Source organism: Sorangium sp. So ce1335 (assembly GCF_051521615.1).
Lineage (GTDB): Bacteria > Myxococcota_A > Polyangia > Polyangiales > Polyangiaceae > Sorangium.
In genome coordinates this window covers 8,443,060-8,673,745 of the sequence record NZ_CP150363.1, presented here as the reverse complement: position 1 = coordinate 8,673,745, position 230,686 = coordinate 8,443,060, and the positions used below count along the sequence as shown (strand labels likewise).

The window sequence follows — 230,686 nt, the reverse complement described above, 5'->3', positions numbered from 1 at the left end:
GCGGCCCGCGCTGCGCCCGCCGGGGCGCAGCGCAGGGCCAACGCCGGGTCGGCCGCTGCCGCGGCGCCGGACGAGCGGGGCGCTCGACAAGAAGTTTCCCTTCCTGTTCGTCAGGCCACTGACAGTCTCCCCTTCTCCGTTTGCCGGGGCGCCCATGTGGCGCGGCGGCGGCCGCCCGTCAGAAGCGGCCCTGGATAGCGAGCCCGCCCCCGGTGGTCCCGACTGCGGGCACCACGACGACCCGCGCCGCCGCGGGCTCCGCGTCGTCGAGCGACGTGACGAACAGCGCGACGCCGGCCGCGAGCCCGATACCGCCGACGACGAAGCCGACGTTCGCGAGCGCCGCGGCGCTCCTGGCGTCGTCCACGAGCGCCACGCCCTTGTCGTCGCAGAGCGTCGCGGTCCTGCAGTGCTCGTCCTGGGCCCGGTTCCACCGGGCGCTCGCGATCAGCCCGAAGATCGAGCCCGTCACGACGCCGGCAACGCCGACGCCGCCCGCCACGAAGGAGAGCGCGCGGCGGGTGCCCGCGCCGTCGTCTCCGTCGTCGTCCGCGGCGGGCCGGAGCGGCGCGGCGGTCGGCGGGGCGGCCGGCGCGGCGGTCGGCGGCGCGGCCGACGCCGCTGCCGCGGGGTCGTCCTCGAGCGGCGGGATCTCGACGGTGACGACCTTGCCGGGGCCGGCGGTCTGCGCCTCCACCGAGAACGGCCGCTTGCCGGGCGCGGTCGCCTCGACGCGGTGCTTGCCCGGATCGACCGGGAGCGGCGCGCCCCACGCGCCCGCGTCGAGGACCGCGCCGTTGCGCCGCACGACGAGCCCGTCGGCCGGCGCGCTCACCGTCACGACGAGGCGCTCGAGCCGCTTCTCCAGATCGGCCGCGCGGCGGGTCGCCTTGGCCTCGCGCTCGGCCTGGCCGGCCCGGCTCGCCATGTCCGCGGCCTCGCGGAACGCCGCCCAGGCGCTCGCGGTGCGGCCGAGCCGATCGAGGCAGTCCGCCAGGTTCCACTGGGTGCCGTACCCCGGATCGAGCCGCTGGCTCGCCGCGAACTTGGGGCACGCCTCGGCGAGCTTGCCCTGGGCCACGAGCGCGCGCCCCTCGCGGAAGAGCGCCTCGGCCGCTGCCGCCTGGTCCGCCGAGGGCTCCGCGCGGGCGACGCCGGCGGCGAGCGACAGGAGCGCGGCGACACACCACGCAAGGCGGCTATTTCCTCGATGTCTCGTCATCGTCGTACCTCGGGGGCCTGGGGGGCGCCGGCGGCCTGGCGGACGGCCTTGGCGCCGGCGGTCGCGCGGCGCTCCTCGCCGACGCCGACGCAGCGGCAGGCGCGGTGGACGGCGCCGGCGCTGTCGCACCGGCCGTGGGCGAGGTCGCGCTTGCCGGGGGCGGGGTCGCGCTGCCCGCGGGCGGGGTCGCGCTGCCCGCGGGCGGGGTCGCGCTGCCCGCGGGCGGCGCCGCGAGGGCCGTCGGGGCCACAGCGGGCGCCTTCGTGTCGGCGCGCGGCGGCTCGGCTTCGGTGCGCGCGGGCGGCGCCGGGTCGGCCGAGGGCACGGCCGGCGGCGGCTCGCCGCGGACCGCGATGTAGACGCCGGCGCCGGTCGCCACCGCGGCGGCCAGCACGCCGCCCGCGAGCACGGCGACGTGCGGGCGCGCCGCCGGGCGATCGGGGCGGTTCGACAGCCTCACGCTCGTGGCGGGCGCCGTGCCCGACAGCGCGGCGTGCGGCCCCGCCGGCGCAGGGGACCCCGCCGGCGCGTGCGGCCCCGCCGGCGCGGGGGACCCGACCGGCGCATACGCCCCGACCGGCGCATACGCCCCGGCCGGCGCATACGCCCCGCTCGGCGTGCGCCCCGCGGCATCGAACGGCGCGCTCGGCCGCGACGGCCCCGGGGTGACGCCGGGCGGCGCGAGCGACCCCATCGACCCCACCGACGCGCGCGACGCGCGCGCCTCGGCGGCGAGCGGCACGAGCATCGCCTCGACGATCGCCTCGCCGTTCGGCAAGAGCGCGCGCAGCGCGGCCGCCAGCTCCGCCGCGCTCGCGGTGCGGCCGGCGGGATCGATGACCAGCGTCCGGTGCACCACGTGGGCGACCTCCGGCGGCACCCACGGCGCGATCTCCTGGATCCAGCGCACCGGCGTCGTGCAGATGGCCAGGACGAGCTCCCCGAGGCCGGTCAGGTGCTCGTTCGGCCGGTGCCCCGAGAGGGCGTGGTACAGGGTGATCCCGAGCGACCAGACGTCCGAGCGCGCGTCGACGGCGCTGCTGCCGCGCGCCTGCTCGGGCGACATGTAGAGGGGCGAGCCGAGGAGCACGCCGCTCTTGGTCACCCCGCCGTTGCCGAGGCCCTGGTCGGACATCTTGGCGATGCCGAAGTCGAGCAGCTTGATCACGCGCTGGCCGCCGTGCTTCCGCGCCAGGAACAGGTTCGCCGGCTTGATGTCGCGGTGGACGACGCCGGCCTCGTGCGCGCGCTCGAGGCCGAGGCACGCCTGCAGCCCGACGCGGAGCGCGAGGTCGACAGGCAGCGCGCCGAGCCGGCCGATGAGGGCCTGCACGTCCTCGCCCTCGAGGAACTCCATCGCGATGTACGGCGCGCCGGTCTCGCGATCTCGCCCGGTGTCGAACACCTGCGCGATGTGCTCCGACTCGACCGCGCCGACAGCGCGCGCCTCGCGCTGGAAGCGGCGGAGGACGTCGTCGTCCGCCGCCTGCCCCAGGATGACCTTCACCGCGACGCGGCGGCCCGTGCCCGTGTGCCGCGCCTCGTAGACCGCGCCCATGCCGCCCTGGCCGAGCAGCCGGAGGATCGCGTAGCGGTCGTCGAGGGTCCGGCCGATCATGGCGTCAGGCCCGGACCCGCGCGGAGGCCGCCTCGCCCGCCGGCGCGCGCCGCATGCCAGAGAGGCCCGGAGCCGCGCGGCGGCCCGGCAGCGGGGCGGCGCCGACGACGGAGGCGTCGGCCGTGCGCGGGGCGGCGGCGTGGGGGCGAACCCTCTTCACGGCCGCAGGCTAGAGCACCTCCGCCCCGGCGTCACCCCTCGCCGCACACACCGCACCAGGGCAGCCGAACCAGCGTGTGGTGCGATGTCTCGAGGGTCGAGAGGTCCTGGAATAGCACCCGGCCGGCGAGCCTCGATGGCGTGTACGCCGAGAGCACCTTGAGGGCCTCCATCGCCGCGAGGTGGCCGAGCGCCTGCGCCATCGCGCCCGCGCGCGGCGGCGACGCGCGCCCGACGGCCGGCGCGCGCGCCGCGAGCGGCGGGTTGAGCGCCTCGGCCGCCGCGCACGCCCGGCACGCCGTCTTCCCCGGGACCACGAGCGGGCCGAGGACCGCGGTCGTCCCCGCGAGGTGCGCGAACAGCGAGGCGACCTGTGCGCGGTGCCCGAACCGCGCGACGCGCGCGAGCAGCTCCGCGTCGTCGCCGCGCGCCGTCGCGACGACGAGGTGAGGCCGCCCCTCCGGCGAGAGGAGGTCCCCCGCGTCGAGCGCCGCGGCGGGGCTCTCGTCCACCCGGCACCGCGGCGCGCGCTCGCGGATCAGCGCCGCCACGGCGCCCCGGCGGGGCGCGCCGAGCGCCGCCGGGCCGCGCGCCCTGAGCACCGCGGCGTCGCCCGGGCCGACCGCGCCGCCGTCGATCAGGCGGAGCGCGGAGATCCCCGCCTCGGCGAGCGCGAGGGCCGCCGCGGCGCCCCAGGGATCGAGGCCCACGACGAGCACGCGCGCGCTCGCCAGCCGCTCTGCCGCCTGCTCCGGGGCGGTCGACCACCCGCGGAGGAACTCGAGCTGCCCGCGGAGGCGCTCGCGATCCGGCGGCTCCGCCGCGTCGGGCGCCGGCTCGACGAGCCCGCGCGCCTCGAGCAGATCGAGCAGCGCCGTCACGCTCTCCCGCGAGTAGTCGGCGAGCGCCTCGACGATCGCCTCCCGGTCGCGCGACCCGTCGAGCAGCGGCGCCATCCGATCGAGGAACGCGCCCACGTCGGCGCCGGTGAGCTGGAAGGCGCCGAGATCGGATCGCAGGATGACCCCCGCGTCCGTGGGCGTGATGCTGGCCGAGCGGCTGAGTCGAATTCTGGGCATGGTGCTCTCCGATGCTCCCCGTTCAGCCGCGCTGGGCCCCTGCCAGGCCCTCGGCCGGCCCGGGCTGACCGATGCAGACGACGTACATGGCGTCCTCCTCGGCCGGGAGCGCGAGGAAGGCCTTGAGCTCGTCGTCATAGAAGCCGCCGATCGCCACCGGGCCGAGGCCCATGGCCGTCGCGACGAGGTAGAGGTTCTGGCCGAGGTGCCCCGCGTCGAGCCAGAGGAAGCGATAGCCGCGCTGGCCGTACTTCCACAGGGTGCGGAACGCGACCGCCGTGATGATGACAACGACGTTCGTGTTCAGGATCATGCCTTGATCCAGCGTCAGATCCTTGAGCGCGGCGTGCGCGAGGCCCTCCCGGCGCAGCTCGAGCTCGTGCGCGCGCGCGTCGTAATGATAGAGGCCGTCCGGGAGGTCCTCGACGGCCTGCGTCGCCACGTAGATCTCGAGCGGATAGCGCCCGCCGGCCGAGGGGGTCGGGCGATCGCAGCACCAGTCCCCGTCGATCTTCCGCGTCCCGCGGACGCCGTAGCTCGCGTGGAGGAGCCGCCCGAGCGCCTCCAGGGGCATCGGCCGGAGGGCGAAGTCGCGGATCGACCGCCGCCGCTCCAGCACCGCGCCGAGCGGCGCGTCGATCGCGAAGTCGCTCCCTGGCAGCGGCGTGCGCGCCGACCCGGGGTACGTGCGGAAGCGGAGCGGCTGGAGATCGCCGTCGAACGGCGGCTCGATCGGGCGCGCCCTCACGTGGGAGGACTGGAGGTGGTAGAGCCGCGCGACGTCCGCCTCTTTGCTCCTTGCCATGGTGTCCTCGCTCAGGCCATCGGGTGAGGGTCGGGGTTGATCCCGCGGGAAGCCAGCGAGCGCAGGCGCGGATTGCCGAGCCGCGCGAGCTCGTGGCCGAAATGGATCTGCTGGAAGTCGGGCCCGAGGGCCCGGGCGACGCGGAAGGGGGTCGCGACGAGATCGGGCGAGGTCACGTCCACGATCGCGATGCGCAGCCCCGCGGCTTGCACGCGCCGGGCGAGCTCGGACAGCGAGGTGTGCTCGGGCTCCTCGAGCTCGGCGGCGGTCACCGTGCCGCCCTGGCGGAGGAAGGCGAAGGCCGCGGCCCGGTCCGGGGGGACGTAGTAGAGCGCATGATCCTCCAGCGTGCGCACGTCCTCCGGCCGCTCGGGGATGGCGAGCGCCACGTCCTTCATCAGGCGGGAGACGTAACGGACGGTCTGCCCCTGCTCCAGGACGGCTTTCCTGAGCGCGGTGAGGGGGCTCAGGTGGGCGGAGATCGAGACCATCGCGCCGGGCCAGCGCTTGCCGTCCCCGTATCCCACGCACATGACCACGGGGACCGCGATGCCCGCGTCGAGCAGATACAGCTCGATCCGGGCGCCGTGCTCCTCGAGCTGCCGCGCGACCTCGTGCACCTCGGCGTCGACGGCGTCGTCGGGCAAGATCCGCTGCCCTGGCCGGCGAGCGAGCCACGAGATCATGAAGGCGTCGCGCTCGATGAGCTCGAGCGCGGCCCCCAGCGACGCCGCCTCCAGCGTCGGCCCGGCGGCGAGCCCGTTCGAGGTCACCTGGCAGAAATGGGCGCCGGGCCCGGCGCAGTAATCGAAGTAGGTCGGGAGCGCCGGCACGTACACGGGCTCACGGGTGTCGAGCCACCACCCGAGGACCCATTCGATCGGCGTGGCCGGGTCGAGCCGCGCGAAGGGGAACCCGGGGCGGGCGTACTGCGCCTCGTCGTAAGGACAGAGCCGCTCCGGAGCGATGAAGTCGCCCTTCATCTCGGCGACCGGGCAGCGGAGCAGCTCCTCCTTGTTGAAGAGCCCGGCGGAGTAGCGCTCGACCGCCTCGCCCGTCGCCCTGATCAGCGCGTCGATGGCGGTGGTGCCCTTTCCGGTGCCGACCTGGGGCTCATCCGAGGCGTGCGCGTGCGTCGAAACGTCGGCTGTGTTGCTGAGGATGGCGGTGGCGATGAGCGGCGTCTCCGGGGCGAGCGCCGGGCTCATCGCGCCCAGCCTGAGGTGCTGGACGATCCCCGCCCGCGCATCGACGACGCCGGCCAGGAGCCGGCGGAGCTCCGCCGGATCGCGCGCGTCGCGCAGGCGCGCGCGCGGGCCCCTCGGGGCCCGCCCCGCGCGCAGGGCGTCGGCGGCGCCGCCGCAGACCGGGCACCAGGGCATCTGCAGGACGGCGTGGAGCGAGGCCTCGAGGTCGACGAGGTTCTGGACGACGAAATGGCCGGCGAGCCGCGACGCGGCGCGGTTCACGAGCAGATCGATGGCCGCGAGCGCGACGGCGTGGCCCAGGAAAGCCGGCGTCGGCGCGAGGTAGGTGCGCGCGCGGCGCCCCGGGCGCCCGGCGAGGAGCGACGCCTGGAGCGCGAGATCGACCTCTCGCGTATCGCTGGTCGCGAGCCTCCGGAGGCGACAGCAGTTCCAGCACGCGGTCTCGCCCGGCACGACGGCCGGACCGATGACCGCCTCGAGCCCCTCGAGGTGCGCGCTGAGCGAGAGGATATTCGCCGCGTGAGCGAGGCGGGCGACGCCCTGAAGGACGAGGAGATCATCGCCCGGGACGCACGCGAGGATGAGATCCCAGCCGGTGTCCTCCTGGACGAGCAGGCCCTCTGCGGACGCGCGCAGCGCCCCGGGCGTGATCGCGCTGCCAGGCGCGATCCGCGACAGCGCGAGCGCGAGCGCGCGCGCGCGGTCCTCCCCGAGATCCGCCTCGGCGAACGGGCCGAGATCGTCCGCCGTGACCTCCCTGTCGTCGAGGACGTGGAGCGCGCCGACGCCCGCGGACGCGAGCTCGGTGGCCGCGACGGCGCCCCACGGCTCGAGCCCGACCACGAGGACACGCGAACGCTCGAGGCTCTCGTGCGCTTCCGGCGCAGGCGGGGCGGTCCCCTCAGGCGATGAAGCGGCGGTTGAAGAGCTGGGCAGTTGAATGGCCACGCGAGATCTCCAGGAAAGGGCAGCGCGGCGGCGCTCGACTGGCCCGCGCTGCGCCTTCAGCGAAGAGGTTCAATCCCGGCGCTCGAGGAGCGGCGCCCCAACAAGCCAGGAGAGGAAAACCGCAGGCGGACGGCGCGCGGGCTCGCTCGAGGAGGGTGAGCCCACGAAGACGGGAAGATGCCTTTCTTGAACCATCGAGCCCCTCGTCTCGCTCCGGCGCGCCGTCGAGCGGCGTCGCTGGCCTCGGGGGAGCTAGCGGCGACAGCCGCGACAGCCGCCGCAGCCGCCGCAGTGGCGACAGCCGCCGCAGCCGCCGCAGTGGCGACAGCCGCCGCAGCCGCCGCAGCCGCCGCAGCCGCCGCAGTGGTAGCTGGTCGGAATCGCCGTCTCCATCGCTTCCAGCCTGCTCGACAGTTCGTCGATGGCGTTGCGGATCTCCTTCACCAATACATCCAGATCCTTCGGTGCGACATTTCCGTTGTTTGAGTCACTCATCGCAGAGCCTCCCACGAGTAGATGAGGTGCGCAAAGGGTGTTCGTCAATCCGATGGCTCGTCGCCCATCGACGGACGTCGCTTGGATTCCCTGTCATCCAGGCCGCTTCATCCCGCGGGCGGCGCGAGCGGCTCGACCGCTCCACAGGGGTGCTCGCGAGCTCGCGTGTCTCTCGCATCCCATGAATGGCGGCTCTCCTGGCTGGCCCTGATCGCCGTCACGTCGACTGCGAAGGAGGCCGAGGCAACGTCGCGCGCGCTCTCCTGTACTCGCGCCTTGTGCGCGATCCGGCGCGCCGCTGTTGCTTCCTGGATAGGCTCGTTTGCCAAGCTCGTCTGTGTCCTGGGGCGGTCATCCGCTCAGGCCGGCGCGCCGCGGGGGCGTGTCGAGGACGGACGGCCTCGGTCGCGTGGTCCCGCGCTGACCGAACAACCCTGGAGTACGCGGCACGTGTGCGCGCGCGCATCCAGCGGGCGATGGCCGCGGCCTCATTGAATTGCCTCTTGGCCCCTTCTTCCGGTACCGGGCCCGCCTCTCTTGGGCGCGCGCGCCCCTCAGCAAAGGATTGTCATGTACCGTACTTCGCTCGGACTGGCGATAGGTGGCCTCTCTTCGTTTATCTTTGCTTCGTCAACATGGCTCGCAGGCTGCGGCGCCGACGAGCGCTCGTCGCCTCACGCCCTCATCGAGGTGGGGTGTGCGGGCTGCGTCGTACTCGAGGGAGGTACGGTGTTCGACGGCGCGCGCGCGGCCAGGGCGACGGTGGTGATCGAGGGCGACCGCGTGAAGCAGGTCGTCTTCGACGAGCGCGGCGTCGAGGTCGCGGGCGGCGAGGTCGTCGACGTCACCGGAAAGACGGTGCTCCCCGGGCTGATCGACCTCCACGTGCACTCGCTCAGCGTCGCCGGGCCATATGCGTATCACGACGGCGACCTCCACCTGGAGGACCACACGAAGGCGATGCTCCGGTCGGGCGTCACCTCGTACCTCGACCTCGGCTCGTCCCAGCACGTCATCTTCGAGCAGCGCGCGCGCGCCCGCGCCGGCGAGGTCCTCGCGCCGCAGGTCTTCGCCGCCGGGCCGCTGCTCACGGCGACGGGCGGCCACCCCTGCGCTCTCGGCAGCCCGCCCGGCGACTTCTGCCGCTTCATCGACTCTCCCGCCGACGTCGACGAGGCCTTCGACGCGCTGCTCCCGGACGCCCCCGACGTCATCAAGATCGTCCTCGAGTCGGGGGGATCGCAGCCGCTCCCGCGCCTCTCCTCCGATTCCGTCGCGGCCATCGCGCACGCCGCCGGGGCCGCGGGCGTCGGCGTCATCGCCCACGCGACCGAGGCCGCCGACATCGAGGTCGCGCTCGACGGCGGCGTGACGCGCTTCGCGCACATCCCCGATCAGGACCTCATCTCGCCCGAGCTCGCGCGCCGGATGGCCGCCGCGGGGGCGGTCGTGATCCCGACCCTCGCCGTGATGGACGGGCTCTACCGCGCGGCCCACGGCGCGCTCGCCGAGCTCGACGATCCTGCCCTCGGCGACGACGTGCCCGCCGACGTGATCGCCGCCCTGCGCGACCCGTCGCTGCTCGCGGACATGAGGACAGCCCGCTACAAGCAGCTCGTGACGGAATGGCGCGCGCACGCGGCGGCCAACCTCCTCACCTGCTACCGCGCCGGGGTCACCATCGCCGCCGGCTCCGACGCCGGCAACCCCGCCGTCTTCCACGGGCTCGCCCTTCGTCGCGAGATCGCGCTCCTCGTCGAGGCCGGGATGACGCCGGCCGACGCGCTCGCCGCCGCGACGCGCACGGCCGCGGACGTGCTCGGGCGGCCCGATCTCGGGCGCATCGAGGAAGGGGCCATCGCGGACGTGCTCGTCGTCGACGGCGATCCGCTCGCCGACGTCGGGGCGCTCGAGCGGGTCGCGCGCGTCTACAGAGCGGGCGTCCTCCTCGATCGCGACGCGCTCGCGCTGCCCCGCGGGACGAGCCTCGCGACGCAGCCGCGGACCGGCGCCGGCCCCGGCGCGACGTGCCTCGCCGCGCCCGAGTGCGGCGACGCGCTGTCGTGCAGCCCGGATCAGCGCTGCGCCGCGATATGCGACGGCCCCTCGGCCTGCGCGCCGGGCAGCGCGTGCCTCCTCGACGGCGGCTCGCCCACGGGCGGCTCCTGCGCGGAGGGCGACGGCTGCGACCTCTTCGCGCAGGACTGCGCGAACGGCGCCGCGTGCGTGTTCCTTGGCAACGGCGCGACGTCGTGCTGGTACGCGGGCGCGGGCTCGGGCGGGCAGCCGTGCGACGGCCTCTACGCCTGCGCGCCCGGCAGCGTGTGCGACGAGGCGTCGATCACGTGCAAGGACCTCTGCGATCCGCGCGGCGAGCGCGCCGCGGCGTGCCCGGGCGGCGGCAAGTGCGTCGACCGCTCGGCGATCGCGGGGCTCCCCGTGGGCGTCTGCGAGTAGGCCGATCCGGGCGCGGCGCGGGGCCTCGTCGCCGCGCCGCGCGACGCGCGGCGGCGGGTCGCCCGTCGGCCCGCCGCGCGCCGCGTCGCGCCGCGCTCAGCGCGACGCGAGCAGCCAGGCGATCACGCTCCCCAGCGTGAAGAACAGGATGCCCGCGCCGGCGAGCACGGCGCGCGACGTCCGCCGCTCGAGGAAGCTGGCGGCGGCCTTGAGGCTGGCCGGCGCGGAGATGCTGAGCCGGTCCGGCGCGCTCATCCTCTGGAGCGCGGCGTCCAGCGCCACGACCACGGCGCGCGCGTGGGGGAAGCGGTCGTCCGGGTCCTTCGCGAGCAGGCGCATCACCACCGCCTCGAGCGCGGGCGGCACGACGACACCAGGGGAGCGCTCGGCGATCGGCGGCGGCGGGGTCGCCCGGTGCTGCGCGAACAGCGCCGGGGGATCGACGGCCGTGAAGGGGTGCTTGCCCGCGAGCATCTCGTACAGGATCACGCCGAGCGCGTAGAGGTCGGCGCGCCGGTCGACCGAGCGCATGCCGAGCGCCGCCTCGGGCGCCATGTACGCCACCGTGCCGAGCAGCACCCCGGCGTTCGTCAGCGACCGGCGCGAGCCGTCGTCGGTGGTGAACGCGAACTGCTCGACCGGCACCTTCGCGAGGCCGAAATCGATGAGCTGGACGCGCTCCTCCGGCCCGTCGAGCACCATCACGTTGAGCGGCTTCACGTCCCTGTGCACGATGCCCATGTCGTGCGCCGCGTTCAGGCCGGTCGCGAGCTGCCGCGCGATGTTCGTGGCGCGGAGCGGCGGGACCGGCCCCTGGTCGATGAGCTTGCGCAGCGTGACGCCGCGGATGAACTCCATCACCATGAACCACGCGCCGTCGTCGAGCTGGTTGATCTCGTAGACCGCCGCGACGTTGGGGTGGAAGATGTGACGGCCGGCGATCGCCTCGCGCTCGAAGCGCTCGATGAGCTCCGGCAGCTCCTCGGCGTCCGGGTGGAGCACCTTGACGGCCACGTCCTCGCCGGTCGCGAGCTTCGTCGCGCGGAAGACGGCGGCGATGCCGCCCATCGCCACGAGCTCCTCGATGCGGTAGCGGTGGACGAGCGTGCGTCCGATGAGCGCCATCGCCCGCTCGTGCGCCGCGTCGCTCGCCTTGCCCCCGGCGATGAACACGGACCCGCTCATGCGGCTGCGCCTCCGGGCCGAGTCGCCCGCGCGCCGCGCCGGCGCACGGCGCGCAGGACAGCGCCGTGCCCGCGAGGCGCCTCGCGGCGGCACGGCGATTCCACCCTGGCTGACATCGTGCGCTCAGACACCCGGCGCCCGAGGGTAGCGCCCCTCCGGGTCCAGCGCCATCGTCCCGGTCGGGCCTCGGGACGGACGCGAGCTCGTGCGCGCCGCTGCGAGCGAGCGCCCGCGAGCGCCGAGGCTGGAGCTCTCGGGCCCCGCGTGCGCCACGTCGCCAAGGGGCCTGTGGCGGCAGAGCTCGCGGCACCGTGGCGGCACAGTGAACGAGAGGCGCTGTCCGTCGAGGTGCAGAGTCGCGCTCCCGGGCGAGATACGGAGTCGCGCCGTCGCCCCGATCCGGCCGCGCGCCGCCCGCCCGCCCGCTGCCCTGGACCACCTCTCGGCAGATCCCGCGATGTCATCGCGATCCGGCGCCGGCGGACGGCGCTCGCGGCGCGCGCGGTGCGTCCACCGATCTGCCACGAACACCCCACATCCGCGCCTGTCGTGCGCGGACGAACGCGGCCCACGCGACACGTCAAGTTCCCAGATGCGTTTTCTCGACGGGCTCGTGTACCCTGTATGGGTGGAGGTTTCCATGCAGAGCACAATGCGTCGCACCGTTCTCCTCGCGGTCTTTTCCGGGCTGGCCGTGGCAGCTTGCTCCTCGCCGGACGCGTCGAGCCTCTTTGTCAGCGGCGGGACGGGGCCGGGGAGCACGGCGTCGTCGGGGGGAGGCGAGGGCGGCGCGCCGGGCGAGGGCGGTGGCGGGGGCGCACCGGGTGAGGGCGGCGGCGGCGCAGGCGCAGGCGGCATGGGCGGCGCCGGCGGCGAGGGGCCTGTCATCGTGGATCCTCCGGTGTGCGGCGAGACCTATGTCGACTGCGACGCGGACGCCGAGAATGGCTGCGAGGTCAACGTGATGGGCGACGCCCTCCACTGCGGCACCTGCCCCGTCGCGTGCCGGGGCACGTGTCAGGAGGGGACCTGCGTCCCCACCCGGGTCCTCGCCACCGGGCAGCAAGACCCGCTGTACATCGCGGTTGCGGGCGGCGACGTGTTCTGGACCAACGGGGACGAGGGCGCCGTCATGCAGTGGTCGCACGAGAGCGACGAGGTGAGCGTCATCGCGTCCGATCAGGTCGACCCGGCGGGCATCAAGGCCGACGCGACGCACGTCTTCTGGGTCAGCCAGGGGCGGCGCGACCCGTACACCGGCGCGGTGATGCGGTGGCGGCGCGGGAGCGACGAGGCGCCGGTCGCCCTTGCCGCAGCGCAGAGCGCGCCCTTCGGCGTCGCGCTCGACGACGAGTTCGTCTACTGGACGAACCGCGAGGGCGGCGGCGCCGTGGTCCGCGCGCGGAAGGACTCGGACGGCAACGGCCCGTTCGTCAACATCTGGCGCGGCGCGGGGTCGCCCCACGGCGTCGCCGTCGACGACACCCATGTTTACTGGACCGTCCTCCCCCTGAACGGCGACACGGGCAGCGTCATGGCCGCACCCAAGGACTCCACGGGCGACGCGCGGCCCACCAAGATCGCGGACATGCAGGGCAACGTGCGCGAGATCGCGCTCGACGCGAACCACGTCTACTGGACGACCGGCAGCACGGGCAACGTGATGCGCGCGCCCAAGGTCGGCGGGCAGGGGGAGGTCACCGCGCTCCTGACCGAGCTGCCGAACCCGCGGGGCATCGCCGCCGACAGGACCGGCGTTTATGTGACCGACCCCGAGTCGGTGAACATCATCAAGATATGGCCGAACGGCGTCGTCGGGGCGTTCGCCGCGCGGGAGGCGTCGCCTTATGGAATCGCGCTCGACGCGGAGCGCGTCTACTGGACGAACGGGCTCGGCTCGAACGGCACCATCGAGAGCGCTCTGAAATAGCGATCCCGCCCAATGCGGCCCAGGGCCGGGGCGTGCTACAAGCTCGCCCCGTGCTGCTCGAGACGTTTCCCGTCGGTCCGCTGGGGTGCAACTGCTCGATCCTCGTCGATCCTGCCAGCAAGGGCGCGGTGGTCATCGATCCCGGCGGCGACTTCGACGCGATCCGCGCCCGCCTCGAGCGGGCCGGGGCGAAGGTCGCGGCCATCGTGCACACGCACACCCATATCGATCACGTCGGCGCCACGGCGCCGCTCCAGCGCTGGTCGGGCGCGGCCGCGCGCATTCACGAGGCCGATCGCTTCCTTTACGACATGCTCCCGGAGCAGGCGGCGTTCCTCGGCATCGCGACGCCGGAGCGGTGCGAGATCGACGGCGACCTGAACGACGGCGCGGTGGTGAAGGCGGGCGGGCTCGATCTTCACGTGCTCCACACGCCGGGGCACACGCCCGGCAGCGTGTCGTTCCTTGTCGCGTCGCCGGCGGGCGCGGTGGCGTTCACCGGGGATACCCTCTTCCGGCGCAGCATCGGCAGGACGGACCTGTGGGGCGGCGACGCGCGGGCGATCGTCTCGTCCATCCGGGGCAAGCTGCTCACGCTCGACCCGTCGACGCGGGTCGTGACCGGACACGGCCCTTCCACGACGATCGGCGAGGAGCGCGACAGAAATCCTTATGTGAGGGCGTGACGCCCCGCCCGCGCTCGCGCGGTTGAGCCGCCGGCGAGGCGAGCTCGTGCGTTGCAGACGGGCGCAGTCGTCCCCACGGCGCGCAGGTGGCGCGCGCATGGAACGAACCGTTGCGCTGGCGCGTGCCCGGCTGGAGCAGCCCGCACGCCGGCGCGGTCTTTCCGCGAGAAAGTGCTTGCATCCTGCCAGGATTCTTCTGAAAAATGCCGTACGGCGAGAGCAGCGTCGGCGTCCCTGAGCCGGTCGACCGCTGTCCGTCGCGGAAGTCGAGCACGATGAGCACCGAAAGCGCGCCGGTCACGAAGGTCGATCTGGAGATCCTCCCCACGCAGCATCCTCTCGGCGACGCGGAGCGCGCGCAGCGCATGCAGAGCCCCGGCTTCGGGCGCGTGTTCACCGAGCACATGGTCGCGATCCCGTACTCGGCGGACAGGGGCGGCTGGCTCAGGGGCCAGCTCAGGCCGTACGCGCCGATCACGCTGGATCCGGCGGCCATGGTGCTGCACTACGGTCAGGCGATCTTCGAGGGGTTCAAGGCCTACCGCCAGCCGGACGGGCGCATCAAGACGTTCCGGCCGGAGGCGAACGCGCATCGCTTCAACAGCTCTGCTCGGCGGCTGGCGATGCCGGAGATGCCGGTCGAGCTGTTCGTGGGCTCCGTCGACGCCCTGATCCGTCAGGATCGCGCGTGGGTGCCCGCGGCGGTGGGCGAGAGCCTGTATGTTCGTCCGCTGATGTTCGCGACCGAGACGGCGCTCGGGGTGCGTTCCTCGCGCGAGTACGATTTCGTGGTCATCGCGTCTCCTGCCGGCGCGTATTTCCCCCAGGGCGTGAAGCCCGTGACGGTCTGGATCTCCGAGGATTTCGTCAGGGCGGCGCCGGGCGGCACGGGCGCGGCGAAGTTCGCCGGCAACTACGCGGCGAGCCTGCTCGCGCAGATGAACGCGGCGGCCGAGGGGTGCGCGCAGGTGGTCTGGCTCGACGCGGTCCAGCGCCGGTATGTCGAGGAGATGGGCGGAATGAACATCTTCTTCGTCTACCAGGAGGGTGGCCGCACCGTGCTCGTGACGCCCGAGCTGACAGGCACGCTTCTTCCTGGCATCACCCGCGACAGCATCATCCAGCTCGCCCGTGATTTCGGTCATGGCGCCGAGGAGCGCAAGGTCACCTTCGACGAGTGGCGCGCTGCCGTGCAGGACGGCCGCATGACCGAGGCGTTCGCGTGCGGCACGGCCGCGGTGATCACGCCCATCGGCGCCGTGAAGTCCCGCGAGGGCACCTTCGCCATTCACAACAACGAGACGGGCCCCGTGGCGGCGCGCCTCCGCGAGGCCCTGCTCAACATCCAGCACGGCCTCGCCCCCGACACGCACGGCTGGATGCACGACGTCACCTGACGAGCCCCTGTCCACCTCGCGGACCGCAGGCCCCCTCCGCGGGGGCCGGGCCTCACGGAAGATCGGAAGGGCCTACTCGGCCGTCTGTGCCTTCTTGGACTTCGCCGACATCCCGTACTCGTGCAGCCGGTACTGGATGGTTCGAATGCTGATGTCCAAGAGCTCCGCCGCGCGCGTCGTCGACCCGTTCGTCGCCTCGAGCGTCGACAGGATGGCGTACCGCTCGATCTCCGCCATGGTCGCCCCCGGTACCCTCAGCGCCCCCTTGGCGACCGGCGCCGCGTCGATCGGCAGGTGCTCCGCGTCGATCCGCGTGTCGTCGCAGAGCACGACGGCCCGCTCGATCGCGTTCTCGAGCTCGCGCACGTTCCCCGGCCACCGGTGCGCCACGAGCTTCGCCCGCGCCTGATCGGTGAACCCCTCGATCTTGCGATGGTTCTCGGCGGCGAACCGCCGCAGGAAATGGTTCGCCAGCAGCAGCACGTCCGTGTCCCGCACGCGCAGCGGCGGCATGTCGATGTGGACGACGTTGAGCCGGTAGTAGAGGTCCTCCCGGAACCGCCCCTCCTGCACCGCCGTCACGAGATCGCGGTTCGTCGCCGCGATGAGCCGCACGTCGACCGACACGGTCTCGTTCCCGCCCACGCGCTCGAACGTCCTCTCCTGGAGCACCCGGAGCAGCTTCACCTGCGTCGCGGGCGCGATCTCGCCGACCTCGTCGAGGAACAGCGTCCCCCCGTGCGCCTGCTCGAACCGCCCGATACGCCGCCTGTCCGCGCCGGTGAACGCCCCGCGCTCGTGCCCGAACAGCTCGCTCTCCAGGAGCGACTCCGCGAGCGCCGCGCAGTGCAGCGTCACGAACGGCGCCTTCGCGCGCGGCCCCTTCGCGTGGATCGCGCGCGCGAGCTCGCCCTTGCCGGTGCCGCTCTCGCCGGTGATGAGCACCGTCGCCCGCGCGCCCGCCACCTGCCGGGCCATCCGGTAGACCTTCTGCATCGCCGGGCTCGCCCCGATGAGCCCCTCCACGCCCTCGCCCTCGCGCTCCCGGAGCTGCCGGCGCAGGTTCTCCGCCTCGACCCGGAGCGCGCTCCGCTCCAGCGCCCGCTCGATCGAGAGGAGGAGCGCGTCGAAGTCGACGGGCTTCGTCAGGTAATCCTCGGCCCCCGCCCGCATCGCCTGCACCGCCGAGGCCACGTCCCCGAACGCCGTCACGACGATCACCGGCAGCGCCGGATCCTGCTCGCGGAGCTTCCCGAGCAGCGCCATCCCGTCCATCTTCGGCATCTTCAGGTCGGTGACGACGACGTCCGGCGGCCGCTCGGCCGCGAGCTCGAGCGCCTCGGCGCCGTCGCCGGCCGCGTCGACGGCATAGCCCTCCTGTCGCAAGAGCTTCTCCAGCCCCGAGCGCGCGCTCGCCTCGTCGTCCACGACGAGCACCCTGGAGCTCTGTCTCTTCTCGGCGTTCATGTCGTCCCTTCCGAAGACCGCCGGAGGATACCGCGCCTGTGGGGCGTCGCGACCCTCCTCCGACCGCAGCGCGTCAGGGCGACAGGCAAGCACCGCCCCGAGGGCGACGCAAGACCCGCGCCCGGGGCGCGCGCCGCGCGCGTGGTTCGCGCGTGGGCTTGCGCGGCTTGCGCCTGACTCGCGTGCCTCGCGCGGTCCCAGGGACGACGGCGCGCCGTCAGCGGCTGTCTGTGTTGTCGACGTTCTGGTGGATGCCGGCGCCCAGGTCGGCCAGCTCCTCGGCGAGCAGGACGGTGAGATCGTCCGCTGTGACGATGCCGGTCACCTTGCCGTCGTAACGAACGATCGGCAGCCGCCGGACGCCGCGCTCGCGCATCAGGCGGAGCGCCGTCTCGATGCTGTCGGTCTGCTGGAGCGTCGTCGGGTCGTAGGTCACGATGTCGGACACCAGCGTCCTTTCGGCCTCGCGCGCGTCGGCCATCACCCGCACCACGAGATCGCGATCGGTGAGGATGCCAATGGCGCGCGCGCCCTGCGTGACGACCACGCACCCGACGCGGAAGTCGCGCATCCTGCGCGCGACGGCGGAGGCGGTCTCGGTGAGCTCGGCGCTCACGGCGCCATGTTCAAAGCGGCTGAGGGACATGCCCTGAACTCTGCACGACCCGCGCCAGCCGGGCGGCCTGGCTCCTCCGCGCATGGCCCGGCGCGCGCGGCGCCCTCGCCGGCCTCGCGGGCCGGCGTTCGACGCGAAAATCACGGAAGGGAGCGGGGAATGGCCAGAGCCGGAGGGGACCGGAGAGGCGCACGCCGCAGCGGTTGCACGCCGGCGCAATCGGTTCGCCGGGACCGGCGCGCCGGCCGCCGGCTCAGCAGCGGGGAGGGGAGGACAGAGCAGGCTGCGCGCGCGCCGCGCCCGAGAGCGCCGCCGCCACGGTGGAGCGGAGCTCGGCGCTCAGGGCGGTGTAGTCGACCGGCTTCGTGTGGACCACCGCCGCGGGCTCGAAGCCCCGCCCGAGCCGCGCCACGAGCTCGGGATAGCCGGTGAGCAGGAACAGCGGGAGACCGGGCCTGAGCGACCTCGCGAGGCGCGCGACGGCGATGCCGTCGGCGTGGGGCATCCGGAAGTCCGTCACGAGGATGTCGGGGACCGGCGCCCGGGCGAGCCGCGCGAGCGCGAGCGCGCCGTCCGTGGCCAGCTCCACCCGGAACCCGTCGTCCTCGAGAAGGCGCGCGAGGAGGCGGGCGGTGCGGGCATCATCGTCCACGAGGAGGATCAGCGGCTGTTGGTTGCTGAGCGGTTCCACGCCGGGCGATCCTCCAATTTACGTGCCAGCGCGAAGGATCTCGTGTGGGCGCGGGAGCTCAGGCGGAGAGGCGGATCGGCAGCGTCACGCGGAACAGCGTCTTCCCCGGACGGCTCTGGAACTCGATGGTCCCCTCGTGATCGGTGATGATGCGGTGCGCGATCGCGAGCCCCAGCCCGGTGCCGTTCGGCTTCGTCGAGTAGAACGGGTCGAAGATCGGCGCCTCCGGGTTCGCGATGCCGGGGCCGTCGTCCTCCACCTCGATGACGGCCTGGCGCGGCTGGCGCCGGGCGCGGAGCACGACCGTGCCGCCCTCGACCGGCGCCACCGCCTCGATCGCGTTGCGGAGGAGGTTCAACAGGACCTGCTCGATCTTGGCGGGATCGAGGTCGAGCACGATGTCGGTCGACGGCAGGTCGACCTTCACCTCGCCCTGCGCGCCGGCGCCGTCGGACGCGAGGGCGAGGCGGACGACCCGCTCGCACAGCGAGGCGACCGAGGTCGGCTTCACGACGAGCGGCTTCGGCCGGGCGAAGTCCAGGAACTCGCTCACCAGCACGGACAGCCGGCGGATCTCGTCGCGGACGACCTTGATCGCCTCCGCCGTGTCCGGGTCCCTCATGCCCGCGCGCGCGAGCCCCCGCTCGAGGAAGGTCACGTGGAGCTGCGCGCCGTTGAGCGGATTGCGGATCTCGTGCGCGAGGCCGGCCGCGAGCGTCCCCACCGCGGCGAGCTTCTCGCTCTGGCGCACGCGCGCGGCGAGCGCGTTCTCGTCGGTCGTGTCCTGCCCGATCGCGAACAGGACCACCTCGTCGTCCGCCGCGGAGGGCGCGTAGGCGAGCTGCCACCGCACGTCGCGGATCTTGCCGGCGCGCGTGCGCAGGCTGCTCTCCAGCAGATCGGGGTCGGCGCGGCGGCCCGCGGCCACCTCCTTCACGAGCGCGCCGTGATCCGCGTGGAGCTCCTCGGGCAGGAGCGTCTCGACGAACGGCATCCCGAGGATCTCCTCGCGCCCGAGCCCCGTGATCCGCTCGGCCTCCCGGTTGAACAGCCGCACGACCGCCTGCGCGTCGAGGCCCACGACGAGGACGCGCGCGAGCTCGACGGCGTTCTTGTACCGGTGCTCCGTGCGCGCGAGCGTGCGGCCGACCTCCTCCCGGTCCAGCCGCTCGGCGCGCTGCGCGCGCGCGAGGAAGTCGTCCCGGTACGTCTCCAGCATGATGGCGAGCTCGAGATCGATCACCTTGCTCGTCGCCGCCCGGATCGGGACCGCCTGCGCGCCGAGCTCGCTCGCGGCGATCTCGTCGAAGGCGATCCGGATGAGCGTCATCGCCGTGAACATGTAGTGCTGGGGCAGCCCGGCCCGGACGTGCAACCGCCCGATCTTCGCGGTCTCCTCGAAATACGCGTCGTCGTAGGGCCCGGTGAAGATGCGCGTCATCCAGCGGACGAGCGAGCCCTTGAGCCGCTCCACCTGCTCTTCCCCGGTGACGATCTCGTGGGCGCCCTCGTGCTCGCGGATGCGGTCGTAGAACTCGCCCGCGATGCGGGGGAAATGGGGCTCCGCGTGCGGGCGGAACGCGGCGAGCTGGCCCGCGTCGTCCTCGCTGAAGCGAACGTATCGCTTGATCTCGTCGAAGAGCGTCTCCTCCGCGGGCACGGCGCCGAGCCTACCACGAGCACACGTCCGCGGCGGCGGACCAGGACCTCGCGCGCTCGAGGATCGCCGCGAGCGCCGCGTCGTCCTCGCCGCCGCGCGCGACGAGCTCCGGCGAGCGCGGCGGCTCGTAGTCGAGGCCCGCGCCGGGGAGCGCGTCGATCGCGCCGGCGCCCGCCGAACGGTAGAGCCCCTTCGGATCGCGCTCCCGGCAGACCTCGGGAGAGACCTCCAGGTACACCTCGAGGAGCCGCGGCGCGAGCGCGCGGGCGCGCTCCCGGTAGGCGCGCCGGTGCGCCGTCGCCGCCACGATCGCGACGAGCCCCTTTCGCGCCATGAGCGCCGCGAGGCGCGCGAGGGTCTCGTAGAAATCGTCGCGCCCGCGCGGGTCGTAGCCCGGCCGCGGCACGATCGCCTCGCGCACCTCGTCGCCGTCGAGCAGGCAGCTCGCGCGGCCCTCGTCGAGGAGCACGCCGTGCACCCGCGCCGCGAGCGTCGACTTGCCCGACGCGGGGAGCCCCGTGATCCAGACGACCCCGCCGCTCACGCGAACACCCGCTCGGCGTCGTCCGGATCGAAGCGCTCGGCGTCGAGGGCGCGCTCCGCGAAGGCGAGCAGGGCGTCCCGCGCGCGCGGCGTCACCGCGGGGTACCAGCGGGGGTTGGCGAGCACGAGCGCCCGCCACGCGAGGAACGGCGCCGCCGCGTCGAGCACGCCCGCGGCGTCGCTCTCGTCGAGGTAGACCCGCCAGAGCCGCCGCCACAGCGCGCGGAAGGCGCCCTCCCACGCGCCGGGCGCGTCCAGCGCGAAGAAGACGTAGTTGATCGCCAGGCACGTGACGTCGTCCGCCGGATCGCCCTGCGAGCCGCGGCTCGTGTCGAGCAGCGTGAGCTGCGAGCGCTCGTTGAACACGATGTTGAACGGGTGGAAGTCGCCGTGCGTGCGCGCGAGCCGGTGGTCGCGGCCGCGGAGCTTCCACCGCCACGCGACGCAGCGCCGCTCGATGGCCTCCAGCCGCGCCGGCGGCGCGCCGGGCACGTCGTCCGGATAGCCGTCGATGATCCCGAAGATGCCCTCTCCGTGGCCGACGAGATCGCGCACCGCGCGGCGGTAGCTGCCCGGCTGCGCGCCGGGCGCCGCGTGGAGCGCGACGAGGTACCTGGCGAGCGCCTCGCAGCGCGCGAGATCCCGCGGCGTCGCGCGGCCCTCCGCCGCGATCCGGCGCAGATCCTCGGCGTAGACCTGCCCCTCCGCGTACGTGGTGAGCAGGTAGAACTCGCCCGCGTCGACGAGCGACAGGAACCGGCGGTCGCTGGTCAGCGTGCCGACGTCCACGATCTGGACGTGCGCCGGGATCGACCCGAACGTGTCGAACGCGAGCAGCATCTCCGCCGCGCGATCCGACCGCCTCTCGTGTCCGAACGTGTCCGCCGTCGAGGTGTGCAGGACCAGCCGCTGCGTCGCGCCGTCGCGCCGCGCCACCGTGATACGCCGCGGCACGCCGTACCCGGCGGCCTTCTCGGTGAGATCGTCGCGCGCGCTGTCCGGCCCCAGGGTGGTGACGTCCACCACGCGCGCGTCGGGCAACACGGCCTCGACGAGCTGGCGGACCGAGCCGAACGGGTCCGGCTCGGGCGACACGGGAGAGACGGACGAGACGGGTTGAGCGCTCTGGGGCTCCTCGGGGGGAGCGCGGTGACGTTCTGACGTGGCCATCGATCCGCGTGAATGGCAAGAAGCACGCCGCGCGCTGACGAGCCTGGTGTTGCAGGGCGGGCCGCGCCGGAGTCCGGCCTCGACGGCGCTGGCGTACGACGCGCGCGCGCGGGCGCGCCGCAGGACCTGCGTCCCCGCGCGATACGTGCGCCGCGCGAGGCAGGCTCAGCGCCTCGGGAGCTGACGGATGAGATGAGATGCGGAGACGCGCGCCAATCAGACGCTAGCAGACGCTAGCAGACGCTAGCAGACGCTAGAGCAACAAACGGGTTGAACCCGCCTGAAACGAGCAGAGCTTCGAACCGCCAGGACGCCAAGGACGCCAACACATTGTCTTCTTCTTGGCGTCCTTGGCGTCTTGGCGGTTCATTTCTCGCTAGCTCAACGGGATCGTTGTCCTGGCAGACGTCAGCGATGCGCCATCGGGCGGCGATCCAGGCGGGGGAGCGCCGCCCGGCGGGGCCCTACTTGGCCGCCGGCCACTGGTCCTTCGGGACGTCCTTGTAGACGTCCTCGACCTTGTGGAACCCGTCGGCGATCACCGTGGAGGCGAGGTTGCTCTTGTCCACGGCGATCGGCGCGATGAGCACGCTCGGGACGTCCTTCTTCCCGTTGTTGACCGTCTGCGTCTTCTCGCCGAGGTCCTCCTTCTTCGCCATCTTGATGGCGAGCTCGGCGGCCTTCTCGGCGAGCAGCTTGAGCGGCTTGTAGACCGTCATGGTCTGCGTGCCGGCCGCGATCCGCTGGCAGGCGGCGAGCTCGGCGTCCTGCCCCGAGACGACGACCTTGCCGGCGAGCTTCTGCTCGCCGAGCGCCTGGACGGCCGCGCCCGCGAGCCCGTCGTTCGAGGCCACGACCGCGGTGACGTTGTTGTTGTTCTTCGTGAGGGCGTTCTCCGTGATCTTGAGCCCCTCGACCGGCTGCCAGTCCTTGGCCCACTGGTCCGCCACGATCTTGATGTCGCCCTTGTCGATGAGCGGCTTCAGGATGTTCATCTGCCCTTCGCGGAAGAGCTTCGCGTTGTTGTCGGTCGGGGATCCGCCGATGAGCACGAAGTTCCCCTTCGGGTGCGTCTTGACGAGGCTCTCGGCCTGGAGCTCGCCCACGCGGACGTTGTCGAAGGACACGTAGAGGTCGAGGTCCGAGTCGAGGATCAGCCGGTCGTAGGCCATGACCGGCACGCCCTGCTTGTGCGCCGACTCGACGATGGTGGCCGTCGTCTTGGCGTTGTGGGGCACGACGACGAGGACGTCGACGCCCTGCGTGAGCAGGTTCTCGGCCTGCGAGTTCTGGAGGGCGTCGTCGCTGTTCGCGGACTGCACGAGCACCTGGGCCCCCAGCGACTCGGCCTTCGCCTTGAAGAGGTCGCGGTCGCGCTGCCACCGCTCCTCCTTGAGGGTATCCATCGAGAAGCCGATCGTGATCTTCTTCTTGTCAGTACCCTTGGTGTCCGCGCCCTTCGCGGCTTTTTCCTCTGTCTTGCCCGCGCCCACCTCGTTGCCCGGCTCCGGCTTCGAGCAGCCGGCCGAGAACGCGAGCGAGAGCAGCGCCATGAGAAAGGCAGAACGACGAATCAAGGTGACCTCCGCGTCAGATGAAGGGATGTGGGGGCTGTGATGGAGCCGCCGTGGTTATTGGATTGTGTTGATCTGGTCGGCGTAGCTCATGATGACGTTCAGCGTCTCGGTGTCGTCGTCGTACACCGAGTACCACCCCTGGAGCTCGTGGGGCGGATCGCCGATGTAGTCCTCCCCGAGGTGCCAGTAGTCGTTTCCGTCGTCCGTGGGCCTGCCGATCCCGGCCCAGGCCCAGAAGTTGACGCCCGCGAGCTCCTCGTTCTCGACGACGGCATCGAAGATGGTGGCGTAGTACTCGTTCCGCTTCGTGACGGGCGACTCGACCGCCTCGGACTTGTCGTCCCGCGCGAGCCCGAACTCCTCGACGACGATCGGCTTGTTCAGCGCCCGCGCGTGCTCGAGCTGGAGCTCGATGTACTCGTTCGTCTTGGTGAGCGCCGCGCTCAGCGAGTTCGGGGCGTCGTCCTCGATCGTCGGCGACGGGTCGTACCAGCTCCAGTTCTCGGGCCAGATGTGGAAGGTGAGGTAATCGACGCCGGGCACGTCGTGGAAATCCCTGAAATCGCTGTTGGCGTAGTCCTGCCAGTTGTACGACAGGTCGCCCTCCGAGCCGATGGAGACGAGGTGGTTCGGGTCGATGTCCTTGATGAACTTCGCGTTCCGCTCGACCCAGAGCTTGAAGACCCCGCCCCAGCCCCGGAACGAGCGCGGCTCGTTCCCGAGCTGCCACGCCATGATCCCCGGGTGGTCCTTGAGCTTCTCGATGATGACCTTCGCGCGGCTGAAGTAGAACTCCTGGGCCTTCTTGTTGCAAAAGAAGAGGCTCGAGAGGTGCTGCTGGTCGTCCCAGGGCCTCGTGTCCTGATCGAGGATGCCCGCGTGCGGGATCGCCCACGCGTCGATGGCCACGGCCTGGCAGTCCTCGCCGGTGCCCGGCTGGAACCGGATCGAGTTGGCGAACGGCACCTCGTGGTTTTCCGCGAGCAGCGCCTCGCCCGTCTCGGGGTGGGTCAGGCCGACCTGGTAGTCGCGGAAGTCCTCTCCGCAGGTGGTCTCGGGCTGCTCGTGCGCCCACTTCATGTACTGGGGCATACCGCCGGACCAGTGCCAGAAGTCGTTCAGGGTCATCACGGCCTTCATCCCGCGGCCGTGGATCTCGTCGAGCACGTTCTTCAGGTGGGCCGCGTAGATCTCCAGCGTCCTGTCCGCGCAGGGCGCGTCGTTCGACGCGGGATAGATCCGCTGCGGGCCGAACTCCTCGTCGTTCTGCTGCGACGCCGGGATGTCGCCCTCGGCGAGCGCCATGATCCGGAGGTTCAGCACGCCGTGCGCCTGGAGGATGTCCAGCTCGGTGCGCAGGCGCTCGAGGCTCACGAAGGGAGCCGACCAGAAGTTCGTGCCCATGTACTTGTACGGTTTGCCGTCGAGCGTGAGCTTACTCCCGTCGACGCGGACGTAGCACTTTTCGGCATTCTCGGCGCAGTCGATCGCCTCGCCCCCGCCGGTTCCGTCCCCGCCGCCACCGCCCGCATCGCCGCCGCCGGCGTCGCCGCCGGCCCCGCCGCCGCCGGCGTCGTTGCCGCCGGTGTTGCCGCCGCCGGTCCCGGACGTCGCGGGGTCGGCCGGATCTTCCGACGAGCACGCGGCGAGGGTGAGCAGACCCAGAGCGAGCAAGAAGGTTCTGTTCATGGTCGGTTCGTTCCTTACCTGGTTCGAGTGTCGTTCCTCAAGTACGGCTGAGCGCTGTGGGCTCGAATCTTCCGGCCGGCTCGCGGCCGAGCGCCGCCTGTGCCACCGGCGGTGTCCGCGAGCTCCCCCGAGTTTCGCGCGATCACAAATCTCCGCTCGGGGTGCCGCTACCGCCGTGGCGGCTCGTGCCAGACCACTTAATCGGTTCAGCGTCAACAGAGAATGGGAGTGCCCTGTGCGGCGGCTCCCTTGCGCCTGCGCCGCGCCCCGCGTGCGGCGTGATCCGGCTTTCCTTGGCTCGCCGGACGGCCTCCGGGCGAGGGCGTGTCTGGCCCGGGCGGGGCGCTGCGGGCCCGGGCGTGTCGGACCGGGGGTGGGGCGTCCAGGGCGCGGCGCGGGGGCTCGGCGCGTGGCGCTCGAGGCCGGCCGGCGGGGCCTGTCTCGATGTCTTTTCCGGCGCGCCGGCGGCGTCCGGGTTACGATGAGCGGGCGTGGGCCGGTGCGCAGCGCGGCGGCTCCGCGGAGGGCGTGGGGCATGTCGCAGAGCCTGATCCTGCTTGCAGTACCGGCCTTCTTCGCGCTCATCGGCGTCGAGCTCTGGCTGTGTCGCCGCCGAGGGCGCCGCGACTACCGCTTCTCCGACGCGCTCGCCAACCTGTCGTGCGGGGTCGGGCAGCAGGTCCTCGTCTCGGTCGTGAGCGGCGGCGTGCTCGTGTACCTGTTCCTCTTCGAGCGCGCCGCGCTGGTCCGGCTGTCGCCTGGCGCGGTGTCCACCTGGCTCGCCTGCTTCGTGGCGGTCGACTTCTGCTATTACTGGGCGCACCGCGCGAGTCACCGGGTGAATTTCTTGTGGGCGGCGCACGCTGTCCACCACCAGAGCGAGGACTACAACCTCTCCGTTGCGCTGCGTCAGAGCTGGATCCAGCGGGCGTTCTTCTGGCCTTTCTTCTGGCCGCTCGCCCTGCTCGGCTTCCCGCCGGCGGTGCTCGTCACGACCTACACGCTGAACATCCTGTATCAATTCTGGATTCACACGCAGCTCGTCGGCCGCCTCGGTCCGCTGGAGTGGGTGCTGAACACGCCGTCTCACCACCGGGTGCACCACGGCGTCGACGCGCCGTATCTCGACAGGAACCACGGCGGCGTGCTCATCGTCTGGGATCGGCTGTTCGGCACGTTCTGCGCGGAGGCGTCGCCCCCGCGCTACGGCGTCGTCCAGCCGCTCGCGAGCTTCAGCGCGCTGCGCGCGAACCTCGATCCGTGGCGCAAGCTCGCGCGCATGGCGGCGGCGGAGCCGCGCCTCCGGGACAAGCTGCTCGTCTCTCTGAGGCCGCCGGAATGGCGCTCCGGGGCGACGCCGCCCGAGGAGGGCCCGCTGCGCACCGACCCCGGCTATGTCCTTCACGACGTCGCGCGCCCCTGGCCGGTCCGCGCGCTCGCCGGGGCGCTCTTCCTCGGGGCGCTGCTCGGCGCCATCGCGTTCCTCCGCGCGGCGCCGGGCCTCGGCGCGGGCCCGCTGTGGGCCGGGGCGGCGGTGCTCCTCGCGGCGCTCACCGCCATCGGCGCGCTGCTCGACGGGCGGCTCCTGCCCGCGCCGGCGCGCGGCGAGGCGGCCGCCGCGGGCTCGCCGAAGGGGCTGCCGATCTCGCCAGCGTAGGCGCCAGGCGCGCGGGAAGGGGGCCTCTCGGCCCGGGGTCGGCGGGTGCTATGATGGGCCCGATGGACACCCTGCGGTTCGACGGGAGCGAGCGCGACCTCGAGGAGTTCGCGGCCGGCGTGCTCCGGAGCGCCGCGCCCATCGAGGCCCCCACGCCGTTCGAGCGCCGGGTGCGCTGGGACGTGCGGGGGAACAGGGGCTTCATCAGCGCCCTCACCCTGCGCTCCGGCATCTCCCTCGCCGCGGTCCGGTGCCGGTGGGAGCAGGCGTCGGCGATGGTCGTCGACCACGCGCCGATGGTGCTCGAGTTCGTCCTGTCGCGGGGGCCCGTCATGCGGGTGAGGCGCAGCGATGGAGGCGGGCATCTCCTCGGGGGCGGGACGTTCCACGTCGGCCAGGTGAAGCGGCCGATGAAGCTCGTCTGTGAATGGGACGAGTCGGCCCTCGGTCAGGATCAGGAGAACATCTGCCTGACCATCGACGGCCGGCGGCTCTGCGAGCTCCTCGGCGCGAAGGTCCTTCCTGCGCCCATCGCGGGGATCGTGGCCCACACCGGGGGGTACCCGCGCGCGGCGCACGCCATGTCGCCGCCCCTGTACCGGCTGCTCGACGAGATCCTCGGCTGCGACGCCAGGGGGGTCTCACGGCAGCTGTACCTCGAGGCCAAGGGGCTCGAGCTGATGGCGGCCATGGTCGATCTGCTGGAGGAGAGCGATCGCGCGGCGTCGCCGCTCCTCTCGCAGCACGACATCGCGTGTCTCGAGCGGGCGCGGCGCATCCTGCTGGCGCGCATGGTCGACCCGCCGACGCTCCCGGAGCTCGCGCGGCACGCGGGGCTGAACGAGGTGAAGCTCAAGGAGGGCTTCCGCGCGCTCTTCGGCGCGCCCGTCTTCGCGTACCTCCGGAGTCACCGGCTGGACGAGGCCCATCGCCTGTTGCGCCAGCGCGCGTGCAACGTGACCGAGGTGGCGCAGCGGGTCGGGTACGAGAATCCGAGCAAGTTCGCGGCCGCGTTCCGCAAGCGGTTCGGCGTGAGCCCGTCGACGGTGGGCTGAGCGGTCCCGGGACGCGACGCACGCCCGCCCCGGCGCCCGCATCCGGGGGCGGCGCCGGGCGGTGGGGGCCGTGCGAGGCACCGCCGGGATCCGGCGCGGGTCATGGCGCTTCCCGCGCGGAGCGGAAAGGCTCCCGCGCGGAGCGGCGGCGCACGGCGTCCGGGATCACCATCGCAGCGGGCGGCGAGGAGCCTCGCCCGGGAGAGTGCGATGAAGGCGATTGTTCAGTACGAATACGGTTCTGCCGACAAACTGCGCCTCGAGGAGATCCCCACGCCGGTGCCCGGGGACGACGGCGTGCTCGTGCGGATCGAGGCGGCGTCGGTGAACGCGGCCGACTGGCACATGATGCGGGCGGCCCCGTTCTTCCTCCGGTTCGCCGGCTTCGGCCTCTTCGCGCCGAGGTATCGGGTGCCGGGCGCGGACATCGCCGGTCGGGTGGAGGCGGTGGGGAAGAACGTGACCCGGTTCCGGGTGGGGGACGAGGTGTTCGGGGACCTGTCCGCTCACGGGTGGGGCGGCTTCGCGGAATACGCCTGCACCTCGGAGGCGGCGCTGGCCCCGAAGCCGTCGAACGTGAGCTTCGAGGAGGCGGCGGCCGTCCCCATGGCGGCGGTGACGGCGCTCCAGGCGCTCCGCGACTGCGCGCGGGTCCGGGCCGGGCAGCGGGTGCTCGTCAACGGCGCCTCCGGCGGCGTGGGGACGTTTGCCGTTCAGATCGCGAAGGCGCTCGGCGCGGAGGTGACCGGGGTGTGCAGCACCGGAAACGTCGAGCTGGTGCGATCGCTCGGCGCCGATCACGTCGTCGACTACACGCGCGTGGACGTCACCCGGAGCGGGCGCGAACACGACGTGATCCTCGACGCGGCGGCGTACCGAGCCATCTCGGATTACCGCCGCGTGCTGCGCGACGGCGGCACGTACATGTTCATCGGAGGGACCACGGGGGCATTTCTTCGGGTCGCGCTCCTGGGGCCGTGGTCCGGGTCGAGAGCGATGAAGTTCCACGCGGCGCGGCCGGATGCCGCGGATCTCGCCGCCCTGACGGCGCTGATCGAGGGGGGGAGCGTCAGGCCCGTGATCGATCGGCGTTATCCCCTGAGCGGGGTACCGGACGCGGTCCGTTACGTGGAGACCCTGCGTGCGCGCGGGAAGGTGGTGATCACGCGCTCCGCCGCCATCGCCCCGCCGTCCTGATCGCCAGGGCCACATGGCGACGTTTCTGGCTATAGTCGGCGCGTGACGACGCGCCGCAAGCAGAGCAAGTCGCCGCCCGTGCCCTTGCCCGGGCCGGGCCCAACCGGTGTTTACCGGCTGGTCCTCGAGAACGTGCGCTGTTTCGCGCGCGGCGAGGTGCCGCTCGGGGCGCAGGTCACGGTCGTCATCGGGCAGAACGGTTCCGGCAAGACGAGCATCATCGAGGCGCTCGCCTCGCTCGCGCCGGGCGAAGGCGAGGGGCTCGACCGCTTCCCGCTGCGCCGTGGAGCGTCCGGCGGATCGATCGCGCTCCACGGGACCGGCGCCGAGCCGCTCGCGCGCTGGGCTGATGGCGAAGGGCGCGCCGAGCGCTCGCGCCTCCCGCGCGGGCAGCACGTCTTTGCGTATGGCCAGTACCGCGCCCTGCGTCCGCCCGCGAGGCCGCGCCAGGCGACCGGCCCGACGCTCCTCGGTCCGGAGTGGGAGCAGGCGCTGGCCCGGCCGCTCCCGTCGCACCTCGAGGATGCGCTGCGCCGCCCGGCCACGCGCACGCTTGTCGACTTCGACGAGTACCTCTTCCGGGATCTCTCGGCCTACGTCGCGCTCCTGGAGGACCGGGGCGAGTACGACCCCGCCGCGCGGGCGGTCTGGGAGCGGCTCCGCGCGTGGCTGGTGGGGCTCGACAAGCGAATCGAGGGCGTGGAGATCGTCGAGCAGGAAGGGCGCCGCGTGGCGGCGTTCCGTCGCTCGGGCGTGACGCTCTCGATCACGGAGCTCTCCGACGGATACCGCGCGATGCTCTCCGTCGTGCTGGATCTCGCGATCCGCTACGCGCAGCTCTTCTCCGCCCTCGACGATCCGCTCGCGGGCGAGGCCATGGTCGCCATCGACGAGGTCGACCTGAACCTGCACCCTCGCTGGCAGCGGCGGATCATCGATCAGCTCACAGGCCTGTTTCCGGGTACGCGATTCGTGCTGACCACGCACTCGCCCGCGGTGGTGCAGGCGGCCATCGACGACAGGGAGCGCGAGATCCGGATTGTCGTGCTGGACGAGAAGCCCGGCGAGGGCACGACGGCGCGGCCCTTGACGAAGGGGGATCTGGAGCGGCTCGACGGCGCGGAGGTCGACTCGGTGATGGTCGACGACGCCGTTTTCGACGTGCCATCGCGCCTCTCGCCGACGTACGAGGCGCTGGAGGTGAAGGCCGCCGAGCTCCGGCGGAAGGTCGAGGGCGGCACGGCGACGGCGCGCGACCGGCAGGTCTTGCTGGAGACGCTGGACCAGCTTCAAGGCGTGCTCGCGCGGGAGGAGGAGCGGGAGGGCAAGGGGCCGCTCCTGTCCGAGATCGCGCGGACGCAGATCGCGTTGCTCCGGCGGCTCGACGCACAGCTTTCCGCGAAGGGAGGGGGACGGCGTGATCCGGCTCCGGCGAAGAGGCGTAAAGCCGCCCGCTGACTGGCGAGCGACGGTCGACGCGGCGTTCCCGGACGCGGAAGCGTTCTGGAAGAAGGCGAGGGCCTTCGAGAAGCTCGCCGAGCAAGGGGCGAAGCGGAAGAAGGGGTTCGCCAGCTACGCGCCGGAGGTGCTGCCGTCCGGCGAGAAGGGAAAGCCGGAGTTTCCGCCGGTCTGGCGCACCGATGCGCGGGTCCGGCAGGCGATCGCCGGGATGTCGCACGGCTTTTGCGCCTACTGCCAGTCTCCGGTGAGCTCGAGTCACCCCGGGACGAGCGGGGAGGACAGGCCGCCGGGGCAGGTCGAGCACTTCCGGCCCAAGGCGCGCTTCCCCGCGCAGGCTTACGAGTGGAAGAACTACTTCCTGGCGTGCATGGCGTGCAACGGCGCCAAGCACGACAGGTGGCCGGTCGGGGGGTATGTCCGGCCCGACGAGGGCGACCCGGGCAGCCGCTTCGTGTTCGCCGAGGACGGCGGGATCGCGCCCGGTGAAGGCGATGAGCAGGCGAGGTGTACGATCGAGGACTTCGGCCTGACGCGTCACTGGCTCACGCAGCACCGGGGGACGGCGATCCAGTGCCATCTCGACTTCGTGAGGAGGTTGATGGGGTGTCCTGGGATCCTGCTTCAGGACATGCTGATCAAGCGGCCCGTGGCGTTCTCCGAGGCGATCAACCAGAACGTGCGGCGCGTCTGGAAGGACGGGCGCCGGGAGCGGAAGAAGCCCTCGCGTGGGCGGCCTCGGCGCGCGCGATGAGCGCCTTGAGTTTGTCCCGTTCATGGGGATTCGACTCGCTGGCCATGAAGCTCCGCAGGACCTGAATGGCGCTCGGATCGGCCGAGGGCATGGCGTCGAGGAAGGCGGAGAACGCTGCCTCCGAGAACCTGACCAACATCACCACGAAGAGGGCGGCGCACTCGGCGAGGGTGTAGGTCTTCTCTGTCATCGTGTAAAGGATTGCGAACGGACGACGGGTCTGGCTTGGATCCTTGAGCAGTTTGATGATCGCCCTTGTCGCTGGCTCATAGCGTATATAGGTGAGCGCCATGACGATCGAAGCTTTCCCTTCCGTGCTCGCCTTGTCGAGCAGGCGAAGGAGCACCGGTCCAGCCACCTCGCCGAGATGGAAGAGTCTCAAGAACTCCGTCGGGCTCGCCGGCGGAACCAGCCGTGCCACGCGCTTCTCGATCTCCTTCCGCAGCGGTTGTTTCACCTCGATGGCGGTATCGGCACATTGCGCGGCGAGCATCGTCCCTTCAGCCACGTCATCGCCGTCCTTGTCGAGGAGCCCGCGAATGATCCGGGCCGCATGCGCCCCTGGAAACCCGGCTGCAAGGACGATGACCTCATGCCACCACCTGTCTTTGTAGTTGCGCAGAAGCTCGCCGTAAGCGTGCGCGTTCACGAGCTCCATCGCGGCGAGGTACTCCTGGAACGTCAGGTGCGAGAAGGCGAACGACCCCGGCGCCCGCTCCACGAGCACGCCGTTACGGTCGCGGATCTCGGCGACGATCGCGGCCGCTTCCTCTTCCGGACGGCCGAGATCCGGCAGGTGCGCCGCGAGCCGCCGGACGACCTCGTCCACGGGCAACTCCGCCATGCGCGCCCTGTGCATGGAGAGCGCGAGCCGGGCGAGCAGGGCGCGCTTCGCGTGCGCGTCGAGCTTGCCAATGGCGGCGCCCTCCGCGAACTTGGCGCGATCCCACTCGTAGAGCAGGACGTTGGTGATCGCCTCGTAGAGGGCGACCCGCCGCTCCGGGATCCGCTGCCCGAGGAAGCGGTGGACGACGCAGATGACGGAGCAGAGGAGGGGAGTCTCCGCGAGCTTCTCGATCGCCCGGCTCGCCCGCACCCGTTCTTTCAGATCGTCCGCGGCGGCGCGCGCGTCGATCTCGGCCTGTTCACGAGACTTGTTGAGGCTCAGTTCGGCAGCCAGACACCATCGGTCGATGAAGGCGGTGACCTCGTCGCGCGTCATCGGCAAGAGGCGTGCGCGCGCAAAGCCCCTGGGTGCGGTCTCACCCCTGCCGGGGGCGGCGACCGGTCTCGTCGTGACGACCACCGAGCTCCCGGGATGTGCGTCGAGCGTCGCCGCGAGCGTTGGCAGCACCTTCCCTGTCACCTCGGTCCGTGCCTCGTCGAGGCCATCGACGAGGAGCAGCGCTCGACCGCGTCGAAGCGCCGCTTCCACGAACCAGGGCTCCGCGCCGGCCGCGCGAGCGATCCCCTCCGGGCTCGCTGCGGCTTCATGGAGGGCTCGCACCGGTAAGAGAAAGGGAATGGATTCAGGCTCGCCCCCTGGATTCGAGGTGGCCAGCTCACCTCGGGCGGCTCGCGTGGCCAGGTACGCGAGGAGCGTCGATTTGCCGCTGCCCGGCTCGCCGACGATCAGGAGCCGCGGGTGGTCCACCAGCGCCTCCGTCGCGAGCACCCGCGGCCGCTCCAGCACGCGCAGCATGGAACTGGCCGCCTCGGCCTCTACTGTGCTCGCTTCATCCTTCTGTCTCTTGCCAGTCGTTTTCCTGGGCTTCGCCGAGCGCACCGCCTCGGACGGCTCCTCGACGTGCAGCGGCACATAGGCGATATCGAGATCTTGCCGGACGCGCGCGCTGAGCTGGAGCCCGCGGATCTCGATCTGCCCGTACCTCGCCTCGACCTCCCGTCGGTAGGCCCGCTCCGCGGCCGCGAAGCGCGCCTCCTCGTCACCCCGGGCCGCTGCGTCGAGCACCGCGCGTTCTTCTGCGCACCGGATCTCGAACGCATCCGCCTCCGGAAACGCATCCTCGAAGCCCTTTTGCGCCCACCGCTCCGCGAGCGAGCGCAGCTCGCCGCGCAGCCCTTCCGGGACCGGATAAGGCCCGCGCGCCGCGAGCGCGTCGAGCAGCCGCCGCTTCGCCCGCTCGCGCCGGTTCTTGCGAACCACCTCGGGCAGGCCGTCGCTCGCCTGAGCATTGCCCGGCACCTCGGCGAGGATCCTGTCGAGCACCGCCTCCGGCGACTCCACTGCCGCAGCGTTCACCTTGACCTGGCGCTTCGCCCCGACGGAGGCCTTCGCTCGCCCCGCCCCCGTCTTCGCCTGTCGCACGGCCGCCGTCACGAGCCGGCATCCTAGAGATCGCCTTTCCCACCGTCCAGCCGGCGCGCACCGGCCGTCCCGCTTGCCGCTCGCCCGCAGCTCCGTGCGCACGGTTCACCCTCGCCGCGGCTCCCGCTCCGCTCGCTCCTCACCCGTGGCATGCTTGCCCCACCGGGCCGCGCCATGCACTTCGTCACCCGTACCCCGTCTCCCCCTCTCGCCCGCTTCGTCGGCCAGCTCTGGTACTGCGCCGCCCCCGAGCTCCCCGATCTTCTCGAGCGCGTCCTCCCCACCGGCTCCATGAGCCTCCTCATCAACCTCGCCGAGGACGAGCTGCGCCGGTACGACGTCGCCACGGGCCCCTCCGCCCCCTCTCCGGTCGCCGGCGCCCTCGCCCCCGCCGCCTCGCCCGCGCGCTGCCACCGCGTCTCCGGCATCGCCATCTGCGGCGCCCACGCCGAGCACTTCGCGATCGACGCGGCCGAGCAGCGGGCGATCGTCGGCGCCGAGTTCACCCCGGGCGGCGCGTTCCCGTTCTTCGGCCCGGACGCCGAGGCGCTCGGCGGCACCCACGTCTCGCTGGACGCGCTCTGGGGCCGCGAGGCCGCCCTCGTCCGCGAGCGCGTCCTCGAGGCGAGGACCCCCGAGGCCAGCCTCCGCGCCCTGGAGACCGCCCTCGGCGAGCGGCTCCTCCGCCGCCCGGCGCGCCCGCTCGCGCGCGACCCGGCGGTCGACTTCGCGCTCGCGGCCTTCGCCGACCCGTCCCGCGCGTGCACCGTCTCCGACGTCGTCGGCCAGCTCGGGATGAGCTCGAGGCGGTTCATCCGCAGCTTCACCGAGCAGGTCGGCCTCACCCCGAAGCGCTACTGCCGCGTGCGGCGCTTCCAGCAGGCCCTCGCGGCGATCGAGCGCGGCGAGCGCGTCTCGTGGGCCGGCGTGGCGGCCGCGTGCGGCTACTACGATCAGGCGCACTTCATCCACGACTTCCGCGCGTTCGCGGGCCTGACCCCGACCGAGTACGCCGCGAGGCGCCGCGAGCGGAACCACGTCCCGCTCGGCGGCTGAGCCGGCCGGCACGTTTTTACAATACCCGCTCCGCCCGGGTGGACATGCTCCGCCCATGACCAAGCGACTGCACCCCATCGCCCCGCCCCCGTACCACACCATCGTGGCGCGCCTCGTCGTCGCCGGCGCGTCGGAGGCCATCGCGTTCTACAAGAAGGCGTTCGGCGCGACCGAGAAGCTCCGCCTCGCCGATCCGAAGCGCGGCGGCGCCATCGTCGCCGCCGAGCTCGTGATCGGCGACTCCCTCTTCACCGTCGCGGACGAGGCTCCCCGGTGGAACGCGCGCGGCCCGAAGGCGCTCGGCGGCACGCCCATCGCCCTCACGCTCAACGTCGAGGATCCCGACGCCGTCGCCGCCCGCGCCGTCGAGGCCGGCGCCAGGATCATCTATCCGATCGACGATCAGCTCTACGGCCGTCGCGAGGGGAGGATCGAAGACCCGTTCGGCCATCACTGGGTCCTCTCCGCCGTCATCGAGGACGTCTCCGTCGAGGAGATGCAGGTGCGCATGGCCAGGTGGTGAGGAGAGCAGGGCCCGCGCAAGACCTGAGCCGAGCGCCGGGGACATGGACACGTTCCAGCTCCGCTGAGGCCGATCCCGCCGAGGCCGATCTCGCTGAGTCCGATCTCGCTGAGGCCGCACGTCAGCCCCGCTGAGGCCGATCCCGCCAAGGGCGCACGTCAACCCCGCTGAGCCCGCGCGCCAATTTCGCTGAGGCCGCACGTCAACCCCGCTGAGGCCGCACGTCAACCCCGCTGAGGCCGCAGGGCACGCCGGTTGCGTACCGCCGCGTCATGCTGAGTTTCGATGCGCTGCTGGGGCAAGGCCACGACGAGGAGCCCCTCGCCCACTATGTCAAGCTGATGGGCACCTACCTGTTCCTGTCGGCTGGCACCTTCGCGCTCCTTGAACGTGCCGGGCGTCCGCTCCCGTCGCGTATTCCCCTGCGCGACGCCGCGCTCCTCGGGCTCGCAACGAACCGCCTGAGCCGGCTGATCACGCGCGACAAGGTGACCCGCGCGGTGCGCGCGCCGTTCACCGACGTGGAGCAGGACCCGGCGGGACAGACGCACGAGGAGCCGCGCGGCGAAGGCATGACGCGCGCCATCGGAGAGCTCCTCACGTGTCCTCGGTGCGCCGCGATGTGGGCGTCGCTGGGGCTGACCATCGGTTACCTCGTGTCGCCGCGCGTCACGCGCGGAGCCTCGTTCCTGCTCGGCAGCGCGGCGATCTCGGACTTCATCAACACGTGCTACGCGCGCGTCACGAGCGCAGGAGGAAAGTAGCGCTCAGGCGATTTGCGACAGATGTGGCCAGGTGCCCCATCGCGGCGCTCGGCCCTCGCGAACAGGCGGGGCGTTTCCCCCCGTGGAGCGCCTCTTGCACACACACCGGAGACTGGAGGTCAAGGTGGCACTTGATTTGTTGAACGAGCGGGGCACACCGCTGGACAAGCAGCAGTTCGACTGGCGCGAGATCGTCAGCATCCCGTCCAGCAAGCTGAACGATGACGCGTTCACCCGCGTCCGGATCATCTTGATGAACGGCATCGAGTCGGAGGCGGTGCGCTTCTCGCACGCCTGTGCTCGCATGAACGGCCCGCTCCAGCGGGAGCTGGCCCTCATCCGCCGCGTCGAGCAGCACCAGCAGACGATGGTGAACTGGCTCCTTCCGGGCGATCTGTCCGTGCTCGAGACCACCATCGGCTTCGAGCAGGTGGCGATCGAGGTCACCGCGTCGGTCGCCATGCGCGAGCCCGACGAGTACATGGCGCAGATCTACCGGTTCGGGATGCTCGAGGACTTCGATCATCTCTACCGCTACTCGGCGCTGATGGATCGGGTGCACGGCAAGGACTCGAACAACATCCTGCAGTGCTACACGGACGTGTGCCCCGGCAGGCCCACGAGCGTGGAGCACCGCCACCCCGACGACGACCTGCGGGCCCCTTACGATCGCAGGACGGCGGCGCCGCTCACGAAGCTCCACGCGCTCACGATCATGGCGGCCGAGCACCAGACGCACGACTACTACATGAACGTCGGGCCGACCTTCGCCGACCCCATGGCGCGGCAGCTCTACGCGGAGATCGCCTCCATCGAGGAGCAGCACGTCACGCAGTACGAGTCGATCATCGACCCGAACGAGACCTGGCTCGAGAAGTGGCTCCTGCACGAGGCCGCCGAGGTCTACAACTACCATAGCTGTGCTCAATCCGAGTCGAACCCCCGGATCAAGGCCATCTGGGAGCGGTTCGTCGATTACGAGCTCGGCCAGCTCCAGCACGTGCGCCGCCTCTTCGAGAAGATCGAGGGGCGCGACGCCGCGGAGATCCTGCCGGCGGAGCTCCCGGATCCCATCGAGTTCCGGAGCCACCGCGAGTTCGTCCGCCGCGTGCTGCAGGGCGAGGTGCACCTGCGCGCGGTCGGCAAGAGCATCGTGGATCCGCGGCAGGTGCCCGAGTCGCCGCAGACGCTCGCCTACCGCGATCGGCTGAACATGGCCGGCTCGCCGTCGGAGACGGTGGCGGCGGGCTACGTGTACGTCCCCGGGACGGAGCTCGCGGTCCAGGCGGCGCAGGGCAGGCAGGCGAACGGTGCGAACGGTAATGGCGCGAAGGTTTACAAGATGAGGTCAGCATGAAGACCGAGACGACCGCGGGGATGAACCGCACCGGAATGGACATGTCGCCGATGGACTCGAAGGAGCTCGTCGTTGGCGCCAGGCTCATGCCGCCGAGCAGCGCGGGCGACGATTCGGCGATCGCGAACGTCATTGCCCATTACGCGCGGCGGGAGGAGCGGGTCGGCACGATGCCTCCTCCTGGCACGCTGAAGGGCGCCGTGAAGACGGCCCTCCAGGCGCTCAAGGGCGAGGCGCCGCTGGTCCTCCTCGACAAGCTGGGCGAGCGCCTCGCCTTCGAGCGGGCGGGCAGCCGGCTATGGAAGGGCGTCCTCGCGAAGTTCGACGCGCTCGGACCGTTCGAGGGCGGCCCGACGCGCGAGGAGATCGAGCTGATCTACAAGGAGGAGTCGGAGCACTTCCTCCTGATCGCCTCGGTGATCCGGGCGCTCGGCGCCGATCCAACGGCCGAGACGCCGCTCGCCGACGTGCACGGGGTCGCCTCGTGCGGCCTGATCAAGGTCGTCACCGATCCGAGGACGAACCTCGCCGACGCGCTGGAGGCGATGCTCGTCGCCGAGCTCACGGACAACGACGCATGGGACGTGCTCATCGAGATGTCCCAGGGCCTCAACGACCAGGAAATCCTGAACCAGTTCATCGCGGCGCGCGCCGCCGAGGCGCGCCACCTCACCATGGTGCGGAGCTGGATCAAGGCGTCGGTGCTCGCCCGGGCGAAGGGCGATCACGCGAACATCGTGTCGAGCTGATCCGGAGGCTCGTCGCGCAGGCCTGAAGGCCTGCGCGGCGTTTCAGCCTGCCCGCTGCTCGAGGACCTCCTCGAGGAAGCTCCGCATCGCGGCCCACGATCGCCTGGCGGCCGCGGCGTCGTACAGGATGCCCGCTTGCGGGAGGTTCGCGCCCGGGTAGGTGAAGGCGTGCATCGCGTGGCCGTAGGCGTGGAGCTGCCAGTCGGCCCTGGCCTCGGTGAGCTCGCGCGCGAGGGCGAGCACGTCGGCGGGGGGCGCCATGGGGTCTTCCCAGCCGTGGAGCACGAGCACCTTGGCCGTGATGGGCGCCTGCGGTCCCAGGTTCGGCGGGTGGAGCACGCCGTGGAAGCTCACGACGCCCCGGAGGCCCTGCGGGGCGCTGCGCGCCAGGTCGAGGGCGCACAGCCCGCCGAAGCAGTATCCGATGGCCGCGATGCGATCCGGATCGGCGAGCGGGTGCCGTCGGGCCGCGGCGAGGCCCGCCAGGAGGCGCCTGCGGAGCAGGCCGCGGTCCTCCATGAAGGGCGCCATGAGCCGGGAGTTGTCCTCCATCTCGGCGCCGCGGACGCCCTTGCCGTACACGTCGAGCGCGAAGCCGACGTAGCCGAGGCCGGCCAGCTCCGCGGCCTTCTCGTGCATGGCCTCGTTCTGCCCTGCCCACGCGTGGGCGATGAGCACGCAGGGCCGCTTCGCGGCGCTGGAGGCGTCGTGCGCGACGTACGCCTCGCAGATCGTCTCGCCCTCGGTGTAGTCGAGGCGTTCGGTATGGATAGGAGGGGGTGGTTGGAGCGGCATGCGGTGTCCCTTTCGGTTCGGTCGAGACAGCGTTCTATCCCGCCCGCATCCGGCGCCGCCACGTCATGAGCTTGGGGGTCTTCGCTCGGCCGGATCTCAGGCCGGCGCGCCCAGCGATCCGCCGCCCACCGCGCCCGCCCCGGTCGCCGGCGCTGCCGGAGAGGCCGGGGAGGCCGGCGCTGCCGGGGTTGCCGGTTTTGCCGGGGAGGCCGGCGCGGCCGGCGCGCCGCTCGCCGCCTCGCCCTTGGTGCCGCCCTGCGCGCGCCGAGCGCTGGACTCGCGGTGGGCGTCGAGCGGGCGGAGGGCCCTCCGGACGGTCTCGATCGTCGCGGGGTCGTCCTCGTCGACCATGCCGGCGACCTTTGTCGCATAGCTCACGATGGCGGACTGGATGGCGCGCACCACGGGGGTGAGGTTGGATGTCGCGGCGGCCTCCTTCTGGAGCCTGTCTTTCACCATCATGTCGTAGCGCGGCACGACGTTGCCGATCTGCTCGAGGAACTCGGGCCCTGCGAGCGCGTCGATCTCCGGCTGGAGCCCCGCTTCCTGGATGTGCTCGACGATGGAGGCCATCACGGTGTTCTGCACGGAGTACTCGGCGGAGAGGAACGACAGGCCGTCGTCGCCGAAGAGCTCGTTGACGAGCTCCCCCGCGCGCCGCGCCTTCGGGAAGCGCTCCGGGGGGAGCATCGAATACGCGACGAGGCGCATGCGCAGCGCCCCGAAGCTCCCGTCGGCCTCCCGGTCGAGGACGCGCCCGTCTTCCTCGGACAGGGCGCCGTTCTCGCGGCGGCGCGCGGTGAGCGGGTGCGGCGCGTGAGGTTCAGGAGGTCATCGTGCGTGTAGGTGAGCTTCAGCTTCGTGTCGGGCAGGCCGCCTTCGATCTCGGCGGACTCAGCATCTACCTCGCCGTGCACCGCCATCGTCCGCGTGAGGCGCCGGCACCACGAGTCTCCGCCGCCGCGCTGCACTCCTTCTGTGTCTGGATCTGGCCAAGCCCTCAGCGTTCGGTGTCGTTCTTGAATGTCTGCGTGACTCTATGCCTGCTGTCTGTTTCTACGGCTTCTCCGTGGCTCGGATCAAGCTCGTTAATCGGATCTCGACGGCGCCCGCTCCCATCATTCGATCATGGGGATATTGAGACGCCGTTTGTGTATCAATTTCTTTCTCTTCTGTGCATTCAAACGAGTCGTCATAGGTCGCCAGCCAGGCACGGCCTGTCGCCTCGTCGATGCGCGCCATCGGCAACATGGGCCAACCCTCAGGCGCCCAATCCTTGAGGACGCCGACCACCGGCCAGTTCTTGCGAAGAATCTCGAGGTCTCCGAATTTTCCAGCTAAAATCGCGTTCTTCGGACTAAGTTTCGTCATGTTCACATCGCTCACTTTCAAAATTCTTGGGCCGAAAAAGTAGCCGAAAGCATGGCCTTCCCCCGTCGCTCGTGCGAGCACACCTATCGCATGTCCCCCGTCGCGTAGGGGTACAAGGAACACGGTGCCATCCGGTGCAGGTCTGCGACGCTTCATAGCTTGTCTCCCAGTCGTAGATACTCCTCTCGTCGTGGATTGGTCGGCGAGATCGGTCTCCTGCGGTTCATGTCTGCTTCGGGATGCTGATCGTAAATGCGCTGCTCGCGACCGCGTTGCGCAGGATAGCTGTCAGTTCGTCGATCGACTTCAAATTCGAGATCTTTCGTCTCTGGGTCTCGGCCATGCTCCCCTTCTCGCCTCCGAAGGTCGTTCGTGCGACCGGTCCGACGGACCTGGCCGGTTTCTGGATCGCGCAACTTGTAGGTACCTCCCTTTGCAACGCCTGCTGTCCCCTGCGGCCCTTGACTCCCGGATCCTTGCGACATCAGCGCCTGCGAGAGCCCCTGGATCCCCGCCGCGATGTTCCCGACCCCACCGACGACGAGCCCGGTCGACACGGCGATCGCAGGCACGCCGATCGCCGCTCCGATGCCGGTGGCGCTCGTGATGCCCCCGAAGATATTACCGGTCAAGCCCCCGGTCGCGACGGCGAGCCCACCCACGATCTGCCCGATGGCCAGCCCCATCCTGGCCTCCGGCGTCCCATGGGCCAGCACGCCCGCGGCATCCAGCAGCCCATGACCGACGCCGGCGAAAGGAACCGCCCCGAGCAACAGCCCGGCGATGAACCCTCCCTCCACCTGCACGTAGGGGTTTTGCGACCAGTCGATCGGCGCTGTGGTCACCGGCTGCGGTACATGCCCCGAGGCGCTTCCGGTCGTGCTGACGTCGACCGGCGGCGCCGCCGCGCCGACCTCGGCGGCCTCGCGAGAGCCCTCCACGACGCGCGGAGGACCTCGAACGATGATTTCTTTACATACGCCGCCCAGGCACGGGTCGACCGTCCCATCCTCGCTGATGATCCCTGGTGTTGACGTCAGGCCAGGCTCCTCCGGAGCTGCCTGGAACCCGCTCGGATCTACGAAGTTGAGCGGGTTGTTGAAGACATAGCTGTACCTGTTCCAGCTCTGGCCGAAGAACGGGAGGGAAACGATCGGGTCCGTGGTCAAGAACCGCCCGATCCTCGGATCGTAGATCCTGCCCTTCATGTTCACGAGCCCGAGCTCGTCGTCGCTCTCGTGCCCGGTGAACCCGTGCGTCGTCTTGCTGGTGAACGACGCCGGCGCGGGCTCCCCCCACGCGGGGTTTCGCCTCTGCCCGAACGGATCGTAGCTCCGCCGTTCGATGACGGCGCCGTCCTCGTCGGTGAGCGCGTCGACCGAGCCGAGGTGGTCGACGTGCACATAGCGCGTGCCGTCGTCCGAGCCTCCCCGGGTGACGATCGCAACGACCCGCTCCGGCGAGTGGACGTGATACCGATGCTCCACGCCGCCCGATGCCGCATCGGTGACCCGCTCGACCAAGTCGCCGAAGTAGAGCGTCTCCTTCTCGGGCGTGGTCTTCCGGATCCGCCTCTGGTCGCCGTCGTAGGCGAACGTGACCGTGCTCGCGCCCTGCGTGATGCGCTCCGGCAGGTCGAACGGCGTGTAGCGCACGGTCGTGCCGCCGGGGCGTGCGATCTGGTTGCCCACGGCGTCGTAAGCGAAGCTCCCCGTGCCCGCGCCGGTGACCGCGTGGGGGTGCAGCGGGTCATCGTAGGACAGCGTTCCGACGTCCGACTTGAAGGTGAGATTGCCGTTCGGCGCGTGGTCGTAGCGGAGCGCGCAGGGCGCCGCGGCGCTCTCGACCTCATTGAAGTACGCGCACGTCAGCCGCTGGAGCGCGTCGTACCTGAAGCGCTCCGTCGTGTTCCGGGGCTGGAGCGCATCGGTGCGGCGTGCGAGGTTCAGGAGATCATCGTACCCGTAGTCCAGGTCTTGTACCTCGGCCGCCCCGCTCTGCGTCACCACGTTCCGAAGGCGCTGCTTGTCGGCGTGGTAGCTCCGTGTCGTGACCGCGCCGTTGCCGAACACCTCCTCTCGAAGTCGTCCTGCGTCGTCCACGCCCGTCAAGCGCCAGTACGCGGCCTTCGTCCGGTCGTCGCGCACCGCGAGCACATGGCCGTGCGCGTCGAGGTCGTGGACCACCACGAACGACGTCGCACCGGCCGGCGTCGGGTACGTGACCGTCTCGATACGGCCGAGATCGTCGTAGCCCAGCCTCGCTTGCAGGGGAGCGCCCTCGCCGTCGATGCGGAGCGAGATCGTCTCGAGCTGGCCGAGGCGGGTGTACCCGTACGTCTTCTCGCTGTCGTGGCTCGCGAGCGTGTGGAGCTCGCCAATCCCGTGCGCCGCGGTGTCCCAGGTCCACTTCGTCGTACGACGCTCGGCGCCATGCCGGTCCACGCGCGTGTCGGGCCGGCCGAGCGCGTCGTACTCCCACGTGGTCTCGCGCCCGAGCGCATCGGTCGACGACGTCAGCTCGCCGAAGCCGTCATGGATCGAGCGCGTCGTGCCCCGATCGGGGTCGTCGAGCTGCCGGACACGGCCGAAGGCGTCGCGCGTGATGCGCGTCACCGCGCCGCCGGGATCGGTGACCGTCTGCAGCAGGCCGAACGGGCCGTGACTGTAACGGGTGATCCCGTCGGCGGCATCGGTGATGGCCTTGGTCCGCCCCAGCGGATCCTGCTCGGTCACGGTCACGTGGTCGAGCGCGTCGGTGACGCGCACGAGCAGGCCGTCGTACTCGGTCGTCGTGACCGCGTTCCACGGCGTCGTGGTACGCACCTCGCGGCCCACAGCGTCGTGCTCGTAGCGCTCGTACAGCCGCTCGCGCTCGGGCGTCTCTTCGCTCACCGGCACCGAGCGCTGCGCGATGTGCTCGCCCAGCGGGTCGTACCCGATCTCTTGCAGGATGCGCTTTGTCTCGCCCGAGCCCTGCGCCGGCTCCGGCTCCGGCTCCGGCTCCGGCCCGTACCACCACCACCGGATCGGGCGACCGAGGCTGTCGAATTCGACCGTATCGTCGGCGCCGCCGGTCGCGGTGCTTCGCTCCATCACGCGCCAGGCATCCTGCCTCGGGCCGCCGTCCTTCGTGCGTGATAGTGCGACCGTCGTCGCCGTGCCGTCCGGACGCCTCTCGACGCCGAGGCGGCCGAAGCCGTCATACAGCCACGCCGTGACGCGCTGATTCGGGTCGACCCGCTTGAGGAGCACGCCCAGCGCGTCGTCGTACGCCACGATCGTCGTGTGCCCGGCCGCATTCACGAGCTTCTCGGGGAACATGCCCTCGTCGTCGAGCTCCGTGCTGGATGTTCGCCGGTGGCCGAAGGCGTCCTCCGCCGTGATGGCTGTGATGTTGCCGAAGTCGTCGCGCGTGTAGGTCAGCTTCAGCTTCGTGTCCGGTAGGCCGTCGTCGCTCTCCGTGGACTCGGTGTCGACCTCGCCGTGGATCGTCGTGGTCCGCGTGAGGGTCCGGCACTCCGAGGTCCCGGCCGCGGCGCTACACTCCTTCTGCGTCTCGAGCTGGCCGAGGACCCAGCGCTCGGTGTCGTTCTTGAACGTCCGCCTGACGTTGAAGGTGAGATCGACGCCGCTCGTCGAGACCTCCTCGGCGCGCACATTGCCGAACGCGTCGAAGTCCGTCACCTTCGACACCGAGTCCTGCAGCAGCGTCGCGCCGCCGCCTCCGGCCTCGATCTGCCGCACGTACGTCTCGATCGCGGGCGGCTGGCCGCTCGGGGGAGGGTAGATCCCTTGCGCTCGCCTCAGACGGCGCTCGGTCGGCAGCGTGAAGTACGTCGCGCCGTCGTTCGTCGGGACGAGCGTCCGCGTCACATCGACGAACGCGAGCTCGATCTGCTCCGGCCTGGGCTGGCCTGGCAGGCCCGGTGCCCAGCGCCACGTCCGCGCGACGCGCCCTGCGAAGGGAAAGACCTGGAGCTCGTCGTCGTACGTGACGTTGTCGTAGACCTCGAGCGTCGCGGCGCCCGTGTCCAGATCGGTGACGAGCCGCTCCCCGAACCCGAGAAATCCCCTGCCCAGCCTGTGGTAGCGCCCGTCGCGGTAGCCGACCTCGAGGCGCCGCGGTCGATCCGCGCCGTTGTTGAGCGCGTACGCGCTGACCACCCGACGAGGTCCCACGACGCAGCGGCGCGGATAGACGCAGTCGTCCGCCGCGCCGGAACGCGCCAGGTAGAGCGGGCGCTCCCGCGCCGGGTCCTCCGCGCTGTCGTCCTCCCCCGCCGCCACGGACGCGTCGGTCAGGTGCCCGTATGAGATGCTCACGTTGGGTACGAAGGCCGGCTCCGTCGGCTCGTGGGCGTTCATGCCATCGGAGATCGCGACCAGCAGATCCTGATCGGCCGCGAGGCTCTCGAAGAGGGTGAACGCGCCGCCGAGCGTCATGACCACGTCCTGAGCGCCGTCCCCGTTGACGTCGCCGGTGCGTGGGCCGCTCGGATCGGCGAGCGTGACCGCATCGCCGAGACTGGCCTCGAACGGCACCTGCGGGTCGACGAGCGTGAACGGCGGCCCATCGCGATCGCCGGTGGCCAGCAGGACGGCCCACGACGGCAGCGCATCGGAGCCGCCCAGCAACATACCCGGCGGGACGGGCGTGAGGAGATCCTGCCGCCCGTCACCATTGAAGTCGAGCGGAACGGCGAGCCGGAAGAACGCGTCCTGATCCGGGAAACCCAGCAGATCGCCGAAGCTGAACGCGTCGACGGTACGGAACGGTGAGGCCACAAAGGTCGGCCCCGTATTGAAGTAGGTTGTGAGCTGGTCGTGGCCGGATCCGGATTCGACGGCATCGGGCAAGCCGTCGCCGTTCGCGTCGAGAAAGATGACCCGGCCCCCTGGACCCACGACAGGGAGCTCGGTATCGAGCACCTCCCAGCGCTCATCGCCTCGGCGCATGATCGCGTCGTAACTCGCTCCGACGACGACCGTCCCGTCGCCGGAGCGCCGCAACGACGGCACGATCAGATCGATCTTGCTGTCGGCGTCGAGGTCGATCGTGTGGAGCTCCGTATTGCAGGGATAGCCGGTCAGCAGTTCGACCGATTCGCCCGTGGCGTCGAATCCCGCGGGGGTCGCGCCGCGCGCGGGTCGCCAGAGATGGACGGTCCACACGGCGGCGAGCGGCAGCGGCGCCTGTCCGTCGCGGGCGTGGTCCTCGCACTGGATCAGATCCGGCATGCCGTCGCCGTCCAGATCGGCAAGGTGCATCGACGCGCCGGGGCTGCTCAACCCGGGCGGCGCGGGCGTGCTCCCGAGCGGAAAGGGCCTGCGGATGCCCGTGTCCTGGAGCGCGAAGGTCCAGTCGGGCCGGGACAGGAGCACATGCCACGTGACCTCGGCGCCGTGGACGTCGTGGAGCAGGACGTCCGCCCGCCCATCGTCGTCGTAGTCCAGGACCGTCCCGAGCTCCGGCTGAAGAAAGGCCGAATTGGACGGCCCACTCGGGTCGGCGACCATCGGCCACTCCTCGCGGAATGCGAGCTCGGCCGGCGCGAGAAAGCCCGGCGGGGCCCGGGGCCCGAGGTTGCGCGCCACCCACCACGCGGTGATCGGGTTCGTCGGTGTGCTGAGCGCCGCGTCCATGTCCGGAATCACGAGGTCGTCGCGGCCATCGCCATCGACGTCGAACACCATCGGGCTCGCCCTCTCGGAGACCGGCTCGTCGATGCCCGTCGTGACCCGCTTGAACCCGGGGGTGGCACGGTTGTAGCGAAACCGTGTGGCGGGCTTGCACACCCCGTCGCTCGCACACTCCTCGACGTGGGTCAGGAGCGTGCGGCGCGTCGCCGGGCTGAGCTCGTAGCCGAAGCCGTAGCGCCGGACCAGGGTATCGCTCGGGCCGAGCATCTGGATCTCGTCCAGGCGAAGCGAGCGCTGGAGCGCCATGCCGCCCGAGTAGCCGGTGCGAATCGCGGCCGGATCCTTCGTCCCATACAGGAAGCGCACCGCCCGCGAAGGAGCGAGCGACGGCGTGCCCTCGAAGCTCGTGTAGCGGATCTCGTCCACCGCATACTCGGCGGCGTGGCCGTCCTCCGCCTCGGCGACGCAGTACGCGTACGTCATGGCGTTGCCCCGGCCGTCGCGGGCCTTGTTCGCGAGCCACGCGCGCGGGGCGCCGGCTCGCGCGAGCGGCTTGCTGCCCTCGGTGCGCCCATACTCGACGACGCGGCCGTCGGGCAGGTGCGCCTCGAAGAAGAGCGCCTCGGCAGGCGCAGCCCCTTCGGGACCGTAGTGCCCGACCACCTTGACGAAGGTATCCGGGAACGTCCGGTATTCGATGCTCCCCGGCCCCTCCTGGACGGGCACGAGGCGCTGGCCGTCGAGGCAGACCGCGTCGTCGCCGTCGTACCGTACGCCGCGGATCTCCCCGTCCTGCGCGAGGTTCTTGGGACATCGCGTGATCGCGGAGAGCCCAGCGATGGAGAAGCCCGCACCGAGCACGCCGTCGCCGCCATCGCTGCGATAGACGAGCTGGAGCCTTGGTCCTATGCCCGCGCGGGAGGGCACGGTGGTCAAGTCCATCGTGTACACGGCCTCCCCGGTGCTCGAGATGGAGAACGTCCCCGGAATGGTGCCGGCCGCGACAGTCTCGACTTCCGGCGCGGGGCGGGCCGTGGCGGGGCCGTGTGTGCCCTCGGTCCGGCAGGCGACGACGCCCTGAGGCGGCCCCAGGGGCGGGCCGCCGAAGAGGCACTGGCATCCCCCCTGCGCGAGCACGCACGCGAGAAACATCAGGAGCGGGATGAACGCCCGGGGTACACATCGCAGAACGAGCGCCATTGCAGACTCCCTCGCACCGAGGAGGCCATGGCGCGGCGGCGCGAGTCAACGGGTGATCTGGAGCCGGATATGCCTTCCTTATGCTGAGCTCGAGGCATCCATCAAGGCGTCTGTGCCCGGCTGGCATCCACGTGGCAACAGGGATTGCGCTGTGTCGAAAGGGCTTTCGGCCGTCAGCGTTGGAGGTGCAGCGGAGAGCGCTGGAGACACGCGCGAGGAGGGTGAGGGGAGGAGGATGCTCTCCGTTCCTGTTCCCCTGCCGCCCTGTCGAGCCGAGGCTCCCGTGGTCACGGGCAGGGGAGGGACGTGCCATGGGAAGCCCTGCCCGGAAGCCTTCCGGGTTGCCGGACGGGTTGTCGACCTGTTCGCGATGCCGGGAGGGTTGCCGGAGGGGTCGTCGACCTGTCGGCGATGCCCGGAGGGTCGCCGGAGGGGTCGTCGACCTGTCGGCGATGCCCGGAGGGTTCCCCGGACAGGTCGACGACCCGCTGGCGATGCCGGGAGGGTTCCCCAGCAGGTCGCCGACCTGCCCGGACACGCCCCCGGGCTTCCTGGAACGGGTCGCCATCGTGCTGGCGCAGGCCGATCGGGATCTTCCCGGAGGTCGTCGACCTGCTGGAAAGGCCGGTGGGCTTTCCGGAAGGGGTGCGCGACCCGTTCCGGAGGTCTCGCGGGTTCCAGCGCCCGCCGGGGCGGCGGGGGAGGTGGCCCCGGTGTGGAAAAATGCGTTGTCGGACGCCGGTCGTGCTCCGTAATTCCACGTGGAGCAGGTCGCAGCCGGTCGTGACCCCCGGCGTCGCCCTGCCTCGGGTGCCTGACGCTCTCGCGGAGTCCCTTGCGCCATCCACGTCTGAACGCCATCGGGTGGAGTCTTGCCGTGTCCCTGCTGCTGGTCGGGTTTCCGGCCCTCGGCCAGGCTCCATCGGGCGGCACGCGGCTTTCCTACACGCGCGGCCCCGGCGCGGAGGGGTGCCCCGACGAGCAGGCGCTCCGGGACGTCGTCGCCGCGCAGCTCGGCGGGACCGACCCGTTCGTGGACGGCGGTGGCCGGCTCATCGAGGTGGTCCTCGGACGCAAGGGGCGCGACTTCCTGGGCGCGATCGCGCTCTACGACGCCGACGGCCGGCGGCTCGGCGGCCAGGAGCTCACCAGCGCGTCCTGCGGGGCGCTCGTGGAGGACGTCGGCACCGCCCTCGTCATCGTGCTGCGCCCGGCGCGCGCGGCGAGGGAGCCGGCGCCGCCGTCCCCCGCACCCCCGCCCCCGGCACCGCCGCCCCCAGCGCCGTCGGAGCCGGCGCCGCCGGAGACCACCTCCTCCACCGCGCCGGAGTCCTCGCCGCGCGCGCCGATCCCGGCCCTGGCGCCTCCGTGCCAGCCTTGCCAGCCGGCAGCTCCGGCGCGGCCCGCGGAGCGCCCGGGCCCCTCGCTGGCCTGGCCGCGGTTTCAGGTCGGCCTGGGGGCGCTGATTGCCGACGGTATCGCGCCGGCCCCGGCGGTCGGGTTCTCGGCGTCCGTGGGGGCTCGGTGGGAGGCGTTCTCGCTCTCGCTGGAGGGAGGTTGGCACCTGCCGGTCGCCGCCGAGCCGTATCGAGGCAGGGTCTACGGCGTGTCGTGGCTCGGCGGCTCGGTCGTCCCCTGCGGACACGTGGCCTGGTTCTTCGGCTGTGGCCTTGTCACGGCGGGCCGCGTGAGGCACTTCGGCATGCTCAACGTCGTGAGGGAGGCGTTGTGGCCCCACACAGGGCTCGGGCTGCGCGGCGGCGTGGAGGTGCCGTTCTCGTACCACCTTGCCGCTCGGCTCACCGGCGAGCTCGTGGCCAACCTCGTGCGTCCCACGCTTCATCTCCATGGCGGTCAGAGTTTTTCCGTGGCCGGCACGTCCAAGGCGGGCGTCTTGCACATCGTCGCCTCGTTCTGACTCAGGTTTCGCCTTTGATGCGACGGGCTGAGCTGGAGGCGATCTTCCAACGAACGTGGCGCGCTCGCCGGGAGCTTCGCGCTCGCTGGAGGCAAGGGATCGAGGTGGCGCGCGGACGCAGCCGTGAGCACCCAGGCGGGCCTATCTCAGGTAGGTGCTGATTCAGGTGCTGGCGCAGGGCGGCAGCAGAACGTCGCCGCATCCAGCAGCGCGACGCCCCCGGTCGGCTCGCCGCCGGTGGGCTCGCATGCGCCGGGCTCGAAGCGGATGACGCTCGCGGAGCGGCTCCCGAGCGCCGTCCCGGGGACGATGGCGCCGCAGAAGGGGGCCTCGGAGCTCACCACCACGCCCACGACGAGCTGCGAGCACGCGCCGTCGCTGAACGCCGACGCCAGGATGCTGCACGTGCTCCCGCTGGGCTCGCCGCAGCCGCAGGGAGCGCAGCCGCGCGTGTCCTCGACCCCTGCGTGGAAGACGTGCCGGTCCGGGTAGGTCGCCGGGCAGCCCTGCTCTCCTTCGTGGTGGATGCAGGTCAGGAACCCCTCGGGCGGCGCGCCGTCGCCGGCCGGCGGCGCCGCAACGCAGGTCGTCCCGGGATCGCTGCACGAGGCGAGCACGGTACCGGTACACGCCCGGGCGAGGAGCGCGAAGCTCCCGCCGGGGGCGGGCTCTCCTGGTTCCTCCGGCGCCTCGGCGCTCCTCGCTGTGCAGGTTCCAGGGAGCACGCGCGGTGCGGGGATCTCGAGCGACTGCGCGCACAGGGCGCCGTCGCACACCTGTCCGGCCGCGACCGTGTTCGTCGCGGAGCAGGCGCCGTCCCAGCCCGCAGGCGCCGCGAACGACGTCTCGGCGGCGCCGGGCACGCCGCACGGAAAGCTCGCGTGGGCGCGCCATGCGGCCGGCAGCTCGCACGAGGCGTCCGGCGGATCGCACAGGCAGGCCGGGCACGTGCGCGGAGGCGCCGCCGTGAAGCCCGCATGGCCCTCATAGCCGATGCTCGGCGCGGCGGCGGGACAGTCGGGCACCTGGTCCGGCGGGCCGATCCAGAGCAGCGCCGGCTCGGACCAGCCGAGCGGCGCTCTGGGCACGCACTGCCCCGGGCAGGCCTGTGGCAGGGCGGGGTCGAACCCGGGAGCCATGGCGCTGTCGAAGTCTGTGCCCGTGCCCGCGCTCGCATCGTTGCAGGCGTCGCCCGCGTCGGGACCGGCATCGCTGCACGCGTCGGCGCCGGCATCATGGCAGGGGCCGCCAGGGTCCGTGGCGCCCGGTACGGTCGGATCCTCACAGACCGATCCACTATCATCCCAGTAAGCGACCGGTGCAGAGCACCCGCCGGCCAATGCCCCCAAGCCGAGGGACGCGGCGCCCGATGCTGCCACGATCGAGCATGCCCAGCGGCGAGTCCATCTTCTCATCCTCCGTCTCCTTGGCGAACTCGCGCCACCGCCGGCGCGTGGCCCTGTCCAGCCCGCGCCAACATCGGCCGCGAGCACATTGCGCGTTCGCGCGCGCAGGAGACCACAAGGCGCCCTTCATGAGAAGAGCTCCACCTCGCCAGCTCCCGGCCTCGCGCGTTGCGTGAGTCGATCCATTTTCTCTGGCCGGTCTGCACGACAGCGCCCACGCCCCGCGCCATCTGGTTCTTTTTTTCTCGCCACGGACGATTTCACCACAATCCGGCCCATCGCGCCGGAATAAGCAACGATGACCGACTCTCCGCCCCGCCGGCCGTCGCCGGCCCCCGCCCACGACGCCGGCCCCGAGCCTGCGGCAGCGCCGCCGTCGCGGCCCTCGTTCGAGGAGGTCTATACAAGCCTGCTGCCCTATGTCCTCCGGGTGCTCTGGCGGATGGGGGTCCCGGCGCGGAACCTCCGCGATGTGGCCCAGGACGTGTTCCTTGTCGTCCACCGCCGTTTCGAGGAGTACGACCCTCGCCATCCCATCAAGGCGTGGGTGGCGGGCATCGCGTCGCACCTCGCCCTGCGGCACCAGCGGCTCGCCAGCAACCGGCGGGAGCTGCTCGAGCGCTCCGAGGCCGAGCGCGTCGACGTCGCGGACCCGGGGTGCGACGCGGAGGCGCTGTGCGCGCGGGCGGAGACGCAGCGGATCGTCCGGGCGCTCGTCCAGGGCCTCGAGGACGACCGGCGCGCCGTGTTCATCCTGTACGAGCTCGAGGGCCTGGACATGCGCAGCATCGCCGGGGCGCTCCGGATCTCGGAGAACACCGCGTGGGACCGGCTGCGGCGCGCCCGCAAGGATCTCGCGGCCGCGGTGCGGCGTCTCTGCGCGCGCGACCGCGACGCGCTCGGCGTGTACGGCGCGCGCCTCGCGCTCGGGCCGCTGGCCCTGGCCGATGGGCCGCTGCTTCTCGCGCTCGGGGACGCGCGGCTCGACCTGCCGGAGGACCTCGGCGCGCTGCTGTGGGCGCGGCTCCAGGGGCTGCTCGCCTCCGGGGAGGGCGAGGGGAGCGCGCCTGCCACGGAGGCAGCGCAGGCCTTCCCGCCCGATGCCGCCCAGGCCTTCCCGCCCGACGACGACGCACTGGACGAAGCCGTCGGGGTGGAGGCGAGCCGCGCCGCCGCGCGCACCGCGCGGGCGGGCTTCGAGATCGCGCGGTCGAAGCTCGTCGTGGCCGGCGTGGCGCTGTTCCTGGCCGGCGCCGGGGCTGGCTCCGGCGCCACTCACGCCCTCGGGCCGCGCGCCGCCCCGCCGGAGGTCGCCCTCGCTTACGGCGGCGTGCTCGCGGCCGTCGCGCGCGGCCCGGCCGGCTCGGGCGCGACGGCCGCGCGCGTCGACATCACGATGCCGGCCTCGTCGATGGCCCCTGCGCCGGCATCTCCGGCATCGGCGGTCCCTGCGCCGGCATCTCCGGCACCGGCGGTCCCTGCGCCGGCGTCACCGGCACCGGACGCTCCTCCACCGGCGCGCCTGGCGTCGACGCCGGTCGCCCCGACGCCGCCCGCCATGACCGGCGCGACGGCGGCCGCCCCGCCGCTCGACGCGGACCTGACCCTGATCCAGCGCGCGATCGCCGCGCTCGGCGCGGAGCAGGCGGCCGAGGCGCTCGACGCGCTCGACCGTCACGCGCGGAGCTATCCCCGCAGCCCGAGAGCCCAGCAACGCGAGACCCTGGCGATCCAGGCCCTCGAGCAGATCGGCCGGCGTGCCGAGGCCGCGGCGCGAGCCGCCCGGTTCCGCGCGGCATTCCCCGGCAGCGCGTACCTGCCTGCCGTCGAGAACGCGTTGAACGGCTCCCCGTGAAATCGAGTTCTCTCTCCTCCTCTCCTCTGGGCTTGAGCAACACACGGGTTGAACCCGCCTGAAACGAGCAGAACTTCGAACCGCCAAGGCGCCAAGGACGCCAGGACATTGTCTTCTTCTGCTTCTTCTTGGCATCCTTGGCGTCTTGGCGGTTCGATTCGCTCTTGCCGTGATCGATCCAGCCTGCGCTCAGCTCCGGCGATTGTCACATCACTCTTGCCGTGATCGATCCAGCCAGCGCTCCAGCGCCGACGATTGTCACCGTCGCGCGCTCTCCGGATCATCCAGGGCCTGAAACCGGGCGCGCCGGATCGATCTCGCAACGAATCGCGAGGTCATCGGGGAACTCGCGTGCATGGATGCGCCGTCCGAGAAGCTGCGCTGGCTTGCCGCAATTCGTGACGCCGGCGTGCTCCCGCGCGCCGTCAGAGCAGTCCCCCTCGTCAGCGACCTTCGCTCCAGCCTCCCGCCGTCCGGCCGAGCCTTCCCGCGCCGGAGCTCCCGGTGACCCGTCGCCCGCGCGGCGCGCCGCCGCTCGCTCCGCCGCCCTCCACATCCCTCCGCCCCGCGGTCTCACCGCCCCCGGGCGCCCTCCTCGCGGAGCGGCGCCTGATCGAGGCCACGCTCGTCGCGTGCGGCGTCCCCGCGCGGGATTGCGAGGATCTGCTCCAGATCGTGCTCGTCGCGGCCTGGAGCGCCATCCAGGCCGGCAGGTACCGCCCCCACCCGCGAGCCCACCCGCGCCGCGCGCTCCAGGCGTGGCTTCAGGGCATCGCGTGGCGGCAGGCGGGCCACCACCTGGGGCGCGCCCACGTCCGCCGCGAGGTCCCCGTCGACGCGCCGCGCGCGCTGGTCGGCGAGGGCAGCGTCGCGCCGGAGGGCAGGCTCCTGGCCCGGGCCGCGCTCCGCGCGCTCGTCGAGCTCCCCGCGCCGCATCGCGAGCTCCTCCTCGCGGCGGTAGGCCCCCGGACGATCACCGCCCACCCGAGGGCGCACGGCCTGAGCCCGTCCACGGCCGCCCGCAGGCTGCACCTCGCCAGAGAGGCGCTCGCCCGCCGGATCGCGCGGCGGCTCTGGTAAACCCACGCGCCGTGCGCCGCAGCGAACGCCCCCCGCATGCGCGCGCCCGATCCCCCGCGCCCCGGGTGCGGCTAGACTCGCCGCAATGTTCTGGTTCGATGCCGTCCTGCTCGGGGTCCTCGAGGGCCTGACCGAGTTCCTCCCCGTCTCGTCCACCGGTCATCTCATCCTGCTCGGCGCGTGGCTCGGCCACGAGAGCGAGGCGGCGAAGACGCTCGATATCGTCATCCAGCTCGGCGCGGTCCTCGCCGTCGTCGTCTACTTCCGCGAGCGCCTCGCCGTCACCGTGCGCGGCATCCTCCGGCGCGATCCGGACAGCCTCCGCCTCGCGCTCGCCATCGTCGTCGCCTTCATCCCCGCGGCCCTCGTCGGCCTGCTCTTCCACAAGGCCATCAAGGCCTACCTCTTCGGCCCGGGGCCCGTCGCGGCCGCCCTCATCGCCGGCGGCATCCTGATGGTCGCCGTCGAGGCCATGCGCCGGCGCCAGCCCGACCAGGGCTCCCCCCGCCTCGAGGACGTCACCCTCCCGCGCGCCGCCGCGATCGGCTTCGCGCAGTGCTTCGCGCTCTGGCCAGGGGCGTCGCGCTCGATGACCACGATCGTCGGCGGGCAGCTCTCCGGCCTCAGCACCGCCGCGGCCGCCGAGTTCTCGTTCCTGCTCGCCATCCCGACGCTCGGCTCCGCGACGATCTTCGACCTCGCCAAGAACGGCCGCACCCTCCTCGAGGCGCCCGGCGGCCCGGCCGCCCTCGGCGTCGGCCTCGCCGTCTCGTTCGCCGTCGCCCTGCTCGTGATCGCCGTCTTCCTGCGCTACCTCAAGCGCTACGGCCTCGCGCCGTTCGGCTGGTACCGCATCGCGCTCGGCGCCGTCGTCCTCTGGCTCTGGTTCGCGAGCCGCACCGCCCCCGTCGAGGCAGGCGCCGCGGCGGCCGGGACCGACGCGCCGAGGGACATCGCCGCCGCCGACGACGACGGCAGCGCCCGCGCCGGCGATCAGCCGAGCCGCCCGTAGGCGTACAGCCAGCGGGCCGTCGTCGCGCCGCGGTTGCGCACGGTGTGCACGACGCCGGCCCGGATCTCGATCTCCTCGCCGACGCGGGGCACGATCGTCCGACCCCCGAGCTCCAGCTCGAGCTCGCCTTCGAGCACCATCAAGAGCTCGTCCTCTTCGTGAACATAGTCCTTCCAGACCCGGCCGGGTGGATCGGTCCAGAGCCCGCCGTGAAAGCCGCGCGCGCGCCAGCGCTCCAACACCTCGTCGCGAATCGCCGTGTCCATGCCCGCCATCTTGCCCGGGGTGCCGGGTGTCTTCCACGCAGCTCCGGCGCGACACGGCGCAAGCCGCATGGCGGACGATCCGCGCCGCGGGCACGCGTCGCCCAGGCCGCACACAGAGAAGCCGCCCTGTTCGAGCTCTGGGCGCCCTGGACGAAGCCAGCGCGCTCGCGTGCTCGCGTGCTCGACCGACGCCCTCGCCCGCTCGATGTCCCGCTCGGCAAGCCCATCGACGGAAGACAGAACGGCCCCTTGCGGTGAACGTCGCGGCGGGCTAGGATGCTCCTCCTCACGAACGTCCCTGGCCCTCGATACGACGCTTTCCCTCTTCCCTCTCTTCTCGAGGGAGACTGCAGCTCGCTCGGACGACTGGACGACGCACCGTGTGCCCGCGCGGGGGTTCCGCGCGGCACGTCTCCGTTCGATCCACACGGCTTCGTCGGATGGCAGGCCGAGAGCGCCTCATGGCGCAAAAGAAAGCCGTGAACGAGCAGGATGGCATGGGAAATCGTCTCTACGTAGGAAATCTTTCGTTCAGCACCACCCGCGAGACCCTCGAGTCCGCGTTCGCCGCAGCCGGCGAGGTTCGTGAGATCGCGATGCCGACCGATCGCGAGACCGGGCAGCCGCGCGGCTTCGCGTTCGTGACCATGGGCTCTGCCCAGGCCGCGACCAGCGCGATCTCGCAGATGAACGGCGCCATGCTCGACGGCCGCGCGCTCAAGGTCAACGAGGCGCAGGAGCGCCCGGCGCGCGGTGGCTTCGGCGGCGGCGGCGGCGGTGGTGGCTACGGCGGCGGTGGCGGCGGCGGCTACGGCGGTGGTGGCTACGGCGGCGGCGGCGGCGGTGGCCGCGGCGGCCGCGGTGGTCGCGACCGGTACTGATCACGCGCGCGGCGCGGCGGCGCTCGTGCGCCGCCGCGTTTGCGCTTTCAGAACGCGCCACAGGGCGCCGATGAACGCGCCCGAAGGCGCCGAAAGGCCTGGTTCCGCATGCAGAAGCAGGGAGCATTGAAGCGGCAAAAGGAACGCGCACGGCAGGAAAAGCAGCGCGAGAAAGACGCGAACCGCCTCGCGCGCCGCAGGGAAAAGGGCCCCGGCGACAACGCTTCACCGGGGGAGGATCCGGACATCGCAGGGATCATCCCGGGGCCTCAGCCTCCGGTCGTCGAGTGAAGACCGCAGCGCCGAGCCAGGGCGCCACGAGCGCCCCGTCCGAGCCTCCGAGCGATCAGGACGGCTCGGCGCAGACCTCCGCGCGACAACGGTTCATCGAGCAGAGCGCGACCACGCTGGGCCAGGCGTGGGCCAGACGGTGGCGGCAGGACCTTCATCGAGAAGGCCGCCCCGCCGCCGGCGGATGGCCGGGAACGCTGCGTGAAGCGCGAACCCAGGTCGAGATCAGCCTCCCCACCGAGATGCTCCACCGCAAGATGGCCGCCATCACCGGCGTCGAGCGCGAGCTCGCGGCCCGGACCGCGTACGCGAGCGCCCGGAACGAGTGGCGCAGGCACCTCGAGCCCGAGACGCCGTGATCCGGCCGTCTCCTCCAGCGATCTGAACAGCTAGACCTGGACAGAGCGTCCAGGCGGAACGTGAGCGCCTCGTCGACCGGTCGACCGAGAGCGCCTCGTCGTCCGAGGCGCGCCCTGGGCGACGACCGCTCGTCCTAGGCGTCGGCGCCGGACCGGTACGTTGCGGTGGCGACGTAGCGGAGGACCCTGGAGCAGAACTCACCACCACAGCTCCCCCGACAGGCGCATTCCCCCTCGAAGCGCGCCGTGCGCGACTGGAGGGCGCTCAGGATCTGCTGCGTCACGTCGTAGCCGCCGTTGTCACAGGACGAGTAGGAGCACGGCATCTCGAACAGCGCATGCGCGTGCTCGACGACGACACGACGGATGTACTGCGTGTCGTTGGCGAGCCCATTGGGCCGGGTCTCGCGGATTTCCAGGTTCAAGCTCGCCAGCTCCGGGACCTTCTGAAGGAGCTTGCCAGCCGCCTGCTCTCGCTTGCCGCGGAGGAGCATGCGCTCTTCCCGCTCGATATTCCTGCGACGATTCGCTGAGTACATCGACCACCTCTCGCTCGCAGGAATGCACCAAGCCCCTGCCCTCATTCAATATAGCGCAGCGGAGGGGGCGGCGCATGCACAATCTGGGCTCTCCAGGGGGGCGTCGATCGGCGACGAGCTGACGTAACGGAAGAGCGCCTGCGTCGAATCTGGCGTGACGTGGACGCGCGGGATAGCCCATCACGGGCCGGCGCGCGGCTCACGGGATTCACAGGATGGCGCGCGGCGCGGCCACCGCGCCTCTCATTCCTCGTCGGTCATCACGAGCCCCTCCAGCTCGATGAGGTTCGTCCTCGCGGCCTTCAGCTTCGTGAACGCCTCCTGGACGACCTCGCTGACCGTCGTCTTGTCCGCGCGCGGCGCGGCCTGTATCTCCCCGAGCGCCTTCTCGAGGTTGCTCTCCGCATCGGCGATCTCCTGCTTCGCCGCCGTGACCTTCTCCAGGAGAGTTTTCTTCTGCATCGACTTGACCTTTCGACGTGCTGCGCGCCGCGAGGAGCACCTCGCCGCGGTGCGCGGCGAGGCAGGGCGCGGACGCCCTTCGGTCCGGGCAGCAAGGCAGCATAGGCCAGGTCCCCGGCCGAAGGGGGCCGAAGCGCACGGGCAGGCGTCGGGGGTGCGCCGCGGAGCGCCGCGAGGGGCCGCGCGGGGGCGGCGGGCTGAGCGGGCCGGCGCCCCGGCGGCGCGTGGCCGGCAGCGGCCGGGGGACGGGAGCGGCCCGGTCCGGCAGGGCCGTGGAGCCCCCCGCCGTGGAGCCGCCCACAGAGGTCTGTCTGCCGGGCACATCATCGCGGCGCTCGCGCGAGCGACAGCAACCCGCGCGATCTGCGCGGCCGCCGAGCGATCTCCCGTCGCGCGAGAATCGGGCGATGTTGATCGGAATGGGCGGAATGGCGTGCTCGCGGTGCGCGAGCGTGAGTACAGGCGGGGACAGCGCAGGGCGCGAGCTCCGAAAAGCGCTGATCATCGCTCATCGCATCTCCGGAGGGCGCTTCCTTCGGCGTCGAACGGCCTTATGGTGTTCTCGATATGCGCGAAGCAGCCCTGTGCGACCCGCCGCGGTCGCCTTCAGAGGAGACGCCACACCAGGTAGAGGACCGGCTCGCGCGCGCCACCGCGCTCGCGGCGTGCGCGCCCGTGCCCGCCCGCCAGGGTCGTATCCTCGCCGGGACCGCCGGGTGGACCGACCCCACCCTGGTGAAGAGCCAGCGGTTCTATCCGAAGGGCGCGTCGAGCCCGGAGCAGCGGCTCCGGTTCTATGCGTCCCAGTTCCTCGTGGTCGAGGTCAACTCGAGCTATTACGCCCTCCCGGGCCCGCCGATGGTCGAACAGTGGGTCAGGCGGACCGCGCCCGACTTCGTGTTCAACATGAAGGCGTTCGCGCCGCTCACCCACCATCCGGTGGAGCCCGCCCGCCTCCCCGCGGACCTGCAGCGCGCCCTGCCGGGAGCCCTCCTCGACAAGCCGCGCCTCTACCCGGGCGACCTGCCGGCCGAGGCGAGAGACGTCCTCTGGGAGCGCTTCCGACAGGCGATCTCGCCGCTCCAGGAGGCGCGCAAGCTCGGCTATGTCCTCTTCCAGTTTCCCCCGTGGTTCACGGCGACCCGCGGCAACGTGAGGATCATCGAGGACTGCCGCGTGCGCCTCGACGGGGTTCCGCTCGCCGTCGAGCTCCGGCACGCGTCGTGGGGCGAGCCCGACCGGATCGAGCGCGTCGCGGACTTCCTCCGGGATATCGAGGCCTTCTACGTCGTCGTCGACGAGCCGCAGGGCAAGCCGAACAGCATGCCTCCGACCCCGCTCGTCGCGGATCCGCGCCTCTCCGTCGTGCGCTTTCACGGCCGGCGGGCGGAGACGTGGGACGCGCCGGTCAGCGTGAGCGAGAAGTTCAGGTACGTGTACGACCCGGGGGAGCTCGAGCCCTGGGCGGAGACCGTCGAGCGGCTCGCCGGACAGGCGGAGCGGGTCCACGCGATCTTCAACAACTGCGTGTCGAACCACGCCGTGCTCGGGGCCAAGGGGCTCATGGCGCTCCTCGCGCGCCGCCGGGCCGCCGCGCTGGAGGGCGAGAGTCCGCCGGCCCCGGCCGCGATGTCCGTCCACTGAGCCTCCAGGAGCCGGCGCGATCACGGCCGGGGCGGGCCGCGGCAGGCCCGGATCCGGGGTAGGCTCCGCCTCGATGACGCAGTCCAGAGCGGCGGGCGCTCCCCGCCTCGCAGCGCCCCCGCGCCGGCCCGCGACGCCGCCGTGCCGGCCCGCGCCGTGCCGGGCCGCGGCGTCGCCGTGTCGGGCTGCGGCGGCACCGTGGGGGGCCGCGGCGCCGCCGTGTCCGGCTGCGCCGCCCCGGTCGCCCCACGCCGCCGTGCTCGTCGCCGCGCTCGCGCTCGCCCACTGCGGCGGCGCGCCGCCCCGGCCCGCGCCGGTGGAGGACCGCGCGCCCGCTGCGACGACGCCCCCACAGCCCTCGGCGGAGCCCTCGCACGCCCGCTGGGTCGACGCGAGCGGCGCGACAGCGATCGGCCCCCGGGTCGCCGGCGGCACCGTCGCGCTGCTCGGCGGCAAGCGCGTCCTCGTGGGGAGCGACGGCGCCGCGCGGCCGGAGACCGCGGCCTGCCCCGAGCCGCTGCTCGCGCTCGCGCTCGTGCCGTCCGCCGCCGGCGCGCGGCTCGTGGGGCGCGGGCTCCACGGCGTCTACCGCTTCGATGACCCGCTCGGGGCGCCGGCGCTCCTCGCCCGGTCCGAGGCCGAGCTCGTGCGCATCGGCGGGGGGCCCGGCGTGGTCGCCGTCTGGGACGCCGCCTCCGACCTCCCGACCTTCCTCGACGTCGAGACGGGGCAGCCGCGCGCGCTGCCGGGCCTGCCCGCGCTGCCGCTCCGCGCTGTCGCGTTCCGGGACCTCCAGCAGGGCGCAGGGATCTTCGAGGCGGCAGGGCTCGCCGTCACCGCCGACGGCGGCGCGTCGTGGCGGCCCGTCGCCGCAGCGGCGGGCGGCGACGGGCAGGCGGCCCTGCTCCGCTTCACGGGCCTGCGCCTGCGCGGCGACGACCTGCTCGCGTTCGCGCAGGGCGCGCCCCTGCCGGCCGAGCAGCGCGAGGCGCGGATCCTCGTCGCCGAGGCGCGGCTCGCGCCCGCGCCGGCGCCGTCAGCGCCCGCGCCGCCGGCTGGCGCGCTGCCGGGGGGCGCGCTGCCGGCTGGAGCGCCCCTCGCGCCCCCCGCATCCGCCCATCCTGCGCCTGACGACGGTGCGGCCGACCCCGGCGCTAGCGCGCCGCTGCTCCGCTGGATCCAGGCGACCGGGCGCCACCCGCTCGAGGCCGCGATCGCGAGCGGCGCCCGCGGGGCCGGCTTCGCTGTCGCGGCGAGCCACGGCCTCCTCGCCCGCGTGGACCTCGCCACGGGCGCCCTGCTGGAGATCGCCCCCTTCGGCCGCGGCGCCTGGGTGAACGCCTGCGGCGCCGGCCGCGCCGGGCGCTCGGCGTGGGCGGCCTGCGCGCTCGGCGACGAGGCGCCGGCGCGGCGCGACCTCCACGACCCGTTCGGCGTTCTCCACGTCCCGCTCGCCGGCGGCCGCCTGGGCGCCGAGCCGCCCGCCGTCGTGCGGAGCGGCGAGGCCGAGCTCCGCGTCTCGCCGAGCGGCGGCGCCATGCTGCTCGCGCCGTGCGCCGCGGACGAGGAGGGCAGCGCGTGCGTGCGCCAGCCGGGCGGGCGGTGGATCACGGTCCGCCCGGGCACCGACATCCACTGGCGCGGCGCCGGCCCGCTCGCTGACGGCCGGATCGCGATCGTGCGCGGCCTCTGGGACAGCGACGTCGCGCCCCGCGCGGCGCCCGGGCCCGGCGGGACGCCCGCGCCCGGCGGGACGCCCGCGCCCGGCGGGACGCCCGCGCCCGGCGGGACGCCCGCGCCCGGCGAGGCGCCGGCGTCCCGCGAGGCCGCGCCCTCGCCGCGCGCAGGCGACGGCCGCGAGGGCGCCGCGCCCCGCGCCCACGTCGCGGTGATCGACGCCCGCGGCAGGGAGCAGCCGCTGGTCCCGCTCGGGTGGCTGCGCGACGGGGGCGGCGACGTCCACGTGGTCAGCCCGATCGAGGAGGGGCCCGACGGCGCCCTGTCGTTCGTGGTGGCCGACGAGGCCGGCGCGCTGACCGCCGTCGTCGCCGCGCCCCGCGGACAGGCCACGCGGACCCGCCTGGCCGGCGCCGCGCACGCCGTGATCCACGCGGGCCACGGCGTCGCCGTCGGCGAGGGGCGGGTGCTCGCGTCGGCCGACGCCGGCCGCTCGTGGGCGCCCGTCGAGGTCCCGGCGGACGCCGCGCGCACGATCGCCGAGCTCGACGGCATGCTCGCGGAGCCCGGGGTGCTGGCCGTCAACGACGTCGGCCTGAAGATCGACGCGCACCTGCGCGTCGGCTGGGGGCCGGCGCTGCCCGCCGACAGGAGCGCGCCGTCCGCCGCGCCGGCGCTCGAGGCCGCGCCGCTCCTGCCGCACCGCCCGGCGCCGGCGCTCCCGGAGCGCGCGCTCGCCTGCACGACGCTGCCCGGGCCGCCGCCGGGCCCGCCGGGCGTGCCGCCGCCGGGCGGCGCGCAGGAGGCGCTCGCGCTGCTCGGGGGGAGCGCGCGGCCTGGGCCGGGGGAACAGCCGCGCGTCTCGTCGGTGAGCGACCGGCGCTGGGGCCGGCTCTCGATGGTCGCCGCGCTCGAGGTGCACACCCCCGGCGGCGCGGCCGGGAGCGCCGGCCGCGCGGGACAGCGCGGCGGCAGCGGTGTCCACGCCGCGCGCAGCGCCGCGCCGCGCGCGACGTGGACGCTGCGCTGGCTCGACCCGACGGAGCTCCAGGGCAGGGTGCGCTCGTGGACGGGCCCCGCGCCCGAGGGGGCCGGCGACGCGGCCCTCGCGCGGTTCGCGGCGTCCGGCGACCGGGTCGTCTTCGGGGTGCGCGCCGCGGGCCGCGACCTCCTGGTCCGGGCGAGCCGGGGGCGCGGCGCCGCCGAGGTCGCCGAGGTGCCGCAGGAGCTGATGCCCGAGGCGGAGATCGCCTTCAGCGAGGCGCCGGACGGGCCCGTCGCGTGGATCCGCGATGGGCTTCTCGTCGTGTGGTCCTCCGGCGAGGCCCCGCGGCCGATCGCGGCGCTCGCGGGAGGCGGCGCGCGCGCGCTCGGGCAGCCGACGCGCGCCGGCGTCCCGCTGCTGCTGAGCTTCCGCGATCTGGCGCTCACCCGCACGGTGCCGATCCCGCCGGCGGAGGAGGCCGCGCCGGGCGCGCTCGCGAAGGCCCCGCCGCTGCTTCCGCTCGACGGCTGGGACATCGCCCCGAATGTCCGCACCGAGCTCACCCGCCTGCCGGCGTGCGCTGCGCGCCCGCGCGGCGCGCGCTTCCTGCTCGACCGCGCCAGCGCCTTCGCGACCGTCGACGGCCACGGCGCGACGGCGAGCGCGGCGGTCTATGACGTTCGCGTGTCAGGCCGCGACGCCTGCGTCGCGACGATCGCCGCGCTGATCGACCGCGACCGCCGCGGCGAGCCCCGGCCCGGCGCGGGCATGCCCGCGTTCGTGCGCGCCGATCTCGCGGCCCGGCGCGCCGAAGGCGGCGAGCTTGGCAACGGCGAAGGCGCTGGTAGACCCGGAGAAGCGGCGGGAGGGACCGCGCGAGAAGCGGCGCGAGGAGCCGCGTCCGGAGCCGCGCGGCGGGCGGCGCGCCGCCTCGCGTGCTCGCTGCCCGTCCGGCCCTGAATGCGCCCCCAACGCGCCCGCGACGCGCCCGCAACGCGCCCCTGACGCGCCCGAGAAGCGCGGAGCTTCGTCCTCGACGCCACACCCCCCGCGCGGCTATATGTTCGCGCGCCATGTCCTCTCCGAAGCATCCGCGCCACGCACACCGCCACCTCAGCGATGGGGTCGAAGACAAGCTCGTCCCGCTGGAGGCGCTCGACCCGATGAAGATCGGGTCGTTCGACGACCTGCTCCGCGCGATGAGCAAGACCGCGTTCAGCGGCCGCGCGCTCGGCGAGGCGTCCGACGTGCTCGAGGCGATGGTGCGCGACGAGGACTGCCTCGTCGTGGCGACGTTCTCCGGCGCGATGACCGTCGCCAAGATGGGCGTCGTCATCGTCCGGATGATCGAGGCGGGCATGATCGACTGCATCATCAGCACCGGGGCGCTCATGGCGCACGGGCTGAGCGAGGCCGTCGGCCTGACCCACTACAAGGCGAACCCGTCCATCTCCGACGAGACGTACTTCGAGAAGGGGTACAACCGCGTCTACGACACGCTCGAGATGGAGAAGAACCTCAACGCCATCGAGGTCTTCGTCCGGAAGGAGCTCGACAAGCTCGACCCCGGGTCGCCCTGGTCGAGCGAGATCATCTGCCGCCAGCTCGGCAAGGCGCTGGCCGAGATGGGCGACTCGCCCGGCGTGCTCCGGAGCGCGTACCTCCGCAACGTGCCCGTCTACGTGCCGGCCTTCACCGACAGCGAGATGGGCCTCGACGTCGCGACGTGGATGATGCGCAAGGTGAAGGCGCAGCACGGCGACAAGCCGGGCTTCGACGTGTGGAAAGAGGCCGTGCCGCCGCCGTACAACCCGTTCCTCGACCTCCTGAGCTACGCCCGCCTGGTCCGCACGAAGAAGCGCCTCGGCATCTTCACCATCGGCGGCGGCGTGCCGCGCAACTGGGCCCAGCAGGTCGCGCCGTTCTACGACATCGTCGGCGACCGCCTCGACATCGAGGTCGAGCACCCGCGCTTCCAGTACGGCGTCCGCATCTGCCCCGAGCCCGTGCACTGGGGCGGCCTCTCCGGCTGCACCTACTCCGAGGGCGTGAGCTGGGGGAAGTTCACCGCGCCCCAGGAGGGCGGCCGCTTCGCCGAGGTGTACGCGGACGCCACGGTCGCGTGGCCGCTGCTCGTTCGCGCGCTCCTCGAGCGGCTCGGCAAGATGCCCAAGTGAGCGGCAGGCCCGCGCCCGCCTCGCGGGCGTCGAGCGCGATCACGGGCCCGCGATGAAGCTGTCCTGGTAGCCCGGGTCCTCGACCGCGAGCGCGAACGGCGTGGCCGCGAGCGGGCGGGTCGTGTCGAGCATGACCGCGAGCTCGCTCGTCTCGCGGCCCCCGAGGCTCGCCTCGTACGCGCCGGGGTGCGGCCCGTGCGGGACGCCGGCCGGGTGGTGCGAGATGCTGCCGGGGCCGACGCCGCGGCGCGAGGTGAAGTTGCCGCGGCAGTAGAAAAGGAACTCGTCGCAGTCGACGGACGAGTGCGGGTAGGGGCAGGGGATCGCCTCGGGGTGGAAGTCGACAGGGCGCGGCACGAAGCTGCAGACGAGGGCGCCGCGCGCCGCGAACGTGCCGTGCCAGTCGGGCGGCAGGTGGACGAGCCCGACGCGCGGCTGGAAGCTCAGGATCGGGAACGCGAACGGGTACACCGTCCCGTCCCAGCCGACGACGTCGAGCGGCGAGCGCGCCAGCGAGAAGCCGTGGAAGGCGCCGCCGCGCTTCACGACGAGCGCGCGGATGCCCTCGTCGAGCGGCCCGACGAACGTGGGCCGCCGGAAGTCGCGGTGCGAGTACGGCGCGTCCATCCGCAGCTGGCCGACCTCGTTGCGCCACTGGCGCGGCAGGTGGACGCCCGCCGCTTCGATCGAGAGCCACCGCTGGGGCCCGGCGTCGGGGAGGAAGCGGTAGAAGAGCCCCTTCGGGACGACCACGTAGTCGTCCTGCTCGAAGCGCAGATCGCCGAGCATCGTGCGCAGCACGCCGCCGCCCTGAAAGACGAAGAACAGCTCGTCGGCGTCCGCGTTCGCGAAGTACACGGGGTCGGCGGCGTCCGGCTGGGCGATCCCGAGCACCACGTCGTCGTTGAAGAGCAGCGGCACGCGGCAGTCGACCGCGGGCCCGCCCCGCGGCGGCAGGTCCTGCGCGCGGTAGTGCCGCTTCGCGAGCGGGCGCGGCGGCGCGGCGACCGGCAGCGCGAAGCCGTGCGCCGCCGCCGCGGCCCGGTGCTCGTGCGGCCGCCGCTCGTGGTAGGCGATCGTGTAGGGGCCGTCGAAGCCGTCGCGCGTCAGGCACTCCTCGTAGCGGAGCTCCCCCGCCTCGCTCCGCAGGGCGATGTGGTGCTTGCGGGGGACGGTGCCGGCGACGACGCGGTCGAGCATCAGCCGTGCCCCTCGGCCTTCTGCTGCCGCTCGATGCTCTCGAACAGCGCCCGGAAGTTGCCGGCGCCGAAGCCGCGGTCGCCCTTGCGCTGGATGAGCTCGAAGAAGAACGGCCCGGCGTCGGGGTCGCGGTGCGTTCCGGCCGACTCCTTGAGGAAGATCTGGAGCAGGTACGACCGCGCGCCGTCGCCGTCGACGAGCACCTCGAGCTCCCGCAGCGCCGCCACGTCCTCGTCGATCTGCCCGATGCCGAGCTGCCGCACGCGCTCGGGCAGGAGGTCGTAGTAGGCGGGCGGGGTCGGCATGAACTCCACGCCGCGCGCGCGCAGGCCGCGCACGGCGGTGAGGATGTCGTCCACGGCGAGCGCAACGTGCTGCACCCCGTCGCCGCGGTGCTCCTCGTTGAAGACGTTGATCTGCGAGCTCTTGAAGTGCGGCCGGTAAGGCTCGTTGTTCGCGAACTTCACGCCCGAGCGCGGGTCCCACATCACCGCGGAGCGCAGGCCCGAGCCGTGGCCGGTGTCCTTCGCGACGTCGTTCGTGTGGAACGCGATCTTCCAGAACGGCTCGAGCCCGAGCACGTGCTCCATCCAGAGCAGGGCGGGCGCCATGGTCTGGAAGTTCGAGGTGATGTGATCGAACCGGGCGATCCCGAAGCGGTTCTGGCCGCCGCGCGGCGCGTCGTAAGCCACGCAGCCGGGGAAGAGCGCGGGGTAGCCGCGGCGCTCGACGAAGCGGAAGGTGGTGTCCCCGAACGGCGTCGTGATCGAGAACGACGCGAAGGTGCCGCCGCCCTCGTGCGTCGCCCGGTGGATCTCGTCGATCGGCGTCCCCCCGCGGCCGTCCAGCAGCCGGAAGGCGCGGTCGATGTCCTCCACCTCGAAGACGATCGTGCCCACGCCGTCGGGGTGCTTTCGCAGGTAGCGCCACGCGCGCCCGCCCTCGCCGATCGGCTGCGAGCAGACGATGGCGCACTCGCCGGCCTGGAAGACGACCGACCCCTGCGCCGCCGCCGCGTTGAGCTCGGGCGAGCTCGCGGCGGTCTCCTGGAAGTCGAGCTTCTCCGTGTAGAACCTGCGGCTCCGCTCGAGGTCGCGCACGTAATAGTGCAGCGCCTCCACCCGCTTGATGCCGATCGACTCCACCTTGGCCATCCCGGTCCTCCGTCGCGAGGGGTCCACGCTGGGTCGCGCTACGCGCCGTCCGGCACCGCGTCGGCCTGGCGGTCGGCGTGGGCGGCCTGGAAGGCGGGCAGCGCCATGCACGCCGCCTCGATGCGCGTGAGCGTCGAGAGCGGCGCGAGATCGACCTCGTAGCGCCGCGCATTGTAAAGCTGGGGCACGAGGAACACGTCCGCCACCGTGACCTCGTCGCCAACGCAGAACCGCCCGGCGTGCTCGCTCGCCGCCGCCTGGAACGCGGCGAGGCCCGACCCGATGAAGCGCCGGGCGAAGGCCCGGTGGTCGCCGCCCAGCTCGCCCTGCACGTACTTCAGGGTGGCGGTGTTCTGCATCGGCTGGGTGCCGGCGTTGATCATCTCCGCGAGCTGCCGCGCCCTGGCGCGCAGGTACGGGTCCGCGGGCAGGAGCGGCGGCGACGGATACAGCTCCTCGAGCAGCTCGATGATCGCCACCGACTGCGCCACGCGGCGGACGGCGCCGCCCTGCTCGAACTCGAGGAGCGGCACCTGCGCCATCGGGTTCTTGGCCCGGTAGTCGTCGCGGAGCTGCTCGCCGCCGCCCTGCACCAGGTTCACCGGCCGGTACGCGTGCTCGATCCCCTTGTGGGCGAGGGCGATGCGCACGCGCCAGCTGCACGAGCTGCGCCAGTATCCATACAGCGTGATCCCCTGGATCGCGGCGCTCATCGGGCCACCACCCGCTGCGCGATGCGCCCGAACAAGCTATCTCCCGCGCGATTCAGCATCTCGATCATGATCGTGTCTCCTGGCTTCATGAAGGGCGTCCTGGCCGCGCCGTCCGCGAGGATCTCGAGCATGCGCTTCTCGGCGAGGCACGACACCCCGCGCGCCGGGTCCTTGTTGGACACGGTGCCGCTGCCGAGGATCGTCCCGGCCGTGAAGCTCCGGGTCCTCGCGATGTGCGCGATGAGGTCGAAGAACGAGAAGTGCATCTCCGGGCCGGCCTCGGGATCGCCGACGAGCGCGCCGTTGTAGGTCGAGCGCAGCCGCAGGTGGACGCGCCCGTCGCGGAAGGCGTCGCCGAGCTCGTCCGGCGTGATCGCGAACGGCGAGAACGCCGTGGCGGGCTTCGAGCAGAAGAACCCGAACCCCTTCGCGAGCTCCGCGGGCACGAGGTTGCGCAGCGTCACGTCGTTCGCCAGGAGGAAGAGGCGGATGTACCGGTGCGCCTCGTCGCGGCGGGCGCCCTCGGGGGTGTCGCCGAGGACGACGCAGACCTCGGCCTCGAAATCGAGGCCCCACGCCTCGTCGGCCAGGACGATGTCGTCAGTCGGCCCGAGCAGGACGCCGGAGCCGCCCTGGTACACGAGCGGATCGGTCGTCAGCGTCTCGGGGGGCTCCGCGCCGCGCGCCTTGCGCACGAGCACGATGTGATGGATGTACGCGGAGCCGTCGACCCACTCGTACGCGCGCGGCAGGGGCGCGGCGAGCTCTTCGACGGCCAGCGGCATGGCGGCCGCTTCGCCGCGCTCGATCGCGCCGGCGAGGCGGCGGAGCGCCGGCTCGGCGCGGTCCCAGTCGTCGAGCGCGGCCTGCATCGTGGGGAAATCCGCGCCTGCGGGCGCGTAGGCGAGCCCGTCCCGGCGGACGACGACGAGCGTACCGTCGCGGCCGGGGCCGCGGAGAGAGGCGAGCTTCATGCGGGGTGCGAGCTCCTCGTCGCGCTACGGTGCGCTCATCGTCTCTGCTTGACAAGCACGAGGCCAGTCACGCCTGCTAGGGCGCGTGCCGCCTTGTGCCCTGCGCGACGAGTGTGACCGGCTGAACGGATCCGCATGAACACCGGACTCGATGTTTTCTCGACGCTCCACCACCTTGTGCAGCGCGCCATGTCCAGCCTCCCGGGCGCGCAGCGCGGCAGCCTGCTCGTGCGCGCGGGGCGGCGCCTCGTGTACAGGGCGGCCGTGGGGCTCGACGGCATCCTCCCGGGCCGCCTCCGCACGCCGTCCGACGGCGGGCTGCTCGCCGCGTCGGCGCCGTTCGGGCCGGCCGCGGCGCCCGAGGCGGCGCGCGGGCCGTGCATCGTCCCCGCGGCCGCGTGGTACCGGGCGCACCTGCCCGAGGTCGCGGAGCGGCCCGGCTGGCCGCTCGAGGGCGCGCACGTGCTCGTCGTGCCGGTGCCGCTGTTCGGCGCGCCGGGCGCCTACCTCGCGCTGGAGCAGCCGGACGCGACGCCGCTCTCCGGCCCCTACCGCGCGCTCGTCGAGTCCGTCGTGGAGAGCGCGGGCGCCGCGCTCGAGCGGCGCGGCCTCTTCGAGGAGAAGGCGCAGGTCGCGCAGGAGCTGCGCCTCCTCGAGGAGGTGCTGAGCGCGGTCGCCGAGTCGGTCGACCTCCTCGAGCTCATCGAGACGGTCGCGGACGGCATCCGCAGCGTGCAGACGGGCCCGCGCTGGAGCACGATCGACCTCGCCATCCTCGACGACGCGGCCAATGCGGGGAGCGCGGGGAGCGCGGGCCGCGCGGACGACGGCGCAGAGGGCCCGCACGACCGGCGGACGATCCGCCTTTACAGGGCGCCGCGCCGGCCGCTGACGGCGTACTGGAACAACGTGCGCGACGGCGCGCTGGCCGCGGGGCGCGACCTCCGGGTCGCTGTGGAGTTCAAGATCGGCATGGCGTCCGGGCCCGCGGCCCAGGAGGCGTTCCTCGAGGAGGGGATCCGCCGGCGGGTCAGCGGGATCGCGATCGCGCCCATCGACCCCGCGGCGCTGGAGCCGGTGATCCGGCGCGCGGCGGAGGCGGGCATCCCCGTCGTCGCCATCGACTCGCCGCCCGTCGAGGGGAGCGCCTGCTCGCTCTACATCGGGACCGACAACCGGGCCGCCGGGCGCATCGCGGGCGAGGCGATGCTGCGGCTCCTGCCGCAGGGGGGCGACGTCGCCATCCAGGTGGCCTCCGCCGCGGTGGGCAACGCCCGCGCCCGCATCGAGGGCTTCCGTGAGGCGATCGCCGGCTCGGCGATCCGCGTCGACTCGCTCTCGGAGAACCTGTTCGACCCGGATCGCGCGACAGAGCTCGCCTTCGAGGTGGTGCGGTCGAAGCCGCAGCTCGCCGGCGCCTTCGGGGTGTGCAGCGAGAACGGTCCGGGCCTCGGCCAGGCGTCGATGGCGCTCGGGCGGTCCGGGGACATGAAGCTCATCGCCTTCGATCTCATCACCGCCACGCTGGCGATGCTCCAGGAGGGGGTGATCCACGCCGCCGTCGTGCAGCGCGAGTACGACATGGGCTACCGCGGCGTGCAGGCGCTCCACGACATGGCCACGCGCGGCGTCGCGGCGGCGCTCGCGGACCTGCCGGCGTCGCGCACCGTCGACACGGGGGTCGATCTCGTGACGGTCGAGCGCACGCCGTCCTCGATCGCCCTGTCGGAGCACCTCGCCATGAGCGCCGCCCGCCGGATCGCGAACCGCAAGCTGGGCGCCGCGAACGGCGGCAAGGCGCTCGAGTTCCTCGTGATCGGGATGGCCGAGCGCGAGTGCCTGGTCAACGACGAGCGCGCGCCGGTCGCGGACGACTCGCTCGTGGGCCGGGTGATGAGCGCGTGCTGCTCGCTCGTCATCGACACCGCGTCGAGCGAGTACCAGGGCTTCAGCGACGTCGCCGAGGCCCGCTGGGGCGGCGCGCGAACGATGGTCGGCGTGCCGCTGCTCTCGCGGGACGCCGTCCTCGGCGTGCTCGTGCTGGGCAGCCCGCAGCCCGACGCGTGCTCGCCGGCCGACCTCGCGCTGCTCGAGCGCGTGGCCGCCGTGGCGGCCGTCGTGCTCGAGAACGCGCGGCTGCTCTCGCGGATCAAGGAGCGGACGCGGGAGCTCGAGTCGCTGAGCCGCCGTCAGGAGGCGCTGCTCGACACGATCGCCCGGATGTCGAGCCCGGTGGTGCCGATCGCGCCGGGCGTCCTCGTGATGCCGATCGTCGGCGCGCTGGACGCGCAGCGGTCCGGCCGCTTCCTCGAGGTGATGCTGCAGGAGATCTCGGACCACCGGGCGCGCGTCGTGCTCATCGACGTCACCGGCATGGCGGTCGTCGACGCGAGCGCCGCGAGCCACCTCGCGCAGGCGGCGCGCGCCGCCGCGATGCTCGGGTCCGAGGTGGTGCTCGTCGGCATCGCGCCGGAGGCGGCGCGGCTCATGGTCGAGCAGGGGATCGAGCTCGACGGCATCGTCACCCGCTCCACGCTGGAGCTCGGGTTCTCGTACGCGCTCGGCAAGACGGGCGGCCGCGTCGTCTACCGGCGCGGCTAGAGCAACGATCACGTTGATCGAGCGACAAATGAAACGCCAAGGCGCCAAGGGCGCCAAGGGCGCCAAGACATTGTCTTCTTCTTGGCGTCCTTGGCGTCCTTGGCGTCCTTGGCGTCCTGGCGGTTCGACGTTCTGCTCGTCTCAGGCGGGCTCAACCCGTTTGTCGCTCTGGCCCCGGCCGCGATCAGCGGCGGTCCCGGTGGAGCTCGATGGCGGCTGCGACGAGCGCGGCGATCTTCGGCACGTCCACGTCGCTGGCGGAGCGGATGTGGACGTTCCTTGCCTGCTTGGCGTTGCCGGTGAGCAGGCCGTTCGGATCGGGCAGCTCGGCGCCCTGCTCGAACCCGAGGTTCACGCCGAAGCGCTGCGGGGCGAGCCAGCAGATCTGGTGTTTGTGCCCGTCGCCCATCCGGAAGCTGATGATTCGCCAGCCCGGATAGACGTGCTCGTGCACGTCGGGGATGATGCGGAGGAGCAGCTTGCGCACGCGCAAGGTGAGCTGCTGCGCCGCGGGGGGATACTCGCTCAGCAGAGCGGCCACGGCCGGGTCGTCCGACACGGTGTTACTCGGTTGCGGGCAGGCCTCTCGGCCGCTCGTCCTTCGCGATCCAGACGGTCTTGATGTTCACGAACTCGCGCAGGCCGTACGACGAGAGCTCGCGGCCGTGGCCGGACATCTTGACCCCGCCGAACGGCAGCCGCGGATCGGACACGACCATCCCGTTGACGAACACCTGGCCGGCCTCGATCTCGTCGATGAGCCGCTCGCGCTCGGCGGGGTCGCGGGTCCAGACGCTCGCCCCGAGCCCGAAGCGGGTGGAGTTCGCCATCTCGATGGCCTCGTCGATGTCCGTGACGCGGAAGACCGCGGCGACCGGGCCGAAGAGCTCGTCGTCGGCGGCGGGGGAGGGGCTCCGCACGTCGGTGAGCACGGTCGGCGGGAAGTAGTTGCCCGGTCCCTTCAGCCGCTTGCCCCCGGTGAGCAGGAGCGCGCCCGCGGCCACCGACGCGCGCACCTGCTCCTCGAGCTCCGCGGCGATCTGCGGCGTGGCGAGCGGCCCGACGTCGACGGACGGGTCCATCGGGTCGCCGACCCGGAGCCGCCGCATGGCGGCGACGAAGCGCTGCTCGAACTCCGGCACGATCGACTCGTGCACGATGAAGCGCTTCGCCGCGATGCACGACTGACCGTTGTTGATGATGCGCGCCTTGATCGCGGTCCCGACGGCCGCGTTGAGGTCGGCGCTCGGCAGGACGATGAACGGGTCGCTGCCGCCGAGCTCCAGCACGACCTTCTTCAGGTGCTTGCCCGCGTGGGCGCCGACGCTGCGCCCCGCGTTCTCACTGCCGGTGAGCGTCGCGGCCGCGACGCGCGGGTCGGCGAGCAGGCGCGGCACCGCGTCGGTCCCGACGAGCAGCGCCTGGAAGACCCCCTCCGGGAAGCCGGCGCGGCGCAGGACGTCCTCGATCGCGAGCGCGCAGCGGGGCACGTTCGACGCGTGTTTGAGGAGGCCGACGTTGCCGGCGACGAGCGCGGGCGCCGCGAAGCGGAAGACCTGCCAGAACGGGAAGTTCCACGGCATGATGGCGAGCACCGGGCCGAGCGGCTGGAACGCCACGTAGCTCTTGCCCGCGTCGGTCGCGACCTCCTCGGGGGCGAGCAGGCGCTCGGCGTTGTCGGCGTAGTAGCGGCACACGGTCGCGCACTTCTGGGCCTCGGCGATGGCGGAGCCGATGGTCTTGCCCATCTCGAGCGTCATCAGCCGCCCGAGCTGCTCCTTCTCTGCCTCCAGGATCTCGGCCGCGCGGCGGAGCCTCTCGGCCCGCTCGGCGACCTCGGTCCGTCGGAAGCTGCGGAACGCGGCGTGCGCGCGCGCCACCTTCTGCTCCAGCGCCGCCGACGAGAGCGGCTCGAACGTCTCGAGCGTCTCTCCTGTCGCCGGGTTGATCGTCGCGATCGCGGTGTTCACGGATGTGCCTCCTCTTCGAGCGCCGGGGGCCGCGCCCCGTCGCCTGCCTGCGCAGAGCGCGCCGAGCGATCCCGGCAGGCGAGCTTGGTCCAGACCCGCCTCTCCTTGCAATGGCCAGCGACGGCGGCCCGCGCATCGTCCGCCTTCCTTCGCCCGGCGCGCCCGGCGGCGCGTGAGGGCGGAGGGGGGTCGCCATCGCACGTCCTGTTCATTAGGCAGAGGGGGATGGTCCGCAGCGGATCCCCTGCCGCGAACGACGCAGAGCGCGCCGCTTCAGCCTGGGCGGCCCGCGCCGGCGAGCGCTCGGCGCTGCCGCCCTCGGTCGATGACGCCGCCGGCCTGCTCTCCTGTGCGGGCGAGCTGGAGGTGCGGGTAAGGGCGCTGGAGTCGCTCGTGTGCGCCGGTGTGCCGTTCATGGTGGCGGGCGCGTATGCCTTCTTTGCGTACACCGGCATCTTCCGGGATACGAAGGATCTCGACGTGATGCTGGAGGAGCGGGACCTGCCGGCGGCGTTCCGGGCGCTCGAGCGGGCCGGGTTCGAGACGGAGCTGCTCGATCCGCGGTGGATCGGCAAGGCGTACGCGGGCGATCGATTCATCGATCTCATCTTCTCGTCGAGCAACGGCCTGGCGGTGGTGGACGGCGGCTGGTTCGAGCACGCGCGTCCGGCCACGATCCTTGGGCACTCGTGCCTCATCGCGCCGGCCGAGGAGATCATCTACACGAAGGCGTTCGTGGACGAGCGGGAGCGGTACGACGGGGCGGACGTGAATCACCTCATCTACGCGTGCGGCGACGAGATGGACTGGGAGCGGCTCCTCGCGCGCTTCGGCCCGCACTGGGAGGTGTTGCTCGCGCACCTCACGCTGTACCGCTTCGTCTACCCCGGCGCGCGGAGCCGGGTGCCCGGGTGGCTCGTCGAGGAGCTCTGCCGTCGCACGCTGGAGCAATCGCGGGCCGGCGACGCGCCGGTCCGGGTCTGCCGGGGGAACCTGATCAGCCGGCGGCAGTACACCCACGATTACGAGCAGCTCGGCCTCGTGACGGCGCCCCCGGCGCTCGCGCCCGAGCTTCAGGTGGCGCGGGCGCCGCTGTGCCGGAAACGTCGGCGGCACGGGGCGCGGCAGCGCCGCGGCCGGGGGGAGCCGGGCGGCCAGGAGCGCGCGGGGGCGGAGGCCGAGGCGGCGCGGCTTCGCAAGCCGGGGCCATGAGCGCCGTCGCGGGGGGGAACGGCGCCGGCGGCGGCAACGGCGGCGCGGGGGGCAACGGCGGCGCGGGGGGCAACGGCGGCGCGGGTGGCACAGGCGGCGCGGGCGGCGCGGGCGGCGCGGGCGGCGCGGGCGGCGAGGGCGGCGGGCCCGGCAAGCGCCGCGTCGCGGCGGCCTCCGACCTGCATTGCCGGCCGGAGCACGGCGGCAGGATGCGCGAGCTGGTGCGGGCGGTGAACGCCGAGGCGGAGGTGCTCGTGCTCTGCGGCGACCTCACCGATCGTGGCTATCCCGAGGAGGCGAAGGTGCTGGCCGACGCGCTCTCCGGGCTCTCGGTGCCGTGCGCGGCCGTGCTCGGCAACCACGACCTCGATCGCGGCGCGAGCGCGGAGATCGCGCGGCTGCTCGGCGAGGCTGGGGTCGAGGTGCTCGACGGCGATCACCTGATCCTGCGCGACGACGTCGGGGTGGCCGGCGTGAAGGGCTTCATGGGCGGCTTCGGGAACGCGACCCTGCAGGCGTTCGGCGAGGGGCCGCTCAAGGCGTTCGTCCAGGAGGCCGTGACCGAGGCGCTGAAGCTCGAGGCGGCGCTGTCCCAGCTCGACACCGACAAGCGGGTCGTGATCATGCACTACACGCCGGTGCTCGACACGACGGTCGGGGAGAACGTGGAGATCAGGCCTTTCCTTGGGACGAGCCGCCTTGTCGCGCCGATCGATCTCTACGGCGCCGACGTTGTCTTCCACGGCCACGCGCACCACGGAGCGCTCGAGGGGCGGACGCCGAAGGGGACCCCGGTCTACAACGTGGCGATGCCGCTGCTCAAGAAGCTGACCGGGAGGCCGTTCCTCCTTGTCGAGGTGTGACGCGTGCCGCGGGAGCACCGGGTCGGGGTCATCTCGGACACGCACGGGCTTGTGCGCCCGGAGGCGCTCGCCGCGCTCGCGGGCTCGGAGCTGATCCTTCACGCGGGCGACATCGGCGGCCCCGAGGTGCTTGCCGCGCTCGCGGCGATCGCGCCCGTGACGGCGGTGCGCGGCAACAACGATCACGGGCGCTGGGCGGACGGCTTGCCCGAGCGGGCGACGGTGCGCGTGGCGGACGCGACGCTGTTCATGCTGCACGACGTCAAGGAGCTCGAGCTCGACCCCGGCGCGCCGCCGCCGACGGCGGTGGTGGCGGGGCACTCGCACCGGCCGGGGATCCGTGAGCAGGGCGGCGTGCTCTACCTCAACCCCGGCAGCGCGGGTCCTCGCCGCTTCAAGCTGCCGCTGTCGGTGGCGCGGGTGGTCGTGCGGGGCGCCGCGGTGATGGCCGAGATCGTGGAGATCGGGAACCGAGCGCCGTAGGGGCGCGCACCGCGGTCTGGGTGCCTCTGAGAGGCGTGTCGCGGTCTCAGTGCCTCTGAGAGGCGCGCCGCGGTCCGGGTGCCTCTGAGAGGCGCGCCGCGGTCTCAGTGCTTCTGCAGGAAGTCGCGTATCGCCCCGAAATAGTCGTCCGCGAACGAGAGGATGTCGTTGTGGCCGGCGCCGTCGATGAGGCAGAGCGCCTTCTTCTCGTGCGGGACGGCCGCGTGGTTCTCGCGGGCGTGGAACGGCGGGAGCAGGCTGTCGTGCGCGCCGTGCAGGGTGAGGACCGGGATCTCGACCTGCCTCAGGATCTCCGAGCTCGAGAGGCGCCGGTGCGCCTCGTCGCGCAAGTCGCCGAGGTCGATCTGGAACAGGGCGAGCAGGTGCCGCACGTCGCTGAATCCGCTCTCGAGGATCAGCGCGCGGTACGCGCCGCCGCGGTCTTTGGCGATGCGCGACGCGGGCGAGCTGCCGAGCGAGCGGCCGAAGAGCAGCGGTGTCGGCGGCCGGTCGAGGCCCGCCTCGCGGGCCTTCTCGGCGAGCTCCCGCTCGAAGAAGGCGGCGACCTGCGCCGGGTCGTCGTGGAGCGAGCGCAGCGACGGCCGCCCGCCGCTCCAGCCGTAGCCGCGGTAATCGACGATGAAGAAGTTGAGACCGAGCTGCTGCCACATCTCGGCGATGTCGTCGTAATCGGGGACGGTCTCGCCGTTGCCGTGGAAGGCGAGCACGGTAGGCTTCCGCGGGTCGGACAGGTGCCAGCGCGCCCCGAGCGTCACGCCGGGGGCCACCGGGATGTCGTGGTCGGACGCGCCGGGGGGCGGTCGCGTGCTCGCGCGCCTGGGGTAGAAGACGCTGGCGGCGCGGGGATCCGCGTCGAGCGCGCGGAGGAGCTGATCGAGGGAGCTGCTGGGCTGGTCAATCGGCATGGCTCACCGTTCTGCCGAGAGCGGCGGGGGCAGTGGGCGCGCAAAATACGTCGTGCCGGAGCAGAAAGGTACCTGGGATGGATGCCCCCGAGGGCGGCAGGGCGGCAGGGCGGCAGGGAGGCGGGGGGCGCGGCACGAAGGTCGCCTACGCGGTCGCGACGACGCCTTGCACCGCGGGCTCGCCGTGCCTGGCGCTGTCGTCGCGCCTCGAGCGACAGATGCGCTTGCTTGCTCCTCGGCGATCGAGAGGACCCGCGCGAGCGTGCCCGGGTCGAACCCAGGCAGCGCGCGCACGAGACGTGCCATTGGCCGAGCTCTTGCTTCGCGCGGGAGGGCTAGGGTCACGGTGCGTCAATTCTCAGCAAGGAAACCTTGTAGCCCATTCGTCGCAAAATCCTTGCTGCGTTTGCGAGATTGAGCTGGCTCAGGAATGGGAGAGATGCGGGCCAGGTGGGGGTGCGCTTGGTGATGACGGCGTACACGATCTCGAACGACGCGGCATTGAACGTGGGAGCTGCGAGCAGGCGGGCATGGGCGGGGTGGCCTTTCAGCAGCGAGACGACCTTCTTGCGGTACCCATCGTCCCAGAAGAGCGCTTCGGCCGAGGCGATGCCTTGCGAGAAAAGGTGGCTGAGCGTCGAGGACCGAGTCTTCCTCTTCACGTGTACGAGCTGTCCACCGAGCGTGAGAAGGTCGCAGCATTCAATCGGAGTGTTGGCACCAGTGACGCTCCTGTTCCCACGATCGAGGAGCGCAATGTCCTTCATCGTGGCGGAGACGCGCTCGTTGTAGTCCTTCTCCACCTCGTCCGGATTCGCGGCGGGCAGCTTCAGCCCGGAAGTGGGAATTTGCTTGATGTCGCTCTCTATGCGTCGCGCGTAACTTGGCTCGATGACGTACCACTCTCCGGCCGACAACGCGTAGAGAGTGTCCTTGTGTGTCACCTCGTACACAAGTGCGTCATAGATAGACCATTTCTCTCGTGTGACGTCAGCATCGGCGTACTTTACTCCTACGCGATCGCGCCTTATTTTGCTGATGGAGAGCGCGCCTGTGTCTATCGTGCCGAGGTAGTGCGCGAGATCCAAATCGGGGTGATCGTCCGCGTGGCCCTCGGTGGAGTAATTGAATGCCGCGAACCGATCCCACTCGATGGGCTTCGGGGCGGCGAGGTAAGCGTTCGTCGAGGTGCCAGCGCGTAGCTCCTGGATCAGCAGCTGGTCGAGCTCGCCTCCTAAGTTGGTGTCGCGAATCTTTCGAACGTAGTCGACGAATGCGAACTCTTTGAGGTAGTCCTTCTTGCCATACTCATGAAGCAGCCGGTCGCACTTGACGCCGATGCCAGTGAACGCGATCTCTGCGTTGAGGACGAGGGCGTCGCTGCCTGTGACCTGCCTGCCGATGTTCGGGTCTCTCGGCCGACCGGTGACGGATCGCATGAGATCCCGCGTGACATCGAGCCCGAACGTCGGCAAACGGGAGCCCATGCTCGCTTGACGTCTCGTGTGCAACGTCAGGTCTTCCATGGTGTGCATGTCGACGCTGCGAAGCGCGTCGGGGTCGACTGTGTTGAGGGCAACCTTGAGACCGAAATCTCGCTCGATGAGCTCCTGGCGCAGCAGGTTGCTCCCATACCCGAAGCTTATCGCGAAGAACCGTTGGCTGGTCTCCACGAGCAGCACCGCCGACGAGGTGGCGTTGACGAGGGAGAGGGTTGACCTGACCCCTTCGTTGAGCAGGTCGACCCAGGCGGGCGGCTTGCGTGAAGGAACGGCGGGGAGGAATAGAGAAGCCTTGAAGCCAATGTTCTTCTTGAGGGAATGTTGGATCAGCGCCGTCGGGTCCCGGAATGCGTCTCTAGCGGCGACCAGGCTCGGCTTGAGAAGTCTGATGTTCAGCGGGCGGACCTTCACTTTCATGGCGCTGACCCTTTCATAGAGCTGATCCTTGCCGTTCGGCATCGGGAGCCGCGTGCTTCGTCTGCGTGTTGGGTGGCGTTGAGCTGCGCGTATTACCGTAGTTTCTTGGCGTAGTTGTCCTTCACGTAGATGTTGATGAAGGCGTTCAGGCCTCGTCCGCTGCGCGCGAGGAGCTTCATTTGTTCGACGTGGTATCTGCCTGGGGCTTGGTACGTATAGAGATAGGTGCTGCCTCCCTTGAACGTGATCTCGATCGATTCCTCTTCGATCTTGTACGTGTCTACTCCGGAGTTTCCTCCGAGGTTGCGGTACTTGATGTGATTTGAGCTCAAGGTCTGCCTCCCTTCGTCGGCGCACGCCGGGTCGAGCGCTCGACCCCAGGCCGGCGCCTGGTGCTGGCACGCTCCGAGATCCAGCGCGCTCCGCGTGCCCTGAACAGTATGTCCTCCGTTCGGGCCGCTCCCAGACGCAGATCTGCGTATAGCTTCGAGGGCGTGGCCGACTACGATCCCTGGAGTCGAACCGCGCAATGCGCGATACGGTCGCTCGTGCGCGCTCCGCTCAGGAGGTTTTCATGGCCAAGGTGGAAGAGTTCAACACGAGCACCCCCCAGTACCCGCCCGAGCACCGGGAGGTGTATCATGATCAGAGTGAGTGCAAGTTCGGTAAGGCGATCAAGCCCGAGCACCGGTTGCGGGGGAGGGGGGGCAAGAAGCACTGCTCCGAGTGCGAAAGGCTCGGTTAGCTCCGCCCGCCGGGAATCCGGGCAGATAGCCGGACTCCCGGCGGGATTTCAGACGTGCGGTGTCAGCGCGCCGCCCCCCGTGGCCCCGCTCACTCGCCTTGCATGTGGAACACGAGGTGCTCGGCCAACCACCCTTGACCCCACCGAGTCAGCACCATGCGGCGACCTTGCTCCAGCGCGGCAGAGTCGGGCATGATCGCCTCGTCCAGCGTCGTCTCGACGAGGTGGCCGCCGCGGCGCGCGGAGGGGCCTATGTGGAGCAAGAACTGCTCGATTCCGCCCGCACCGTCGAGCTCGAACTCCAGCGTCGTGGGCTTCGACGCGATCAGCTCCTTGCCTTCGACGAGGACGTTCGGCGCCGGCGAGCCTCCTGGGCGGTGGGTGACGAGCACGATGCCGAGCCTGCCGGCGCACCTTGAGGTGAGCTCGATCCGAACCCGATCGCCGCTGGCGAGGGAGAGGATCTCGCCGGTTCCGGCCGGGATCCACGTGCCCCGACGGCGGCCCACGACCGCCGACGTCGCCGGCGGCCATATCGCCACGATGCCCCGCGCGACGGTCTGGATCAAACCGTGTCGCTCCAGGAGGTCTACGTTGTCGTCGAGCGTGCGCCGGTCGCGCGCCCCGAGCACCGCCTGGACCTCGTCGAGGGAGAGCGGCTCGGGAAAGACGTCGAGGAGGCGGGACGCGAGATCCTGCGACCCTTTCCGGGACGCCGCGGCCTTGGGACGAGGCCCGCGCGCCGCGAGATCGTGGATCATCCCCGCATAGCGCTTCCGGTCGTCCAGGGACGGGCTCACGCTCGGCGCGAAGGCGGTGAGGCGATCCGCGCTCTCGGGCGTCCGCCGGCGCGCCCACTCGGCGAGGATCCAGCGCTCTACATCCTCGACCTCGTCGAGCTGGCAGCGCTTCACGAACGTGCCGAGCTCTCGGATGTTGCCAGGCCACGCCGCCGGGTGGCGCGCCAGGCGCCGCACCGCGGACAGCACGTCGGCCGCGCGCTCCGGAGACACGGTCGAGGTCTTGAGGATCTCCGTCGCGATCCGCACGGCCCGCTCCGGAGCGTCGCGCAATGGGCCGAGGGTGATCGGGAGGACGTTGATGCGGTGATAAAGATCTTCGCGGAAACGCTCCTGATTGCACAGCTCCAATAAATCCCTGTTCGTGGCGGCGATGAGCCGGAAGCTCGCGCTGAGATCGTCGACGCTGCCCACCCGGCGATACTTGCGCTCTTGAAGCAGCGTGAGCAGCTTGACCTGAACGGCGAGCGGGAGCTCGCCGATCTCGTCGAGGAAGAGCGTCCCGCCGTCCGCCCTCTTCACGATGCCGTCCGTCGCCTGGTATGCGTGCGTGAACGCCCCGCGCTCGTGGCCGAAGAGGGTGCTCTCCTCCAGCCCCTTGGGGATCGCGCCGCAGTTCTGGACGACGAGCTGCTTGCCCCGGCGGGCGCTCCGGTCGTGTATCCACTGCGCCAGCGCGCTCTTGCCCGAGCCGCTTGGACCGGTGATGAGCACGTCATCATCCATTCTTGCCAATTTCAGCAATCGTTGTGTGAGCTCGGGGTCGAGGTCGAGCTCGGCCTTGAGCGCCATGAGGGTTCTCCTTGGCATCGAGAGAGACGCCGCGCGTACCGGGGAGGAGCTTAACAGCCCCGGCGATCCGATGGGCAACGGCGTCAGGGAACGGTCAAGCGGCATCGGAGCGCGCGTCCTGCAGCGACCGATGGGCGACGATGAGCTCGAGGCGCGAGTGGACGCCGAACGCGCGGTAGATCCTCTCCGTGTGCGTCCGGATTGTCCCCTCGCTCCGGGCGAGCCGGGCGGCGATCTGTTTGTACGAAAGGCCCGTCCCGACGAGCAGCTCGACCACCTCGCGCTGGCGAGGCGTGAGCGTCGGGCTCCCCGGTGGATCGGTGAGCGCGCGCAGGGGCGCGCGCCGCTTCGCGCTGCGCGCTCGGAGGTCGCAGCGAGGGCTGGCGGGAAAGGTTCGATTCGGTCTCATCGACGGCATGGCTGTTCGCTCCCGGGCGCCGCACGGTCGAGCCGCCGGCGCCGCTCTCACCACCCGATCGTCGGTCCCCAGGCCGACGGAGACCATCCCCCGCTCGGGGTAAGGGCGCGGGCCCGGCGAGCGCGCCGCAGGCTGCTGCAACCTGCAGCAAATAGGGCCATGAGCGCCGGCTGTGCGAGCGTGTAACTGATTGATTCTACATTGTTTTGTCGATGGATCGCCGGCTGCTCCATCGCCCCCCGACGACGGCGGACGTGACGGGCCCACAGGAGGGCTCCCGCCTCGCCGTCCGGGAGGCACCACGCCATGAAAGATCTCGTTTTCCGTCTTGATCGAGAGACAGACAAGCTGATCGAGAGCCTCGATGAGCACCCCGTCGCGCGGACGCTCTTCGACGGGACCATCACCGCCGGACGCTATGCGGCTTACCTCGAGCAAACGCAGCACTACGTCGGGGTGGCGCACGAGCTGCTCCGCGCCTCGGGCGAGCGCCTGCTGGCGACGGACCAGCACCCGTCGCTCGCGCGCCTGCTGATCGACAAGTCCGAAGAGGAAGCCGGACACGAGGCGTGGGCGCGGAACGATCGCGTCGCGCTCGGACTCGGGGCGAACGACGCGGGGCCGAACATCGCCGTCCAGGCGTACATCTACACGCACCGGTTCGAGGCGCGGGAGGGGTGCGGCGCGGCCTTCCTCGGCACCGCCTACGTGCTCGAGGCGCTGTCGGCGCGGCTGGCGCCCGTCGCCGTCCAGAACCTCCTCCGGAGGAGCCGTATCCCCGGCATCGAGGGGGCCGTGACGTTCCTGCGCGGGCACGCCGAGGAGGACGGCGGCCACATCGAGCGGCTCGCCGGCGCCCTGCGCTGCTTCACGGCGACGTCGGACACCGAGGCGATCGTGCGCTCGGCGCGCCGCACGCGGCAGTACTTCCCCGGATTCTTCTCGCCGCCTCGCTGAGCCCGCGGCGCTCGAGGACAACGAGCGGTCGCCGGGGCGGGGCGCTGACGGCGCGCGCCGCCAGCGCCCCCGCCTGCCCGCTCCAAACAGACCTGTTGCGGAGGAGCCATGAAGAAGCAGATTCGTGCCGGTGTCGCCGACACCCAGGCGATGATCGCGGACGCACAGGGCGTCCGATGTCGTGTGTTCGTGAAGGAGAAAGGCCTCGTCAGCCGTCACGCCTCGACGCTCGATCGGGAGATGGACGGGTATGACGATCTGGAGACGACGCTCCACTTCGTCGCCTACGTCGACGGCGTCCCGGCGGCGGCGGCGCGCCTCATCCGCCCGAACCCGGGCGTGGCGCGGAGGATCGGCCAGCCGCTCGGGGTCGATCTCGCCGCGCGCTACGACCTCGGCCCGTTCGTGCGGGCCGGGGTGTCGGTCGCGGAGGTGTCGCGGATGTGCGTGGTCCCGGAGCACCGAGGCGCGGCGGTGCTGTGCGCGCTCTACCTCGCCATGGTGCGCGAGAGCCTGCGCGTCGGGCTGACTCACTGGGTCGGCGCGGGCAATGCGGAGACCGACGCGCTCGAGGACGCGGAGATCGCATACCGGATCGCGGAGCGCGACGGCCTCGTGAGCCCTCGGTGGCGCGTCGTGTCGAGGCCGGATGCCAGCGCATCTGGGGCTTCGGTGCAGCCGTTCTACACGCCGGCGGAGCGCGCCCGGGCGCGCGCCGGCGACCTCCGGGGGCTGCGGCTGCCGCGTACGCTGTCGGCGTTCGGTCGCCTCGCGGCGCGCTACATGGGCCGGCCCATCCGGGAGCGGGGCTACACCGTGTGCTCGCTGCCGCTCGTCGTCGACCTCGCCGACGCCGTGCGCACCGAGGCGTTTCAGCGCGCCCTCGACCGCCGCTGAGCTGCCGCCGCGCCGCGGGCCCGTGGTAGTCTGGGGCCCATGGCGAAGGGGAGCTCGATCGGGAGGCGCGATCTGGGGACGATGTTCGAGATCAGCACCGCGCTCGTGGCGGTGCGCGATGTGAACGACCTGCTGGGGGACGCGTTCTCCCTGCTCTTGCCGCTCGTCGGGGCCGACTGCGCTGCGCTGGCCACGACGTCGCCGGAGCGCGGGGCCAAGCTCGACTGGGTCGAGAAGGGCCTGCCAAAGGCGTTCTTCGGCGCCTACGAGAGGATGGAGAGCTCGGACTTCGTGCTCACCGCGGTGCAGTCGAGCCCGGGCGTCGTCCTGCGCGACGATCAGATGATCGACCGGAAGGCTCTCCGGCGGAACGAACTGTACCAGTGGTCGCGCGAGCTGGGCGTGCCCATCGAGCGGGTGATGGCCGTCATGCTGCCCGTCGGCGCCGGCTTTCAAAGCGGCCTCTCCCTTTACCGGGCTCGACCGCGTCCGTTCTCTCTGCGCGATCAGGCGGTGCTGCAGGACCTCACACGCTCGATCTCCCACGCGGTCCGCAACTGCTGGTTGTCCGCCCAGGCGGCGCGCTGGTCCAGGGTCCTGGACGCGCTCCTCGAGGAGGGGACCCACGCCATCGTCCTCGTGCGGTCCTCCGGGCGGGTGCTCGACCAGACGGCCCAGGCCGCTGGGTTGCTCCACAGGTGGTTCGTGCCCGCCGAGCGCATGGACGGGCGCTTGCCAGGGCCGTTGCTCGCCGAGCTGGCCAAGGCGCAGGCCGCGCGGAGGGCGGGGGCGGAGGGGGCGCGGCCGTGGAAGAAGGCAAGAAATGGAGCGAGCCTCAGGGTGAGGTTTCTCGCCTTGTCCGAGCCGATGGGCGAGCCGTCCTGGGCGCTGGTGCTCCGCGAGGTGCCGGACATCCTACCCGTGCCCAAGGCGCTCGCAGGCAAGCTCACGGAGTGCGAGCGTGCCGTGGCCGCCAGGGCCGGCCGCGGCTGGGACGACAAGACGATCGCCCAGGCCATGAAGAACGCGCCGGGGACGGTGAAGAAGCAGCTCCGGAGCATCTACAGCAAGCTCGACGTCCAGGACCGCAGGGAGCTCATGCTGCTCCTGTGCGAGGCGTGGCTCGACGCGTGACAGGGCCGTCGCGGGGCGCGCCCGCGCCTCCGCGCCACTGGCCCTGTACGTAACTCTGCCGATGGCGTTGACCGCGGGATCGCGGTCAAACCAGGGGGTCCGTTCGAGGCGTGGGGCACCGGCTCACCGGAGGGCCGGCGCGCTCCGTCTCGCCCTTGTCGGTGCGCCATGCGTCCATCCACCCGCTTCATCCACACCGCTGACTGGCAGCTCGGCTTCCGCGCGCGCTTCATCCGCGGCGATGCCGGCGCGCTCGTGCGCAACCAGCGCTTCGAGACGCTCCGCGAGATCGGCAACGTCGCCCGTGAGACCAAGGCCGAGTTCATCGTCGTCGCCGGCGACGTCTTCGAGGACCACGGCCTGGGCCCGGCGACGCTGTACGGCGCCTTCGAGGCGATGGCCGAGATCCCGGCGCCGATCTATCTCCTACCAGGCAACCACGACCCGCTCAGCTCGGACGCCCTCTACCGCAGCGAGCTGTGGCGCCGGGAGTGTCCGCGCCATGTCCACCTCCTCGGCTCGCGAGAGCCGGTGATCGTCCGCGAGGGCGTCGCGCTCCTCGGCTGTCCGCTCTTCGCGCGGCACACCCTCGGCGACGTCACCGAGCACCTCACGCCGGAGCTCGGCCCGCGCGATCACGTGCGCATCGGCGTCGCCCACGGCGGCATCAAGGAGTTCCTCGAGCGGGTGGCGGGCGATCGCGAGCGCGTCCACAACGCGATCCCTGCGGATCGCGCGTCCCGCGCGCGCCTCGACTATCTCGCGCTCGGCGACTGGCACGGGCGCCTCCGCATCGACGAGCGCACCTGGTACTCGGGTACGCCGGAGGCCACGCACTTCACCGAGAAGGACCCGGGCAGCGTCCTCGTGGTGGAGATCGACGCCCCCGGCGCGGCGCCCCGCGTGACGCCGCGCCCCGTGGCGGGCCTCGTCTGGGAGAGCACCGAGCGCCACCTCGACGGCGCCGCCGATCTGGTCGGCCTCGAGCGCCACCTCGACGGGTTCGCGCGCAAGGGGATCACGCTGCTCGAGCTCACGCTGACGGGGGCGATCGATGCGTCGACGCGGGCCCGCCTCGACGAGCTCGTCGAGGCAGCGCGCCACCGCTTCCGCTTCTTGCAGGTGCGCGATGAACGACTGCAGACCGTCGCCGACGAGGCCGACGCGGCGAGCCTCCCCGCCGAGGGGTGGCTCGGTCAGGCGGTCGCGCGGCTTCGCGGGCCGATCGACGGGACCTCGGAGGTCGAGCGCGCCGAGGCATTGCGCCTCCTTCTTCGCCTGCACAGGGCCGTGTCATGAACAAGGGGATCAAGCTCGTCCGCCTCAGCGTGCAGGATGTCGGCAACCTGGTCGGACGGTTCGACCTCGGGCCGTTCTCCGCCGGGATCAACGTGATCAGCGGCAGGAACGAGGCGGGCAAATCCACGCTCGTCAGGGCGCTGCGCGCGGCGCTCTTCGAGCGGCACGACTCCGAGAACCAACACGTTCAGTCGCTCAGGACGCGCGGGACGCGGAACGCGCCGGAGATCTGGGTCGAGCTGGAGCTCGGCGGCGAGCGCGTCAGCGTGCACAAGCGATTCCTCGAGAAGCCGGTCGTCGACGTGCTCCTCCATCGCGACGGCACGGAGGTTCACGGCGCGAGCGCGGAGGAGCTGCTGCTCTCGCAGCTCGAAGGGCGGCGCCCCGGCAAGCGCGACCGCTCGCGGAACCACATGGGGCTCTGGGGCCTCTTGTGGGTCGCGCAAGACGAGAGCGCGGCGGCCGATCCGGGCGGTTCCCTCGATGAGCACGTGCGCGGGGCGCTCTCGGACGTCATCGGCAAGCAGGTCGGCCAGGTGCTGGGCGGCAAGCACGGCGAGCGGCTGCGCACCCGCGTGATCGAGCACGCCGCGCTGTTCATCAACGCGAGGGGCCCGACGGGCGAGTACCGAGCGGCGCAGGACAGGCTCAGGGCGGCCGACGAGCGCGTGAAGGCGATCACGGCGGCGAAGGCGGCGGTCGAGGAGCTCGCGCGGACGCACGCGGAGCTCAGCGAGCAGCTGCGCGACGCCGAGCGAAAGCTCCCGGAGCTCGAGCGAGAGCTAGAGGCCGCCGTCGCGGCCGAGCGCCGCGTGAGGGCGCTCGAGGAGACCGCGCGCGACGCCGTCGCGCTCGTCGAGACGACGGAGGCGAGGTGCCAGGCGGCTCAGCGGGAGGTGGAGGCCCGCGCTGCGCTGGCGGGCGAAGCGGCTGAGCTGGATGCGGCGATCGCCGCCTGCGACGAGGACGCGGCCGAGATCGCGCGGGCGATCGAGAGCGCGGAGCGCGAGGCGGCCGGCGCGCGCGAGGACGCCGCCGGCGCGCGCGGGGCGGTCCTCCAGGCGCGGGCCGCGCTGGATGCCGCCGTGGCGGACCTCGACCGGTCGCGCCGGCGCGACGAGGCGGCCCGCGTCGTCAGCGACCTGCGCGCGGCCGAGGAGGTGGCCGTCGAGCTCGCAGCAGCGTCGCATCGCCTCGAGTCGGAGACGCTCGACGAGCGTTTGCTCGAGGAGATCGAGGTCCTGACGGAGAGGGCGAAGGCCGTCCGCGCCCGGCTCGATGCCGAGGGGACGCGCATCGTCACGCTGACCGCGGACGGGCGCCGGAGCGTCCACGCGGTCGGCGCGGCGTCGACGATCGACGTGCCTGGGCTCGGGCAGATGGAGATCGAGCCGGCCCGCCCCGGGCTCGCGCAGGCGCTGGCGGAGGCCGAGAGACAGCGGGCAGCGCTCGAGGAGGCGCTCCGTGCGCTCGGCGTCACGGACGTGGCGGCGGCGCGGGCGAGCAGCGCGGCGCGCGCCGAGGCCGCGCAGGAATACGAGGCGCTCGGCGCGCTCAAGAAGAAGCTCGCGCCGAAGGGGCTCGACGCGCTCGAGCTCCGGGTGAGCTCGGATCGCGCGCAGCGAGCGCGGATAGAGTCCGCGCTCGACGAGGCGATGCGAGCGGAGCGCGATCGCGAGGAGAGCGTGCGCGCCCTCGCCGGGCACCGCGTCGACGACCCGGCGATGGATGCGCTGCGGGCGCGGGAGCGGGACATCGCGGTCCAGCGCGCGTCGTGCGATGCGATCGCGACGCGCGTGGAGGTGCGCGCGCTCGCCGATCTGCGGGTCCGGCTCGCGGGCGCGCAGCAAGCCAGGCGCGTGAAGGCCGGCTCGTGCGAGACGTTCACGTCGGCGGCCCGCACCACCGTGGTCCTCGATGACATCGCCGAGATCACGCTCGAGCCGCGCGGCAAGGACCTCGCGAAATCCCGGGCGGCCCTAGAGCGGAGCGAGCGCGAGCTCTCCGCGATGCTCCAGGCGCTCGGGGTCGCCGACATCGAGGGCGCGGCGCAGGCAGCCCGTGCCTGGGCGCAGCTCGACGCGGTCCGCGAGCAGGCCGAAGAACGCCTCGCCAAGGTGGCGCCGGACGGCATCGAGGCGCTCCGCGCGGACGTGGAGAAGGCGCGCAGGCGAAGCGTCTCGTCGGAGAAGGCGCTCACCGAGGCGAGGGAGGCCTTCGCGAGTCACGCGCGGCTCGAGGTCGCGCTGGCGCAGAACCCGATCACCGGCGAGGCGCTCTCGCGGCTCGTGACGCTCGAGCGTGCGCTCGCAGCGGCGGACGCCGCCGTCGCTCGGCGCCAGGCGCGCGTGCGCGCGGTCGCCGGTCCGGTCGCCTCGGGCCCCCAGCGCGCATGGGCCGTACAGCGCGCGATGCGCCCCGAGGCGGTGGGGGAGGTCGTGTGGGAGATCATCCCCGGCGAGGTCGGTCGAGAGCTCGACGTCGATGGGGTCGAGCGGCGGCTTCGCGAGGCGCTGGAGCGGGCGGCGGTGGCCGACGTCGGGGCCGCGCGCGCCCGCTTGCAGGCGCGGATCCTCACGAGCGCGCGGATCGCCGAGCTGCGGGAGCGGCTCGCGAGCGTGGCGCCCGACGGGCTGGACGCCCTGCGAGCGCGCGCCGCGGCCCTCGCAGGGGTGGACGCTGCTCCGACGGCGCGCGCCGGAGGCGATGCGGCGAGAGAGCGCGGCGCGCTCGAGCAGGACGTGGACGCGGCCCGCGAGGCGCTGCCCCCGCTGGAGGCCCGCGCAGAGCGCGCCGCGGAGGCGCTGGAACGCGCGGAGAGGGCGGTTCGCGCGCGAGAGCAACGGCTCCGCGAGCTCGTGGCGGCCCGGAACGAGAGGGCCGCGCGGCGCCGCGTCGTGGCCGAGAGGCTCGCCGGCCTGCGTGAGGCCGTGGCCGATGCGGCCCTCTACCAGCGGGCGGAGATCGCGCGCTGGGAGCACGCCCAGGCGCGCGCGAGCGCGGAGCGCGCCGAGACCGAGCTCGCGGAGGCGATCCCGCAGCTCGCGCGGGATGAGGTGCCCCGCGCGAGGGGCGCCATCGACGCGCACAGGCGGCGCCTCGCCGGCCTGCACGATGAGGAGCTGCGATGCCGGACGCTGCTCGAGAGGGCGTCCTGCGACGGGCGGTTCGAGGCGCTCCGCGACGCAGAGGACGAGCAGCGGGACGCCGCGCAGGAGCTCGCGCGGATCACGCGGGAGGCGAACGCGGCCCGCCTCCTTCGCACCGTCGTGGAGGACGCCTACAAAGAGTCGCAACGCATCTTCCTCGCCCCCGTCGTGGAGGAGGCGAAGCCGTACCTCGCTCGGCTGAGGCCCGGGACCGAGATCGAGATGACATTGGATCTCAAGCTCGGCAAGGTCAAGCGCCGCGGCGAAGCGGAGGAGTTCGACGAGCTCTCGGGCGGCACGCGAGAGCAGCTGTCGGTGATCGTGCGGTTGAGCCTCGCCCGCGTGATGGCCAAGGATCAACGATCTCTCCCGCTGATCCTGGACGACACGATGGGGTGGACCGACGACGCGCGCTTCCTGTCGATGGTGCAGATCCTCCGGGACGCCGCGAGCGAGCTGCAGATCATCCTGCTCACCTGCCACGGATCGCGCTTCGATCGATTTCAGGCGTCGTATGCCGTCGATCTCGACCGGCTGCGCGAGGCGCGCCAGCCGACGGCCGAGGCGCCGGCGGTGCGCCGTGCTCCTTGAGGCATCCGAGCGCGCGAGGGGCTCTGCGTCGACAGACGCGCTGCCCTGGCGGCGAGACGCAGGCCACGTTACCGCACGGACGGAGATGACGCGGGCTCGTATGGCTCAGGCGCGTTGCGCTCTTGCGGCGAGGCGTTGTGATGGGTGTTGAGCTTTTCGGCCAGCTGAGCGATGGCAGTTCCCGGCCGTGAGCCGTGGGAGCGCTCGCGGCGCTGCAGACCGTGAACCCCGAGGGGCCATGACGACGACAGCAAACGCGCACAAGAGACGCGCGACCAGGAAACGAACGCGACCCGCACGGCAGAAGCGAACGGCAAGCGACGTTGAGCGAGCGAACGGCGGCCTGACGGGGAAGCAGGCGTTTGCTCTCTGGGCGCTGCTGCTCACCGGCGACGGGAAGCCCCTGTCGCAGCAGAAGGTGACGCTCGACAGGGCCACGTTGAAGGCGCTCGAGGGCGCGCGGTTGATCACGATTGAGCCAGGCACCCGGAAGAACGACCCAGCGTACGGTGCGAAATTCCACGTGGCGGACGAGGGCTGGGCGTGGGCGAACGGTCAGGGGCTCGCGGCGGTGCTCTCGCGGACCCCGTCCGCGGCGACGGTGCTGGAGGCGCTCCTCGCCAGGCTCGCCAGGTACATGGAGGTCCACGGCCTCGCGCTCGATCATCTGCTGCGGCCGCGGCCCGCCGCGCCGGAGCCGGCGGAGAGCGCCTCGACACCGCACGAGCCGCTCGGCGCGCCGGCGTTGCGCGCCGTCGAGCCCGCGGCGCTCGAGGCGCCGATCCGCGCGGCGTACCTGCGGGTGACGGGCGGGGTCCTGAACGAGTTCGTCCGGCTCGCGCAGCTCCGCGCGCAGCTCGGCGACGCGCCTGCCGACGCCGTCGACGCGGCGCTTCGCCAGATGCAGCGGCAGGGCGGCGCGGTCCTCTATCCCATCGACGACCCGCAGCGGATTCGCCCCGAAGACGACGCGGCGGCGCTCCAGGTCTCCGGCGAGCGGCGTGATCTGTTTTGCATCACGAGGTGATCCGATGGATGCGTTGAAAGCGTTCGAAGCGGTCGATTTCCAGTCCACGCAGAACCTCGACAGCGTCTGGCAGGATCCGCGGTACGACGTCCCTTCGCTGCACCAGAGGGGGCGGCGCGAGGTGCTCGCCAAGGTCCGTTCGATGGCCGAGAGCCAGGAGACGGGCTCGCCGTTGGGCTGGGTCTTCGTCGGTCCCGCGGGCATCGGCAAGACGCACATGCTCTCCGCGATCCGGCGGGAGATCTTCAAGGTGCCGGCGAGCTTCGTCCTGGTCCACATGACGGACGTCCACGATTTCTGGGAGACGGTCCTCCTCGGCTTCATCGATTCGCTCCAGAGACCTGCGGGCGCGACAGACCGCACGCAAGGTCAGCTCATCGTCCAGCACATCGCCGCGCAGGTGCGCGGCGGCGACGGTTCGGCCATGACGCGAGAGCTGGCCACGCTTCGCCCGCCGAAGCTCGTGAATGAAATGGACGCGCTGGTGCAAGGGCTCGGGCGCGCGCACCGGGCGCAGACGCTCAAGCACGCCGACACGCTCCGCGCCCTCGTGCTCCTCAACTCGGACGACATGGAGCTGTCGAACCTCGGATACGCCTGGCTGCAAGGCCACGGCGTCGACGAGAGCGACATGAAGAAGTTCGACTTCAACATCCGCGAGAAGAGGCCGAGCGCGGTGGTCGAGGGCCTGTCCTGGCTCACCAGCCTGCGATGCCCGACGGTCATCGCCATCGATCAACTGGACGCCATCGTCACCGAGCACCACCTGCTGGCCGATGCGAGCAGCGTTCCGGATGAGCACACGGCCCGGCAGATCATCTCGCGCAACATCATCGAGAGCGTAGGGCGCGGGCTGATGGAGCTCCGAGACGTGACCCGCCGGACGCTGACGGTCGTGGCGTGCCTCTACGAGACATGGAAAAAGATGAAGGACACAGCGCTGAAGTCGACGACGCATCGCTACGAGGACCCGCGAATCCTCGTGAACCTGTCCGACGTGGCGATGGCGGAGGATCTCGTGAGCGCGCGCCTGGACGACGGCTACAAGCGGATCGGCTTCACGCCTCCTTATCCTCGGTGGCCTTTCGCGCCTTCTGCGTTCGCCTCCATCGCCGACGGGGGGAAGTCGCCGCGCGACCTGCTCCGCCGCTGCGAGCAGCACCGCCGCAAGTGCCTCGATGACGAGCGGGTCAGTGAGCTCACGTCGTTCGTGGCCGAGGAGGCGCCGCCGCGGAGCACGAAGATCGCGCCCGCGCCCAGCGAAGCCACCTTGCGCGAGCACGCTTGGCTCGACGCGGAGCTCGAGCGCCTGCGCGCGTCCGTCAAGAGCCTGAAGGGGGTCATCGAGCCGGACGGTGAAGATGAGCTGGGAGACCTGCTGCGCGCTGGGTGCGAGCTCGTGGTCGCCGAGCAAACACCCGATCCTGACGTGGAGATCGTGATCGACGCCCAGAGCGGCGAGCAGCGCAACTATCCGGCGCTCCACGCGCGCGTGCGCCAGATCTTCACGGCCCACCACGATCGCGAGCGACACCTTTGCCTGCGCGCGCTCACGCGGGACAACGCGATCGCCTTCCAGGCCCGGCTCACGGCGGCCGTGACCGCGGCCGGCATCGACCGGCAGATCGAGTTTCGCAAGCTCGTCCTGGTGCGCAACGCCCCTGTGCCGAGCGGCGCGAAGACGACAGCGCTGATGGCGAAGGCTCGCGCCGCAGGCGCCGAGTTGACCGCTGCCAACGAGGGCGATCTGCGCGTGCTGGCCGCGCTGGTCGCGTTGCGCGGGGACAAGCGCGTGAAGCGCGACACGTTCGAGCCGTGGCTGCGCGAACGCCGCCCCGCCTCTCAGCTCGCGCTCATGAAGCCGGTGGTCGACTGGCTCGCGCGCTCTCCGCACGCCGCGGCGCCTGCGAACGCGGTGGCCGCCGCGGCGCCCGCCGCTCCGGCGGCCGCGGCCGGTGCGGCGGCCGCCGCGCCCGGGTCCCCGCCGCGCGCCGCGTCGCCCACGGCCGCCGCGACGACGGTCGTCGCGACAGCTGCGGTGACCTTGTCCGTGTCCTCACCGGCGGGTCACGTGGCTCCCGCGGCGCCGGCGGCGCGGCCGGTCGTCGCTGTCGGCCACCACGTCATCGGCGAGCGGCTGGGCGCGCTGCAGGTGATCCCGGCCGAGGACCTCAAACAGCACGTGGTCGTGCTCGCCGGCGCGGGATCTGGCAAGACGGTGCTGCTCCGGCGCCTGATCGAGGAAACAGCGCTGCTGGGGATACCGTCGATCGTCGTCGACGGCGCCAACGACCTGACCCGGCTCGGCGAGCCGTGGCCCGAGCGCCCCGATGCGTTCACCGCCGAGGACGCGGAGAAGGCGGCCCGCTACCACGCGCAGACGGACGTGATCGTGTGGACGCCCGGGCGATCGAGCGGCAATCCGCTGCACCTCGGCCTGATCCCTGATTTCGCCGCCGTCGCGCAAGACCCCGACGACCTCACCCAGGCGATCGCGATGACCGCCTCCACCCTGGCCGCGATGGCGGGAAAGAAGGCCGATGAGAAGGCGCGCGCGATCCTCCACGCCGCGCTCCGCTTCTTCGTGCAGGAGGGCGGCGGCGATCTCTCCGCCTTTCTCGAGGTGCTGGGCGACTTGCCCGACGCGGCGAGCCTCAAGATCTCGACCGCCCGCAAGGTCGCGACCGCCCTCACGGACTCGCTTCGCGCCGCCGTGCAGACGAACCCGCTCCTCCACGAGGAGGGCGAGCCGCTCGATCCCGGCGTCCTCTTCGGCGTCGGCTCCGAGCGCCCTCGCGTCTCCGTGCTCAGCCTCGTCGGCCTGCCGGGGCTCGATGCGCCGCTCCAGTTCGTCAACCAGCTCGCCATGACGCTGTTCACGTGGGTGAAGAAGAATCCTTGCCCGCCCGATCGGCCGCTGCGCGGGCTCCTCGTGATCGACGAGGCGAAGGACTTCGTGCCGTCGCAGGGCTCGACCCCGTGCAAGGAGAGCCTGATCCGGCTGGTGGCGCAGGGGCGCAAGTACGGGCTGGGCGTGGTGTTCGCCACGCAGGCGCCGAAGAGCATCGATCACAACGTGATCGCGAACGCGAGCACCCAGTTCTATGGGAAGGCGAGCTCCCCGGCGGCGATTACCACCGTCGAAGAGCAGCTCCGCGTCCGCGGCGGCACCAAGTTCGACGTGGCGACCTTGCCCAAGGGCCGCTTTTTCCTGGCGGGCAACGGCATGGCGGCGCCGGTCAAGGTCGCGGTGCCGATGTGCCTCTCGCACCACCCCCCGTCTCCTCCGGACGAGGATGGCGTCCTCCGGCGCGCCCAGGCGTCGCGGGCGCGCCTGAAGTAGGCGAGGGCGCAGGTCGAGGGCGGCGACCCACGCCCTCGAGGACGCGGCGAGTCGCGGCGAAACGATCGAGCGAAGGTACTGGCATGGGGACGAAGAGGAAGTGGGACCACGCGCGGATCGAGATCTTTCAGAAGGCGCTCCTCGACGCGTTCCCGAGCCGTCCCGCGCTCGAAGAGCTGGTGTGGTACGGTCTCGGCGAGCAGCTCGACACGCTCACGTCCGAGAGGAGCCTGCAGACCGCCGTCTTCGAGCTCCTCAAGTGGGCGAGGGCGCAAGGGAGGCTGGACGCGCTGCTCGAACAGGCCCGCCGAAAGAACCCCGATAACCCGGAGCTCCGCGCCTTCGTCGAGGAGAAGGTCCCCTTCTTGGTGCCCTCCCGTCAGGAGGGACCGCTCCTCGGTCGCGACGACGATCTCGAGCGGCTTCACCACGTCCTGACGACCGGGACCGCTGGCACCCAGCGCGCGGCGCTCGTCGGAATGGGCGGCGTCGGCAAGACGCAGCTCGCCCTCGAATACGCCCACCGTTACCGGAGCGCGTATCCGGGAGGCGTCTACTGGGTGAACGCGGCAGCGCCCCTCGTGGCCGAGCTCGCGAACCTCGCGGAGAGGCTCGATCTCAGCGAGGACGCCGCGTCCGAAGCGGAGCGGCCCGGACGCCGGGTGCGCGCCTTCGAGCAACACCTCGCCGACAACCCCGGCGCGCTGGTGATCTTCGACAACATTGTGGATCCGCTGGCGCTCCGCAAGGCCGCGGCTGGCATCGTCCCCTGGGAGCTGCCTTGCCGGCTGCTCGTCACGACGCAGCGGCAAGACCCCGACGCGGGCTTCGAGACGGTGCCCTTGAAAGAGCTTCGCGAGGACGACGCCGTGCGTCTGCTCCTCTCCAGCCATGCGCGGCGGAGCCTCCTCGAGGGCGAGCGCGCGGAGGAGCGCGGCGTGGCGCGGGCCATCTGCCGCGCGCTGGGCCACCTGCCGCTGGCGATCGCCCTGGCGGCGGCATACCTCGGCAGGTCGCCCGGTCTCCCGCTCTCCGACTACCTCACGCGCTTGTCCAGCGAGGGAGCACTGGTCACGGCGGACGCCTCCAGGACAGCCGCGTTCCGCACCCCCCTCCAGCACGAAGCGATGGTGACGGTCACGCTGCGCGCCCAGTGGAATGCGATCGGGCGCGCCGAGGCCTATGACGTGCTCAAGGCAGCGGCGCTGATCCAGCGCGCGGCGCACGTCTCGTGGGCGACGCTCGCGCACCTCACGGGGCTGTCGAACAAGGCGAAGGTCGGCCACATCGCCGCGCTCGAAGAGGTGCTGAACGAGCTGTTCGCGTGGTCGCTGGCCGAAGAGGTGTCCCACGGGGGGGCACCGGGCGACAGGGCGATCCGGTTGCACCCGCTCGTGCGGGACTTCGCCTTGAGGCAGATCGACGACCTGGAGAGGTTCGCCGCGAGCTGCGCGCGACGGCTCGGCAAGGCGCTCGGGGATATCGGCCGGATCGAGGCGGAGGTCCGAGAGCGGGGGCTCGACGCCGTCCTCGCCGATCTGCGCCTGGGCGAGGCCCTCGCCGCCTCCGATGAGCGGGAGCGTTTCCGGCGGCTGCTGCGCCCGCTGGATCGGGTGGCGCACTGTCTGCGCCGGTGGACGCCCGAGCACGGAGATGGGTTCTTCCTCCAGCAGGTCCGCAACGTCAGCTTCGAGCTGGGCATCGGAGAGGTGCAGGAGCAGGCGGAGGCCGTCCTGCAAGAGCGCGGAGCGATGTGGCTGCGCGAGCGGCTCCGCACCAGCCGCGAGTCCGACGCGCTGGTGCGAACGCTTGCCGGACACACCAGGTCCGTGTGGGCGGTCGCCCTGCTGCCCGACGGTCTATCGGCCATCTCGGCGTCGCACGATGGGACGCTCAAGCAGTGGGACATCTCGAGCGGGTGCGAGCTCCGCACGCTGGCTGGCCACCCCGCGCACGTGAACGGCGTGGCCGTGACGCCTGACGGGCGCCTTGCCGTCTCGGCGTCGGAGGACGCCACGCTCAAGGTGTGGAGCCTCGCCACCGGGCATGAGCTCCGCACCTTGCGCGGCCACACGGGGCCAGTGAAGGACGTGGTGGTAACGCCGGACGGGCGCTTTGCCGTCTCGTCGTCGGAGGACGCCACGCTCAAGGTGTGGGAGCTCGCGACCGGCCGCCTCGTCCACACGCTCTCCGGTCATGCGCAGATCGTCAACGGCTTGGCGGTGACGCGCGACGGACGGCTCGCCGTGTCGGCGTCCGAGGACTGCACGCTCAAGGTGTGGAATCTCGTGACCGGCCGCCTCGTCCACACGCTCTCCGGTCATGTCGACGGCGTCATGGATGTGGCGGTGACGCCGGACGGTCGGCTCGCGGTCTCGGCGTCGGTGGACGGCACGCTCAAGGTGTGGGATCTACGGCTCGGCCGAGAAATTCGCTCTCTCGAGGGGCACAGGAGCTGGGTGAACGGCGTGGCGGTGACGCCGGACGGTCGCTATGCCGTCTCCACGTCGTCGGACAACACGCTGAAGCTCTGGGAGCTGTCGAGCGGCAGCGCGGTCCACACGCTCGAGGGGCACGCCGAGCCCGTGACAGCGGTGGTGGTGACGCCGGACGGTCGTCTTGCGCTGTCCGCGTCCCATGACAACACCCTGAAGGTGTGGGAGCTGTCGCGAGGCCGCGAGGTCCGTGCTCACGACGGGCACGCGGCCGAAGTGTCCGGGATCGCCGTGACGCCCGACGGAAGATGGGCGGTCACCGCGTCGTGGGACTGCACGCTGAAGCTCTGGGAGCTATCGACCCGCAGCCACGTGCGCACCCTGGAGGGCCACGCTGCGCCCGTGATGCGGGTCGCCGTGACGCCCGATGGGCGCCTTGCGATCTCGGCGTCGGAGGACAAGTCGCTCGGCGTCTGGGAGCTCTCCACCGGCCAGCATGGCGCGCTACCCGGCCACACCTGGGGCGTGACCGGGGCGGCGGTCACGCCGGACGGGCGCTTCGCGATCTCGGCGTCGCGCGATCGGTCGCTCAAGATCTGGGAGCTCTCGACCGGCCGTGAGCTGAAGACGCTCACGGGCCACACCGCCGGCGTGAACGCAGCGGCGGTGACGCCCGACGGGCGCCTCGTCATCTCCGCGTCGGAGGACAAGTCGCTCATCGTGTGGAGCCTGTCGAGCGGAGATGCGCTGTTCGAGCTCCTCGGGCACACGGCGAGCGTGACCGCGGTGGCGTCGACGCCGGACGGTCGCTTTGTCATCTCGGCGTCCGAGGACATGACGCTCAGGGTGTGGGACCTCGCGACGCGGCAGGAGGTGAGCACCTTGAGGGGCCACACGGCGATCGTGACCGGCGTGGCCGTGACCCTCGATGGCCGATTGGCGATCTCGACGTCGGAGGACACCACCCTCCGCGTCTGGGATCTCTGCGAGGAGCGCTGCATCGCGCTCGTCGAAGCGCACACGCCCCTCCTCGGCTGCGCGATCACCCCGGACGGCCGCACGTTCCTCGCCGGCGACGGCGCGGGCGGGTTGCACATCCTCGACTGGATCGATCCTGCGGTGGAGCCGCTCGACGGCGGCGACGTGCAGCCCGACTTTGGTCGTGCCGACGAGGAGGAGCGCCGGCCGCGCCCCGCCGTCGCTCCTGCGACGCCGCCGCGACGACCCCCCAGGCCAGCTCCCCTGCGAGATACGTCGCTCAAGGGCGGCGCCGGTGACAAGCTGGCCAAGAGCGGGAAGCGAGCTGCCCGGCCGGGGCGCGAGCTCCCGGACGACGAGCTGCGAGCCCATATCATGGAGGTGCTGCGCAGCGACAGCGATCTCGAGGCGTTTTGCTCCGACCACTTCCCCGGTGTCTATCAACGGTTCACGAACGGGATGGATCGCATCGCGAAGGTCACGTGCCTGCTCACTTGCGGGGAGCGCAGGCTCATCATCGAGGCCTTGCGGAAGCGCCGCCCGAAGAAGTGAACGAGGGCGGCGAGGGGGACGGCCCGGTGCGCCCGAGGGCGGCCGCCCGGGGGCGGGAGGTCTCGAGAGGCGCTCTCGATGACCACGCGACGCTCCCGCGTGATGATCGAGGGGGGGCGGCTCATCGCCCGTCGCCCCGATGGACACTATCTCTTGAGCTTTCGCTCGTCGACGTCGATGCCGCGCTTGAACCGCAGGACGGGCGTTTGTTCTTCACGAAGGTGTGACATCTCGAGCGCGATGCGCGCGAGCTGGAACGCGGCCCCGATCGGCTGTCCGAAGGAGAGGGCTTCGTAGAACGTCTCGGCGAACGTCGCCGCTGCCTCGTCGCCGATCGCCTGGCGCATGCCGACTGCGCAGGCGACATGCCTGACCAGCGCCCCTGCGAGCGGTTCGGTGTCGCACGCGTTGAGCACGACGAGCTGCAAGCGGCGCTTGAGGACGCCGATCAGGCTCACGAGCGCCTTCGCTTCCAGAGGCGCGACGTTTCCGTCGTCATCCTCGAAGAGGAGCCGTGTCCGGCCGGAGCCGTGGCCGGAGAAGTGGAGCACGTGCGGCTCTTCCTCGAGGAGCAGCCGCGGGAGATCGCTGCGCCGGACCGCCCAGCGTGGCACGATCTCGATCTCGTTGACGCGCCGAGGCTTGCCCGCGCGGAGCCGGTCTGTGATCCGCCGTGCCTCGCGGGTGAGGCCGAGCTGGTCCGTCGAGGTCGGGTTGGCGGCGAGATAGAGCAGCTTGATGGGGCCGTCCTCGGCGGGCTTCGCCGCCGCCTTCGGCGACAGTTCGAGGAGCCGCAGATGCTTGGCGAGCGCCCCCGGGTCCGCGTAGTCGAGGAGGATGTTCGTCTTGCGCACCCGGTCCATCCCGTCCGTGAAGCGGCTGCTGGCCTCGGGGAATCGGTCGCCGGCGAAGCTGTCGAGATCGGCGTCGCTGCGAAGAAGCCGCGTGATGCGTGCGCGTAGATCGAGGCGGGTCGGCGGCATCGTGGGCGCGAGCAGCTTACCGCGGTGCCCGCGCCGAGCGCCAGCGCGCGCGGATGACGTCGCCCCGTCGTGACGGACGAGATGCTGGCGCTCTATTTCGAGTTCGAGGCGCGCAGCAAGGTCGGGGCATTGGACGTCTCGGTGATCGCTGGACCGGCGGAGGTGCTGGTGGACGGCGTGTCCGTGGGGACCGGGCCTCTCGAGGACCCGCTGTTCGTGGAGCCGGGGCAGCACGCGCTCGAGGCGCGGCTCGCCCGCGGGACCAGGGGGGCGGTGTTCGGCGTGAAGGCAGGCCAGACGGTCAGCATCACGTTGAACCTCGGGGTCGAGCCCGTGCAGGAATCGGTGACGATCGTCGACAAGGGGTGGCAGGACTGGAGCGGCCTCGCGGCGAAGCCCGGCGGCGGCGTGCCGGAGGGGAACGGCGCGGCGGTGGAGGCGGACGCGACGGCCGCGTCGGTAGTGGCAGCGCCGGCGCGGGGTGCGGGGGCGGGGCGCGAGGGGCAGCCGAATGGCTACCTCGTCGCGGGTGGCGCGGCTGCGGGCGGCGCCGCTGTGGGAACGGGCATGGCGCTGGCGTTCCTGTCGGCGGCGACGGCGAGCGATGCCGATGAGCTGCTGGCCCAATTGGAGGCCGGGGGTGTGCCCTGCGCGAGGCAGCCGCAGGCGGGACGATGTGCCGAGCTGTTGTCGCTACGGAAGGAACAAGACCGCCTGGCGAACACTGCGATGGCGGCGCTGATCGGAGGAGGCGTTCTGCTGGCGGCGACGGCTGCATACACGTTCTGGCCTCGTCCTTCCGCGAGGCCTTCGGTCGCGGTGTGGGCAGCGCCGGTCGCCGCGCCGTACGGCGTCGGGTTTTCGATGGGCCGAGCGTTCTGAGCGCAACTCGGCGCGCCGGCGGGAAGATGTCGTGAGGGCGTGAGTGGCCCGTTGATCAGGCTGCGCGGCGTCTGGCCCCGGCGCCTCGCGTGGACAGGGGGGACGGCGGCTCGCCCTCGAAAGTGCCCACAGCCGCCAGCGGGGCGCTCGCGCGGGCGCCCCGCGGCCGCGCGGCTCAGGCGCGCGCGGGGCGGCTACGCCCCGCCGTTGCCGGGGGGCGCCGCCGGCTGCTCGACGGGCTTCTTGTCCGCCGGCTGCTCGGCGGGCTTCTTGTCTGCCGGCTGCTCGGCCGGCTTCTTGCGCCGGCCGATCGCGAAGAAGTCGACAGCGGGCTTGAGCGAGCGCTCGAGCTTGGCGTCCGCGGCGGCCATTCGCGAGAGCGTCGTGTAGTAGGCCGTCGCGGCCCACCACGCCTCGCTCTGGGCTTGCAGGATGGTGTCGGCGATCCGCTGGGAGAGGTCGTCGAGCGCGGCCTGGAGCGGCTTCATGCGCTCGATCAGGAGCAGATCGGACTTCATCCCGTCGACGCTGATCTTGGGCAGCGCGACGCCGTTCGCCTCGGCCAGGTCCCCGACGAGCTTGGCGATCGGCTCCCCTCCGGTGCGCATCTTCGTTGTGGCCTTGCGCTCGTCGCTTGTGAGCTCGACGGTGAACGCCTTCACCTTGCCCTCGATCGCCGAGAGCTGCTCGACCAGACCCTGGATCACCTTCTCCGACGGTACAACGTTTCCTACCTTGTTCTGCATGTGGATACCTCCCTCCTGAAAGGGGCGACCGTACGGCGACCGGGCGAGCTGGTCAAAGCGTCAGCAAGCTCCTGACGCATACGACGTAAGTCCGCGACAAGTCCTTGATTTTTCGGAGTCGTATGCGCCGTCGTCGAAGTGGTATGCGCCGTCGTCGAAGCGGTATGCGCCGTCGTCGAAGCGGTATGCGCCGTCGTCGAAGCGGTATGCGCCGTCGTCGAAGTGGTATGCGCCGTTGTCGGAGTCGCCTGCGCCGTTGTCGGAGTCGCCTGCGCCGTTGTCGGAGTCGCCTCGGGCGCGGACCCGGAAGACGGACACGCCGGCGGACAGGACCGACACGCCGGCCGAGAGGGCTACGACACCCGCGGAGAACGCTGCGATGGAGGTGAACAGCAGCGAGCGGCAGACGCGGCGGGGTCGAGCGGCGCAGGTGCCGCCGGCGCGCGCGCGCGGCGCGATGCCCCGCGCGATGTGACGCGCGCCGACCCCGCCCTCGGGCTCCCCGGCGGCCTACTCCACGACGCCCCCGTCCACCGCCGGCACGAGCTCGATATCGATCTTCTGCGGAATGAAGTCCTCGCACCTCTCGCGCATGACCGGCGTCAGCGTCTGCTCGAGATCTTCATAGCCGGTCCCCGATATCTCGACCCTTGCCACCCCCGCCGTCCACAGCTCGCAGATGAGCGCCTCCAGCGCCTCGGGAGGGGGCTTTGCGCGGTCGACGGCGCACACGAGGTTGGCCTCGTCGAGCGTCTTCCAGGTGGTCGGGTCGTTCAGGACGAAGGTCGGCTCTTCTCCCGCGCTCCAGGCGACGCGAACCGTCGTGTCCGCCGGGACCGGTCCGCCCGGCGCGCGCACGGTGATCGTGAACATCGCCTCTCGCGGCCCCGTCGGGCAGCCACCCGCGCCGCCGATGCCCGCGCCGCCGGCCCCGCCGCCCCCCGCGCCATCGCAGGCGCCCACGGCGGCGGCGGTCGCGAGCGCTGCCAGGGCGAGCGCCGCGAACGCCGTGAGCGGTACGATTCGACCTGGCGCGAAAGGGGGGCGTGCAACCACAAAGGCGGCAGGATAGGGGCGCGATTCCTGCAAATCCAGTGAGAGCAGGCTTTGTGCAGGGCTGCCTTCCCCGCTGCCCCGCTCCCCCCCGCTGGCCGTACCTGGCTCACCAGGCATCCCTGAGATGCCTCCCCGGCGGTCTTCAGCGCAGCTTCAGCTCCGCCTCAGCGCAGCTTCAGCTCCGCCTCAGCTCAGCTTCAGCTCCGCCTCAGCTCAGGCCTGGGCCTTGAGCTCGGCGATGTCGTTCAGGAGCGTCTGCTCGTGCCCGTCGGGCTTCACCTTCTGGTACGTCTTCCGCAGCACGCCCTGCGGATCGATGACGAACGTCGTCCGGTCCCAGTACAGGTTGCCTTTCCACTCGCTCTGTCCGACGCCGGCGGCCTTGAGGAGCTCGTGCTTCGTGTCGGCGAGCAGATCGATGGTGAACGAGAACTTGTTGCAGAAGCTCTTGTGCGACGCCACGTCGTCCTCGCTGACGCCGACGACGGCGATGTTGGCCTTGTCGAAGTCCTCCTTCGAGGCCGTGAACGACTTGCCCTGGATGGTGCAACCCGGCGTGTCGTCCTTCGGATAGAAGTAGACGACGAGCCATTTGCCCGCGAAGTCCTCGAGCCTCACGGTCTTGCCGTCCTGGTTCGGCAGGGCGAAGCGCGGGAACGGCTTTCCAATCTCAACGCTCATCTTGTCTTTGCCTCTTCTGTGGGCCGGAGGGTGGCTCCTCCCGGCCAGTGACCGGTGATGGGACGGTGCTGCGGCCCGGCGCTGGTGCCGAGCCGCCCAGCGGCGCGGCGACCTCGTCGCCCGCGCCGGATCAGCGCGGGATGAGCCCCCGGAACCAGGCCGCGACCGACGACGACGACTCGTCCTGGTGGAGCGACTCCGGTCCTTCCAGCTCATCGGCCAGCCCCCCGAGCGGCCCGTCGCTGCGCGGCGGCGACGAGGGCTCGTGCTCCTCCCCGTGCAGCAGGCTGGCGCCGTCCAGGGTGGGAAGCAGGCTGAGCCCGCTGCCGCCCGCCGTCGGCTCCTTGGTGAGCGACTTGAACTCGAGGAGCATCATGTCGATGAGCTCGGCGATCTTCTGCGTCCCGTCGACGGCCCGGGCGGGCCCGCCCTTGGCGCGCTCCACGAGCGCGGCGACGTCGTCCTCGCTCACCGGGCGGCCGTAGCGGTAGAGGAAGCGGGTGAGGTCGCGCCCGAGCTCGCGCGCCGTCCGGTAGCGGGCGGCCGGGTCGCGGGCGAGCGCGCGGCGGATGATCTGCTCCAGGTCGCGCGGCACCTCGCCGTTGATCTGCTGGAGCGACGGGATCACCGCGTCGCGCACGAGCCGCACCGTGATGTAGTCCGAGTCGCCGAGGAAGAGCCGGCGCCCGGCGAGCATCTCCCACAGGATGATCCCGAGCGCGAAGATGTCGACGCGCTGGTCGACGCCCTGCTCGAGCACCGTCTCCGGCGCCAGGTAGCCGAACTTGCCCTTGATGATCCCGGCGTCGCTCTCGGCGAGCTGGCTCGACGCCTTCGCGAGCCCGAAGTCCACGATCTTCACCTCGCCGTAGCGGGTGATGAGCACGTTCGCCGGGGTGATGTCGCGGTGCACGATCTGGAGCGGCTTGCCGTCCGCGGTCGCGAGCTCGTGCGCGTAGGCGAGGCCCTGGCACATCTTCGCGGCCATGAAGGCGGCGACCTCGACGCTCATCGGGCGGCCGACCTTCTTCTGGTGCTCGAGGAGGGCGCGCAGGTCGGCGCCGTCCACGTACTCCATGACGATGAAGTAGGTGCCGTCGCCGACCCCGATGTCGAACACCGACACGACGTTCGAGTGCGACAGGTGCGCCGAGAGGCGCGCCTCGTCGAGGAACATCGCGATGAACTGCTCCTTCTTGCTGAGCTGCGGCAAGACGCGCTTGATCGCGACCTGCTTCTTGAACCCCTCGATCCCCGCGCTCTCCGCGACGAAGACCTCCGCCATGCCGCCGGAGGCGAGGCGCTTGATGACCCGGTACCGCTGCTGCTCGGACATGCCCTGCTCGTCGTCTCCCGCCCCGTCCCGTTGGGTCTGCCCAGTCTAGCGGCTCGGGGCGCGCCGCGGATGAAATCCACGCGGCGTCGCGGGCGGCGCCCGCGTCACCGGAACGTCGCGCGCCCCCCGCGTCACCGGGACGTCGCGGGCGCTCCCCGCGTCACCGGGACGTCGCGGGCGCTCCCCGCGTCACCGGAGCGTCGCGGGCGCCCCCCCGCATCACCGGAGCGTCGCGGGCGCCCCCCGCGTCACCGGAACGTCGCGAGCGCCGCGACCGTCGCGAACGAGAGCCCCACGAGCGCCGCGAGCGCGAGCACCGACAGCAGCGGCTCCGCCCGCGCCGCGGCGAGCAGCCGGCCGCGATCTTCCCCGGACAGCGGCGCTCCGGCGGCTCCGTCCTCGCCTGGGCCGCCGGACGCCGCGGCGAGGTGCGCCTCCAGCCGGCGCCGCGCGGCCCGGGACCGCAGCGCGAGCAGCAGCATCTGCGCCGCCGCGGCCGCGCCGAGCACCGCGAGCCCCGCGCGCCGCGCCCGCGACACGCGGGCTCGCTCGCGCGCCTCGGCCGCCGGCAGCCCGTCCGCGAGCAGCGCCACGCGCCGCGGCGGGTCGGGGCGTGCTGCCGGCGCGAGGGGCCAGGCCACGGTGCCGGCGCCCTGCTCGTAGGGGTCGCTCGCGACGACCGCCCAGCCCGCCGCGTCGCGCGCCGGTCCGTCCGGCAGCGCCAGCGTCCCCGAGAAGAAGCCCGCGCCGTCGGGCGCGAGCGGCACGACCGCCCCGAGGAGGCGCCCGCGCGCGCCCCCGATCGACACGTACGCCCGCGGCCGCGGCGCCGGCGACACGAGCCGCAGCGCCGGCCGCTCGCCCCTCAGCCCGCCGGGGTCGAGCCAGATCGCGCCCGGGATCACCGGCAGCCTCCCTTCCCAGGAGCCCTGCGCGCCCGGCACCCCCATCCTCCCGCCCAGCGGCGTCGCGCGCACCGTGAGCTCGACGGCGTGCGACAGCGGTCTGATCGCGAGCTCCGCGGTGCCGTGCGCGCTGGTCGTGACCTCGACCGGCCCGCTGCCCTGCCCGGCGAGGTCCGCGCCGACCGCGCTCGCCTCCACGCTTGCCCCCGCGACGGCCGTCCCGTCCTCGGCCTCGACCACGACGCGCACCCACTCCGGAAACGGCGCGGCCATGGCTCCCCGCGGTGCCATCACCCGGACACGGAGCTCCCCCTGCGCTGCGCCCGGCAGCGCGCCCGCGCGCCCCGCGCCCGGCAGCGCGCTCTCCTCCGCAGGGAAGGACGACGCGAGCGGCACCTGCTCCTCCAGGAGCGCCTCGCCGTCCCGTGCGATCCGCACGACCACCGGATCCTTCAGCCCGTCCGGCGCGCGCAGCAGCGCCTCGCCGATGCCGTCCGTGTCGATCGATCCGGTCCATCCCTCGAGCGGCGCCCCGGCGGACGCGGCGCTCACCTCGATGCTCGGTATCGCCGCCGGGTCATCGGCGCCGTACAGCCGGCGCACCCCTTCGATGCGGAGGGCCAGCGCCTCGCTTCCGACGACGGGTGCTCCCCACACCCTCACGCCGGTGGTCATGCGCTGGGCGCCCGGTCCCAGGAGCACGACGGCGGCGAGCCCGATGCCGAGCGCGGGCAGCACGTAGGTTGCCGCGTCGAGCGTCCGTGCCATCGCCGGCAGCATACCGCTCTGCCCCGGGGTGCGGGCGCGGTGCGCGCCGAGGGCTGCGCGGTGAGCGCCGGGGGGTGCGCGGTGCGCGCCGAGGGCTGCGCGGTGAGCGCCGAGGGGTGCGCGGTGGGCGTCCAGGGCTGCGCGGTGCGCGCCGAGGGGTGCGCGTCCAGGCTGCGCGCTGCGCGTCCAGGCTGGCTGTTCGCGTCGGGCGCTGCCGGTGTCCTCGCTGTGGTGACGCCGACCCCCTTTGCGTCCTGGCGTCTCCTCCGATAGGAAGCCGCCGATGGCAGCCGACAGACCGGTGAAGCGCAAGCGCAGGGGTTCGGGGGCCGCGGGGCAGGGCGGCGATGGCTTCCTGCGGAGTCGGACCGATCCGCGGAGCGAGCGACGTTTCGAGCCGAAGGCTTCGGTCGTGCACGTGCTCACGTGGCTGGGCATGTCCGTCGCGGCGCTCCTCGCGGGGGCGGGTGTCTACGGCCAGTGGTTCCGGGGCGAGGAGGCGGGGGGGCACCCGTACGCTCCGTACCTGCTCCTCCTCGCGGTGCTCCTCGGGGCGGCGGCGGCGCTCTTCGGCCAGTGGTCGATGAAGCCCATCCGTGTCGGCGATGCCGGCGTGGCGATCGAGAACGGCCCTGGCGAGATCGAGCGCATCGGCTGGAACGAGGTCACGCGCCTGCTGTTCACCGAGACCGCGCTCACGGTTCAGGGCAGCGGCACCGCGATCGCCATCCCGCTACGGACGCACCTGCCGGCGGCTGCCCGTGCCCTGGCCGAGGCGAGGTCGCGTGTCCCTGCGCACGTGGCGGACATCAAGGAGGGCGCGTTGCCGCCGCCCGACGACGCAGCCGGCGAGGTGCGTCCGCTCGAGCCGCCCCAGGTCGCCGGTCTTCGTTGCAAGGTGACCGACAAGCTCATCGCCTTCGAGGCCGACGCCCGCCTCTGCGGCCGCTGCGGCGAGCTGTACCACAAGGACGGCGTCCCCCCCCGCTGCGCGACCTGCGAGGCCCCTCTCCGCTGAGCGACGTGCCCGCTTCGGATACGGGCCCATCTCGACGTTTTCGGTGCTCGGCGTACAGGAGTACGCCTCCGCGCCGAAAACGCCGATCTGGGCCCGTCTCCTGTGCGGGCACGCCGCTCAGCAGCGTGCCTGGTCTCCCCGCACCGCCGCCGAGGTCAGATCCCGAAGCGTGCCGCGTTCTCCCGGAGGAAGGCGATGTACACCTCCGACTCCTGGTGCGACGGCACCTCCCCCGCCTCGACCGCCTGCTCGAGCGCCCGCTTGATCTCCCCGACCCGCCGCGACGGCGGCAGCCCGAACGCCTTCATGATGGCGTCCCCGATCCCGCTCGGCAGCGGCGGCACCACGGCGTCCTGCGCCTGCACCTGCAGCACCCGCTCGGCCAGGTCGTTGATCTGCTTGAGCCCCTTCCGCTTCTTCTCGGGCCGCTTCGTCGTGATGTCCGCCCGCGACAGGTCGAGCACGTCCTTCAGGCAGTCGCCCATCTCCTTCGCGAAGCGACGCACCGCGCTGTCGGTCCACGACGGGTCGTACTGGCTCGCCCGCAGGTGGTGCAGGATCAGAAAGCGGATGCTGCCCTTCAGCGCCTCCTCCCTCGCGAAGAGCGGCAGCCGCCGGTCGATCTTGTCGAACATGCGCGCGCCGACCTCCGCGTGACCGAAGAAGTGCACCTCGCCCGTCGGCGAGATCGACCGCGTCCTCGTCTTGCCGATGTCGTGCAGGAGCGCCGCCCACCGGACCTCGAGCCTCGGGACCGCCTGACGCACGACCTGCTTCGTGTGCTTCCAGACGTCCTTGTGGCGCCACTCCCCATCGCCGAACCCGACCATCGCCTCGACCTCGGGCAGCATCGCGGCGAGCGCGCCCGACTCGAGGAGCGCGTCGAGCCCGGCCTCGGCGTCGCTGCTCATCATGATCCGGTCGAGCAGCTTGCGGACATCCGGCAGGTAGAGCCCCGCCGCCGCCTTGAAGTCGGCGGGGCGCCCGGAGATCACCCGCGGCGAGGGGCGTGGCTCGGCGGACGCCTCGGGCTGCGCGGCGTCAGCCCTCTCCGCTCGCTCCGCGGCCCACTCGAGCGCCTCCATGGCCCGCTTCGGGCTCGCTTCCTGGGTGAGAATCTCCTGCACGCTGGCCTTCCACACTTTCGAGGTTACGGGGGTGGGGTCGCCCGTACGGCGCCGGCTCACCGGCCCGACGGGGGTCCGCCGGTTTAGAGCCAGCCGGTTCTCCGCGCAATGGTTCGTGGCGTTCGTCGCTCGGCGCCCGCCGGCTTGCGCGGGTCCGCCGGCGACGGCGCGTCAGGTGCGGAGGAGCCTGCCCACGTGGTCCCTCTCCCAGGCGAGGGCGCGCTCGTAGTCGCGGAAGAGCCGCTCGCGGGCGAGGAACTGGGGCGGATGGAGCATCCGGCGCCCGGTGCCGTGGGTCGCCGGCATCACGTGGTGGAGCATCTCGTGGTAGATGACGTACGAGATGAAGTAGCGGGGGACCCACGGCCGGTCGAGCACCGGGTGGATGCGGATCAGCCGCTCGATCGCGGAGTAGCTCCCCAGCTTGATGGTGCGCCGCGGCTTCCGCGCCTTCGTCCGCTTGCCCCAGGTGATCAGCGCGTCGACCGCGCCGCCGAAGTAAGCGAGGTTGAGCTTCTGGAACAGGCTCAGCAGATCGTGCGTCTCTCCCTGCGTGGAGAGCGGCGTGCTCACCGGCCGGCACGCCCGGATGCGATGGCCGTTCTCGTGGATGTACTGGCCGACGACGAGCGACGCGGCCCGGTCCTGGCTCACCACGTACCGGACGAGCGCATCCTGAACGATCGCCGGCGCGTCCAGGAACATGTGATGGACGCGCGCCTGCAGGATGCCCTCCCGCAGCGACGAGGAGATCATCTGCCGGTAGTTGTCGGTGACCGCGAGCAGGACCGGCCGCTTCTGGGCCAGCTCCAGGCGCCGGATGAGCGCCTGGCGCGCCCCCTCGTGCACGAAGATCTGCGGCTGGCCCGCGGGCAGGTCGATGTCGATCGGGTGGTGCCGCGGATCGGGCACCCGGACGACGGCCCGAGAGACGCGCGGCCACAGGGAAGAGGACGCTGCGCCCTTCCCACCGCTGCGCGACAGACGGCCTGGAGGGGGTTGAGCGAAGGGGAAGGCCATCTGTCCCGCCATCTCAATCCTCCTTATTTGGGCGTATTCTCGGGTGGGATCCTTGTCAAGCGACCGACCGAAATCATCGGAATCATTGGCCTTTGTGGCTATGTAAGCGAGGGACCGGCCGCTCTGGAGAGGTGCGGCGGACGTCTCGACCGTCGCCCGCCCGCGATCCGTATTTCCGCCGTGAATTCATGCACTTGCCTGGACCACCGAGATCCGCCGCGCGCATCCCGCCTCGATCGCGCCACCTTCCGCCTCGGACGCGAGCCCGCCGCTTCATGACACAGCGTACGCGGCGCGCCCGCCTCGTCCGCCGCGCCCGCCTCGCTCGCCTCGCTAGCCGAGCGCCCGGGGGTCGAGGATCCGCTCCACGCGCCACCGGCCCTGGGGGGGCGGGGTCGGTTCGGGCTCGAGGGCGACGATCAGCGCGGTGGTGAAGCTGGAGAGGCGCAGGCTGGGCGCGCCCCGGCCGGACGGCTCGACGAGCGTGCGCACGAGGTGCTCGACGTTCGGCTGGTGCCCGACCAGGAGCGCGTCCGCGCCCTCGCGGGCGAGCGCCGCGACGAGCGCGAGCGGCAGCCCGGCGTCGAGCGCGAGCTCGCCCTCGATCTCGACCTCCGGCGCGCCGCAGATCGGCGCCGCGATCTCGGCGGTCTCGCGGGCGCGCGCGAGGGGGCTCGCGAGCACCCGCGCGAGCGGGGCGCCGCCCCGGACGCGGCGCAGCTCGACCGCGACCCGCTCGACGCGCGCGCGACCCTCGGCGGTGAGCCGCCGGTCGGCGTCGCGTCCGCTCGGCGCCCGGTCCTCCGCCGGGCCGTGCCGCATGACGTAGAGGCGCATGGGCGTCGGCCGGCGTCAGTTCGTCTTGCCCGGGGCGCGCCGGGCGTCCTGACCGGACGCGGCCGACTCGCCGCGACCCTTCGCCGGCGGCGAGGGCTCGGCGGCCCCGCCCTTCGGGCCCGCGTTCGCGGCGCCGTTCGCCGCGGCGCCCCCGGCGCGGGAGACGCCGTGCTTCGCGAGGACCATCTGCTCGATCTTCTCGAGCACCGCCGGGTGCTGCTCCAGGTAGGTGCGGGCGTTCTCGCGGCCCTGGCCGATGCGCTCGCCCTGGAACGAGAACCAGGAGCCGCTCTTCTCGATGATGCCGGCCTCGGTCGCGAGGTCGATGACGTCGCCGCTGTGGCTGATGCCCTGGCCGTAGAGGATGTCGAACTCCACCTCGCGGAAGGGCGGAGCCATCTTGTTCTTCACGACCTTCACGCGGGTCCGGTTGCCGACGACCGCCGGCTCCTTGCCGCCCGCGGCGGCCTCCTTGATGGCGCCGATGCGGCGGATGTCGAGCCGGACGGAGGCGTAGAACTTGAGGGCGTTGCCGCCGCTCGTCGTCTCGGGGCTGCCGAACATGACGCCGATCTTCATCCGGATCTGGTTGATGAACATCAGCAGGCACTGCGAGCGCGCGGTCGTCCCGGTCAGCTTGCGCAGCGCCTGGCTCATCAGCCGGGCCTGGAGGCCGACGTGGCTGTCGCCCATGTCGCCCTCGATCTCCGCCTTGGGGACGAGCGCGGCCACGGAGTCGACGACGATGATGTCGACAGCGTTCGAGCGGACGAGCATGTCGGCGATCTCGAGCGCCTGCTCACCGTAGTCGGGCTGGGAGATGAGCAGCTCCTCGGTCTTCACGCCGAGCTTCTTGGCGTAGTTCACGTCGAGGGCGTGCTCGGCGTCGATGAACGCGGCCGTCCCGCCCGCCCGCTGGATGGCGGCGATGGCGTGGAGGGTGAGGGTCGTCTTGCCGCTCGACTCCGGCCCGTAGATCTCGACGATGCGGCCGCGCGGGTAGCCGCCGATGCCGAGGGCGATGTCCAGGCCGAGCGAGCCGCTCGGCACGGCCGCGACCTCGTCGTGGAGCGACTGCCCGTCCTTGAGGCGCATGATCGCGCCCTTGCCGTACTCCTTCTCGACGCTGGCGATCGCGAGCTCAAGGGCGGCGGACTTCTGCTTCGTGTTCTTCTCGTCACTCATGCGTACCTCGGGGAGGGGGGCCGAAGGGGAGGGGAGACCGAAGGGGATCGCGGCGGCGGACCCCCGACGGGCGGGGCGACAGTTTCCGCCAGACCTTTACTGTCCGGTTGTTCAGGAAGCAAGACCCCCCCACCCCGGATAGGACCGACAACGTCCGCGCAGCGTGCGCAGGGCGCGCAGGATGCGAGGGGCGTTGCCGAGCGCGGTCGGCGCTCGCCGAGGCGACGGCGTCCCGGGCCGCGGGCTGGGGCGTGGGGGTCTCGCGTTCGCGCGGTCACGGCCGCGCGATCTGGATCGCGCGGCCAAGGATGCACGCGGAGCGCGCGCGGGCCAAGGCCGGAATCGGAAGATGCGGTGATGTCTCGGGCGGAGCCGCGATTTCCGCGCGCTTCCCGGCTGCCCTCGAGTCTCCCAACCCCGACAACAATCGTGATCGTGCCTCGGCGGGAACACTGGCGAATGCGCCACCTCTGGGCCACATCTCTCACGTGGGGGGCGGGGGGCGTCTTTTCCCAGGGTTTTCCCTGGGTCGGTACGAGCTCGTCCTGCGGGTGGCCGCAGGCGAGGTGGGGGAGGTCTGGGCTGCGCGGCTCAGGCGAGAGCACGGGTTTCAGAAGCTCTTTGCCATCAAGGTGCTTCTGCCCGAGCTCTCGCCCGACCCGGACGCGGTGCGGACGTTCCTCGACGAGGCCGCGCTGGCGGCGCGCATCAGGCACCCGAACGTGGTGCCCGTCGTCGACGTGGGCGAGAAGGACGGCACGCTTTACTACGTGATGGAGTGGGTGAGCGGAGAGCCCCTCTCGTCGGTGCTGCGCGCCGCGCGCGGGCGCCGGGCGCCGGTGCTCGCCGCGGCGCGGCTCGCCTACCAGATCTGCGCGGCGCTCGACGCCGCGCACGAGCTGCGGGACGAGCTCGGCAACCCGCACGAGCTCATCCACTACGACGTCTCGCCGGACAACGTCCTCATCACGTCGGAGGGGCTCGTACGGCTCGTCGAGTTCGGCATCGCCAGGTTCGAGGAAGAGCGCCTGTCCGAGCGCCGGCCCCGGATCCCGCGCGCCGTGGCCGCGGGCGGCGACGCGGGCGCGCTCCTGTTCCGGAGCAGCGCGCCGTACATGGCGCCGGAGCACATCCGCGGGCAGCCGTGCGACCGGCGCGCCGATCTGTTCGGGGTGGGGGTGCTTCTCTACGAGCTCCTGTCGGGCGCTCACCCCTTCCAGGCCGACGACAGCGAGAGCACGATGACCCACATCGCGAGCGAGCGGCCCGCCGCGCCGCTGTCGTCGCGCGCGACCCCGTCCCGGCGCGGGCTCGCGAACCGGCTGAGCGCGGCGCCGCCGCCCGAGCCGATCCCACCGGCGCTCGATCGGCTCGTCTCGGAGGCGCTCGCCAAATCGCCCACCGCGCGCACGGCGACGGCGGCGCAGCTCATGCGCGCGCTCGAGGAGGCGGTGCCGGGCGCCGCGCACCCGGGCAACGACGCGCTCGTCGCGGCCTGGATGGGGCAGGTCCTCGGGGGCGCGTCCCACCTCCGCACGCAGCAGCTCCGCGCGGCGCTCGAGTCGCTCGATCCCGGGAGCGACCCGGCCGAGGGCGCGGAGCTCCCGCCCTCGCCGCGCCGCTGGGGCCACGCGGCGTGGGCCATCGGGGCCGTCGTCCTCGGGTGCGCGCTCGCCGGGACCGTGGCGGTGGGGCACAGCTCCCTCCGGCGGGCCGCTGTCGCGGCCCCGGCCGGGCCACGCGCGGAGGGCGCCGCGGAGCGCGTCAGCGCTCCGCCGCGTCCTCCAGCAGCGGAGACCACGCCGCGCCCGCGATGAGCCAGAGCTGGTGCGACGTCCGCGTCACCGCGACGTGGAGCCGCCGGCGGGCCTCGTCGGTCATCGGGTAGGCCGCCGCGGTCGCGTCGGGCACGACGACGTAGTCGAACTCGAGCCCCTTCGCGCTGTCGACGTCGGTGACGTCGATGCCCGGCTCGAACGAGAACTCCCCCTCGAGCACGAGCCTCGCCTCGGGCAGGTCCGCGACGAGCGCGTGGAGCTGCCGCGCGGCGTCCTGGTCCCGGGCGATGACGGCCACCGAGGCGCGGGGCTCGCGGCCGGCGAGGTCGCGGAGCGCGCCGGCGAGGAACAGGTGCGCCTGCGCCTCGCTCGGGAAGCGGAACCTCCCGACGGGCGCGCCGTCCCGCGCCGCGCGCGCGGGCGCCTCGGGCGCGAGCTTGCCGAGCAGCCGCCGGGCGAGCTCGGTCACCGGCCGCGGGCACCGGTACGACACCGCGAGGCGGCAGGTCGCCGCGTCGCCCACGCCGAGCGTCGACAGCGCCGCGTCCCACCCGGCGAAGCTCGACGAGGTCTGCTGCGCCTCGTCGCCGGCGAGCGTCACGCCGCGCGCCTCGCCGAGGAGCTTGCCCAGCACATACAGCTCGAACAGCGAGAAGTCCTCGGCCTCGTCGAGCACGAGGTGCGACCACCCCGCCCCCTCGAGGCCGCGGCGCGCGGCGCGAAGGAACAGCAGGATCGGCAGGTCGTCGACGTCGAGCGTCCCGGCGAGCTCGTCCGGCGTCCCCTCGGCGATGGCGCGGCCGTCGATCGCCTGCTTCATCTCCGGCACGACGATCGAGGCGAGCTCCTTCTCGAGCGGCTCGGCGATCTGCAGCACGGTGTGGCGGACGGTCTCCTCGACGGCGCTCTGCGGCACGTCCCCGCCCGAGGCGGCGACGACGCCCTCGAGGAACCCTCGATCCGTGAAGACGTCGGCGAGCCGGCGGCGCAGCCGCGGGAGCGTCGTGCTCGCCGGCGCGAGCTTCGCGAAGCGGCGCCCGAGCGCGCGGTAGAGCGCCGGGTGGCGCTTGAGGCTCGAGACGAGCGCCGGCGGGTCGGCGCACAGGGCGATGGGCCGGCCGAAGACCTCGCGCGCGGTCGCGGCCGACCAGGCGTCGAGCGTCTTCACCTGGGCCTCGCCCGCGCCGAGCGGCGCGAGGAGGCGGCGCGACAGCCGCGCGAGCCCCTCCTCGGGGACGACGACGCTCATGGCCGAGAGAGGGGACCGCGCCGGGTCGAGCGCGGCGATCCGGGCGAGGCGGTGCAGCGCCACGGTCGTCTTGCCGCTCCCGGCGCTGCCGAGCACGAGCAGCGGCTGCTGCGCGGGCGCGCACACGGCGGCGTACTGCTCGGGGTCGAGCAGGGCGGTGACGTCCGCGGCGGTCGCCCGGTCCTGCGCCCCGGCGCCGACGCCGAGGCTCCCGGGGCGCGCGGCCGTCCCCGCGCCGCCCGGCTGCATGGCGAGCGACGCGCGCTCCTCCATCGCCCACCGGCCGTCGCCCCGCTGCGTCAGGACGAGGCCGTCGCCCACGATCCGGGTGAGGACGCCGCGCTCCACGACGACGATGCGGCGCGCCTTCACGACGCCCTCGGCCACGCGGCCCGGGAAGGTCTCCTCGTACTCGTCGCCCTCGCGGTACCGGTAGAAGATCTGCGCCACCGGCGCGACGCGCCAGTCGAGGATCCGCACGTCGGCCGACGGATCCAGGAACGTCGCGTGGCCGAGCAGGTAGTCCTTCGCCCCCTTGCCCTCGTCGACCCGGAGGTGGGCGAGGTACGGGCAGCGCGGGTCGGGCAGCGCCTCCCGGGGCTCCTGCTCGATGAGGCGCTGCCGCACGTTCATCTCGAGGAGCACCGCCGGCAGATCGTCCGCCGACGCCGCCGCCGCCTCGTCGCGGAGCTCCCGGAGCGCCGCGATCGACCTGAGCTCGCGCGGCGCGGCCGCGCGATGACCGCGCCGCCGCGCTCTGTCCAGCGCGGCGCGCACGCGCTCGAGGAGCACCTCCTCTTCCTCGAGGACGGCGCGCGCTTCGACCGGCAGATCAGACCTGCTCTCCAGCATGGTGGCCTCCGTGCGCCCCCGCGCGGGGGGCGAGCTCGCGTTGGATGAACGGTGCGTTCACTTTTGGGACGAAGCGAAGCTCATGCGAAGAAGCTCTTGAGCCCGGCGAGGTGGTACCTCGCGTAGCCGTCGACCGCCTCGCGGATGGCGGCCTCGTCGTCGAAGCGCGCGAGGGTGCTGACCATCGTCCCGACGAGGCTCCTGTAGATCTGGTCCAGGTTGAAGCGCGTCGCCTCGGTCACCTGGAGGCACGGGTCCAGGGCGCGGAAGTGCTCGATCGCCAGCTCGACGAGGCGCCCCGCTGTCTCGTCGGCGAACCGCGCGTACCTGGAGCCCCCGGCGCGCCCCAGGAGGATCACGACGCGCAGCCGGTTCTCGATGCAGAAGCGGAGGAGCTCCTCGGACGCGAGGTGGTACGCGGCCGTCGGCGGGAGCGTCCGGATGTCGTCGACGCCGTCGAGCGCCTTCACCCGGCGGCGGAGCAGGAGCGCGAAGGCGCGGACGAACCCGTCGTCGACGACCGCGTAGAAGAGCGCGTCCTTGTTCGCGTAGTAGCGGTAGATGTTGCCCGTCGAGACGCCGGCCGCCCGGGCGATCTCGGCCATCGTCGCGCTCTCGTACCCCTTCTGCGCGAACACCGTCAGCGCCGCGGCGGCGATGCTCTGCTGCACGTCGTCCTTGAGAACCTGCGCCATGGCGAATAGTGAACGGTTCGTTCACTTATAGCCTGGCGCGCCGCCCCGTCAAGCGAGCGGCCCCCTCCGCGGGGGCGGCCGCCTCTTGTGGCGTCAGGGCTCGACGCGGCCTTCGAGGATCGCGCGCGGGCCGTCGGTCAGCAGGAACGTCGCTTCCTCGTCGCCGACCATGGCGAAGAGGGCCTCGATGCCCTCGCGCACGTCGGCGACGTCGCCGGGGGCGTGGGCGTCGCTGCAGGCGGCGTAGTAGTACCCTTCCTCGAGGAGCCGCTCGGCGACCCGGCGGGGGGTGCGCCCGTACTTGCCGGTGAGCGCCGCGACGTCGAGGAGGAGCACGGCGCCGGCGTCGAGCAGCGGATCCAGCGGGGCGCTGTCGCCGAAGACGGGCTCGTAGCGCTCGGGGTGGGCGATGACGGGGCGGAGCTTGCGGCGGGTGAGGTCGAAGATCCGGTCCGCGACCCGGACGGGGAAGCTCCGGGTCGGGAACTCGACGAGGGCGGCGCGGCCGCCGGGGTAGGGGAGGGCGCTGCCGTCGAGGAGGCGCTGGAAGACGATGTCGTCGAAGAAATGCTCCGACGAGAGGTCGAGCGCGGGCAGGTCGGGCGCGCTGTCGGCGCAGCGCAGGGCGGCGCAGGTGGCGTCGTAGGCGGCGCGGAGGCGCTGCCGGGTGTTGTCGAACATGCCGGGGCGCATGTGCGGCGTGGCCACCACGGTGTCGAACCCGGCCTCGCGCAGCGCGGTGAGCAGGGCGAAGCTCTCCTCGACGGTGCGGGCGCCGTCGTCGATGCCGGCGACCCAGTGGCAGTGGAGATCGATGAAGCCGCGCATCGCGACCGAACTTAGCAAAGTTGGCCGCCTCCGTGCGCTACGACCATGCTTCGCGGCGAGGAGGTGTTCGTGTCGTTGTCGTTATCGAACCAGCAGCTTGTGCCTCAGCGCGGGTCGGATGACTGCGCGGGCGGCCAGCGCGGCGCGCCCTCGGCCGAGGGCGCTGTCGCGACCGAGGGGGGGGCGCCCGACGAGACCAGGGAGGAGGGGCCCCCCACCTCCGAGCGGCGCCGCCGCCGCAGCGACGATCCGATCACCGCGCTGCATTATCAGCTCTCGACGACCCGCTCCGAGGCGAACCTCGACGTCGTGGTCCTCGTGGACGACAGCGGCTGCCTCGTCGCGGGGGCGGGCGCCTGGCCGGCGTGCGAGGAGCTCGCGGCCTACGCCCCGCTCCTCGCCAACCCGGACGCGGTCCAGAACGCGGCGGTCGGCTCGCGCATCGCGGCGCTCACCGCGGAGGTCGAGGTCCAGAGCCTCTCCGTGGCCGGCGGCGAGGTGCTGCTCTGCGGCCGCGGCGGCACGGCGGCGCGCGGCGCCTCGATCGCCCGCGCGGCCGCGGGCTGCCTGCGCATCCTCCGCGCCGCGGCGTGAGCGCCCGCGACGAGCGCTCGGGCTGCGCCGCAGCGTGAGCGCTCGCGCCCCCCCGGTTCGTGCTACAAGGGGCCGCGACCTCAGGTCGCGCGCCATGCCCGGCCCGCCCGCACCCCCTCGCAACCCCTCGCTCGCCGTCCCCACGTCCCTCCGGTCAGACGACGCCGGCCTGGCCCCGCTGCTCGCCGCCCGCCGCGTGATCCTCTGCGTCGGCTGCGGCGGCGTCGGCAAGACGACGACGACCGCGGCGCTCGGCCTCGCCGCGGCCCGCCGCGGCAAGCGCGTCCTCTGCCTGACGATCGACCCGGCGCGCCGCCTCTCCCAGAGCCTCGGGATCGAGGAGATGAAGACCGAGGCCCAGACGATCGAGCCCGCCCGGTTCGAGAAAGCCGGGCTCGACGTGCCCGGCTCGATGACGGTCATGATGCTCGACACGAAGTCGACGTTCGACAGCCTCGTCGCGTCGCTCGCCCCCTCGCCCGAGCAGCGCGACCGGATCCTGAACAACGTCCTCTACAAGTACATCTCCACGTCGCTCGCGGGCACGCAGGAGTACATGGCGATGGAGAAGCTCTACGCCGTGCGGAACGACCCGAGCTACGACCTCGTCCTGCTCGACACGCCGCCCACGGCGAACGCGCTGGATTTCCTCGACGCGCCGGAGCGGCTCGTCGGCGCCATCGACAGCGCGGCGACGCGCTGGTTCGTGCAGGCGTTCCAGAGCTCGGGCAGGCTGTCGCTCAACCTGCTGGCGCGCTCGACCGCCGCGGTGCTGCGGGGGATCGGCAAGCTGACCGGCAGCGGCTTCCTCGAGCAGATCGCGGCGTTCATCAGCGAGATGAACGCCGTCTTCGGCGGCTGGAAGCAGCGGGCGGACGCGGTGGCCTCGGCGCTGCGCGGCCCCGACGTGGCCTACGTGCTGGTCACGACGCCCGATCCGCTGTGCGTGCGCGAGGTGCTCTTCTTCGCCGACCGCCTGCGCGAGCAGGAGATGCGGCGCGACGCGTTCGTCGTGAACCGCGTCCACCCGGTGTACGGCGCGCTGCCGAGCGCCGCCGAGGTCGCGGCCGCGCTCGACGGCGGCAGCCTGGCGCTCGCCCCCGACGCCGCGGCGCGCCTGCTGCAGGCCGCGGCGGATGAGAGCCGCATGGGCAAGCTCGATCACCTGAACCTGATCGCCCTCGAGGCGGCGCTCGAGGACGAGCAGAGCGGCGGCAGCGTCCGCGTCGACGTCCCGGCCTTCCCGTACGACATCTACGACGTCGCCGGCCTGGCGAGGATCGCCGACGTGCTCGCGCCGCTGCCCGGGGCGGCGTGAAGGGCAGCGCGGCGCCCGGCCGGGATCAGCCCCGGAACGGGCCGCGCACCTCGAAGGTCATCCCGATCCCGATCCCGTCCACCCCGCGCTGCGAGCTGAAGTAGAGCCGGTCGCCGGCAGGGCTGAACGCCGGGCCGGTGATCTCGGAGCCGGCGTGCCCCTCGACCTGCAGGAACGGGGCGACGACGCGGTCCGGCGTGATGACGCACATCTGCATGTCGTCGCCGTCCTCGGCCACGAAGAGGTCGCCGGAGCGCGAGACGACGAGGTTGTCGACGCCGCGCAGCGGGGACGAGGGGTAGAGCTCCGCGGCGTAGATGCACTCCAGGCTGGAGCTCGCCGGCGTGTAGGCCCAGACCCGGTTGTCCCCCTTCGTGGTGAAGTACACGACTCCATCGTCGTACCAGCAGCCCTCGCCGCCGTTGAAGGCCGTGGTCCGCCCTGACGTGAGGGGGTTCAAGGCCGCCGGGATCCACGTCTCGACGCGGACCCAGCCCACCGTGCCGCGCAGGCCGTCCGCGCTCCAGGAGACGCGCGCCGCCTCGAGGCGCCCGCCGGCGAGCGACGGATAGCGGTCCGGGGTGAAGCGGTAGAACCTGCCGTTCGAGCGATCCTCGGTCAGGTACAGGCGCCGCCCGGAGGGATCCACGGCGACGGCCTCGTGCGCGAACGTCCCGAGGTCGGAGCGCCGCGCCGCCTCTCGGCCGTCGAGGTAGCACTCGAACACGTTGCCCCCGTCCCATTCCTCGCACGAGAGCCACGTCCCCCAGGGCGTCGGGCCGCCCGCGCAGTTCGAGGTCGTGCCGCTCAGGATCGTGCGCGCGCCGGTCACGCGCCCGGCGGCGTCGAACCGCACCATGGCCGCGCCGCCGATCAGGGGCACCTCGCTGTTCGAGGTGTAGGCCCAGCCGCCGTCGTCGAGCGGAAAGCAGGCGCCGCCGTCCGGGGCTACATGCCAGAGGTGCGAGGTCCCGGCGACCGGGAGCCCCGTCACCGCGATGACACGCGAGGTGAAGCCCGCCGGCAGGCGAAGCCCGTTCGCGTCGGGCGTGGCGGCGATGGGGCCGTAGGGGCTCGTCCCAGGACGGGCGGGCGCGGCAAAGGCGTGCCGCCAGAACCGCGAGCCGAGGGCAAAGGCCGCGGTGGCGGCCGAGGTGCGCAGCAGATCACGACGCTTCATGCGCGCGATGCTCGGCGTTGCCTGTGGGCGTCGCGTCACGCCTCGCCGTCACTTTGATGACAGAGCGCGCGGACGAGCACGGCGGAGCGCGCAGGCCGGGATGGCGGAGCGCGCGATCGAACGCGGCGGAGCGCGCGTCGGCGTGGCGGCGCGCGCGCTGGCGGCGGCGGCCGGGCCTACCCCCGCCGCCTCCGCTCCTTGTATTTCACCCGGACCGGCACGCCGTCGAGGCCGAACGCCTGCCGGAGCTGGTTCGCCACGTAGCGCCTGTAGCTGAAGTGGAGCTTCTCGGGATCGCTCGCCACGACGACGAACAGCGGCGGCGAGGTCTCGGCCTGCGTGACGAAGAACAGGCGGGGCGCGCGCCCGCCGTGCGTGGGCGGCGGGTGCGTGAGGAGGATCTGCTCGAAGAAGCGGTTCAGCTCCCCGGTGGGCACGCGCTTCCGGTAGGCGTCGGCCACCTGGCCCACGGTCTCGAGGAGCTTCGCCACGCCGCGCCCGCTGCGCGCGCTCACCTGCACGATGGGCGCCCACGGCACGAACGAGAGCTTGTCGCGGGCGTCCTCCTCCGCCTTGGCGAGCGCCTTGCGGTCGAGGAGATCGATCTTGTTGAGGCCGATCACGATGCCGCAGCCCCTATCGACCGCCAGCCCGAGGATCTTCGCGTCCTGCTCGGCCACGCCCTCGTCCGCGTCGCAGAGCAGGAGCACGACCTCGGCCCGCTCCATGGCGCGGATCGCGTGGATCACGCTGACCGCCTCGACGGCGCTGTCCTCCTTCGTCACCTTCGCCTTGCGGCGGATGCCGGCCGTGTCGATGAGCAAGAACCGCTTGCCGTCGCGCTCGACGAGCGTGTCGATGGGATCGCGCGTCGTGCCCGGCTGCGCGTCGACGAGCATGCGCTCCTCGCCCGAGATGCGGTTGACGATCGAGGACTTCCCCGCGTTCGGCCGCCCGACGATGGCGATGCGGAGCGCGCCCTCGGCCGACACCTCGGGCGCCGCGGGCTCGGCGGGCAGCGCGGCCTCGATGGCCATCTCCAGGTCGGAGATGCCGCGGCCGTGCAGCGCGCTGATCGGGATGAGCCGATCCATCCCGAGGCGGTACAGCTCCGCCGCCTCGGCCTCCGCGCGCGGCGAGTCCGCCTTGTTCGCGACGTAGATCACGGGCTTGCCGGCGCGGCGCAGGAGGCCGAGCTCGGCGTGCTCGGAGGGCGTCACCGGCGTCACGGCGTCGAGCACGCACACGATGACGTCGGCCTCGGCGATCGCGAGATCGATCTGCCGCTTGATCCCCTGTCGCATGGGGTCGTCGCTCTCGGGGTCGAACCCGCCGGTGTCGACGAGCGTGAACCGCCGCCCGCGCGAGGTGACGTCGCCGTAGTGGCGGTCGCGCGTCACCCCGGGCTCGTCGTGCACGATCGCGATGCGCTTGCCGACCAGCCGGTTGAACAGCGTGCTCTTGCCGGTGTTGGGCCGCCCGACGAGCGCCACGATCCCGGCCGAGGGGATCGGCGCAGGCGCGTCGGCCGCGGCCTCCTCGGCCGCCGCGAGCGCCTCCTCGGCGAGCTCGGCCGCGAGCGCGTCCCTGTCCTCCGCCGGGTCGAGGTCGCGCTGCTCCGCGGAGGCGCGCGGCCTGCCGGGGCCCGATGCGCCGCGTCTCGTGGAACCGGCAGGCGTCTTCGCCGACGCGGCAGGAGCCTTCGCCGACGCGGCAGGCGTCTTCGCCGACGCGGCAGGAGCCTTCGCCGACGCGGCAGGAGCCTTCGCCGACGCGGCAGGCGCCTTCGCCGACGCGGCAGGCGCCTTGCGGGCCGCCGCAGGGGCCCTGGCCGGCGCAGCAGGGGCCTTGCCGCGTCCGCCGGCGCTCCTCCCGGGGGCGCCGCCGCTCTTCTCGGCGGCCGCTGCGCCCGTCCTCGAGGCGCCGGCGCTCTTTCTGGCACCGGCGCCGCCCCGCTTCTCGGGGGCGTCGCCCTTCTTCGCCGTCCTGCCGCCTCCGGCGGCGCTCTGGCCGCGCTTGGCCACCCTGGAAACAGCCGGTTTCGCCGCGCTCACGAGGCCTCTCCCTTGTTGTAGCCGAGCTCTTCCAGCCGCTGCAGCGACTCGCGCCACTCGGGCGTCACCCGTACCCAGAGCTTGAGGTTCACCTGCCGTCCGACAAGCTCCTCGATGCGCAGCCGGGCCTCCGTGCCGATGCGCTTGAGCTGCTCCGCGCCGGCGCCGATGAGGATCTTCTTCTGCCCCGGTCGCTCCACGTGGATCGTCGCGTCGATGTGGAGCGCGCCGTCGCCGGTCGGCTCGACGTAGCGCTCGATCTGCACGGCGCTCGCGTGCGGCACCTCGGCCTTCGTCGCGCGGAGGATCTGCTCGCGGACGTACTCGGCGGCGAAGAAGCGCGTCGGCCTGTCGGTGAGCTCGTCGGGCGCGAAGCTCCAGGCCTGCTCGGGGCAGAGCTTCGCCACCTCGTCGAGCACGCGCTGGACGCCGTCCTCGCGTAGCGCCGAGATGGGGACGATCGCCGCGAAATCCCGGAGCTTGGCGAACGCGTCGAGCAGCGGCAAAAGCAGCGCCTTGTCGCGCACCCGGTCGACCTTGTTGAGCACGAACACCACCGGCGCCTCGCTCCCGAGATCGGCGAGCAGCGTCAGGTCGCCCGGGTGCGGCGCGATGGGCGGGCCCTCCTCGTCTTCCTTCACGCGCCGCGGGAGGCGCGCCGGATCCGGCGCTTCCGTGACGAACACGATCACGTCGGCGCTCCGCGCCGCCTCGCGCGCCGCCTGGTTCATGACGCGCCCGAGCTCCGTGCGCGGCCGGTGCAGCCCCGGCGTGTCGAGCAGCGCGATCTCCGCCGCGCCGTGGTGCACGACCCCGAGGATCGCGTCGCGCGTCGTCTGCGGCGTCGGCGAGACGATCGCGAGCGGATGGCCGAGCGCCGCGTTGAGCAGCGTCGACTTGCCCACGTTGGGCCGCCCGACGAGGGCCACGCGCCCGGAGCGTCGCGGCGAGGAGGCGTCGGCCTGCTCCGTCGGCCTCGGGCCGTCGCCCTTCCTCCGCTGCTGCTGCGCGCCGCTGCGCGCGCCCGCCGTCCGCTCCGTGGGGGGGCGCCCCTTCGCGCCGCCACCCGGGCGCGAGCCGCGCCCGGACGGGCCGCGGGGGGCGTCCGGTGAGCGCGCCCCGGAGCGCCGCTCCTGAGCGGTCCGCTCCACGCCGCCCTGCTCTGCGCTGGCCCGCCCCGCGCCGCCCCGCCCGGCCGTCTCTTTCGCGCCGGCCCGCTTGCCGGCGCGCTCCACGCCGCCCTGCTTGCCAGCGCGCTCCACGCCGCCCTGCTTGCCAGCGCGCTCCACGCCGCCCTGCTTGCCAGCGCGCTCCGCGCCGTCCCGTTGCGCGCCGCCCTGCCTGCCGGCGCGCCGCGGCCCATCGTCCGCGCGCGCCTCGCTGTCGCGTCGGGGCCCGCGCGCCGGCGGCTTCGCCGCAGCGCCACCCCGGGGCTCCTGGCCAGCGGGCGCGCCCCGGCGGCCGCCGGGGCCACCGCTGCTGGCGGGACGGGGGCCGGCGGCGGCCACGGAGGGCTTCGGCGCCTGCGGGCGCGCTTTCGCGCCCGGGGGCGCGCTCTTGAGACGGCCTTTCACCACGCCGCGCGCGATAGCAGACGCCAAGGGGGGCTACAAACCCTTCCCTCCGATCCGTGGTCAAGCGCGCGCGAAGGCGGTAAGGGGTTGCCTCGCATGTCGAGCGTCCACCGAGGGGACCCACACAGCGGCGCCCCGCCCGCCGTCCCCGAGCCGCACGAGCGCGGAGCTCCGCCCCGCGCCGGGGCGCCATCCAGCGACGGGCGCCCGGCCGAGACCGCCGGGGCTGCCGCTCGCCCCGCCGGCGCGGCGAACGGCAGCCCCGGCGGCGGCCCTGCGCGGCTCGTGGCCCTCGCGCTCGCGGCCCTCGCGCTGCTGCCCCTGCTCGGCAAGAGCGGCATCTGGGACCCGTACGAGCTCGACCGCGCCGACCTCGCCCGCCGCATCGCCATCCACGCCTTCGGCGCGCGCGGCCTCGATCTCGCGGGGGCCGCCGGGCAGATGCCGACCTTGACCGACCTCGGGATGGGCGAGCTCGGGTTCACCTCGATGGCGCTCGGCTTCCGGCTGTTCGGCCTCCACGACTGGGCCGGGCGCCTCCCGCTCGCGCTCTGGGGGCTCGCCGGCGCGCTCGTCCTCCACGAGTTCCTCGCGCGCCTCGTCGACCGAAAGGCCGGCCTGTACGGCGTCGCGATCCTCGTGACGATGCCGCTCTACGCGATGCAGTCCCGCACCATGCTCGGCGACATCGTCACCATGGCCGCGCTCACGATGGCGTTCTGCGGGCTGACCGGCGCGCTGCTCGAGGGCGCGCGGCCCGCGCCGCGGGCCCCGCAGCAGGCCGCCGTGATTGCGCCCGCCGCGTGGCTCGCTGTCGGGATCCTCGGCCTCGTCGCCGGGTACCTCAGCCGCGGCCTGCTGATCGGGGTCGCCGTCCCCGCGCTCGGCGCCGGCCTCACGTGGCTCGTGCTCCGCACGTCCGGCGCGTGGTCCGCGCCGGACGGCCCGCGGGCCACGCTGGGTGATGTCGTGGGAGGCGCCGCGCTGCTGCTCGGCGTCGCCGCGGCCGCGAAGGGCGTCGTCGTGCTCGCGAGCACGAGCGCCGGCGAGCCGCTCCCGCGCGCCCTCGGCGTGGCGCTCCTCAGGAAGCCGCCGGTCGAGTCCACGTTCGATCTCACGCTGCGCCAGCTCGGACACGCCCTCTTCCCGTGGAGCGCGTTCCTCCCGTTCGCCATCGGCCGGATCTTCCGCGCCCCTGCCGCGGCGGCCATGGCCGCCGCGCCCGGCCTCGGCGCCGAGGCCGGCGTCCGGATCGCGCTCGTCGTCACGTCGGCGCTCGCCTACGGCGCCTTCGCGCTGCTCGCGCCGCACGCCGGGGCGCTCCCGTTCAGCGCCCCCGCGCTCCTCGCCGCGATCGCCGCGCTCGCCGTCCGCGATCTCGAGCGCGGCGCTCCCCCTTCCCGGGCGCTCGCCGTCGGCTGCTCTGTGCTCGCCTTCGTCCTCTACAGGGATCTCGTCCTCTCGCCCGACAGGGCCCTCAGCGTCTTCTCCGTCGACAAGCCCGTCTTCCCGAAGAGCTTCGAGGACGAGGCGGCCTCGGCGATGCGCCTCGTCCTGCTCGCGTTCGCCGGCCTCGTGGCCCTCACCTGGTTCGAGGAGCAACCCCGCGCCCTCGATCGCGGCCCCCGGGCGTGGGCGCGGCGCCTCGCCGACCAGGTCCAGGCCGCCGCCGCGGAGCTCTCCCGCATCTGGAACGGCAACCTGCTCTTCCTGCTGATCGTGCTCGAGGCGGCGCTCGTCGGCGTCGGCGCGATGCTCTTCGTCGGCAAGCGCATCGGGTGGGGGACCGTCGCGAGGATGCCGAACCACCTCGCCGCGTACGGGATGAACGCCTGGTGGGCGCTGCCGCTGCTCCTCACGGTGGGCCCGGTGGCGCTCATCGCGGTCCGCGACGCCTTCCGCTTCGCCGTCGCGCGCGCCTCGGCCCCGCGCGCCCTCGGCACGCCGCTCGCCGGCCTCATCGCCGGCTTCCTCCTGAGCTTCTGGTACTACCCGGCGCTCGCGGCCCAGCTCTCGCCGAAGGAGGTCTTCGAGTCCTACGAGGCGCTGCGCAGGCCCGGCGAGCCGCTCGCGACCCTCGGCGTCCGGAGCCGCGCCGCGGCCTATTACCAGGGCGGCGAGATCGCCTCGTTCAGCGATGCCCAGCAGGCGTTCGCCTGGCTCACCGCCCCCGCTCCGGGGAGCTCCACGGACGGCGCCCCCGCGCCCGCCGCGCGCCGCTGGCTCGTCGTGAAGTCCGACGAGCTACCCAGGCTGAACAGCCTCTTCCGCGAGCACCACAGGCGCAACCTGCCGGTGCTCGACGGGCGATCGAGCCAGATCGTCCTGGCGTCGAACGAGCTCGGCGGAAGGCCCAACGAGAGCTGGCTCGGCCGCGTCGTGCTCGACGAGCCCGCCGCGCCCGCCAACCCGGTCGAGGCGATGTTCGAGGACGAGCTCGAGGTGCTCGGCTGGGAGCTGACCGACGACGAGGGCCGGAGGGTCCCGAGCGTGGTCCCCCAGAAGACCTACCGCCTGCGGACCTACTTCCGCGTCCACCGGCCGATCGCCGGCAACTGGAAGATGTTCGTTCACATCGACGGCTTTCAGCGCCGCTACAACGGCGATCATCCCGTGATCGAGGGGCGCTACCCGATGAGCCTGTGGCAGCCGGGCGACGTGGTCGTGGACGACCACGAGCTCCAGCTCGAGCCCAACTTCACCCCGGGCGACTACACGCTCTACTTCGGCTTCTTTGCCGGCGAGACGCGCTTCGAGGTGACGCGCGGGCCCGAGCACGAGGACCGCGTCCGCGGCGGAGTCATCCGCGTGCGGTGAGCCGGCGTTGTGGGGTTCCCGACGCCCGCCGCATCCCGCGGCTTCCGCTGCGCTCCGACGCGGCGAGCGCAATCGCCGGCGTCGAGGCTGGCGTCGAGGACGCCCGACGTGCGCGCCCCGGCGTCGAGCGCCCTCGACGCGCGTGCCGAAAGCGGCTAGTCGCAGAAACATGACCGGGGGCCGTGGTGATTCCAACCATCCGCCCGAGGCGCCTGGCGGTTCATCGGGCTCCCGCGCGCAGGCAAGCGCCTACGGTGACGCAAGTCACCCCGGCGAGGAGGTCGAGCGCGAGGGCCCTGCCCCGGACTCGCTCGACCGCCGCTCGTCCGAGCGCCTCGACGTCACGTGGCACGTGGACTGCGAGACCGACGACACGTTCCTGTACGCGTCGATCACGAACATCTCGGAGATGGGCATCTTCGTCCGCACGACGCAGCCGCTCTCGATCGGCACGCGGCTGACGCTCCGCTTCTCGCCGCCGGGGTCCGACGGCTCGTACGTGCTCGAGGGGACGGTGCAGTGGGTCAACGAGGTGCGCCCGCTCCACGACAACCCGAACCCGGGCATGGGGATCCGCTTCGTCGAGCTCACGCCGGACGATCGCGAGCGCATCGTCGACACGATCAGGACGATCGCCTACATCCGCGACGCGCCGGTGACCTCGAACTGACGCCGGCGCGGCGCCCGCGCGCGGTCAGCGGGACATCGTGGCCGGGGGCTCGGCCTCGGACGGCCGCGCGGCGCCCTTGGCCGGAGGCGCGGCGGGCGCCGCCATCGGCGCGGCGGGCTGCGCCGCCGCGGTGGCCGCCGGGGCCGCGTTCTGCTGCAGCTTCGCGCGCCCGGCGGGCGCCTCGAGGCCCGCGAGCATCTGCCCGGCGCGATCGCCGTAGCCCTTCGTCGAGCGGAGCGTGAGCAGCAACTCGCGCGCCTTCTCGGTGTTCCCGGCCGCCTGGTAGCACCTGGCCGCGTCCCACATCGCCGCGTGCGCGGCCGGCGTGCCCGGGTACTGCGCGCCGACCTCGTCGAGCTTGCCGAGGGCGGCCGCGCAGCCCGACCTGCGCTGCAGCGCCTGCGCGTCCCGGAGCGCGACGCTCGCGCTGTCCTCGGCGGCCCCGCGCGCGCTCTTCTCCTTCGTCGCCTCCGACGCCCTGGCGGGCTCGCTCGTCTTGGCCTCGGCCAGGCGTCGGCCGTCGCCCTCCTCCACCGCGGCGGGCGCCGCGGCGGGCGCGGCGACGCTGGGCGGCTCGCGCTGCTCCGACGCAGGCTGGCCCCACTCGGTGACCCGCACGGGCGCCACGCCCGTCTTCGGCCGCAGCAGCAGCAGGCTCGATCCGATGACGAGCACGAAGAGCGCCGCCATCGCGAGCTGCGGCCGCATCGCGTGGCTGCCAGCCCAGGCGAGCGCGCGGAGCGCCTTGCGCCGGAACGGCGTCTTCTTCTGCGCGACCTCGACCGCCTCGAGGATGCGCGCCTCGAGCTCCACGCTCGGCTCCTCCAGCGGCAGCGTGCCGACGTCGCGGGCCGCGCGCAGCCCCGAGAACGCCGAGGCGCACCGGGCGCAGCCCTCCATGTGCCGCTTCATGGCCGCGTACGTCAGCTCGTCGAGCTCGTCGTAGAGCGCGTCCATCACGTGCTGATCGAACTTCTCGCAGTCCATAGGCAGCTCTTCCGGGGCGCTAGCGCAGCGCCCTCGCGTAATCCTCGTACTCCGAGAGGGCCTCCTGGAGCCGCTCCAGGGCGTAGCGCATGCGGCTCTTCACCGTGTTCTCGGGCACCCCCACGATCTGGGCGATGTCCTTGAAGGGCACGCGCCCGATCTCCCGGAGGAGGAAGACCTCCCGCTGTTCGTGCGGGAGCCCCTCCACGGCGCGCACGATGAGCTGCCCCATCTCGGTGCCGATCGCGACCCGGTCCACCGAGGCCTGGGGCGCCGGGTCCGCCGTCCGCTCGCCGAGCGTGGGCCCGTCGCCGTCGCCCGAGCCCTGGTCGAGCGACGGGTGGCGCCGGAGCGCCATCTTGCGCAGGTGATCGATGCAGACGTTGCGCGCGATCGCGTACGCCCAGGTGGTGAACCTGGCCTCGTGCTTGAAGTCGGAGGCGCTCTGCACGATCTTCACGAACACATCCTGAACCAGATCCTCGGCCACGGCAGGCCCGCGGACCTGCCGCAGGATGAAGTTGTAGATGGCCGTCTTGTGCCGCCGGACGAGCCCGGCAAACGCGGCGCGGTCCCCGCCCTGAAAGCGCATCATCAGCGCTTCGTCCGTGACCTCCTCTCGAGAAATCGGGACCATCCTAGCTCCCGGAGCGGCCGAGCCTCTGCGGCGCTCCTTCGGCGGCCCGAGCGGCGGGGTGTTCCTGGCGACGACCGCGGCGCCGGATCGGACGCGCAGCGCGGCTCGAAGATCTGAGGAGCTCTCCTTCCCCTGACACAAGCGCACCTTAGCGGATCCGCCCCCGAGCGAGCGAGCCCCCATCGCCCGTGGGCGGAGCGGGTCGCGCCGAGGCGCGCGCCGGAGGGGAGCCCCGGCGCGCGGCGTGCTCGGCGGAGCGTCGCCCGTCGGCCGGGGACGCCGTCAGCGGGCACGGAGAGAGGACGGCGGGCACGGAGAGAGGGCGCCGGCACGATTCCGGCTGCATCGTCTGCGCGGTCGTCACGTCGCAGGCGACGGATGCGGCGCGGGTGAGAGGGGGGCTGTCCAGGTCGTTGCGCTCCGAAGGCTGCCGCCACTAGACTCGCCGGCACCGGGCGTGAGGTCGCCCCCCTCTGCTGACGAGGGTAAAACCACGAGGTTACCTTTCGATGCGACTTATCAGGATGCTGGCAGTGGGGGTGGGGGCCTCCTTCTTGATGGCCATGCCCGCCCTTGCGCAGAGCCCGGGCGGCGCGACGGGCACGACCGGTGCTCCCGCCGCCTCCGCGGCGCCGGCCGCCTCGGCAGCGCCAGCGAAGGCCGCGCAGGCCGCCCCTGCGCCCGCCGCCACGACGGGCGCGCCGGCCGCCGGCACGGGCGCGACGTCCGCGTCGCCGGCCGGCACAGGCGCGACGTCCGCCGGCACCGCCGCGTCGCCGGCCGCCGCGGGCGCGGCGGCGTCGCCCGCCGCGACGGGCGCGCCGGCCTCCGGCACGGCCGGCCCCGCCGCCGCGCCAGCGATGGATGGCCCGACGTACGCGGTGCGGCTGCGCGACCTCGAGCAGCGCATCGATGAGCTCAAGGAGCAGATCCGCCGCAGCCACACCCGGCTCTCGCTCCTCAGCGACACGATCCTCTCCGGCGGCGGCGCCGGCTCGCGCGCCTCGATCAAGTTCAACAACGAGCTCTCGAGCGCGTTCCGCGTGACGCGCGTGCTGATCGTCCTGGATGGCGCCGTCCAGTACAACAAGACCGATCAGTCCGGAGCCCTCGCGGAGCAGTCCGAGATCCCGATCTTCAACGGCTCGGTCCCGCCGGGGGATCACACCCTGCAGGTGCTCGTGAACCTGCAGGGCAACGGCTACGGGGTGTTCTCCTACCTCCGCGGCTACCGCTTCGAGGTGCGCTCGAGCCACTCGTTCACGGCGGTCGAGGGCAAGACGATCAACCTCCAGGCGGTCGCGTTCGAGAAGGGCGGGGTGACGACCCCGCTCGAGGAGCGGCCGGCCGTTCGTTTCGTCGAGAAGATCGTGAGCGGCCTCTCGGATGCTCCTGGGCAGCCGGCCGCCGCCTCGGGTGGCAAGTAGCATCGAGCTCGTTAGGACAAGTCGCCATGACCTGGGACTCCGGATCGCGGGTTATCCCTGCCTTGCTTGGTCTGCTCACGCTGGGCGCGGCGACGACCGCGGCCCCTTCCGCGGCGTGGGCCCTGGACTCCGAGCGCGCCTACACGAGCGCGTCTCAGCAGATCGGCAGCGTCTCCGCCGGGCTGGGCGCCATCCAGGCGGCGATCCAGAAGTCCCGCGGCGAGGAGCGCTCGCCGGCGCAGCGCATCGCGGACGCCCACCTCCTGATGGGCTCCCGGGACTACGAGCGCGCGGCCAACGTGCTGAACCAGGTGGTCGAGAAGTACCCTGATCACCCGACCGCCTTCCCGGACGCGCTGACGCTGCTCGGCGAGACGTACTTCCGCTCGAAGCAGTACCTCTCGGCGCGCCGGGTCTTCCAGCGGATCGTCGCGAGCGGCGCCGAGCCGCGCTTCGCCGCCTACCAGGCGAAGGCGCTCGGCCGGCTCGTGGACATCTGCCTGCGGATCAAGGACTACGACGCCCTCGACGCCGTCTTCGCGTCGATGAACAACGTCCCGTCCGCCGCGGCGGGGAGCGCCCTCTCGTACGCGCGCGGCAAGGGCCTCTACGTGAAGAAGGACTTCGCCGGCGCGAAGGCCGCGCTCGGCGCGGTCGACCCGCAGAGCGAGTACCTCCACCAGGCGAGGTACCTGCTCGGCCTGATCGCGGTGAAGGAGGCGACGCCCCCGCCGGAGCCGCTCAAGGACGACGAGGCGCCCGCGGCGGTGCCCAAGACGCGCTACGTCGCCGCGATCGACCTGTTCCAGCGGGTGACGCAGCTCCCCGCCGACACGCCGGAGCACCGGCGGGTCATCGATCTCGCGTGGCTCGCGATCGGGCGGCTCTTCTACGAGGCCGATCAGTGGGCCCAGGCCGTGCAGGCGTACGGCCACATCGATCGCACCTCGCCCGAGTTCGGGACGATGCTCTACGAGCTCGCCTGGGTGTACGTCCGGCTGGGCGACGTGGATCGCGCCCAGCGGTCGCTCGAGATCCTCGCGATCGCCGAGCCGGACAGCCAGAACATCGCGGACGGCACGTTGCTCCGCGGCGATCTGATGCTCCGCGCCGGCCGCTTCGAGAAGGCGCTGAAGGTGTACGAGGGGGTGCGCGCCACCTACGACCCGATGCGCGCGCGCGTCGACGCCTTCCTCGGCTCGACGAGCGATCCCGCGGTCTACTACGACAAGCTGAGCGAGGAGCAGCTCGAGGCGCTCGACACGAACTCCGCGCTCCCGCCGCTCGCGGTGCAGTGGGCGCGCGAGGCCGAGGACGGCCCGGCGGCGTTCGCGGTGATCGACGACATCAACCAGTGCCGCGAGCTGATCAAGCAGTCCAATGAGCTCATCGAGAAGCTGAACGCCGTGCTCAGCTCGCCCAACCGGGTGCGCGCGTTCCCGGAGCTCAAGGCCGGCGAGGAGAAGGCGCTCTCGCTGCTCAACCGGATCGCGCTGGCGCGCCTCGCGCTCGGCCAGGGCATGGACGACGTGGAGGACGACCCGCTCTCGGGCGAGATCGGGAGCGCGCGCGCGAGGCGCCGCGCGCTCGAGCAGCGCCTCGCGCGCGTGCCCGTCACCGACGCCGACTTCCAGGAGCGCGAGACCCAGGCGCTCCGGCAGTGGAACACCCAGTCGCAGCGCCTCCAGCAGCTCACGCTGCAGATGGACACGCTCCAGGCGACGATCAACGGGCTCCGGCGGGTGCTCCGCGAGGGCCCCCAGGCCGGGGTCGTCCGCGACCCCGCGAGCGTCGCGCGGTTCGAGCAGGAGCTCGCGCAGAACGAGCACGACCTCGCGCTCTACCGCCAGCAGTCGGACGTGCTCCGCCGGCAGATCAGCGCGGGCCGGGTCCAGGTCGGCTTCGGCGATCAGCGCTTCGTCGAGGACGCGCAGGTGCGCAAGGCCCACCGCGACGCGCTGACGCGGGAGGTCGAGCTGGCCGCATCGGGCGCCGGCGGCGCGGATCTCGCGGCGTACGCGCAGCGGCTCCTGCCGGTGCTCCGCTCCGGCGACGCGGCGGACGCCAGGGTCGAGGCGGCGCTCCGCGAGATCGAGGGCGAGGTCGCCCAGAAGTCCGCGGGCCTCCGGCAGATCGTCGGCCGGGAGACGGCGAGCGTCGTGCACTACTCGGTGCAGCTCGAGGCGCTCGACCGCGAGGCGCGCCTCGTCGTCGGCGAGGTCGCGATGAGGAACTTCGGGCTCGTCCGCGACCGGCTGAAGAACATCATCCTCCGCGCCGACGTCGGCATCACCGAGGAGGCGTGGGAGGTCCGCGAGGAGCAGATGACGCGTGTCCGCAGCCTGCAGGTCGAGCGCGCCCGGGAGGATCGGGTCCTCAAGGAGGAGCTCAACGAGGTCCTCGACGACAGCGGCGATCCGGAGGACGAGAAGTGAGCAAGGAGCATGGCGGCGCGAGCGCGCCGCAGATCGCTGACGCGCCGCGCGCGGGGGCGGGGGCGCAGATCCTCGGGCCTGGGGCCGCGCGCACCGCGCTCGACGGCGTTCCGCGCGCAGGGCGCCGGCGCCCGCGCGCGCTCGGGTTCGCCAGCCTTGCCCTGGTGCTGGCGGTCGCGCCGCTGGCGCTCTCCCAGCCGGGCGGCCAGCCGGCGCCCGCGCCGGCGGCCTCCGCCGCCCCTGCGACGGCGCCCAGCGCCACCGCGCCCGGCGCCGCCGCGCCCGCTGCGTCCGGCGCCACCGCGCAGGGCGCAGCGCCTCCCGCGGCGCAGCCTGCGGCCGCCCCTGCGCCTGCCGCGCTTCCGCCGGTGCAGCCCTTCGCGCCCCCCATGGCCGTCGGGCGCAAGCAGGCGCCGCCGCCTCCTCCTCCGACGCCGGCCCAGCTCGCCGCGCTCGCCGCGCTCGAGAAGGAGGCCGCCGCCTACGAGAAGGCGGCCCGCGACTACCGCAGCGCCATCACGCGCATCGTGCAGCACCACTACGAGGACCGGCGCCGCCGCATCCTCTCGGCGCTCGACCGCGAGATCGAGACGGAGCGGAAAGGGCTCCGCGACGCCCGCGAGGAGGCGATCCGCCGGCTCGAGGTGTTCGTCCAGCGCTACAGCGGCCCGAACGCTCACCCCGAGAACACGCCCGACGCCATGTTCCGCCTGGCCGCGCTCTACGAGGAGCGCGCCCGCACGGACACCGACGTGAGCGAGGATCTCAGCGTCGCGCTGCTCCCGGCCATCGCGCTCTACAAGCGCGTCATCAGCGAGTTCCCGCAGTACCGCGAGCTCGCCGGCATCTACTACTACCTCGGCCACGCGCTGAACGACTCCGCGCGGTTCCCCGAGGCGCAGCAGGTGTGGCGCTCGCTCGTGTGCCACAACAAGTACCCGTACCCCGTCGCGCCCGATCCGAAGGATCCGACGCGCGACACCGTCGGCCGGCTCCCCCAGGACCACGACGACGATTACTGGACCGGCTGGGAGGCGCGCCACCCGACGCCGATCGGCTCCACGCCGGGCGGTCGGGCGTTCCAGCCCGCCCGCAGGGCCGGCAGGGGGCAGGCGCCCGTCGTCGAGGACGAGACGACGTACATCAACCCGTACCCCGACGAGTGCCAGCCGATCCCGCAGAAGACGGCGCTCGGCGCCGAGCCCCGCTACATCGCCGAGGTCTGGTGGCAGATCGGCGACTACCACTTCAACGAGATCGACCGCGCCGGCGGCCCGTTCAACTACAACAGGGCGGAGTCCGCGTACCGGCAGTCCATCAAGTACAAGAAGCCGCCCGTCCACGGCGTCGCGATGTACAAGCTCGCCTGGACGTACTTCAAGCAGCAGCGCTACGAGACGTCGGTACGCCAGTTCATCGAGCTGCTCCGCTACACCGACGAGCAGGAGAAGCTGACGGGCGACCCTGGCGCGGATTTCCGGGCGGAAGCGTACACGTACATCGCCGGCTCGCTGACGTACCTCGACTTCGTCGGCCCCGGACCGGACGAGCCCTACATCCCCCGCAACGACGTCCTCGACATCGAGACCGACCCGCGCATCGCCGAGCAGAAGATGCGGGTGGCCATCGAGCGCGTCCAGGATCCCAAGCTGATCCCGCAGGATCAGAAGTGGACGGTCGAGATCTACAAGGCGCTCGCGATGGAGTTCAAGGAGCTCAACCAGTACCGGAACACGGTCGAGGTGAGCGAGATCATCCTCCAGAAGTGGCCGATGCACCGCGACGCGCCCGTCATCCAGAACCAGATCGCGGACATCTACGACACGCTCACGTCGCAGTCGCGCGAGGGCACGGCGGAGCGGGCGCAGAACTCGGCGAAGGCGCTCGAGGCGCGCACGAAGCTCGCCCAGTACGTGGGCATGACCCCGTGGGTGGAGGCCAACAAGGACGATCCCGAGGCGATCCAGACCGCCGAGCGGCTGGTGCGCGGCGGGCTCCGCCGGGCCGCCGCCGATCACACGAACGCGGGCAGCGCCCTCGTGCAGCAGGCGCTCACCGTGAACGAGAAGGAGACGCGCGACCCGATCTTCGAGCGCGCGCTCAGCGAGTACCGCCTCGCCGCGCAGGGCTGGGCCGGCTACCTGGCCCAGGACGAGAACGCCCCCGACGCGTACGAGAGCCGCTACTGGCTCGCCGACGCGCACCACATGATCGTCGTGATCTCGGTGGCGATGGATCGCTCGCCCACGCGCCAGGAGATCGAGCTCTCGAGGAGCACCGCGGTCTCCGTGCGCGACTCGAACGAGGACGACAAGTACCTCCAGCCGGCGGCCTACATGGTCGTCGACACCGCCCACCAGGCGCTCCTCGATCGGCACAAGGTCTTCCAGCGGACGAACGGCGCCGAGGGCATCGAGCCGCGCGAGAAGCTCAAGATCGTCGGCGAGGGCGACGAGCAGCGCGTCGTCTCCGAGCCGCTGCCCCCCGAGGTCCAGGCGGCCGTCGCCGCGCGGGACGAGTACATCCAGCGCGTCCCGCCCGCGCTCGACGCCCCGAAGAACATCGACCTCTACGCGTTCCAGGCGGCCGACTACTACTTCCTGTACGGCCAGTTCGCCGAGGCGCGCAGGCGGCTCGAGCCCATCTACAACACGCAGTGCGGCAAGACGGAGTTCGGCTACAAGGCGTGGGAGCGGCTCACGACGATGTCGAACCTCGAGAACAACGTCGAGCAGAGCCGCAAGCTCGCCGAGGCGGCGCTCACGAGGAGCTGCGCGGTCAGCGAGGAGCAGAAGCTGAAGGAGGGCGACATCGCCCGCCCGACGATCTCCCGCGGCTACTACATCGACGCGGCCCGGGCCTTCGAGAAGGCCGAGAAGATGCCGGACGGCCCGGCGCGCGTCGCCGCATGGCGCGAGGCCGCGGCGCTTTACCGGGTCGCGCTCGAGAAGGCGCCGGCCCGGGACGAGGCGCCGGAGGCCGCCATGAACGGCGCCTACTGCTACAAGCAGGTCGGCGACTACGACCAGGCCATCGAGATGTACTCCCTCTTCATCAAGGAGTATGGCAACGAGGAGAACCTGGCGAAGCTCGAGAAGGGCGACCCGGAGGCGAACCCGCCGAAGAACCCCGATCCGAAGCGCTACGCCGAGCGGGTGAAGTACCTGAAGCAGGCGTACGACGCGCTCTCCGCCGCGTACGTCCTCTTCTTCAACTACCGCAGCGCGGCCGAGACGTACGACACGATCGCGCGCAACACGCGGTTCGAGCAGGCGGCCCGCCGTGACGCGGCCCGCAACTCGGTGCTGCTCTACGCGAACATCGGCGAGCGCGACAAGATGACCGCCGCGCGCGCCACGTTCATGGGCCTGAACCCGCCCCCCGAGCAGAAGGCCGACATCGACTTCCTCGTCGCCTCGGCGGACCTGAAGGCCTGGGACGAGCAAGGGCCCGACGAGGGCCCGAACCGCGCCGCGCGCACCAAGGCGATGCAGTCGATGGAGGCCTACTACGCGGCCAACAAGAACAACCCGGCCGCGAGCGCGTACGTCGTCCAGGCGGCGTACCACGCCTCCAAGGCGCGCGCGGCCGCCGCCGACCCCAGGGCGCGCGAGTGGTGCAGGAACACCATGACGGCGTTCACGTCGTTCCGGAACTCGGCGGCCGCGGACAAGGCGAAGGCGCTCGGCTCGGTGCAGGCCGACATGGCGGCGGAGTGCGCCTACAAGGCCATCGACGACCGCATCAAGGCCGAGTTCGACTACGACACGGGGCACCACCGCTACGAGGGCGTCATCGATCAGGTGAAGCGCGCCTTCGAGGCCGACATCAAGAAGGCCAACGACCGGTACTGGAAGGAGCTCCAGGAGGTCATCACCGCGTACGAGTCGCGGCCGTGGTCCGCGGCCGCGCGCGCGCGGCAGGGGTCGCTCTACGACTCCTGCCGGACGGGCCTCTACAACGCCCGCCCGCCGGGCCTCCGGCTCTACACGGACAAGGAAGAGAAGCTGCTCAAGCTCGCCGAGACGAGCGACCGCGAGGACCTCCAGGAGACGGCCGACGCGCTCCGCCAGAACCGGCGCGAGCAGTGGCGCGCCGCGCGCGAGCGGCTCCTCAACGACGCCGACATGGCGATGGTGAAGTTCTACGTCGAGTCCGTCGTCTGGGCGAAGGCGTGGAAGGTCCGGAGCCCGGCCGTGGACCACGCGATCCAGCGGCTCGCGTTCTTCACGGACATCCTCGGCGACGCCAAGCTCCGCGAGTGGAGCCAGGGGATCATCGACCCCGAGACGAAGCGCCCGTTCGAGTACAAGGACGGCATCTTCCTCCGGACGCGGCCCGGCATGACCCCGCCGCTCGCGCCCGACGGCCTCCCCCTTCCCCTGCCGGTCGTTCCATGAAGCGCCGCCTCCCTGTCACGCTCCTCGCCTGCCTGCTCGCGGCCCTGTCGCCGTTCGCCCTCGCGTCCTGCGGCGAGGAGGCGACGCCGCCGCCCAAGGCGCCCACCCGCCCGGCGGCCCCTCCCGGTGCGGCCCAGCCCTTCCAGGCGCCGTACGGCATGACCGACGCCCCGAGCTCGGCGCGGCCGTACGATCAGCCCGCGCAGGCGGCGCACCCCGCGATGAACGCCCGGGCGGCGGCGCTCTACCAGAGCGGCCTCCAGGCGTTCGCGAACGGCGACCTCGCCAACGCGAGGGCGCTGTTCGGGCAGGCGACGCAGGCCGATCCGCGCGCCCACCAGGCCTTCTACTCGCTCGGCGTGGTGCAGGAGCGGCTGCGCGACCCGGGCGCGGGCGCGAGCTACCGCCAGGCGTTCACGATCGTGCCCGACTACGAGCCCGCGATCATCGCGTACGCGATGCTCCTCGCCAGGAAGGACCAGCTCGGCGAGGCCGAGCGGCTCCTCAACGAGAAGCGCGGCCAGATGCCGAAGTCCGCGGCCGTCACGGCGACGCTCGCGGAGATCAAGTCGCTCCAGAGGGACACCGGCTCGGCCCAGCGGCTCGCGCAGGAGGCGCTCAAGATCAACCCGGACTACCGGCCGGCGATGGTCATCATCGCCCGCGATCACTACAGGAACCGGCGCCTCGACCTCGCCCTGTACGCGCTCCAGGCGATCCTGGACGGGTTCGAGCCTGTCAGCGAGAACCCGCCGCGCGACAGGGACAACGCCGAGGCGCTGCTGCTCCGTGGCCTCATCTACCGGGAGCAGGGGCAGCGCGCGGCGGCGATCGAGGAGTTCCGCAAGGCGGTGGCGCGCCGCCCCGATCTCGTCGAGGCGCGGGTGCAGCTCGCGACGTACCTGCTCGAGGCGGGCAACGCCCAGGAGGCGCTGCCGCTCCTGGAGGGCGCGGTCCGGTTCGACGCCGAGCACCTCGCCGCGCACCTCAACCTCGGGGACGCCTACCGCCTGCTCGATCGCTACGCCGACGCGAAGCGCGAGTTCGACTGGGTCCTCGCCCGCAACCCGAACCTGCCGCAGGTCCACTACGACCTCGGCCTGCTCTACCTGTTCGCCCCCAGCATCCCCGGCATGACGCCGAAGCAGCAGGTGGCCGAGGCGATCAAATCCCTGACGAGGTTCCAGGAGCTGCGCAACAAGGGCCAGCGCGACGACTCGGAGGAGCTCCTGAACCGCGCCAAGCTCAAGGAGGGCGAGCTCAACGCGGCTGCCGCCGCAGCGCAGCCCGCGGCGCCTCCTCCTGCTGCCCAGGCCGACGGGGGCGTCGCCGACGCCGCGACCGACACGTGAGGGAGACCATGAGCATGTACAAGGCACTTGCGCTCGGTTCGGTCCTGCTCGCGATCCTCTGCCACGGCGAGCGCGCTGGCGCGCAGGAGAAGGGAAAGCAGCGCGGGGTCATCACGCTCGCGGAGGTGACGATCACCGGCCGCATCCAGAAGCCCATCGCGGCCGTCGACGTGAGCCGGATCCAGCCGAAGCTCACGCTCGCCGAGCTGCGCCAGCCGTTCCTCGACCGCATCGAGCAGGCGATCTTCAAGGAGCCGTTCTAGCGCCGCGCGCCGGAGATCCTGCCGGATCTCTGGCCGCCGTCCCTCGCCCCGGAGCCTCGCCGCGCGCGCCCTGTCCCCGTGTCCGCCGTGCTCTTCATCGCGCTGTCGCTCGCGGCGAGCGGCGCCTGCGCCGCTGTCTCGTGGCGGCACCCGGCGCAGGTCGCGGCGGCCACCGGCGGGGACCTGACGGCGCTCGCGCGCTCGCTCCGCGCGCTCCCCGTCGAGGCGCGGCTCGCCGAGCTGGCGAGGCGGTCGCCGCCGGGGAGCTGGGAGCACCGGCTCGCCAACGAGCTCCTGTCCGCTGCCGGCCCTCGCGCGCGGGTCGCGGCGACGAACGATCTCCTCGTCGAGATCGAGCAGCGGCTCGACGTCGGCGCGGGGTGGCCGCGCGCCGCGGCGCGCCTGTCGGCGCTCGTCGCGCTGCTCCTCGCCACGCTCGCCTTCCTCGCAAAGGCCGGGCCCTCCGTCGTCGCGCTCGTCCTCGGCGCGGGCGCCGCCGGCGCGATCGCGTCCGCGGCGGCGGGGCGCGCCGGCCGCGCCGCCGCCTCCCGCAAGCGCGAGGCGATCGACGCGCTCGTCGACGCGGTCCTGGGGCCGCTCGACGCCGCCGCCAGGGCGCCCTCCGCATCGCCTCGACGTCCGCGCCGCGGGTCCGCGTCCGCGTCGCGCTGAGCGCCGGCGCGCCGGCGCGCTCTCCTGGACCGCCCGTGCGTGTGCGTGTACCCTCGCGGGCTGTGGTGCCCACCGCTGCGCAGCGCGTTGTCCGCGGGTCGAATCCCGGGACCTGCCTGACCCCGGAGCGCGGCTCCGGCCGCCGGGCGCGCGCGGCGTCGATCCCTGCCTCGTCCCCCCTCGCCCGGAGTCCTTCGGAATGACCCAGCAGCCCCCGCTCCCCACCCCGTCGCGCCCCGGGCAGCCCGGGCAGATGACCGCGGTCATGCGGGCGGTCGCACCGGTGACCGGCCCCAAGGTCCTCAGGATCGGCCTGGTTCAGGGGGGGAAGGTGATCGAGGAGCGCGTCATCAAGCAGCGCACCCACGTCACCATCGGCCCCAGCGAAAAGAGCCTGTTCGTCATCCCGAGCAAGAGCATTCCGCCGAGCTTTCGGCTGTTCGAGCTCGTGGGGGGCGAGTACTTCCTCAATTTCCTCGACGGGATGACGGGCCGGGTCGCCTTCAAAGCCGGCGTCTCGGAGCTCGCCGCGCTCAAGGGGTCGGCCAAGCGCGTGCCGGCGGGCAACGCGCAGGCCTATCAGATCCAGCTCAGCGAGGAGGCGCGCGGCAAGATCGTCGTCGGCGAGACGACGTTCCTCTTCCAGTTCGTCGCGCCGCCGCCGGTCCAGCCCAAGCCGCAGCTACCCGTCTCGGTGAGGACGGGCATCGCGAGCGACATCGACTGGACGACGACGATCATCGCGGCGTTCTCGTTCCTGTTCCACTTCGGCGCCGTGGGCTCGATCTACTCCGACTGGATGGACCCGGTCGTCGACGACGAGGTCGACGTCGCGCAGCTCCTCGAGTCCGTGAAGCAGCTCCCGCCGCCGCCGGTGATCGAGCAGCCGAAGGAGAACCCCGACGCGCCGGCCGCGACCGCGGCGCCCGTCGCCGAGGCGCCGAAGGCCCCGAGCGGCGGCGGGAACAAGGGCGCGGCCGCGGGCCCGGCGAAGGGGGGCTCCGGCGGGATGAACGACGCCCGCGCGGCGGCGCTCACCAACGAGCTCGCGCAGCTCGACATGCAGATGCTCGGCGCGCTCAATTCGAGCGGGAACGCGACCGCCAGCGTCCTGAGCTCGGGCGACGTGCCGACCGGCCTCCTCGAGAACGCGGCCGCCTCCGGCTCCGGCGTCGGAAAGGGCGGGGTCGCTGGGCTGAACATGGGCGGCTCCGGCGGGGGCACGGTGCGCCCCGGAGCGGCCGGCGGGGGCGGCCTCGCGACCATCGGCAACACGGGGACCAGCGGCCCTGCGACCGCCGGCTCGGCCGAGAAGGTCAGGGGACCGGTGGGCAACGCCCAGGTCGGCGGCCCCGCGGTGGCTGGCGGAAGCGTCTCCAACGCGCCCTCCGTCGTGGCCGGGATGACCGCCGGATTCCGTCGTTGCTACAATAAGGGGCTCCAGGAAGACCCGGGCATGAAGGGCTCGGTGCGGATCACCGCGAAGATCGGCCCGAACGGCGAGGTGATGTCCGCTACCCCCTCCGGCGGCTCCGGCCTCTCCGGGACGGTGGTCTCCTGTGTTGTCGCGCGCGTCCAGAGCGCGCAGTTCGCGCCGCCCGAGGGGGGCGGCGCGACCGTGGTGATTCCTGTCACGTTCGTGAGCCAGTAGCTCCGATCGCACCTGAATCCGTGATCCAAAGCGCAATGCTGCCTCTTCGCCCAGGGGTGAATGGCGTGCCGGCGCCGCGCATCCAACCAGAAGAACGCCGTACGGGGCTGCCCGACGGCGAGTTACGGCCTCTCGGCACGCTCGTTGCGTTTTGACAATTACGTCTGCCCGCATTTATACTCCGCGGGCCTGACTTTCGGAGGCTTCGATGAAGCGCGAACAGATCCCCGGCTTTGCAGCAGTAGCGCTGATCTCTGTCGTGGTCGGCCACGGCATCGCTGCTGCACAGGCGCAGACGGCGCCTCCGCCGGACGCGTCCGCTGGCCTCGCGCGGCAGGTGAACCTGTCCCCGGCGGAGCAGCTCGCGCAGAGCGAGACCTTCCTCGCCCGGATGGACGGGGCCCGCACGTCGGTTCGTCGGCAGCTCGAGACGGCCCGTTCGCAGCGCGACGTCGTGAAGACGCTCTGCCTCAACGACAAGTTGAATCAGATCGACGTCGCCATCCGCTCCGCCCGCGAGCGGCGGCAGGGGCTGGAGCTCGCCGTGAACCGGCGTGACGCCGACCTCTCCAACCATGAGTTCACGATCCTGACGGTGCTGCGCCAGCGGGCCGAGCAGCTGACGGCGGAGGCCAACCAGTGCATCGGCCAGGAAGCGGGGTTCATCGGCGACAGCGCCGTCACCTCGACGATCGATCCGAACCTCCCCAAGGATGATCCCTCCGAGTACCCCGTCAGCCAGATCATCATCGAGCCGCCTGCGTGCAGTAGCTGTTTTCGGTAGGCGACCGCCTCTCTCGGATTGCCACTGCCCATTAGGCGATGAAACTTCGTGAAACCATAGCCGCTGCCGTAATCACAATCACCCTGTCCCCGGCGTTGGCGATGGCGCAAGACCAGCCATGGCTCAAGGATCGCCGCTACACCGAGGGCATCGGCATACGGGCTGGTGATCTCGAGCTCCACCCGGGGGTCGCGGCGGAGTTCGGCTATGACTCGAACTTCTTTCGCAGGGCCGAGGAGGACAGGGCCGGCGGTGACGACATCGGGCCGGTCGGCTCGTTGCGGCTCCGGATCACGCCGTCGTTCTCGCTCTCGACGCTCAGCCAGCAGCGCCAGGAGGTGACGCCCGACGCGCCGCCGCCGGACGTCGAGTTCCGCGGCGGCATCTCCGCGACCTACGAGGAGTTCTTCCCGGTCTCCGGCACGGAGACGGGGCGAGACCGGCTGAGCGAGCAACGGAACGTGGGCGGCCTGCTCGACGCCAACCTGACGATCCTGCCCCGGCGCCCATGGTCCGCGATCCTCGATGCGTCGGTCGGCAGGACGATCGCCTCCTCCGATCTCGGGATCTCCAACCAGAGCTTCCGGCGCATCCACGCTGACGCGGGCGCAGAGCTGGTATGGACGCCGGGAGGAGGGCTGTTCGACTGGCGGCTGGGATATCGCTTCCTGGGCACGTTCTTCGAGGTCGATGAATACGACGGTCTGACGAACCTGCAGCACATGATCCGGACGCGGGGCCGCTGGCGCTTCCTGCCGCGCACCGCGCTGATCTACGACGCCTCGCTGGGGTTCGTCGATTACCCGAACCCGACCTCCCAGCAGTCCTCTCATCCGCTGCGCGCGCAGCTCGGGATCAACGGCCTCGTGACATCGTCGTTCGGCCTGCTCGCGATGGCGGGCTGGGGCGCGAGCTTCTACACGCCGGAGAACGACGCGTCCGTCGTCCACGACTTCGATAGCGTCATCGGCCAGTTCGAGCTGAAGTGGTTCCTGACGCCGAACCCGGGGACGGATCCTGCGGCGGCGACGCTCGCGCTCTCCTCGCTCTCTGCGGGCTTCACGCGCGATTTTCACGACAGCTTCCTCTGGAGCTACTACGAGCGCAACCGTGGTTACCTCAAGCTGACTTACTTCTTCGGCGGGCGTTTCCTGCTGATCGCCGACGGCGGCGTGGCGGCCCACGTGTATCCCGGGATCCCGGCGAACTCGGGGAACGTCCTCGCCCCCGAGGAGCCGTGGACGGACGTCCGTATCGATGCCTCCCTGTTTGGCGAGTACCGGATAGGGGACTCCCTGGGGATCAACTCGACCCTGCGGTACGGCAACAACGTCAGCAGCACCGGCCTGGTGCTCCGCAACGCGACGGGCGCGGACGCCGTGGAGAACTATCTCGGGTGGCAGCAGTTCGAGGCCTACCTGGGCGTGCGCTGGTTCATGTGATGAGGCGCTCTCGTCCGTGGCTTGCCACCCTGCTCGCGCTGGCGATCGCCGCCTGCTCGTCGCGTCAGCCCGGACCAGTGAACCTCCCCCCGCCCGTGGAGGCGACGACCATCGGCGTCGGGGACGTCTTCGAGCTCCGCATCGTCGGGGAAGACAAGCTGCCCTCGACGTTCACCGTCGCGCCGGACGGCACCGTCGACTTCCCCTACGTGAAGCGGCTCAAGGTCGCGGGCCTCGAGCCGCAGGAGGTGGCGGAGCTCGTGCGCGCCAAGCTCATGGAGGGGCAGGTCCTCACGGACCCGAGCGTGAGCGTGAGCATCCGCGAGTACAACTCGAAGCGGGTGGAGGTGCTCGGTGAGGTGCAGAAGCCAGGATCCCTGCCGCTTCAGCCCGGCATGACGCTGCTCCGCGCCATCTCGATGGCGGGAGGCTTCAACAGCATCGCGGACAAGGATCGCGTCACGATCCGCAGGAAGTCCCAGGGCAAGACCGTGTTCGCGACGGTCTCGGTCGAGGACATCATCGACAACAAGATCCCCGACGTCCCGCTCCAGGCAGGGGACTCGATCAACGTCGCCCAGCGCGTCTTCTGAGCGGACGCGCTGAGCGACCGCGCGCCGGTCCGCCGCCTCCCCCGGGGCGGCGCGCGGCGCTTAATTTTTTCGGGTAAGACGGAACTGCTTCTTGCCGGTGGCCGGATCCACGGTGGGGGGCTCGACGCGGAGCATCGTCAGCGAGACCTCGCGCACGCGGCCGTCGCGCTCCTGGCGGAGTCGGATCCGCTCGCCGTCGGAGCTGATCACGATGCACTCGCCGAAGTGGAAGTGGGTCACGCTGTCGCCCACTTCAGGGTAGGTCTCCTCCTCCTGGCGACGACGGACCGGGCGCTGCGGCAGCGGCACGGCGGCGGGCTCCATGGTGGAGGTCGCAGGCACGGCGCGCGGCGGCTCCGCGACCGGCGGCGGCGCGCGGGGCGGCTCCGCGGCCGGCGTCGGAGGCGCCATGCGGGGCGGCTCCGGGGCTGGAGGCGCGGCGGCTGGAGGCGCAGCGCGGGGCGGCTCCGCGGCCGGCGTCGGAGGCGCCGTGCGGGCGGGCTCGCTCGCGATCGCGGGGAGGGTCGTCGACTGGGCCGCGAGCTGCATGAGGCCCGTCCGCTCGTCGAAGGTCCGCACGAGCGGCAGGTCGTCGAACACCGTGACACGGAGCTCGAGCCCGTAGACCCGCGCCCACACCAGCTCGCCGGCGGCGAGCTGGAGGCCGACGCCGGACTCGCGGGCGAGCGTGGCCGACAGGCGCAGCGACGTCTCGCCCTGCTGGACGGCGATGCTCCCCGAGAGCGCCGCGACGTCGCACGGGCCGTCGAGGACCCGCGTCTTCGCGTGGGCGCGGGAGGCTTGATCGAACAGCGCGATCTCCGCTTGCTCGAGCGAGCCTACCCCCTCGATCCAGCCGGCGCGGGCCTCGGCCTCGTCGAGGGCGCGCACCAGCGCGGCGGGGAGCTCCTCGCCTCGATCGAGGCGGATGATCAGATGACGGGCACGGCGTGCCTCGAGAACGTTCATCGCAGTTTCTTCTCTCCGGTCGTCGAGGAGGCTGTGCCCGGCGCGCGGGGGTCCTTTTCCGCGCGCCGAGCACGGGTCGCCGTCACCTCGATCTGGGGCGCGCCAGGCGCGCGCCGAGCCGATGTGTCGCCAGCGGCGGCCGTGATCCGGTCCGCCGGGAACCCTGCGCTCGCGAGGAGCTCCTTCACCGCGCTCGCGCGCGCGTCGGCGAGCTCGAGCCCGCGCGCCGACGCATCGCCCTGACGGTCGGGATAGGCCTCCACGATGATCACGTCGAGCGGCATGCGCCCGCGCAGGAGCTGGGCGATCATGCCGAGCTGCGCCGCCAGCGCCGGCGTCACGCGCGCGCTCCCCGCAGGGAAGCGGGCCAGGCCGTCGAGGACGACCCGATCGCCGGACCACCGCGGAAGGGACCTGCCGTTCGGCTCAGGGCAGCCGTCGGCGTCGCTCGTCCCGTCGATCGTCTCGGCGGTCACCGGGCACGCGTCGGCCGCGTCGGCCACGCCGTCCTCGTCGTTGTCGGGATCGGGGCAGCCGTCGTCGTCCTGGAAGCCGTCGTGATCCTCGGCCTCGCCCGGGCACCGGTCGCTGCCGTCGGGCACCTGATCGATGTCGTTGTCGGGATCGGGGCAGCCGTCGTCGTCCTTGAAGCCGTCGGCGTCCTCCGCGCCGTTCGGGCACGTGTCGCGCGCGTCGGGGATCCCGTCGCCGTCGTTGTCGGGATCGGGGCAGCCGTCGCTGTCCTGGAAGCCGTCGCGGTCCTCCGCGGCGTTCCGGCAGGCGTCGCCGTCGTCCGGCACGCCGTCGCTGTCGTCGTCGGCGTCGGGGCAGCCGTCGCCGTCCTGGAAGCCGTCGATCGTCTCGCGCTCGTCCCGGCACCGGTCCCGCGCGTCGGGGATCCGGTCGCCGTCGTTGTCGGGATCGGGGCAGCCGTCGCCGTCCTGAAAGCCGTCGCGATCCTCGGCGACGAGCGGGCACTGATCGTCGCGGTCCTCGACGCCGTCCGCGTCCCGGTCGCGCCCCGTCGGCGCGTAGCGGAGCCCCAGGTTGAAGCGGAAGCGCGGCGCGGTGAGCACGGGCTTCGAGGCGAGCGGGATGGATCCCCCGCCGCCCGCGGTCAGCGAGACGTCGCCGGCGAGCAGCGGGGCGGTCGTGGCCGAGAGGATCCACTCCGCCGGTACGGGCGCCGCGCCGCCGGCGGGCTGGTCGGCCAGCGTGTAGAGGGCGAACGCCTCGGCGGAGGCCGTGAGCCAGCGGTCCGGGAGCACGTCGACCGCGGCGCCGAGGGCGCCGAGGAGCTGCGAGCCGATCGCGGTGCGCACCAGCGTGCTCGAGCCACGGAGCCGGGCCCCCACCTCGGTCGCGAGCCTGAGCTTGCCGAGCTGGTATGCCGCGGCGGCGCTCGGCGCGAACGTCACCGTCCCGGCGCTGGCGAACGCGGTCTCGTCGCCGGTGGGCAAGCCGAGCTCCAGGCGGGCGGCGAGCGAGAAGCCGTCCAGCGGGCCGCGCTGCGGCGGCGGCACGATCGCGAGCGCGGCGCCCACGCGCGCGTCGCGCAGGACGCTGCGCGGCAGCGCCGGGTCGGTGCCGAGGACGTCGGAGAAGCCCGAGCCGTCCTGGTACAGGGTGACCGGCGCGGCGATCGTGACCTCGAGGCGATCCGTGAGCCCGAGCGACCACAGGAACGTCGCGTCGAGCACGTCGTCCAGCACATGGACGATCGTCCCTTCGGGGTCGGGCGACTCGACGCGCAGGCCCACCGGCCGCGACAGGTAGCTCGCCACGAGCCCGAACGACGCCCTCGCGCTCGGCGCCGTCGCCGTGCTCCCCACGGCGAAGAAGGGGCCGGCGCCCGCGTGAGGCCAGAGGTTGTCGGCGTCGATGCAGCCCGACAGCCCGCTTGCCGGGGCGCACTCGTCCGCGCGCGCCGGCGCAGGGAGGGAGAGCGCCATGGAGACGCCAGCGGCCACCAGCAGCGGGAGGCTTGATCGTGCCGGCACCCTCCAGTTGGCGCGCATCGCGCCCGACCCTCTACTACTGCCGGGGGGAGAGTCAAAACAGCAATCGTCTCGGCACGATCCGGGAGGCGCCCGGGGCCCGGGCGCACGCCGCGTTCCGCGGTCGGTTCCGCGCCGTGCTAGGACCACGCCCGGCCGGGGCCGGCGGCACCGGCGTCAGCACGACGATGATCGACGACTCGCATCCGCTCCTGCTCGGCTCCGGCTCGCCGCGTCGGCGAGAGATCCTGACCACGCTCGGCCTGCCTCTCCGCGTCGCGGCAGCCGAGGTCGACGAGGCGGGGCGCGCCGAGGAAGGGCCCGCGGCCTACCTGGAGCGGGTCACCCTGGCGAAGCTCGCGGCCGCGCGGCGCCTCCACCAGGCGGCCGGGGCGGGCGCGATCCTCGTCGCGGACACATCGGTCATCCTCGGCGACAGCATCCTCGGCAAGCCGCGGGACGAGGCCGACGCGCGCGCCATGCTCCGCGCCCTCTCGGGCCGCGAGCATCAGGTATGGACCCGGTTCGCGATCGCCGACGGCGGCCAGGCCGAGCTCGCCGCCGACGCCGCCTCGATCCGCGCCGAGGCGCGCCACGCGGAGACGGTCGTGACGCGCGTGCGCTTCCGCGCGCTCGACGACGACGAGATCGCGTCGTACGCGGCGACCGGCGAGGGGCTCGACAAGGCCGGCGCCTATGCGATCCAGGGCATCGGCGCGTTCGCCGTCGCGCGCATGGACGGCTCGTACTCCAACGTCGTCGGTCTGCCCGCGTGCGAGGTCGTCGCGGCGCTGCGGGCCACCGGCTTGCTCGCGCGCTTTCCGCTGCCGCCCGCGCGCTCGTCATGAGCGCCGACGCACCCGCCGACGCACCGGCCGACGCACCGGCCGACGCACGGGTTGCCGCGCGCCGGCGCGACGCGGCCGCGATCTTCGCCCTCGCCCTCGCCGCGCGCATCGCCGTCGTCGCCTGGGCGGCCGGGCGCTTCCCGCCCACGGCCGACGGCGCCTACTACCACCGCATCGCCGAGCGGATCGCGGCGGGGCTCGGTTACACGTGGCTCTGGCCGGACGGCGTGGTCTCCTACGCCGCGCACTATCCGGTCGGCTACCCGGGCGCGGTCGGCGCCCTGTACGCGTTGTTCGGCGCGCGCCCCGCGGTGGCGATGCTGCTGAACGCCGTCCTCGGCGCGCTCGCCGCGCTCGCCGTCCACCGCCTTGCGTCCCGCGCCGCGCCGCGTTCGCGCGCCGTACCGGCGCTCGCGGGGGCGCTCGTCGCCCTCCACCCCGGGCTCGTCGCGTACACGCCGGCCCTCATGACCGAGGGCGTCACCGGCGCGCTCGTCGCCTGCGCGGCGTGGGCGTCCGCGCGGGCGCGCGATCGCGGCCCCGCGCTGGCCCCGTTCGTCGTCGTCGGGCTGCTCGTCGGCGCCGCCACCCTCGTCCGCCCGCAGTCGCTCCTGCTCGCGCCCGTGTTCGCCGGCCTCGCCCTGTCAGGCCCCGCGCCCGGCGGCAGCCCCCGCCTCGATGGATCCTTCGCCGCGCGGGCGGCGCGGCGCGCGGCGCCCGTCCTGCTCGCCACGGCCGTCGCGCTCCTCGTGTGCGCGCCATGGACCGCGCGCAACTGCGCGCGGATGAACCAGTGCGCGCTTGTCAGCGTGAACGGAGGCTGGAACCTCCTCATCGGCGCGGACCCGGCCTCCACCGGCGCCTGGGCGCCCATCCAGGTGCCCGAGGCGTGCCGCGAGGTCTTCGACGAGGCCGGCAAGGACGCCTGCTTCGGGCGCGAGGCGCGGCGGTACATCGCCGAGCACCCCGGCGCGTGGCTCGCGCTCGTGCCCCGGAAGCTCGCGGCGACGTTCAACTACTGCGGCGCCGCCGGGTGGTACCTGCACGACGCCAACCCCGCGGCCTTCAGCGAGGCCGACAAGGTCGCGCTCGGCGCGGTCGAGACCGTCTTCGAGCGCGCCGTCCTCCTCCTCGCCCTCGCGTGGGCGGCGCGGAGCCTCAAGCGGGCGCCCGGCGCCCTGCATGACCGCGCTCGCGCCCCCTCGCTCGCCCAGCGCGCGCTCGGGCTGGCCCGGCTCGCGCTGCTCGCGCTGGGGATCGTCGCCGCGCTCCACGTCCATGCCTGGGTGGGCTACCTTGCGCTCCTCGGCCTCGCGCTGCTCCAGGGCCGCGCGCTCCTCCGGGCGCCGGTGCTCGTGGGCGCCGCGCTCGCCGCCCTCGCCGCGACGGCGGCGACGCACGCCGCGTTCTTCGGCGCCGGACGCTACGCGCTCGTCGCGTTCCCGCTGCTCACGGGGCTCGCCGCCCTCGCCGCGGCGCGGCAGGGCGCGGAGCGGCCGGGCGCCGGCGCGCCGCGCGCGACGGGCGACGCGGGCGACGCGGTCTCCAGGCCTCCGCGGGGGCCGGGCGACGAGCTACTTTGACAGCGCCGCCCGCGCTGCTGCATCCTAGGCGCCCCTCGGCTCGGGAGCGCGTGCCCCCGGCTGGTGACGAACCCTGGAGGAGAGACGGATGCCCTTGATTGAAACGGAAGAGGCGGCGCGCCGCCTCGCGCGCGCCATCGCAAGCGATCTCTCGCTCTACAACGAGGAGAAGATCGTGCAGGGCATCCAGCAGGATGACCTCTTCACGGTCCTGTCCGAGGAGATCGAGGAGGGCCGCGCCCTCTACAAGAGCCGCGTCTCGCCGGACCTCTACCAGAAGAATTTCTACGACCGCGCCCTCGTGGACATCCTCATCAAGTCCAAGGGCCACATCAAATCGAAGATCTGGTAGCGAGCGCCCGGAGCTGGTCGAGCGCCCTGCGCATGTCCGCCGGCAGCGCGCTCTCCCAGCGTACCGGCTTCTGCGTCGCGGGGTGGATGAACCCGAGCACGCGCGCGTGCAGGGCCTGCCGCCCGAGCTCCTCGGCGATCGCCCGCACCGCCGGCTTCTTCGGCGGCTTGCCGTAGAGGGGATCTCCGAGGACGGGCGTCCTGCCGCGCTCGGCGAGGTGCACCCGGATCTGGTGGGTGCGCCCCGTCTCGAGCGAGCACGCGACGACCGTCGCCGCGTCGCCGAGCCGCTCGAGCACGCGGACGTGCGTCACGGCGCGCCGCGGCGCCGCGGGCGCGCCGGCGCCGCCGCGGATCCACGACGTGAAGCGGAGCCTGTCGGTCGGGTGGCGGGCGTGGAGCGTGTCGTACGTGGCGTCGCGCGCCTCGCCGGCCACGATCGCGGCGTACTCGCGCTCGATCGCGTGCCGGGCGAACCGCTCCTTCAGCGCCTCGCGGGTGGGCTCGTCCTTGGCCACGACGAGCAGGCCGCTCGTGCCTCGGTCGAGCCGGTGCACGATCCCGGGGCGGACGTGGCCCATGGGATCGCGCGGATCGGCGGGGGCCAGGGCGAAGCCGGGCAGGGCGAGCAGCCCGTTGACCAGCGTGCCCGACGCGTGCCCGCGCGCCGGGTGGACGACGAGCCCCGCGGGCTTGTCGATCACGAGCAGGTGCTCGTCCTCGTACACGACCGGGATGGCGACGTCGGGATCGGCAACCGCGGCGGAGGGAGGCGGCGCTTCGGGCCGGACCTCGACGAGGGCGCCAGGCCGCACCGCCACCGACGCGCGCGCGGGCTCCCCGTCGACGAGGATCCGGCCGGCGGCGATCCACCGCTGGACCGCCGCGCGCGAGGTCGCGCGGCCGGCGCGCTCGAGCAGGAGGACGACCAGCTTGTCGAGCCGGTCGCGCGGATCGCCGTCGCCCACCTGGAAGTGGAGCGCTTCCGCACCGGCAACCATCGCGTTCGTCACGGGCCTCGTCCGCAGCCGAGCGGCGCCAGCGCGCGCGTCGCTGCGTCGGATCAATACTCCGTATCGCCCTCGTCGTCCTCTTCGGCGGTCCCGAGCTCGGGGTTGAGCGCGACGTGCGACTCGAGATCCTCGAGGCGCTGGGCTTCGGACAGCCTGGCGAGGCCGCACTGCTCGACGAGGTACAGATCGAACGCCGTGTAGCGCGGGAAGACCCGGACGTTCGTGTCCTCGTTGTCCAGGCCGAGGATGACGAGCTCGCCGTCCCGCCTGGCCTCGCCGAGGTACAGCGCGTTCCACGGATGGCCGGGGAGGTTGGGCAGCCGCACGACCTTGCCGCGGAGCCGCGACTCGGTCCAGCCGAGGTCGGTCTTCGCCTCGGCCAGCTTGCGGACCGAGGTGAGCTTCGGTCGAGGCGCCGAGGGGTCGCGCCCGAAGCGGTGCCGCCCCTTGAACCGCGGTCCCAGGCTATCGAGCGTGAAATCGAACTCGAGGAACGCCCGCAGCGTGGGCGGCAGCTCGACCATCAGCTTCGACTCGAGCGCATCGAGCGCCGCCGGGCTCGCTCCCACGGCGGCATGGCTGGAAGGGCGCTTCTTCAGATGCGCGATCACGCGCTGCACAAGCTCAACGCCACGTTCGATCGGTGCCATGTATCCACGGGCCGCAGTTGCGCGGCGTTCTTCGGGGCCCGGAGGCCTCACCGGGGCCGCATCCTGGCCCCCGTTGTCGCGCGCTCGGGCGGCACTCTACATCAGCCGACCGGGAGCGCGTCCCTCTATGGTGCCTACCGGTCCGGTCCGCTCGGTGTCAACCCGCGATCGCACCGAGATGCGATCATCGTTCCGCCCGGGCCGATGGCCCGGCCTCTGCGGCATCACCGCCGTGCCGAGGATCGCGGCCCGCCTCTCGTCCGTGCACGCAAGGCGCGCCGCGCCCGCCAGATCAGGAAGGCGACCGCGGCGAGCACCACGGCGGCGCCGACCGCCAGGATGACCCAAGGTGGCGCAGGGTAACGGCCGCGCTGAAGACCCGGAGGTGGCCGCTCGACCTCGATCTGGAGCTGCGCGCCCACCGCGCCTCGTTACACGCGGACGCGTCGACCCGCAACCGATCCGCGCGCACGTCAGCCGGATCGACGGAGCGCCGCCGCTCCGCCCGATCGTCCGGGCGTCTTCACACGCTGCGGCACGGCTCGATCTCGAGTCGAACCAGCGCGAGCAAGACGCCGCCGGGACGAGGGCTCAAAACTTGCTTCCCTGGAAAGCCAGGCGTGTACAGTGAGCCGACGCGTGGGGCCGTGCGGCCGGGGCGCGAGGGTGAGAGATGAGGCCGGGCTCTTCAGCATGGGTCGGGGCGGCGCGTCCGCGGTCCCCAGGGATGCGACGGTTCTTCTTCGCGGTGGCGGCGTGCGCGGTGCTCGGCGCATCGGCGGGCGCCTGTGGCCGGACGAGCCTCCTCGCGCTCCCCGACGCCGGCGCAGCGGGCGGCGGCGGCACCGGCGGCGACGGCGGCAGCGGCGTGGGCGGCATCGGCGGCGTGGGCGGCGCGGGAGGCTTCGAGGCGTGCCGCGGCCCCGCGGATTGCGACGACGGGGACGAGTGCACGACCGACGCGTGCCGTGACGGGGGCTGCGAGCACCGCCCCCGCGACGACGACGGTGACGGCCTCCGCCCCATCGTGTGCGGCGGGATCGACTGCAACGATCTCAATCCGGCCGTCTTCCCCGGCATGCCCGAGCGCTGCACGGACGCGGCGGACAACGACTGCAACGGCGTCGCCGACTGCTTCGACCCCGCGTGCGCCGCGGCGGAGATCTGCGGCTGTACCCCGCGGCCCGGCGGCGAGGATTGCCAGAACGGCGTCGACGACGACTGCGACACCGTCGTCGACTGCTTCGACGCGGAGTGCGCGGGGACCGCGGCCTGCGGCTGCTCCGCCTCCGAGGCCGGCAGGTGCGGCGACGGCCTCGACGACGACTGCGACGGCGACTTCGACTGCGAGGACGCCGACTGCCGCGCCGATCCGCAGTGCGCCTGCAGCGGACGGGTCGAGGCGTGCGACAACCGCGCGGACGACGACTGCGACCTCCTCGTCGACTGCAGCGATCCGGACTGCCGTGGCTTCTTCCCGTGCGCGTGCCAGCCGCCGGGCTCGCCGGAGCGGTGCGAGGACGGCTCCGACAACGACTGCGACGGGCGCGTCGACTGCGCGGATCCGGAGTGCATCTCCGCGCCGTCCTGCAAGGTGTGCGTGCCCGAGGTCTGCGACGACGGCGTCGACAACAACTGCGATGGGCGCGTCGACTGCGCCGACGGCGCGTGCGCCTTCGCGCCCGGCTGCGCGCCGACGCCGGAGCAGTGCAACAACCGCCTCGACGACGACCGCGACGCCCTCGTGGACTGCGCAGATCCTGACTGCGCGAGCAATCCGCGCTGCGTGCTCGAGCAGGCCAACTGCCTGTCGCCGAAGCTCATCCCCGGGACCGGCGTCTACACGGGCGACACCACCGGCCACGTGAGCGAGACCCGGGGCGCGTGCGGCGGCGACGCCGGCGAGGCGGTCTTCTACTTCGTGCTCACCGAGCCGTCGCGCGTGCACCTCGACTCGCGCGGGTCGAGCTTCGACTCCGTGCTCTACGTGCGCACCGGCGCCTGCAACTCAGGCCGCGAGATCGGGTGCGACGACGACAGCGGCGGCGAGGCGTGGTCCTCCCTGATCGAGTTCAGCATCCTGTACCCGGGCACGTACTTCGTGTTCCTCGACGGCTACACGATCGATCCCGCGAGCGGGTCGAACGAGGGGCTCTTCAGGCTCAACGTCGCGATCGACCCGAACCCGAGCGAGGCCTGCGACGACGACGTCGACAACGACGGCGACCACTACGTGGACTGCGCCGACCCTGACTGCGCCGCCTTCGGCCCGTGCCGCAGCTGCGCGCGCGGCGCGGCGCCGGGCCCCGAGTTCGGGACCGCCGCGTGCACGGACGGGGTCGACAACGACTGCGACGGCAAGCTCGATTGCGCCGATGAGGACTGCAGCGCGAGCGACTTCTATGTGACGGAGTGCTGCGACGGCCTGGACGACAACGGCAACGGGATCCCCGACGATTTCAACTGCCGCTGCGCCTCCGACGCGGATTGCGACGAGGGGCAGATCTGTTACACGCACACGTCCTACACGTGCGGCATTCCGTGCAACGCCTTCTTCGGGAGCATCTGCCCGTTCGTTGCGCCGGGCTCGCACTGCAACAGCGCGACGAACCAGTGCGAGTTCTGATGGGCCGGAGATCGGCGCTCCCGCTCTCGGGCGCGCAGCTCTCCCCTGCGAACGGTCGCTCGCGGTAAGGTCACGCCATGGAGATCGTCATCATTCGCCATGGACAGGCCGTGGACGACGCGCCCGGCCTCGGCGACGCCGGTCGCTGGCTCACGGGCAAGGGCCGCAAGGTCACCCGGCGCGTCGCGAAGTGGCTCACGAAGCAGAAGGGCCGCTGTCCTGCGGAGATCTGGACGAGCCCCCTCGTGCGTTCGGTGCAGACCGCGGAGATCATCGCCGAAGCTGCAGGGCTGACCGACGAGGTCTCGGTGGTCGCCGAGCTCTCTCCTTCGCGCGACACCGCCGACATCCTTCGCCTGCTCGCGCAGCATCAGGGCGGGCAGCCGCTGGCGCTCGTGGGGCACGAGCCCTCCCTGTCGTCGCTCGTGACGTCGCTGGTCGGCGACATCGGCTGGACGGGGCTGAAGAAGAGCGGCGTCGTCGCGGTGAGCTGGGACGGGCGCGGGCCGGGGGTCGTGCGCTTCGTCCTGGACCTGAAGGCCATGAAGGCGGTCGACCCGGTGAAGGACGCGCAGCAGCAGGCGCCTCGGTCCCGCTGAGCGGCGTCCGCGCCCGGGCGCCGCTCAGCGCACCGATCGCTCCACGGCGCTCAGCACGTCGACGTCGCGAACGCCGTCCGCCTCGGCGCGGTACGAGAGCACGATCCGGTGCCGCAGCGCCGGGATCAGCAGCGCCCTCACGTCCTCCACGTCCGCGGCGGCCTCTCCGCGGAGCGCCGCGCGCGCCTTGGCCGCGATCACGAGCGCCTGGCTCCCGCGCGGCCCGGCGCCGTAGCGCACGTAGTCGCGGACCTCCTGCGCGACCCGCTCCGCCCCCGGCCGCGTCGCCCTGGCGAGGCGCACGGCGAGGTCCACGGCCTCGTCGGTCACCGGGATCCTCGGGACGAGGCGGCCGATGGCCCGCACCTCTGCCGCCTTGAGCACCGGCGCGATCGCCGGTGGCTTCCCCGACGTCGTCCGCCGCGCCACCTCGCGTTCCTCGGCCTCGCTCGGGTAGGTGACGTGAATCTCGAGGAGGAACCGATCGAGCTGCGCCTCCGGCAGCGGGTATGTGCCCTCCTGCTCGATCGGGTTTCGCGTCGCGAAGACCTGGAAGGGGTCGGGGAGGGCGTGCGTGGTGGTCCCGACGGTCACCTTGCGCTCCTGCATCGCCTCGAGCAGCGCGGCCTGCGTCTTCGGCGGCGTCCGGTTCACCTCGTCCGCGAGGACGAGGTTGTGGAAGATGGGCCCGGGCTGGAAGCGCAGGCTCCGGGAGCCGTGCTGCTCGTGCAGCACGTCGGTCCCCGTGATGTCGGCGGGCAGCAGATCCGGCGTGAACTGGACGCGCCCGAAGCTCAGGTCGAGCGCCCGGGCGAGCGACGCCACGAGCAGCGTCTTGGCGAGCCCTGGGACGCCGACGAGCAGCGCGTGACCGCGCGCGGCGAGCGTGATCAGCATCGCCTCGACGACGTCGTCCTGCCCGACCACCGCTTCGGCGATCGCCGCGCGGAGCCGCCTGGCTCCCTCCGCGGTGCGCTCGAGGAGCGCGGCGTCCGACAGGGAGCTCGACTCCTCGTCGGCGGTCATCGCGTCGTCATTCCTGTGCTCGGGATCGCTCATGGGGGCAGGGCTCGTACCCCGAGGTTGCGATGCCGACAAGGACCGGCCGGTCGCCGTTCGCGTGGCGGCGGGGGTTCAGCGCCGTGGAGGTTTGCTCCGACAGGTGAGCCGGTGTTAGCAATCGATCGCGATGGCGCAGAGCTCTGAGGCCCAGGAGAGGAGCGGGCCGCGCGAAGCGGACGGGGCGGTGCAGCGCGAGCTGGAAGCGAGCGAGCCGGCGGGCGAGCCGCGCAGCGGCGGCGCCGGCGCGGCGGAGGGAGACGCGGCCGCCTCCCGGACGGCGGGGGAGGACGGCCGCGACGAGGGCGGCGGGGAGAGCGGGGAGGCGCCGTCGGCCCCGCTCGAGTCGCTGAGCCTGCGTGACGGGCCGATCCCGCACGCGCCGCTCCCGCCGGTCGCGGCGCCGTGGCGCTCCTACAAGGAGATCCTCGCGGGCCTGGGCCAGCGCGTGCTGGACGCGCAGCGGCCGCTCCGCATCCTCCAGGCGCTCCGGTGGGAAGCGGAGGTCGAGGAGCAATTTCTCCGCTCGAAGCAGCGAGAGCTGCCCAAGGTGACCTACTCGGACGACCTGGGCTTCGATCCGGAGGCCAAGCTGCGCGAGATCGAGGAGATCCTCCGCGACGCGGAGCGGGAGCTCGGCAAGCGCGACCGGCTCGGGCAGATCCTCCGCGCGACCGCGGACGAGTACAGGAAGGTCGTGAGCATGCTCATGGGGCGGGGGACGAAGGCGTTCTACACCCTGTCCCGCGAGCTCTACGGCTCCCCGAAGGACAAGCTGCCCGACGGGAAGACGAGCGTGCGGGACATGGGTTTCGTGCTCTACGACCTCCTGACGGCGATCGGCGGCGAGCGGCTCGGCCCGCCGCAGCAGCGCGAGATCACGGCAGAGATGGCGGCGCTCGAGCTGAACGCCCGCTTCGATCGCTTCTTCGGCGGCGCGTCGATCCGCGTCCAGGTGGACGATTCGCTCCTCGCCGACGCCGCTGCCGGGAGCGACTACGTGAAGATCCGGAGCGGCGCGATGTTCTCCAGGAGCGACGTCGACATCCTCGAGGCGCACGAGGGGTGGGTCCACGTCGCGACGAGCTTGAACGGGCAGGCTCAGCCGGTGGCGCGCTGGCTGGCGAAGGGGCCCCCGCGCACCACGGCCGTTCAGGAAGGGCTCGCGGTCCTTGTCGAGATCCTCACCTTCCGGAGCACGCCGCGCCGGGCGAAGAAGCTGAACGATCGCATCCTCGCGGTGGACAAGGCGGAGGACGGGGCGTCCTTCCTCGACGTCTTCGAGTGGTACCGCACCGAAGGGTACGAGGAGGAAGAGTGCTTCCAGAACGCCCGGCGCGTCTTCCGCGGCGGCGTCCTCGCGGGAGGGGCGCCGTTCACGAAGGACGCCTGCTACTGCAAGGGGATCGTCCTCAACTACGCCTTCATGCGCGCCGCAATTCAGCACGATCGCGCGATGCTCATCCCCTTCCTGTTCGTCGGGAAGGTCGCGCACGAGGACGTCCCCATCCTCCACGCGCATGTGACCGACGGGATCGTCCGCCCGCCGCCGTATCTCCCGCCGATGTTCGACGACATGAGCGGGCTGGCGATCTGGATCTGCTACTCTTCCTTCTTCTCCCGCCTCGGGGGGACGGCGATCGCCGAGCACTACGGCAGGATGCTGGAGCACTGAGCGCGCCCCTCTGCCTTGGGGCCGGCTCCAGACGTCACCTCCGGTGGAGCCTCCTCAGGGAGGTGGCGCCGCGGGAGCCTGCGCGTCGGCGCCGCCCGCGTGCACGCTGGCGATCGCGCGCGTGACCGCGAGCCAGACCCGCTGCCGGATGGCGTCCGGCACCTCGGGGATGAGCCGGGCCGCGTTCATGAGCGACTCGTCGTCTGCGGCTCGGGAGCGCTCTGCGACCGGGAGCCTCAGGGGGTCGCGGAGCGCGCGCCGGTCCTCGGCGTTCATTCGCTTCACGGCCACGCGGAAGTCCTCGCGGGCGAGCCTGAGGCGGTTGCGCACCGTGTTCTCGTTCATGCCCAGATCGCGCGCGATGTCGGCGGTCGTGAGCTCGAGCAGGTCGTGCATGATCAAGACGATCCGCCGGTCAAGATCGATCGCTCCGAGCAGCCGGCCAACGAGCTGGCCGCTTTGCACGCGGGCGAGCATCTGTTCCGAGCTCAGCCCTGGATCGGCGAGATCGAGCGGCCAGCTCGTCCCAGCGCCGACCGCTATCTCTCGACGACGATGGGCGCGCTCGCGGTAGTGGCCGACCTGACGCCAGGCGATGCCGAACAGCCAGCGCCTGAGGGGTTCGCGCAGCGGCGTCGCGCCGTGCGGAGCGCTGCGGTCCGGGCCCGGCCCATCGCCGCACGAGGGGTGGTTGGCACACGCGTCGCGGGGGCTGCGCCCTGGATCGAAGCCGTCGAGCGCGTGGTACGCAGCGATCATGACGTCCTGCAGGACGTCGTCGACATCGCGCTCTGCCACCCCGAGCCAGCGGAGCGCTTGCCGGAGGAACGACAGGCCCACAGCGTACACGGTCTCGAAGCTGGGCCGCTCTGGAAGCGGCACGTGCTCAAGAGGCTGTTGCATGCCTGAACTTACGTACAGCAGCCCCGGCTGATTTGAAAATCGTCACAGCATCCGACGGTTGGTCTTTTATGTGAAATGGATCACATATTCCGTGCTGTCCAGAGATGCACAGGCAGCCTGGACGCCGACCCCTCGGCGGCTGGATGAGGTCCCGGTCTGTGTACGGCGCGCTTACTTGCCCTGGAACGTCGGCTTGCGTTTCTCCATGTACGCGGCGAGCCCCTCGCGAGCGTCCTCCGACGCGAACAGCTCCGCCTGGAGCTCGCGCTCGAGGGCGAGCCCCTGTTCAAGCCCCACCTCGAAGCCTGTCTGTACGGCGCGCTTGATGCGTCCGACCGCCAGAGCCGCGCGGTCCGGCAGCGTGAACGTATGACTGTACGCGAGGACCCGGTCCATGAACTCGTCATGGGAGGCCGTCTCCCAGACGTCGTTGACCAGGCCATGGGCGAGCGCCGTCTCGAAGTCGAACGTCTGCCCCTCGCACATGAGCTGGATCGCACGAGACTTACCGATGAGCCTGGCGAGGCGCTGGGTGCCGCCCGTGCCCGGCAGCACGCCGAGCGCGACCTCCGGGAGGCCGATCTTGCCGGCGCCCTTGCGGGCGATGCGCAGATCGCAGGCCATCGCAATCTCGAGACCGCCGCCTACAGTGTGGCCGTTCAGCGCCGCGATGCAGAGCTTTGGCGTGTGCTCGAGGCGGCTCAACGTCTCGTTCGCGTGCAGACAGAAGTAATATTTGAACGTCGGGTCCGACTCGCGGAGCATGTTGATGTTCGCTCCGGCGCAGAAGAACTTTTCGCCATGCCCGGTGATGACGATGACATGTACATCGTTGTCGAAGCGGGCCTCGAGGATGGCCGCATCGAGGTCCTTCATCATCTCGTGCGTGTAGCCGTTGACGGGCGGATCATTGAGGGTAAGCAGCGCGACGCCGGCAGAGGTGGCGTAGTCGACGAGAGCCATGGGCGCTCTTTACCAAACCGACAGAAAAAGCGCTGCCCCCTGGTAGAAAGGCGCGGAATTGTGCTACCCCGCAGGGAAGTGCTCATGAACGCGCAGGACGTGCGGCAGAAGTTAAAAGAACTCATGGTCGAGGAGCTGAACCTCGAGGGAAAGACGCCGGCCGACATCGACGACGCGGCGCCGCTGTTCGGTGAGGGGCTGGGGCTCGACTCCCTGGACGCGCTGCAGCTCGCCATGAGCGTGGAAGAGCGTTTCGGCGTCCGCATCCCGGAGGGCGACGAGGCGAGGCCGATCTTCGCGTCGGTGGACGCGCTCGTGGCCCACATCCTGAAGTCGACCGCGGCGGCGTGAGCGCGCTGCAGAGAGCCGTTCAAGCGTGCGAATCTGGGTGACGGGCATCGGGATCGTCTCGCCGCTGGCCCGCGGGGCGAGGGCGACGATGGACCGGCTCGTCGCAGGAGAGCGGGCCTTCGCGCCGCTCTCCCTCTTCGAGATCCCGGGGACACGCGCGCGTATGGCCGCCGAGGTCCGCGGTCTCTCGGCCGAGGAGGTCGCTCCCCCGGGCGAGGCGGAAGGGTGGTCGCGCACCGACGCGATGGCCGTGCTCTCGGCCCGCGAGGCGCTCGCGCACGCTGGGATCGACCCCCGGGCGACGCCGGTCGACCTGGTGGTCGGCGGGACGACGGCCGGCATGTTCGAGACAGAGGAGCTGCTCGCCTGGCTGTCGCATGATCCCAGCGCGATCGCCCCGTTGAAGCGGATGCTCTCGCACCCGCTCTCGTCGACGGCCGATCACGTCCGCGCCGCTGTGGGCCCCTTCCGCCGGGTGAGGAGCGTCTGCAGCGCCTGCTCGAGCGGCGCGAACGCCATCCTGCTGGGCGCCGCCTGGCTCCGGGCCGGCCTTTCCACGCGCGTCCTCGCCGGGGGCGCCGACGGCCTGTGCCGGCTGACGTACACCGGCTTCGGCGCGCTGTCGGCCGTCGATCCCGAGCCGTGCCGCCCGTTCGACAGGCGGCGCGCAGGGCTGAACCTCGGCGAAGCCGCGGCGTTCCTGCTCCTGGAGTCGGAGGACGCCGCCCGCGCGCGCGGCGCGGAGCCGATCGTCGAGCTCCGCGGCTGGGCGACCGGCGCCGAGGCGCACCACATCACGAACCCCGAGCGCGAGGGGCGCACCGCCGCCCGCGTCATGCGCGACGCGCTCCGGTGCGCGGCGCTCGCGCCCTCGGATCTGGACTACGTCAACGCGCACGGCACGGCGACGCCGCTGAACGACGTCATGGAGAGCGCGGCCCTGCGCGCTTGCCTCGGCGCCGAGGTGAGCCGCATCGCCGTCTCGTCGTCCAAGGGGCAGATCGGGCACACGCTCGGCGCGGCGGGCGCCGTCGAGGCGGCGATCACCGCGCTCGCCATCGCGCGCGGCGTGATGCCGCCGACCTGCGGCCTCGAGGAGGTCGATCCGGAGTGCCAGCTCCTGCACCTCAAGGAAGCGCGCGAGGCGCCGATCCGTTCGGCGATGTCGAATTCGTTCGGCTTCGGCGGCACGGACAGCGTGCTCGTCTTCGCGCAGCTCGATCGGTTCCCGCCGCCGCGCGACGCCGGCGGCGCGCCGCGGCGGCGCTCGGTGGTCGTGACCGCGGCCGCGACGATCGGCCCCCTCGGGGTCCTCTCGTCCCGCGGCGGCGCCGCCTACCTCGAGCCCGGTCCCCCGCCGGCCGAGGGGCCCATCGCGTTCAACACGGGCGCGCACCTCGACCTCGCTCGCGCGAGGCGGCTCGACCGCGCTGGCCGGCTGACGACGGCCGCGATCCTCACCGCGCTCGCGGACGCCGGGCTCGGAGGCGCGGCGCAGATCGAGGCCCGCGCGAGCGATCCGGCGGCCGACGCCGCGCCGAGCCGCACGCTGCCCGGCGCCATCGTCGGCGCCTCCTTCGGCAGCGTCGACGCCTCGACCGCGTACATGCGGCGCATCTACGACAAGGGGGCGAAGTACGCGAGCCCCGCCGATTTCCCGAACCTGGTCCCCTCGTCGCCGGTCGGGCACGCCTCCATCTACCTCGGCCTGCGCGGGCCGGTGTTCGCGATGGCCGATCTCGGCGCGACGGCGGAGTCGGCCATGGTCACCGCCATCGAGCTGATCACGGCGGGCGAGGGGGAGGCGCTCGCCGCCGGCAGCGTCGAGGAGGCGAGCCCCATGATCGAGCGATGCCTCGGCCCGATCTGCTCCGAGGTCGTCCAGTGCGGCGCGCGGAGCGAGGGCGCCGCCGTGCTGCTCTTCGAGAGCGCCGAGCGGGTGCGAGAGCGCGGGGCGCGCCCCGTGGCGACGGTGGCCTGGTGGAGCTCCTGGCGCGGCGACGGCGTGGGGATGCTCGCGGGAGCACCAGCGCCGGTCCCCCTCGGCGCGCACGTCGATGGCGCCCAGCGAGCGCAGCCCGGCGCGCCGGCGCCGGCCGCGGTGTTCGTCGGGCGGCAGGAAGATCGCATCGTCGCCTGCTTGCGCGGCTCGCCCTGGGCCGAGGTGCCGCGGTCCACGCTGGCGTCGCGCGCGGGCGATCACGAGGGCGCCGGCGGGTTCGCCGCTGCCGCGGCGATCGCGGCGCTCGCGAGCGGCGCCCTCGCGAGCGTGCTCCTCCTGGGCGGCGCACCCGACCGAGGATACGCGATCCTGCTGGTCGCTCCCGGCGACGCGTGACGACACCGCCGCGCGTGTCCGACCGTCGTATGCGCCGCCCCGTGAGCGCCGCGTGCCTCCTGCTCTCGTTCGCGTGCGCTCCCGCGTGCGCCGCGAACGGCGCGCGGCGAGGCGGCGCGCTCGACGCCGAGTTCGCGAAGCTCCTGCCACGCCCTTCGCCATCTGCCCCCGCCGCGCGGCCCGACGCGTCCGCGTGGCGCGACGGGCGCCGGCGCCTCGCCGACCTCCGCCGCGAGGTCGAGGGGGCTGGCCCGCGCACGCTCCGCGTCCGCCTGGCGCTGCGGGAGCCGCGCACGGGCCACGTGCTCGAGGCGCGCGGCGCGATCGCGATCGCCCCGCCGACCGTCGCCGTCCCCGAGCGGGCGCGCGCGGCGGGCCGCGCGCACGTCGGGCCGGAGGGCGCGCTCCGGATGATCCTCCTCGGCCCGGGCGGCACCACCGCGCTCGACCTGTGGACGCGCGGCGATCGCTTCCGCTTCGCCGTCCCCGCGCTCGATCTGCTGAAGCGCGGCGACGCGTCGACCCCGCGCGCGTCGCTCCGCGGCCTGCCGGTGGACTTCCTCCGCTGGTGGATGCTCCACCCCGCGGCCGGCACGCTGCTCTGGTACGAGCGCGCGGCGAGCGCGGACTCGTTCGTCCTGCGGGACGGCGACGCCGTGATCGAGCTGCGCATCGACGACCGCGGCGCGATCGGCGCGCGCCGCACGACGTGGTCGACCGCCGGCGACGCGCGCCGGCGCCGGCTCGACGAGGAGGTCGTGATCGCCGAGGGCATGGGCTGCGGCAACGTACGCTACGCGCAGGCCTCGACCGGCCTGCTCGTCACCGTGATCTGCGAGGCCGAGGAGCGCGATCGCGCCCCCGATCCGCGCGCGTTCGTCGATCCCGACGCGATCCGGCCGGGGGACGGCTCATGAGCGACGCGTGCGTGATCGCCTCGGGCGCCGTCTCGGCGCTCGGCCTCGGCCCGCTCGCCTACCGCGTCCCTGACGTCGGCGAGCCCGCGCCCGTCGCCATCGCGCACGACGCGGAGCTCGCCCGCGCCGGCCTCCAGCGCCCCTTCGCCGCGCGCGCCCCCGCGGAGCTCGGCATTGCCCCGGGGCCCGACCGCGCGACGGACCTCCTGAAGACCGCGCTCTCCCAGGCGCTCGGGACCCTCGACGCCGTGCGCCCGGGCTGGCGCGGCGAGCGCATCGGCATCGCCCTCGGCACCTCCAGCGGCGGCATGCTCACCGCGGAGCGCTTCTTCGCCGCGCGTGCCGAGGGCGCGGAGGCCAGCGCGCTCGCCGCGCTGGCCGCGAAGGCGACCTACTTCGCGCCGTTCAACGGCGCGCTCGCCGCCTTCGACCTCCAGCGAACCCCCTTGCGCACGCACCTGCTCGCGGCCTGCGCCGCGAGCACCTTGGCGATCGGCCTCGGCCTCCGCTGGCTCGATCGCGACGCCTGCGACCTCGTGCTCGCCGGCGGCTACGACGCGCTCAGCGTGTTCGTCGCCGCCGGCTTCGAGGCGCTCCGCGCGACCACCGCGTCGAGGTCGCGTCCCTTCCGCCTCGGCCGTGACGGCATGGCGCTCGGCGAGGGGGCCGCCATCGTCGCCCTCGTCCGTGAGGATCGTCGCCGGGGTGCCCCGGTGATGGCGCGCGTCGCCGGCTTCGGCGCATCGACGGACGCGGTGCACATCACCGCCCCGGATCGCACGGGCTCGGGGCTCGCGCGCGCCGGCGCCGCGGCGCTCGCCGACGCCGGGTGGCCTGCCTCGCGCGTCGGCCTCGTCAGCGCCCATGCCACGGCGACGCCCTACAACGACGCGATGGAGTCGCGCGCGATCGCCACGCTGTTCGCGGCGCCCCGCCCTGGTGACGGCCCGGGCGCGCCGCCGGGCGCCGCGAGCTCTCCGCCGGTGGTCCACCCGTTCAAGGCGCAGATCGGGCACACGCTCGGCGCTGCGGGCGCGCTCGAGGCGCTCGCGGCTGCTGCCGCCCTCGCCGCGCGCGTCGCCCCCCCGGCGGCGTCCGAGGGCGAGCTCGACCCCGACGCACCGGCGCTGCTGCTCGAGCGCGCCGAGCCTCGCCCGCTCTCCGCGGCCCTCAAGCTCTCCGCGGCGTTCGGCGGCGCAAACGCCGCGCTCCTCCTCACGTCCTCCCCGAGCGGGCGCCACCCTCGACGCCCCCGCCCCGTGTATCTCCGCGCGCACGCGCGCGTGACAGGCGCCGACCTCGGGCTCCTCGCCGAGGCGACCGGCGTCGCGCGCGACCGCCTCGCGCGCCTCGACGCGCTCTGCCGGCTCGGGCTGTCCGCCGTCGCGGCCCTCGCCGCGGTCGTCGGCGAGGGCCGCCTGCGCGGCGCCGGCATCGTCGCCGGCCATGCGCTCGCGACGATCGACACCAACGAGATCTACGACGCCCGCCGCCGCGCGCGCGGCGCCCGCTTCGTCGAGCCGCGCCTCTTCCCCGCCACGTCGCCGAACGCGATCGCGGGCGAGTGCGCCATCGCGTACCAGCTCACCGGGCCGAGCTTCGCGGTCGGCGCAGGGCTCGGCGGCGCGCTGGAGGCGCTCCGCGCCGCGACCGAGCTCGTGGCGGCGGCCGACGCGGATCGCATGGTCGTCCTCGCGGCCGACGACGCGGGGCCGGTCGCGCGCGATCTCCTCGGCCTCCTCGGCGCGCAGTCGCGCGCATTCAGCTGTGGCGCCGTGGCGCTCCTCCTGCAGGCGGACCCCGGCGACGCCGCGCGCCTGCGCACGGTCGATCCCGACCTCCCGGTCGACCACGAGGGGCCGGTCGGCCACCTCGCCCTCCTCCGCTGGCTCGAGGAGCACGGCTAGCGCCCGTACACCCGTCCGCGCCATCCGCGGCGTTCTCGATCGCTTCGCTTGCCGATCTGTGCCCCGATCTGGCAAGGTCCCCCCGCTGGAATCCGCTGCTTCCCCTGAGCGTTGTCCTGCCCGCGTATGCTCTGCCGCAAAACAAACGCTGTCGCCTCATTCCTCGTCGTTGCTTCGACCGTCCTCGCCGGCTGCGCGACCCACTACATCCCGAACACGGACGTCGAGGACAGCGAAGACAACCGCAAGATCATCCAGTTCTGCGAGAAGTACCGCAACGCGGTGGAGAGCAAGAACGTCGGCGCGCTGCTCCAGCTCGCATCGCCCAAGTACTACGAGGACGGCGGCAACATCGATGCGGCGGACGACCTCGATTACGCCGGCCTTCGCGAGTACCTGAACGGCAAGTTCCAGGAGGCGCGCGCCATCCGTTACGAGATCCGTTACCGGCGCGTCCTCCGGGAGGATGACGTCATCTACGTCGACTACACCTACAGCGCCAGCTACCGCATCCCGGGCCGCAAGGGCGAGGAGTGGCGCCGCAAGGTGGAGGACAACCGCCTCGAGCTGGTCGAGCACCAGGACGAGTACCGCATCATCGCGGGGATGTAGCGCCCCGTCGCCGCGCTGGCTCGCCGCGCTAGTTCAGCGCGCTCTTCGAGGAGGGGGCATCGAAGACGCCCTTCTCCTTCGCGGCGGCGAGCACGCGGAGCGCCGTCCGGTAGCCGCGCAGGACGAGCGGCTTCGCGGCGAACCGGTTCATGTAGCTGTACCGGCCGACCGCGGGCGCCACGTCGAGGAAGGTGACGTTCGGGTAGAGCTTGGAGAGGAGCTCGACGCCGCGCCGCTCCTTCTCGGCAAGGAGGATGCTGAGCGACTGCCGGACCACGCTGGGCGCCCCGCTCCTCGCGATCGAGCGCTGCGCTCCGTCGCGCTCCTCGGGCCGGTAGATGTTGGAGATGATCACGATGTTCGCGCCGGCGTTCACGGCCACGTCGGCCGAGAGCGTCCGGATCACCTCACCGCTCAGGTGATAGCGGCCGTTGATGCGGTAGGGCCGGAACAGGCCTGGCACGCAGCAGCTCGCGGCCACGGCCTGGCTGATCGGCGTCGCCTCGTCGTAGCCCGGGCCGAACACGACGCGCTTCGCGCTGTCGACGTCGACCGCCGTCACGTAGACCGCGTGCGGGAGCTGCCGGAAGTCGTTGATGGGCAGCGTCCGGCGCACGTAGCTCTCGAGCCTGTCGATCGAGAAGACCCCCGAGCAGAGGTACCCCGGGTCGAGCAGATCGCGCAGGGCGGGGGCGCCGAAGAAGCTCGACACGTGGAGGCGAGGCCCGCGGTGCCGCCGTCGCCACGGCAGGCGGTAGGCGTCGAGCAGCACGTCGAGCGGGATATCCTGCCCGTACGTCGCGCTGACCAGCGCGCCTGCCCCCGCGCCCACGTAGATCTCTGGATGGATCCCCAGCTCTTCGCAGGCCTTCAGCACGCCGAGGTGCGCCAGGCCTCGGGCCGCCCCCCCGGAGCCAACGAACGCGATCTTGAGGCGGCTCATCGACCGCAGATCTTGCCGGAGATGCCGCACGAGCGCAAAGCCTACTGTATCTGGAAGTCCTCGAGCAGCCGATAGATCCTGAACCGCGGTCCGTCCCGCCGCAGCCAGACCACGATCTCGTCTCCGAGCAGCCGATCGGCCGCGATCCGGGCGGTCATGATCGGCACCCGGATCACGACGTCTTGGTCGTCGAGCGTCTCGGGCTGGATCGCGGGGTGATGCGGCGTCGCGAGCACGTCCTCGGCCCGGAAGATCTGGAGCTCCGACTCGCGGTAGATCGGCTCTCCGGCCAGCTTTCCGTAATCGAGCCGCCGGAAGCGCTGCTCCCACCAGTGCCCGGCGTTCGGCGGCTGCCCTTGTCCGCCGGACCCGGTCTGGATCGCGAGGGCATCGCGCGTCAGCAGGTCGCTCAGGGCCTCGCTGTCCTCGGCGATCACCCGCTGGAAGAACTCGGCGACGACGTCCAGCGCAAGGCCGATGCCGAGCGGCGTACGGAGGGTCACGACGCCGTCGCGGGCGTCGGCTTGATTCACCGGTCGCGGAGGCGTGCTCGCCAGATCGATCGCCACGCCATCGGGGCGGCGGCGCTCCTCGGGCAGCTCGGAGGCAGCGGGGAACGACGCCGCTGCGCCCATCCCGCACCCGAGGAGGGGCGAGCCGAGGAGCGCGGCGAGGATCAGCGAGGGAAGTGTCGACGGCGGTCGCAATGCGTCGGGGGCGCCGGCCGGCGGTGGATGCCCCCGGCGCCCCTCTGGGATGTGGCGGCGTTCAGATCGGCTCGATCGCTGGCTCATCGGCGCGCGTGAACGTCACGATCGCACGCTCACCGACGTGGGTCCATCCCGCGGGGACCTGGTCGTCGTCGAAGTCCGACGCGACGAGCGTCAGCCGGCTCGCCGCGTAGTCGGGCATGCGCATGCGACCGAGGCCACCGTCGCTCAGCAGCCGCTCCATGTCGTCGCTGCCCTGGTAGATGCGGTACGCCATCGGCGTGCCGCCGTGAGCCACGAGCAGGTACTCCGGGTTCGTGACCACGATGTTCATCGCGCTCGGCCCGGCGCCTTCCTCGGCGCAGAGCCGATCGACGAGCGCGATGGAGGACCGGAGGGCTGCCCGCGCGCTCGCCGCGTCCACAGTGGGCCGATCGAGCTGGTTGCTGTCGTGGAGGAAGGACAGGAACAGGTGGAAGAGGAGCTCGCTGTCCGTCTCGCCGCGGACGTCCCGCTGGAGGAACTGCGGCAGCGAGTCGCTGAGCTGGCCCCGCAGCCGGGCGAACCCTTCGACCGTCCCCGTATGGGCGAACAGCCACTGCCGGTAACGGAACGGGTGCGTGTTCTCGGTGCGCAGGCTGCCCACGGTCGCAGCCCGGACATGCGCCACGAGGATGTCGGCGCGCACGTCCCTTGTCATGTCGACCAGGCTGATCTCGGGTCGGTCGTCGATCGGCCGGCGCTTGAGGAGAATCTCTCCTCCCTGGTAGAAGCCGACACCCCAGCCAGGGATCACGCCCTCCCTTCGGCGAACGACGAGGGCGCGATCTTCAAGCTCGATCGCACGCGCGCCGAGATCCGGACGGTTACCGATGAAGCCGACGAGACGAGCCATAGCTTTGTCCTCGCGAGTTGGGTCGGGGGGCGGGGGCAGTGTCCGGCTCGCCGGTAGAGCGCTCCCTCATCTGCAAGCAGGGGTGGCTCCGTCGGTCGGCCGCGTGAGCGTGGGTCGCGGGTTGCGCCCTATGCTTTCTTGATACGACAGAGTCGCCCTGCAAGCGGAGCAAAAACGGATCCCTAGCGGCGGCGCTGGCCGCGAGCACGGCCTGACCACACTGCCCGCCGCGCGTCGCGCCGGTCGCGTGACATCTCACTCACGCTCCCTCACGCCTCCCCGCAAGGCGAGGTTTCCCACGCCGGGGTACGCACGGGTACGCGCGAGGTCCTGGCTAACCTCGGCTGCTTTCGCGCGTCGGCCCGTCGCGTCGGCGCCGTGGCGCATCGCGCCGTGGCCCGAGCCGCTCGAAAGAGCGGCCAGAAATCCTGGCGGGAGCTCTGACGCGCGGCACTACGGCGCGAGCCGGTTCAGCATGCGCGGGAACGGGATCGTCTCGCGCACGTGGGGAAGGCCGCAGATCCAGGCGACGCTCCGCTCGACGCCGAGCCCGAAGCCCGCATGCGGGAAGGTGCCATACCGGCGCAGATCCAGGTACCAGCCGAACGCCTCGGGGGGCAGCTTGTGCGCCTCAATTGCCCGCTCGAGTGTGGCGAGATCGTCCTCGCGCTGCCCGCCCCCGATCACCTCGCCGTAACCCTCCGGCGCCAGGACATCGACGCAGAGGGCGACCCGGTCGTCCGTCGGATCGCGCTTCATGTAGAAGGCTTTCACCTCGGCCGGATAGCGGTGGATCATGACCGGGCGATCGTACCGGCTGGAGATGATCGTCTCGTCCTCTCCCCCGAGGTCCTCGCCCCAGGGGAAGTCCGGAACTCCAGCTTCTCCCGCCGTCTTGCGTTTTTCCGCGCGCGCCTCGTTCAGGATGGCGACGGCGTCGTCGTACCGGATGCGGGGGAACGGCTTCTTGACGGCCTCCAGCTTCGACACGTCGCGCTCGAGCACGGCGAGCTCGGGGCGGCGCCGCTCGAGGACGCGCTCGACGATGAAGCAGAGGAAGTCCTCGGCGAGGTCCATGTCGCCGTCGAGGTCCATGAACGCCACCTCGGGCTCGACCATCCAGAACTCGGCCAGGTGGCGGCGCGTCTTCGACTTCTCCGCGCGGAACGTCGGCCCGAAGCAGTACGCCTTCCCGAACGCGGCGGCCGCCGCCTCCATGTAGAGCTGCCCCGACTGGGTGAGGTACGCCTTGTCGCCGTGGTAGTCGGTCTGGAACAGCGTGCTCGTCCCCTCGCACGCGTTCGGGGTGAAGATCGGCGCGTCGACGAGCGTGAACCCGCGCCCGTCGAAGAAGTCGCGGATGGCCTGGATGATGGTGTGACGCACGCGCAAGATCGCGTGCTGCCGCCTCGAGCGCAGCCAGAGGTGGCGGTGATCCATGAGGAAGTCGGTCCCGTGCTCCTTCGGCGAGATGGGGTACTCGCCGGTCGTCGGGCCGATCAGGCGGAAGCCGGACGCGACGATCTCGAAGACCCCGGCGCGCTTCGGGTGCGCCTTCACCTCGCCCGCGACCTCGATCACGCTCTCCTGCGTGATCTTGTCGGCGGCCGCGAAGACCTCGTCGCCGACGTCGCTCTTCGCCATCACGCACTGGACGGTGCCGAAGCCGTCGCGCAGCTCCAGGAAGTGGAGCTTGCCGCTCGATCGCTTGTTGTAGAGCCATCCGCGGAGCGTGACCGTGCGACCGACGTGCGCGCTGAGATCGCTGGTAGCGATGACGGGCGAGTCCTGCATGGGCCCGGGAAATAGCACGGTTTAGTTGCGGTTGACGCCGGCTCCGGCCAAAAATGGCGCCATCTTGGCCCGCCGAAAGCGTCGTGCGCTCTGCCTGCCTGCGTCCCTCCAGCTGCTCGCCGCGGGGGGCGCGCTGCTCGGCGCAGGCGGTTGCTCGGTCCTCTACCCGGAGCTCGAGTCCCGGCTTCACGCGCCGGCTCCGGACCAGGAGCTCCACCCGCCGCCGCCCGAGGACGTCCGCTGGCTCCGCGTCGTCCGGGCGCGCGTCCCGGAGCGCACGCGGGACGGTCGAGCCTGGGACCCTCCCGAGGGCGGCAGCCTCCCGGACCCGTACGCCCGCGTCCTCGTCAACGGCCAGGAGCTCTTCCGTACGGCCGTGCAATCGGACACCGTGGAGCCGACCTGGCCCGAGGGGCCCAAGGGAAATTTCCGCATCGCGCCCGAGGACCGGCTCCGCGTCGAGGTCTGGGAGTCGGATGCGCTCGTCGACAAACCGATCGGGGTGCGCGACATCGGCCGCCCCTCCGAGGCGCAGCGCGCTGTCGGCGAGATCCTGGTCGATCTGGAGGGGGGCGGCTCGCTCACGCTCGCGTTCCAGCCGGCCCACGCCAGGATCGGCCTCGGCCTCTGGTATCAGCTCTACTCGGGCTCCGCGTTCGTCTCGCGGACCGTGGAGGGGGGGCCCGCCGAGCGCGCCGGGCTCCGCAAGGGCGACGAGGTGCTCGAGATCGCGGGGCGGCCCGTGCGGCGCATGACGGTCGACGAGGTCCAGGGCGCGCTCGACTCCGCGCCGCGCACCGGGCTCGTGCTCCTCGTCAAGCACGAGACGGGCGCGACCGAGCGGCTCAGGGTCCACCCCGGGCCGATTTACCCGCTGTTCGAGCGCTTCGGCGCCGTCGAGTAAGGGAGCCGGCGCGCCGTGAAGATCCCGCCGTTCGGGCTCACCACGCAGCAGATCCGCGAGGAGCTCGCGCCCCTTCGGAACGACTTCTCGATCGCGGTCTGCCGCGCGAAGAACCCGTTCAACATCGGCGCGATCATCCGCGTCGCCCACTCGTTCCTCGTGCGGGAGATCTTCCTGATCGGGACCGAGCCCTATTACGAGCGCGCCTCGATGGGCATGCAGAAGTACGAGACCATCGTCGAGTGCCCCGACGAGGCGGCCTTCCTCGAGGCGGCGCGCGGCCGCCCGCTCATCGGCGTCGAGCGCGACCACGCGCGGCGGACCCTCTGGGAGGCGCCGCTGCCCCGTGGGCTCGTCTTCCTCTTCGGAAGCGAGGACGACGGGCTGCCGCGGTCGCTGCTCGACGCGTGCGAGGACGTGATCGCGATCCCCATGTACGGGATCAACCACTCGTATCCGGTGGCGATCGCTGCGGGCATGATCATGTGCGAGTGGGCGCGGCGGCGCGACCCGCGCGGCGGCGTGACCCGCGCCGGCGGGTGACCCGCGCCGGCGCGGGTCGCGGGCGGCCGCGCCGGCGCTACTCGCGGAAGCGCTCGAAGACGAGGAGCTCGCCGAGGAGATCGTGATCGAGCGTCCCGGCAGGGCGCATCCCGAGCTTCTCGATCACCCGGAGCGACGCGCGGTGCCAGGCCGGCGTGGTGGCGATGACGCGCGTGACGGTCGCCTGCTGGAGCGTCCAGTGCAGCACGGCGCGCGACCCCTCGGTCGCGTAGCCCTGCCCCTGGGACTTGCCCTCGACGCCGTAGCCGATCTCCACGGTGCCTGTCGCGTCGGGCCGGCCGTTCAGCACCACGCTGCCGACGACGACGCGCTCTTTCTGCCCGCGCGTCACCATCAGCCGCGTGCCCCACAGGAAGGCCTCCGGATCGTCGCGCAGCCGGTCGAGCGGCGAGCTGAAGGCGCGCTCGACGAGCGCGCGTCCAGGCCAGGCGTCGGGGAAGCGCGCGCCGGACAGGGCCTCGGCCTCCAGGCGATCGCCGCGGATGACCGCCTCGAGCAGGGGCAGCGAGACCGGGGTGAGCTCTAGGCGCTCGGTAGTCAGGGTGCTCATGGCGAACCTGCGGCGGATCAGATCACGCGTCGCGGCCTGCCGGAAGTCGAAATGGCGAAGGGCCGACTTCCCCGTGGGGAAGCCGGCCCTCGCCCGCCAGGCCTAGCTAGCTACCTGGTCCGCGCCGCGATCAGAAGTCGTGGCCGTGGCCCGCGTGGGCGCCGCCGGCCGCCGCCTTCTCCTCCTTCGGCCGCTCCGCGATGAGCGCCTCGGTGGTGAGCATCAGGCTGGCGACGCTGGCCGCGTTCTGGAGCGCCGACCGGACGACCTTGACCGGATCGATGACGCCCATCTCGAGCAGGTTGCCGTAGTCGCCCGACGCCGCGTTGTAGCCGAACGAGTCCTTGCCCTCGCGCACCTTCTGCACGACGATCGAGCCCTCCTCGCCGGCGTTGGCCGAGATCTGGCGGAGGGGCTCCTCGATGGCGCGGCGGATGATGTTCACGCCGAACCGCTGCTCGTCGTTGACCTGGAGCTTCTCGAGCGCGCTCTGGGCGCGGATGAGCGCCACGCCGCCGCCCGGGACGATGCCCTCCTCGACGGCCGCGCGGGTCGCGTGGAGCGCGTCCTCGACGCGGGCCTTCTTCTCCTTCATCTCGGTCTCGGTCGCGGCGCCGACCTTGACGACCGCGACGCCGCCCACGAGCTTCGCGAGCCGCTCCTGGAGCTTCTCGCGGTCGTAGTCGCTCGTCGTGTTCTCGATCTGCGCGCGGATCTCCTGCTGCCGGGCCTTGATCTTGTCCTTCTTGCCCTGGCCGCCGACGATCGTGGTGTTGTCCTTGTCGATGATGACCGTCTTGGCGCGGCCGAGATCGCTGATCGTGACGTTCTCGAGCTTGAGGCCGAGCTCCTCCGCGATCACCTGGCCGTCCGTCAGGACCGCGATGTCCTTCAGCATCTCCTTGCGGCGGTCACCGAAGCCCGGCGCCTTCACGGCCGCGCAGTGCAGCGTGCCGCGGAGCTTGTTCACGACGAGCGTCGCGAGCGCCTCGCCCTCGACGTCCTCGGCGATGATGAGGAGCTGCTTCTGGCTCTTGGCGATCGCCTCGAGCACGGGGAGCAGGTCCTTCATGTTGGAGATCTTCTTCTCCGAGATGAGGATGTAGCAGTCCTCGAGGTTCGCCTTCATGGCCTCGGGATCGGTCACGAAGTACGGCGAGAGGTAGCCGCGGTCGAACTGCATGCCCTCGACCACGTCGAGCGTCGTGTCGGCGCTCTTCGCCTCCTCGACCGTGATCACGCCCTCCTTGCCGACCTTCTCCATCGCGTCGGCGAGGAGCTTGCCGATCGTCTCGTCGCCGTTCGCGCTGATCGTGCCGACCTGCGCGATCTCCTTCGCGTCCTTGGTCTGCTTGGCGGAGCCGCGCAGGTGCTCGACGATCGCCTCGACCGCCTTGTCGATGCCGCGCTTGATCTCCATCGGGTTGTGGCCCGCCGCGACGAGCTTGGAGCCCTCGCGGTAGATCGCCTGCGCGAGCACGGTCGCGGTGGTCGTCCCGTCGCCGGCGATGTCGCTCGTCTTCGAGGCGACCTCGCGGACCATCTGGGCGCCCATGTTCTCGAAGCGGTTCTCGAGCTCGATCTCCTTGGCGACCGTCACGCCGTCCTTGGTGACCGTCGGGGAGCCGAAGCTCTTCTCGATGACGACGTTGCGGCCCTTGGGGCCGAGGGTGACCTTGACCGCGTCGGCGAGGGCGTTGACGCCCGCGAGGATCATGCTGCGGGCGGACTCGTTGTAGATGATCTCTTTGGCTGCCATGTGTGTCTCTCCTAAGTTCCTGCTGTCGCCCGCGTCACTTCTCGATCACGCCGAGGATGTCGTCCTCGCGGAGGATGAGGTGCTCCTCGCCGTCGATCTTCACCTCGGTGCCCGAGTACTTGCCGAAGAGGACGCGATCGCCCTCCTTGACGTCGAGCTTGCGCACGGTACCGTCCTCGCCGACCTTGCCGTTGCCGACGGCGATGACCGTGCCTTCGATCGGCTTCTCCTTCGCCGTGTCGGGGATGTAGAGACCTCCCTTGGTCTTCTCTTCTTCCTTCACGCGCTGAACGATCACGCGGTCCTGGAGCGGTCGAATCTTCATGTGTGCGAATCCTCCGGGGACGAGCGCCGCGTCCCACGAGACGGCAGGGCCCCCCGCGACCCGAACGAGCGGTCGCGAGGCCCCCTACGTTTGCAGCCTGGGCACTTTGCTAGCACTCGCTTCCGGCGAGTGCTAGCGGGCGGCGCGGAAGATAGCCACCCCCCCGAGGGTGTCAAGCGCGGCTCCGACCGGTGCTTTGCGCGTTAGCAGCCAGGCGCTGGGGTGGCTGTAAGTTCCCAGAATCGCAAGAGAAGTGCGGGACGCGAAGCTGGGCTCGGCGCGGTCCGTCGGTTAAATTGACCGTATGAGGGCGGAAATGCGGCAGCACAGTGACGCGCCGCCCTCACGGTCTCCTGCCCGATGGAGGAGGCCGACAGGCCGTGTCTGGTTGACCTGAGCGCGCGGTGGCCCGGGTTACATCGGTATCCGGGGCGCCCGCGCAAGTGAGGTGCCCCCGTGAGCCAAGCGATCTCTGTGTCCCCGAGCATGACCCGCTATTTCCAGGAGGTTGTGGACGAGGCGCTCCGAGTTCGGAACGTCGCCGCGACCGAGGCGGCGTCGAGCTACCTCGTCAGTCTGCTCTGTGCCTTCGCTCACCCGGACGAGCACGCCGAGTCTGCCTTCAACCAGCCCCTGACCTTTCTGCTGCGCGATGCCCTGGAGTCCTCCGGTGCCGAGCGCTTCCGGCGGCTGCGCAACCTCGGCGACGGCGTGCTCTACGTGGTCGGCTTCTTCGGCGGCCACATCGAGCTCAAGGGGATCGACCGCGGCTACGTGGTCGGGGTCGGCTCGACCGCCTACCACCATGCCGCCGCCATGCTGCGCCTCAACGCGCGCGTTGGCCAGGGCCCTGATGTCCTTTCGGAGATGGCCGAGAAGTTCGAGCGCTTCGCGGCCGTCCTGAACGACGTGGCCGACGGTACGCTCGCGTCCGGCGCCCGCGACGAGCGCTCGGTGCTCCGGCTGTACGAGCGCTGGATCCGCACCGGCTCGAGCCGCCTCGCCGAGGAGCTCGGGGCGCGCGGGCTCGTGCCGAGCCGCGGAACCGGCGGGCTCAACTGATGCAGGGCGCGACCTTCACCGCGCGCATCCAGCAGCACCTCGCGCGGACCTACGCGCTCGACGACGCGCCCGCCGTGGACGACTTCATCCGGCCGACCGACGGCGGCGCCCGCGAGGCGCTGCTGATCCGCCACGCCGATGGGGACATCGAGGTGGCGCTCCACCTGCCGCGCCGCGCGATCTCCCGGGGGGGCGCGGGGTCGTTCGACGAGATCTGCCAGATCGTCGAGGGGGTGAGCCACTTCCTCTACGTGGCCGAGCGGGCGCGCCGGGAGCTCCCGGCCACCCAGCTCGAGCTCGAGCTCCAGGCCGAGGTCGACAAGTACGTGCTGCTCGTCCACGGCGACCTGGCCGAGGAGGTCGAGCTCCCGGGGCCGCCGCTCGGGCGCCACCGCGAGGCGGCTCCCTCGGGGCCGCGGCGCTTCGAGCCCGAGCGCGCCGCGCGGATCCGCGCTCACCTCTTCGAGCGGGTCACCTTCATGGATCCCCCGGGCACGGAGACCGGCGACCGCTATCGGATCGCGAACGATCTGGCGGCGCGGTTCGCTGGCCGGCTCGAGGCGGAGTTTGCCCGCCACGGTCGGCACGCCGAGCTGCTCGCGGCGCTGCGACGCTTCTACGCGGCGGGGCAGACGGAGAAGATCGCCCTCGCGCGCGCCGCGTGACCGCGACGGCCGCTCGGCGTCGTCCTCCTCGGGGAAGCTTTCGGGGAAGCTTTCGGGGAAGCTTTCGGGGAGGCGAGCGAGCGGCCGTCACGGCCGCGCGGGCTCGACGCGCGGCGCAGGAGCGTTCTCTCTTGACCGGTTCGCGCGCACGTACTCTCATCCACATCTACGATGCCTTCCGCGAGCATGAATTCGCCCCGCGTGCTGGTGGCTGAAGACGAACCGGCGATGTTGAGCCTCGTTGCGCGTCACCTGAGGAACCTCGGCTTCGCCGTGATCGAGGCCTCCGAGGGCGACGCCGCCTGGGAGCTCGCGCGCGAGCACAGGCCGGATCTCGTGATCCTGGACGTGATGATGCCCGGCATGAGCGGCTGGGAGATCTGCAAGCGGCTGAAGAGCGACACGTCCGACGGACGGCCCTTCGCGGAGACCGGCGTCATCATGCTCACCGGGATCGGCGAGAACCTGAACGAGATGACCTCGCCGCTCTTCGCGGCGGATGCCTGGCTGAACAAGCCGTTCGACTTCGCGGATCTCGACGCGCGCGTGCGCGAGACGCTCGCGCGGTACGCGAAGCCGCTGCCCGGATCGAACGGCAGCACGCCCCAGGCGAGCGCCGAGGACGAAGAGAGCGAGGAGGCAGCGCCGGCGCCGTCGTCCGACGTGCATCAAACGTCGGGGGCGAACGGCGCGGCGCCGGCACGGGAGGCCGCGAAGAAGGCGGCGGCGAGGAAGTCGGCCGCGAAGAAGCCTGCCGCGAAGAAGCCCGCTGCGAAGAAGCCCGCCGCGAAGAAGCCCGCCGCGAAGAAGCCCGCCGCGAAGCGCGCGGCGCCTGGGAAGGCAGCGGCGAAGAAGGCGGGGGCGAAGTCCGTGTCGGCGAAGAAGCCGGCGGCGAAGAAGCCGGCGGCGAAGAAGCCGGCCGCGAAGAAGTCCGCCGCGGCGAAAAAGACGGCCGCCTCCAGGGCGGCAGCCAAGAAGAAGACGGCGAAGTGATCCAACCCGGGGCCCGCGCTGCGCGTGGCGCCCGTTCACGCCGTTTCCACGCAACGCACCCGCTCGGCCGCTAGGCCGGGGTTCAGCGACGCTGCCCGGTCAGACCTCGGGGCGAGGGCCCTCTCGCATTGCTCTCTTGCACCGAGAGCTCGCGCACCGGTGCCGCCGTCCGCCGATGTTGACGCTGACCTTTGCGGGGAATTGTCGGGGTTTGCCGCGCGTCCTCCCTCGCGCGCCGCGGGCCGCGTGTCCCAGGAACTTTCGGGCGCGTGACCCGTCAGCGGGTACAATGCTGCGACGTTTCCACTTCGAGGGCCCCCGCGGGGGGCGTCCGGAGCGCTGAGCACCGTGAGCGACTCTCGCACGAAGCACCTGGACCGCATCCGCAGCGCCGCGTTCGCTGTCGAGCTGAGGCTCCGGTTCGGGCGCGCGCTGCGCGCTCTGCCGAGCGCGCTGACCCTCGCTCTCGCGATCGCCGCCGGCACACTCGCGGTCCACAAGGCGCTGCCCGCGCACCTCGGCGAGCAGCGCGCGCGGCAGCTCCTCCTCGGGGCCGGGCTGCTCGTGCTGGCCACCGTCGTCGTGGCGATGCTGCGCCGCTTGCCGCCCCGCGCTGGCACGATGGCGCTCGACCGGCACCACGGGCTCCACGACCGCCTGACCAACGCCATCGCGTTCGATGCGCTGCCCGCGGCGCAGCGGACCCCGCTGATGGAGGCGGCGATCGACGACGCCTGCGAGCACGCCGCCGGGCTGCGCCCCGCAGGCGCCGCGCCGCTCGCCGTCCCGCGCGAGCTCCTGGCGTCGGCCGCGGTGGGCCTCGGCGTGCTCGCGGTGGCGCTGCTCGAGGTGCGCACCCCGCGCAAGGCGGCGCCCGTCGCGCAGACCATCGACGCGCTCGCCATGTCGCCCGACGACATCGAGCTCTTCAAGGACGCGGCGAGGGCGCTCGACCGGCAGGACCAGAGCCCGGAGATGAAGGCCGCGGTCGAGCGGTTCAACCAGCTCATCGAGGACATCGCCAACAAGCGCCTCGACCGGACCGAGGCCTTCCGCCGCATGGAGGCGCTCGAGCGCGAGCTCCTCAAGGGGGCCGAGGCCGACCTGAAGGCGCTCGAGGAGGCGCTGAAGGAGACCGGGATCGATCTCAAGAAGAGCGACCTGGCGAAGGGCGTCGGGGAGTCCCTCGAGAAGAAGGACCTCGAGAAGGCGAAGAAGGACCTCAAGGAGCTCGCCGAGAAGCTCCGCGACAAGAAGCAGAAGTTCGACAAGGCCGAGCTCGATCGGCTCCGCAAGGCGCTCGCCGAGGCGGCCTCACGCCGCAAGGAGGCGCTCGCCGCGATCAACGAGAAGCGGGCCGAGGTGCGCGAGCAGCTCCTCAAGCAGAAGCAGAAGGCCTCCGCCAGCGAGCAGCAGAAGCCCGAAGAAGAGCGGCTGCTGAAGAAGAAGGAGCGCGAGCTGGAGCGGCTCGACCGCGAGGCCGAGCAGAAGGAGCGCACCGGCCGTCAGCTCGACAGGCTCGACCGGGAGCTCGCCAAGGCCGCCGAGGACCTGATGCGGGACCTCGGGATGTCGGCGGACGATCTCGAACAGGCCGCCGAGGACATCAACCGGATGCAGCAGGAGGAGATGTCCGAGCAGGAGAAAGAAGAGCTGCGCCAGCGGCTCGAAGAGCTCCGCGAGCTCGTTCGCCAGCAGGGGCAGGGCGGCAAGCAGCGCATGGCGAGGATGCTCCGGTTCGGCAAGCGCGCGCGCGGCAACCAGGGCGGCGACGAGCAGCAGGGACAGGGGCAGCAGGGTCAGGGCCAGGAGGGCCAGGGCGAGCAGGAAGGGCAGAACGGCCAGCAGGGTCAGGGCAAGGGCGGGCAGGGCCAGGGCCAGGAGCTGGTGATCGGGCCCGGCGGCAAGAAGATCCTGATGCCGGGCGGGCAAGGCCAGGGGCAGGACGGGCAGGGGAGCGGCCAGGGCAACAGCAACGGCGGCAACCAGCCGGGCGGCGACGGCGCCGGCTCAGGCCGCGGCGGCGAGGTCGCGGGCAAGCGAACGGACCCGAAGATGGGGACGCAGGACGTCCAGGCGCAGGGGCTCGATACCCAGGAGGGGCCGTCGAACAGCGAGGTCATCCTCAGCGCGGCCGAGCGTGGCTTCAAGGGGACCGGCTACAAGAAGGTCTTCACCGACTATCACACCGTCGCAGAGCAGCAGATCAACAAGGACCAGATCCCCGACGGATACCGGTTCTACGTGAACCGGTATTTCCAGCTCATCAGGCCGCGCGAGTGAGTCGAGCCGGCGGCTCGAACGCGACCGCGCCTCACGGAGGCTCCGCGACAGCGGGCCCGAAGCAGGAAGCTATGGCCGACAAGACGAAGGAAGCAGCGCGCGCCGAGGTGGACGAGTTCCGCGCGAGCATCGGTGAGCTGCGCGAGGAGGTGGGGAAGGTCATCGTCGGCAACCGCGAGGTGGTCGACGGCGTGCTCACGTGCATGCTCGCGGGCTCGCACGCGCTCCTCGAGGGCGTGCCGGGGCTCGGAAAGACGATGCTCGTCCGCACGATGGCCGAGGCGCTCGACCTCCAGTTCTCGCGCATCCAGTTCACCCCCGACATGATGCCCGCCGACATCATCGGCACCACGGTCATCGACGAGAGCGCGGGCGGGCAGCGGTCGTTCTCGTTCCGCAAGGGGCCGATCTTCGCGAACATCGTCCTCGCCGACGAGATCAACCGCGCGACGCCGAAGACGCAGAGCGCGCTCCTCGAGGCGATGCAGGAGCACCGCGTCACGGTCTCGCGCCAGAGCTACACGCTGGAGCAGCCGTTCTTCGTGCTCGCGACGCAGAACCCGCTGGAGAGCGAGGGGACGTACCCGCTCCCCGAGGCGCAGCTCGACCGGTTCTTCTTCAAGCTCCACGTGCCGTTCCCGAGCCGCGACGAGCTGAACGCGATCCTGGAGCGGACCACGGGGACCGAGGCGATCGCGGTGCGGCCGGTCCTCAACAGGGAGCGGATCACCGCCATGCAGCGGCTCGTGCGCGAGGTGCCCGTGGCGAAGCACGTCCAGGATTACGCGGTGCGGCTCCTCCAGGCGACGCACCCGACCGAGGGCGAGAGCCTCGGCGAGGTGAAGCGGTTCGTGAAGTTCGGCGCGTCGCCGCGCGGGGCGCAGGCGCTGCTGCTCGCCGCGAAGATCCGGGCGCTCTTCGAGGGGCGGTTCGCGGCGTCGGTCGACGACGTGCGCGCGAGCGCCCTCCCCGCGCTGCGGCACCGCGTGCTCCTCAACTTCGAGGGCGAGGCCGAGGGCGTGAAGACCGACGAGGTGCTGCAGGCGATCCTCAAGCACCTGCCGGAGAGCAAATGACGGAACGTCGGCGGTAGGATGGGGCTCTTCGACGCGTTCAAGAGGGCCGCTGCGCCGCTCCGACGGCTCTCCACCCTCTCGCCAAGCTCGGCGAGCGCCTCGGACGAGGATCTCTTCGACGACGAGTTCCAGCGCAAGCTCGACTACCTCGCGATGGTGAGCCGCCGCGTCTTCTCCGGCGCGATGCGCGCGGAGCGGCGGACCAAGAAGACCGGCTCCGGGGTCGAGTTCGCAGATCACCGCGACTACGCCCCCGGCGACGATTTCCGGTACCTCGACTGGGCCGCGTACCAGCGCTTCGACCGGCTCCTCATCCGGCTCTACGAGGAGGAGGAGGATCTCTCGATCTACTTCATCCTCGACACGTCGGCGTCGATGGCGTTCGGCGACGGGGCGAAGCTGCGGCACGCGAAGCGCCTGTGCGCGGCGCTCGCGTACGTGGGGCTCGCCAACCTCGACCGCATCGCGATCGTGACCGCGACCGACGAGATCAGCGGGCGCATGCAGTCGACCCGGGGCAAGGCGCGCATCTTCAGGATCTTCCGCTTCCTCGGGCAGGCGCGCGCCGACGGCGCGACCGACCTCGGGGAGGCGATGAAGACCTTCGTGGCGCAGCACAAGCGGCGCGGGCTCGCCGTCATCCTCAGCGATCTCTACGATCCGGTGGGCTTCGAGCGCGGCATCAACGTGCTCAGGTACAACCGGTTCGAGCCGTTCGTGCTCCACATCGCCGACGCGCGCGAGGCGCGGCCCGCGCTGCGCGGCGACGTGCGCGTCTACGACTGCGAGACCGGGGAGGAGCGCGAGGTCACGGTGACCGCGAAGGTGCTCGAGCGCTACGCCTCGGCCTACGAGCAGTACCTCGACGAGATCCGCCGCTTCTGCACGTCGCGGCAGGTGAGCTACTTCCGCGCCGACGTGTCCGTCCCCTTCGACGAGCTGATCCTGCGCGTGTTCCGCAGAGGCGGCTTCCTCCGGTAGCCATGCTGCACTTCACCGGCGTCCCGCTCGACACGCTGCTCCGGATCGGCGCCCTCGCCGGGGCGGTGGTCGTCGTCTTCTACATCCTCAAGCTGCGCCGGCGGCCCGTCGCCGTCCCCTTCTCGAAGATCTGGGAGCGCGTCCTCCGGGACAAGGAGGCGACGAGCCTCTTCTCGCAGCTCAAGCGCCTGCTCTCGCTGCTCCTCCAGCTCGCGCTGCTCGCGCTGCTGCTGCTCGCGCTCGGCGATCCGCGCCCGCAGGCGAACCTCGTCGAGGGGCGCAACATCGTCGTGCTCATCGACGCCAGCGCGAGCATGCAGGCCGTCGACGTCGCTCCTTCGCGCATCGAGCTCGCGAAGGAGGAGGTCAGGAAGATGGTCCGCGGCCTCTCCGGCAGCGACCGCATGCTGCTGGCCCAGATGGACGCGGCCGTCACGCCGCTGTCCACGCTCACCGGGGAGATCGCGGACCTCGAGGCGGCCCTCGCGGCGGTGAAGCCGACCGACGCGACGGCCGACTTCGCGCGCGCGCTCCGCTTCGCGGGCGACACCCTGAGCGGGCTGCCGTCGCCGGAGATCATCGTCGTGAGCGACGGCGCGCTGGGCGAGCCGGCAGACGCCGGGGGGCCCGTGCGCCTCGGCGACGCCAAGCTCTCGTTCCTGCCCATCGGCAAGGGCTCGCGGAACGCCGCGATCACCGAGTTCTCGGTGCGGCGCTACCCGCTCGACAAGAGCCGCTACGAGGTGATGCTCGAGGTCACGAACACGAGCGATGAGCCGCTCGACCTCGAGCTGTCGCTGCTCGGCGACGGCCAGCTCACCGATCTCACGCGCATCCGGCTGAAGCCCAAGGAGAAGCTGCCCCGCTTCTACCCGAACCTCTCCGGCGCCTCGAAGACGCTCGAGGCGAAGCTCGCGCTGGCGGACGGGAGCTCCGACGACCTGCCCGCGGACAACCGCGCGTACGCGCTCCTCCCCGAGCGGCGCCGCGCGCGCGTCCAGGTCGTCACGGCGGGGAACATGTTCCTCGAGGCGGCGCTGCTCCTCGACGAGTACCTCGACGTGACGTTCGTCGAGCCGCAGCGCTACCCGGCGGCTCCCTCGTTCGACGTGACCATCTTCGACGGCGTGACGCCGAGCGTCGCGCCCGGGAGCGGGAGCCTGCTCTACCTCAACCCGACCGGGACGGGCCTCCCGTTCGAGGTGGGCAAGGAGATCCTCGACGACGATCCGAACTACCGCCTGGGCTTCGACGAGCTCGACGCGAAGCACCCGCTCCTGCGCTACACGGCGCTCAGCGACGTGAACATCGCGCGCGCTCACCCGCTCAAGGGCAGCAAGGAAGACAGGGTCGTCGGCCGGAGCTACAAGGGCCCGCTGCTCATCGAGGGGCGGCGCGGGGGCGTGAAGTTCGTCGCCCTCGGCTTCGACATCCGCGAGAGCGATTTTCCCCTGCGGATCGCCTGGCCGCTCTTCCTGCTCAACGCGATCAACAACTTCGTCGAGGAGGACACGAGCTACATCTCCTCGTTCCGCACCGGGTCCGTCTGGCACATCCCGGCGTCCTCATCCGCCGAGACGGCGAGCCTGGAGCTGCCCGATGGGACGAACCGGACGGTCCCGATCCAGGACGGGCGCGCGGTGTTCCTTGGGCAGCACGCCGGCTTCTACACGCTGCGCGTCGGCGCCCCCGGCGCGCAGGAGGAGAGCATGTTCGCCGCGAACCTCTCCGCGCCGCTGGAGAGCGCGATCGCCCCCGTCGCCGAGCTCAAGGTCGACGGGCGCGGTGCGGGCGCCGTTGGCGAGTTCAAGCTCGGCGTCCGCCGTGAGCTCTGGGTGTACCTGCTCGCGGCCGTGCTCCTCGTGACCGCGATCGAGTGGTTCACGTACCACAGGAGGGTGACGGTGTGAGCGCGTTCCGTGGCCGCAAGTTCCGCGTCGTCGCGTGGGCCATCACCTGCGCCGCCCTCGGCGGGATCCTGTTCTGGGCGTACCGGAGGTACGTCCTCCTCCACCCGGATCCCACGCTGACGTGGGTGCACGAGGGGGTGAAATACGAGCTCCTCAACCCGAAGATGCTCGGCGCGATCCTGCTCGCGCCCTGGTTCGTCGGGGTGCTCGCGGGGTCGCTCGCCGACCTCCCCCTCCCGCAGCGCGTGCTCTCCGTGCTGCTGCGGATCGCCTTCGTCGCGCTGATCGCGCTCGGGCTGTCGCGGCTCGCGAGGACGGCGACGACGGAGAAGGTCGCCACCATCTACCTCATCGACGTCTCGGACTCCGTCACGGACGAGGCGATCGACGACGCGCGCGCGGCGCTCGACAGGGCGTTCGCCGAGAAGCCGGAGGACGGCGTCCTCAAGGTGATCACCTTCGCGCGGCGCCCGCGGCTGGTCGAGCGCGGGGGCGCGGAGGGAGAGGCGGCGGGCCGCGACGCGGAGCGGCGCGCGCCGGCGATCGGCCGCCACCTCGACGAGAAGGGGCAGCGCGCCGATCTCGGCGCGGGGTCGAACCTGCAGGCGGCGCTCCAGCTCGCCTACGGGCTGTATCCGCCCGGCTACCTCAAGCGCGCCGTGCTGATGTCGGACGGCGTGCAGACCGACGGCGACGTGCTGGCCGAGGCCAACCGGGCGCGCGACTTCGGGGTGCGGCTGTTCGCCGTCCCGTACCGGCGGCCCGCGCCGCCCGAGGTCGCGGTGCGCGAGCTCAGGATGCCGGACCGGGTCAAGGTCGGCGAGACCTTCGAGATCCACGCCGACATCTACGCCAGCCGCGCCACGAAGGCGCGCGCTCGGCTGTTCCAGGGGGAGGCGCTCAACGGCCTCGAGGGCATCCGGGATCTCGAGCTCAAGGCGGGGCCGAACGACGTCATGTTCAAGAGCGTCGTGCGCATCGCGGGGCAGGTGACCTACGCGCTCGAGCTCGACCAGATCGCCGACGACAAGTTCAAGGAGAACAACCGGTACGCGACGACCATCGACGTGCCGGGGCGCCCGTCCGTCCTCTACATCGAGGGGACCCCGCAGCACGCCGGCCCGCTCTCGAGCGCGCTCACCGCCCAGCAGTTCGACGTCGACGTCAGGCCGCCGGCCGGCTTCCCCGGCTCGCTCAAGGAGATGGAGCGCTACGACTTCCTGATCGTGTCCGACACGCCGAAGGAAGCGCTCAGCCTGCAGGGGCAGGAGATCATCGAGAGCTACGTGCGCGACCTCGGCGGTGGGTTCCTCTTCGCCGGCGGCGAGTCGGGGTACGGCCTCGGGGGCTGGTACCGCACCACCATCGAGCGGATCTTGCCGGTGCGGATGGACAACGAGCGGAAGAAGGACATGCCGAGCGTCGCGATGGCGCTCGTCATGGATCGCTCGGGGTCGATGACAGGGCTGCCCCTCGAGATGGCCAAGGCCGCGGCCAAGGCGACCGCGGGGGTGCTGGGCTCGGACGACCTGATCGAGGTCATCGCGTTCGACTCGGCGCCGACGCGCTACGTGAAGATGCAGCCCGCGCGCAACCGATCGCGCATCGCCGGCGAGATCGCGCGCATCCAGCCGGGCGGCGGGACCGAGATCTTCGCCGCCCTGGACGCCGCCTACCAGGACATGACGGTGACGCAGGCGCGCAAGAAGCACGTCATCCTCCTCACCGACGGCAAGGCGTCGACGGGCGGCATCCGGGATCTCGTGTCGGCCATGATCGCCGAGTCGATCACGGTGACCACGGTGGGGCTGGGGAACGATCTCGACGAGCAGCTCCTCAAGATGATCGCCGACGTGGGGGGAGGGCGCTTCCACGCGGTGCCGGACCCGAACAACCTGCCGCGGATCTTCACCAGGGAGACCGAGATGGTCGCGCGCGCCGCGGCCGTCGAGGAGTGGTTCCCGGTCACCCAGGTCGGCGACGCGGCGTTCCTCCGCGGCATCGACGTCCGCACCGCGCCGAACCTGCACGGCTACGTTTCGACCAAGCTGAAGCCGCCGCCGGCTCAGGAGCTGCTCACGAGCGACACCGGGGAGCCGATCCTCGCGCGGTGGCGGATCGGCCTCGGGTGGACGCTGGCCTGGACGAGCGACGTCAAGGCGCGCTGGGCCGTCGAGTGGCTGAGGTGGCCGGGCTTCGAGAAGTTCTGGGGGCAGCTCGTCCACGAGCACATGCGCCAGAAGCACCGGCGCGAGCTCGACATGAAGGCCGAGATCGTCGACGGGGAGCTGCGCGCGTCGGTCGACGCGTTCGGGGCCGACGACCGGTTCGAGAACAACCTGACCTCCCGGCTCAGCATCATCGGGCCCGAGCCGGGCGGCTCGACGCGCGTCGTCGACATGCGTCAGACCGCGCCGGGGCGGTACGAGACGGCGCTCACGCTGGATCGGTATGGCTCCTTCCTGCTGCGTGCGGAGCACCTGCGCGAGGCCGAGGACGGCTCGCTGCGGCCCGTTGCCGTCAGCTACGGCCACGTGTCGAACCCGTACCCCCGGGAGTATGCAAGCTTCGAGCCCGAGCTCGCGACCCTCGAGAAGGCCGCGGTGTCCACCGGCGGCGGGGTCGATCCGAACGGCGTGGCGGCCATCTTCGACCCGGCAGGGGAGAAGGTGACCTTCCACGAGGAGCTCTGGCCGCGGTTCATCTACGCCGCCATGGCCGTCTTCCTGCTCGACCTGCTCGTCCGGCGGGTGCGGATCTTCGACCGGAAGTTCGTTGCGCGCCGGGGCCGCGGGTCAGGGGGGCAGAGGCTCCGCGCCGTATGACAGCGGGCCAGCGCCTCCCCGCCGTCGGACGGCCCCGTGGCACAGCCGAGCCCTCATGACCGCCGATCGCCCGTTCCGCCCCGGTGTTGCGCCCGGCGCCGGTGGGCGTCCGTCAGGCAACGCCCGACCGCGCTGCATGGTTCGCTGTGCTCCAGACCGCCAGCCTGCACCATTTCGCGACGCGGAAGGGCCGTCTTGGGCTAGTTTCCCCTTATAGACCGGTGGTAGAGGAGCCCTGGAAAGCAGCGAAGGACGTGAACGCGCTCGAGGCCTCCACCTCTCGGCCTCCGGTAGGTCGTCCGCTGATCATCAGCGGCGATCCGCTCGCGTCGCTCCGCTCCCGGGGCGCCGCGGTCTCCTCCAACACCGCCGTCGGCCGGCTGCTCCGCGAGTCGCCCAGGGCGATCGCGGAGCTCCACGAGCAGGAGATCGCGCTCGGGATCGACGTCGTCCGGGCGCTCACCTCCGCGACGACGACGCGCGCGCTGGCCCCCATCGGCATGGCGTTCCGCGCCGCCGCGCTGACCGGGACCGCCGTCGAGCTCGCGAGCGAGGCGGCGGGCGCAGCCTCGCGCCGCGTGGCGGTGGCCGGTATCCTGGGCCACACTGCTGCCGCGCCCATGGCCGACCGGATTGCGGAAGATTACGCGGTCCATGCGGCCAGGCTCGCGGCGGCCGGCTGCGAGATCCTCGTCGCATGCGGCTTCGAGCCCGCCCAGGCCGCGTGCGTCGCCCCCGCTGTCGCGCGGCTCGCGCGGCGCGCCGCGGTGGTCAGCGCCAGCACGACGCAGCTCGCGACGTGGGCGCTCGTGGAGCTCGACGGCGCCGGACGCACCGTCGACGGCGAGGGCTTCGAGGACGCCGCCCGGGCGGCGCTCGACAGCGGCGCCGACGCGTTGCTCTTCGAGATCGCGTCGGCCGACCTCGGGATGAACATCCTCCGGCGCCTCGAGGGCGTCGCCCACGAAGCTCAGATCGGCGTGCTGCTCGGCGCCGAGACCGCGCCGGCGGACGGGGCCGGCCGCGTGGCGCCCGCGGAGGTATGCGACGCCTGGGCCGCATCCGCGATGCGGCTCATCGACGCGGGCGCGCGGATGCTGGGGGGAGGGACGGGGACGACGCTGGCGCACCTCGGTGCGCTCGCAAAGATGCTCCGTACGACGCAGCGCGCGCCCCTGCTCAGGCGCGCGCTCTAGGCGAGAACGAAACCAACCGGAAACGTGATGATGGCCGACGCTAGCCACGCGAGTGAGTCGAAGTCTCAACCGTTGAAGACGTTCGACGATCTGCTGTTTCCCTTCCACGAGGCCGTGAAGCCCGAGTCGCTCCACCGGATCGGCGCCGAGGCAGAGAAGTTCGGGGTCGACGCCAGGACGGGCGCCGCCATCCCCTACGAGGGCGAGCGGAGCGTCCTCTCCGTGCTCCAGGCGCTCGTCGAGCGGCACGGCTGGACGCCCGAGCACGAGACGCCCGGCGGTCCGCTGATCGCGCTCGTCCGGGCCGGCGCCTCGGTGACGCTGGAGCCGGGCGCGCAGCTCGAGCTGTCCGGGGCGCCCCTCGAGACGATCCACCAGATCTGCTCGGAGATGTGCGGGCACCTGGCGGAGCTGCGCGACATCTCCAGCGAGCTCAAGTTCGCCTGGCTCGGCATCGGGTTCCACCCGTTCGCGTCCCAGGCCGAGCTCTCCTGGGTGCCGAAGGCCCGCTACGCGATCATGCGGCGCTACCTGCCGACGCGCGGCGCGCACGGCCTGGACATGATGCGCCGCACCGCCACGGTGCAGGCGAACTTCGACTACGCCAGCGAGGAGGGCGCGATGCGCGCGCTCCGCGTGGCGCTCCGGCTGTCCCCGCTCGTGACGGCCATCTTCGCGAACTCCCCCTTCTACGAGGGATCGATGTTCGGCGGGCGGAGCTACCGCGCCAGGGTCTGGCTCGACGTCGACCCCTCGCGGCAGGGGCTCATCCGCAACGTGCTCGAGCGCGGCCGCCGCTTCTCGGACTACGTCGCGTGGGCGGTCGACGCGCCGATGTTCCTCATCAAGCGGGACGGCGAGGTGATCGAGAACACGGGGCAGACGTTCCGCCAGTTCCTGGAGAACGGCTTCCAGGGGCACCGGGCCACCCGCGCCGACTGGGAGATGCACCTCAACACGCTGTTCCCCGAGGTCCGGCTGAAGCGGACCATCGAGGTTCGCGGCGCCGACTCGCTCCCGGCCAGGCTGATCTGCGCGCTCCCGGCCCTGTGGGCAGGGATCCTCTACGACGCGCGCGCGCTGGACGAGGCCGACGCCCTGTCCGAGAGCTTCCGGTTTGACGAGCTCGAGGCCGTGCGCCCGACGATCGCCGAGCGTGCGCTCCGCGCGACGTTCCGCGGCAAGCCGCTCGCGGCCATGGCCGAGCAGCTCGTCGCGATCGCCTCGGGCGGCCTGGAGCGGCGCGCGCGCCTGAACAAGGACGGCAAGGACGAGCGCATCCACCTCGAGCGGATCAGCGCGCTCATCGCCAGGGGGCAATCCCCGGCCGATGCCCTCGTGGAGGGGCTCAGCAACGACGACCCGGATCTGCGGAGCAAGATCCTCGACCGTGCGAGGATCTGAGCGCCGCTCGCCGCCGAGGGCGCGCGGCGCGGCTGGCGCACCGGGCAGAGGACGTCGACCGGCATGACGTTTGTTTATCTCCTAGGCACCGCGCTGCTGGTGCTCCTCAACGCGTTCTTCGTCGCTTCCGAGTTCGCCATCGTCAAGATGCGGCCGACGCGGCTGGAGCAGCTCGTGCGCGAGGGGGACGCGCGGGCGCGGCTCGCGCTCCAGGTGTCCCAGCGGCTCGACGCGTACCTCTCCGCCAACCAGCTCGGCATCACGCTCGCGTCCCTCGGGCTCGGCTGGATCGGCGAGCCGGCGATCGCCCACCTCATCGAGCCGTGGCTCGCGCCGCTCGGCGCGTGGTCGGGGGTCAGCGCGCACGCCATCGCCGTGGGCATCGCGTTCATCGTGATCACGGCGCTCCACACCGTGATCGGGGAGCTCGCGCCGAAGTCGCTCGCCATCCAGCGCACGGAGAAGGTCACGCTCTGGGCGGCGCGGCCGCTGCACGGGTTCTTCGTCCTGATGTGGCCGGTGATCTGGGTGCTGAACTCGATGGCGAACGGGTTCGTCCGGCTGTTCGGGCTGCGGCCGGCGGGCGAGGAGGAGATCGCGCACACCTCGGAGGAGCTCCGGCTGCTCCTCACCAGGAGCCCCGCGGGGCTCGACCCTGCGCTGCGCAGCATGCTCGTGCGCATCTTCGACCTGCGCCGGCGCACGGCGCGGCACGTGATGTCGCTCCGCTCCGACGCGGCGACCCTGCGCGCGAACATGACGATCGAGGAGGCGGTGCGGACCGTGGCCGACGCCGGGTACTCCCGGTACCCGGTGCTCGACGAGCAGGGCAAGATCGTGCTCGGCTACCTGCACCTGCGCGACCTGTTCGACGTCCTGAGCCACCGCCGCCGCGCGACGCGCGTGGCCGAGCTGCTCCGCAAGCCGATCTTCGCGCGCGAGAACACGTCGGTCGAGCGCCTGCGCCTCGAGATGCAGGCGCGCCAGGTGCCGGTGGCGATCATCACCTCCGCCTCGGGCGAGTTCATCGGGCTCGTCACGATGGAGGACCTCATCGAGGAGATCGTCGGCGAGATCCGCGACGAGAACGACGAGGAGGTGCCGCCGATCCACCGGCGCGGGGGCGGCATCGTCGACGTCGACGGCCGCGTGCTGCTCGCGGATCTCGAGCGCGACGCGCACATCGTGCTGCTGCCCGAGGTGAAGACCGTCGAGACGGTCGGCGGGTACATGCTCGGCCGGCTCGAGCACCCGCCCGAGGCAGGCGAGCGCGTCGAGTGCGAGGGCTACACGCTCGTCGCGATGGACGTCGCTGGCCGGAGGGTGCGCCGCGTCCGCATCGTCCCGACCGAGGTCGCCGCGGGCGAGCGGTCGTGACGAGCGCGGCCCCCCTCGCCGCGGATCGACGGAACCGTGCCGTACGTCGGGGGCGCCGCCCCGGGAGGTCCGCGGCGGGGCGCGTCCCCGGGAGCCCGTCGTCCCGGGGACGAACTGCACACGGTTCCAGGTACAAAGTTCGGCGGACCGGTACTACCCTCGCTTCGTAAGTGGAAACGCTTGCAACTCGGATCTTGCGCGATGGCCCGCTGAACGAGCTCGACGCCGTCGGCTGGGCCATCCGTCTCGCGAAGCGGATCGAGGCGCTGCACGCGCTCGGCGTCGCGCACGGCGCCATCTCGCCCGAGTGCGTGCTGACGGCCGCGGTCGATCGCACCTCGAAGGGGATCCTGGCCGACCTGCGCCAGACGCCGAGCCGCATCGCCTACCAGTCACCCGAGCGCGTCGCGGGCGGGACGCTGTCGCCCGGCGACGACGTCTGGGCCATCGCGGCGACGCTCTACGAGGTGCTCACCGGGGCGAGCGCCTTCGGGGGCGCGAGCGACGTCGAGACGCGGCAGCGCATCGCGAGCGCGTCGCCGGCGCCGCTCGCCGTCTTCGACGTGGGCGACGACGACCTCCAGCGGATCCTCGACGACGCGTTCCAGCGCGATCGCTCCGCCCGCACGACGAACGCGGCCGCGTTCCGGCGCGCCCTCGAGGAGTGGCACCCCGATCCCGCGGCGCGCACGCTGCTCCCGCTCGACGACGAGGACTCGACGAGCGACGAGGACGACGACGAGGTGCGCACGCTGATGCGCGTCGCGCCGCTCAGCTCCGCGCAGCTCGACCAGATCATCGCGCAGCGCGCGGCGGCCGCGGCGGCAGGGCAGCCCCCGCCGCCCATCCCGCCCGAGCGCCCGCAGCCCCCTGCAGCGCTCGCCGGCGCGTCCCCCCCGCGACCGGCCGCCGCCCCGATCCCCCGGGCCGCGGCGGAAGCTCCCGTCGCGAGCGGCCGTGCGCCGGTCCCGCTGGGGCGCGCGCCGGGGATGGGGGCGGTGCCGCTCACGCGGTCGTTCGGCGACGACCCCGACGGGGAGGACGAGCTGACCGTCATGCGGGAAGGATCCCTGGACCTCCGCAGCGGCGCCGGGACCGCGGGCCTCGGGCCGCCGCGCTCCGCGGGGACGGCGTCCTTCGCGCACCGGGGGAGCGGCGTTGCGCGGCCTGCAGCGGGCGTGGCGTCGCCGGCCGGCGTCCCTCGCGAGCCGTCCGCGCTCGGCGTGCCAGCGCCGCCGATCGCCGGGCGCGACCGCCCGGGCGCGGGGCGCGACGCGCTGGCGAGGGCGTTCCCGCAGCAAGACGCGATGCCGTTCCTCGGGGACACCGACGACGACGGCATCCACGACGAGCCCACGCTGGATGCGCCCACGGTCGTCGACGATGAGGACGACGAGGACGACGTCCCCACGAGGACGCGCGAGGCGCCGTCGGCCCAGCCCGCCGTGCCGCCTCAGTCCGCGGCGGTCGCGCCGTTCAGCGCGACGCGGGCGCTCGCCGAGGGGACGTCGCGGGGCCGCTCCCCCGCAGCGTCGCCCGATCGCGCGGCGGCCGCGGCGGCCTCCGATCGCGCGGCGGCCGCGGCGGCCTCCGATCGCGCGGCGGCCGCGGCGGCCTCCGATCGCGCGGCGGCCGCGGCGGCCTCCGATCGCGCGGCGGCCGCGGCGGCCTCCGATCGCGCGGCGGCCGCGGCGGCCTCCGATCGCGCGGCGGCCGCGGCGGCCTCCGATCGCGCGGCGCCTGCGGCCGCCTCCGGGAGCGCCGATGCCGGGAGCGGCCGGATCCCTGGGCCGACCTCCGCGGCCGCCGGCGCGCTCAGCTCGCCGCAGCAGGCCTCGCCGCCCCCGCAGGGCGCCGTTGCCGCGCCGCCGAGCGCGGCGCCGGCGCAGCGGGCCCTGCAGGGCTCATCCGCCGCGCCGTCGCCGTCGCCCGTCGGGCGGTCCGACGACAGCGACCTTGCCTCCGACGCGCCGCCCGACCGCTCGGGGCGGCTCGGGATCGTGATCGCGGTGATCGTGGCGCTCCTCCTGGCGGGCGGGGCGATGCTGTTCGCCGCGCAGCTCGGCCTGCTCGGGGCCGCGCCCACCGCGCCCGGCGGGGTCCCCGCGCCGGCGGTCGCCTCGGTCGTGGATCGCCTGCGGCCGGAGCGCCGCCTTGTGGAAGCTCTGGATCTGGGCGTCGAAGCCGCCCATGTCCACGCGCTGCAGCGCCTCGGGCCGCAGGCCTGAGCGGCGCGCGACGGCCTCGGTCCGCTCGGGGAACGGCGAGATCCACACGAGCCGGCCGCCCGGCGCGAGGGCGCGCGCGGCGCCCTCGACGAAGCGGTCGAGCATCGCGTCGAGATCTCCCGTGCGCTCGACCCGCCGCCCGAGGGGCGGGTTCGTCAAGATCAGCGTGGGCGCGTCGCCCGGGGGCGGCGCGCCGCACGCGTCGCGCTGGAAGAGCTCCGCGCCGCGCGCGCCCGCGGCGTCGAGGTTCTCCCGCGCGATCTGCAGGGCGCGCGGATCGCGGTCCGAGCCCACGAGCCGCCGGTACGGCCCGAGCAGGGCGCGCTCGCAGAGCTCCAGGCCCGAGCCGACGAACGGATCCCAGACAACGTCGTCGCCGCGCACCCCCGCGAGGCGCGCGAGCGCCGCCGCGATGGTCGGGTGCGACGCCGCGGGCACGTCGCCCCGGCGATACGCGAACCGCGGGTCGGGCAGGCGCGGCGCGAGCTCGACGCGGACCCGGCCGGCGCCCTCGTGGACGACGACGTCCCACGTGCTCTGCGTCGGATCGTTCACGAGCTCCGGGGCCTCGGCCTCCACCGCCGCGGCCACGCGGAACACCGCGGCCCGGCGCTTGCCGCCGCCGGCCCACTCGATGCGGTAGCGGATCGCGCCGACGGTGAAGCGGCGCAGGATCTCGCGCGCCTCCCGCGAGAGCAGCCGCTCGGCGACGGCCGCGGCGAGGTCCTGGCCCTCGTCGAGCTTCCGCAGCGGCAGCGGGAACGCGAACGACAGCATCGTGCGCGCCCCGAACAGGGCGTCGAGGCGGCCGCCCAGCGTCACCTCGACGCGCGTGCCGCCGCACGGATCGCTCCGGAGCTCGGGGGCGAGCCCCCCGCCGGGAGACCCCTTGCCCAGCGCCGCGAGCTCCTCGGCGAGGATCGCCTCGAGCCCGCGCCGGCACCGCACCGCCACCCGGACAGGGCGCTCCGGCGCGCGATCCCCGGCGATCTCCGACAGCTCGCCGCGCGACAGGGTTCGCCGGGCCAGCAGCTCGGCGCGCGCGCGCACGCCGGCGAGCTCCGACATCTCGCCGCCGAGCTCGGCCAGCGCCTCGAGCGCGGCGCCGCCGCCGACCTTGCCGAGCGCGTCGATCAGCGCGCGGCGGACGTCGGGCGAGCGCTCGCCGCGCGCGGCCTCGGCGAGCGCCTCCGCGGCGAGCGGACGCCCGGCGTCCTCCGCGGGCAGCTTGCCGAGCGCCACCGCGGCCATGCGGCGCGTACGGCGATCGTCGTCGCGGAGGCAGGCGAGCAGGTGGCCGCGCGCGCGCTCGGCGACCTCCGCATCGAGCGGCGCGGCGGCCATCAGCTTGCCGACGAGCCGGGTGAGCGGCGCGCGCAGCGACGGCGCCGCGCCGGCCGCGCGCTCGAGCGCGGCGGGCAGCGCGGCCGCGCCGGCGCGGCGCAGCGCCCGCTCGGCGAGCTCGGCGGGCTCGCCGGCGGTCTCGAGGAGATCCATCAGGGCGGCGAAGTGGCGGCGGCCCGGCGTGAAGCCCGGATCGGAGAGGGCGCGATGGAGGTCGGGATCGAGCGTGGCGGTGGAGCTCATCAGGTCTGGGATCTCGGCTTTCTCATGGGGATCCCGGCGGGGCCACCCGGCCGGGAGAAAGGATTCCTGCGCCGCTCGCCGCGCGCGCTCGACTTTCGCGACAAGCGCGGCGTTCCGGCAAGCTCTTTCATCCCGGGCCTCTCGGCCCTCTCGTTTTCGGTCCCGGGGTCGCTAGAGTTTCAGCATGCCGGATCTGAGCCAGGTCATCCCGCGAACGGCGTTGCCGAACGACGTGCTGCGCGCGGCGCTCGGCGCGCTCGAGGCGGGGCGGCGGGTGGTGCTCGCGTCCGTCGTGGCGCGCCACGGCTCGGCGCCGTCGACGCCGGGGCAGAAGCTCTGCCTCTTCGACGACCTCACCGCGATCGGCACGATCGGCGGCGGCGCCGTCGAGCGGGCCGCGCTCGGCATGATGGCGCGCGCGCTCGACGAGCTCGCCAGCGCGCCGAAGCTCGAGACGTTCCGCCTGGGCCCGAGCCTTGGCATGTGCTGCGGCGGCTCGGTCGAGATCCTCATCGAGCCGATGATGCCCGCCGTCCACGCCCTCGTGATCGGCGCCGGGCACGTCGGCGCGTTCGCCGCGCCGCTGCTCGCCTCGCTCGGCTTCCGGGTCACGCTCTGCGACGCGCGCGCCGCCGCGGCCGACCCGGCCCGCGTGCCGCCGTCCGCGCCGCTCGCCGGCGCGCTGCCCGCGCAAGGCGCCGCGCCGCGCGAGGCCGCGACGGCGCTCGGGGAGCAGGTGCGGCTCGTGCTCGCCGACCACGACGACCCGGAGGTGACGGCGGGCATGCCCGAGGACCTGAGCGAGGCGGCCGCGCTCGTCATGACGCACGATCACGGCCTCGATCAGGCGGCGATCGAGTGGGCGCTCGCGCGCGGCTTCGGGTACGTGGGCGGGGTCGGGAGCCGCGCGAAGGCGGCGCGCACCCGCGCGCGGCTCGAGGCGAAAGGGGTGCCGGAGGGCGACGTCGCGCGGGTCAGGATGCCTGTCGGCCTCGACATCGGGGCGCGCACGCCGGCCGAGATCAGCGTCGCCCTCGCGGCGGAGCTCGTCGCCTGGCGCGCGGGGCGGCAGCGCGCGCGATGGTCGACGGTCGTCGCGGCGCAGGCGGGGGAGGAGCAGGCCGGATGAACAAGGTGATCACGATCGTGCTCGCCGCGGGCACGGGCAAGCGGCTCGGGGGGCCGAAGGCCCTCCTGGCCTGGCCCGCGGCGACGAAGGGAGGGGCCGAGCGGCCGCTGGCGCTCGCGCACGCGGAGGCGCGCCTCGCGGCCGAGAGCGCGCGGGTGCTCGTCGTGGTGCGCAGCTCGGTCTTCCACGCGCTGCTCGCCCATGTGCGGCCGGGCATCGACCTTGTCGCGTGGACCGCGCCGGACGATCTCGGCCCGGCGGGATCGCTGGCCGTCGCCGCGCCGCGCATCGGCGACGCCGAGGCCGTCATCGTGACGCCGGTCGACGTGCCCCCCGCGAGCGCCGTCACGGTGGCGCGGCTGCTCGCGCGGCTCGACGCGGGCGTGCCCGGCGCGCCGTCGGCCCCGCCGCCGCTCGCGGTGCGGCCGCGGCACCTCGGCCGCGGCGGGCACCCGGTGGTGCTGCGCGCCGAGGCGCTCCAGCGCTACCTCGAGCCCGACCCGCCGCCGCTCCGCGAGCACCTCAGGGCGCTCGGCGAGCGGTGCGTGGACGAGGAGGTGGACGATCCCGGGGTGCTGCACGACCTGAATGTCCCGGTCGACGTCCTCCGCGTGCTCGGGGGCCCGCCGCGCTTCCTGGCCTGAGCCTGGAGAGGCGATAGAGCCCGCCGCGTCCGTCGGCCACGCGCGCGGCGCGCGTCTCACGCGTGATGTCGACGCGGCCCGGGAGACAGGGCTATCGTCAACAGGGAGGAGCACACGAATGGCGACGAGCCCTCCCGCTTCATCGAGCGCCGTGGGGATCAGCGTGCCCCGGGCCGACGGCCCCCCCAAGGTCACGGGGGCGTCCCGTTACGTCGACGACCTCCCGGCCATGCCGGGGGAGATCTTCGGCCGCACCGTGCGGAGCCCCGTGCCGCGCGGGATCCTCCGGGGGGTGCGGCTCGACCCCGCGTTCGACTGGAGCGACGTCACGGTGGTGCTCGCCGAGGACGTCCCGGTCAACGTGGTCGCGCTGATCCTGGACGATCAGCCGATCCTCGGCACGGGCAAGCTGAACCACGCGTACGAGCCGATCGCCCTGCTCGGCTGCGCGGACCGGCTCAAGCTCGCGCGGGCGGTCCAGGCGGTCGCGCTCGACATCGATCCCTTGCCGCCGGTGCTCGACGCGCGCGCCGCGCTCGAGGGCAAGGAGATCATCTGGGGCGCCGACAACGTCCTCAAGCGGTACCTCATCACGAAGGGGCGCGCCGACGTCGAGCGGGAGCGCAGCGAGGCCGAGATCGACGCGGCGCTCGCCCGCTGCGACGTCGTCGTCTCCGGGACGTACGCCACGCACCACCAGGAGCAGCTCTACATCGAGCCGCAGGGCGTCGTGGCGTGGTGGGACGAGGCCGGCGCGCACGCGACAGGCTCGATCCAGTGCCCGTTCTACGTGCAGAAGGCGTTCCTGAAGGCGTTCGGGCTCCCGCCCGAGCGGATCCACGTCACGCAGTCGGTCACAGGGGGCGGCTTCGGGGGCAAGGAGGAGTACCCGTCGATCATCGCGCTCCACGCGGCGCTCCTCGCGAAGAAGAGCGGCCGCCCGGTGCGGATGATCTACGACCGGACCGAGGACATCGAGGCGACGACGAAGCGCCACCCGGCGTTCTGCGAGATCGCGAGCGGCTGCGACAAGGACGGGACGCTGCGCGCGCTGAAGCTCCGGATCCTCATGGACGGCGGCGCGTACGCGACGCTGTCGCAGGTGGTCCTGTCGCGCGGCGCGCTCCACGCGGCGGGCGCCTACCGCTGGGACGACGTCTGGATCGAGGCGACCGCGGTGGCGACGAACACGCCGCCGAACGGCGCCTTCCGCGGCTTCGGCGCGCCGCAGACGATCTGGGCGATCGAGCGGCACCTCGACCGCATCGCGCGGGAGCTCGGCCGCGATCCGCTCGATCTGAAGGCGAAGAACGTGCTGCGCCCCGGCGACTCGACGGCGACCGGCCAGGTGCTCCGCGCGAGCGTCGCGGGCGAGGAGTGCATCGCCCGGGCGATCGAGGCGAGCGGCTACCGGCAGAAGCGCGCGGCGGGGCCGGTCGTGCGCGGGCGCGTGGCGCGCGGGATCGGGCTGTCCGTGTTCATGCACGGCGCGGGCTTCACCGGGTCGGGCGAGCGCTACCTCAAGGGCAAGGTCGCGCTGGATCTCGCGCCCGGCGGCCGGCTCCGCATCCGCACGGCGTCGACGGACATCGGCCAGGGGACGGAGACGGTGTTCCGTCAGATCGCCGCGGCCGCCGCGGGGCTGCCGATCGATCGGGTCGAGTTCGCGGTGCCGTGCACGACGACCGTGCCCGACTCGGGGCCGACCGTGGCGTCGCGCACGGTGATGGTGGTCGGCGCGATCCTCGAGGCCGCGGCGCGCGATCTGGCGGGCCGCGTGCGCGCGGAGCAGGAGGCGGCGCAGCCGCCGGGCGGTGCGGCGGAGGCGCCGCCGGCGCTCACCTTCGAGGCGGCGGCCGACCGGCTGCTCGCGCGCGAGGGGCAGGTGACGTCGCTGAAGCAGTACGAGCCGCCGGGCTACGTGCGCTGGGACGACGAGGCGTACAAGGGCGACGCGTACCCGTGCTTCGGCTGGGCGTGCGACGTCGCCGAGGTCGAGGTCGACCTCGACACCTTCGAGGTGACGGTCGTCGACTTCTGGTCGGCCACCGACGTGGGCAAGGCGATCCACCCGGTCATGTGCAAGGGGCAGATCGAGGGCGGCAGCCTCCAGGCGATCGGCTGGGCGCTCTCCGAGGAGATCGTCTGGCAGGGCGGCAAGATCAGGAACCCGCGGATGACCAACTACATCATCCCGACGTCGCTCGACGCGCCGCCGTTCCACGTCGTCCTCGTCGAGGAGCCCTTCCCGTTCGGTCCGGGCGGCGGGGCCAAGGGCATCGGCGAGCTGCCGATGGACGGCGGCGCGCCCGCGATCGCCGCGGCGGTGGAGCACGCGACGGGCATCGCCGCGTGCGCGCTGCCGCTCACGCCGGAGCGCCTGTTCGATGCGGCGCGCGCCGCCGCGGCGCCGCGGCCGGCGGCGGGGGGAGGGGATCGCGCATGAAGGTATCGCTCGTCGTCAACGGCTCGCCGCGCGAGGTCGACCTGCCGCCGCTCTCGCGGCTGCTCGACGCGCTCCGCGGGCCGCTCGGGCTCACCGGTACGAAGGAGGGGTGCGCGGAGGGCGAGTGCGGCGCGTGCACCGTGCTGATCGACGGCGACCCCGTGAACGCGTGCCTCGTCGCGATCGGGCAGTGCGAGGGGCGGCACGTCACGACGGTCGAGGGCCTCGCCGGCGCCGGGCACCTGACGCCGCTCCAGCGCTGCTTCGTCGAGGAGGGCGGCGCGCAGTGCGGCATCTGCACGCCGGGCATGCTCCTCTCCGCCGAGGCGCTGCTCGCGCGCAGCCCGGACCCGTCGGAGCTCGAGGTGCGCGAGGCGCTCGCGGGCAACCTGTGCCGCTGCACCGGCTACCAGCGCATCGTCGACAGCGTCCGCGCCGCGGCGGCGCTGCGCCGGGGCGGGGGAGGGGCGGCGACGTGAGCATCACCGATCTCCGCCTGTTCGAGATGCGGCGCGTCTCCGGGCTCGGCCCGCTGTGCGAGCTCGTGGCGGAGCAGGCGGCGCGCGGCGCGCCTGTCGCGCTCCTCGCCGGCGGCACCGACTGGATCGTCGAGCAGGAGCTCGCGCCTCCGCTGAAAATTTCCACCGCCGACCCGGCGGGCGCCGGGCAGGCGGCGCCGCCGCTCGTCGTCGACGTGTCGCGGCTCGAGGACCTGCGCGGGGTCTCGCTCGCGGGCGACACGCTCCGCGTGGGCGCCGCGACGACCTACCTGGAGATGCGCCGGAGCGGCGTGATCCTCGAGCGGGCGCCGCTGCTCGCCCGGATGAGCCGCGACGTGGGCGCGGTGCAGATCCAGGCGCGCGGCACGCTCGGCGGCAACCTGGCGACCGCGTCGCCGGCCGCGGACGGCGTCGCCGCGCTCGCCGCGTACGACGCGACGATCGTGGTGCAGAGCGTCCGCGGGGAGCGGCGCATCCCGATGGGCGCGCTGCAGACGGGCTACAAGCGCACGTCGCGCGCGCCCGACGAGGTGATCGTCGCCGTGGAAATCGCGCTGCCGGCGCCCGGGTCGCCCTGGTACTGGCGGAAGGTCGGCGCGCGCCGGGCGCAGGCGATCTCGAAGGTCGCGCTCGCGGGCGTCGCCGAGGTGAGCGCCGGGCGGCTCGCGCGGCTCGGGCTGGGGATGGCGTCGGTGGCGCCCACGACGGCGCTCCTGCCGAGCGTTCGCGCGCTGTGCCTGTCGCGCCCGATCGCCGAGCTCACCCCGGAGGAGGTGGACGCCGCGGTGGCGCAGGACATCGCGCCCATCGACGACGTGCGCTCGACGCGGGCCTACCGGGAGCACTGCGCACGCAGCGTCGTGCGGGAGCTCCTCCGGCAGCTCGGCGCGCCGGTCTGATCACTCCATCCAGTCGAGCTGCGGGGCCTCAGGTCGGCGTCCGCGCCCGCCCGGGCGCGTCGGTCGCTCGCGCGGCGGCAGCGCGGGCTGGGGATCCTCGTCGTGGCAGCGAGAGCACTGCCGCGGGGAGTCGGTCCCGGCCTGGAAGATGGTGATGCAGCCGCAGGCTGGGCAGATCATGCCGATGTCGTGGTTCATTGAGCACTCCTCGACGGCGAACGCTCCGGGACGGCCCGAGCGGCGCGGAGGATGCGCTGGAGGGGCGACGCGAAGGCGACGGCGCTGCAACAACATCGCGTGGACGCGTGGACGCCGGAGCTCCGGGCGCGCCCTGCGAGCGCGGGGGAGCAGCCTCGCCGCGGCGCCGACCTCCGCCGAGAGGCCGTGCGATGCACCGGACACGGCGCGGCCTCCCCCATCCGCGCTGCTTCACACGGGCCACCGTCCCGTGGCCCAGGGCTATTGACTTTGACTTTCATTTCATGGAGATGCGTGATAGTCGCGCCCTGAAATGCCGCAGCCCGCCGAGCGCGCGGCGCGGTGCTCGTTCACCGTCTGTAATATCCAATACATTTCAATGCTCCTCCGTACCTCCCTGCGCCGGATCGGCCTGGCGGCGCCTGCGCTGCTGCTCACCCTCGCCCAGGCCCGTGCGCAGACCCCCGAACCGAGCCCAGAGGCCGGCGCGGATCCCTCCGCTCCGGGGGCCCCTCCCGCCGCCGGAGCGGCGCCGGAAGGCCAGGACCCTTCCGCGCCGGAGCCGGCGGCTCCCCGCGCCGACGCGCCGCCGGCTCCCGGCGGCGAGGCGCCGCCCGCTGGCCAGGAACCTGCGGCCCCGCCGGGGCAGGCGGCTCCCGGCGCCGATGCGCCGGCGCCGGGCCAGGACGCCGCCCCGCCGGGGCAGGCGGCTCCCGGCGGCGAGGCCCCGGCCGGGGGCCAGGACGCCGCCCCGCCGGAGCAGGCGGCTCCCCGCGCCGACGCGCCGGTGGAGGTCACGGTCGCGGGCACCCGCGTGACGAGGACCGCGGGGTCTGCCCATGTGATCAAGGGGCGCCAGCTCGAGCGCTTCGAGCACGACGACCCGCACGCCGTGCTGGGCAGCGTCCCGGGCGTGTACGTGCGGGGCGAGGACGGGCTCGGTCTGCGGCCGAACATCGGCGTGCGCGGCGTCAACCCTGACCGCAGCAAGAAGGTGACGCTCATGGAGGACGGCGTCCCCATCTCGCCAGCGCCGTACTCCGCGCCGGCCGCCTACTACTTCCCGCTGATCACGCGCATGGCGAGCGTGCGGGTGATCAAGGGGCCGGGCGCCATCGCCTACGGCCCGCAGACCGTCGGCGGCACCGTGGATCTCGTCACCCGATCCGCCCCGTCGCTCGCCTCGGGCGCGCTCGACCTCGCCTTCGGCCAGTACGGCTACGGCAAGGCGCACGGCTACCTTGGGACGAGCGACGGCCAGATGGACGTCCTCGTCGAGGGCGTTCACCTCCGGAGCGACGGCTTCAAGGAGCTGCCGAGCGGCGCCGACACCGGGTTCTACCGCAACGAGGTGATGCTCAAGGGCAGCTACCTCGTCGACCCGACCGCCCCGATCAAGAACGAGCTCCGCCTCAAGCTCACGTACTCGGAGGAGCTCTCCAACGAGACGTACCTCGGCATCACCGACGAGGACTTCGAGGCGAACCCGCTCCGCCGCTACGGCGTGAGCGCGCTCGACCGCATGCGCAACCACCGCACCGCGGTCGCCGTGACCCACGTGCTCCAGCCGTCGCGCGACCTCACCGTGACGACGACGCTCTACCGGAACGACTTCTCGCGCGTGTGGCGAAAGGTCAACGGCTTCCGCGGCGCCAACCTGTTCGACGTGCTCGCCGCGCCCGACACGCCGCAGAACGCGGTGTACCACGCCGTGCTCACCGGGCAGCTCGACAGCTCGACGCCGGGGGAGACGCTGCTCATCGGCCCCAACGAGCGCGAGTTCGCCGCCCACGGCGTGGAGACCCGCGTCCGCTGGAACACCGCCACGGGGCCCGTCTCGCACCGCGTCGAGTACGGCCTGCGCCTGCACTACGACAGGGTCGAGCGCCGCCACAGCGAGAACGGGTTCCTCGTGCTCGGGGGCGCGCTCGTGCCGGACGGCGGGCCGACCGTCGTGACCCAGCTCAACGAGGCATGGACCGAGGCGATCGCGCTCCACGCGACCGACGCCGTGACGTGGCGAGCGCTCACGGTGACCCCCGGCGTCCGGGTCGAGGTCATGCGCTCCGCGTTCGTGGACCGCGCGGCCGGGAGCGAGCGGAAGCGGGTCGCGCAGGCGCTCCTGCCCGGCGTCGGCGCCTACTACGCGATCACCGAGGCGCTCGGGGTGCTTGCCGGCGTCTACCGCGGCTTCAGCCCGCCGGCGCCGGGGAGCGACGAGCACGTCGAGCCCGAGCTCAGCGTCAACTACGAGGGCGGCGCCCGCTTCGCCGACGGGCCGCTCCGCGCGGAGGTCATCGGCTACTACAACGATTACTCGAACATCACGGATGTGTGCACGCTGTCGAGCGGCTGCCTCGATGCGGACCTCGACCGCCAGTACGACGCGGGCGAGGCCCGGATCTACGGCGTCGAGGCGTACGCCGAGCACGAGATCCCGGTCGGGGAGCTCAAGCTGCCGATCAGCGCTGCGTACACGCTCACCCGGACCGAGTTCCTCTCGAGCTTCACCTCGGACGACCCCATCTTCGGCCGGGTGGTGAAGGGGGACGAGATGCCGTATGTCCCGCGGCACCAGGCGAGCCTGTCGGTCGGGGTCGAGCACGAGCGCGCCGGCCTCAACGTGGGCGCCAGCTACGTGTCGGCCATGCGCGAGAAGGCCGGCGGCGAGCCCATGTCCAGGGCGCTCGCGACCGACGAGCAGTTCCTGATCGACGCGAGCGCCAGGGTGCGCGTCGTCGGGCCGCTCGTGCTCTACGCGAACGCGCGCAACGTCCTCGGCTCGCAGTTCATCGTGTCGCGCCGCCCGTTCGGCGCCCGGCCGAACGCGCCGCGCTGGATCCAGGTCGGGATGAAGGCGTCGTTCTGACGCGATGTCCGGCGCGGACCCGAGCGGGACCGCGCGGGATCGCGCCGATCAGAGCGGCCGGATGTGGGGCGGAGGCTCCGTCGGGCCCGGGAGGATGTAGGACGCCGGGGCGATGCCGTCGCGCACCGAGGCGAGGTCGACGCCGGGATCGATGAGGCGCGCGATGCGGCGGCCGTTGAGCGAGACGAGGGCGTCGGCGCGCACCTCCACCGGCCCGCGGCCGCGCCGCTCGAAGTCGTCCCGGATGTGGCGGGAGAGCTGCAAGATGAGATCGGGCTGGCCCGCCATCTCGCGCTCCTGGAGGCGCGTCAGGTACGCGCGCGGGCTCACGTGCCACGTCCGGCCGGTCTCCCGGTTCCGGACGATGAAGGTGATGCTCCCGTTCTTCTCGCGGACCATCACGCGCCAGGAGAAGCGCATCCCCTGCTCGTGCCAGCGCACGTTGCCGCCGTACGCGAGGAAGCGGAGCGGCAGCGCGAGCTGGAACGCGCAGTACGCGACGCCGAGCGCGAGGCCGACCGCGCGTAGCCGCGGCCATGGCGTCGCCTCCGGCGCGAGGGGGGGCGCGGGCGTCACCGCCGGCTCGAGGTCGGGCGATGTCGTCGCCCCCGGCGCGCCGGCGGGCGCGGGCGACGCGCCGGCGCCACGGCGGCCGAGGAGCGCGCGCGCCCGGGCGAGGAGCCGGCGCGGCCACGACGGCGAGAAGAACACGAGCGCGGAAAGGACCATGATCACCGGGAACATGCCGATGGGAAACAGCGCGCGCGTGAGGGCGTGGAACACGATCACGGCGGCGTACGCGAACGGTCGGATCCGCCGGACGAGCAGCAGCCAGACGATGCTCGTGTCGAACAGGAACCCCGCCCAGCTCATGAGCGGCGCGGCCCACGGGTGCGTGAAGAGCGGGCCGATGACGGGCATGTCCGTGCGCGATCCCAGCCAGATCCGGAGCGGCTGCGCGTGCAGGAGCCAGTCGGCGTGGGCCTTGGCGAGCCCCGCGAACGTGTAGACAACGCCGACCTGGAAGCGGAGCAGGTAGAGCCACGCGGCCGGGACGGAGCGCTCGTGGCGCCGCGCGAGCAGCGCGTCGATCGACCACGCGCGGTGCGCGGGCGACGCGGCGAGCAGGAGGCCGAGCAGGCTCGCGAGGTAGTAGTGGTTGAGGTACGTCGTGACGTCGATGGCCTGCAGGTAGGTGAAGCCGACGACGAACAGGGGCGCCGCGACGCGGAACGCGAAGCCGACGGAGATGGCCAGGGCGAGCCCCGCGAGCGCCCAGAACAGCGCGTGCATCCCGGCGGGCGGAAGCGGCTCGACCCAGGCGAGGCCCCAGTACTTGAAATGGAAGGTCGGCTTGACGAAGAGCTCGTCGATCCAGCCGTAGGCGATGAAGCGCGCCATGCTCACGCACATCGTGAGCCCGAACAGGGCGCGGAGCGCGGCGAGCCAGGCGATGTCGACCGGGCGAGACAGCGCGCCGGCCGCGCGCGACAACGCGGCCGCGAGACGGCGGGGGCGCGCGCTCAGGGGGAGCTCAGTCGTTGTCACCTTCCGACGACTGGGGGAGCTCGAGGTTCAGCGCGCTGACGAACTCCGTCTTGAGCAGGTCCGTCAGGGCCTTCACGGCGGTGTAGACGGCCTCGACCCGCGCGCGGTCGCTCGAGAGCGCCTGCTCGAGCGGCGCGTCGAGCGTGTCCACGGCCGCCTGGGCGCCCGTCAGCGCCGCCAGCATGCGATCGGCGAGATCGGCCGAGCCGACCTCGCGCAGCCAGTCGTCGAACCCGACGCCCTGGCCGCCCTCGCCGCAGCCCTGGAACAGGCGCCGGAAGCCGCTCAGGTTGGCCCGGAGGTGCGCCGCCGAGGCCTGGGCGTAGCGGGACTCGATCGCCTCCGGGCAGCTGGGCGTTGCGCAGTCCTCGGTGAAGCCGAGGGGCCGGCCGAGCTTCCAGTCCTTGAGCTCCTTCTCGATGTAGAACATCGCGTCGGTCACCGCGTTGAGCGCGTCCTGCTCGGTCGCGAAGACGGGGCTCCCGCGGCCGGCCTGGGTGAGCTTGTCCCGGAAGCTGCCGGGCTCGGGCGCCCAGGCGCGCGCGAGCGCGCCCGCGCGGGCGAGCACGTCCGCGGCCGCCGCGGCGGCGTAGTCGGCCTTGCGCTGCGCGAGATCGCCGGCGCCGAGCGCCGCCCAGGTGCGGCCCGCGTTGATGGGCGAGTACTGCGAGCAGGCGTTGTCGACGCCGGGGTAGAAGACGAGGTACTCGAACGCCGCGAGGCCGCGGCCGTTGATGAGCGACGAGGAGAAGCTCGGCTGCGCGTAGGCCCGGCTCACGATCTGCTCCTCGACCTTGCACCGGCTCACGAGCGGCCAGGCGTAGATCTGATCCCGGAGGTCCTGACCCCCGGGCTGCGTGGAGCTCGCCGCGGGCCCGAAGCGGAAGATCTCCGCCTCCTGCCAGACCCGCATGGCCGATAGCCAGGCGCCGCGCGCGGCGGCGGCGGTGTCAGGCCCGCCCGGGTCGCGGGAGAGGGCCGAGGCGCGCTCGCTCAGGGCGCGCGCCTGCGCCTCGAACTCGCAGGCGCGGTTCAGCGCGCAGTCGGCGGCCGCCGCGAGCAGCTTCGCCTTGCTGAAGGGGCCCTCGTCGACGGGGACCGGCGCGCACACGTCGCCGCCGACCGGCTCGCCGCCCCCCGCGCCGGTGGTCGCCGCGGTGGTCGACGCGGCCGTCGCGTCGCCCGTGGCGCCGCTCCCGGTCGAGGGCGCGGGCGGCGCGCCGCCGCTGCCGCTGTCCGGCGGCTGCGGGCCGCCGCTGCCCGGCGGCAGCCCGCCGCTGCCCGGCGGCTGCGCGCCGCCGGGCCCGGCGCCCTGGCCCGTGTAGACGACCTCGTCCGGGGGCGGCTTGCGGCACGCGACGGCCGTCGTGAGGCCGAGGAGCGACAGCAGGAGCGCCGTCGGGAGGCGGCGGGCCCGCTCGTTCCGAATGCTGTTCATTCTCGGCCTCGCGCGGTTCATGGGTGGGGCGCGTCAGTCCCGCGGGCCGGGGACGGGCAGCAGGATCAGCGTCGCGTCGTCGTCCTCGGGCCCGTTGCCGTCGGACCGGTATCCGGCGGCCGCGAGCCAGGCGCCGTCCGGCGACACCGCCACGCCGAAGAGCGAGTCGTCGGAGCGATCGAAGCTGTAGAGCCGGTGGCCGCTCGCGTCGAAGGTCGCGTCCGGGGCGCCGTTCGGGTCGTACACGGCGATCATCGCGTCGACGTTCCCGGTCGCGGGGGTGGCGCTGCCGACCATCACGACGCGATCGTCGGGGAGGACGAGGAGGTTGCGCCCGCGGTCGTTGTCGCCGGCCACGTCGAGCACGATGCCGCCGCCCACGCCCCAGGAGGCGTCGAACCCGCCCGTGGGGGTGACGCGGAAGGACACGAGATCCACGGCGCCGCTCTCCTCGGCGCGCCCGTAGCCGGTGGTCACGTACTTCCCGTCGGACTGGCGCGCCGCGCCGTAGGCCTCGGCCATGCCGACCGGGAACGGCGAGAGCCTCGCGACGCCGTCGGAGGAGAAGGTCGTGTCGGGGGTGCCGTCGGCGTTCAGCCGCAGCAGCACGATCTGGTTGCGGCCCCCCACGTTCGTGTAGCCGGAGGAGACGATCTTGCCGTCGGCCTGCACGAAGCCGTTGCGCGGGTTGTCGCCGAGGTTCAGCCCGTCGACGTCGAGCGTGTGAACGCCCTCGGTCGCGAAGGTGGTGTCGAGATCGCCGTCCGCGGTGAGCTTCACGATCGCGCGGTCCCGGTCGGCGCGGTCCGCCGCCTTCTTGCTGGCGAACAGGACGAGCGCGTCCTCGGCGTCGCGGTCGACGCCCCAGAGCAGGTCGCCCGTGTTGCCCTCGCCGGCGCCGAGATCGACGATGGCGACGCCGTCGTTGCCGAAGGTCGTGTCGAGCGTGCCGTCGGCGTTGAGCCGGACGACCGCGAGATCCGCGTCGGACGGCGTGGCGCTCGGGTCGTGCTCGACGTTGCCCGCGAGCACGACCTTGCCGTCGGACTGCACGACGATGCCCCGCGCGGTCTCGGTGGTCCCGCCCTCGACGACGTTGACCCTCGCGATGCCGTTCGTGCCGAAGGTCGTGTCGAACGAGCCGTCGGTGTTGAAGCGCGCCACCGCCATGTGGGTGTCGCCGCCGACGGCCACGTGCCCCGCGGCGTAGGCCCTCGAGTCGGCGTCGAACGCGACGGCCCAGAAGCGGTCGTCCGCGGCCTCATCGAGCGCCACGACGCCTGCGAAGCCGCTCGCCCAGGGCTCCTCGCCGGTGCCGCCGCCGCCGTCGCCGCCGCCAGCGCCACCGTCGCCGCCGCCAGCGCCGCCAGCGCCGCCGTCGCCGCCGCCAGCGCCGCCGTCGCCGCCACCAGCGCCGCCGTCGCCGCCGCCAGCGCCGCCGTCGCCGCCGCCAGCGCCGCCGTCGCCGCCGCCAGCGCCGCCGTCGCCAGCGCCGCCGTCGCCGCCGGTACCGCTGCTGCTCGTCGAGGTGGCGCCGCCAGCGCCGCCAGCGCCGCCCGTGCCCAGCGTGTCGTCGGTATCGTCACCGCACGCGGCCACGCCGCCGAGCAGCAGGCACCAGGACAGTCCGAACGTGGCGAGCGCCGTCCGCGGCGCGGACAGCGAGGTTCTCTTCGCAAGCATGATCGACGGCTCCCTCATGATGTTGATAATGAAAGTCGTTTACCGAGGATAGCTGTTTTCTGCCAGGGTGACGTTCCTGTCAAGACATTCCGCTACACCCGCCCCGTCGAGGCCTGGATTCGCGGGATCCTTCAGGAACGGATCTCCGCGCTGCCTCCGCCGCGCGGCGATCGTCCGAGCCGCTCGGCGGAGCGCGAGCCACGCCGAGCGCGGAGGCCAAGCGATGGGCGGCGCGTCGGCTCACGGCATCTGGGGGCGCGACGTCGAGCGAGCCCACGAGCGCGGCGTCAATTTCTTCTACCGGGGCTCGTACCGCACGCCCGAGTTCGGCGCGGCGCTCCGGTGCATCGGCGCGTGCGATCGCGAGCGCATCCGGGGGGGCATCCAGACCTACGCCGGTGGCCCTCGGGCATCGGCAAGTCGCTCGACAAGGGGCTGCGCGAGCCGAGCTCGGCCCGCCGCAAGGCCCTCAGGGCGGCTGATCCAGCGCGCCGCGGGAGCGCCGGCAGCGCGCGGACCCCGCGCCCGTCGGGTCAGAGCAGGGTGAGGAGCCGGCGGGCGCGGACCTCGGCCGCCTTGATGAGGTGCTCGGACTCGGTCTCAGGGAGCTCGAGCTTCTTGCAGAGCGCGGCGATGTACTGCTTCTCCGCGTCGTGCTGCTCGCCGTCGACGAAGGTGAGCAGCACCGCGTGCTGGAGCAGCGCGCGGCGCTCGTCGCCGCCGAGCTCGGCGAGGGGCACGTCGTCCAGGGTCTTCTTCTCGGCGGCGTAGGCGCGGATCTCCTTCGCCTGCTCCTCGTTCGCCTCGAACGCCGCGATCAGCCCCTCCACCATCTCGCGCTCGGCGTCGTGGAACTCGCCGTCCGCCCACGCCACGCTCACGAGCGATTTCACGATCGCCATGTTCATCTCTTGCATGGCGACGAGTGTCGTCGCTCCTCCGGGGCAGCGTCAATCGTGAGGGGGCGGCGTCCCCGCCTCCGCGCGCGGCACCGCGTGGAGCGCGCCGCGCGCGAGCGGCTCGGCCAGCGAGGCGAAGAGCCCCGGCCGCAGCGTCCCGACGATCAAGGCGCAGAGAAGCGCGATCGCGACGAGCGCGAGCCACAAGGACAGGCCCCGCCGCCGCGGGGTCACGAGGGGCGCAGGCGGCCTGCGGTCCTCGTCGAGCGCGGCCGGCCCAGCGCCGGGCGAGGCGTCCTCGGACGGAACGGGCGGCCTCGCCGCGGCGAGCGGCGAGACCGCGCTGGAAGCCGCGAGCGCCGGGATCGCGGAGAGCGCGGCGACCGGCGGGGGTGTGAGCGTGGGATCGAGGCCCGCGAGCGCCTTCATGCTGCGCGCGGCGCGGCGCTGCGCGCTGTGCTCCGACTGCGCCGCGAAGCGTGCGACGAGCTCGTCGACCCGGGACGGGCCCGCGCCGTCGGCCGGGGGGCGCGTGCTCGGGGATCGCCGCGAGGCGCTCCACACGATCGCGTCGATGGGATCGAGGCCCGCGGGGCACGGCTCCTCCACCGGCGCCACGTCCGCGGGCGGCGCTGCAAGGGACGCGGCGGACGGAGCGTCGTCGCCGCGCTGCGCGGGGATCGGCCAGGGCAGCGTGTGCCGCGCGGCCGGCGTCTCCTCGACCGGCGCGAGGCTCGCTCGCCGAGGGGCGGACGCGACGGCGACGTCGCTCCGCTGGAAGAGGGGCCACCCGCCGTAGGCCGGGGTGACCTGGAGCGCTGATGCGGCCTCGAGCAGGACCTGGATGGCGGGGGCGCGCGCGGTCTCGACGGCGTCCGCCGGGGGATCGGTCGCGACCTCGGAAGCGTCGGCGGCGGGAGCGCCGGCCACGACGATGGGAGCCACGGTGGCTGCGCTGGGCGCCTCAGCGGGTGCATCGGCGACGACGGCAGGAGCCTCGGCGACGACGGCAGGAGCCTCGGCGACGACGGCGGGTGCATCGGCGACGACGGCGGGCGCCTCGGCGACGACGGCGGGCGCCTCGGCGACGACGGCGGGCGCCTCGGCGACGACGGCGGGCGCCTCGGCGACGACGGCGGGCGCCTCGGCGGCGACGGCGGGTGCCTCGGCGACGACGGCGGGTGCCTCGGCGACGACGGCAGGAGCCTCGGCGACGACGGCGGGCGCCTCGGCGACGACGGCGGGCGCCTCGGCGACGACGGCGGGTGCATCGGCGACGACGGCGGGCGCCTCGTCGACAACGGCAGGCGCCTCGGCGGGGGCAGCGAGGACGTCGGCGGCGCTCGTGGCCGCGGCACCGGCGGCAGATTCCATCTCCGCCCACACGGCGGCGGCCACGGTCGGCGTAGGCTCCTGCGAGAGCGGCGCGACGACGCCGGGATCTGGCGAGAATTCGACGAGGATCGACTGCGTCGGCGTCGGTTCCTGGGATGGCGGCACGACGCCGGCGGGGGCAGGGGAGAGCTCGACGAGGAACACCTCGATGCCCTCGGGGCTCGTGAGCGCTTCCCGGTACGACGCCGCATCGAGCGCAGCAGCCGCCGCCGACGCGAGCGCCACGCGCTCCTCGGCACCCGCGACGGCCGCCACCGCGGGAGCGGGCGTCGCGACGGGCGCGATCGGCGCCACGGGCGCGATCGATCGCGCTGGCTCGATGAGCTCCGGGATGGCCGGGATCTCGGCCGGCGCCCCCGCTGCCTCGATGTCCACCACCGCCGCCTGCACGACCGTGGGCGTCGGCTCGGGGACTGCCTCGACCAGCGCGTCGACCTGCGTGGCGTGCTCCGGCGATGGCGCCATCTCCGGAGACGGCGCGCTCGCCTCGGCTGCGGCAGCGGTCCCGGCGACATCGCCCGCGATCGCAGGGGCCGCAACCGTCACGCCGGCGGTCTCGCACGCGACGAGCCCGGGGCTGAGGGTCAGCTCCACGACCGCCGGAGCGACCGGCCCAGGGCTGAGCGTCAGCTCCACGATGGCGGGCGCGCGCGGCGCGACGGCGACCTCGCCGCGCGCCGTCGCGGCGACCTCGCCGCGACGGCGCGCCGCCGCTGCCGCCTCGTCGCGGGCCGCCGCCGCCTCGCCGCGGGCCGCAGGCGCCGCCGCCTCGTCGCGGGCCGCAGGCGCCGCCGCCTCGCGCGCCTCCGCCGCCGCCGGCCTCGCCTGCGCCTCCGCGCGCGCGCGCCTCAGCCGGCCGGCCTCCCTGGCGCGCAGCGTCTCGCGGGCGAGCCGCGCCAGCGCGCGCCGAGCGGCGTTGCGGTTCACCGGGATCAGCGCGGCCTCGAGCTCCCGCGCGACCGCGTCCGGGTCCCGCTCCGACCCGGCGCGCGGGCGCGCCGTCGCCGCGAGGTTCGGCATGCTGCCGGCGGACACCGCGAGCAGCCGCGCGAGCAGGTCGCGCAAGAGCCGCGCCGCCTCGGCGGGCGCCACCGGCTCGCCGCGCGTGCGCACCGTGACCGTCCCCTCGGTCGTGAGCAGCACCGCGCGATCGTCGAGCCGCAGCGGCAGCCGCGACGTCGCGTCGCTCACCGCCAGCGCGAGGTAGCCCGACGTCTCCGGCACCAGCGACGCGCACCGCGCGTGCGCCGCCGCGAGGACCTCGTCCAGCGTGACGCAGGCGCTCACGAGCGCCCCCGCGCCGCCGCCGCGCCCGACCCGCCCGCGCGCGCCGGCCTGACCGGCACGCCCGCCGCCTCGAGGTACGCCTTCGCCTCGCCGATCGTGTACTCGCCGTCGTGGAAGATCGACGCGGCCAGCGCCGCGTCGGCGCCGCCCTCGACGAGGCCTGCGCGAAGGTGATCCAGCGTCCCGACGCCGCCCGACGCGATCACCGGGACCGGCACCGCCCGCGCGATGGCCGAGGTCAGCAGGAGGTCGTACCCGTCGCGCGTGCCGTCGCGGTCCATGCTCGTGACGAGCAGCTCGCCGGCGCCCGCGCGCGCGATCTCCTCCGCCCACGCGACGGCGTCGCGCCCCGTGTCGCGCCGGCCGCCGTGGGTCACCACCGTCCAGGCCACGCGCGAGGGATCCGCGACGCGGCGCGCGTCGATCGCCACCACGATCGCCTGCGTGCCCCACCGGTCCGCGGCGCGCCGCACGAGGTCGGGATCGTTGACCGCGGCCGTGTTGATCGCCACCTTGTCGGCCCCCGCGTGGAGGAGCGCCTCGATGTCCTGCTCGGACTTGACGCCGCCTCCGACCGTCAGCGGGGTGAACAGCACGTCCGCCGTGCGCGCGACGACGTCGAGGATGATGCCGCGCTTCTCGTGCGACGCGGTGATGTCGAGGAACGTGATCTCGTCCGCTCCCTCGGCGTCGTAACGACGGGCGGCCTCCACGGGATCGCCGGCGTCCCGCAGCCCCACAAAGCGGACGCCCTTCACGACGCGGCCGTCCTTGACGTCGAGGCACGGGATGATGCGCTTCGCGAGCATACCGTCCGCGTTAGCGTACCTGCCGCGCGCGGGCCAACTGTTGCGCGGCGGCGACCCGCCGCCTGGGCCCCCGAGCGCGCCCGCCCGCGCGCCCGCGCGATGCTCAGGCGCATGCCCGCCCGCGCGCGCCACGCGATTTCCATCGGCGGGGCCGGCCCCGCCGCGCGGACCGGAGCGCCCGGAGCCTGACCGCGCCGCGGTTCCTCGCTACGATGGCGCCCATGCACTGCCCGCACTGCGGGAAACCCATCCCCGAGAGCTCGGCCGCGTGTCCGCATTGCGGCGCCGCGCTCACGCCGCCGGGCGGCTCGGGCCCCCACGGCTCGAGGCCCGTGGCGCGCACCATGGTCGGCGTCGCGCTCCCCGAGCTGCTCCGGCAATCCACGCCCGCCCCGGCCGATCCGTTCGCCCCGGCCCCCGGCAAGGCCGCGCTGCCGCCGATGGCCGGCGCGCCGGGCGCCGGCTCGCGCACGCTCGTCGGCATGCCCGCCGCGGTCTTCGGCCCGCCGCCCGCGCCGGCGGACCCGCGCCTCGCCGGGGGCACGCTCGTCGTCGGAACCCCGGCCATGGGCGCCGCGGCAGCGCGCCTCGACGCCGGCGCCGCGCCGCCCGGCGCGCGCCTCGACGCGCCCGCGGCGCACCACGCCCCGCCGGGCGCGCCGCCCCTCGACCACACCGTGCCGCTCGCGCCGGGCCTCGCACCGCCGCGCGCCCCGGCGCCGCCGCCGTCCGCGTCCCGCACCCTCGTCGGCGTCGCCCGGCCCGGCATCGCGCCGCTCGCGGCCGGCGCGCCTTCCGCGTACGAGCCAGCCCCCGGCGCCCCGGCGCCGTTCGCCCCCGATCCCGAGCTCGACGCGCGCTACCAGCCGGCGGCCGAGCTCGGCGCCACGATCGCCCCGGTCCGCGTCCGCGCTCCGGCGCTGCGGAACCCGGCGCTCATGCACCCGCAGCGCCTGAACCTGAAGCAGCGCCTCGGGCCGCCGCTGCCCGCCAGGAAGCGCGCGCGCACCTCGCGCCGGGCCGTCGCCGTCGTCGCCGCGGGCGGCGTGCTCGCGCTCGGCGCGGTGCTCTTCGCGCTGCTCTGGCCGAGCGCGCCCCCGGTCACCGCGCGCGCCCGCGCCGATGCCGGCGGCCGCGAGGTGATCGAGCTCCGCTGCGAGACCTGCCCCGACGGCACCGCCGTCTCCATCGGCGAGGGCCGCGCGACGATCGCCGGCCGCGTCGCCCACATCCCGCTCGCGAGCCCGCTCTCCGTGGGCGACAACCGGATGAAGGTCGCGATCGACCGCCCCGGCAACGGGCGCGACGAGACGGTCGGCGTCTCGATCCACGTCGCCTACCGCATCCGCCCCGACCTCGGCACGCTGCAAGGGGAGCGCCCGTCGATCCAGGTCGTCGTCGAGGCGAGCACCGGCACGCAGGTCGTCCTCGACGGCAAGGAGGTCGCGCTCGCGAGCGGCCGCGCGATCGAGGCGATCGACGTGACCGAGGCGGTCACGGGGCAATCGGACGAGGCGAAGACGCTGAGCCGGCAGGTGCCGTACACCGTCACGCCGCCCGACGGCCCGCGCGAGCAGGGCATGGTGAGCGTGGCGGTCGGCATCGTCCCGCTCTTCATCGAGGCGCCCGGGCCGAGCGTCGTCATCGACAAGGAGAGCTTCGTGCTGGCCGGGCGCACGGCGCGCGGGGCGCAGCTCCTCGCCGGCGCGCACCCGATCGCCGTGCGCCCCGACGGCACCTTCGCGCACGTGATGAACGTCTCGTCCGTCGGCGCGACCCAGTTCGAGGTCCGCGCCAAGATGCAGGGCATGGCGCCGCGCATCGCGAAGATCGCGGTGCGCCGCGTCGACCGGCTCGACACCGCCGCGAAGGAGTTCGCCGCCAGGAGCCCCCTCGGGTACGCCGCGCTCGCCGCTGGCGGCGCGGATCTCCTCGGCAAGCCCATCGCGCTCGCCGGCGAGGTCCTCGAGACGCGCCGGCAGGGGTACTCGACGCTGCTCCTGCTCTCGGTGTCGCCCGCGTCCGGCTGCAAGGAGGGCACGGCGACCGCCGCGCCGCGCGCCCCGGGCGCGTGCAAGGTCCGGCTCGTCCACGGCGCCGAGAACCCGGCCCAGCGCGGCGACGTCCTCACCGCCTACGGCACCGTCGCGCCCCCGTTCACGGCGCCGGACGGCGCCGTGATCCCCGAGGTGTCTGTCGAGTTCACCGTGAAGGGCGCCCGGTGAGCGCCGCCCGCGCGACAGATCGCGGCCCGCGCCGGCCGCCCCGCCTGTGGCGGGCGGGCCTCGTTGCGGCCGCGGCCCTGCTCCCCGCCGCGGCGCCGCTCGCCCTCGCCGACGCCGTGGACACGAGCCGGCCGCACACCGTCGTCGTCGGCGCGCCCCGCGGCTTCGCCCCGAGCGAGCGGGTCGACGCGCGCCGCACCGGCCGCTCGGCGGCGAGGCTCCCGTTTCCAGCGCGGGAATCCTGGAGGAGGCAGCTCCGCGGCGGCATCGACGCGGCGCCGCTCGCGGACGAACGCGGCGACCTCATCCTCACGCTGACGGTCCCCGAGGTCGTCAAGCTGGGCGCGGACGGCCGCGAGCGCTGGCGCGTGCGCATCGGCGACAGCGCGCCGCTCGCGCCCGCCGTGCTCACGAGCGACGGCACCGTCGCGATGATCACCTCGGCCGGCCTCGCCGTCGGGCTCACGCCCGCGGGCAGCGTGCGCTTCGCGGTCCCCCTCGGCCTCCGCGGCCGCGACGCCGACGTGACGCCGCTCGCGCTGGACGACGGCGGGCTCGTGGCGGCCGCGGGGCGCTCGCTTGTCGAGCTCGCCGCGGACGGCAGCGTGCGCGCGCGCGCCGACATCCCCGAGCGCGCGACAGGCGCCCTGCTGGCGGGGCCGGAGGGCACGCTCGTGACCACCGAGTCGGGCGCGGTGCTGACCTGGCGTCCTCCCAGCGCGCCTCGCCGGCTCGGCTCCCTCGGCGGCCTCCCCCGCCGCGGCGCCGCGCTGGCCGACGCCCGCACGCTGCTCGCGGTGGTCGACGGCCGCCGCCTCGTCGCCCTGGATCTGCCCACCGGGACCACCGGGGTCCGCCTCGGCAGCGCCCTCGGCGCGCTCGACGGGCCGCCGGCCATCGGCGCCGGGGGCGTCGCCGTCGTCCTCGCGGCCTCCGGCCTGCTCGTCGGCGTCGACCCCTCGGGCAACGAGGCGCTCCGCGGCGTCCTCGACCGACCTCCGCCCGCGTCGCCCGCGGACGCCGGCGCCTCCGGCCTCCTCGGCCCGCTGGACGCGAAGCCGAGCCCGCCGGTCGTCGTCGATCGCGCCGGCCGCATCGGCTTCGCGCGTGCGGGCGGCCGCGCCGGCGTCGTCGAGGCGGACGGCAACGTCTCGATCGCCGCCGAGCGCCTCTGCTCCACGCCCGTCGCCGTCGTCCCGGCCGGCGAGGAGCGCATGGCGATCGCCTGCCGCGACGGCACCGTGGTGATGCTGGCCCGCTAGAGCAACAAACGGGTTGAACCCGCCTGAAACGAGCAGAACTTCGAACCGCCAAGACGCCAAGACATTGTCTTCTTCTTGGCGTCCTCGGCGTCTTGGCGGTTCATTTCTCGCTCGCTCAACGTGATTGATAGTTGTTCTAGGCGCTGACGTTCGCCCCGGAGAGCCTGGCCCCGGCGCCCCCGCGACCGGCGACGCGCCTGGCCGACGCGGCGCCGGGCTACTGCTCCCAGTCCACTGCGTCCGGGCTCCACTTCTTCCAGGTGTCCCCGCTCTGATGGAACAGCTCCGACGGCTCGCCCCGGGGCGTCTTGACCGTCTTGAACCGCTCGATCGTGATCTGCTCCTCGAGCGCGGCGGCGTCGGCCTCCTCGTACAGGGGCTCGGCGAGCGCGCTCTCGGGGAGCTGGTACATGGTGACGACGAACTCGTCGGCGTTCGCCTCGGCGATGCAGAACCCGTTTCTGTCGGGCTTGCAGAAGGCGAGGTGGGGATTGATCTTCGTGCCTTTGTTGACGAGGTGCGTCTCGATGGTCTCGGCGATGTTCCCCGCTTCGGGGGCGTCCTTCAGCGGGTGGCTTGCCACCTGCTTCGCCAGCGTCGCGCGGAGCGTGGACGCCGCCACCGCAGCGCCGGCGAACTCCACTATCTTCGTCGTGGGGGCGGTGTCCACCGCCGGCGTCCCCGCGAGGAAGGCGCCGAGATCACCCGAGATCGCCACCGCGTTGCCGCGGTTGGCGAGCGCCGTGATGATCTCGTTCCGCTGCGCGCGGAAGCCGTCCCAGCCGTCGGAGCGCAGGTAGTAGGGCCGGTTGAGCGGCTCGGCCGTCGACATCGTGAGATCGATGGCGAGCTGGGAGATGCAGCACGAGCTCCCCCACACCGTCCATGTGCTCTCCGACTCGTCGATCGTGTCCTCGAACCAGGCCTTCTGCGCTTCTCCCATGACCTGGGCGTCTCCGGCGAGCTGCGACACCGCGTCGAAGGCGTCCTTGAACACGAGGTAGCGCGACCCGAGCGCGCTGAAATAGTCGGTCTTCCCGAGGTCGGCGTAGGAGATACCGCTATCCATGAAGCCCATCGAGGTCCTGTCGATGAGGGGCAGCGGCTCTCCTTCCCGATGCTCGTTCAGTATCGGCACCATCTCGTTGATGTAGGTGGCGCTGATGATGCGGGGCCCCTCGCCTTGCTTGTACCCGAAGTTCGGGTCGAATCCGAGCGTGGGCGCGATGGCCTCGAGTGCGTCTCTGTAGTCTTTGTACTCGTCGTCGTCGATGTCAGCGTAGCGGCTCGCGTACGGGGGTATGGTCTCCCCGAGCAGAGCCTGGATCGACGACTGGTCCATCACGATCTTCCCGGGGAAGGCGTCCTCCGGGATCAGGTGATCCGCCCGGTACGAGCGGAGATCCGTCATCACGAGGTGGACGTGCTTCCCGAAGGTGAAGTCCCGGTAAATCGAGATGTCCTCCGGGTACTCGGCCGACCTGTCGTAGCGGAAGCCGTCGCCCGCCCGGTAGTCGACAGGCATGTACTCGAACCAGGCCTGATTTGCCGCCTTGCGGCGGTCCTTGTCCTCCTCCTGATCTCGGCCGTTGGTATAGGTGGCTGTCGCGCCGTGGCAGTCGTCGGAGAACTCGTGATCGTTCCAGATGACGATCATGGGAAAGCGCTCGTGCAACCGCTGGAGCGCCCGGTCGCTCCGGTACGTCCTGTAGAGCTCCCGGTAGTTGTTCAGCGACCTCGCGGCGTGGACCTCGACGCCCTCCGCCGGCTCCAAGGTGATGGCGCCGCTCACGTCGGAGAGGGCGACCTCGCGCTGCGGCGCGGGGAGCGGGGCGCTCGGATCCCCTGTCGTCTCGTGGATGTAGTCCCCGAGGTGGACGATGAAGTCGATCGGCTGATTCGCCAGGGCTGCGAGGGCGTTGAAGTAGCGACCGACGTAGTCCTGACCCGACACGAAGGCGAAGCGCACCGGCACGTCCGCGTCGGGCGCAGGCGCCGTCCGCGTCCGCCCGACGCGCGAGCTGAAGCAGCCCTCTGCTGTCGTGTAATAGAACCGGTAGTAATACGTGGTCCCGGGGCTCAGGCCGCTCACCTTGACCTTGACGCAGTAATCGAACTCCGCCCGGGCCGTCACGGGGACCCGCGTGCTGCCCGCCCCTGCGGTGGCCACGTTGCTGGAGGCCAGCTTGAGCTCGACGAGCTGGGTGAACGCCTCGTCGAGCGCGACGACGAGCGCCACGGCGAGATCCGTCTTGTGGCCGCCGCCTGCGACCCGGGTCCACAGCACGACGCTGTCCGGCTTCGGGTCTCCGGAGGCCACCGACTGGGGGAAGAACGAGTCGTTCTCGGACACGTCGCACGCGCCGGGCAACCCCTCTTCCTCGGAGCAAGCCGTCGGCACCACCACCGAGCCAGCGGTCACCAGGGTGGCGCGAAGAAAGTCTCGGCGTCTCATCATCGACTGAAGTCCTCTCAACGACGGATACACCCCGAGCGCGGCGCACGCAACGGCGGCGCCGGGGCCGCCTGCCGCGCCGCCCGCCCGTCGGCTCCCGGGCTCGCCCGGGTGGCGCGCCGCAGCATGGCGCCTTCGCGCGGAGGGCGCGAGCGCTACTTGACGTGCCCAGTCAGGCGGCATTTCGTGGTCGTCGGACCTGCCGAAAGCACCCCATGTTCCAGACGACCCTCTCCCCTGAAGCGCTTCGCGGCGCGCTCTCGCGCGTCCGCAGCGGGCATTCTGCGCCGGGACGCGCCGGCGCCTGCGGCGCGTTGACCGCGCGCCAGCCGGTCCACACCGTCTACGGCGGTGCGCACCTGTTCAAGGCCGACACGGCCCGGAAGCTCGGGGCGGTGGCGCTCGCCGCGCTCGCGGAGCACGCGCCCGACTTCGCCGCCTTCGCGCGGGCGCTCGGCCTGCCGGGGGCGGACGAGCTCCCCGAGGGGCGCGCCGAGGCCCTCGCCCTCGCGGCCGCGATCGACGCGGGCGAGGCCCCGGCGGGCGCTTCCGGGCCGGCGCGGCTCGCGCGCGCGGTGCACGCGCGCGTCCTCGACAAGCTCGCGCGCGAGCCCGTGGAGGACCTGCGCATCGATTTCGAGGACGGCTACGGCGTGCGCCCCGGCCACGAGGAGGACGCGCACGCCGCCGCGGCCGCGCGCGAGGTCGCCCTCGGCATGGCCGCGGGCAGCCTGCCGCCGTTCCTCGGGATCCGCGTCAAGTCGCTCGGCGAGGGGTGCGCCGAGCGGAGCCTCCGCACGCTCGACATCTTCCTCTCCACGCTCGCCGCCGCGTCGGGCGGCGCGCTCCCGCCCGCCTTCGCTGTGACGCTGCCGAAGGTGGCCGCGCCCGAGCAGGTCTCCGCGCTCGCCGACGGCCTCGACGCGCTCGAGCGCGCGCTCGGGCTGCCCGCAGGCGCGACCCGGATCGAGCTGATGGTCGAGACCACCGCGTCGATCTTCGGCCCCCGCGGCGAGGTCGCCTTGCCCGGCCTCGTCGAGGCGGCCCGCGGCCGGTGCGTCGGGGCGCACTTCGGGGCGTACGATTACACCGCGAGCTGCGACATCACCGCGGCGCACCAGCACCTCGCCCATCCGGCGTGCGACTTCGCGCGGCACGTGATGCAGGTCGCGCTGGCCGGCTCGGGTCTCTGGCTCTCCGACGGCGCGAGCAACATCCTGCCCGTCGCGCCGCACCGCGCGCGGCCGGGCGGCGCGCCGCTCACGGCGCAGCAGGCGGAGGACAACCGGCGCGCGGTGGTGAGCGCCTGGCGGCTCAAGTACGGCCATGTCCGGCGCGCGCTCGAGGGCGGCTACTACCAGGGGTGGGACCTCCACCCCGCGGAGCTCCCGGCGCGCTATGCCGCGGTCTACGCCTTCTTCCTGGAGGGCGTCGACGCCACGGCCGAGCGGCTGCGGAGCTTCATCGAGCGGGCCGCGCGGGCGACCGTCGCCGGGACGGTGTTCGACGACGCCGCGACGGGGCAGGGGCTGCTGAACTTCTTCCTGCGCGCGGTCAGCGCGGGCGCGATGACGGAGGGCGAGGCGGCGGAGCGGACGGGCCTTGCGCCGGACGAGCTCGGGGAGCGCTCGTTTCATGCCATCGTGGCGCGCCGGAGCGCGTGATAGGAGGGAGCCGCGGAGGACGGCATCGCGGGGATGCCCGCGCCGCGGGGAGGATCGATGAGCGCGATCACGACGCACGTGCTGGACACGTCGCGGGGCCGCCCGGCGAGCGGCGTGCTGGTGGTGCTGGAGGTCGAGGACGGCGGCGCTTACCGGGAGGTCGGGCGCGGCACGACCGACGACGACGGCCGGCAGCGAGGCCTGCTCCCCCCGGGCGAGCGGCCCGTCCGGGGCACTTACCGGCTCACGTTCGACACGGGTGCTTACTTCGCGGCGCTCGGTTGCGAGAGCTTCTATCCCACCGTCTCGATCCTCTTCGAGCTCCGGGACCCGGCGCAGCACCATCACGTCCCGCTGCTGCTCAGCCCCTACGGCTACACCACGTACCGCGGCAGCTGAGCGCTCGGCAGCGCGAGTTCACCCGCGGGCGGGCGCGTGAGCCGATGGCCGCTGGTGCGCTCGAACGATGGGCTCGCGGTGGCGGCGGCCCTGTCGCGACGCGGGGCGGCGGCGCACATGATACGATGTGCGGATGTCCGGAGCTGGGCGACGGGGAGGGCAAATGGTGGTCTCTTTACGAACTCGGTCGGGTGAAGCTCGGGCGCGCCGGAGCGCTGCTGGCTTGCTGGCGATCGCGATGGCCGCGTTCGGATCGGGGTGCGCGTCGAAGGAGCGCAGCTTCGTCGACAGGCCCGGAGCTGGGGGGGCCGGCGCCGCAGGGGGGCCGGCCGCTTTGGGAGGGGGTGGCGGCGGGAGTGGCGGCGACGGGGCGGGCGGCGGCGCTGGCGGCGCCGAGGTGGGCGGCGGCGATGGGGTTGGCGGCGGCGCTGGCGGCGGCGCTGGCGGCGGCGGCGCTGGCGGCGCTGAGGTGGGTGGCGGCGGGGCTGGCGGCGATGGGGTTGGCGGCAGCGGCGGGGGCAGCCCCCTGGAGTGTTCTCCCGAGGAGACGCGGTGTGCCGGCGAGCTCGTGGAGGTGTGCGGCGGCGACGGGCGCTGGCGACCTGCCGGTTGCGCGGGGTGGTGTGGCGCGCGCTCCGAGGCGGCGTGCGTCGTGCCGCCGAGCTGCCGCGGGGGCGGGCCTGGAGCGGGCGAGACCTGCGGTCCGGACCGGAACCAGCCCTGCTGTGCGAGCCCGCGTATTCCGGGCGGCAGGTACAACCGGAGCAACGACGCCGCGCATCCCGCGCAGGTGAGCGAGCTTCGCCTGGATCGGTACGAGGTCACGGTCGGACGGTTCCGCCGGTTCGTCGAGGCGTACCCCGAGAGCCGACCTCCCCGCGACGCGGGGGCTCACCCGAGGATCCCGCGAAGCGGCTGGGACAGTGCGTGGGACGCTCGCTTGCCGAGGAGCCAGGCCACGCTGCGGGATGCGCTGAAGTGCAACCCGGGGTTGCACTCCTGGACTGACGACGCGGGGGAGAACGAGGCCAGGCCGATGAGCTGCGTGAGCTGGTTCGTCGCGTTCGCGTTCTGCGCCTGGGACGGCGGGCGGCTCCCGACGGAGGCGGAGTGGAACTACGCGTCGGCCGGAGGGAGCGAGCAGCGGGTGTATCCGTGGGGCAACGCGTTTCCGAACGCGACGTACGCCGTCTACGACACGTCCGGCAGCGCGGTTGTCGGCGCGCGGTCGCCGAGAGGGGATGGCCTGTGGGGGCAGGCCGATCTCGCGGGGAACCTGTGGGAGTGGACCCTGGATTTCGAGGGGCCTTACGTCGACCCTTGCGTCGATTGCGCGAACGTCGAGGGGGGCACGGCGCGGGTGATCCGCGGCGGGAGCTGGTGGCAGCCCGAGGCGAAGGACATCTCGACGCCGCTCCGGAAGGAGTGGGACCCGTCCGATCTCACGGACGCGCTCGGGTTCCGGTGCGCGAGGTCGCTGTAGCGCCGGCCGCCTCGTGCGGCCGGCGTCGTGGGGGGCCGCTCAGGGGGAGATGACGTAGATGACCGAGAGGGCCACAACGAGCGTCGCGGCTGCGAGCGCGATGAGCTTGGGCATGGTCCAGTCGTCTTCGGTCCTCGTGTTGTCTGTGCTCATCGGGTGCCTCCGCCGTGCTCTCCGCGCGCCTCGCGCGCGCCCGTCTCCTGGCAGAAGGCGGACTCGTCGTCAACCCTGAGCCGGCCGCGACGGACCGGGCCGCTCTCAGGCGGGGGTCTCCGCCGCGATGGCGGCCGCGACCGTGCCCTGTCCGCCCGCGTGGATCACGGCGAGCCTCACCACCTCCGGCAGCAGGTCGGCGAGCAGGTCGCGCAGCGACGTCCGGTCGAGCTCGTGGCGCTCGATCCAGTCGAGGCTGGTCGCCTCCACGAACCCGATCCACCCCCGGAGCGCCACGCGGAGCGCCGGGGGGCGCTCGGCCACCGGCACATCGGTGAGCAGCTTGTCGAGGAAGCGGCTACGCGTCTCCTCGATGATGGCGAGCACCTCGGCGTCGGAGCCGATGCCGCCCCGGAAGACGGCCGCATAGGAGATCCCCTGTCGCTCGACGTAGGCGAGGTACGCGTCCAGCCCGGTGCGCAGGCGCTCGTGCATCGGCACATGGTCGACGTCCAGCGACCGCTCGACGAGCTCGCGCGCCGCTTCGCGCAGGACGGCGATATAGAAGTCGCGCTTGGTCGGAAAATAATGGTAGAGAAGACCTTTCGAGATGCCAGCGGCCTGCGCCACCTCGTCGATGGCGACATCGTCGTAGGCTCGCTGGCTGAAGAGCTCGAGGCCCAGCGCGAGCAGTTGCGCGCGGCGTGCGTCGAGGTCGAGCCGCTGCCGGGGCGGCTTGCCCTCGACGCGCCGTGACGTCGCGGCGCGGGCCGGCTTGCGTGTCGAGATCATGAGTGGGGCGTACTTTACGCTTCGATTGAACCGGGTTCAATCTCGGCAGAAGCGGTGACTCTGCTTCATGTTGTGCGTGGGCGGCAGGAGCCGCCGTCGATCCCTGGGTGGGCGGCGTTCTGCCGCTCTTCACGCCGGCTCGATGCGGATGCCGGGTCGAGGAGGCGTATCCGCCGCGGCGCCCCTCGCCGCCGCGCGTCACCGCCTGTTGTGCGGGCGTCCCCGTGGCGCGGCTGTCGGCTTCGTCTTTGCTCCGGTGGCGCCCTCGCGCTGTGCATTCACGCGATGTGCAGGAGGGAGACATGCAGCCTCTCACGATGTCCGCTCTGGGCGCGATCCTCCTCGCGACCGCGCTCGCGCGCGCCGCGTTGCCCGAGCGTCCGGCCCGCCCGCTCACGGCGTCGTTGAGCGGGCGCGACGAGGTCCCTGGACCCGGCGATCTGGACGGCAGCGGGACGGCTCGTCTCTCCCTCGATCTCGCCCGCGGCGAGGTCTGCTTCGACCTGGCGGTGGCCGGGATCTCCCCTGCGATCGCGGCGCGTGTTCACGAGGGCGCGGCCGGCCGTGCTGGCCGGGGCGTGATCACGCTGATGCCTCCGACGGGCGGCAGCTCCACCGGCTGCGTGCCCGCGGCTCGCGACGACCTGAGGGCGTTGCTCGTCGATCCGGCGCGCTATTACGTCGCCGTCCGCACCGCCGATTTCCCCGAGGGCGCGTTGCGAGGCCAGCTCTCCTGGTGAGCGCTTCACGGCGACGGATGTCCTGATGTCGTGTCGCCGGACACCTGTTGTCGTGATGCGCTGGACGGTGGACGCCCGGCGAGCCCCCTCTCCGGGCGCCGGGCAGCTCGGAGCTCCCCCGCTCCGCCTGCCAGCCAGCTAGCCGCCCCAGAGCAGCTTCTTCAGCCGGATCTCCGTGATCTTCCGCTGCTCCTCCGCAGCGATCACCCTCTCTTCCTCCGGCGTGTGCTCCAGCCGCTCCCGCAGCGTCCCGAGCATCTCCTCCGCGCTCTTGCCCGTCGCGCACACGATGTAGATGAACCCGAACTTCTCATCATAAACGCGGTTGTTCCGCGCGAGCTCCTCCCGCGTCTCCTGCCCCGCCGCGCTCATCCCCGCCTGCTCCTCTCTCGACAAGCGCGCCGCCGCCGCGCTCGCCTCCGCCTGCGGCCTCGTCTCCCCGATGCGCGGGTGCGCGCGGAACGCCTCCAGCCAGTCCTCCGCGCCGAGCCGCGCGAACGCCTGCGCGGCCGCCGCGAGCAGGTGCTCCTCGTCGCGGAACGGCCGCGCTGCCGCCACCTGCGCGGCCCACGCCGACGACCCGCACGCCACGCGGAGCTCCGCCGCCGCCTCCGGCTCCGTGAGCGCGTTCAGCCAGCGGAGCCGCTGCACCGCCGCCCCGCCCCGGGTCGCCCTCCCGAGGACGCGGAGGCGGCTCACGCCGCCGTCAGGATAGATGTTCAGCCGGACATGCGTGAACGGCCCCGCCGCGCGGAGCTCCTCCTCGAAGAGATGACGCGTGTGCGCCTGGAGCTTCGTCCGCGGCACGATCTCCCGCCAGTCGCCCGCCCCCGCGAGCTCCTCCGCCGCGCGCCCCGCCGCGTCGATCCCCTCGATCATGCAGCTGTCGGGGTAATTGCCCTTGAAGTGGTTCGTGTCGACCTCGATCCGGCCTATCTCCCCCTGGGCCGCGAGCGCCACGAGCGCCCAGTCGTACCCGGGTCCCCGCCGGCGCCGCGTCTCCCAGCCCTCTCCCATGTTCGCCGCGCGGCCGGGCATGATGAGGTTGTGGCGCACCCCGAAGAACATGTCGCTGCACGAGAGCACGCTGGCCCCGTTCTCCGCGGCCGCCAGGTCGATCTCCGCAGAAGGCCGGTCGAGCCGCCGCCAGTCGGGGACCGCGTCGCCGTGCACCCGGAGCCGCGCCACCCCGCCGTCCGGATAGATGTTCAACCGCAGGTGCGTGAACCGGAAGGGGCAGCTCACGGCGAACGCGTTCTGCGCGTCGCCCGCGAGCGGCGAGCGCGGCAGCACCTCGACCCAGTGCGTCTGCGGATCGAGCAGCTCGTCGACCCGCGCGTCGGGCCGCGCCGCGCACGCCTCGATGGAGCAGTGCTCCGGGTAATTGCCCCGGAAGAACGCCGTGTCGACGATGACCCCGCGGAGGATCCCGGGGATCCCCAGCCGGACGAGGCACCAGTCGAACCCGGGAGTCCGTCGCCTGCGCGTCTCCCAGCCGTCCATCCATTTGCCGCGATCGGTGTACTCGTGCTCGAGAAACACCGGCTTCGACGCCCTGAGCAGGTTCTCCTTCGGCGCGAAGAACTCGTCGTTTGCGGCGAGCACCGCGCCGCCCAGGCGCTCCGAGGCCAGATCGAGCGCCTCCGTGAACGCCGGCCCCGTCACCCCTCTCGCTTCAACCATCGCCCTCTCGCCTCCCTGGCGAAGCCACCCCGCTCATAGACCTTCTCGCCGCGGAGGTAGGTGGCCTGCACGACGCCGTGGAGCTCCTCCCCGGCATACGGCGTCACCTTGTGCCGGTGCTGGATGAGCGGCGGCTCGACCCGGAAGGTCGCCTCGGGATCCCAGATCACGAGATCCGCGTCGAACCCTCTCCGGATCTCCCCCTTGCGCCGCAGCCCCGCGAGCCGCGCCGGCCCCTGGCACAGCCACGCCGCGAGCCGCTCGATCGGGATGCCCCGGCGCCGGGCGTCGGTCCAGACGATCGACAGGCCGAGCTGCAGGCTCGAGATCCCGCCCCAGGCCGCGTCGAAGTCGCCGGCCTCGAGCCGCTTGAGCTCGGGGGTGCACGGCGAGTGATCGGAGACGACGAGCTCGATGAGCCCGCCCTGCAGCGCGGCCCAGAGCTCCTCGCGGTTCTCGCGCTCCCGGATCGGCGGGGCGCACTTGAACGGCGTCGCGCCGTCCGGGATCTCCTCGGCGGCGAAGTGCAGGTAGTGCGGCGTCGTCTCGGCGGACAGCGCGGCGCCGCCGTCGCGCGCCCGCTCCAGGATGCCGAGCGCCGTCGCCGACGAGAGGTGGACGACGTGCGCCCGCGCTCCCGTCGCCTGGCAGAGCGACGCGAGCAGGGCGATCGCCTGGTCCTCCGCCTCGCGCGGCCGCGAGCGCAGGTAGGCGGCGTACGTCCGCGGATCGAGGCCGGCGACCGCCGCGCGCGCCGCGTCGATCGGGCCGGGGAGCTCGGCGTGGACGAGCAGCGGCGCCCCCGTGCCCGCGAGCACCTCGAGCGCGGCCCGCAGGTCCGCCTCGGCCACGTGGCCGAACTCCGCGACGCCCGAGTCGACCATGAAGCACTTGAACCCGAGCGCGCCGGCCTCGAGGAGCGGGAGCAGCTCCCCCGCGTTGCCCGGGACGGCGCCGCCCCAGAAGCCCACGTCGACGAGGCACCGGCCTTCGGCCGCCCGCGCCTTCTCCTCGAGGTGCGCGACGGTCGTCGTCGGCGGGACGCTGTTGAGCGGCATGTCGACGAGCGACGTGACGCCGCCCGCGGCCGCCGCGCGCGTCGCCGTCTCGAACCCCTCCCACTCGGTCCGTCCGGGCTCGTTGATGTGCACGTGCGCGTCGACGAGGCCGGGCATCACCACGGCGCCCTGCGCGTCCACGACGGGGCAGCCCTCCGGCGCCTCGTCGTGGCCCGCGACGTCGACGATCGTGCCGCCCTGGATGTGCACGGAGGCAGGTCGCACGGCGCCCCCGGTGACCACCCGCAACCCGCGAACGATGAGGTCCGGCGTCATCAGGGACTCGAGGGTACCACGTCACCGGCCGGAGCATGGCGGGCGCCTGTCGCCTGGCCGTGGGCGCGTTTCATGCCCGTTTCATGCCCGTTCCATGCGCCTCTCATGCGCCTCTCATGCGCCTCTCATGCGCCTCTCATGCGCCTCTCATGCGATCGATGAGCTCGGCGAGCGCCGCGCGCATGGCGTCTTCCGAGGGCGCGCGGTGGCGGCGGCCGTGGCCGGGGAGGACCCACGTGAACCGGTGCTCGAGGAGGCGTTCCATCGAGCGGATCTGCTCCGTCCAGGAGTACCAGCACACCTCGCGCGACGCGTCGAGTCGACCGGTCTCGCTCGAGGCAGAGAGGTGATCTCCGGTGAAGAGGTACCGGTCCCGGACGAGGAGCGCCACGCTGCCGCGGGTGTGGCCGGGGACGGGGATCAGCGTGAGATCCGGGGCGAGGGCGATGGGGTCGAGCCCCTTGATCTTCACCTCGGAGAGGGCGGTATCGTCCTCGACGTCGGCCTCGTGGATCACGCGGTCGCAGCCGAACGCGTCGCGGAAGAGCCGGTGATCGGCGACGTCGTCGCGGTGGGTGAGCACGAGGGTCCGGACGCCGCCGAGCTCGCGGATGCGCTTGAGGAGCGGCCTCGCGGCGCGGGGCGAGTCGACGAGCACGTTGCCCTCGGGGCGCCGGATGAGGTAGCTCGCCGCGCCGTAGGAGGACTCCGAGGCGTAGCCGCAGTAATAGACGTCCTCGTCGATCGGCTCGGGGAAGGCGGTGGCGGCGGCGGCCATGCCCTGCCGGTCGGCGGTGCCGATGGAGGCCGTGGGGCACGAGACGAGCGCCATGGCCGCGCGGAGGTGCTCGTCCGGCGTGGCCGGCTGGCGCGCGACGACGCTCCGCTCGACGGCGGGCGCGCGCGCGAACAACGAGGGGGCGATCTGGCGGCAGGTGTCGCAGTCGATGCAGCTCCTGTCGACGAAGTAATCGCCGGGGGCGTTCTCGGGCAGGCGGTCTTCGGGGCGAGCCATGCTTCGTTCAGGATGACACGCGGGCGTCCGGCCGCCGCCGGTCCGCGGTGGCCTGGCGCTCCGGCGCGCTCGGTTTTGCGCCGGATTCCCGCCGTATTCGCCGGCTTCTAGCCGTACGCGCCGGATTCCAACCGGATTTGCCGGATTGGCCGGATTCCCGCCGCGTCCAGCGCGCCTTGCGACCCGTGCGTCCGGGCGCCGCGCTCGTGCGCTGCTTGAGCTCCCGCCGCCCAGCTCTTACTGTGCGCGCGTGAGCGCCGCTGACCGAGCTGCGCCGCGCGAGGGCGGCGCACAGGGGAGCAGCCCCGTTCCCTGGGACCCGCTCTTCCACGAGAGGAGCCGGCTGTACTGGCCCATCCGTCCCATGGCCGAGGCGTTCGCGGGGAGCGCCGCCTGGCCGCCGGTCGAGGCGTACAACACGGCGCTCGGCGACGCCTTCCCCGTGCGCTTCGCCGAGCAGGCGCCGCGGCCGCGGCGGCGCAGGCGGCGCGGCCCCGTGGATCCGGCGGCGCTCTACGACGCGCGCATCCACGTCGAGGGGTGCGTGCCCACGCGGCCGAGGAACTGGCACGACTTCCTCAACATGCTCGTGTGGGCCGCGTTCCCGCGCGCCAAGGCGGCGCTCCACGCCCGCCAGCACCGCGCGATCGCCGCGCGCCTCGAGCCCGGCGCGGCGGCGCTCCCCCCGGCGCGCACGCGCGAGCTCGACGGGCTCGCGCTGCTCGACGAGGGCGGCCTCCTGCTGCTCCACGACGCGCGCCGCGCGCCGCTCGCCGACGCCGCCGACCTGCGCCGCGCCGCCGACGAGGTGCGGGACGCCGTCCAGCGCGGCGAGGCCGCGGCGCTCGTCTTCGGCCACGCGCTCTACGAGAGCCTCCTCCGGCCCGGCGCGCTGGTCCACGCGCTGGCGCAGCCGCTCCCGTGCGACGCCCCGCTGCCCACGGCGCCGTCGGCGCTCGTCGCGCTGGCCGACGCGCGCCTCTGCGACGCGCTTCGATCGCCGGGCACCTTCGCGCACCCCGACCGCAGCGCGCGCCTCCCCCTCGACGAGCGCGTCCTCTGCGGGTGAGCCCCGCCGCGGCGGGGCAGGGGAGGCGGCCAGCGCGCCAGCGCGCAGCAGGGCTGTGCATTTTTGCACAGCCGGCGCGCGCATTTGCCGCCTCCCGGGTACGCTGCGGCCGGCGCATGCTCGCGCGGCGTGGCCGGGAGATTCGCACCGTGATGAGCTGGGACGACCTGCGGTACCTGCTCGCCCTCTCCCGGGCGGGCTCCCTCGCCGGCGCCGGCCGCGCGCTCGGCGTTGATCACACGACGGTGGGCCGCCGGGTCGAGGCGCTCGAGGCGTCGCTCGGCGTGCGGCTCTTCGTGCGGTCGCCCTCGGGCTACGCGCTCACGAGCGAGGGGCTCGGCCTGATCCCCGACGTGGCCCGGGTCGAGGAGGCGATCCTCGCCATCGAGCGCGGCAGCCTCGGGCGCGACAAGCGCCTCGCGGGCACCGTGCGCGTCACGGCCGCCGAGGCGTTCGGCAGCCGCTTCCTCGCGCCCCGGCTCGGCGCGCTCCACGCGGCGCACCCGGGGATCTCGGTCGAGCTCGTGACCGCGATCCGCGCGTTCGATCTCTCCCGGCGCGAGGCCGACATCGCGGTCCGGTTCTTCCGCGCGACCGAGGGCGGCCTCGTGGTCCGCAAGGCGGGCGTCGTCGGCTGGGCCGCCTACGCCGCGCGCGCGTACATCGAGCGCCGCGGCGCGCCCACGGTGGCCGATCTGCCGGCGCACGCGCGCATCGGCATCGAGGCGCCCGGCGCGATGCCGCCGGAGCACGTCTGGTTCGAGCGCATGGCCGCCGGCGGCCCCTGCGTGTTCCGCAGCAACAGCACCGCGTGCATGCTCGGCGCGGCGCGCGCCGGGCTCGGCGTCGCGCTCCTGCCGTGCTTCATCGGCGATCTCGAGCCGGACCTCGCGCGCGTCGCGCTGCCGGACGAGCCCCGCCGCGCCGTCTGGCTGACCGTGCACCGCGACCTCCAGCACACCCCGCGCGTGCGCGCGGTGCTGGACGCGATCGCGCGCGTGGTGGCCGAGGAGCGCGCCCTCCTCTGCGGCGACGCCCGCCCATCCGGGCCTCCCGCAGGCTCGGCCGGGGGCGGGAGCGCCCCTGCCGCGCCCCGCAAGCCCCGACGAAACAAGGAGACGAAACGATGACCACCGCCCCGCTTCACCTGTACATCGGCAGCAAGAACCTCTCGTCCTGGTCGCTCCGGCCCTGGCTCGCGATGTCGCAAGCGGGCGTCCCGTTCGAGGAGCACGTGATCCCGTACGAGCTCCCCGACTGGGTCGACCGGGTGGCCGAGCGCTCGCCGACGCGCAAGGTGCCTGTCCTGCGCCACGGCGATCTCGTCGTGTGGGAGTCGCTCGCCATCTGCGAGTACGTCGCCGAGGTCTTCCCCGGAGCACGGCTGTGGCCCGAAGGCCGGGAGGCCCGCGCCGTCGCGCGCGCGGTCAGCGGCGAGATGCACGCGGGCTTCGCCGACCTGCGCCGCGAGCTGCCGATGGACATCGCGCGGCGGCACCCGCGGCGCGCGATCTCGGACGGCGCCGCCCGCGACGTCGCGCGCGTCCTCGAGATCTTCCGCGACAGCCGCGCCCGGTTCGGTCAGGGCGGCCCGTTCCTGTTCGGCGCCTTCTCGATCGCGGATGCGATGTTCGCGCCCGTGGTGACGCGCCTGCTCTCGTACGACGTCGCGATCGACGAGGTGGCGCGGGCGTATGCGGCCGCGATCACGTCGCTCCCCGCGATGGCGCGCTGGTCCGCGGCGGCCGCGGAGGAGGTCGCCAAGAATCCGCACATCACAGCGCCCGCTGGCAGCTCGTACGCGAAGGCGGCGGGCGGCGCGGCGGGGAACACCGCGCCGCCCTGAGCGTGCGCGAGGCTTGCGGGGCAGGGCGCGTCGCCCCGAAGATGGCGCCGCCATGACACCGATCCGACTCTACGACCTCCAGATGTGCGACGATCGCCGGCCGAGCCCCTTCTGCTGGCGCATCAAATACGCGCTGGCCCACAAGGGTCTTCCGTTCGAGACCGTGCCTGTCGCGCTGACCGATATCCCCACGATCGCGGGCGGCGCGCACAAGACCGTGCCGATCATCGAGGACGGCGGCAAGACGGTCTGCGACTCGTGGGCGATCGCGGACCACCTCGACGAGGCCTATCCGGACAGGCCGCGCCTCTTCGGCACGCCGGCGGAGCGCGAGCTCTGTCGCTTCGTCGAGGCGAGCCTGTTCGTGAGCGCCGGCAGGCCGCTCCTCCGCGCTTACCTCAAGGACGTCCACGACCACGCGTTCGAGCGCGATCGCGGCTACTTCCGGCAGAGCCGCGAGAAGCTGTTCGGCTGTACGCTGGAGGAGATGGCCAGCGCGCGCGCCGAGCAGCTCGACGCCGCGCGCGCGGGCCTCGAGTCGGTGCGGCTCACGCTGAAGGGCGGCGCGCCGTTCCTCTCGGGGGCGCACCCCGGCTTCGCGGACTACATGGTCGCGGGCTTCCTGCTCTGGATCGCCTCGATCGGCACCGCCCCGTTCCTCAGGAGCGACGACCCGCTGCTCGAGTGGCTCGGCCGCGTCCAGGACCTGTATGGCGGCCTCGGCCGGAGAGGCCCGTTCTACGCGATCGCCGCCTGAGCGGCCGCCTCTTCAGGGCCGCCGCGCCGAGAGCGCGTAGACGAGCGGCAGGCGGCGCCCGAACTTCTTCATGCGAAACCGCCCCGGCGGCCCTTCCTCCATGTCCGGGAAGATGTCGTAAGGCGACCAGTCGAGCTCGCGGAGCCGCTCCAGCGTGAGCCCCGCGTCGAGCAGCGCCGTCACCACCGTCCCGATCCCGTGGTTGAAGCCGACCTCCTGGAGCGTCACGGACGCGTCGCGGTCGGCGTACGTGCCTGTCTCCTCGGTGTGGATCGGCTCCCCGTGCCCGTCGTACGCGTACGCGACGCGCTCGAACGCGTCGTCGAACATCCACACGACCGGGTGGAACTCGATGAGGTGAAGCACGCCCCCCGGCTTCAGGCACGCCGCGGCCGCGCGCGCCCAGCACCCCATGTCCGGCAGCCACCCGAGGACACCGTACGAGGTGAAGACGATATCGAACGTCTCCCCCCCGAGCGCCGCCGGGGCGTCATAGGTGTTCGCCTCGACGAAGCGCGCGTCGAGCGAGAGCTCCTCGGCGAGCGCGCGCGCGGCCTTGATCGCCTCGTCGGAGAGGTCCAGCCCGGTGACGCGCGCGCCGAGCCGCGCCCACGAGAGCGTGTCCTGCCCGAAATGGCATTGCAGGTGCAAAAGCGTCTTGTCGCGCACGTCGCCGACCTGCTCGAGCTCGATGGGCTTGAGCGAGCTCGCGCCGGCCCGGAACGAGGCCAGATCGTAGAACCTGGAGGCCAGATGGACCCGCGTGCGCTCGTTCCACGCGGCGCGGTTCAGCGCGAACCAGTCGGCTTCGGCCATGGCGAGACCCTATCACGGCGTCCGCGGCGCTGTCGCGCTCGCGGGGCCCTGGACGGGCGCCCCGCGCCGCCCGCGCGCCGGGGGCCGCGCGCCCCCGGGCTCACCACCTCACGTTGCAGGTCGCCGCTCCATCGCGGCCGCGCTCACTGCGGGGCGGCCGCCTTCGGGTCGTAGCCGAGGCTCGGCGACAGCCACCGTTCCACCTCCTCGACCGTCATCCCCTTGCGCTTCGCGTAGTCCTCGACCTGATCCCTGCCGAGGCGCCCCACCATGAAATACCGCGCCTCCGGGTGCGCCAGGTAGATGCCGCTGACGCTCGCCGCCGGCAGCATCGCGCACGTCTCGGTCAGCTCGATGCCGACCGAGGTCGCGTCGAGCAGCGAGAACAGCTTGCGCTTCTCGGTGTGATCCGGGCACGCCGGATACCCGAACGCCGGCCGGATCCCGCGGTACTTCTCCTCGATGAGCTCCTCGTTCGTCAGCGCCTCTCCCGCGCCGTAGCCCCAGTCCTTGCGCGCCCGCGCGTGGAGGAGCTCCGCGAACGCCTCGGCGAGCCGGTCGGCGAGCGCCTTCGCGATGATCGCGCTGTAGTCGTCCTTGTCCTTCTCGTACGCGCGCACGACCTCATCGAGCCCGAGCCCCGCCGTCACCGCGAACGCGCCCACGTGGTCGGCGAGCCCGCTCTCCCGCGGCGCAACGAAGTCGGCGAGCGACAGGTACGGCTTCTGGCCGCCCACGGCCTTCTCGCCGTCCTCCTCGGCGGCGCCCGCGCCGCCGGCGGCCTTCACCTGCTGCTGGCGCAGCATGTTGAACCGGACGAGCTCCCGCGCGCGCGCCTCGTCCTCGTAGAGGACGATGTCCCGCTGCTCCCCGCTCGCCGGCCAGAACCCGTAGACGCCCCGCGCCTTCAGCAGCGAGCCGTCGATGATCCGCTGAAGCACCTTCTGCGCGTGATCGAACAGCTCGCGCGCCGCCTCGCCGTACTGCGGGTGCTCGAGGATCTGCGGGAACGGCCCCCGGAGCTCCCAGGCGGTGAAGAAGAACGTCCAGTCGATGTACCTCGCGATCTCCGAGAGCGGGACGTCGTCCACGACGCGCCGCCCCGTGAACGACGGCGTCGCGATGTCCTCGGGCCGCCACGCGACCTTGAGCCGCCCCTCGTCCGCCGCGGCGAGCGTCACGAGCGGCTTCGCCCGCTTCCGCGCGAAGAGCTCGCGCAGCTTGGCCTGCTCCTGCCGGTTCTGCGCGTCGAAGGCCTCTCGGTTCGCCTTGTCGAGCAGGCTCGACACGACGCCGACGGCCCGCGACGCGTCGAGCACGTGGACAACCGTCCCGCTGAACTCCGGCGCGATCTTCACGGCCGTGTGCTGCCGGCTCGTCGTCGCCCCGCCGATCAAGAGCGGCAGCCGGATGCCCCGCCGCTCCATCTCGCTCGCCACGCTGACCATCTCGTCGAGCGACGGCGTGATGAGGCCGCTCAGCCCGATCATGTCGGCCTTCTCGCTGAGCGCGGTCTCCAGGATCCTGTCCTGCGGCACCATCACGCCGAGGTCGATCACCTCGTAGTTGTTGCACCCGAGCACCACGCCCACGATGTTCTTGCCGATGTCGTGGACGTCGCCCTTCACGGTCGCCATCACGACCTTGCCCTGCGACGACCCGCCGCCCGAGGCGGCCTTCTCGGCCTCCATGAGCGGCAGCAGGTACGCCACGGCCCGCTTCATGACGCGGGCGCTCTTGACCACCTGCGGCAGGAACATCTTCCCGGCGCCGAACAGCTCGCCGACGATCTTCATCCCGTCCATCAGCGGCCCCTCGATGATGGAGAGCGGCTTGTCGTACTTCTTCAGCGCCTCCTCGACGTCCGCCTCGATGAAGTCGACGAGCCCCTTCACGAGCGCGTGCGACAGCCGCTCCTCGACCGGGCCCTCGCGCCAGGCGAGGTCGAGCTCCTTCTTCTTGCCCTTGCCCTTCACCTGCTCGGCGAACTCGACGAGCCGCTCTGTCGCGTCCGGGCGCCGGTTGAAGATCACGTCCTCCACCCGCTCGAGGAGGTCCTTCGGGATGTCCTCGTAGACCGCGAGCTGCCCCGCGTTCACGATGCCCATGTCCATCCCGGCGCGGATCGCGTGGTAGAGGAAGGCCGAGTGCATCGCCTCGCGGACCACGTTGTTCCCGCGGAACGAGAACGACAGGTTCGACACGCCGCCGCTCACGCGCGCCCCCGGGCACGTCGCCTTGATGATCCGCGTCGCCTCGATGAAGTTCCTGGCGAAGTCGTTGTGCTCCTCGATGCCGGTCGCGATCGCGAGGATGTTCGGGTCGAAGATGATGTCCTGCGGATCGAAGCCGGCCTCCTCGGTGAGGAGCCTGTACGCGCGCTGGCAGATCGCGACCTTCCGCTCCACCGTCTCGGCCTGGCCGGTCTCGTCGAAGGCCATCACGACGACGCCCGCCCCGTAGCGCCGGATGACGCTCGCCTTCCCGAGGAAGTCCTCCGTCCCCTCCTTGAGGCTGATCGAGTTGACGATCCCCTTGCCCTGGATGCACTTGAGCCCCGCCTCGATGACCGACCACTTCGAGCTGTCGATCATGATCGGGATGCGGGCGATCTCGGGCTCGGTGGCGATGAGGTTCAGGAACGTCGTCATCGCCTGCTCGGAGTCGAGCATGCCCTCGTCCATGTTGACGTCGAGGATGTTCGCCCCGCCGCGCACCTGATCGAGCGCCACCTCCAGCGCCGTCGTGAAGTCGCCCTTCTTGATGAGCTCCATGAACCGGGCCGAGCCCGTCACGTTCGTGCGCTCGCCGATCATCAGGAAGTTCGTGTCGGGCCGGATGACGAGCGTCTCCAGGCCGGAGAAGCGC

178 protein-coding genes (1 of these 178 cut by a window edge) are annotated in these 230,686 nt (G+C 72.7%); 94 read left to right on the top strand and 84 right to left on the bottom strand.

Annotated features, from left to right (window positions below):
* Positions 1-178: 178 nt before the first annotated feature.
* The 7 genes from WMF24_RS32040 to WMF24_RS32010 form a co-directional block, all read right to left on the bottom strand.
* Positions 179-1,222, bottom strand: a complete 1,044-nt coding sequence (locus WMF24_RS32040) for a hypothetical protein (RefSeq protein WP_437731224.1) — start codon at positions 1,220-1,222, stop codon at positions 179-181.
* Positions 1,200-2,840, bottom strand: a complete 1,641-nt coding sequence (locus WMF24_RS32035; protein WP_437731223.1) for a protein kinase domain-containing protein — start codon at positions 2,838-2,840, stop codon at positions 1,200-1,202. Before WMF24_RS32035 ends, WMF24_RS32040 begins: the two co-directional genes overlap by 23 nt.
* A gap of 4 nt (positions 2,841-2,844) precedes the next feature.
* Positions 2,845-3,000: a hypothetical protein gene (locus WMF24_RS32030; protein WP_437731222.1), complete on the bottom strand. Its 156-nt coding sequence runs from the start codon at positions 2,998-3,000 to the stop codon at positions 2,845-2,847.
* Positions 3,001-3,031: 31 nt separating this feature from the next.
* Positions 3,032-4,078: a TOMM precursor leader peptide-binding protein gene (locus WMF24_RS32025; RefSeq protein WP_437731221.1), complete on the bottom strand. Its 1,047-nt coding sequence runs from the start codon at positions 4,076-4,078 to the stop codon at positions 3,032-3,034.
* Between the two features lie 22 nt (positions 4,079-4,100).
* Entirely contained in the window at positions 4,101-4,883 is a 783-nt protein-coding gene (locus tag WMF24_RS32020; protein WP_437731220.1) for a SagB/ThcOx family dehydrogenase, read from the bottom strand.
* Between the two features lie 11 nt (positions 4,884-4,894).
* A complete protein-coding gene (locus WMF24_RS32015; protein ID WP_437731219.1) occupies positions 4,895-7,039 on the bottom strand; it encodes a TOMM precursor leader peptide-binding protein in 2,145 nt (714 codons plus the stop codon).
* A gap of 252 nt (positions 7,040-7,291) precedes the next feature.
* The gene (locus WMF24_RS32010) at positions 7,292-7,534 is read right to left on the bottom strand and encodes a hypothetical protein (protein ID WP_437731218.1); all 243 of its coding nucleotides are present in this window, start codon (positions 7,532-7,534) and stop codon (positions 7,292-7,294) included.
* Between the two features lie 729 nt (positions 7,535-8,263).
* Here WMF24_RS32010 and WMF24_RS32005 point away from each other — a divergent pair.
* The gene (locus WMF24_RS32005) at positions 8,264-9,991 is read left to right on the top strand and encodes an amidohydrolase family protein (RefSeq protein ID WP_437731217.1); all 1,728 of its coding nucleotides are present in this window, start codon (positions 8,264-8,266) and stop codon (positions 9,989-9,991) included.
* Between the two features lie 96 nt (positions 9,992-10,087).
* On the opposite strand, the gene WMF24_RS32000 is transcribed toward WMF24_RS32005, so the two are convergent.
* On the bottom strand, positions 10,088-11,176 hold the full coding sequence (locus tag WMF24_RS32000) for a serine/threonine-protein kinase (protein ID WP_437731216.1): 1,089 nt from the start codon (positions 11,174-11,176) through the stop codon (positions 10,088-10,090).
* A 652-nt stretch (positions 11,177-11,828) separates the two neighbouring features.
* On the opposite strand from WMF24_RS32000, the gene WMF24_RS31995 reads away from it, so the two are divergent.
* The 3 genes from WMF24_RS31995 to WMF24_RS31985 all read left to right on the top strand — a co-directional run bounded on the left by WMF24_RS31995 (position 11,829) and on the right by WMF24_RS31985 (position 15,189).
* Complete coding sequence (locus WMF24_RS31995) at positions 11,829-13,106, top strand: hypothetical protein (protein ID WP_437731215.1); 1,278 nt, start codon at positions 11,829-11,831, stop codon at positions 13,104-13,106.
* Positions 13,107-13,138: 32 nt separating this feature from the next.
* Positions 13,139-13,792 (top strand): MBL fold metallo-hydrolase, encoded by a 654-nt coding sequence (locus tag WMF24_RS31990; protein ID WP_437731214.1) that lies wholly within the window; start codon positions 13,139-13,141, stop codon positions 13,790-13,792.
* A gap of 275 nt (positions 13,793-14,067) precedes the next feature.
* A complete protein-coding gene (locus WMF24_RS31985) occupies positions 14,068-15,189 on the top strand; it encodes a branched-chain amino acid aminotransferase (RefSeq protein ID WP_437731213.1) in 1,122 nt (373 codons plus the stop codon).
* A 72-nt stretch (positions 15,190-15,261) separates the two neighbouring features.
* On the opposite strand, the gene WMF24_RS31980 is transcribed toward WMF24_RS31985, so the two are convergent.
* The 8 genes from WMF24_RS31980 to WMF24_RS31945 all read right to left on the bottom strand — a co-directional run bounded on the left by WMF24_RS31980 (position 15,262) and on the right by WMF24_RS31945 (position 24,602).
* Positions 15,262-16,656 carry a sigma-54-dependent transcriptional regulator gene (locus WMF24_RS31980; protein WP_437731212.1) on the bottom strand — a complete coding sequence of 465 codons (1,395 nt, stop codon included), beginning with the start codon at positions 16,654-16,656 and terminating at the stop codon, positions 15,262-15,264.
* Between the two features lie 217 nt (positions 16,657-16,873).
* Entirely contained in the window at positions 16,874-17,272 is a 399-nt protein-coding gene (locus WMF24_RS31975; protein ID WP_437731211.1) for a CBS domain-containing protein, read from the bottom strand.
* Between the two features lie 253 nt (positions 17,273-17,525).
* A complete protein-coding gene (locus tag WMF24_RS31970; protein ID WP_437731210.1) occupies positions 17,526-17,963 on the bottom strand; it encodes a response regulator in 438 nt (145 codons plus the stop codon).
* A 58-nt stretch (positions 17,964-18,021) separates the two neighbouring features.
* Entirely contained in the window at positions 18,022-19,623 is a 1,602-nt protein-coding gene (locus WMF24_RS31965) for a protoglobin domain-containing protein (RefSeq protein WP_437731209.1), read from the bottom strand.
* A gap of 10 nt (positions 19,624-19,633) precedes the next feature.
* Positions 19,634-20,167, bottom strand: a complete 534-nt coding sequence (locus WMF24_RS31960; RefSeq protein WP_437731208.1) for an adenylyl-sulfate kinase — start codon at positions 20,165-20,167, stop codon at positions 19,634-19,636.
* Positions 20,164-21,336: an aminoglycoside phosphotransferase family protein gene (locus WMF24_RS31955; protein ID WP_437731207.1), complete on the bottom strand. Its 1,173-nt coding sequence runs from the start codon at positions 21,334-21,336 to the stop codon at positions 20,164-20,166. The genes WMF24_RS31960 and WMF24_RS31955 overlap by 4 nt, the downstream gene beginning before the upstream one ends.
* A 464-nt stretch (positions 21,337-21,800) precedes the next feature.
* The gene (gene xylF / locus WMF24_RS31950; RefSeq protein WP_437738880.1) at positions 21,801-22,889 is read right to left on the bottom strand and encodes a D-xylose ABC transporter substrate-binding protein; all 1,089 of its coding nucleotides are present in this window, start codon (positions 22,887-22,889) and stop codon (positions 21,801-21,803) included.
* 78 nt (positions 22,890-22,967) lie between these two features.
* Positions 22,968-24,602, bottom strand: coding sequence for a glycoside hydrolase 5 family protein (locus WMF24_RS31945; protein ID WP_437731206.1), 1,635 nt, complete (start codon positions 24,600-24,602; stop codon positions 22,968-22,970).
* Between the two features lie 535 nt (positions 24,603-25,137).
* Between WMF24_RS31945 and WMF24_RS31940 the strand changes: the two genes are divergently transcribed.
* The 5 genes from WMF24_RS31940 (at position 25,138) to WMF24_RS31920 (ending at position 30,723) form a co-directional block, all read left to right on the top strand.
* Positions 25,138-26,259, top strand: a complete 1,122-nt coding sequence (locus WMF24_RS31940; RefSeq protein ID WP_437731205.1) for a sterol desaturase family protein — start codon at positions 25,138-25,140, stop codon at positions 26,257-26,259.
* Between the two features lie 62 nt (positions 26,260-26,321).
* Complete coding sequence (locus tag WMF24_RS31935) at positions 26,322-27,314, top strand: helix-turn-helix transcriptional regulator (RefSeq protein WP_437731204.1); 993 nt, start codon at positions 26,322-26,324, stop codon at positions 27,312-27,314.
* Between the two features lie 210 nt (positions 27,315-27,524).
* Positions 27,525-28,511 carry an NAD(P)-dependent alcohol dehydrogenase gene (locus WMF24_RS31930; protein ID WP_437731203.1) on the top strand — a complete coding sequence of 329 codons (987 nt, stop codon included), beginning with the start codon at positions 27,525-27,527 and terminating at the stop codon, positions 28,509-28,511.
* Between the two features lie 42 nt (positions 28,512-28,553).
* A complete protein-coding gene (locus WMF24_RS31925; RefSeq protein WP_437731202.1) occupies positions 28,554-29,969 on the top strand; it encodes an AAA family ATPase in 1,416 nt (471 codons plus the stop codon).
* Positions 29,929-30,723 (top strand): HNH endonuclease, encoded by a 795-nt coding sequence (locus tag WMF24_RS31920; protein WP_437731201.1) that lies wholly within the window; start codon positions 29,929-29,931, stop codon positions 30,721-30,723. The genes WMF24_RS31925 and WMF24_RS31920 overlap by 41 nt, the downstream gene beginning before the upstream one ends.
* Here WMF24_RS31920 and WMF24_RS31915 read toward each other — a convergent pair.
* Positions 30,638-33,064 carry an NACHT domain-containing protein gene (locus tag WMF24_RS31915; protein ID WP_437731200.1) on the bottom strand — a complete coding sequence of 809 codons (2,427 nt, stop codon included), beginning with the start codon at positions 33,062-33,064 and terminating at the stop codon, positions 30,638-30,640. The two genes, WMF24_RS31920 and WMF24_RS31915, sit on opposite strands and share 86 nt — an antisense overlap.
* Before the next feature lie 162 nt (positions 33,065-33,226).
* Between WMF24_RS31915 and WMF24_RS31910 the strand changes: the two genes are divergently transcribed.
* The 5 genes from WMF24_RS31910 (at position 33,227) to WMF24_RS31890 (ending at position 37,501) form a co-directional block, all read left to right on the top strand.
* Positions 33,227-34,108 (top strand): helix-turn-helix domain-containing protein, encoded by an 882-nt coding sequence (locus WMF24_RS31910; RefSeq protein ID WP_437731199.1) that lies wholly within the window; start codon positions 33,227-33,229, stop codon positions 34,106-34,108.
* 55 nt (positions 34,109-34,163) lie between these two features.
* Entirely contained in the window at positions 34,164-34,631 is a 468-nt protein-coding gene (locus WMF24_RS31905; RefSeq protein WP_437731198.1) for a VOC family protein, read from the top strand.
* Between the two features lie 272 nt (positions 34,632-34,903).
* Positions 34,904-35,395, top strand: coding sequence for a DUF1360 domain-containing protein (locus WMF24_RS31900; protein WP_437731197.1), 492 nt, complete (start codon positions 34,904-34,906; stop codon positions 35,393-35,395).
* A 124-nt stretch (positions 35,396-35,519) separates the two neighbouring features.
* The gene (locus tag WMF24_RS31895) at positions 35,520-36,752 is read left to right on the top strand and encodes a hypothetical protein (RefSeq protein WP_437731196.1); all 1,233 of its coding nucleotides are present in this window, start codon (positions 35,520-35,522) and stop codon (positions 36,750-36,752) included.
* Positions 36,749-37,501: a ferritin-like domain-containing protein gene (locus WMF24_RS31890; RefSeq protein WP_437731195.1), complete on the top strand. Its 753-nt coding sequence runs from the start codon at positions 36,749-36,751 to the stop codon at positions 37,499-37,501. Before WMF24_RS31895 ends, WMF24_RS31890 begins: the two co-directional genes overlap by 4 nt.
* 42 nt (positions 37,502-37,543) lie before the next feature.
* Here the strand turns inward: WMF24_RS31890 and WMF24_RS31885 are convergent, their stop codons facing one another.
* The 4 genes from WMF24_RS31885 to WMF24_RS31870 form a co-directional block, all read right to left on the bottom strand.
* Positions 37,544-38,296 carry a dienelactone hydrolase family protein gene (locus WMF24_RS31885; RefSeq protein ID WP_437731194.1) on the bottom strand — a complete coding sequence of 251 codons (753 nt, stop codon included), beginning with the start codon at positions 38,294-38,296 and terminating at the stop codon, positions 37,544-37,546.
* A gap of 96 nt (positions 38,297-38,392) precedes the next feature.
* Complete coding sequence (locus tag WMF24_RS31880; protein WP_437731193.1) at positions 38,393-39,007, bottom strand: hypothetical protein; 615 nt, start codon at positions 39,005-39,007, stop codon at positions 38,393-38,395.
* A 345-nt stretch (positions 39,008-39,352) separates the two neighbouring features.
* A complete protein-coding gene (locus WMF24_RS31875) occupies positions 39,353-39,823 on the bottom strand; it encodes an immunity 26/phosphotriesterase HocA family protein (RefSeq protein ID WP_437731192.1) in 471 nt (156 codons plus the stop codon).
* On the bottom strand, positions 39,820-46,509 hold the full coding sequence (locus tag WMF24_RS31870) for an RHS repeat-associated core domain-containing protein (protein ID WP_437731191.1): 6,690 nt from the start codon (positions 46,507-46,509) through the stop codon (positions 39,820-39,822). The genes WMF24_RS31875 and WMF24_RS31870 overlap by 4 nt, the downstream gene beginning before the upstream one ends.
* Before the next feature lie 877 nt (positions 46,510-47,386).
* On the opposite strand from WMF24_RS31870, the gene WMF24_RS31865 reads away from it, so the two are divergent.
* A complete protein-coding gene (locus tag WMF24_RS31865; RefSeq protein ID WP_437731190.1) occupies positions 47,387-48,427 on the top strand; it encodes a hypothetical protein in 1,041 nt (346 codons plus the stop codon).
* Positions 48,428-48,573: 146 nt separating this feature from the next.
* On the opposite strand, the gene WMF24_RS31860 is transcribed toward WMF24_RS31865, so the two are convergent.
* Positions 48,574-49,566, bottom strand: a complete 993-nt coding sequence (locus WMF24_RS31860) for a hypothetical protein (RefSeq protein ID WP_437731189.1) — start codon at positions 49,564-49,566, stop codon at positions 48,574-48,576.
* A 565-nt stretch (positions 49,567-50,131) separates the two neighbouring features.
* On the opposite strand from WMF24_RS31860, the gene WMF24_RS31855 reads away from it, so the two are divergent.
* The 3 genes from WMF24_RS31855 (at position 50,132) to WMF24_RS31845 (ending at position 53,780) form a co-directional block, all read left to right on the top strand.
* Entirely contained in the window at positions 50,132-51,688 is a 1,557-nt protein-coding gene (locus WMF24_RS31855; protein WP_437731188.1) for an RNA polymerase sigma factor, read from the top strand.
* Positions 51,689-52,192: 504 nt separating this feature from the next.
* On the top strand, positions 52,193-52,768 hold the full coding sequence (locus WMF24_RS31850) for an RNA polymerase sigma factor (protein ID WP_437731187.1): 576 nt from the start codon (positions 52,193-52,195) through the stop codon (positions 52,766-52,768).
* Positions 52,769-52,853: 85 nt separating this feature from the next.
* Positions 52,854-53,780, top strand: a complete 927-nt coding sequence (locus tag WMF24_RS31845; RefSeq protein WP_437731186.1) for an undecaprenyl-diphosphate phosphatase — start codon at positions 52,854-52,856, stop codon at positions 53,778-53,780.
* Here WMF24_RS31845 and WMF24_RS31840 read toward each other — a convergent pair.
* A complete protein-coding gene (locus WMF24_RS31840) occupies positions 53,762-54,046 on the bottom strand; it encodes a cupin domain-containing protein (protein WP_437731185.1) in 285 nt (94 codons plus the stop codon). The two genes, WMF24_RS31845 and WMF24_RS31840, sit on opposite strands and share 19 nt — an antisense overlap.
* Positions 54,047-54,543: 497 nt before the next feature.
* On the opposite strand from WMF24_RS31840, the gene WMF24_RS31835 reads away from it, so the two are divergent.
* Both WMF24_RS31835 and WMF24_RS31830 read left to right on the top strand, forming a co-directional pair.
* The gene (locus WMF24_RS31835) at positions 54,544-54,927 is read left to right on the top strand and encodes an RNA recognition motif domain-containing protein (RefSeq protein WP_437731184.1); all 384 of its coding nucleotides are present in this window, start codon (positions 54,544-54,546) and stop codon (positions 54,925-54,927) included.
* 108 nt (positions 54,928-55,035) lie between these two features.
* On the top strand, positions 55,036-55,218 hold the full coding sequence (locus tag WMF24_RS31830) for a hypothetical protein (RefSeq protein ID WP_437631000.1): 183 nt from the start codon (positions 55,036-55,038) through the stop codon (positions 55,216-55,218).
* Positions 55,219-55,711: 493 nt separating this feature from the next.
* Here the strand turns inward: WMF24_RS31830 and WMF24_RS31825 are convergent, their stop codons facing one another.
* Both WMF24_RS31825 and WMF24_RS31820 read right to left on the bottom strand, forming a co-directional pair.
* Positions 55,712-56,116 (bottom strand): hypothetical protein, encoded by a 405-nt coding sequence (locus WMF24_RS31825; protein ID WP_437731183.1) that lies wholly within the window; start codon positions 56,114-56,116, stop codon positions 55,712-55,714.
* Positions 56,117-56,359: 243 nt separating this feature from the next.
* On the bottom strand, positions 56,360-56,578 hold the full coding sequence (locus WMF24_RS31820; RefSeq protein ID WP_437731182.1) for a hypothetical protein: 219 nt from the start codon (positions 56,576-56,578) through the stop codon (positions 56,360-56,362).
* Positions 56,579-57,145: 567 nt separating this feature from the next.
* On the opposite strand from WMF24_RS31820, the gene WMF24_RS31815 reads away from it, so the two are divergent.
* The 3 genes from WMF24_RS31815 (at position 57,146) to WMF24_RS31805 (ending at position 63,061) form a co-directional block, all read left to right on the top strand.
* A complete protein-coding gene (locus tag WMF24_RS31815; protein ID WP_437731181.1) occupies positions 57,146-58,222 on the top strand; it encodes a DUF72 domain-containing protein in 1,077 nt (358 codons plus the stop codon).
* A gap of 256 nt (positions 58,223-58,478) precedes the next feature.
* Entirely contained in the window at positions 58,479-61,844 is a 3,366-nt protein-coding gene (locus WMF24_RS31810; protein ID WP_437731180.1) for a hypothetical protein, read from the top strand.
* A 113-nt stretch (positions 61,845-61,957) separates the two neighbouring features.
* On the top strand, positions 61,958-63,061 hold the full coding sequence (locus tag WMF24_RS31805) for a deoxyhypusine synthase family protein (protein WP_437731179.1): 1,104 nt from the start codon (positions 61,958-61,960) through the stop codon (positions 63,059-63,061).
* 39 nt (positions 63,062-63,100) lie between these two features.
* Here the strand turns inward: WMF24_RS31805 and WMF24_RS31800 are convergent, their stop codons facing one another.
* Genes WMF24_RS31800 through WMF24_RS31785 form a run of 4 tightly spaced genes read right to left on the bottom strand, consistent with a single transcriptional unit; the run spans position 63,101 to position 67,102 of the window.
* The gene (locus WMF24_RS31800; protein WP_437731178.1) at positions 63,101-64,261 is read right to left on the bottom strand and encodes a homogentisate 1,2-dioxygenase; all 1,161 of its coding nucleotides are present in this window, start codon (positions 64,259-64,261) and stop codon (positions 63,101-63,103) included.
* The gene (locus WMF24_RS31795; RefSeq protein WP_437731177.1) at positions 64,261-65,415 is read right to left on the bottom strand and encodes a 4-hydroxyphenylpyruvate dioxygenase family protein; all 1,155 of its coding nucleotides are present in this window, start codon (positions 65,413-65,415) and stop codon (positions 64,261-64,263) included. The genes WMF24_RS31800 and WMF24_RS31795 overlap by 1 nt, the downstream gene beginning before the upstream one ends.
* Before the next feature lie 38 nt (positions 65,416-65,453).
* Positions 65,454-66,128 (bottom strand): maleylacetoacetate isomerase, encoded by a 675-nt coding sequence (maiA, locus tag WMF24_RS31790; protein ID WP_437731176.1) that lies wholly within the window; start codon positions 66,126-66,128, stop codon positions 65,454-65,456.
* A complete protein-coding gene (locus tag WMF24_RS31785; protein ID WP_437731175.1) occupies positions 66,125-67,102 on the bottom strand; it encodes a fumarylacetoacetate hydrolase family protein in 978 nt (325 codons plus the stop codon). Before WMF24_RS31785 ends, maiA begins: the two co-directional genes overlap by 4 nt.
* A 135-nt stretch (positions 67,103-67,237) precedes the next feature.
* Between WMF24_RS31785 and WMF24_RS31780 the strand changes: the two genes are divergently transcribed.
* Complete coding sequence (locus WMF24_RS31780; protein WP_437731174.1) at positions 67,238-69,703, top strand: substrate-binding domain-containing protein; 2,466 nt, start codon at positions 67,238-67,240, stop codon at positions 69,701-69,703.
* 184 nt (positions 69,704-69,887) lie between these two features.
* Here the strand turns inward: WMF24_RS31780 and WMF24_RS31775 are convergent, their stop codons facing one another.
* Both WMF24_RS31775 and WMF24_RS31770 read right to left on the bottom strand, forming a co-directional pair.
* Entirely contained in the window at positions 69,888-70,262 is a 375-nt protein-coding gene (locus WMF24_RS31775; RefSeq protein ID WP_437731173.1) for a DUF1801 domain-containing protein, read from the bottom strand.
* Positions 70,263-70,266: 4 nt separating this feature from the next.
* Positions 70,267-71,673, bottom strand: coding sequence for an NAD-dependent succinate-semialdehyde dehydrogenase (locus WMF24_RS31770; protein WP_437731172.1), 1,407 nt, complete (start codon positions 71,671-71,673; stop codon positions 70,267-70,269).
* Between the two features lie 225 nt (positions 71,674-71,898).
* Here WMF24_RS31770 and WMF24_RS31765 point away from each other — a divergent pair, with 225 nt between their 5' ends.
* Genes WMF24_RS31765 through WMF24_RS31755 form a run of 3 tightly spaced genes read left to right on the top strand, consistent with a single transcriptional unit; the run spans position 71,899 to position 74,231 of the window.
* Entirely contained in the window at positions 71,899-72,885 is a 987-nt protein-coding gene (locus tag WMF24_RS31765; protein ID WP_437731171.1) for a hypothetical protein, read from the top strand.
* Positions 72,882-73,748, top strand: coding sequence for a metallophosphoesterase family protein (locus tag WMF24_RS31760; protein ID WP_437731170.1), 867 nt, complete (start codon positions 72,882-72,884; stop codon positions 73,746-73,748). The genes WMF24_RS31765 and WMF24_RS31760 overlap by 4 nt, the downstream gene beginning before the upstream one ends.
* 3 nt (positions 73,749-73,751) lie before the next feature.
* Positions 73,752-74,231 (top strand): metallophosphoesterase family protein, encoded by a 480-nt coding sequence (locus WMF24_RS31755; RefSeq protein WP_437731169.1) that lies wholly within the window; start codon positions 73,752-73,754, stop codon positions 74,229-74,231.
* 104 nt (positions 74,232-74,335) lie between these two features.
* On the opposite strand, the gene WMF24_RS31750 is transcribed toward WMF24_RS31755, so the two are convergent.
* The 3 genes from WMF24_RS31750 to WMF24_RS31740 all read right to left on the bottom strand — a co-directional run bounded on the left by WMF24_RS31750 (position 74,336) and on the right by WMF24_RS31740 (position 77,408).
* Positions 74,336-75,157 carry an alpha/beta hydrolase gene (locus WMF24_RS31750; protein WP_437731168.1) on the bottom strand — a complete coding sequence of 274 codons (822 nt, stop codon included), beginning with the start codon at positions 75,155-75,157 and terminating at the stop codon, positions 74,336-74,338.
* Between the two features lie 341 nt (positions 75,158-75,498).
* Entirely contained in the window at positions 75,499-77,076 is a 1,578-nt protein-coding gene (locus WMF24_RS31745; protein WP_437731167.1) for a TIGR04141 family sporadically distributed protein, read from the bottom strand.
* A gap of 92 nt (positions 77,077-77,168) precedes the next feature.
* A complete protein-coding gene (locus tag WMF24_RS31740) occupies positions 77,169-77,408 on the bottom strand; it encodes a hypothetical protein (RefSeq protein ID WP_437731166.1) in 240 nt (79 codons plus the stop codon).
* A 242-nt stretch (positions 77,409-77,650) separates the two neighbouring features.
* Between WMF24_RS31740 and WMF24_RS31735 the strand changes: the two genes are divergently transcribed.
* Positions 77,651-77,821 (top strand): hypothetical protein, encoded by a 171-nt coding sequence (locus WMF24_RS31735; RefSeq protein WP_437731165.1) that lies wholly within the window; start codon positions 77,651-77,653, stop codon positions 77,819-77,821.
* Between the two features lie 89 nt (positions 77,822-77,910).
* Here the strand turns inward: WMF24_RS31735 and WMF24_RS31730 are convergent, their stop codons facing one another.
* Complete coding sequence (locus tag WMF24_RS31730; RefSeq protein WP_437731164.1) at positions 77,911-79,413, bottom strand: sigma 54-interacting transcriptional regulator; 1,503 nt, start codon at positions 79,411-79,413, stop codon at positions 77,911-77,913.
* 94 nt (positions 79,414-79,507) lie between these two features.
* On the bottom strand, positions 79,508-79,822 hold the full coding sequence (locus WMF24_RS31725) for a response regulator transcription factor (RefSeq protein ID WP_437731163.1): 315 nt from the start codon (positions 79,820-79,822) through the stop codon (positions 79,508-79,510).
* A gap of 315 nt (positions 79,823-80,137) precedes the next feature.
* Here WMF24_RS31725 and WMF24_RS31720 point away from each other — a divergent pair, with 315 nt between their 5' ends.
* The 8 genes from WMF24_RS31720 (at position 80,138) to WMF24_RS31685 (ending at position 96,193) form a co-directional block, all read left to right on the top strand.
* Positions 80,138-80,788 carry an iron-containing redox enzyme family protein gene (locus tag WMF24_RS31720; protein WP_437731162.1) on the top strand — a complete coding sequence of 217 codons (651 nt, stop codon included), beginning with the start codon at positions 80,138-80,140 and terminating at the stop codon, positions 80,786-80,788.
* 108 nt (positions 80,789-80,896) lie between these two features.
* Positions 80,897-81,685 (top strand): GNAT family N-acyltransferase, encoded by a 789-nt coding sequence (locus WMF24_RS31715; protein WP_437731161.1) that lies wholly within the window; start codon positions 80,897-80,899, stop codon positions 81,683-81,685.
* Positions 81,686-81,724: 39 nt separating this feature from the next.
* Positions 81,725-82,819: a helix-turn-helix transcriptional regulator gene (locus tag WMF24_RS31710; RefSeq protein WP_437731160.1), complete on the top strand. Its 1,095-nt coding sequence runs from the start codon at positions 81,725-81,727 to the stop codon at positions 82,817-82,819.
* 168 nt (positions 82,820-82,987) lie between these two features.
* A complete protein-coding gene (locus tag WMF24_RS31705) occupies positions 82,988-84,118 on the top strand; it encodes a metallophosphoesterase family protein (RefSeq protein ID WP_437731159.1) in 1,131 nt (376 codons plus the stop codon).
* A complete protein-coding gene (locus WMF24_RS31700) occupies positions 84,115-87,858 on the top strand; it encodes an AAA family ATPase (protein ID WP_437731158.1) in 3,744 nt (1,247 codons plus the stop codon). The genes WMF24_RS31705 and WMF24_RS31700 overlap by 4 nt, the downstream gene beginning before the upstream one ends.
* Positions 87,859-88,096: 238 nt before the next feature.
* A complete protein-coding gene (locus tag WMF24_RS31695) occupies positions 88,097-88,885 on the top strand; it encodes a hypothetical protein (RefSeq protein WP_437731157.1) in 789 nt (262 codons plus the stop codon).
* A gap of 4 nt (positions 88,886-88,889) precedes the next feature.
* Entirely contained in the window at positions 88,890-92,228 is a 3,339-nt protein-coding gene (locus WMF24_RS31690; RefSeq protein ID WP_437731156.1) for a helicase HerA domain-containing protein, read from the top strand.
* Between the two features lie 83 nt (positions 92,229-92,311).
* Positions 92,312-96,193, top strand: coding sequence for an effector-associated domain EAD1-containing protein (locus WMF24_RS31685; RefSeq protein WP_437731155.1), 3,882 nt, complete (start codon positions 92,312-92,314; stop codon positions 96,191-96,193).
* 146 nt (positions 96,194-96,339) lie between these two features.
* On the opposite strand, the gene WMF24_RS31680 is transcribed toward WMF24_RS31685, so the two are convergent.
* Entirely contained in the window at positions 96,340-97,176 is an 837-nt protein-coding gene (locus WMF24_RS31680; RefSeq protein WP_437731154.1) for a CHAT domain-containing protein, read from the bottom strand.
* A 69-nt stretch (positions 97,177-97,245) separates the two neighbouring features.
* Here WMF24_RS31680 and WMF24_RS31675 point away from each other — a divergent pair, with 69 nt between their 5' ends.
* On the top strand, positions 97,246-98,058 hold the full coding sequence (locus WMF24_RS31675) for a hypothetical protein (RefSeq protein WP_437731153.1): 813 nt from the start codon (positions 97,246-97,248) through the stop codon (positions 98,056-98,058).
* Positions 98,059-98,252: 194 nt separating this feature from the next.
* On the opposite strand, the gene WMF24_RS31670 is transcribed toward WMF24_RS31675, so the two are convergent.
* The 6 genes from WMF24_RS31670 to WMF24_RS31645 all read right to left on the bottom strand — a co-directional run bounded on the left by WMF24_RS31670 (position 98,253) and on the right by WMF24_RS31645 (position 103,550).
* Complete coding sequence (locus WMF24_RS31670) at positions 98,253-98,804, bottom strand: hypothetical protein (protein ID WP_437731152.1); 552 nt, start codon at positions 98,802-98,804, stop codon at positions 98,253-98,255.
* A 60-nt stretch (positions 98,805-98,864) separates the two neighbouring features.
* A complete protein-coding gene (locus WMF24_RS31665; protein ID WP_437731151.1) occupies positions 98,865-99,143 on the bottom strand; it encodes a hypothetical protein in 279 nt (92 codons plus the stop codon).
* Positions 99,144-99,314: 171 nt separating this feature from the next.
* Positions 99,315-99,860 (bottom strand): hypothetical protein, encoded by a 546-nt coding sequence (locus WMF24_RS31660; RefSeq protein ID WP_437731150.1) that lies wholly within the window; start codon positions 99,858-99,860, stop codon positions 99,315-99,317.
* A gap of 213 nt (positions 99,861-100,073) precedes the next feature.
* Entirely contained in the window at positions 100,074-100,541 is a 468-nt protein-coding gene (locus WMF24_RS31655) for a peroxiredoxin (protein ID WP_437731149.1), read from the bottom strand.
* A gap of 130 nt (positions 100,542-100,671) precedes the next feature.
* On the bottom strand, positions 100,672-101,877 hold the full coding sequence (locus WMF24_RS31650; protein WP_437731148.1) for a serine/threonine protein kinase: 1,206 nt from the start codon (positions 101,875-101,877) through the stop codon (positions 100,672-100,674).
* Between the two features lie 248 nt (positions 101,878-102,125).
* A complete protein-coding gene (locus tag WMF24_RS31645) occupies positions 102,126-103,550 on the bottom strand; it encodes a hypothetical protein (protein ID WP_437731147.1) in 1,425 nt (474 codons plus the stop codon).
* A 283-nt stretch (positions 103,551-103,833) separates the two neighbouring features.
* Here WMF24_RS31645 and WMF24_RS31640 point away from each other — a divergent pair, with 283 nt between their 5' ends.
* Complete coding sequence (locus WMF24_RS31640; protein ID WP_437731146.1) at positions 103,834-104,568, top strand: hypothetical protein; 735 nt, start codon at positions 103,834-103,836, stop codon at positions 104,566-104,568.
* Positions 104,569-104,723: 155 nt separating this feature from the next.
* Here WMF24_RS31640 and WMF24_RS31635 read toward each other — a convergent pair whose 3' ends face one another.
* From WMF24_RS31635 to recA, 4 genes are all read right to left on the bottom strand, one after another.
* A complete protein-coding gene (locus WMF24_RS31635) occupies positions 104,724-105,695 on the bottom strand; it encodes an HDIG domain-containing metalloprotein (protein ID WP_437731145.1) in 972 nt (323 codons plus the stop codon).
* Between the two features lie 171 nt (positions 105,696-105,866).
* Positions 105,867-106,727 carry a hypothetical protein gene (locus WMF24_RS31630; protein ID WP_437731144.1) on the bottom strand — a complete coding sequence of 287 codons (861 nt, stop codon included), beginning with the start codon at positions 106,725-106,727 and terminating at the stop codon, positions 105,867-105,869.
* Between the two features lie 321 nt (positions 106,728-107,048).
* Positions 107,049-107,552, bottom strand: a complete 504-nt coding sequence (gene sixA, locus WMF24_RS31625; protein ID WP_437731143.1) for a phosphohistidine phosphatase SixA — start codon at positions 107,550-107,552, stop codon at positions 107,049-107,051.
* Between the two features lie 15 nt (positions 107,553-107,567).
* On the bottom strand, positions 107,568-108,737 hold the full coding sequence (recA, locus tag WMF24_RS31620) for a recombinase RecA (RefSeq protein WP_437731142.1): 1,170 nt from the start codon (positions 108,735-108,737) through the stop codon (positions 107,568-107,570).
* Positions 108,738-109,288: 551 nt separating this feature from the next.
* Here recA and WMF24_RS31615 point away from each other — a divergent pair.
* On the top strand, positions 109,289-110,554 hold the full coding sequence (locus WMF24_RS31615) for a serine/threonine-protein kinase (protein ID WP_437731141.1): 1,266 nt from the start codon (positions 109,289-109,291) through the stop codon (positions 110,552-110,554).
* On the opposite strand, the gene WMF24_RS31610 is transcribed toward WMF24_RS31615, so the two are convergent.
* The 3 genes from WMF24_RS31610 to WMF24_RS31600 all read right to left on the bottom strand — a co-directional run bounded on the left by WMF24_RS31610 (position 110,502) and on the right by WMF24_RS31600 (position 114,139).
* Positions 110,502-112,616, bottom strand: a complete 2,115-nt coding sequence (locus tag WMF24_RS31610; protein WP_437731140.1) for an ATP-binding domain-containing protein — start codon at positions 112,614-112,616, stop codon at positions 110,502-110,504. The two genes, WMF24_RS31615 and WMF24_RS31610, sit on opposite strands and share 53 nt — an antisense overlap.
* An 80-nt stretch (positions 112,617-112,696) precedes the next feature.
* Positions 112,697-113,311 carry a TetR/AcrR family transcriptional regulator gene (locus tag WMF24_RS31605; RefSeq protein WP_437731139.1) on the bottom strand — a complete coding sequence of 205 codons (615 nt, stop codon included), beginning with the start codon at positions 113,309-113,311 and terminating at the stop codon, positions 112,697-112,699.
* Positions 113,312-113,404: 93 nt separating this feature from the next.
* Positions 113,405-114,139: a tyrosine-protein phosphatase gene (locus WMF24_RS31600; protein WP_437731138.1), complete on the bottom strand. Its 735-nt coding sequence runs from the start codon at positions 114,137-114,139 to the stop codon at positions 113,405-113,407.
* Between the two features lie 69 nt (positions 114,140-114,208).
* Between WMF24_RS31600 and WMF24_RS31595 the strand changes: the two genes are divergently transcribed.
* Both WMF24_RS31595 and WMF24_RS31590 read left to right on the top strand, forming a co-directional pair.
* Complete coding sequence (locus WMF24_RS31595) at positions 114,209-114,733, top strand: hypothetical protein (protein WP_437731137.1); 525 nt, start codon at positions 114,209-114,211, stop codon at positions 114,731-114,733.
* 94 nt (positions 114,734-114,827) lie between these two features.
* Positions 114,828-116,051 carry an ArsA family ATPase gene (locus WMF24_RS31590; RefSeq protein WP_437731136.1) on the top strand — a complete coding sequence of 408 codons (1,224 nt, stop codon included), beginning with the start codon at positions 114,828-114,830 and terminating at the stop codon, positions 116,049-116,051.
* Between the two features lie 25 nt (positions 116,052-116,076).
* Here WMF24_RS31590 and WMF24_RS31585 read toward each other — a convergent pair whose 3' ends face one another.
* The 3 genes from WMF24_RS31585 to era form a co-directional block, all read right to left on the bottom strand.
* Complete coding sequence (locus tag WMF24_RS31585) at positions 116,077-117,231, bottom strand: alkaline phosphatase PhoX (RefSeq protein WP_437731135.1); 1,155 nt, start codon at positions 117,229-117,231, stop codon at positions 116,077-116,079.
* 176 nt (positions 117,232-117,407) lie between these two features.
* Entirely contained in the window at positions 117,408-119,285 is a 1,878-nt protein-coding gene (gene der, locus WMF24_RS31580; RefSeq protein ID WP_437731134.1) for a ribosome biogenesis GTPase Der, read from the bottom strand.
* On the bottom strand, positions 119,282-120,574 hold the full coding sequence (gene era / locus WMF24_RS31575; RefSeq protein ID WP_437731133.1) for a GTPase Era: 1,293 nt from the start codon (positions 120,572-120,574) through the stop codon (positions 119,282-119,284). Before era ends, der begins: the two co-directional genes overlap by 4 nt.
* A gap of 381 nt (positions 120,575-120,955) precedes the next feature.
* Between era and WMF24_RS31570 the strand changes: the two genes are divergently transcribed.
* On the top strand, positions 120,956-123,676 hold the full coding sequence (locus WMF24_RS31570; protein ID WP_437731132.1) for a glycosyltransferase family 39 protein: 2,721 nt from the start codon (positions 120,956-120,958) through the stop codon (positions 123,674-123,676).
* Positions 123,677-123,845: 169 nt separating this feature from the next.
* Positions 123,846-124,346 (top strand): TIGR02266 family protein, encoded by a 501-nt coding sequence (locus WMF24_RS31565; RefSeq protein WP_437731131.1) that lies wholly within the window; start codon positions 123,846-123,848, stop codon positions 124,344-124,346.
* A gap of 24 nt (positions 124,347-124,370) precedes the next feature.
* Here the strand turns inward: WMF24_RS31565 and WMF24_RS31560 are convergent, their stop codons facing one another.
* Both WMF24_RS31560 and WMF24_RS31555 read right to left on the bottom strand, forming a co-directional pair.
* A complete protein-coding gene (locus WMF24_RS31560; RefSeq protein WP_437731130.1) occupies positions 124,371-125,333 on the bottom strand; it encodes a zf-HC2 domain-containing protein in 963 nt (320 codons plus the stop codon).
* 19 nt (positions 125,334-125,352) lie between these two features.
* Positions 125,353-125,970 (bottom strand): RNA polymerase sigma factor, encoded by a 618-nt coding sequence (locus WMF24_RS31555; protein ID WP_437731129.1) that lies wholly within the window; start codon positions 125,968-125,970, stop codon positions 125,353-125,355.
* A gap of 509 nt (positions 125,971-126,479) precedes the next feature.
* Between WMF24_RS31555 and WMF24_RS31550 the strand changes: the two genes are divergently transcribed.
* From WMF24_RS31550 to WMF24_RS31505, 10 genes are all read left to right on the top strand, one after another.
* Positions 126,480-127,397, top strand: coding sequence for a hypothetical protein (locus tag WMF24_RS31550; RefSeq protein WP_437731128.1), 918 nt, complete (start codon positions 126,480-126,482; stop codon positions 127,395-127,397).
* Between the two features lie 26 nt (positions 127,398-127,423).
* Positions 127,424-129,832, top strand: a complete 2,409-nt coding sequence (locus WMF24_RS31545; protein WP_437731127.1) for a tetratricopeptide repeat protein — start codon at positions 127,424-127,426, stop codon at positions 129,830-129,832.
* Positions 129,829-134,232 carry a tetratricopeptide repeat protein gene (locus tag WMF24_RS31540; RefSeq protein WP_437731126.1) on the top strand — a complete coding sequence of 1,468 codons (4,404 nt, stop codon included), beginning with the start codon at positions 129,829-129,831 and terminating at the stop codon, positions 134,230-134,232. The genes WMF24_RS31545 and WMF24_RS31540 overlap by 4 nt, the downstream gene beginning before the upstream one ends.
* A complete protein-coding gene (locus tag WMF24_RS31535; protein ID WP_437731125.1) occupies positions 134,229-135,584 on the top strand; it encodes a tetratricopeptide repeat protein in 1,356 nt (451 codons plus the stop codon). The genes WMF24_RS31540 and WMF24_RS31535 overlap by 4 nt, the downstream gene beginning before the upstream one ends.
* A gap of 14 nt (positions 135,585-135,598) precedes the next feature.
* The gene (locus WMF24_RS31530; protein ID WP_436621872.1) at positions 135,599-135,847 is read left to right on the top strand and encodes a hypothetical protein; all 249 of its coding nucleotides are present in this window, start codon (positions 135,599-135,601) and stop codon (positions 135,845-135,847) included.
* A 78-nt stretch (positions 135,848-135,925) separates the two neighbouring features.
* Positions 135,926-136,519, top strand: a complete 594-nt coding sequence (locus tag WMF24_RS31525; protein ID WP_437731124.1) for a hypothetical protein — start codon at positions 135,926-135,928, stop codon at positions 136,517-136,519.
* A gap of 199 nt (positions 136,520-136,718) precedes the next feature.
* Positions 136,719-138,170 carry an AgmX/PglI C-terminal domain-containing protein gene (locus WMF24_RS31520; RefSeq protein ID WP_437731123.1) on the top strand — a complete coding sequence of 484 codons (1,452 nt, stop codon included), beginning with the start codon at positions 136,719-136,721 and terminating at the stop codon, positions 138,168-138,170.
* A 208-nt stretch (positions 138,171-138,378) separates the two neighbouring features.
* Positions 138,379-138,954: a hypothetical protein gene (locus WMF24_RS31515; RefSeq protein ID WP_437731122.1), complete on the top strand. Its 576-nt coding sequence runs from the start codon at positions 138,379-138,381 to the stop codon at positions 138,952-138,954.
* Between the two features lie 101 nt (positions 138,955-139,055).
* Positions 139,056-140,396, top strand: coding sequence for a hypothetical protein (locus tag WMF24_RS31510; protein WP_437731121.1), 1,341 nt, complete (start codon positions 139,056-139,058; stop codon positions 140,394-140,396).
* A complete protein-coding gene (locus tag WMF24_RS31505; protein ID WP_437731120.1) occupies positions 140,396-140,989 on the top strand; it encodes a polysaccharide biosynthesis/export family protein in 594 nt (197 codons plus the stop codon). The genes WMF24_RS31510 and WMF24_RS31505 overlap by 1 nt, the downstream gene beginning before the upstream one ends.
* Positions 140,990-141,049: 60 nt before the next feature.
* On the opposite strand, the gene WMF24_RS31500 is transcribed toward WMF24_RS31505, so the two are convergent.
* Positions 141,050-141,958 (bottom strand): PPC domain-containing DNA-binding protein, encoded by a 909-nt coding sequence (locus tag WMF24_RS31500; RefSeq protein WP_437731119.1) that lies wholly within the window; start codon positions 141,956-141,958, stop codon positions 141,050-141,052.
* Positions 141,955-143,976 carry an OmpA family protein gene (locus WMF24_RS31495; protein ID WP_437731118.1) on the bottom strand — a complete coding sequence of 674 codons (2,022 nt, stop codon included), beginning with the start codon at positions 143,974-143,976 and terminating at the stop codon, positions 141,955-141,957. The genes WMF24_RS31500 and WMF24_RS31495 overlap by 4 nt, the downstream gene beginning before the upstream one ends.
* 167 nt (positions 143,977-144,143) lie before the next feature.
* Here WMF24_RS31495 and WMF24_RS31490 point away from each other — a divergent pair, with 167 nt between their 5' ends.
* The 3 genes from WMF24_RS31490 to WMF24_RS31480 all read left to right on the top strand — a co-directional run bounded on the left by WMF24_RS31490 (position 144,144) and on the right by WMF24_RS31480 (position 146,738).
* The gene (locus tag WMF24_RS31490; protein ID WP_437738879.1) at positions 144,144-144,803 is read left to right on the top strand and encodes a Maf family protein; all 660 of its coding nucleotides are present in this window, start codon (positions 144,144-144,146) and stop codon (positions 144,801-144,803) included.
* Positions 144,800-146,386 (top strand): hypothetical protein, encoded by a 1,587-nt coding sequence (locus WMF24_RS31485; RefSeq protein ID WP_437731117.1) that lies wholly within the window; start codon positions 144,800-144,802, stop codon positions 146,384-146,386. Before WMF24_RS31490 ends, WMF24_RS31485 begins: the two co-directional genes overlap by 4 nt.
* Positions 146,387-146,474: 88 nt before the next feature.
* Positions 146,475-146,738, top strand: a complete 264-nt coding sequence (locus tag WMF24_RS31480) for a hypothetical protein (protein WP_012238561.1) — start codon at positions 146,475-146,477, stop codon at positions 146,736-146,738.
* Here the strand turns inward: WMF24_RS31480 and WMF24_RS31475 are convergent.
* Positions 146,719-147,750 carry an RluA family pseudouridine synthase gene (locus tag WMF24_RS31475; protein WP_437731116.1) on the bottom strand — a complete coding sequence of 344 codons (1,032 nt, stop codon included), beginning with the start codon at positions 147,748-147,750 and terminating at the stop codon, positions 146,719-146,721. The genes WMF24_RS31480 and WMF24_RS31475 overlap by 20 nt on opposite strands.
* Positions 147,751-147,800: 50 nt before the next feature.
* Positions 147,801-148,361, bottom strand: coding sequence for an SMI1/KNR4 family protein (locus WMF24_RS31470; protein WP_437731115.1), 561 nt, complete (start codon positions 148,359-148,361; stop codon positions 147,801-147,803).
* A 766-nt stretch (positions 148,362-149,127) separates the two neighbouring features.
* Between WMF24_RS31470 and WMF24_RS31465 the strand changes: the two genes are divergently transcribed.
* Together WMF24_RS31465 and sixA (WMF24_RS31460) are read left to right on the top strand one after the other, a co-directional pair.
* On the top strand, positions 149,128-151,026 hold the full coding sequence (locus tag WMF24_RS31465) for a MopE-related protein (RefSeq protein WP_437731114.1): 1,899 nt from the start codon (positions 149,128-149,130) through the stop codon (positions 151,024-151,026).
* 77 nt (positions 151,027-151,103) lie between these two features.
* Positions 151,104-151,625, top strand: coding sequence for a phosphohistidine phosphatase SixA (gene sixA / locus WMF24_RS31460; RefSeq protein ID WP_437731113.1), 522 nt, complete (start codon positions 151,104-151,106; stop codon positions 151,623-151,625).
* A 24-nt stretch (positions 151,626-151,649) separates the two neighbouring features.
* Here sixA (WMF24_RS31460) and WMF24_RS31455 read toward each other — a convergent pair whose 3' ends face one another.
* On the bottom strand, positions 151,650-152,684 hold the full coding sequence (locus WMF24_RS31455; protein WP_437731112.1) for an AAA family ATPase: 1,035 nt from the start codon (positions 152,682-152,684) through the stop codon (positions 151,650-151,652).
* A gap of 130 nt (positions 152,685-152,814) precedes the next feature.
* Between WMF24_RS31455 and WMF24_RS31450 the strand changes: the two genes are divergently transcribed.
* On the top strand, positions 152,815-154,359 hold the full coding sequence (locus WMF24_RS31450; protein ID WP_437731111.1) for a flavohemoglobin expression-modulating QEGLA motif protein: 1,545 nt from the start codon (positions 152,815-152,817) through the stop codon (positions 154,357-154,359).
* Positions 154,360-154,413: 54 nt separating this feature from the next.
* Here the strand turns inward: WMF24_RS31450 and WMF24_RS31445 are convergent, their stop codons facing one another.
* On the bottom strand, positions 154,414-154,755 hold the full coding sequence (locus WMF24_RS31445; protein ID WP_437731110.1) for a sigma factor-like helix-turn-helix DNA-binding protein: 342 nt from the start codon (positions 154,753-154,755) through the stop codon (positions 154,414-154,416).
* Between WMF24_RS31445 and WMF24_RS31440 the strand changes: the two genes are divergently transcribed.
* The gene (locus tag WMF24_RS31440) at positions 154,750-155,268 is read left to right on the top strand and encodes a hypothetical protein (protein ID WP_437731109.1); all 519 of its coding nucleotides are present in this window, start codon (positions 154,750-154,752) and stop codon (positions 155,266-155,268) included. The genes WMF24_RS31445 and WMF24_RS31440 overlap by 6 nt on opposite strands.
* A gap of 165 nt (positions 155,269-155,433) precedes the next feature.
* On the opposite strand, the gene WMF24_RS31435 is transcribed toward WMF24_RS31440, so the two are convergent.
* On the bottom strand, positions 155,434-156,225 hold the full coding sequence (locus tag WMF24_RS31435) for an enoyl-CoA hydratase/isomerase family protein (protein ID WP_437731108.1): 792 nt from the start codon (positions 156,223-156,225) through the stop codon (positions 155,434-155,436).
* 84 nt (positions 156,226-156,309) lie between these two features.
* Between WMF24_RS31435 and WMF24_RS31430 the strand changes: the two genes are divergently transcribed.
* The 5 genes from WMF24_RS31430 to WMF24_RS31410 all read left to right on the top strand — a co-directional run bounded on the left by WMF24_RS31430 (position 156,310) and on the right by WMF24_RS31410 (position 162,350).
* Positions 156,310-156,576, top strand: coding sequence for a phosphopantetheine-binding protein (locus tag WMF24_RS31430; RefSeq protein WP_433927994.1), 267 nt, complete (start codon positions 156,310-156,312; stop codon positions 156,574-156,576).
* A 25-nt stretch (positions 156,577-156,601) separates the two neighbouring features.
* Positions 156,602-158,914: a beta-ketoacyl synthase N-terminal-like domain-containing protein gene (locus WMF24_RS31425; RefSeq protein WP_437731107.1), complete on the top strand. Its 2,313-nt coding sequence runs from the start codon at positions 156,602-156,604 to the stop codon at positions 158,912-158,914.
* 41 nt (positions 158,915-158,955) lie between these two features.
* Complete coding sequence (locus WMF24_RS31420) at positions 158,956-159,831, top strand: hypothetical protein (protein ID WP_437731106.1); 876 nt, start codon at positions 158,956-158,958, stop codon at positions 159,829-159,831.
* Positions 159,828-161,738, top strand: coding sequence for a beta-ketoacyl synthase N-terminal-like domain-containing protein (locus WMF24_RS31415; RefSeq protein ID WP_437731105.1), 1,911 nt, complete (start codon positions 159,828-159,830; stop codon positions 161,736-161,738). Before WMF24_RS31420 ends, WMF24_RS31415 begins: the two co-directional genes overlap by 4 nt.
* Positions 161,739-161,864: 126 nt before the next feature.
* Positions 161,865-162,350, top strand: coding sequence for a hypothetical protein (locus WMF24_RS31410; protein WP_437731104.1), 486 nt, complete (start codon positions 161,865-161,867; stop codon positions 162,348-162,350).
* A 28-nt stretch (positions 162,351-162,378) separates the two neighbouring features.
* Here the strand turns inward: WMF24_RS31410 and WMF24_RS31405 are convergent, their stop codons facing one another.
* The 4 genes from WMF24_RS31405 to asnS form a co-directional block, all read right to left on the bottom strand.
* Positions 162,379-163,293, bottom strand: coding sequence for a patatin-like phospholipase family protein (locus WMF24_RS31405; protein WP_437731103.1), 915 nt, complete (start codon positions 163,291-163,293; stop codon positions 162,379-162,381).
* A 41-nt stretch (positions 163,294-163,334) separates the two neighbouring features.
* Complete coding sequence (locus tag WMF24_RS31400) at positions 163,335-164,000, bottom strand: hypothetical protein (protein WP_437731102.1); 666 nt, start codon at positions 163,998-164,000, stop codon at positions 163,335-163,337.
* A gap of 61 nt (positions 164,001-164,061) precedes the next feature.
* Positions 164,062-164,898 (bottom strand): class II glutamine amidotransferase, encoded by an 837-nt coding sequence (locus WMF24_RS31395; protein WP_437731101.1) that lies wholly within the window; start codon positions 164,896-164,898, stop codon positions 164,062-164,064.
* Positions 164,899-165,351: 453 nt separating this feature from the next.
* Entirely contained in the window at positions 165,352-166,692 is a 1,341-nt protein-coding gene (asnS, locus tag WMF24_RS31390; protein ID WP_437731100.1) for an asparagine--tRNA ligase, read from the bottom strand.
* A gap of 64 nt (positions 166,693-166,756) precedes the next feature.
* On the opposite strand from asnS, the gene WMF24_RS31385 reads away from it, so the two are divergent.
* Positions 166,757-167,596, top strand: coding sequence for a PDZ domain-containing protein (locus WMF24_RS31385; protein WP_437731099.1), 840 nt, complete (start codon positions 166,757-166,759; stop codon positions 167,594-167,596).
* Positions 167,597-167,611: 15 nt separating this feature from the next.
* Positions 167,612-168,139 (top strand): TrmH family RNA methyltransferase, encoded by a 528-nt coding sequence (locus tag WMF24_RS31380; RefSeq protein ID WP_437731098.1) that lies wholly within the window; start codon positions 167,612-167,614, stop codon positions 168,137-168,139.
* Positions 168,140-168,176: 37 nt separating this feature from the next.
* On the opposite strand, the gene WMF24_RS31375 is transcribed toward WMF24_RS31380, so the two are convergent.
* From WMF24_RS31375 to groES, 3 genes are all read right to left on the bottom strand, one after another.
* Positions 168,177-168,710 (bottom strand): GNAT family N-acetyltransferase, encoded by a 534-nt coding sequence (locus WMF24_RS31375; RefSeq protein WP_437731097.1) that lies wholly within the window; start codon positions 168,708-168,710, stop codon positions 168,177-168,179.
* A 130-nt stretch (positions 168,711-168,840) separates the two neighbouring features.
* Entirely contained in the window at positions 168,841-170,469 is a 1,629-nt protein-coding gene (gene groL / locus WMF24_RS31370) for a chaperonin GroEL (RefSeq protein ID WP_437731096.1), read from the bottom strand.
* 34 nt (positions 170,470-170,503) lie between these two features.
* Positions 170,504-170,794 (bottom strand): co-chaperone GroES, encoded by a 291-nt coding sequence (gene groES, locus WMF24_RS31365; protein WP_020738934.1) that lies wholly within the window; start codon positions 170,792-170,794, stop codon positions 170,504-170,506.
* A gap of 456 nt (positions 170,795-171,250) precedes the next feature.
* Here groES and WMF24_RS31360 point away from each other — a divergent pair, with 456 nt between their 5' ends.
* The 11 genes from WMF24_RS31360 to WMF24_RS31310 all read left to right on the top strand — a co-directional run bounded on the left by WMF24_RS31360 (position 171,251) and on the right by WMF24_RS31310 (position 186,566).
* On the top strand, positions 171,251-171,856 hold the full coding sequence (locus tag WMF24_RS31360) for a hypothetical protein (RefSeq protein WP_437731095.1): 606 nt from the start codon (positions 171,251-171,253) through the stop codon (positions 171,854-171,856).
* Positions 171,856-172,521 carry a hypothetical protein gene (locus WMF24_RS31355; RefSeq protein ID WP_437731094.1) on the top strand — a complete coding sequence of 222 codons (666 nt, stop codon included), beginning with the start codon at positions 171,856-171,858 and terminating at the stop codon, positions 172,519-172,521. The genes WMF24_RS31360 and WMF24_RS31355 overlap by 1 nt, the downstream gene beginning before the upstream one ends.
* A 171-nt stretch (positions 172,522-172,692) precedes the next feature.
* Positions 172,693-173,514: a response regulator transcription factor gene (locus WMF24_RS31350; RefSeq protein ID WP_437731093.1), complete on the top strand. Its 822-nt coding sequence runs from the start codon at positions 172,693-172,695 to the stop codon at positions 173,512-173,514.
* A 348-nt stretch (positions 173,515-173,862) separates the two neighbouring features.
* On the top strand, positions 173,863-175,797 hold the full coding sequence (locus tag WMF24_RS31345; protein ID WP_437731092.1) for a hypothetical protein: 1,935 nt from the start codon (positions 173,863-173,865) through the stop codon (positions 175,795-175,797).
* Positions 175,798-175,868: 71 nt separating this feature from the next.
* Positions 175,869-176,873, top strand: coding sequence for an AAA family ATPase (locus tag WMF24_RS31340; protein ID WP_437731091.1), 1,005 nt, complete (start codon positions 175,869-175,871; stop codon positions 176,871-176,873).
* Positions 176,874-176,891: 18 nt separating this feature from the next.
* Positions 176,892-177,854 carry a DUF58 domain-containing protein gene (locus WMF24_RS31335; protein WP_437731090.1) on the top strand — a complete coding sequence of 321 codons (963 nt, stop codon included), beginning with the start codon at positions 176,892-176,894 and terminating at the stop codon, positions 177,852-177,854.
* A 2-nt stretch (positions 177,855-177,856) separates the two neighbouring features.
* The gene (locus WMF24_RS31330) at positions 177,857-179,764 is read left to right on the top strand and encodes a vWA domain-containing protein (RefSeq protein ID WP_437731089.1); all 1,908 of its coding nucleotides are present in this window, start codon (positions 177,857-177,859) and stop codon (positions 179,762-179,764) included.
* On the top strand, positions 179,761-182,589 hold the full coding sequence (locus WMF24_RS31325) for a VWA domain-containing protein (RefSeq protein WP_437731088.1): 2,829 nt from the start codon (positions 179,761-179,763) through the stop codon (positions 182,587-182,589). The genes WMF24_RS31330 and WMF24_RS31325 overlap by 4 nt, the downstream gene beginning before the upstream one ends.
* A gap of 254 nt (positions 182,590-182,843) precedes the next feature.
* Positions 182,844-183,785: a homocysteine S-methyltransferase family protein gene (locus tag WMF24_RS31320; protein ID WP_437731087.1), complete on the top strand. Its 942-nt coding sequence runs from the start codon at positions 182,844-182,846 to the stop codon at positions 183,783-183,785.
* Between the two features lie 72 nt (positions 183,786-183,857).
* Positions 183,858-185,189: a glutamate--cysteine ligase gene (locus WMF24_RS31315; protein WP_437731086.1), complete on the top strand. Its 1,332-nt coding sequence runs from the start codon at positions 183,858-183,860 to the stop codon at positions 185,187-185,189.
* 63 nt (positions 185,190-185,252) lie between these two features.
* Positions 185,253-186,566, top strand: a complete 1,314-nt coding sequence (locus WMF24_RS31310; protein WP_437731085.1) for a hemolysin family protein — start codon at positions 185,253-185,255, stop codon at positions 186,564-186,566.
* A 1,904-nt stretch (positions 186,567-188,470) separates the two neighbouring features.
* Here the strand turns inward: WMF24_RS31310 and WMF24_RS31305 are convergent.
* Positions 188,471-190,381, bottom strand: coding sequence for a TRM11 family SAM-dependent methyltransferase (locus tag WMF24_RS31305; protein WP_437731084.1), 1,911 nt, complete (start codon positions 190,379-190,381; stop codon positions 188,471-188,473).
* Between the two features lie 184 nt (positions 190,382-190,565).
* Between WMF24_RS31305 and WMF24_RS31300 the strand changes: the two genes are divergently transcribed.
* The 5 genes from WMF24_RS31300 to WMF24_RS31280 all read left to right on the top strand — a co-directional run bounded on the left by WMF24_RS31300 (position 190,566) and on the right by WMF24_RS31280 (position 195,999).
* Positions 190,566-191,510 (top strand): XdhC family protein, encoded by a 945-nt coding sequence (locus WMF24_RS31300; RefSeq protein WP_437731083.1) that lies wholly within the window; start codon positions 190,566-190,568, stop codon positions 191,508-191,510.
* A complete protein-coding gene (locus WMF24_RS31295; protein ID WP_437731082.1) occupies positions 191,507-192,154 on the top strand; it encodes a nucleotidyltransferase family protein in 648 nt (215 codons plus the stop codon). Before WMF24_RS31300 ends, WMF24_RS31295 begins: the two co-directional genes overlap by 4 nt.
* A gap of 118 nt (positions 192,155-192,272) precedes the next feature.
* Complete coding sequence (locus tag WMF24_RS31290) at positions 192,273-194,600, top strand: xanthine dehydrogenase family protein molybdopterin-binding subunit (RefSeq protein ID WP_437731081.1); 2,328 nt, start codon at positions 192,273-192,275, stop codon at positions 194,598-194,600.
* On the top strand, positions 194,597-195,079 hold the full coding sequence (locus WMF24_RS31285; protein ID WP_437731080.1) for a (2Fe-2S)-binding protein: 483 nt from the start codon (positions 194,597-194,599) through the stop codon (positions 195,077-195,079). Before WMF24_RS31290 ends, WMF24_RS31285 begins: the two co-directional genes overlap by 4 nt.
* Positions 195,076-195,999, top strand: a complete 924-nt coding sequence (locus tag WMF24_RS31280; protein ID WP_437731079.1) for an FAD binding domain-containing protein — start codon at positions 195,076-195,078, stop codon at positions 195,997-195,999. Before WMF24_RS31285 ends, WMF24_RS31280 begins: the two co-directional genes overlap by 4 nt.
* Here WMF24_RS31280 and WMF24_RS31275 read toward each other — a convergent pair whose 3' ends face one another.
* Complete coding sequence (locus tag WMF24_RS31275) at positions 196,000-196,197, bottom strand: hypothetical protein (RefSeq protein ID WP_437731078.1); 198 nt, start codon at positions 196,195-196,197, stop codon at positions 196,000-196,002.
* A 379-nt stretch (positions 196,198-196,576) separates the two neighbouring features.
* On the opposite strand from WMF24_RS31275, the gene WMF24_RS31270 reads away from it, so the two are divergent.
* Complete coding sequence (locus WMF24_RS31270) at positions 196,577-199,066, top strand: TonB-dependent receptor family protein (RefSeq protein ID WP_437731077.1); 2,490 nt, start codon at positions 196,577-196,579, stop codon at positions 199,064-199,066.
* A 48-nt stretch (positions 199,067-199,114) separates the two neighbouring features.
* Here WMF24_RS31270 and WMF24_RS31265 read toward each other — a convergent pair whose 3' ends face one another.
* From WMF24_RS31265 to hisF, 6 genes are all read right to left on the bottom strand, one after another.
* A complete protein-coding gene (locus tag WMF24_RS31265) occupies positions 199,115-200,614 on the bottom strand; it encodes an HTTM domain-containing protein (protein ID WP_437731076.1) in 1,500 nt (499 codons plus the stop codon).
* Positions 200,601-202,052 (bottom strand): imelysin family protein, encoded by a 1,452-nt coding sequence (locus WMF24_RS31260; protein ID WP_437731075.1) that lies wholly within the window; start codon positions 202,050-202,052, stop codon positions 200,601-200,603. Before WMF24_RS31260 ends, WMF24_RS31265 begins: the two co-directional genes overlap by 14 nt.
* Positions 202,053-202,085: 33 nt before the next feature.
* Positions 202,086-203,735 (bottom strand): delta-60 repeat domain-containing protein, encoded by a 1,650-nt coding sequence (locus tag WMF24_RS31255; protein WP_437731074.1) that lies wholly within the window; start codon positions 203,733-203,735, stop codon positions 202,086-202,088.
* A 533-nt stretch (positions 203,736-204,268) separates the two neighbouring features.
* On the bottom strand, positions 204,269-204,652 hold the full coding sequence (locus WMF24_RS31250; RefSeq protein WP_437731073.1) for a DUF533 domain-containing protein: 384 nt from the start codon (positions 204,650-204,652) through the stop codon (positions 204,269-204,271).
* Positions 204,653-204,685: 33 nt separating this feature from the next.
* On the bottom strand, positions 204,686-207,316 hold the full coding sequence (locus WMF24_RS31245) for a hypothetical protein (RefSeq protein ID WP_437731072.1): 2,631 nt from the start codon (positions 207,314-207,316) through the stop codon (positions 204,686-204,688).
* On the bottom strand, positions 207,313-208,125 hold the full coding sequence (gene hisF / locus WMF24_RS31240) for an imidazole glycerol phosphate synthase subunit HisF (RefSeq protein ID WP_437731071.1): 813 nt from the start codon (positions 208,123-208,125) through the stop codon (positions 207,313-207,315). Before hisF ends, WMF24_RS31245 begins: the two co-directional genes overlap by 4 nt.
* A gap of 221 nt (positions 208,126-208,346) precedes the next feature.
* Between hisF and WMF24_RS31235 the strand changes: the two genes are divergently transcribed.
* Both WMF24_RS31235 and WMF24_RS31230 read left to right on the top strand, forming a co-directional pair.
* A complete protein-coding gene (locus WMF24_RS31235) occupies positions 208,347-210,350 on the top strand; it encodes a zinc-ribbon domain-containing protein (protein WP_437731070.1) in 2,004 nt (667 codons plus the stop codon).
* Positions 210,347-211,612 (top strand): hypothetical protein, encoded by a 1,266-nt coding sequence (locus WMF24_RS31230; protein ID WP_437731069.1) that lies wholly within the window; start codon positions 210,347-210,349, stop codon positions 211,610-211,612. Before WMF24_RS31235 ends, WMF24_RS31230 begins: the two co-directional genes overlap by 4 nt.
* A 217-nt stretch (positions 211,613-211,829) precedes the next feature.
* On the opposite strand, the gene WMF24_RS31225 is transcribed toward WMF24_RS31230, so the two are convergent.
* Positions 211,830-214,070: an alkaline phosphatase D family protein gene (locus WMF24_RS31225; protein ID WP_437731068.1), complete on the bottom strand. Its 2,241-nt coding sequence runs from the start codon at positions 214,068-214,070 to the stop codon at positions 211,830-211,832.
* A 212-nt stretch (positions 214,071-214,282) separates the two neighbouring features.
* Between WMF24_RS31225 and WMF24_RS31220 the strand changes: the two genes are divergently transcribed.
* From WMF24_RS31220 to WMF24_RS31210, 3 genes are all read left to right on the top strand, one after another.
* Positions 214,283-215,731, top strand: a complete 1,449-nt coding sequence (locus tag WMF24_RS31220) for a DUF6986 family protein (protein ID WP_437731067.1) — start codon at positions 214,283-214,285, stop codon at positions 215,729-215,731.
* A 57-nt stretch (positions 215,732-215,788) separates the two neighbouring features.
* A complete protein-coding gene (gene uraH / locus WMF24_RS31215) occupies positions 215,789-216,130 on the top strand; it encodes a hydroxyisourate hydrolase (RefSeq protein WP_437731066.1) in 342 nt (113 codons plus the stop codon).
* A gap of 739 nt (positions 216,131-216,869) precedes the next feature.
* Positions 216,870-217,613, top strand: coding sequence for a formylglycine-generating enzyme family protein (locus WMF24_RS31210; RefSeq protein ID WP_437738878.1), 744 nt, complete (start codon positions 216,870-216,872; stop codon positions 217,611-217,613).
* Between the two features lie 258 nt (positions 217,614-217,871).
* Here WMF24_RS31210 and WMF24_RS31205 read toward each other — a convergent pair whose 3' ends face one another.
* Complete coding sequence (locus tag WMF24_RS31205) at positions 217,872-218,558, bottom strand: TetR/AcrR family transcriptional regulator (protein WP_437731065.1); 687 nt, start codon at positions 218,556-218,558, stop codon at positions 217,872-217,874.
* 302 nt (positions 218,559-218,860) lie between these two features.
* On the opposite strand from WMF24_RS31205, the gene WMF24_RS31200 reads away from it, so the two are divergent.
* The gene (locus WMF24_RS31200; RefSeq protein WP_437731064.1) at positions 218,861-219,298 is read left to right on the top strand and encodes a CHRD domain-containing protein; all 438 of its coding nucleotides are present in this window, start codon (positions 218,861-218,863) and stop codon (positions 219,296-219,298) included.
* 138 nt (positions 219,299-219,436) lie between these two features.
* On the opposite strand, the gene WMF24_RS31195 is transcribed toward WMF24_RS31200, so the two are convergent.
* The 3 genes from WMF24_RS31195 to WMF24_RS31185 all read right to left on the bottom strand — a co-directional run bounded on the left by WMF24_RS31195 (position 219,437) and on the right by WMF24_RS31185 (position 223,330).
* Positions 219,437-220,981 carry an allantoicase gene (locus WMF24_RS31195; RefSeq protein WP_437731063.1) on the bottom strand — a complete coding sequence of 515 codons (1,545 nt, stop codon included), beginning with the start codon at positions 220,979-220,981 and terminating at the stop codon, positions 219,437-219,439.
* The gene (gene allB, locus WMF24_RS31190) at positions 220,960-222,315 is read right to left on the bottom strand and encodes an allantoinase AllB (RefSeq protein WP_437731062.1); all 1,356 of its coding nucleotides are present in this window, start codon (positions 222,313-222,315) and stop codon (positions 220,960-220,962) included. Before allB ends, WMF24_RS31195 begins: the two co-directional genes overlap by 22 nt.
* 136 nt (positions 222,316-222,451) lie before the next feature.
* Complete coding sequence (locus tag WMF24_RS31185) at positions 222,452-223,330, bottom strand: MBL fold metallo-hydrolase (RefSeq protein WP_437731061.1); 879 nt, start codon at positions 223,328-223,330, stop codon at positions 222,452-222,454.
* A 250-nt stretch (positions 223,331-223,580) separates the two neighbouring features.
* On the opposite strand from WMF24_RS31185, the gene WMF24_RS31180 reads away from it, so the two are divergent.
* The 4 genes from WMF24_RS31180 (at position 223,581) to WMF24_RS31165 (ending at position 227,002) form a co-directional block, all read left to right on the top strand.
* Positions 223,581-224,399, top strand: coding sequence for a DUF3025 domain-containing protein (locus WMF24_RS31180; RefSeq protein ID WP_437731060.1), 819 nt, complete (start codon positions 223,581-223,583; stop codon positions 224,397-224,399).
* A 152-nt stretch (positions 224,400-224,551) separates the two neighbouring features.
* Complete coding sequence (locus WMF24_RS31175; protein WP_437731059.1) at positions 224,552-225,529, top strand: LysR family transcriptional regulator; 978 nt, start codon at positions 224,552-224,554, stop codon at positions 225,527-225,529.
* On the top strand, positions 225,526-226,245 hold the full coding sequence (locus WMF24_RS31170) for a glutathione S-transferase family protein (RefSeq protein WP_437731058.1): 720 nt from the start codon (positions 225,526-225,528) through the stop codon (positions 226,243-226,245). Before WMF24_RS31175 ends, WMF24_RS31170 begins: the two co-directional genes overlap by 4 nt.
* 52 nt (positions 226,246-226,297) lie before the next feature.
* The gene (locus tag WMF24_RS31165; RefSeq protein ID WP_437731057.1) at positions 226,298-227,002 is read left to right on the top strand and encodes a glutathione S-transferase family protein; all 705 of its coding nucleotides are present in this window, start codon (positions 226,298-226,300) and stop codon (positions 227,000-227,002) included.
* A gap of 12 nt (positions 227,003-227,014) precedes the next feature.
* Here WMF24_RS31165 and WMF24_RS31160 read toward each other — a convergent pair whose 3' ends face one another.
* A complete protein-coding gene (locus WMF24_RS31160; RefSeq protein ID WP_437731056.1) occupies positions 227,015-227,818 on the bottom strand; it encodes a class I SAM-dependent methyltransferase in 804 nt (267 codons plus the stop codon).
* A 143-nt stretch (positions 227,819-227,961) separates the two neighbouring features.
* Positions 227,962-230,686, bottom strand: partial view of a methionine synthase gene (gene metH / locus WMF24_RS31155; RefSeq protein WP_437731055.1) — the 3' portion only. The gene runs 1,028 nt beyond the window's last position; 2,725 of the gene's 3,753 nt are visible here — the last part of the coding sequence; its start codon lies beyond the right edge, outside the window; its stop codon occupies positions 227,962-227,964.

Excerpts from the sequence above, each read along its gene's own strand:
- WMF24_RS32040 (WP_437731224.1), bottom strand. The coding sequence starts at position 1,222 with ATGACGAGACATCGAGGAAATAGCCGCCTTGCGTGGTGTGTCGCCGCG.
- WMF24_RS32035 (WP_437731223.1), bottom strand. The coding sequence starts at position 2,840 with ATGATCGGCCGGACCCTCGACGACCGCTACGCGATCCTCCGGCTGCTC.
- WMF24_RS32025 (WP_437731221.1), bottom strand. The coding sequence starts at position 4,078 with ATGCCCAGAATTCGACTCAGCCGCTCGGCCAGCATCACGCCCACGGAC.
- WMF24_RS32020 (WP_437731220.1), bottom strand. The coding sequence starts at position 4,883 with ATGGCAAGGAGCAAAGAGGCGGACGTCGCGCGGCTCTACCACCTCCAG.
- WMF24_RS32010 (WP_437731218.1), bottom strand. The coding sequence starts at position 7,534 with ATGAGTGACTCAAACAACGGAAATGTCGCACCGAAGGATCTGGATGTA.
- WMF24_RS32000 (WP_437731216.1), bottom strand. The coding sequence starts at position 11,176 with ATGAGCGGGTCCGTGTTCATCGCCGGGGGCAAGGCGAGCGACGCGGCG.
- WMF24_RS31995 (WP_437731215.1), top strand. The coding sequence starts at position 11,829 with ATGCGTCGCACCGTTCTCCTCGCGGTCTTTTCCGGGCTGGCCGTGGCA.
- WMF24_RS31985 (WP_437731213.1), top strand. The coding sequence starts at position 14,068 with ATGAGCACCGAAAGCGCGCCGGTCACGAAGGTCGATCTGGAGATCCTC.
- WMF24_RS31980 (WP_437731212.1), bottom strand. The coding sequence starts at position 16,656 with ATGAACGCCGAGAAGAGACAGAGCTCCAGGGTGCTCGTCGTGGACGAC.
- WMF24_RS31955 (WP_437731207.1), bottom strand. The coding sequence starts at position 21,336 with ATGGCCACGTCAGAACGTCACCGCGCTCCCCCCGAGGAGCCCCAGAGC.
- xylF (WP_437738880.1), bottom strand. The coding sequence starts at position 22,889 with ATGGCGCTGCTCTCGCTCGCGTTCTCGGCCGGCTGCTCGAAGCCGGAG.
- WMF24_RS31945 (WP_437731206.1), bottom strand. The coding sequence starts at position 24,602 with ATGAACAGAACCTTCTTGCTCGCTCTGGGTCTGCTCACCCTCGCCGCG.
- WMF24_RS31940 (WP_437731205.1), top strand. The coding sequence starts at position 25,138 with ATGTCGCAGAGCCTGATCCTGCTTGCAGTACCGGCCTTCTTCGCGCTC.
- WMF24_RS31935 (WP_437731204.1), top strand. The coding sequence starts at position 26,322 with ATGGACACCCTGCGGTTCGACGGGAGCGAGCGCGACCTCGAGGAGTTC.
- WMF24_RS31930 (WP_437731203.1), top strand. The coding sequence starts at position 27,525 with ATGAAGGCGATTGTTCAGTACGAATACGGTTCTGCCGACAAACTGCGC.
- WMF24_RS31910 (WP_437731199.1), top strand. The coding sequence starts at position 33,227 with ATGCACTTCGTCACCCGTACCCCGTCTCCCCCTCTCGCCCGCTTCGTC.
- WMF24_RS31905 (WP_437731198.1), top strand. The coding sequence starts at position 34,164 with ATGACCAAGCGACTGCACCCCATCGCCCCGCCCCCGTACCACACCATC.
- WMF24_RS31900 (WP_437731197.1), top strand. The coding sequence starts at position 34,904 with ATGCTGAGTTTCGATGCGCTGCTGGGGCAAGGCCACGACGAGGAGCCC.
- WMF24_RS31890 (WP_437731195.1), top strand. The coding sequence starts at position 36,749 with ATGAAGACCGAGACGACCGCGGGGATGAACCGCACCGGAATGGACATG.
- WMF24_RS31885 (WP_437731194.1), bottom strand. The coding sequence starts at position 38,296 with ATGCCGCTCCAACCACCCCCTCCTATCCATACCGAACGCCTCGACTAC.
- WMF24_RS31880 (WP_437731193.1), bottom strand. The coding sequence starts at position 39,007 with ATGCGCCTCGTCGCGTATTCGATGCTCCCCCCGGAGCGCTTCCCGAAG.
- WMF24_RS31875 (WP_437731192.1), bottom strand. The coding sequence starts at position 39,823 with ATGAAGCGTCGCAGACCTGCACCGGATGGCACCGTGTTCCTTGTACCC.
- WMF24_RS31870 (WP_437731191.1), bottom strand. The coding sequence starts at position 46,509 with ATGGCGCTCGTTCTGCGATGTGTACCCCGGGCGTTCATCCCGCTCCTG.
- WMF24_RS31860 (WP_437731189.1), bottom strand. The coding sequence starts at position 49,566 with ATGGCTCCCGGGTTCGACCCCGCCCTGCCACAGGCCTGCCCGGGGCAG.
- WMF24_RS31855 (WP_437731188.1), top strand. The coding sequence starts at position 50,132 with ATGACCGACTCTCCGCCCCGCCGGCCGTCGCCGGCCCCCGCCCACGAC.
- WMF24_RS31845 (WP_437731186.1), top strand. The coding sequence starts at position 52,854 with ATGTTCTGGTTCGATGCCGTCCTGCTCGGGGTCCTCGAGGGCCTGACC.
- WMF24_RS31840 (WP_437731185.1), bottom strand. The coding sequence starts at position 54,046 with ATGGACACGGCGATTCGCGACGAGGTGTTGGAGCGCTGGCGCGCGCGC.
- WMF24_RS31835 (WP_437731184.1), top strand. The coding sequence starts at position 54,544 with ATGGGAAATCGTCTCTACGTAGGAAATCTTTCGTTCAGCACCACCCGC.
- WMF24_RS31830 (WP_437631000.1), top strand. The coding sequence starts at position 55,036 with ATGCAGAAGCAGGGAGCATTGAAGCGGCAAAAGGAACGCGCACGGCAG.
- WMF24_RS31825 (WP_437731183.1), bottom strand. The coding sequence starts at position 56,116 with ATGTACTCAGCGAATCGTCGCAGGAATATCGAGCGGGAAGAGCGCATG.
- WMF24_RS31820 (WP_437731182.1), bottom strand. The coding sequence starts at position 56,578 with ATGCAGAAGAAAACTCTCCTGGAGAAGGTCACGGCGGCGAAGCAGGAG.
- WMF24_RS31815 (WP_437731181.1), top strand. The coding sequence starts at position 57,146 with ATGCGCGAAGCAGCCCTGTGCGACCCGCCGCGGTCGCCTTCAGAGGAG.
- WMF24_RS31805 (WP_437731179.1), top strand. The coding sequence starts at position 61,958 with ATGTCCTCTCCGAAGCATCCGCGCCACGCACACCGCCACCTCAGCGAT.
- WMF24_RS31800 (WP_437731178.1), bottom strand. The coding sequence starts at position 64,261 with ATGCTCGACCGCGTCGTCGCCGGCACCGTCCCCCGCAAGCACCACATC.
- WMF24_RS31795 (WP_437731177.1), bottom strand. The coding sequence starts at position 65,415 with ATGGCCAAGGTGGAGTCGATCGGCATCAAGCGGGTGGAGGCGCTGCAC.
- maiA (WP_437731176.1), bottom strand. The coding sequence starts at position 66,128 with ATGAGCGCCGCGATCCAGGGGATCACGCTGTATGGATACTGGCGCAGC.
- WMF24_RS31785 (WP_437731175.1), bottom strand. The coding sequence starts at position 67,102 with ATGAAGCTCGCCTCTCTCCGCGGCCCCGGCCGCGACGGTACGCTCGTC.
- WMF24_RS31780 (WP_437731174.1), top strand. The coding sequence starts at position 67,238 with ATGAACACCGGACTCGATGTTTTCTCGACGCTCCACCACCTTGTGCAG.
- WMF24_RS31765 (WP_437731171.1), top strand. The coding sequence starts at position 71,899 with ATGGTCCGCAGCGGATCCCCTGCCGCGAACGACGCAGAGCGCGCCGCT.
- WMF24_RS31760 (WP_437731170.1), top strand. The coding sequence starts at position 72,882 with ATGAGCGCCGTCGCGGGGGGGAACGGCGCCGGCGGCGGCAACGGCGGC.
- WMF24_RS31750 (WP_437731168.1), bottom strand. The coding sequence starts at position 75,157 with ATGCCGATTGACCAGCCCAGCAGCTCCCTCGATCAGCTCCTCCGCGCG.
- WMF24_RS31745 (WP_437731167.1), bottom strand. The coding sequence starts at position 77,076 with ATGAAAGTGAAGGTCCGCCCGCTGAACATCAGACTTCTCAAGCCGAGC.
- WMF24_RS31735 (WP_437731165.1), top strand. The coding sequence starts at position 77,651 with ATGGCCAAGGTGGAAGAGTTCAACACGAGCACCCCCCAGTACCCGCCC.
- WMF24_RS31730 (WP_437731164.1), bottom strand. The coding sequence starts at position 79,413 with ATGGCGCTCAAGGCCGAGCTCGACCTCGACCCCGAGCTCACACAACGA.
- WMF24_RS31725 (WP_437731163.1), bottom strand. The coding sequence starts at position 79,822 with ATGAGACCGAATCGAACCTTTCCCGCCAGCCCTCGCTGCGACCTCCGA.
- WMF24_RS31720 (WP_437731162.1), top strand. The coding sequence starts at position 80,138 with ATGAAAGATCTCGTTTTCCGTCTTGATCGAGAGACAGACAAGCTGATC.
- WMF24_RS31715 (WP_437731161.1), top strand. The coding sequence starts at position 80,897 with ATGAAGAAGCAGATTCGTGCCGGTGTCGCCGACACCCAGGCGATGATC.
- WMF24_RS31710 (WP_437731160.1), top strand. The coding sequence starts at position 81,725 with ATGGCGAAGGGGAGCTCGATCGGGAGGCGCGATCTGGGGACGATGTTC.
- WMF24_RS31705 (WP_437731159.1), top strand. The coding sequence starts at position 82,988 with ATGCGTCCATCCACCCGCTTCATCCACACCGCTGACTGGCAGCTCGGC.
- WMF24_RS31700 (WP_437731158.1), top strand. The coding sequence starts at position 84,115 with ATGAACAAGGGGATCAAGCTCGTCCGCCTCAGCGTGCAGGATGTCGGC.
- WMF24_RS31695 (WP_437731157.1), top strand. The coding sequence starts at position 88,097 with ATGACGACGACAGCAAACGCGCACAAGAGACGCGCGACCAGGAAACGA.
- WMF24_RS31690 (WP_437731156.1), top strand. The coding sequence starts at position 88,890 with ATGGATGCGTTGAAAGCGTTCGAAGCGGTCGATTTCCAGTCCACGCAG.
- WMF24_RS31685 (WP_437731155.1), top strand. The coding sequence starts at position 92,312 with ATGGGGACGAAGAGGAAGTGGGACCACGCGCGGATCGAGATCTTTCAG.
- WMF24_RS31680 (WP_437731154.1), bottom strand. The coding sequence starts at position 97,176 with ATGCCGCCGACCCGCCTCGATCTACGCGCACGCATCACGCGGCTTCTT.
- WMF24_RS31670 (WP_437731152.1), bottom strand. The coding sequence starts at position 98,804 with ATGCAGAACAAGGTAGGAAACGTTGTACCGTCGGAGAAGGTGATCCAG.
- WMF24_RS31655 (WP_437731149.1), bottom strand. The coding sequence starts at position 100,541 with ATGAGCGTTGAGATTGGAAAGCCGTTCCCGCGCTTCGCCCTGCCGAAC.
- WMF24_RS31650 (WP_437731148.1), bottom strand. The coding sequence starts at position 101,877 with ATGTCCGAGCAGCAGCGGTACCGGGTCATCAAGCGCCTCGCCTCCGGC.
- WMF24_RS31645 (WP_437731147.1), bottom strand. The coding sequence starts at position 103,550 with ATGGCACGGACGCTCGACGCGGCAACCTACGTGCTGCCCGCGCTCGGC.
- WMF24_RS31640 (WP_437731146.1), top strand. The coding sequence starts at position 103,834 with ATGGCAGCCGACAGACCGGTGAAGCGCAAGCGCAGGGGTTCGGGGGCC.
- WMF24_RS31630 (WP_437731144.1), bottom strand. The coding sequence starts at position 106,727 with ATGGCGGGACAGATGGCCTTCCCCTTCGCTCAACCCCCTCCAGGCCGT.
- sixA (WP_437731143.1), bottom strand. The coding sequence starts at position 107,552 with ATGCGCCTCTACGTCATGCGGCACGGCCCGGCGGAGGACCGGGCGCCG.
- recA (WP_437731142.1), bottom strand. The coding sequence starts at position 108,737 with ATGAGTGACGAGAAGAACACGAAGCAGAAGTCCGCCGCCCTTGAGCTC.
- WMF24_RS31610 (WP_437731140.1), bottom strand. The coding sequence starts at position 112,616 with ATGCTGGAGAGCAGGTCTGATCTGCCGGTCGAAGCGCGCGCCGTCCTC.
- WMF24_RS31605 (WP_437731139.1), bottom strand. The coding sequence starts at position 113,311 with ATGGCGCAGGTTCTCAAGGACGACGTGCAGCAGAGCATCGCCGCCGCG.
- WMF24_RS31600 (WP_437731138.1), bottom strand. The coding sequence starts at position 114,139 with ATGCGCGGCTTCATCGATCTCCACTGCCACTGGGTCGCCGGCATCGAC.
- WMF24_RS31590 (WP_437731136.1), top strand. The coding sequence starts at position 114,828 with ATGCCCGGCCCGCCCGCACCCCCTCGCAACCCCTCGCTCGCCGTCCCC.
- WMF24_RS31585 (WP_437731135.1), bottom strand. The coding sequence starts at position 117,231 with ATGAAGCGTCGTGATCTGCTGCGCACCTCGGCCGCCACCGCGGCCTTT.
- WMF24_RS31570 (WP_437731132.1), top strand. The coding sequence starts at position 120,956 with ATGTCGAGCGTCCACCGAGGGGACCCACACAGCGGCGCCCCGCCCGCC.
- WMF24_RS31565 (WP_437731131.1), top strand. The coding sequence starts at position 123,846 with ATGACCGGGGGCCGTGGTGATTCCAACCATCCGCCCGAGGCGCCTGGC.
- WMF24_RS31560 (WP_437731130.1), bottom strand. The coding sequence starts at position 125,333 with ATGGACTGCGAGAAGTTCGATCAGCACGTGATGGACGCGCTCTACGAC.
- WMF24_RS31555 (WP_437731129.1), bottom strand. The coding sequence starts at position 125,970 with ATGGTCCCGATTTCTCGAGAGGAGGTCACGGACGAAGCGCTGATGATG.
- WMF24_RS31550 (WP_437731128.1), top strand. The coding sequence starts at position 126,480 with ATGCGACTTATCAGGATGCTGGCAGTGGGGGTGGGGGCCTCCTTCTTG.
- WMF24_RS31545 (WP_437731127.1), top strand. The coding sequence starts at position 127,424 with ATGACCTGGGACTCCGGATCGCGGGTTATCCCTGCCTTGCTTGGTCTG.
- WMF24_RS31535 (WP_437731125.1), top strand. The coding sequence starts at position 134,229 with ATGAAGCGCCGCCTCCCTGTCACGCTCCTCGCCTGCCTGCTCGCGGCC.
- WMF24_RS31530 (WP_436621872.1), top strand. The coding sequence starts at position 135,599 with ATGTACAAGGCACTTGCGCTCGGTTCGGTCCTGCTCGCGATCCTCTGC.
- WMF24_RS31520 (WP_437731123.1), top strand. The coding sequence starts at position 136,719 with ATGACCCAGCAGCCCCCGCTCCCCACCCCGTCGCGCCCCGGGCAGCCC.
- WMF24_RS31515 (WP_437731122.1), top strand. The coding sequence starts at position 138,379 with ATGAAGCGCGAACAGATCCCCGGCTTTGCAGCAGTAGCGCTGATCTCT.
- WMF24_RS31510 (WP_437731121.1), top strand. The coding sequence starts at position 139,056 with ATGGCGCAAGACCAGCCATGGCTCAAGGATCGCCGCTACACCGAGGGC.
- WMF24_RS31505 (WP_437731120.1), top strand. The coding sequence starts at position 140,396 with ATGAGGCGCTCTCGTCCGTGGCTTGCCACCCTGCTCGCGCTGGCGATC.
- WMF24_RS31500 (WP_437731119.1), bottom strand. The coding sequence starts at position 141,958 with ATGAACGTTCTCGAGGCACGCCGTGCCCGTCATCTGATCATCCGCCTC.
- WMF24_RS31495 (WP_437731118.1), bottom strand. The coding sequence starts at position 143,976 with ATGCGCGCCAACTGGAGGGTGCCGGCACGATCAAGCCTCCCGCTGCTG.
- WMF24_RS31490 (WP_437738879.1), top strand. The coding sequence starts at position 144,144 with ATGATCGACGACTCGCATCCGCTCCTGCTCGGCTCCGGCTCGCCGCGT.
- WMF24_RS31485 (WP_437731117.1), top strand. The coding sequence starts at position 144,800 with ATGAGCGCCGACGCACCCGCCGACGCACCGGCCGACGCACCGGCCGAC.
- WMF24_RS31480 (WP_012238561.1), top strand. The coding sequence starts at position 146,475 with ATGCCCTTGATTGAAACGGAAGAGGCGGCGCGCCGCCTCGCGCGCGCC.
- WMF24_RS31465 (WP_437731114.1), top strand. The coding sequence starts at position 149,128 with ATGCGACGGTTCTTCTTCGCGGTGGCGGCGTGCGCGGTGCTCGGCGCA.
- sixA (WP_437731113.1), top strand. The coding sequence starts at position 151,104 with ATGGAGATCGTCATCATTCGCCATGGACAGGCCGTGGACGACGCGCCC.
- WMF24_RS31455 (WP_437731112.1), bottom strand. The coding sequence starts at position 152,684 with ATGAGCGATCCCGAGCACAGGAATGACGACGCGATGACCGCCGACGAG.
- WMF24_RS31450 (WP_437731111.1), top strand. The coding sequence starts at position 152,815 with ATGGCGCAGAGCTCTGAGGCCCAGGAGAGGAGCGGGCCGCGCGAAGCG.
- WMF24_RS31445 (WP_437731110.1), bottom strand. The coding sequence starts at position 154,755 with ATGCACGACCTGCTCGAGCTCACGACCGCCGACATCGCGCGCGATCTG.
- WMF24_RS31435 (WP_437731108.1), bottom strand. The coding sequence starts at position 156,225 with ATGGCTCTCGTCGACTACGCCACCTCTGCCGGCGTCGCGCTGCTTACC.
- WMF24_RS31430 (WP_433927994.1), top strand. The coding sequence starts at position 156,310 with ATGAACGCGCAGGACGTGCGGCAGAAGTTAAAAGAACTCATGGTCGAG.
- WMF24_RS31415 (WP_437731105.1), top strand. The coding sequence starts at position 159,828 with ATGAGCGACGCGTGCGTGATCGCCTCGGGCGCCGTCTCGGCGCTCGGC.
- WMF24_RS31410 (WP_437731104.1), top strand. The coding sequence starts at position 161,865 with ATGCTCTGCCGCAAAACAAACGCTGTCGCCTCATTCCTCGTCGTTGCT.
- WMF24_RS31405 (WP_437731103.1), bottom strand. The coding sequence starts at position 163,293 with ATGAGCCGCCTCAAGATCGCGTTCGTTGGCTCCGGGGGGGCGGCCCGA.
- WMF24_RS31395 (WP_437731101.1), bottom strand. The coding sequence starts at position 164,898 with ATGGCTCGTCTCGTCGGCTTCATCGGTAACCGTCCGGATCTCGGCGCG.
- asnS (WP_437731100.1), bottom strand. The coding sequence starts at position 166,692 with ATGCAGGACTCGCCCGTCATCGCTACCAGCGATCTCAGCGCGCACGTC.
- WMF24_RS31375 (WP_437731097.1), bottom strand. The coding sequence starts at position 168,710 with ATGAGCACCCTGACTACCGAGCGCCTAGAGCTCACCCCGGTCTCGCTG.
- groL (WP_437731096.1), bottom strand. The coding sequence starts at position 170,469 with ATGGCAGCCAAAGAGATCATCTACAACGAGTCCGCCCGCAGCATGATC.
- groES (WP_020738934.1), bottom strand. The coding sequence starts at position 170,794 with ATGAAGATTCGACCGCTCCAGGACCGCGTGATCGTTCAGCGCGTGAAG.
- WMF24_RS31355 (WP_437731094.1), top strand. The coding sequence starts at position 171,856 with ATGCAGGGCGCGACCTTCACCGCGCGCATCCAGCAGCACCTCGCGCGG.
- WMF24_RS31350 (WP_437731093.1), top strand. The coding sequence starts at position 172,693 with ATGCCTTCCGCGAGCATGAATTCGCCCCGCGTGCTGGTGGCTGAAGAC.
- WMF24_RS31340 (WP_437731091.1), top strand. The coding sequence starts at position 175,869 with ATGGCCGACAAGACGAAGGAAGCAGCGCGCGCCGAGGTGGACGAGTTC.
- WMF24_RS31335 (WP_437731090.1), top strand. The coding sequence starts at position 176,892 with ATGGGGCTCTTCGACGCGTTCAAGAGGGCCGCTGCGCCGCTCCGACGG.
- WMF24_RS31330 (WP_437731089.1), top strand. The coding sequence starts at position 177,857 with ATGCTGCACTTCACCGGCGTCCCGCTCGACACGCTGCTCCGGATCGGC.
- WMF24_RS31310 (WP_437731085.1), top strand. The coding sequence starts at position 185,253 with ATGACGTTTGTTTATCTCCTAGGCACCGCGCTGCTGGTGCTCCTCAAC.
- WMF24_RS31305 (WP_437731084.1), bottom strand. The coding sequence starts at position 190,381 with ATGAGCTCCACCGCCACGCTCGATCCCGACCTCCATCGCGCCCTCTCC.
- WMF24_RS31300 (WP_437731083.1), top strand. The coding sequence starts at position 190,566 with ATGCCGGATCTGAGCCAGGTCATCCCGCGAACGGCGTTGCCGAACGAC.
- WMF24_RS31295 (WP_437731082.1), top strand. The coding sequence starts at position 191,507 with ATGAACAAGGTGATCACGATCGTGCTCGCCGCGGGCACGGGCAAGCGG.
- WMF24_RS31290 (WP_437731081.1), top strand. The coding sequence starts at position 192,273 with ATGGCGACGAGCCCTCCCGCTTCATCGAGCGCCGTGGGGATCAGCGTG.
- WMF24_RS31285 (WP_437731080.1), top strand. The coding sequence starts at position 194,597 with ATGAAGGTATCGCTCGTCGTCAACGGCTCGCCGCGCGAGGTCGACCTG.
- WMF24_RS31275 (WP_437731078.1), bottom strand. The coding sequence starts at position 196,197 with ATGAACCACGACATCGGCATGATCTGCCCAGCCTGCGGCTGCATCACC.
- WMF24_RS31270 (WP_437731077.1), top strand. The coding sequence starts at position 196,577 with ATGCTCCTCCGTACCTCCCTGCGCCGGATCGGCCTGGCGGCGCCTGCG.
- WMF24_RS31260 (WP_437731075.1), bottom strand. The coding sequence starts at position 202,052 with ATGAACAGCATTCGGAACGAGCGGGCCCGCCGCCTCCCGACGGCGCTC.
- WMF24_RS31255 (WP_437731074.1), bottom strand. The coding sequence starts at position 203,735 with ATGCTTGCGAAGAGAACCTCGCTGTCCGCGCCGCGGACGGCGCTCGCC.
- WMF24_RS31250 (WP_437731073.1), bottom strand. The coding sequence starts at position 204,652 with ATGCAAGAGATGAACATGGCGATCGTGAAATCGCTCGTGAGCGTGGCG.
- hisF (WP_437731071.1), bottom strand. The coding sequence starts at position 208,125 with ATGCTCGCGAAGCGCATCATCCCGTGCCTCGACGTCAAGGACGGCCGC.
- WMF24_RS31235 (WP_437731070.1), top strand. The coding sequence starts at position 208,347 with ATGCACTGCCCGCACTGCGGGAAACCCATCCCCGAGAGCTCGGCCGCG.
- WMF24_RS31225 (WP_437731068.1), bottom strand. The coding sequence starts at position 214,070 with ATGATGAGACGCCGAGACTTTCTTCGCGCCACCCTGGTGACCGCTGGC.
- WMF24_RS31220 (WP_437731067.1), top strand. The coding sequence starts at position 214,283 with ATGTTCCAGACGACCCTCTCCCCTGAAGCGCTTCGCGGCGCGCTCTCG.
- uraH (WP_437731066.1), top strand. The coding sequence starts at position 215,789 with ATGAGCGCGATCACGACGCACGTGCTGGACACGTCGCGGGGCCGCCCG.
- WMF24_RS31205 (WP_437731065.1), bottom strand. The coding sequence starts at position 218,558 with ATGATCTCGACACGCAAGCCGGCCCGCGCCGCGACGTCACGGCGCGTC.
- WMF24_RS31200 (WP_437731064.1), top strand. The coding sequence starts at position 218,861 with ATGCAGCCTCTCACGATGTCCGCTCTGGGCGCGATCCTCCTCGCGACC.
- WMF24_RS31195 (WP_437731063.1), bottom strand. The coding sequence starts at position 220,981 with ATGGTTGAAGCGAGAGGGGTGACGGGGCCGGCGTTCACGGAGGCGCTC.
- allB (WP_437731062.1), bottom strand. The coding sequence starts at position 222,315 with ATGACGCCGGACCTCATCGTTCGCGGGTTGCGGGTGGTCACCGGGGGC.
- WMF24_RS31185 (WP_437731061.1), bottom strand. The coding sequence starts at position 223,330 with ATGGCTCGCCCCGAAGACCGCCTGCCCGAGAACGCCCCCGGCGATTAC.
- WMF24_RS31175 (WP_437731059.1), top strand. The coding sequence starts at position 224,552 with ATGAGCTGGGACGACCTGCGGTACCTGCTCGCCCTCTCCCGGGCGGGC.
- WMF24_RS31170 (WP_437731058.1), top strand. The coding sequence starts at position 225,526 with ATGACCACCGCCCCGCTTCACCTGTACATCGGCAGCAAGAACCTCTCG.
- WMF24_RS31165 (WP_437731057.1), top strand. The coding sequence starts at position 226,298 with ATGACACCGATCCGACTCTACGACCTCCAGATGTGCGACGATCGCCGG.
- WMF24_RS31160 (WP_437731056.1), bottom strand. The coding sequence starts at position 227,818 with ATGGCCGAAGCCGACTGGTTCGCGCTGAACCGCGCCGCGTGGAACGAG.